Origin of the sequence: Alteromonas lipotrueae (genome assembly GCF_019249215.1) — a bacterium.
GTDB classification, from domain to species: Bacteria; Pseudomonadota; Gammaproteobacteria; order Enterobacterales; family Alteromonadaceae; genus Alteromonas; species Alteromonas lipotrueae.
On sequence record NZ_JAESDI010000002.1, the window covers coordinates 57,672 to 288,357 of the forward strand.

A 230,686-nucleotide genomic window follows, 5' to 3' on the forward strand; every position below is an offset into this window, starting at 1 on the left:
ATCGGCGAGTTATCTGATTGCATTACAAGATGAATATGCCGATGCGGTATCCGCCGATCTCATTGACAACATGATGTTGAAACGTTTATTTATTGGCGATGCGATGCGCCAATGTGCCACCAGAGAGCCCTGTGAAGCAGGGTCTTTGCCTAAGCTTCTGCACCAAGCGCGCGCTTATTCGAAAGTAAGAATGCTACATCAATCACGTATGGTTGAAGTGGCAGAAGTAAAACCAATGATTAATGAGCAAGAATATCCATCAGGTGCATTAGAAAAACTAAAATCTGTTGATATTTTCACCCTTCCTTTATCGAGGGACGAAGAAAATAGCTAATTTTTTGTGGATATTCATGCAAATTAGCTAAATGTGCCCTTTTGTCCCCATTTGAACTAAGCCAGATCAACGCGCTCTGGCTATGGGATTAAACACCTAATTCACCTTTTAATTACACTATTCCTAAACAATATGGCTTAGTAGTAAATAGTTATTCACTTTTCTTGCAAATTAAGCCAGAGTCCTTGTATATAAAGGGCTGCAGCCATTCACAAACAAGACAAACACTTAAAAAAATGGCATACTCACCGGTAATTTCGTTTATTTTTCCGCCTGTTCGAGGTCTATTGTACCAACACGGGCGCTTAAAACAGAGGTAACAAAAATGACAGTAACTCGCGCAACGTTTGATGAAGTGATGGTGCCTAACTACAATCCTGCGGGCATGGTACCCGTACGCGGTGAAGGTTCACGTGTTTGGGATCAGGATGGTGCTGAGTACATCGACTTCGCTGGCGGTATTGCCGTGAACGTACTAGGTCATTGTCACCCTGAACTCGTTAAGGCGCTTAACGAACAAGGCAGCAAGCTGTGGCACTTGAGCAACGTATTCACTAATGAGCCAGCACTTCGCTTAGCTTCTAAACTGGTGAACGCCACGTTTGCAGAGAAAGTGTACTTTGCTAACTCAGGCGCAGAAGCCAATGAAGCCGCATTAAAATTAGCTCGTCGTTTCGCATTAGATAACTACGGTGAAGACAAAAACCAAATTATTGCTTTTAACAAAGGTTTTCACGGCCGTACTTTCTTTACCGTAACGGTTGGCGGGCAAGCCGCTTATTCTGATGGCTTTGGTCCTAAGCCGGGCGCTGTTGAGCATTGCGATTATAACGATTTAGCCGCTTTTGAAGCATTAATCTCTGACAACACGTGTGCGGTTATGATGGAGCCGCTTCAAGGGGAAGGTGGTATCATTTCTCCTGATGTTGAATTTATCAAAGGTGTGCGTGAACTGTGTGATAAACACAATGCCTTGCTCATTTTTGATGAAGTGCAATCAGGTGTTGGCCGCACCGGTCACCTTTATGCCTACATGGGCTTAGGTGTAACACCTGACATTCTAACGACCGCAAAGTCGCTAGGTGGTGGCTTCCCGATTGGCGCCATGTTAACGACTACTGCGATTGCCGCACATTTAAAAGCGGGTACTCACGGAAGTACCTACGGCGGTAACCCATTAGCCTGTGCTGTAGCTGAAAAAGCATTTGATATTGTTAACCAGCCTGAAGTACTTAAAGGCGTGTTACACAAAGAAGCCTTGTACCGTGAGCTACTTACAGCCATTAACGACAAGTACGATGTATTTTCTGAAATACGTGGGCAAGGTATGTTGCTTGGCTGCGCATTAAACGAAAAATACCAAGGTCGCGCTCGCGACTTTATGATGGCCGCAACAAAAGAGCATCTTATGTGCTTAATTGCAGGTGCAAACGTCATTCGTTTTGCTCCTTCTTTGGTTATTCCTGATGAAGATATTAAAGAAGGCCTAGCCCGCTTTGAACGTGCCGTTGCCGCGGTTGTGAACGCCGAATAAACGCCAATTTAGCGAGTAGCGAACATGAATATAATTCGCCCTATTAAGCAAGCTGATTACAAGGCCTTGTACGACATTGCCGTAGAATCAGGTATCGGGTTTACCTCGTTACCGGTTAACGATGATCTGCTACATAGAAAAGTCGACCAAGCGCAAGAAGCTTTCACCAAAGCTAACGTGACCCAACCCGGTGATGAGTCGTACCTTTTTGTAATGGAAGATACGACAACCGGTGAAGTAGTGGGTACGTCTGGCATTGAAGCAGCCGTAGGCATTGATGATGCGTTTTACCACTATCATTTGAGTAAGGTTGTGCACGCCTCTCGCGAGCTAAACATTCACAATACGGTTGAAATTCTAACCTTTTGTAATGACTACACGGGTGTTACTGAGATTTGTACGCTGTTTTTAAGAGAGCAGGCCCGTGGTGGAATTAACGGTCGCTTTCTATCGAAAGTACGCTTCTTATTTATGATGGAGCATCGTGAGCGCTTCTCTGAAACTATCATTGCTGAAATGCGTGGTGTTAGTGATGAAGAAGGTCGTTCGCCTTTCTGGGAATGGCTTGAAACGCACTTTTTCTCGATGGACTTCCCAACTGCTGATTACCTAACCGGTATTGGTAATAAGGTGTTTATTGCAGAACTGATGCCTAAATACCCTATTTACGTCAATCTATTGAGTAAAGAAGCACAGGCGGTTATTGGTCAGGTTCATGAAAAAACCCGCCCCGCCCTTCAGTTGCTTGAAGGTGAAGGATTTAGCTGTCGCGGTTATGTCGATATTTTTGATGCGGGCCCTACGGTAGAAGCCAATCTCAGTCATATCCGAACGGCACAATCTAGCTTAAAAATGCCAATTGTTATTGATGACGCGGCGGCGGCACAAGGCCAAACCCACTACATCATAAATACCTCTGTTGCAGATTTTCGCGCGGTAGCCACCGAAATAGGGGTTAACGAAGAGCAAAATATTGCCGTGCTTTCGCGTCAGGCTGCAGCCGCTCTGAATGTGCAAGAGGGCGACCATGTTCGCCTTGCACCCGTAAAGTTCAGAGACTAATTGAAGGACACTTTTTATGTTACATACACATTTTATCGACGGACAATGGGTGACCGGTGAAGGTCACGACCTAGTCTCAATCGACCCCGCTAAAAACCAGATTATTTGGGAAGGTAAGTCAGCCTCCCCTAGCCAGATAGACTTAGCGGTAAAAGCCGCTCGTGCCGCTGCCCCTGTGTGGGGAATGATGACGGTTGAAGAACGTTTAAACATTATTAAGGTTTACGGCGAAAAGCTAGGCGAAGCAAAAGAGCACCTAGCTAAAGTGATGGCAAAAGAAACCGGTAAACCTGAGTGGGAAACCGCCACAGAAGTGGGTGCCATGATGGGTAAAATCGCTATTTCTGAGAAAGCGTATTTCGAGCGTACTGGCAATGTTGAAAACCCTATGCCTTTAGGTAAAGCCTTTATTCGCCATAAAGCCCACGGCGTTGTAGCGGTATTCGGCCCGTATAATTTCCCTGGCCACTTGCCTAATGGCCATATTGTACCTGCCTTAATTGCAGGAAATACTGTGGTATTTAAACCAAGCGACCTCACCCCTATGGTTGCCGAAGAAATGGTTAAGCTATGGGAACAAGCTGGCTTGCCTGCTGGCGTATTGAACCTAGTTCAAGGTGAAGTTGAAACCGGTAAAGCATTAGCGTCGCATAATGGTATTGATGGGTTATTCTTTACCGGAAGTTCACGCACTGGCAAAATTTTGCACGAACAATTTGCGGGTCATCCAGGTAAAATTTTGGCCCTTGAAATGGGCGGAAATAATCCATTAATCGTGAAAGATGTAGCCGATATTGATGGAGCGGTTCACGATATCGTGCAGTCAGCCTTTGTTACGTCGGGTCAACGTTGTACCTGTGCGCGCCGCTTGTTTTTGCCTGCCAATGCACAAGGTGATGCCACATTAGCCCGCCTGCTTGAAGTCACTAAAAATATCAAAATTGATGATTATGACGCAGAAGATCAGCCTTTCATGGGCGCAATGATTTCAGCAAACGCTGCAGCGTCCATGGTAAAAGCGCAGCAAGACCTTGAAGCCTTAGGCGGCAAGGTGCTACTACGATTAGAGCAGCCTGATACCCAGAAAGGTTTCGCCACGCCAGGTATTATTGATGTCACTGGCATGCTGTCTGAATTGCCTGATGAAGAGCACTTCGGACCATTGCTTAAGGTTATTCGCTACACAGACTTTGATGGCGCAATTGAAGAGGCGAACAATACCAGCTTTGGCTTATCGGCAGGACTGCTAGCTGATAATGAAGAAGACTACCGTTACTTCTTTGCACGAATTCGTGCAGGCATTGTTAACTGGAACCGCCCTATCACCGGGGCAAGTAGTGCAGCGCCGTTTGGTGGCATTGGTGAAAGTGGAAACCATCGCGCCAGCGCATTTTACGCCGCCGACTATTGTGCGTTTCCTGTTGCCTCTGTAGAGCTTGAAAAAGTGACCTTGCCGGGCAAGTTAAGCCCCGGTCTAACACTTTAAAGAAACCACTACAGACAAAGCCGCTATCAATAGCGGCTTTATTTATTGGTTTCTATTTATAAGTTTTTATTTACCCTCGCTACACTGGAAAAAAAAGGACACACCCCATGCATAACAACATCGATACGCTCTTTGCCAACATGTGGGACGATTATGTTGCTATTACCCCTTCAGCTCACAAAATTCATGCATTACTTGCCGATGATGAGAGCACGAACAACATTGTTAACGACCATGTTGCTTTTAGGACCTTCGCATTAGATAAAACTACGCTAGAAAAATTGGCCGCGCACTTTCTTGCCCTTGGTTATTCCGAAATGGGAGATTACAATTTCGAAGCGAAGAAGCTAACCGCCAAGCATTTCGAACACCCTGATGACACCAAACCAAAAGTATTTATCAGCGAATTGAGGGTAAACGAACTGTCTGAAAATGCGCAGGCCATAATTCAAAAGCTGGTGGCGCAAATGGATGCCGATGTAGTGACTGCTGACAACTTCCTTTATTCAGGCCGTCACTGGGACATTAGTAAAGCCGACTACGATGCTCTACTTAGTGAGTCAGAATATGCAGCATGGTTGGCAGCATGGGGATTCCGCGCCAATCACTTCACGGTTAGCGTGAATCATTTAGGGCAGACTGATGAGCTTTCAGATGTAAATGCGCGTCTTAAAGAAGCCGGTTTTGTGCTAAACACCTCTGGCGGCGAAATAAAAGGCGGGCCTGAGGTATTCTTAGCGCAGTCGTCTACTATGGCCGACCGCGCTCCTGTGAATTTTTCTGACGAGACCGCTGCCATTCCTAGCTGTTTCTACGAATTTGCTCAGCGCTACGACATGCCTAATGGCAAACGTTACCAAGGCTTTGTAGCAGCGTCCGCTGATAAGATTTTTGAAAGCACCAACGCCAGTTAGATAGTTTACTCTTTAAATCGGCACACGCTAAACGAAAAATAAGAAGTACAATGGATAAAAGGGTGAAAGCCCTTTTATTCGTTGTCTGGAAAGGTACCTTTTGGGTTAGTGTGCCTTGCAAGGAACTGATCGTAGGGCATGGGCTTATCGAAATAGAAGCCCTGCATGAGGTTCACGTCTGCATTTTCCATAAAGGGCAAATAAGACTCCTGCTCTACCCCTTCCACCACAATTTCAATTTGCAATCTGTTGAGCATGGCCACCACACCGCAAAATAGCGCATTCGCTTTACTGTTGTTGTGGATATCTTTAACCAAGCTTCTGTCTACTTTTACAACTTCAAAATGAAAGTTTCGAAGATAACTTAAGGAAGAAAAACCGCTGCCAAAATCGTCCAGTGAAAGACGGAAACCAACGTCGCGTAGGCTATTTAGCGCAGCAAGCGCGGCTTTTTCATCTCTGATAAAAATAGACTCGGTGAGTTCAAGTTCAATCATGTCGGTTCGCACTGAACAGTCATTGCAAATTTTCGTGGCTTGGGCGGGGAAGTCGGTGTCTAGCATTTGGTTTACACTGATATTAATTGAAAGCGGGATACTCTCCCCTTGCTGCGCTTCCATCATGGCAATGTAGTCACATGCAGCTTCCAGTGCTTGCAAACCAATCAGCCGGTCTAGATCGTGCTCTTCAGCAATGGGGATAAATACCAAAGGAGACACAACACCTTGCAGACCAGATATCCACCGGCAAAGCACCTCAGCGCCTTTCAAATTACCCTGCAAGTCATACTTGCCTTGAATATAATAGTCGAGCAAGTTGTTTTCGATGGCTTTACGCAAATCGTTAACCATACTGACCTGCTGCGAAATTCTTTCATAAAGCCCATCTTCATAGACATTCACTTGGCCTTTGCCAAGTTTTTTAGCGTGATACATCGCCGCATCTGCGCATTGCACAACGCCCTCAATACTCGTATTGTGTTCGGGAAATTTGGCAATGCCGATACTTGCAGACAGTTTCAATTCGACCTTTTTAGTTACCACAACATCTTCTTCGATGAGCCGAATGAGCGCTTCGGATTTCTCCACCGCCCATTCAGTATGTTGCCTAGGAAACACAGCGATAAACTCATCTCCTCCCCATCGCGCCACATCCCCAAACGGCCCAAAAGAAGCGGTGAGCAATGCAGCAACGCGCTGAAGCTCCATATCGCCTTTCTCGTGCCCTGCGGTATCGTTAATCGCTTTGAACCCATCAAGGTCGATGAACACCACTAGGAAGTCTGTCTGACTGTCGAAAAGGTTTTGAAAAATATCACGTAGAGCGCTTCGATTACTGAGTCCGGTTAATTCATCGTACAGAGCAAGTTGCTTTAACCGCGCTTCATTGCGTTTACGTTCACTAATATCACGCATAGTGGCAATAAGCGACGAGGAGGCTTGCAGGTAATTATCAAAAACAGATACGGAGATATCAACCGGTGTATTTTTTCCTACTCTGGGCACAATAACAGACTCAAACCTAAGCTGTTTTTTATGATGCAGGTTGTTTAAATTAACTTTTGCCCCCATCAGCAAATCATTGAGATTAAGGTTGATACAGGCCATCTTGTCTGGCGCACCTACCATCTTCACAAACGCTTCATTACATTCGTTTATGCTTAAATTGGGGGATAATACCAACATAGGTTCACGGGAATTTGCAAAGGCAGATGCCATTAATTGGAAGGATTGCTCCGCTTGCCTTTGCTGCGTGATGTCTCTCGTGGTACCCACTATTTGCAAGGCTTCACCACTACTGCCCCGCTTGAGCACACGCCCTCTCAAACGAACCCATTGTAACTGGCCTTGTATGCTCATACGAAAAGAAAGCTCTATGCGTTCGCGCCCACCATGAAGCGCCATCGACCATTGAAACTGTAAGTTTTCCAAGTCGTCTTCATGCACTAACGCCATTAAGTCGATTGGAGTTCCAGACCAGGTAGATTCACTTTCTGAATTGAGTGAAAAGGCACGAATATCAATAATGTCATGGCTTGCCTGCCAATCCCAAAATGACTCTTGCGATGCCCATAAAGACAGTTCTAGTTTTTTCTGGGATTGCTGACTGAAAAGTAGTGAATTGTATAGCTCGTCAGCCTTAAGCAACAGCAGGGATTCTGCTTTTTCCCTTGCCGTTTTTTCACGCTGAAGCCGCCTTTCTAAGCTTTGTAGTTTTTTCTCTAGAGGATCTAGATCGGCGCCCATAGGCTACACAACCTGAATACTAAATTCGTAAGTATGAGGGAATGACATTTGATGAGTTTCACGTTCTAGCGTGCAATCGAAGTGCACTGCTGCTGCATCCATCAACCCTTCAGCAAGGGGATACAATTCTCGTTCCGAGAAGTAGCGCAAGCGCATACTACTATCGGTTCTAGATATAACAGTAAACCTAGGCAAATCAGCATCTGGATAGAGCTTGCGCACTTGAACATGAATGTCACCATCAAGGTGCTCTAGCAACTGCAAAATGTCTTTCGTGTCCGCAAGTACATTGCCATGTACTTGCGCCAACTTACCAAAAAGGTAAACCCCAAAATCGTACAGCAGTTCATTAACCGACTTACCGGTTTTCGCGGTAAGGATAGATAAGATTTTCTGCATTTCTTCAAAAGGATAATAGCCGACCGCAGTATAAGCTCCGTCGTTTGTTAACTCGGCTTCGACAATCACTTCGTCGGCAAATTCAGGCGATACTTTCTCTTCTAGCATGTCTATCAGCGAAGTAAATACAATCCCTAACATACGGTCCCCTTATACGATTAATAATAGTGTAGTTCAGTCACACCCAACGACAACCAATGTTTATGAAATATCATTATCTTGGGTGTCTGAACTAACGTCACTCGAAGCGCTTTGACTTTTTACCACTTCAACACTATCAACCCGCTGTAAACCTCGAGGTAATTTGTTTCCTCTTCGCCCTCGCTCTCCATAATAGTGTTCTAAATCTGAGGCAGACAACGTCATATTACGTTTACCCGCGGTAACTTTTAATGAAGCGCCATCAGGCACTACTGCCAATACGGTCACAAACTCTTCGCGGGATTGCGCTTTGGCACCAGGAATATTAATTAGCTTATTCCCTTTCCCTTTACCGAGGCTTGGCAAGTCTTTAAGCGGGAACAGCAACATACGCCCTTCGTTCGAAATGGTTAAACACCAATCTGACTCAGGGTTAGTGACAGGTTTAGGCTTCATTACCTTGGCGGCTGTTGGCAAAGAAAGATATGCTTTCCCCGCCTTATTTTTGCTCACCATGTCTTTGAATGTACCTACAAAACCGTAGCCTGCATCCGAGCCAACTAAAAATTTAGCCTCGTCTGATGCCATAATAACGTGTTCAAACGACTCACCACCTACCAATGCAAAACGCCCTGTCAGCGGTTCCCCCTGACTCCGCGCCGATGGCAAACCATGAGCATCACAGGAGAAAGTACGTCCCGAGGTATCCATGAACACCGCAGGCTGATTACTTTTTCCTTCTGCACTGGATAGGTAGCCATCGCCCGCTTTGTAACTTAATCCTTCAGCATCAATGTCATGACCTTTGGCGCAACGTGCCCACCCTTTTTCTGATAACACGACGGTGACAGATTCAGCTGGCACGAGTTCTTTTTCTGATAATGCTTTCGCCTCTCCGCGCTCAACAATAGGTGAACGTCTATCATCACCATACTTTTCAGCATCGGCGAGAATTTCTTTCTTGATAAGCGTTTTTAAGCGGCGATCTGAGCCTAGCAAGGTTTGCAATTTATCACGCTCTGCTGCCAGCTCGTCTTGCTCGCCCTTAATTTTCATTTCTTCAAGCTTGGCTAAATGACGAAGCTTTAACTCTAGTATTGCCTCTGCTTGCTTATCGCTAAGCGAGAACCGCGAGATTAATTCTTGCTTGGGTTTTTCATAAGTACGAATAATTTCGATAACTTCATCGATATTCAAAAAGGCAATGAGCAAGCCTTCTAAAATATGTAAACGAGCCAGCACTTTGTCTAATCGGTACTGAAGCCGACGGGTCACTGTCTCTTTTCGGTAAACCAACCATTCAGATAAAATAGTACGAAGATCTTTAACCTTAGGACGACCATCCAAACCAATCATGTTTAGGTTTACGCGATAGTTCTTTTCTAAATCGGTAGTCGCAAACAAATGCTGCATTAACTGGGCAGTATCGATACGGTTTGAACGCGGCGTAATAATTAAGCGGGTAGGGTTTTCGTGGTCTGACTCGTCGCGTAAATCGCTAACCATTGGCAGCTTCTTAGCCTGCATCTGCCCAGCGATTTGTTCTAGAATTTTACCACCTGATGCCTGGTGAGGCAGCGCAGTAACAACAATATCACCATTTTCTTCGTGGAACACCGCACGCATTTTAATAGAGCCGCGGCCGGTTTCGTAAAGTTTACGAATATCAGCTCTAGGCGTAATAACTTCAGCTTCGGTAGGATAATCTGGCCCATTAACGTGCTCTAGCACATCGCTAAGCTCTGCTTTACTGTTGTCGAGCAACATGGCACAGGCATAAGCCAATTCACGCACATTATGTGGAGGAATATCTGTTGCCATACCAACAGCAATACCGGTAACGCCATTAAGCAAGATATGCGGCAAACGAGCGGGTAGCACACAAGGCTCTTCTAATGTGCCATCGAAATTAGGGGTCCAATCGACGGTGCCTTGACCTAACTCATCCAGTAATACTTCTGCAAAACGAGAAAGTTTAGCCTCGGTATATCGCATGGCAGCAAAAGATTTAGGGTCGTCCGGTGCGCCCCAGTTTCCTTGCCCATCGACTAACGGGTAGCGGTAAGAAAAGGGCTGCGCCATCAATACCATGGCTTCATAACACGCGGAATCTCCATGAGGATGAAACTTACCTAATACATCCCCTACCGTTCTAGCCGACTTTTTATACTTAGCATTGGCGCTCAGTCCTAAGTCAGACATCGCGTATATAATGCGTCGTTGTACAGGTTTTAGGCCGTCGGCAATATGAGGTAGGGCTCGGTCCATGATGACGTACATGGAATAGTTTAAGTAAGCGTCTTCGGTAAAGCGCCTTAAAGGCAGTTGTTCTACACCGTCGCGGTTAATAATAATCTCGTCGCTCATGATAATTTTTTCGTTTTGTTATTTTCACAATACAGCGTTAATGCCAAGCATTTAGTTTATTTAAACAGGTAGCAGCGTTAACGAACGGCGTGTTTATGTGGAAGTGTCTAACCACAAAATAGGACTTTTTATTAAGCCTTCAATGTTTCTATTGTGGGGGAAACTAAGGGCTAGTGCAATAATCACTATTAGGTTAACTGACTAGGACGATGGACGTTAATGTTTCAATCTTTTGTACAATTGTCCGTCAGAGTGGTTTAATAACAATAGAAGAAGATTAAGAAGCTATTCAGGATGTATTTGTTTCGAATTTTTACACTGCTGTGCGTACTATTTTGGCTTACCGCCCCTCAATCAAGTCACGCTCAGCACATTGAGCAACTTTTCGATGAAGATGCTTCTTTAGACCTCTCTGACTCCCTGTACTATTTATACGAAACCAATCTGCCACTCACAATAAACGATGTAAGTAGACGTCGCAGCGACTTTCGAATGCATCCCTATAGTAACCCTAACTTTGGTTTTAGAGACAAAGGAATGTGGTTACTAACGTCATTTTCCAACGTGTCAAACCAAGAGAACTGGGTATTTTCCATCAATTTTAGCCAACTCGACAAAGTCGATTTCTATTTGGTTAAAAACGGAGAAGTATTGCAGCAAAGCCATCAGGGTAAATCTCAAAAAGAACAAATTTTTCGTATCCCCACATTACGGGTAAGGCTGGCCAACGCTGAGCGGGTTGATTTATTTATACGTGTTGAAAGCCAATCATCAAGCCTTATCACGCCATTAAGAGTGCAACCAGAGCCTGTTCATAGCAGTTCGTTCCAAATGGACAGCCTGATGTGGGGTTTGTTTTACGGTGGTTTGCTGATACTGGCCGTCTATAACCTTGTGCTGTATTTAGGGGTTCACGAGCGTAGCCTTATTGCCTATGTAGGCTATATATGCGCCGTTATTCTTTGGCAATTTATTTGGGGCGGCCATATTCACTTGCTGTTTTCAGGGGGGATACCCTTTTGGCTTGTTGGTCACACCGAACTGATATTTGTGATCATAGGTATCTCATCCGGTTTGTTTACCGTGAGCTTCCTAGAAACCAAAAAGAACGCCAAGGCTGCACATCCTGTCATTGTGCTGTTATTGGCTGTACAAATGGTTATTGGGGTAGTTTGTTTTCTCGGTTTGCTTCCTTCAATCTGGAAGAACAACTTGGTTTATGGTGTAGGTCTTATCGCAATTTGTAGTTATATATTTGCGGGTATTGAAGCCTTCATTAACCGCTTCCAACCTGCCCGATACTTTATATTTGCATGGGGTATGCTGGCATCAGGTGCCATTATTGGCATGCTAAGTTTAATAGGCGTACTCCCCTCAAACGACTTCACCACTTACTGTTTCCAAGTGGGTGTATTTTTAGAATCTGGGCTCTTTTCATTCGCGCTAATGGAGAAAAGTAGAAGCCAACTTGAGCATGAGGTTGAGCAAGCCACCGACGATTTACGTAATAATATGGAGCTCATTGAAGAGCAAAATGCACGCTTAGATATTGCCCGTAAAGATGCAATTAAAGCCAGTAATGTGAAATCGCAATTTCTTGCTAATATGAGCCATGAAATACGTACGCCACTGAATGGTATTCTTGGGTTTAGCCGAGAACTTACCCACGCTTCTCTGCCATCTGATCAACAAGAACAAGTGCGAATTATTAATACCGCCGCTGACAACTTGCTGACCATAGTGAACGATGTCTTAGACTTCTCCAAAATTGAAGCCGGTAAGCTGCAAATCAACAACCAGCCATTTTCTCCCAATACGTTATTGGAAGAAATGGTGACGATTATGGCGAAGTCCTCCCATTCTAAAAAGTTGGAATTTGTTTTCGATCTAGCGCCCTTGCCAGAAAAGTTAATAGGTGATGTATTCAGAATAAAGCAAATCTTGAATAACTTGCTTAGCAACGCCTTAAAATTCACGCCTTCCGGTACTATTACTCTTGCAGTAAGAGGCCGCCCCCTTTTGCACGGAATTCATGAAATTGAGATCACCGTTGAAGATACGGGTATAGGCATAAACCGACAGGACAGAAAGAAGCTCTTTAATGCGTTTTCTCAGGTAGATGACTCGATAAACCGAAACTATCAAGGCACTGGGTTAGGCTTGGTTATTAGTCGTGAGCTAGTTCGATTAATGCGAGGCGATTTAACCCTTAAAAGTACACCAAGGCAAGGCTCCACTTTTGTGGTTACCCTTAGAACTAACCACCTAAGCCAGAAATATGCATTGAGCACTGATACCGAGTGGCACGGAAAGCATGTGGTTATATTCGACCCCATTCCCGCTACGCGCCGCGCCAGTGCCTCTATGTTGAAGCAACTTGGCGCTAACGTTACCGCTGTCGAGTCCATCGATTATCTTTCTAGGTTGTCACTACAATCATCTTCCACTGATTTCTTTATGGCGACAGTGCCGGTATCGAAAATGGACAAACGGGATGAGTTTTTAAGCCGCTTTGTACAGTTTAATGCCACTAAACGTGTACTTTGGTATTCCGGCCCAGAGCCTTTTACCCAATACCCGAGTTTATCTCAACACTTTCATACTCAAATACGCATGCCGATGACACTAAGTAAACTCGATGGCTTAGTGAACAATAAAAAAGCGATGCCTCGAAATCCACTTCAAGATAAGTTGAACTCCCTTCCACGGGCAAGAATTTTAGCCGTGGATGATATGGATATGAACCTCAAGCTGCTGCATACCTGGCTTGATAACTCCCCCATATCATTAGTGACCACAACAAGTGGGGAAGACGCCGTAAATCAGTGCCAAACCCAAGAGTTCGACTTGATATTAATGGATGTTCAAATGCCTATTATGGATGGTCTTCAGGCGTCGCGAGCGATCAGAAAGACCACGCTGAATATGGGCACACCTATTATTGCGGTAACCGCCCATGCCTTTAAAGAAGAACAAGAGAGGTTATTGGCTTCCGGCATGGACGACTATTTGCCCAAACCCATTGAGATAGGTTCACTGGTAGATCTTATTCGCTCTTGGTGTCATGTCACAGAGCCAGGGCACATTTTATTACCTTCATTAGACTGGCAGCTTGCGTTAAAGCGTGCACACCAAAACCATGAAGCAGCAAAGGAATTACTTGAAGACTTTATTACCATGGCGCCGGACATGCTGACGAATTTAAAAGCGCTGTGGAATAAAAGAGACTACGCAGAGCTTAAACTCGAAATTCATAAGCTGCATGGGGCATGTTGCTACATAGGAGCCCCGCGACTGCAAAGTTTGGCAGATGAGCTCGAAAGCGCCCTTAAGTTAGGGCAACATTTTCTAGTCGCTGAGAATCTGCCATTATTACTTGATGAAATTGAGCGAGTCTGTTCAGAAGGGCAGACGCGCGCAGGTTAGCCTAACCCAAGTTATTAGGCGTTATTGGTTCTGCGAGCGGCTTGGCATTGAGAAATAAGCGCAGCAAATTCTTCTGGAGTTCTATCTATGTCAGAGGTGGCAATAAACACGTCATAACCTAGGCGCTTGCGAAGCTCTGCCATACGGTTTGCCAACATGGCTTTTACCCCAGTGAGTACCGTGCCATTGTTTAACGTAAAATGATTGTCATCGAACATAGACTCTTCGTAGCAACTTCCCGTTGCACACCCTTCATTGGTGTTATGCAGCAACAAAGGCCGCTGCTCCATAAGCAAATGAGTGGCCAAACGTGGCGATATACTGGTTAGAAACTCGGTATAGTCTTTTAATTTAAAACCCACGGTTTCAAGCCCTACATGCTCTAATCCTTGTCGTACTCTGGGGCAGTCTGCCCGCTGTAAGTTTTCCCAATGTATCCGCCAGCTGCCTAAACGGTGGCGATAGGTAATTACCTCTGTGGTCATTTCTAGGCTGAATTCAGGCTCTCTAATTTTGAAGTAGCCCACCAGCAAGGTAACTAATGCGGCGCTGGTGATAAGAATACCTGCAAGGAAAAGCCAATCAGGGAGCAATACAAACCAAAGCGCAGCAAACACCAACCCTGCGCAACCAATAACAATACTGGTTATACCGTTACTTTTTGACGCGGCTCGAATAAGAATAGGTTCAGGGTTATTGCCAGACATACAGGTACACAACCAACATAATTAAGGCCCACAGCACATAAAGTCGAATACGCTGGCAGACGGCACAGTCTGTTTTCCACCAGCTAAAATGGCGTGTTGGCGCATTTCGTTTGTTCTGACTTTTACGCATAAACAGGCAAACAGATTAATAATAAATACAGTTTACCTGTTTATACCTCGTGTTGTTAGGCCAGATGTCGATAGCGGTAGCGCTGAAATGCTGCCACCAGTGTGGGGGTGAACACTAACGACAATATGACAGAAAAGCCTACGCCACCGGCCAGCACGACAGCAAGAGGCGGCCAAAAGCTCCCTTCACTGAAGAGCAACAACGGGATTAATCCACCAACCGTGGTAAAGGTTGTGGAAAGAATGTGTCGACTACAGCCCATGGTTTCTTGCACGATAGCAGCGATATTCCCGTGTTTAGCCTGCGCGTTTGCATTTATCGCCGCAATAACCACGATGGAGCCATTTATCGCAACCCCGATTAACCCTGCCGATCCTAACAAGGGGTTAAAGCCTATCGGTAAGCCCGACAACCATAAACTAAACATACCGAGCCCTACTGACAGTATCGCTACCAATACAATCACACCAGCCATACGCAAACTGGTAAAGGTTAGAATTAAAGTAGTTAGCATGAGTACAAGGAGCACCGGCGCGTAAGTCCCTAGCTGCCCCATTGCTCGCTGCTGTTCATCTGCGTCACCTGCAATATGAATACGATACCCTTCTGGCAACGCTAAGTTTTCATTTAGCTTCTGCCTTAGCGTATTACTGGCATCAACAGCGGGGACATTCGGCAAAAGGTAAGCCTGAATACGATTGACCCGTTCCCCATCTTGTCGAGTAATGCTGCTGATAGACGGTGCTAGTGTTAACGAAGCCACTGCACCTAACGACGACCAGTTTATAGCGCTATTTACCGAACTGTCCGCAGCCACCGGAATGGGCATGGAATTAATACCCGCCACATCTTGTCGGAAGCTATTTGACAATCTAACCCGCACAGGAATTTCTTCTGTGCTTTCCAAAACCGAACCACCAGCAAGCCCTGAGAAGTTAATTTGCATCTGACTAGCTAAGTCGGAAAGGCTCAGGCCAAGGTAAGATAATGTATCGCTTGAGGCATCAACATTAAGTTCTGGTTCACCCATGGTGATACTGGCTGTTGATTGGGAAATACCAGGGACATCTGACATTAAAAATCGAACTTGCTGTCCTAATTCATTCAATATGTCTAAATCGGGCCCAAATATTTCTACTTCTACCGGCGCAGCAATAGGCGGACCTTGTCCAAATGCGCGCACCACAATTTGAACTTCAGGGAAGGTATCATCAAGATGATGTTGCAAACGACTAATTAGTGTGGCCGCCTCTTCTACCGTATTTGTCGTAACTACTGCATTAGAAAAGTTGGGTAAATTATCGCGCGTCATGATTTGGTTGTAATACACTGAAGGGGCAGAACCTCCTACCAACCATGTTACCTGCTTCACCCCTTCGCTTTCGCGAATAACACTGTCAACTTTGTGGGTGTAAGCGAGTGTGTTGCCTATGCTACTGCCCTCTTTTGTCCACATATAAACTTCGAACTGATCTCTATCGGCGCTGGGGAAAAATACGTTAGCCAACGTGCCTGAGAGTACAAAACCAGAGATACAAAACACAAGAACTAGGGGCAAGACTAAAAGGGGCCGAGCAATCCACCCGGCTAAGTGTTCGCGAAACGCTTGGCTTAATTTAGGGGCTTGTAACCCCACTTGCCACCAATGTTTATTCGCCATATTTTCAGCTTGTTCACCTTTAGGGAGAAAGCGAGCGGCCAATGCCGCTATTACTGTCAACGATATGAACAACGAGCCGATCAATGCCATCACCACGCTTATAGCAATAGGCCCAACAAAATCACCAATATTGCCGTTTAGCAGGAAAATAGGCATGAAGCCCAATATGGTGGTAAGTGTAGAGGCCAGCAAAGGCGCAAAAAGGTGAGAAACACTTTTGGCCATCGCGCCAACCCGAGTGGCGGATGGGTCTTGTAAGTTAATCCGAATTTCATCGGTAATAACAATGGCGTTATCGATTAACAGTCCAATAGCGATGATCATGCCGAAGATGGACATTTGGTGAATTTGTTCGTTATAAAAGTTAAGAGAGAACAACGCAAAAGACGCACACAACGGAAGCGCCAACCCCACTATCCACGATGCTTTAAACCCCATGAAGAGCAATATAACTAACATGACTACCGCACAACCCATTAATAGATTGCCCGACAGTTCGGCTAAGCGATTGCTGGTATATTTATTTTGCTCAAAAGCGATATCAGCTGTTACCGTGCCTTTAAATTCCTGATTAAAGCTATCAACGACGCTTAGCGCATCGTGAGTCCATACATCTGCACGTAGCGAGGTTTGCATACGGGCAGCAACGAAGATAACTTCTTCTCCGTCAAGCACACCGATGTCAGAACGTGGCGTCACATACCCACGGGATACCGTTGCAATGTCTTCTACCCGTAAGTAACGACCATCTTGATTCACCAGCGGGATAGCAGAAACCATTGCCACCCCGTCTAACCCTTTCGCCACAGTGAAGCGTAAATTTGTGCTTTCAGTGTCCAGCACTCCCGCAGGAAGTTTAGGATCGGCATGACTAATAATACTGCTTACTTGCCCGAGGTTTAGGCCGGTTGCCGCGAGTTTATCAGGGGAGATACTTACGCTAATTTCTTCTTCGGGTGCGCCATAAATACGCACTAACTCGGTACCATGTACATTACGAAGTCTATCGGTAAGCTCTTCCGCTAACCGACCCGTAAGGGTAAGTGATGTGGTATCAGGGTGAGACGCTTTTAATGCTAATAATAATGTAAATGCAGTGGCCCCTCGCTTTTCATCAAAAATAGGCGAACCCGCGCCTTCTGGGAAACCTACTGATGCTTCGCCTATAGCGTCTCGTATTTCACTGAATAACTGTTCGTTACTGCTGCCATCAATCCAATCCTGCGTTTCAATATTAATGACTGAAATACCAGCTCTTGAGGTAGATTTGACTTCTTTTATTTCAAAGATTTCTCGTAGCTTGTCTTCTAATACATCACTGACTAGGGCTTCCACCCTTTCTGCCGAAGCCCCCGGGTACGACGTGATCACAAGGGCATTTCGGGTATCAATTCTAGGGTCTTCTAAGCGCGGTAAGTTACCTAGCGCAGACATGCCTGCGACAAGTAATATCACTAAGCTTAAAACGAGTAAGTGAGGCCGTCGGTAGAATAAGGTATACCATGGGTATTTTTTATCGGTATCAAATAGCATAGGGTTCATCGCGTTGCTCCATCAGCGCTATTCAAATCACCCTCGCTCAATTTAACCGCTTGCCCTGGCGACAGCTTATGCGTACCACTTAATACTAAGCGGTCGCCTTCACTTAATGCGCCGCGTACAAAGGCACGCTCACCGTCAGTATAAATAACTTCAACGGTTCTGCTTTCAAGGGTAAGCGTCTCTTGTTCTGTCACCACGAATACTCGCCATAGCCCTCGTAAACCATTGCTAAGCGCACTTGCAGGTATCCAACTGCCGTTGCTATCGCCGTGACGCTGCCCCACCAAGGTGGCAAGATCGCCCGGTCTTAAGCCAGCATTACTCGATAAATTAACCAGGATATCAACAGTACGGGTTTGTCTGTTGCGTACAGGGGAAAGCTGGCTCACCGTTGCTTCAATATTTAACGCATCAACATTAAGGGCTACCTCTTCACCTACACGAAATAATGAGACCATATCCGCAGGCACCGCAAAGCGAGCTTGTAAGGGAGCATCGCTGGTAAGACTGAGCAACGCTGCACCTGCCGCAACAACACTACCTTCATCAAAGTAACGCGCACTGATTGTGCCTGAAAAAGGCGCGAGCAATTTTGTCTTAGTTCGTTCTACATCTAGACTTTCAATGCTTGCTTCAATCTCTTTAACCTGTGCACTAGCTGCAGCCGTATTAGCGTTGACTTCATCTAAACGTTGCGACGATTCTAGTTTTTTCTCTACCAGCACAGTCACCCGTTTTTCACTGAGCTCTGCCAACGTTAAATCTGCACGGGTACGTTCTAACGTCGCGTTTAATTCAACAAGGCGGGCAGACAATCTGTCACTGTCTAGCTTGGCGAGTACATCTCCTTTTTGAACTGTATCTCCCTCGTCTGCGAAAATAGCTATGACTTGGCCACTGGTATCAAAAGACACATCAGCCGCTTTGGGAGATTCGATCAATCCATAAATTTTTACCGGCATTTCAAAGCCGCTTTGTAGCGTGACTCGCGTAGTTGAAACCGCAGTTGGTGGATGCTCGGCAAATTTTTGTGTCGCGCCATTAAGCCCGGCAGCAAACAGCAGAAGCGTTAATCCAACAACGAAGATAGCGATAGCAGCATACAATGCTGCCGATGCCCCTTTTCCTTGTTCAGTAGACTCGGTTGTCATTTCAATTTCCTTGCTTCTGCAGGCTCATACGCCTAGGCATATTTGGTATACTAATTTTACTATGCTAGATTATAAATACTAGACCGTCTAGTTTGATATTAAATTTTAAGTGAGATTCCATTGTCTGAACAAAAAAACAAACGACAAGGCCGCCCCAAAAGCGAAGAAAAACATAATCTTATTCTTCATTCTGCGTCGTGTTTATTTATCGATAATGGTTTCGCTAATACCTCAATGGATAATATTGCTAAGGCATCGGGGGTATCAAAACAAACGGTTTACTCTCATTTCGACAATAAAGATGCCTTGTTTAAGGCCGCTATTACGAAGAAATGCCAATCTTATCAACTAGACACCAACCAATTGATGCAAGGCACTAGTGCTAACCTTCCGCTAAACCATTATTTAAAGCAGGTAGGTACGCAGTTCATCAGGTTAATACAAGATCCTGAGGCGGTTGCTGTTTTCAGGTTGGTCATTGGCGAAGCACAAAGCACCCCTCATGTGGCAAAACTATTTTATGATGCTGGACCTGGAGCATCGATAGAAGCCTTCTCTGAGGTGTTTTTCTTTTATGGCAAAGGTGCGCTAACGAAAGCTAACAGTGTGCAGTTGGCCATAGACTTTTGCTCGTTGTTACAAAGTGACTTTCACAACAAATTGCTGTGCGGTGTTCAAGAGGCAATGCTTGATAAAGCAATTAGCGCTCACGTAGAAATTGCTGTCGAGAAAACCTTACTGCTATTTAACACTTATTGTACAAATAAAGACGAATAACTCACCATCGCGACGGCGACGAAGGATTACTTATTTCCTCGTTTGTTATACACTACAGCCGTTTTCGTTGATGATTGAGTGATACATGTCTGACTTTACCGGTAACCACATTCTTTCGGTTAATCAATTCGATCGCGAGGCTATTGAGAAGGTATTCTCAGTTGCAGATTCTATGCAGCCTTATGCGAAACGCCAAAAGCGCACTACTGTGCTTGAAGGCGCCATCCTTGGTAATTTATTTTTCGAACCTAGCACCCGGACTCGCGTCAGTTTCGGCACCGCGTTTAACCTTTTAGGTGGTGAAGTGCGTGAAACCACCGGCATGGCCAGTTCAGCCTTAGCGAAAGGCGAATCACTTTATGATACCGCCCGTGTACTGAGCGGTTACTCAGATATTATTGCCATGCGTCACCCTGCTGCGGGATCGGTAGCCGAGTTTGCAGAAGGCAGTCGTGTTCCAGTGATTAACGGTGGTGACGGTGCTAATGAACACCCCACTCAAGCCTTACTCGATTTATTTACCATTAAACGTGAATTGGAATACCATGGCCATGGTATTGATGGTTTGCATATCGCAATGATTGGCGACCTTCGTTACGGTAGAACCGTACATTCGTTGTCTCGCCTTTTATGCTTATTCAAAAATGTGCGCTTCACGCTAATATCGCCTAAAGAGTTAGCCATGCCACAACCGATTATCGATGCCATTGAAAACGCGGGGCATCAGCTCAACATTACTGAAACATTTGAAGGCAGTTTAGATGCCGACATTTGTTATCAAACCCGTATTCAGGAAGAGCGTTTTCCTTCTCAAGAAGAAGCCAATAAATACCGTGGGAAGTTCCGTTTAAACCACTCTATTTATACTCGCCATTTTCAGTCCAAAACTGTCATTATGCATCCACTTCCTCGAGATTCTCGTATAGAGGCTAACGAGCTAGATAACGACCTAAATTTAAATCCAAACCTTGCCATATTCAGACAAACCGACAACGGCGTTCTCGTACGCATGGCGTTATTTGCGCTTACGTTAGGCGTTGAAGAGTTATTGACTAAATATGAACGTGAAGTGGTATGGTTCAGCAACAAGAGCAATGAATTACATGCAAAAATCTGAAGTCCTTTTTACCCGCGCCCAAAAAACCATTCCTGGCGGTGTTAATTCACCCGTTCGCGCTTTTAAAGCCGTTGGCGGAACACCTCGTTTTATTACCAAAGCTGATGGCCCTTACATGTGGGACGCCGATGGTAAACAGTATATCGATTACGTGCAATCGTGGGGCCCCATGGTATTGGGTCATAATAATCCACAAATTCGTCAAGCAGTCATCGATGCCTCTGAATTCGGTCTTTCATTCGGTGCACCTACCGAAGCTGAAATCATTATGGCTGAAACGGTAAGTAAATTGGTGCCGTCAATGGAAATGGTACGCATGGTAAATTCAGGCACTGAAGCCACCATGTCCGCTATTCGTTTATCTCGCGGCTACACGGGTCGCAATAAAATCGTTAAATTTGAAGGCTGTTACCACGGACACGCCGACTCGTTGCTAGTAAAAGCGGGGTCAGGGGCATTGACCATGGGCGTGCCGAGCTCTCCAGGGGTACCCGCTAACGTGGCTGAGCACACGCTTACCGTCGAATATAACAATATCGATAGTGTAAAAGAGGTGTTTAACGCTCACGGAAACGACATTGCCTGTATAATTGTTGAGCCAGTTGCTGGCAATATGAACTGCATTCCCCCTGTCGAGGGCTTTTTAGAAGGTCTTCGCGATGTGTGTGATGAATACGGAAGCCTTCTGATTTTTGACGAAGTGATGACAGGTTTTCGGGTATCGCGGGGCGGCGCTCAAGAGCGTTATGGCATAAAACCAGACCTAACTTGCTTAGGAAAGGTGATTGGCGGCGGAATGCCAGTAGGCTGTTTTGGTGGTAGAAGAGATATCCTAACCCATATTGCTCCTACAGGTCCCGTTTACCAAGCCGGTACGCTTTCTGGTAACCCAGTGGCGATGGCAGCAGGTTTAGCGGCCATGCAGCAGATTCAAGAAGAAGGCCTTTACGAAGGCATCTTTGAAAATACTCAAGCACTTGCTGATGGTATGCAAGCACTTGCCAATAAGCATGGTATTAAACTAAGTACTAATGTTGCCGGTAGTATGTTTGGCATATTCTTTACAGACATTGAGCGCGTTACGAATTATCAGCAGGCGATTAACTGCAATACTGAGCAGTTTAATAAGTTTTATCACGGCATGCTGGAGCAAGGTGTTTACCTGGCACCGGCCTCATACGAAGCTGGATTTGTATCGAAAGCGCATGATAAAGACATCATTGCTAAAACATTAGAAGCGGCTGACAAGGTGTTTGCAACGCTCAAATAACATCAATGTATAGGTAATTTTGTCGACAACGGATTGGTTACTACTAAGTGTTTAGTTTTTTGCCTACCGTGTTGTCGTTACCGCTGTGCTGGTGAGGTGTCGTCAGCACAGACTTGCCTATCGGCAACGACTTAACGCCAAGTCAAAATCTTACCCCTCTGACGACCCGCACAATCAACACATTGATAATGAAGCGTTAAGTTATCTCAAGCCGTTCAAAAGTTCGTCCGCCAACAGTTTATTGACCATATTACTAAAACCGGTTCAGGCCACATTGAGCTTGGTTATGCCATGGTGGTGGTATTTGATCACCCTGATGTTAACCTCACAAGATAAAGCGATTGACGTTGGGATGGCGTTACGCGAAGCATCACATCGATGGGTGTCTTATATATCAAAACATGCTGCTGCCAGATGACTGGGATGGCGCCTTAACTATTCAGTATAGCCTCACCGACGTTATTCAGATTCTATCTTTTTCGCCTGCTCGCGAATAAAAGTAACGGATGGCGCAAAAAAGGCAGCGCCAGTTTCCGCGTTGGTGAAATCTAACCAGCGGTCATAATCTCCATCACCATTGCCGTATATTTGACTATGTAGCATGGCTTTAAAGGGCCTAGCACTGGCCGAGCAACTCACGAACAGTAAACCTTGCGACACCATATCGCCATACGGCATACCTTGTTTAATCAGCCCTGCTTTACCACTTTCAGTGGTAATTATGTTGGCGCGAACACTATGAGAAGATTCAGATTGTTCTGCACTCACTAAGTTATGCTGCTGAGTGGTTCCCATCACTTGTTCTTGCTGCCGTGATGAGAGGCTGTGCCAACGGCGCAAGTCATGTTTGTAGCGCTGTACGTGTAGATAACTTCCACCGATAAAATCAGGATCGTTTTCATTTATGATGGCAACCTCTCTGCGTTTCATTCCTCGAGGGTTGTCTGCTGCATACAAGTACCCGGTAAGATCGCGACCATCAAGGTAACGAAAACCACGAATTTGTTCTACCATTTCTACGTGTAATCGAAGTAAATCCATGACCTCAATGCCAATAGCATGGCAAATATCTAAACGGTCAGCCCTAATTTGAATAAACAAATCACAGGGCATTGTAGGCGCACTTCTATCTTCACATTGCATATCAGGGAAAGGCATCAGTTCTACTGGAATTAAGCCTGGGTACACTTCAGTCCAATAGCCAGTTCCAATAGCCACAACACCGGTCACCATAGCTTCGTAATGCTCAGACTCAAAGTGTTCGAATATATCTAACACGCGGGCAAGCTTCGCCCTTACCGCCTCACTATCGTCATCAATAACGTTAAGCAGTAAATATTGCGCATGTAAATTAGGTTCTGCGCAAATCCCTTTTTGTGGTTGTGTCATGGGCACTCTTATTGTTATTTAACCATGGCGAACAATGATACGAGTGTGTATTAATAACCCGCAGCTTGTCCATCTTTTCGGCTTTCAGAAGCCCCAAAGTAAACGTTGCGCTTATCATCCCACATAATTGCCTGATAGCCCCCAAAAGCACCAACAACGCGACGCAATGTGTGACCTCGCTCCATTAACTCTCGCTGTACTGTCTCATCAAATCCTGATTCAAGACTGATATAACCGCCATCAAGCATTAACTTGCCTGTTGGCGAACTAGAGCCGCTGTGCAAAATACGCGGAGCATCACCCGCTTCTTGCAAATTCATACCAAAATCGAGCATGTTCACAATAATTTGCGCATGCATTTGAGGTTGAGTACCTCCGCCCATTACACCAAAGCTTAAAAACGGCGCACCATTACGAGTAACAAATGCAGGGATAATGGTGTGAAATGGGCGTTTTTCAGGCTTAAGCTCGTTGAAATGACCTTCTTCTAAGGTAAACATCTCCCCACGATTTTGCAGCACAAAACCAAGCCCTGGGGGTGTCATCCCTGATCCCATACCGCGATAGTTACTTTGAATTAGCGATACCATGTTACCGTCTTTATCGGCCACCGTTAAATAAACTGTATCACCATCGTAAATACCTGCGTCTACACGTTCTGCGGCTTTATCGCCGTTAATAAGCTGCTGACGTTCAGTGGCGTAATCTTTGGAAATTAACCACTCAACTGGAATGTCGTTAAATGCGGGATCAGCATAAAACTTTGCGCGATCTTCAAATGCTAACTTTTTCGCTTCCACAAAGGTATGAATATACTCGGCAGAATTAAAGCCCATGCCTTCGATGTCATAGCGCTCTAATATATTGAGTATTTGTAATGCCGCAATACCCTGCCCATTAGGGGGAAGCTCCCATACATCGTAGCCGCGATAATTTGCTGATACCGGCTCTACCCATTCTGACGTATGCGACGCTAAATCAGCATAAGAAAGGTAGCCACCTTGCGATTTCATATAGGCGTCAATATTTTGCGCAATGTCACCCTTATAAAAAGCATCTCGCCCGCCGGTTGCCATTTTTTCGTAGGTTACCGCGAGGCCAGGATTCTTAAAAACATCCCCTTTTTTGGGGACTTTCCCATTAATAAGAAACGTTTCTGCAAACCCATCGTAATGACCTATTCTTTCGTTGTTCATTGCTAAGTAATAAGCAACCAATTCAGAAACAGGAAAACCATTTTTAGCATATTCAATGGCCGGCGTGAGCAAAGCCGTCATAGGTAACTTGCCAAACTTTTCATGTAGCATAAACCAGCCATCTACTGCCCCAGGCACAGACACTGGCAGTGGGCCAAATTTAGGTATTTGCGCTAAACCTCTATCGTTAAACACTTGTTTGGTCAGCAGCTTTGGAGAGCGGCCCGATGCATTTAACCCAACTAGCTTGTTTTCCTTTGCATCCCACACCATTGCGAATAGATCGCCACCTACCCCCGCTCCTGTGGGCTCAACAAGCCCCAGCATAGCGTTAGCAGCAATGGCGGCATCTACGGCACTTCCACCGCGTTTAAGAATATCAAGAGCCACTTGGGTAGCAAGAGGCTGGCTTGTCGCAGCCATACCATGTTGAGCAATAACTTCTGAACGACTCGCAAACGGCGCGCCGGTAACCCTATCGTACCCATAAGCCATTTGACTGACACACAGTAGTAACAAACATCGCAACAGCATGATTTACTTTCCTAATAAGAGAACAAACCTAATGTAGCATTATTGCTAACTAAGTAAATTATCAATAGTTTAGCGTTATTTTTAACTTTATGAAAAACGAAAAAAGCCCCGCAGATGCGGGGCTTAAGATTGGTGATACAGGCATTATCGTTATTATAAGTAATTTTGCCTGTTCAGACTTCCTTACGTACGGCCGTTGGTGAAGTCAGGATAAGCTTCCAGACCACATTCACTCATATCAACACCGTCGAATTCTTCTTCTTCAGTTACACGAACACCAATAACGGCTTTAATCGCTAACCAAACAACTAGGCTTACTACAAACACCCAAACAAAGATGGTAGCAGCACCAATTAACTGACCCACAATGCTTGAACCGTCGTTAGTGAATGGAACAAGGATAAGACCAAGTAAACCAACCACACCGTGAACAGAGATCGCACCTACTGGATCATCAATTTTAAGTTTATCTAACGCTACAATGCTTAGTACTACTAAGATACCACCAAGGCCACCGAATAAGGTTGCTTGAAGCGGAGTAGGCGTTGAAGGCTCAGCGGTAATTGCTACCAAACCAGCTAGTGCACCGTTAAGGGCCATAGTTAGGTCAGCTTTGCCGAACATAATGCGTGCTAAGATAAGCGCTGCAATACAACCACCAGCTGCTGCGGCGTTAGTATTCATAAATACAATCGCAACCGCGTTTGCACTTTCAACTGTAGCAGTAGCAAGTACTGAACCACCGTTAAAGCCAAACCACCCCATCCATAAAATGAATGTACCTAGCGTAGCAAGTGGAAGGTTAGCACCTGGAATAGCGTTAACTTTACCATCAGCAGTATATTTGCCTTTACGAGCACCGAGTACCAGGACACCAGCTAGCGCTGCAGCAGCACCTGCCATATGAACAATACCAGAACCTGCAAAGTCAGAGAAACCAAGGTCACCAAGGGTGTACATGCCAAATACAGCTTCACCGCCCCACGTCCAAGCACCTTCCATCGGATAGATGAAACCAGTCATTACAACAGCGAATGCTAAGAAAGCCCAAAGCTTCATACGCTCAGCCACTGCACCCGAAACAATAGACATTGCCGTTGCAACGAATACTACTTGGAAAAAGAAGTCAGCAGAAGGTGCATACGTTGCTGCATCTTCAGCAACACCTGTTGCGCCGTCACCCATAATTCCACCTAGGAACGGGCTCCACTCGCCGCCGCCATACATGATGCCGTAGCCGCAAATCATATACATGGTGCTAGCAATGGCAAATAACGCGATATTTTTAGTTAGAATTTCTGTCGTGTTTTTAGCGCGTACTAAACCAGCTTCTAGCATGGCGAAACCTGCCGCCATCCACATAACTAGTGCACCGCAGATTAAGAAGTAAAAGGTATCAAGTGCATACCCGAGTTCAAATGTAATTTCCATTATGCTTTTCTCCGCAAATTAATCGTTTTGGCTTACAACGCGTCTGTGTCTGACTCGCCAGTTCGAATACGTACGGCTTGTTCAAGGTCGTAAACAAATACCTTACCGTCACCAATCTTGCCCGTCTTGGCTGCGCCAACGATGGCTTCTACCAAGCGATCTACCTGATCGTCCTGAACTGCAATTTCCAGTTTGACTTTAGGTAAGAAATCCACTTGATATTCCGCTCCGCGGTAAAGTTCAGTGTGTCCTTTTTGACGTCCGAAACCTTTCACTTCGGTAACGGTTAGACCGTCAATTCCGATTTCTGAAATGGCTTCACGAACATCATCTAGCTTGAACGGCTTGATGATAGCTGTGACTAGTTTCATGAGTTGCTCCAGTTTTTTAATGGTTGTTTTGCACATTTCGTGTCTTGTACAGGGAAGTAAACCAAGAGATGTGCCACAAATATTTAGCAAACAAAAACAATAAGTTAACTAAAATGATGTGCATTTTATTTACATTTAACGCACAATATTGGTGCATTGCGCCATCAATGCCCATTTTTGGAGCGTGGTGAGGTAAAATAACTGAAATTAGCGATGAAATTAGGATGGAACTAATTAGTCACGAAGCAGGTCAGTTAATAGGTATGACAAATATCACCCCTTCCATAGAGCTCAACTATGCGCCTGAACGTGCGCAGTTTTTTCGTGCAAGCAATAAGAGAAAACTCGCAAAAGGCTTACTTATCTCAACCCTTTTACACCTGATTGGGTTAGCAATAGTCATTTTCTCCACAACATTTGAAAGCGGCGTAACACCTGTACAAAAACCTGCTCCCATTAGTGCAACCTTGTATTTCCCGCCCGTTAGCGTAAAGCAGCCTGTTATCAGCCCAGCTGACCAGGTAGAAGCTGAGCCGAAGGTAGACGTTACTCCCCCCCCTGAAAATGACGCTTCTGCAAAAGACACTTCCAGAATAGACAAGCCGATTGCAACCCCACGCACATCGAGTCCTTCAGTGGAGGAAAATCCAGTACAAGAAACTCAATTACCAGAAAAGATGACTATTGATAGCAATGCGACCAACAATGATGCCGCAGTTAGGAACCAAAAAGCTGGTAGCTTAAATTTATCTCCTCGGGCAGGTGCCGCCCAATTTTTCAATCAACGAGAGCAGGAAGTGGTAGCTGAAGAAGGTTTGCGAGCTGCCAAAGCCCATAGACAAAAAATACAAAGCCCTGACCTTGTTGATACCAGAAAAGGCGAAGAGGATAAAAGCTTTGATGCAAGACCAGTGAAAAAAGTAAACTGCTCTGGTACAACAAATAAAACCCTTACTATTTTAAGTGGTATTACGGGCGGTACGCTTGAGTGCAGCAAGGGCAGCGATTATGAGCGTTTCATCGATGAACGCGTCGCTAAAAAGCCATCGAAATAACGAATCAAAAAACTACGCTACTGCGCGCTTGCCACTCGCCGATGTCGACGTTTTATAATTAGCGCAGGTACAGCATTGCTAATTACCGCGCCCAGCATAATAAGTGCAATTGCCATTGTAATTGCGCCAGACAGTGTACTTATTCCAAATAGAAATAGTGCAATACTGGAAATGACTGGTGTGGCAAAGCTTAGGCTTGCTAACAACTGGCGATTACCAAATTTAAGCCCAATATCCCATAGGTAAAACGCGCCGCCTACAGGCCCCAAACCTAATAATATGGCACTTACCCAGACGGTAAATGAAAGGTCCCAATGGCCTGACTCAAGGGTTAAATGGGAACCCAGCGCCAATATTGCTACTGCAATCGATATCCAGCCAATGTCTTCAACATCGCTTTTAGTGCCAGCCATAAACCACGAATAACCCGACCAAATTAAGGCGCAAATAAATGCCAGCCCATAGCCTAGTGTATATTCGCTGTTAAAGTGAATGCTTTCACCCCCTGTGACTAAAATTCCGCAACCAACAAACCCTAGTGCCCCCCCTATCACGGCAAACGCCCGTTGATGCGCATTAGCCACAGCAATACCGAGCAGCAGTGGCCAAAGGTAGGCAATAAGGCTTGCTTCGATGGGCGGTGCGTAGCGAAGGGCAAGGAAATAACAAAAGTGAAATCCAAATAGACCACAGGTAGCCACTATCCATTGGGTAAGTGTTAATTTAGGCAATTTGTATAAAGATTCTCGCTTGATTAGTCGCTTTATAAAAAGCAATAAAGCAGAAACTGAAAAGCAGATGAAAAGTAACTGGAAAGGCGGCACTGACGATGCGTAAACACCCAATACAGCTAATACGCCCCACGAAATGATGGCCACAAGCCCTATAAACGTTGCCATTACTTGCCTATTGTTAAAAGTTAAGAAGCCTAAGCATAACCGTAATTGTATATTCTATCTGTGCAGAAAAGGCGGTGTGGTTGATTTAAAAGCCTGATTTTCAGTTAAACTTTGCTGCGTTAATGAATACTACGCTTTCAAATATTTTGCGGGCAAATACTACTCGAATAAATACTTAGCTAATAAAAGGGACTGATCATAGTTACCTTCTTGGCTATCGACGTTTAAAGTGTGAGGGCGGCATGCCCAGATGCTGTTTAAACCGACGGGTAAACGCAGACACATCGTCATACCCCACGCTTGCAGCCACCGCAATAATAGGCATATCTGTGTTGCTTAGTAAGGCCCGCGCTTTCTCCATGCGCACATTAATAAGGTATTCCCTTAGCCCCACCCCAGTAGCGGCTATAAAGCGCTTTTTAAATTGTGTTGCGCCCACACAGGCAATGTTAGCAAGCGACGTGATAGTGTGTGGATAGGCGACATCTTGGTGAATGCAAGAAAGCACTGGAGCAATACGTTTATCGGTGGCAACACCGCGTTGCTGTTGAGCTAAAAGTGCCGAGAACAAACCTAGCATGGCATCATTTTCATCATAAGTTATGTGATGTGTTAATTGCACTTCAACGTACGCTAAAAACGCCTGCATGGGTGTGCTTATTCGAAAAATGGGAGCGCCTTTAGCGGGTAAAGAGCCTTCTGCAAATAAAATGCCGCCAGCAATATTGCCCGGCACCGATTGCAAGTCCGCTACAATGAATTTCGCCAGCTCATCAGCAGTAAAGCCATGAATGAACCCAGGCGCGATACAAATACCCTCTCCTACTCCTACACTGCCACTAAAATGATCAAGCGTTATATCGATATGTCCGTTAAGTGGTAACACTAACTGGTAATAGTCATGAGCATGCATGCACATAGTGCGGGTATACGAACGAATAGATAATGACGGCTTCACGTTACCTCACAGGTATGCATAGTTGCTTTAAATTAACCACCCCCTGTTAAACGTAATTGGGGCACAAAAACTCAATATATTAAAAATTAGCTATTACTTTTTATACCTTAACATTGCCAACCTATGACAGTGCAACGTATGCTGCATTTTTAGTTTTTTAAAGGAATGTGATGTGGCCGCTGCGAACTTATTAGCCCTTCTCGATGATATCGCAACATTGATGGATGACATTGCTGTTATGTCGAAAGTGGCAGCAAAGAAAACTGCTGGAGTACTGGGTGATGATTTGGCGCTTAACGCTAACCAAGTGCAAGGGGTGAAAGCTGATAGAGAATTACCCGTTGTTTGGGCAGTAGCGAAAGGCTCATTGCTAAATAAAGTTATCTTGGTCCCTGCCGCCCTCCTTATTAGCGCTTTTGTGCCCTCGTTAATCACGGTACTTCTTGTACTAGGCGGGCTTTATTTGTGCTTTGAAGGGGCCGAAAAGTTGCTCCACAAATACTTACCTCATGATGATGAGTCAGCAGAACGTGAAGCGAGAATAAATGCCCTTGCTGATGAAAAAGTGGATATGGTCGCGTTTGAAAAAGAGAAAATTAAAGGCGCTATTCGTACCGACTTCATTCTTTCAGCGGAAATTATTGTGATTGCACTAGGTAGCGTAACAGATGCGACTTTTACCACCCAGGTAGGCGTATTGGTGGCCCTAAGCATTGCTATTACGGTAGGGGTTTACGGGCTGGTTGCTGGTATTGTCAAAATGGATGATGTAGGGCTGTATTTACTGCGTAAATCACTCACGGGTACCATGAACACCCTACAACGCTTCTTTGGTCGGGCACTGTTAATTGCCGCGCCCATTTTAATGAAAACCCTTGCAATAGTTGGCACCATTGCCATGTTTTTGGTGGGCGGCGGTATTCTTACTCACAACATTAGTTTTCTGCATCACGCCGCAGTGTGGTTCAGCGAACTCGCGCCATCTATAACTACCGTAATGGCGATTGCTGCCGATGGTCTTGCGGGTTTAGTCGCTGGCGCGATTTTGGCTGTAGTCGCAACTATTATCAGTCGCCTACGCAAATAGTAAATATTAAGGGGCAACTTTATTGCCCCTTTAACGCTTTCTATCACTTTCCTAGTACTTTCCAACACTCTTCTATGCGCAATGACTCCATGTGAAAGCTAGCCTACGCGTTTTATCGCTGAGAAAGAGAGTCATACCAACGCCTCAACAATGGGCCCGCTAATACTTGGCTATAAATAGCGACTAAAAACCTCACGCCGAACGTTTTGCGTCATTTTGGTTAACTAGTTAGGCAATTTCACACTGCTATTCAATTTTGCTAATTTGAAGTTCTTCTCCAACCAAAGTTAGCCATAACTGAAGAGGAGGCTCCTTGCTGTACTCCAGAATCGACTGGGTTAAAAATTCTAAATCTTCACTAGGAACGTCAAAATTCTCTAGGTAGATCATGTACCCAGCCAGATCTGATTTCGATAATTGATGACTTCCAATTAAGAGAACTTTTTTGTTGTTCAGTAGTGATCTACTATCAAATGGAGCGTGGCCAATAAATGGTGACAAACCTTCAACTTCATTCAGCATCGGGATAGACTGGAATTTCTCCTGATAAATTGCGATATGGTAATCATCCCTATTGAAATCTAGTAGCCGAAACAAGGTTATCTCACCATTATCATCGGAGATACTTGCATAATAGCCACCCCAAGAAATTTCTATATCCACAATTATATACTCTCTTATTTCTTCCGTGTTGTTGGCCCTTTGCACGTCATCGCACGACTTAAAACGTTTGTTAGATAGTCACTTTTAATTAAGTCTAATACTTTAGATAACTGAGCCAAATATTTATCTTCTTACCTTACAAATATTCTCTGGTTTTCTGCGCCACACTTTAATTTTCACTTCCCACAATGACGAGCGTTAGTTATTTTGACCAAAACACATCTACAAACTAACTAAATATTAGTTAATTCGTTAATTACGAAAACCTACCTTAAAAACAATAAAAATAAAATACCATATTAATCATTAACTTAACTAATTATAAAAAGATGGCACATCCCTCGCTATAAACTAATTGTTAATTGATAACGACTTAATAAATAACTGCCAAGCAGTCCGATTTAGTGCAGTGACTCACTTTTACTCATAGGAGATGACCCATGTTTACCAACAAAAAATTACTTACTGCGCTGATTCTAAGTACTGCATTTACAGCCACCACTGCAATGGCGGATGAACCAACAAGTAACCTAACCTCGCAGACCGATTATTTAGTGGCCAGTGCGATGGCAGATGTAAAGCAAGATATGACAACAGGCATTACGTACGACGTGTTAACGGCCAGCCATACTTTTGAACCGAACGCGGCAGAAGCAAGCACTTTAATTGCAGATATTACGATTACGCCAATGAAAAGTGATGAGTTTCAAAACGATAACGACGCGTAAGGAGGCAGGTATGCTAACCGCTAGCGCATTATTTATGTTGGTCTTGGCACCCGTAGCAGCATTTGCACTTAGCGCTGTAGTGTTTTCAACAGCGCGATATATGTTAGACCAGTTTTAGTACTACTTTTAAAGTTTAGCCTACTCCCTGGGGCTTTTTCAGGAGGCAATAAAAAGCATATTGAGTTGGATGCTTTTTACTGCCTACCTGTTTTTTTATCCAAATATTCTTTCCCACCAGCTTTTCTTTTCGCTCTCTTTTTCTCCATCAGGCCTCACCGCATTGCCAGAACAATCTTGTTGTGCCGGCGGCAATACATCAAGAATAGCGGGTACACTCATGCTTCCTGCACACCCGGCAATCACCACCGCACCGGTCTTCGCGTCAAAGTGCGCAATACCCAGACCATCTGGAAAGCGGCGAGATAACGATTTAGGCGACTGAGACTTCATATAATTAATAAAAACCGGTAAGGCACCGCTGGCACCGGTTAAATTTACAGGCAAGTTATCATCATTGCCTACCCACACAGTAACAACATTGTTGCGGTCAAAGCCGCTGAACCAACTATCTCGGTAATCATCTGTAGTACCGGTTTTACCTGCCATATTCACGTTACCAAAGTTCGCGCCTACTTGTTTTGCCGTCCCTTCTACCGTGACTTTATACAACGCGTAATTCAGCAGGTAAGTTGCAGCTTCGTCGGTTCGCTGCGCATAAAATTCAGCCTTTTTCCATAACAGTGCATTGTCGGCAGTTACGACTGAACTTACCGTATGCAAAGGCACATAGCGCCCGCCGTTCGATAATGTTTGGTACATTTGGTTGGTAACAAACGGCGTTAACTCTACCGCCCCTAAAGTAAGAGAAGGCACCAAATTGACCTGAGAAGTAACGCCTAGTCGTGCAATCGTGTCAGCAATAACATCAAGCCCCACTTGCATGCCTAAATTAACGGTAGGCACATTCAAAGATTCAACTAATCCTTGAATAAGCGGCACTTGCCCTCTGAATTCTTTATCGTAATTTAATGGTGACCATTGCTGTCCATTACGGCTTTCTAGCGTAATAGGCTCATCTTCCAGTGGCGTGGCTAAATTAAACTGAGTGGGATCTTCAAGGGCTGATAAATACACCGCAGGTTTAATTAATGAACCGATTGGACGCTTCGCTCCTAACGCTCGGTTAAACCCTTTAAATGAGTAATCTTTACCGCCAACAATGGCCCGCACTTCGCCTTTAGCACTGTCGGTCACAACCATCGCGCCTTGAAGGGGATTTTTTCTGTTCGTTTGTAAACTTGCAATCGTGCCAGAGAGGGCTTTTTCTGCCCGGCGCTGAGCCACGATATCTAACGTGGTAAACACTTTTACACCGGAGTCACGCAAGCTTGAGTCGGCTAGAATATCTGCAAGCTCTCGTCTTACCTGCTCCATAAAAGCAGGATGTTTGCCGCTGGCCAAACTAGCGCCACTGGCCAAACCTAACGGCATATTAATCGCCCGCTCATATTGGCTGCGGTCGATTTCATTTTCGTCAAATAACATACGCAACACCAAGTCTCGGCGCTCTTTGACGCGCTCGGGGTGTTTACGTGGATTGTAATAAGAAGGGCCTTTGATAATAGCCACAAGCGTTGCTATTTCAGTTGTGCTCAGTTCATTCGCTGGGCGGTCGAAGTAGAAATAACTAGCCAGCCCGAAACCGTGCACCGCCATGTCACCATTTTGCCCTAAGAAGACTTCATTTAAATAGGCTTGAATGATTTCCGACTTGGAATACCTGGCGTCTATGATCACCGCCATAATGGCTTCTTTCGCTTTACGCACAATCGAGCGTTCACGGGTTAGAAACATATTTTTGACTAATTGCTGGGTAAGCGTGCTACCACCTTGTACGGTTCTGCCCGCCGCAATATTTGCTAATAGCGCCCGTAATATAGATAAAGGAGCTACACCGTGGTGATTATAAAAATTGCGATCTTCAACCAAAGTTAGCGCTTTTGGCAGCATATCGGGAATAGTATCCAGTGTGACCAACATTCTGTCTTCCTGACTACCGCTGACCATGCGCGTAACCAACCATGGCTCAAGTTTTACAGTGCCAAATGGGCGAGTTTGCGTTCTGTCTTGAATCAGACTAATCCGACTGCCTTGCCAAGTTATCTCTAAATGACGAAGCCCTTCTGCCCCTTCAGGAAAATGAAACGCGCGGCGCTGAATATTTAAAATGCCATTTCGATAACTGTACTCGCCGCTACCATCTGCCTCATTAACTTTGCGATATCCCAACAAGGTTAATTCATCAATCACTTCGGTGGGAGTAATTTCCTGCCCTTTACTGAGTTCTAAGGGGCGGGCAAAAATCTGTGCAGGAACTTCCCATTTATTACCTGAAAATTCATGTTTAATTTGCGCATCTAAGTAAAAGGCGTAGGCGCCAAGTACCACTACGCCTATCAGAAATAAGCGTAAGAAGAGCTTCATTATTGAAAAAGAGTTAGGTTTGGATGCCGCTTTAGTTTGTTTTTTTGCCACTTTTTTTGCCACTGAGAATGCCATGATATGAAGCTGAAAAAATTGTGCAGCTTTCTGAACACAATTTCCAGCGAATGCTGAAGAATTTTGTAGCCGCATATAAACAACTGCGTGCTGCACACTCTGAAGTTAGCGAACACTACCACTGCTCCTTCTCGGCAACAACTACAAAAATAGCACCACGTTAAAATCAATCGTTTCAATGACGCCACCCGTAGTAATGTTGAATACATACACTCAAGGAGCAATTATGACATCTGAAAATAGGGCGAGTTCTATTGCCAATATGGAAGGGTTACAATCGGCTATCGTGGCGGGAGAGACGGCCCGAGTGAAAGAGCTATTAGAGGGTCGTTCGTTAGATGAACTTCAAAAAGGGTATTTAATCGAGCTTGCTGAATTAAACAATGATGGCGAAATCATTGGGATTTTAAAACAAGCGCCAACGGCATAACGCCACAAGGTAGGTTTACATATTGTTACGTATCATCTGCCATAAACCTTAGCGCATCATTGAATTATACTCGCGTTTTACAGTCACATTGAGATAGCATGTGTGCTCGCAATACAGGAATTGAACTATGGGTTTTAAGGGTAAAGGGAAGCAGTGGGTTACTGCAGTATCAATGATGTCGGCACTGCTGTCAGGGCTGTGCACCGCTTCTGCAATGGCCGATGAGGCGTTTTCCATGTGTACCTCTCAACTTGCTAACAAAGCACTTGAGCAAGGTGTCAGTCAAGACACTGTCGATGCCATTTTCCCCACATTAGCATACCAAGCACGTGTTATTGAGCTTGATAGAAGCCAACCAGAATTCGTTCAAACCTTTCCAGGCTACTTTAGTAAACGTGTAACCGATTGGCGCACGAACAAGGGCCAGGAAATGTACGAGAAGCATAAGGACTTGCTGCACAAATTAAGTGACAAGTACGGTGTGCCGCCGCACTACTTGCTGGCCTTCTGGGGGCTTGAAACTAACTTTGGTAATTACAAAGGCAAAATGCCTGTTCTTGATTCGTTAGCCACGCTTGCTTGCGATCCCCGAAGAAGCAAATACTTTACCCAAGAGCTTTTGGTAGCAGTGAAATTATTTGAGCGTGAGTCACTCACCCGTGAGGAAATGGTAGGTTCTTGGGCTGGCGCTATGGGTCATACCCAATTTATGCCGTCGGCTTATACCCATTACGCGGTAGATGGCGACAATGACGGTCAAATCAACTTATGGAATAGTGAAGAAGATGCGCTAACCTCTGCGGCCAACTTTCTTGCGAGTTTAGGCTGGCAACGAGGCTTTCGTTGGGGCCGGGAAGTGCAGCTTCCAGAAAATTTTGATTATCAACTCTCTGGGTATAAAAACCGCCGTACTCTAGCCCAGTGGAATGAACTCGGCGTGAAACAAGCCGATGCAAGCCCGTTGGGCGAGGACGACACGAAAGCGTATGTGGTGGTTCCTGCTGGTCATGCCGGTCCCGCGTTTGTGGGTTACCAAAACTTTCGCGTGATCATGCGTTGGAATAATTCAGAGTTTTACGCCATTGCGGTAGGCGTATTAGCCGATAGAATTTCAGGCGCATCAGGTATTATTGCTCCCCTTCCGGATTTACCAGCTTACAGCCGAAACGATATTATTGGCCTACAGAAAAAGTTGAACGACCGTGGCTTCGATGTAGGCACCCCCGATGGAATAATTGGCCCTGCTACCCGCGAAGGTATTCGCAACTATCAAATAGCAAACGACATGATTGCTGATGGTTTTCCAGGTTTAAACGTGATGCAGTCGTTGAACTTGGTTGATAAGAGCGCCTAGCTGCTTTTAAAAGACTTTACTTGCCCCGTTAACCCATTGCCTTCTTTGTTCTGGCAGTGGGTTTAGCGGTAGCCGGTTCATCTGGCCAAAAATGCTTCGGGTAACGCCCTTTCATTTCTTTTTGAATTGCTAAATAACTGCCTGTCCAAAACCCTGCTAAATCTTTGGTGGTTTGCAATGGCCGACCTGCTGGCGAGAGTAACTCATACACGATATGTATTTTGCCACCCGCCACCGTAAGTGGGGCAGTTTGGCTATACATCTCTTGCATCCTAACCGCTAACACCACATCACCGTTATCGCGATACTCAAGTGCGGCATCACGCCCTGTGGGTATCGACAAATGAGTAGGCAATAATGAAGCAAGAGCATCTTGCTGCGGCCAACTAAGTGCATTATTTAGCGTATTTTTCCAAGGTAACTTTTGTAGTTTCGCCAAAGATTCACATCGGCTTAAGGGCTCAATTAATGTCTCTTTTGCGCTGTGCATTAATGCTGGTAAAGACTGTGGCCAAGGGCCTGGTTTGTCGAACGCCTGCGGTTGAGGTAAATTCAACGATGCCGCAAGTTTAAGCCGATTCCACCATTGCCAGTCCCCCTCAGTTAGTGGCCACTCACTTACTGGAATGTTCTCTAAATATTCGAACCAAGCATGAGCAGTCTGTTTTTTCCAGAAGCGATTATCTTGTTGCTTCTCTTGACCTGATACGGGTTCACTGGCTAAGTCGATGGCATGAAAACCAGTAATAATACGTGCTTCCATGACCTTCTTTGTCACATTAAAACGTACTTGTTTTTTGTGAGTAAACTCATCCTGGAATACGGCGCGAAGCCCAGCCTCGTTAATCGGCTGAGCTAACCTGAACTTCACCGTATTTCCGGTTTGCTGGCCATGTAATACTGCCAACCACTGAGGCGGGGAATGCAGCTCTAATTCGCCGCCTTTTCCACTGGCGAGCTTGTATCCGCATTGCTGGGACTTTCCTTGCATATTCCCCTGCATAGCCCCTTGTCCTTTTTGCCTTCCATTTGTCTTATCAGAAGCTAGACCCCGACAAAACGCCACCCGCTCAGGAAAGGCAATAGCAATACATAGCGCCAACGCCTCTTCTTCTAATCCGTGCATGTCCAATTCGTTCGCATTTAAACCAACATATTTTGCATATCTAGATGCTTGCTGATGAAGCTGCTTGCGCGTTTGACCATCCAGGTTCAACAGCGCATCGATAACATAGGTTTGCTCGAACTGCCCACCAAGGTTTTCTGCTAATGCCACCACAAAAGGCGCAGCACATTTGAGTTCGCGCTGCATAGCAGGCTCTAGTCCTTCGACCCCTTGCGCGCATCGTATTAATAGATTCGCCAAATTCGGATGGCAGGGTATGCCAGAAAGTGTACGCCCATAAGGGGTTATTATTTGGTTTGTGCTAAGGCCTTCGTCGTTAAGAGCATTAATGGCGGTTAAGTTATTATTAGCCACCTTTAACTGCGCGCCGCTTGGCTGGGTTAACATGCCCAATGATGCGGGCGTAGCGCCCCATTGCAATGCATCTAGCAATAAGGACGACACATCTTCTCGTAATACTTGCGGGGCATTATGCTGCGCCATACGCTCAAAACTGCTTTGACTGCATAGCCGGTAGCAATCGCCCGCGCTAACTCGTCCCGCTCGCCCAGCCCGTTGAATAGCCGATGCTCGGGATATACGCTGTTGCATTAACTGGGTAAAACCACTGGAAGGGTTATATTGGGCTTGGTTCTCCCACATACTGTCTACCACCACCTTAACCCCTTCTATGGTTAAGCTGGTTTCGGCAATATTGGTGGCAAGAATAATTTTGCGCCGCCCTTGAGGATCAGGGTTGATAGCGGCTTGTTGGGCGTCTTTGCCCATCGCCCCAAAGAGTGAGTGCAATGCCACATCATATTTATTTACCAGCGTGGAGAGTCGTTGTGCCACGCCTCGAATGGCTCCGCTTCCTGGCAAGAAGACCAGTACATCACCTTGATGCTGAGAAAACGCTCGGGTAGTCACCTCTGCGGTGGCGCTAACCACCTCATGGGCGAGCACATCCTTGCTGTAATGCATATTAACGGGGAAGGTTCGTCCTTCTGCATTGAGGTTAATCGCAGGTACAGCGCCGTAATTATCCATTAATGCAGTAAGTGGCTCTACATCAAGCGTGGCAGACATAACCACTAGGCGGAGATCTTCTCGCAAGCCCGCTTGTACGTCGAGGGCTAGCGCTAAACCGAAGTCGCTATGAATGCTGCGCTCATGAAATTCATCAAATATAATGGCCGATACCCCAGTAAGCTCAGGGTCAGACTGAATCATTCTGGCGAGTATACCTTCGGTTATCAGTTCAAGGCGGGTAGTTTTTCCTACCTTACTTTCACCTTTAATACGGTAACCTACTGTGTCGCCCACTTTTTCATTGAGGATGCCTGCCAGGTAATTCGCCAAATTTCTTACGACTACGCGGCGAGGCTGCATCAACAACACTTTACCCTGTGGTATCGCGCTTAGTAGAGAAATTGGTAGCACCGTAGACTTACCTGCACCCGGCGGTGCACCTATGATAAGGTTGTTTTCGCCAATCGCCTTGTTAACCGGTTCAATAAGCTGGGCTGCGGGTAAATGTAATAACGGCTGTAACATAAAGGTTTGCAATACCTAGATAAACTTCTCACACTATTGTACTTGAATTTACCTGCAGCAGAAGTTTTGCATTACGTTAAAACAAGCACTGCTAGACTAAGCACAGCGAAATAGATACACCTGACGATATGTCCATTTGGGTTTAAACAATTTTCTATTAACTAGGGCGTGTTGACTTCATTACACGTAGATAGAGGAGTGGGTATGCGTTGTTTCATTGGTTTAGATTTACATTCAACAGAAAAATTAGCCCTTGATAGTTGGCGGCAACAAGCCCTCCCAGAGGTGACAGCCCGCAACATGTTCAACCTTTCTGAGGGCCGAGCCCACAATGAAGGTAGAGGGAACGAAGGCAGGCGGGGCAAGGGTAAAGAGAGCAAAGGTAAAAGGCGCGACTCAGGCGCATCCCAACCTTATGCGGTTAACGCAGCCAATTACCATATGACCTTAAGTTTTCTCGGCCATATTACTCACCGTCAGCATGAAGCGTTAGTCGCTGAACTAGACGTGTTAGTACATACGCCGTTTTCCCTAACGTTAGACACTACGGGTATTTGGAACGGCCCTAAAATTCTTTTCGCCGCACCTCAGTCGCCGCCAGCAGAGCTAATGGCATTAGCGAAATCTACCCGCAAAGCTGCCAGAGCTGCGGCTATAGAGGTTGATAATAAAGGGTTTTCGCCACATGTTACCGTCATTCGAAAAGCGACGGCGGCGCTTCCTGTGCCCTTGTATACACCGCATGTTGAAATGCACGCATCGGCGTTTCACTTATTTGAATCTGTCTCTACCCCCCAAGGAGTTACGTACCCCATTAGGCAAAGTTGGAGTTTAAGGCACAGTATGTCGGTGCGTGAAAAGCTACGCAGAGGAATTAATGATGAGTAGTTCGTAAACGATCATTCATCGGGTGATATTATTTATAGCAAAATAGCCTATTTCAGTTAGGCTTTTTCACCCTAAAAGCCTTTACTTCACTGGCGTAGCTGGGTAAAAAGGGGGTCTTATTTAGTGAGACCTCAATTCCATGCAACAAACGTTTCGATTAGTAATAGATTGCCCTGACCAAATTGGCTTAGTTGCCAGTGTTTCTCAGTTCTTAGCTAGCCATGGTGCCACCATCGTTGAAGCTAACCATCACACGGATTTACAAACCGGTAGATTCTTTATGCGCCATGAAATTGGTGCCGATTCTATTGGGTTAGATTACGACAGCTTTTTAGCAGAATTTGCGCCCTTGGCTAACGAATTCCAAATGAATTGGAAACTCTCTGATTCAAGTAAAAAGCAGCGCGTTGCCTTACTAGGTAGCGTGGAGTCTCACTGTATGGTTGATTTACTGCATCGCTGGCACACCGGTGAGCTTGATTGCGATATTCCATGCATTATTGGCAACCACCCGCAAATGAAGCAATTTGCCGATTGGTATAAAGTGCCGTTTCACTGGGTGGACTTTAAAGCGCTGGGCAAAGAAGCGGCATTTGCGCAAATCTCAACCTTGTTGGAAGAATATAAAATCGACCTGACGGTACTTGCCCGCTTTATGCAGATTTTGCCTGATAAGCTATGCCAACAGCTTCAAGGTAAAGCAATTAACATTCACCATAGCTTCTTACCGAGCTTTGCAGGGGCTAAACCCTACCAACAGGCTTACGATCGCGGCGTTAAGTTAATTGGGGCAACGTGCCATTATGTTACTAAAGACCTAGACGAAGGCCCTATTATTGAGCAGAGCGTTAAGCGTATTAGCCACAGCGACAGCGCGGTTGATATGGTCAGAAAAGGGAAAGACTGCGAAGTAACCGCCCTTGCCCACGGCGTGCGTTATCATTTGGAAGATCGCGTGATCATTCATCGCAATAAAACCGTGGTATTTGCATAAGACACTGTTTTACAAATTTTGCAGTTAGATAAACAAAAAAAGCCAGACGAGTGAAGTGACTCCTCTGGCTTTTTTAATTCTGGCAGGCATGAACAAATTTACTTTATGACGCTGCAACCTGCGTACAGGCTCAATTTCAACTTTACCACTACCCCTCTTTTGTGGCGCTAATTTGGCGCTATACTGTCAGTGCGGCAACTTGTCTGCGCAACTTAACGTAGTACCACGTATTTGAAATGGCAAACAAGATCTCAGTGATAGCCAGTCCCCATGTTTGAGTGGCCACACCGTAAACCGTAAAGTTTAGCGAGCCAACTATCATACAAATGCGTAGTCCAGCCTCTTTACAATGTAGTTCACCAAATCGGTACACCATAAAAGTCATTACTGGCATAAGTTCTAATAGCCCTGTTTTTCCCGTAAGGGTATTAATACTTGCCACTAGCACGGTCATCAACGTCAGAATAATATAAGTAGCGTACGCGGGTAAAAGCTTCTGAGTTACAATACGGTATGTTGTACTTAAGCCTGCCACAGTAATAACAACAGCCCCACCCCACGCTTGCTCGAAAGCAAGTAAGCTGGCTAGCGCCACACACAACCCTAAATTCAAAAATAAAAGCTTGCGCTCTGTATTAGACCAAAAAGACCCAATAGCAAACAATACAGGGATTGTATGAAGCAATAATTCAAACACGCCGATGCTCCTTCATAGATAACAAGTGAGGCAGAAATTCCATTATGTATTGGCGCGAAGTGTAGTGATTAGTCTAAAACTTTCAATGGTTTTTTTAGCCTTTTCGACGAGTGTCATTTAGGCGCTACTACTCGCATTCTCGTTAGCCTAGCGGCTTAATACGTTAAGAGACATTTACGTTATTTTTACAATGGCATAGTATTGAATGTGTGAGATTTTAATTAACGCTTCAATCGGTGAAATTGATCTGCTTTACTAGTGCGTGTAGACCTAACGATAATAAACAATAAAAGAAATCATAACCATAATAAGACAGGAAATAATAATGGGAAAATTTAAAACTTCACTTACTGCCATGGCGGTAGTGGTTGCACTGGGTGCCTGCTCAGAACAAAAAGCACCTCAGGCAACCTCAGCAGACACTACTGAAGTTGCTGCAGCACAAGAAACTCATCAGTTCGACAATGTGCTACTGCAAGAGTTTAAAGGCCCGTATGGTGGCGTGCCCGCTTTCGATAAAATGAAATTGGAAGACTTAAAACCCGCTCTTGAAAAAGCAATGGAACTAAACCTTAAAGAGATTGATGAGATTGCGAATAACCCTGAGCCCCCCACATTTGAAAATGTGATTGTGGCTATGGAACGTTCGGGTAGCGAGCTTAGTCGTGTTTTTCGTTACTACGGCATTTGGAGTGCGAATAAATCTAGCCCCGAGTTTCGCGCCATCCAAGTAGAAATGTCGCCTAAGTTGTCTGCATTTTCTACCAAAATCACACAAAACGAAAAGTTGTTCGAACGTGTTAAAGCGGTTTATGAGTCAGAAGAACGCTCGACTCTTACCGAAGAAGAACAGCGCATTGCTTGGATGACTTACAACGAATTCGCACGCAATGGTGCCACCTTAGACAGCGAAGCGAAAAAACGCTATGCCGCAATCAATGAAGAATTAGCAACCCTCTATACGTCGTTCTCAAATAACGTACTGGCGGATGAAGAGAACTACGTAACCTATATTACTGAAGACCAATTAGGTGGCTTGCCTGAATCTTTCGTAAAAGGCGCTAAATCTGCCGCCCAGAGCCGTGGTGAGCCGGATAAATATGCAATAACAAACACCCGTTCTTCCATGGATCCGTTCCTAACCTATTCTACTAACCGTGAATTACGCGAAAAAGTATGGAACACCTATTACAGCCGTGGCGACAACGCAGATGAATTTGATAATAACGAAACTATCAAACGCATTCTGACATTGCGTGATGAGCGAGTGGAATTACTCGGGTATGAAAACTATGCCCAGTGGCGCTTAGAAGACCGTATGGCAAAGAATCCTGAAAACGCCATGGATCTTATGATGAAGGTTTGGCCCGCTGCCATTGCACGTGTTGAACAAGAAGTGGCCGATATGCAAGCCATTGCTGACGCTGAAGGCGCTGATATCACTATTGCCCCTTGGGACTATCGTTTTTATGCCGAGAAAGTTCGCCAAGCCAAGTACGACCTAGACTCAAACGAAGTGAAGCAATACCTGCAGCTAGATAAACTGCGCGATGCTATGTTCTACGTTGCTGGTCGTTTGTTTAATTTCAACTTTACCCCAGTGGAAGAAGGCAAAGTGCCTGTATTCCACGAAGACGTTAAAGTATGGGAAGTGACCGATAAAGATTCCGGTGAACACATTGGTTTATGGTACTTAGATCCGTTTTCTCGCAAAGGTAAACGCTCTGGTGCATGGGCCACAACTTATCGCTCGTCAACAACCTTCGACGGCAAAAAGACGGTGTTGTCTTCTAACAACTCTAACTTCGTAAAAGGGGCTGAAGGCGAGCCAACACTCATTTCATTTGATGATGCAGAAACCTACTTCCACGAATTTGGTCATGCACTGCATTTCTTATCTGCTGATGTGAAATACCCCTCTTCGCACTCAGGCGTACGTGATTACACTGAGTTCCAGTCGCAACTTTTAGAGCGCTGGTTAACCACCGACGAAGTCATTAATCAATTCTTAGTACACTATGAAACGGGTGAACCTATTCCTGCTGAACTTGTTGCTAAGATTAAGAAGGCATCAACCTTTAATGAAGGCTTCAAAACCACTGAGTATATGGCTTCTGCCATTATGGATTTGAAGTACCATACCACTGATCCGGCTACTATTGAGCCCGATACCTTTGAACGTGAAGAGCTTACAAAACTCGGTATGCCTGAAGAGATTGTTATGCGTCACCGCACACCTCACTTTGGTCACGTGTTCTCTGGTGAAGGTTATGCCGCAGCCTATTACGGTTATATGTGGGCAGAAGTGCTGACAGCTGATGCATCAGAAGCCTTTATGGAAGCACCGGGTGGATTTTACGACGAAGAAGTGGGCAATCGCTTAGTGAAGTACCTCTTTTCGGTTCGTAATGCGATGGATCCAGCTGAAGCCTATCGCAAATTCCGTGGCCGCGATGCCAAAGTTGACGCATTAATGCGCGACAGAGGTTTCCCAATTCCTGAAGATAAAAGCGAAGATTAATCGTTAAACCTCCCTAAAAAAGCCGCGAAGTTGAGAAATTCACCTCATTTCGCGGCTTTTTCTTGACCTTTCGGTCAATTTAACTTCAAAATCATCTTATCGGCTTTTGTACGTCGAAAGTATAATAATTCGCGATCCTCAGCCGATATAAACACAATAATAAAAAAACTAGTGCGCACTACCTCTCCTCGTGTTTCATGAAGTGATTAATAACCTGCAACTAAGCAGTAAAGTAGACGCTAACAGTAATAACACAACGCCCAAGACGTGACTGTGCCTGCAGTGCAGCGTCGTTATTTCAGCAGTCAAAATATGGTCGGAAGTTATGACTTTGAGTATTAAACAAAAACTGATTCTTTCACTGATGGTGGCTGTGTTGGCAGCCTCAATATTGGTAGGCTCAATTAGCCAATGGATAGCCCGAGACTTAGTAAAAGAAAACATGGAACAGCTTCAACTTCCTTCACTGTTGAAGCAAATTGGCAATCAGGTCGACAGAGAAGCCAGCGTGATGCTTTCTGTTGCCCATGGCATTGCGTCCAATCCAGACATTTTAGCCTGGTCGGCCGCTGGCGCTGATAGTTCAGGTGAAAAGCGACTTATCGCTTATCTAAACGACATCGTGACTTTCAACGACTTAACCGTGGCCTCTTTCGTCGATAGAAAAACCACTAAGTATTGGAACCAAGACGGTTTTTTACGGGTGCTAAAGAATGACGAATTTGACGGATGGTTTTTTACTTACCGTGATAGTGGTACGCCAATTTCACTTAGCTTGTATAACGAACCGGGTCAAGGTTATAGGTTGTTCGCAAACTTCCAACAAACCGCAGGCCGAGGCATGTCTGGCGTCGCGAAGTCTGTAGACGAGCTTTTAGATATTATTAACGCGGTAAAAATTGCCCAAACTGGCTATGTGTATTTGGTTGATGGCGAAGGCACTATTATTGCCCACCCTGATACTAGCCTATTGGGAAAATCCAAACTGAGTGCCATTAGTGGCGCAGATGCGTCGCGGTCTTTACTGCAACAACGTGATTTTGCGATGGCAACCAGCGAAGTAAACGCCGATGACGTCCTTTTTGCCAGCACGTACGTTGAAAAGTCAGGTTGGTACGTGGTTGCACAAGTACCAGAGCAAGAGCTTTATGCCTCGTTAAATGCAGGCAGTCGGCAGATTATTTTGTGGTCTATTGCCATCGCGGGCTTGTTCGCACTGCTTGGTATTTGGCTGGCATCTTCACTCACTAAGCCTATCGAATCACTGGCTGATATTTTCCAGCAACTTGGAAAAGGGCAAGGCGATTTGCGTTCAAGAATTGACGTACCAGAACAAAGAGAAACCGCGCGACTGGTTGAAGGCTTCAATAGTTTTATCGACCACCTTCACCGCACTATTGTATCGGTAGCCAAAACTAGCCAAGCCCTTAAAACTTCGGCTCAAGAAGTGGCAAGCCAATCTCAGCAAAATGAACGCTCTACTCGCAGTCAGCGAGACCAAACCATGCAGGCAGCAACAGCGTTAACTGAAATGGGCAGTACGGTAACTGAAGTAGCCCAGTCAGCTACCTATGCGGCACAAAATGCCAATCGTGCGACGGAAAGCTCGCAAGAAGGCCGCCTATTTACCCAAAAAGCCGTGCACGCAATATCGAATCTTTCTACGCAAGTAGAAAGTGTGTCCGAGGTTATTCACTCCCTTGATGAACACACAGCGGCTATCGGCGGCATACTTGATACTATTCGCAGCATTTCAGAACAAACTAACTTGCTTGCGCTGAATGCAGCTATAGAAGCCGCTCGGGCTGGCGATCATGGCAGAGGCTTCTCTGTGGTTGCCGATGAGGTTCGTACCCTTGCTCAACGTGCGGCTGCCGCTACCGATGAGATTCAAATTAAAATCGATAAGTTTCAGCTAGACTCAAAAACGGCCGTTTCTCAAATGCAAGACAGCAAAGCACAAACCAAAGAAGTGGTGGGTGCTACCGATGATATCGATAAGCTGCTTCAGAAGATTACTGACGAAATCGCGCTGATCAACGACGTGAACACTCAAGTGGCCACCGCGACAGAGCAACAAGCCACAGTCGTTGAGGATATTAGCCGAAGTATTAATGAGATAAGTTCATCGAGTGATGAAACCCTTAATGCCACACATGTGTTAGTAGGCGTTAGCGAGAAGCTAGACGAACTCGCAAACGAACTGGCTCAAGAGGTTAGTCAGTTTAAGTTGTGAGATTAGTTTTATTTCAATACTGCTTGGCTAGAACGCAATAGCGTATTGCAGTTTAACTTGGTTGTCGTGGGCTTTGCTCCACGGCAACTGGATTGTTGCGCTGTCCGACTTCCATGACTCTCTAGAAGCCGCAACCGTGAGCGTGTGTCTGTCTTCCATTAGAGGAACTTCAAAATACACACTCGCTGTAGTACTGGTAGGGAGTTGAATCACTTCGGCAACGGGAATGGAAATTTCATGTTCAGGACGAATTTTGTGGCTTAACCCAACCCGGTAACTTCCTTTGTCCCACCAACTCACCACTTCAAATTCGTGGCTTTTAACCCGCTGAGTAAGTACACCGTAATCGAGTAAGCCTTTGTTATAGTGAACAATCGCTTCTACATTAAAGCGTTTAGTAAATTGCTGGTTTACCACCAACTGATACTGCTTTTGCTTACAGCCTTTAAATCTAATCTTATTTTTAGATAGCGCAATGGAAAAGGTATCATCAAAACTTACATATTCGCTCAACCATTGCTCAGCATCTTCGACCGCTGAGGCAGATGCAGACATCGATAACCATACACATTGAAGTGCGGTAAGCATCACAAGAAGCTGAGAAGATCGAAGCATTATTCGGTACCTAATGTGCAAAAGCAAAGTAGACCCCAATATAACCATGAAGCGAAAAGCGTGGGAATTAGCCATTATGCTAACTCCCCTCAAGTGTTTAAATTATAGACAAATTTATTTTTGGCTAATGGTAACTTTGGTAAGTGATGCCTTGCGATGCCCCGTCGCTTCTTCTGAAAACCAATAATTGCCGTTCTCGTCAACACATACACCTTCTACTTGTTTATAGGCAGGTAACGGCCAAATGTTGATAGGAACAAACTGACTATTAACCTGCGCAATGAAAGTATCAAAGTTACCAAAGGGGTCAGATTTATAGCCTACGATGACGTATAGATTACGGGCAGCATCATAATCGGCTCCAGTAATAACACCTGGCAAACCTTCGATATGCGCAAACGCGGTTAGTGTCTGGGGCTGTGTAGACTCGTTAACTTCGTATACCTTTGCCACGCCAGTACGCCAGCTTTTCGAAAACAGTATTAACTTTCCATTGGCATACACCATGGCCTCTGAATCAAAATCATGAGCGTAAGGCATATTGCTACTTGGATTGTTGCCTTCGTAGGTCACTGTCATTGTTACAAAATCGTTAAGGTCGTTTTTATTAACCTTATAAATGGTGAGACTCTCACGGCGGCCTTTGTTGTTGCCCACATCCGCAACATACCAATGCGTTGAACTTGCTGTAACCGCTTCCCAATCGATGTTGTCTAACGCCATTCTATCGGTTTTAATCACCTTGCCTTCATAAGATAGATGAAACAATTCCGGTTTGTTTCCAGAGTCGTTCAAACTAACGAGTGTTGAGGCATTACAAAACAGCCCCGACGTCTCTTCTAATACGTCAGGAAGCACCGTTAACTTACCCACAGATATTATAGTCTGAGCTTCAGGGTATGAAGCAGCACAACCAGTAAGTAACGAGAGTGAAAAAAACGTAGCAACTGCTACAGGTAAAAATGAGTGATTAAGCAACGTAGATAGTCCGTTGATAAGGCGCTCTTTGGCGCGTAATTAATGAAGCCTTAAAATACTATGCTTCCCCTTCCGCTACAACGTTGAATATAAGCGAATTGATCCCTCATAGGCTAAACTCTGTTTTAATCATATTGTGCTTATACGAAAGTCTCTGTCGGCTTGTAGATAAGTTGCTATATGATGGGGCCGCAAAACAGTATAGGTATAACTATATCCTTATAATTATATAAAGAAGGGAACACGCATTGTCAGATCCACTCATGTCTTTGGTTGCCGTTGGCTTATTGTCGATTAGCTGCCAATATCTCGCGTACAAAGTTCGTTTACCTGCCATCTTACCGCTTTTAATTGTAGGTATTGTGGTTGGCCCTGTATTTGGTGTGCTTGACGCAGACGCGCTTTTTGGCGACCTTTTGTTCCCGGTTGTATCGCTTTCCGTTGCTATTATTCTGTTCGAAGGTTCCCTTACCCTTAAGTTTGGTGATATTGCTGGTCATGGCAATATGGTTCGCAACCTATGTAGTGTGGGTGTATTAGTTACCTGGGTTATTGCCGCTGTGGCGGCTCATTACAGCCTAGACTTGTCGTGGCAACTCTCCTTTTTATTCGGCGCCATCGTGACGGTAACCGGCCCCACCGTGATAGTGCCCATGCTGCGTACTGTGCGGCCTAAATCTAATTTGGCAAGTATCCTACGATGGGAAGGCATTGTCATCGACCCCATTGGTGCCCTGCTGGCCGTACTCGTGTTTGAGTTTATCGTCGCCTCTCAAGGCAATGCTATTTCCCACACTTTTATCACCTTTGGAAAAACCATCGGAATTGGTTTCCTGCTTGGTTTTAGTTCAGGTTATTTGCTAGGGCTTTCTATCCGCAAAGATTGGATCCCGCATTACTTATTAAACACCGCGGTTTTAACCATTATTCTCGGCGTGTTTGCAGCGTCAAACTATGTTGCACATGAATCTGGACTATTGGCCGTTACCATTACCGGCATGGTATTAGCCAACATGAAGAACGTGGAAGTAGAAGACATTTTAGAGTTCAAAGAAACCTTGAGTGTGCTGCTCATCTCAGGCTTATTCATATTACTTGCTACCCGTCTTAGCCTTCAATCTATTGCGGATGTAGGCTGGGGAGCGCTTATTGTGCTTGGCGCAATCATGTTCATCGCTCGTCCGTTATCGGTAGCAGCGTCCTCTATTGGCACAGGTCTTAAACTTAATGAGTTGGCCTTGCTGAGCTGGATTGCACCTCGCGGTATTGTGGCCGCAGCCGTATCTGCATTGTTTTCTTTAAAGCTTGAAGAAATTGGCTACGAGGGTGCTGGCATTATCGTGCCAATGGTCTTTCTTGTGATTATTGCTACCGTCGTTGTACAAAGCCTTACTTCTCGAAGTGTCGCACAATTGCTAAAAGTTCGAGCCCCTGCCCCTACCGCTTACCTAGTGTTTGGTGGCAGTAAGTTTAACCGACTGCTTGCTGATGAAATGATTAAGCAAGAGTTGAGCGTTACCGTTGCAGATACCAACTGGGATGCCATTCGTGAAGCCCGAATGATGGATATTCCTGTGTATTTTGGTAACCCCATGTCAGATCACGCAGCTCGTCATCTTGATATTGCCAGTTTTGGTACGGTGTTAATTATGTCACCTTACAAACAGCTTAATCCCCCCATCGCGTATCATTTTGAAAATACCATGGGCAAAGACAAAGTGTGGGCACTGACAAGTAACGAACAATCTACCCGTCCAAGTCACCAAGTAAGTGAGCAATATGCAAAACGCCTCACCTTATTTGATGAAGGTGTGACTTATGGGTATTTGGCGTCAGCGATTGCTCGTAACGCCAGTATTAAAACCACACGGCTGTCTGATGAGTTCACATTCTCGCAATATAATGAAAAATATGGTGATAGAGCCACACCATTAATAGCCATAGATGTTGAAGGAAAAAGCTTCACATTCGTGAATGGGAACAGCATTCACCCTAAAGCAGGATGGCGAGTAATTAGTTTGATTTTACCTGAAGGTGAAGCAGTGTAAGAAGATGCTAGCGGGTTAAGATGGCACCCTGCCTAAGCAGGGTGCATCTCCCTGGAGAACGCGCAGTTCAGTGCTTCTTCATGAGAAGCATAATTGTTTATATTTTACCGTAACTACGCTGTCGGCGTTATAAAAGCAAAGAACAGACCACTTTGTGATTTCACAATATTTTCAATACCTTATGTATTTCTGCGTAAAATAACGGGCTGTTATAAAGGTGCAAAGAAAAACCTTGGTGCAATGTGCGCACAACTTTGGTGAGCTAAAATTAACCAATTGATATTTATAAGTAAGATTAACCTACATTACGTTTTATAACCGCTAGCGTTTTATCCAATGCACCACTGTTTTCCTCTAAAACTTTCCGGCCGGCTTTTCCAGCTTCCTCACGTTTCATCGGGGCGTTGATCCAAGCCTCACATTGCCGAGCAATTTCTTCTGCGTTAGTTATTTTTGTAAGCGCCCCACGCTCTGCCAAATACTCACAAATTACTGGGTTGTTATAGGTATGTGGCCCCATCATGATGGGAATAGAAAAGGCGGCAGGCTCTAACGCGTTATGCCCACCTCGATTTGTAATCGAGCCCCCTACAAATGCGAAACTAGCTACGCTATAAGCACTATTCAATTTCCCCATTTCATCAAGCAAAATAACTTTCGTCTCTGGAGATATAGCATCAATGTTACTTGTTCGAACGTATTCAAGCTCGTTTTGCTCTAATAGCTTAGCGACGGTATCAAACCGTTCAGGGTGACGAGGTACTAATAGCAAGCGAAGATTAACTGCGATTGACGATCCGAGTATCTTCAACGCATCAATCATGGCTTGCTCTTCAAGATCGTGGGTACTGCCAGCAACTAATATTGGGCCGTCTGTTAGTGAAAGGCCCATGAACCCTTTGCTTTGATGCGTTGTGGATGCAGCTTGGTCAAACTTAATATTATTAGTTTGGGTCATTCGTGTTTCAGGCATACCTAGTGCAAGGTAATTATCGTAATCACGCTGACCTTGAGTACATATATGAGAAAGTTTGTTTAACATGGGTTTAAACAGTTTACTTATCTTCATGTAGCGCTTAGCTGACCTATCCGTCATACGCGCATTAATCACCATTATCGGTATGTGGCGCTTCCAGCAAGCATGTACAAAATTAGGCCATAATTCGACTTCAGTAATAAGCACCGCTTTAGGTTTAATGCGCTTTATCATTGCAGCCATAGCCGTGTGCAAGTCATAGGGTAAGTAAAAATGGTGTACCGTATTACCAAAAATATCCCGCACCCTTGCCGAACCTGTGGGTGTAGTAGTGGTCACCGTAATCTGCGTATCTGGCTCAGCCTGAATGATGCGCTTTATTAAGCAAGATGCAGCCACCACTTCACCAACCGAAACACAGTGAAACAGATAACCGTTAGTTTTATGGGGCCTCGCAACAAAACCGAATCGCTCAAACCGACGTTGATTATATTCTTTATTTCTTGTCGCACCTCGGCGCATTAGTTGGATAAATGCGAAAGGGATAATGCAAAATAATACACAGGAGTAAAGCCAGCGACAGATATCTTCTAGTAATGTAGGTCTGTATTCGGCTTCTTTACCGCCTCTTATCATTAGTAATTCCTATTTTTATTCTTGGCTGCTCGACAGGCTCGTATCGCTGAAAATCAAATGCGTAACGCTCTGCTAGGTCGTCATCAAACTGACGCGATTATGTGGTTTACTCACCCATTATAACTCGTCTACATGTAGGTTTTATGTGCTCTACTGCAACCCAGCCAAACGTACTTTTAATCAGGCTTAGCGCTATTGGTGACATTGTAATGGCCTCAGGCCTTCCGTCCAGCATTAAAGCGGCTCTTCCAAATGCTCGAGTTACCTGGTTAGTTGAAAAACCGTATGCAGGGCTAATACAACACCACCCTTTTGTTGATGACATTCTCGTGTGGCCCAAAAGCGAATGGAGAGAGTTTGGTAAAAAGCGCGCCTATTGGTCTTTGCTTAAATCGGTTTTGGCATTTCGCCGACAGCTTCACGAGAAAGGCTTTACCCTCGCCATTGATGCCCAAGGCTTACTTAAAAGTGCTTTTTTAGCCTATCTCAGTGGTGCAGGTGTCCGAATTGGTTTTAATAGTAAAGAGCAAAGCCAACGTTTCTTAACCGACACTATAGATAAACCAATATCAAACCAAATCAGTAGCGAGTATCGATATTTAGCAAAGCATATGGGAGCGCATTCTTACGAACTACATATTGAAATGGGGGAAGCTGCAACACAAAAGCTTCAGGGCACGCTAGGTGCACTGTCGGTAAATGGCGATTATATTGTACTTGCCCCTTTTACTACTCGCCCGCAAAAGCACTGGCCAATTAATCATTGGAAGCAACTTATCACGCTTATCCGTCAGCACAGTAATATGCATATTGTCATTCTAGGCGACCCTTCAGATAGCTGCGATGCTGAGTCATTAACCTTCATTGAAGGTGATGTTTATTCATTAGCGGGACACGTATCGTTAGCAGAATCAGCCGTGGCCGTTAAACAGTCTCAGGCCTTTATTGGCGTTGATACCGGCCTAACACACATGGCGGTTACTTTTCTTCGCCCTACAGTTGCGCTTTTTGGGTCTACCTGTCCGTATACATATACTGATAATGCCAACACTCATGTATTATATAAAAACCTAGTCTGTGCGCCATGTAAGCGTAAACCAACGTGCAATGGTACATTTGACTGTATGGCATTGATTCGCCCAGAAGAAGTTTTTACCATTGTGAAGGAATACTTGTGAGCTTAAAGATTTTGCATATAGAGTTGGGCAGAAACTTGTATGGCGGCGCTAAACAAGTTGTCTACTTGTTAGATTCATTGAACCATCATTTTGATTACGAAAACCACTTAATATGTCCAGAAGACAGTAAAATTGCATCGGTGCCTCTTGCGGGTTGCCAAACGCATACCATTGCCTATCGCGGAGAAACAGACTTATTTGCCGTAAAGCGCATGGTTAACATCGCCCGTAAAATTAACGCCGATGTCATCCATGTACATAGTCGCCGTGGAGCGGATGTTTTTGGCGCCATGGTAGCCAAGATAACAGGCATTCCCGCTATATGCACACGACGAGTAGATAACCCAGAATCACTGTTTGCCACTTATAAATACAGTCAGTTTGCTGCTGTAGCGAGTATTTCTGAGGGCGTGTTTAATGTGGTAAGTCATCACTGTGAAGCAGTCAAACACCAACCGGTTATTCACTCGTCAGTAGATTTTAGAGAGTTTTCGAAGCCTGGTGACAAAGCCTGGCTAAGTGAAACCTTCTCCATTCCTTCAGACCATACCGTTATTGCTAACTTTGCTCAGCTTATATCTCGTAAAGGCCAAGCTGATATTATTTTAGCCATGGAGAAAGTGGTTCAAAATAACCCTAAAGTGAGTTGCTTACTATTCGGCAAAGGGAATCTCAAAGAAAGCTACCAAGCGCTTATCGACCGACATTTGCTTACCGAACACGTAAAGCTGTGCGGCTTTACCGAGGAAGTTAGTAAAATTCTGCCCAGTGTTGATATAGTGGTTCACCCCGCTTATGCGGAGGGTTTAGGTGTTATTCTTCTTCAAGCCGGAGCGTGTAAGCGTGCAGTGGTATCTACGCCAGTAGGCGGTATTCCTGAAATTATTGAGCACGAAGAAACAGGGCTAATGGTAACGCCAGGGAATATCGATGAAATAGCCGACGCATTAATTACGCTGGTGAATAACAAGCAAACCCGCGATACCTTGGGCAATCAGTTGTATCAACATGTAAAAGGGCATTTCAGTACTAACGAAATGGCTGCCAGTTATAGCGAGCTGTACTTGACCGTGACCCAGCCATCATAAGTATTGCATTGTTAAATTTTAAGCAATAAAAAAGCCGCTCAAGAGCGGCTTTTTCAATCGTAAGAAAAGTTAGCGATTAAACGCCAGCTTTTTCTACAACGCTAACCAATGTCCAATTTTTACTTTTAGACAATGGACGACATTCACTAATAGTGACTACGTCGCCTTGGTTACATACGTTTTCTTCATCGTGGGCGTGAAGTTTAGTAGAACGTTTGATGAACTTCCCGTAGATAGGGTGCTTTACAAAACGCTCAACAACAACAGTAATGGTTTTATCCATCTTGTTGCTAACCACACGACCTTGCACTGTACGAACTTTTTGTTCAGTCATTACGCATCAGCCTTTTGAGTCAGAATGGTTTTAACACGCGCGATGTTACGACGTACAGTTCTCAATTGGTCAGTCTTTTCAAGTTGACCAGTTGAGTGCTGCATGCGCAAGTTGAACTGTTCGCGTAGCAGGTTAATCAACTCTGCGTTCAGCTCTTCTACGCTTTTTTCTTTCAGTTCAGTCGCTTTCATTACATCACCGTCCGAGTTACAAAGGTTGTCTTAAATGGCAGTTTAGCCGCTGCCAATTCAAACGCTTCGCGTGCTAGAGACTCAGGAACACCTTCCATCTCATAAAGTACACGTCCAGGTTGAATTTGGCATACCCAGTACTCAACGTTACCTTTACCTTTACCTTGACGCACTTCAAGAGGCTTCTCAGTAATTGGCTTGTCAGGGAAAACTCGAATCCAAATTTTACCTTGACGCTTAACGTGACGAGTCATAGCACGACGCGCTGCTTCGATTTGGCGAGCGGTCATACGACCACGGCCAACTGCTTTCAGGCCATAAGTACCGAAGCTTACCTTGCTCCCCGCAATGGCAAGACCACGGTTACGACCTTTATGCATTTTACGAAATTTCGTACGCTTTGGTTGTAACATGATTTAGCCCTCACGCTTAGAGTTGCGGCCTTTCTTCTTAGGTTGAGCAGGCGGAGCTTGCTCTTGAGTTGTAGGCAAACCGCCCAGAACTTCACCTTTGAAGATCCATACCTTCACACCAATAATACCGTAGGTAGTTGCAGCTTCTGAAGTTGCGTAATCGATATCTGCACGGAAAGTGTGCAGAGGTACGCGACCTTCACGGTACCATTCAGAACGAGCAATTTCTGCTCCGCCCAAACGGCCGCTTACTTCAACTTTAATACCCTTAGCACCAAGACGCATTGCGTTTTGTACCGCGCGCTTCATAGCACGACGGAACATTACACGACGTTCTAGCTGGCTAGAGATACTGTCGGCAACCAGTTGTCCGTCAAGCTCAGGCTTGCGAACTTCTGCAATGTTAATCTGAGCTGGCACACCGGCTAGCTTAGAAACATAGGCGCGAAGCTTCTCTACATCTTCACCTTTTTTACCGATTACAACGCCTGGACGAGCAGTGTGAATAGTCACACGGATGCTCTTAGCAGGACGCTCGATCACGATTTTAGAAAGTGAAGCGCTTTTAAGCTGTTTAGTCAGATACTTACGTACCTGATGATCGTTATACAGGTTATCCGCATAGTCACCAGTATTAGCGTACCAGGTAGAAGTCCATGGTTTACTGATACCCAGGCGTATACCTGTAGGATGTACCTTCTGTCCCATTATCTACTCCTAGTTATCCGCTACAACCACAGTGATGTGACTGCTACGCTTAAAGATACGATCTGCACGGCCTTTGGCACGTGGCTTGATACGTTTCATAGTTGGACCTTCGTCAACGAAAACTTTGGCAACGACTAATTCGTCGATGTCAGCGCCTTCATTGTGTTCTGCATTTGCAATCGCAGATTCCAAAACTTTCTTAACCAGCGCTGCGCTTTTCTTCGGGCTGTACGTAAGAAGCTCAAGCGCTTTCTCAACGTGCATACCGCGAATTTGATCCGCTACCAAGCGTGCTTTTTGAGCAGACGAGCGGGCAAAACGGTGTTTAGCTAATGCTTCCATTTATCCTACCCCTTATCGTTTGCTTTTCTTATCCGCGACATGGCCGCGGTAAGTACGCGTTGGCGCAAATTCGCCCAACTTGTGGCCGACCATTTCATCGCTGATGATGACTGGAACGTGCTGGCGACCGTTATGGACCGCAATGGTCAACCCAATCATATCTGGGATGATCATAGAACGACGAGACCAAGTCTTAATTGGTTTACGTTCGTTCTTTTCCACTGCAGCCTCTACCTTCTTCAGCAAGTGAAGGTCAATAAATGGACCCTTCTTGAGAGAACGTGGCATGGTGAATCCTCGCTGTTACTTATTACGACGACGTACGATAAGTTTATCGGTACGCTTGTTACTTCGGGTTTTCTTACCTTTAGTAGGAACACCCCAAGGAGATACTGGATGACGACCACCCGACGTGCGTCCTTCACCACCACCGTGTGGGTGGTCTACTGGGTTCATGGCAACACCACGAACTGTAGGACGAACACCACGCCAGCGGGTTGCACCGGCTTTACCCAGTGAACGCAGCATGTGCTCTGCATTGCCTACTTCACCAATGGTGGCGCGGCAATCAGATAGTACTTTACGCATTTCGCCAGAACGTAGACGCAAGGTAACGTAGTTTCCGTCACGTGCTAGGATCTGAGCATAAGCACCGGCAGAACGTGCAATTTGTGCACCTTTACCAGGCTTCATTTCAATTGCGTGTACAACAGAACCTACTGGGATATTACGCATTGGCAATGTGTTACCAGACTTGATCGGAGCATCCGAACCAGACTGGATTGCATCACCAGCTTTCATACCCTTTGGAGCCAGAATGTAACGACGCTCACCATCTGCATACAATACTAGTGCAATGTTAGCAGAACGGTTAGGATCGTATTCTAAACGCTCAACAGCGGCTGGAATGCCGTCTTTGTTGCGTTTAAAGTCAATCAAACGGTAGTGTTGTTTATGACCACCACCAATATGACGAGTTGTAATACGACCATGGTTGTTACGACCGCCAGATTTGCTGTTCTTTTCTAGCAAAGGTGCGTAAGGCGCGCCTTTGTGAAGGTCAGGGTTAGTAACCTGAACAACGTGACGACGACCGGCAGAAGTTGGCTTAGCTTTCAATAATGGCATTTCTAATCCCCTTCTTACTCAGCGCCACCGACAAAGTCGATGTCCTGACCTTCTTTAAGAACCACGTAGGCCTTTTTCCAGTCACTGCGTTTACCGAAAGACTGACCGTGACGCTTGGTTTTACCCTTAACGTTTACAGTGCGAACGCCTTCAACCTCAACTTCAAACAGTTTTTCAACTGCAGCTTTGATTTCAGCTTTGTTCGAATCTTTCGCTACTTTAAATACAACCGTGTTGCTTGCTTCAGCAGCCATAGTAGACTTTTCTGAAACATGCGGTGCTAAAAGCACCTTCAGTAGACGTTCTTCTTTCATGCTAACGCCTCCTCAAGTTGTTTAACCGCATCAGCTGTAATTAGCACTTTTTCAAATGCAATCAAACTTACTGGGTCGATGCCTGCAACATCACGTACGTCAACTTTGTACAAGTTGCGTGCCGCTAGGAACAAGTTCTCATCAACATCAGCAGTAACGATAAGAACATCATTTAGTTCATAGTCGTTAAGCTTAGCAATAAGTTCTTTTGTCTTAGGTGCTTCCACACCAAACTTCTCTACCACAACCAAACGGTCTTGACGGATTAGTTCAGACAAGATGCTTTTGATAGCACCACGATACATTTTCTTGTTAACTTTTTGATCAAAGTCACGAGGCTTGGCTGCGAATGCACGACCACCACCAACCCAAATTGGGCTGCGGATAGTACCAGCACGAGCACGACCTGTGCCTTTTTGACGCCATGGCTTCTTACCACCACCACGTACTTCAGCGCGAGTCTTCTGCGCCTTTGTACCCTGACGAGCACCTGCACCGTAAGCTACAACGACTTGGTGTACCAAGGCTTCGTTGAATTCACGTCCAAAGGTCGCTTCGGATACTTCAAGAGCGCTTTGCGCATCTTTCAATGTTAATTCCATCAGTTCACTCCCCAGACGTTACGCTTTAACAGCTGGCTTAACGATTACATCGCCGCCAGTTGCGCCAGGTACGGCACCTTTAACAAGGATTAGGCTGTTTTCTACGTCTACACGTACCACTTCCAAAGATTGGGTAGTCACTTGCTTGTTACCAAGCTGACCAGCCATTTTCTTACCTTTGAAAACTTTACCAGGTGATTGGTTTTGGCCAATCGAACCAGGTGCACGGTGAGACAAAGAGTTACCGTGAGTCATACGCTGTGAACTAAAGTTCCAACGTTTGATCGCGCCAGCAAAACCTTTACCTTTTGATGTACCAGTGACATCAATCTTTTTAGTGTCGTTAAAGATTTCAACAGTGATTTCACTGCCTACTTCAATATCGCCACCTTCGTTATCTTCCAGGCGGAATTCTACTAGAGCACGACCTGCTTCAACACCAGCTTTAGCAAAATGACCTGCTTCAGCTTTGTTAACGCGGTTCGTTTTCTTGCTTCCAGTAGTAACCTGAAGAGCGCGATAACCGTCAAGTTCTTCAGTGCGTAACTGAGTAACACGGTTTGGGGTCGCTTCAATAACAGTCACAGGGATAGACGTACCATCTTCAGTGAAGATGCGAGTCATACCCACTTTACGACCGACTAGACCAATCGCCATTGTTATTACCCTCTCTTGTTAGCCCAGGCTGATTTGAACATCAACACCGGCAGCCAAGTCCAAACGCATCAATGCGTCAACTGTTTTATCAGTTGGCTCAATGATGTCTACTAAACGCTTGTGAGTACGAATCTCATATTGATCACGTGCATCTTTATTTACGTGAGGAGATGTCAATACTGTATAGCGTTCTTTGCGAGTAGGCAGAGGAATAGGACCGCTGACCTGAGCACCAGTACGTTTCGCCGTTTCAACGATTTCAGCCGTAGACTGATCGATCAACTTGTGATCAAACGCTTTCAAACGAATACGAATTCTTTGATTTGGCATCGATTAAGCTCCAATCGAAAGAACAAAAAAATTCACCTTTTCTCTTCCACTTTATTCTGGAAAGAAAAGATGTGCGTAAACCGATGGTTCCCAATTGGAACCCTGTTCTTTTTCCTAACACGCCTGTAGCAGTCTTATCTTATCGATTTCGCTTGCTACGCTGGCAACCACCCTAAAAGCAGTGAGGTCGCGGCTAGAAACATTGCCCTATTTGGGCAGTGGGCGCGAATTATACAGAAGGCAGGATACATTGCAACCGCTAGATCGCTTTTTGTACACATTAATTGCAAATCTATGACTTAAGTACAGCTGCTTCTTTTTAACAGGTAATGTAAAGTTACGCTATTGTTGAGCTACCTTGAGGTAAGTAGTATTGCCGTTAAAGCGCTATACCTATAAGGTGGTAAAACGAATGCCACAATGTTTAATCAAATTTGGATATAGCAGCGTTACGCTGTGCTAAGAACACTATGGAAGTAGAAGACAGTCAGCATATTTTCACTCATGTTAAACGCATTCTGAATAACCACTCGTCTTTATTAGATGCTTACAGTTTGCTAGAGCCCATCATCCTTAACATGTTTGGTGCTACCCGTATGAGCATCTTTCAGCGCCGCCGACAACACCAAGACTTGGTCGCTCGCTTTAAAACGGGTAAAGAAACCCTAGAGATTAAGGTGCCTATTAGCCCCATGTCTATTGCGGGCTATGTCGCTATCTCACAACTGCCTTTACTCATAGCTGACCCTTATAACACTGCAGAGCTTAAAGCTATTCACCCGCGTTTACGGTTTGCTGATAAGTTTGATAAAGATAACGACTTTAAAACCACTAACATTTTATGTGTGCCTATTCTTAATGCCGGCGTGTTAATGGGCGTGATGCAAATTATCAATAAACAACACGGCAGTTTTGATGATAATGATTTAACCCGTGCAAATGATTTAGCATTAGTATTAGGGGCTAAATTTCGCTATGAACTTGGTGGTACAAACAATCCGTTTGATTCTCTACTCCATAAAGGCTTAATAAACGAACCTGCGTTAAAAGCACTGCTATCTACCTCTAATGACACCCGCACTATTGTACAGGGGTTGATGTCTGAGCATCGCGTACCTGAGCATGAAATTGGGCATTCACTTTCTATTCATTATCAGGTTCCCTTTATTGGCTATTTACCTGATAAATATCATCGTTATGAAGGTGAAAGTAAACTAAACCTCTCTTATCTTAAACGTAATCATGTTGCGGTTATTTCTGATGTGGAAGACAACCCTATTGTGTTAATGGCAGAGCCTAACAATGCCGCGCTGTTGATGGAAACAGAAAGCGCATTGGGTATTGAAAGCTATGAAATTGCGGTTGGCTTGCCTCATCAAATACTCCAGTATTTAGGTGAAGGTGGCGGCGGTAGCGCCCCAGGTGACATGAATGAAATTCTTGATGAAATTGGTTTATCAAGCGAGGAAAACGACGAACATGTCGATGAGCTTTCCGACGATGCGCCTGCGGTAGTACGTTTGGTTAGCCGTGTATTACACGATGCAAAACGCCTTGGCGCGTCTGATATTCATATCGATCCAGAGAAGAATGCCCCTACTCGTGTAAGAATGCGCGTTGACGGTGTATGCCGCGACATGAACAAGGTGCCTAACTCCCACCACAATGCGGTTATTGCCCGTATTAAAATTATGTCTAACCTAAACATTGCAGAGAAGCGTGTACCTCAAGACGGTAAACTTGCTTTCAAAATGAATGGGCAACTGGTAGAAGTACGTGTGGCGACTATCCCTACTGTCGCCGGCGAAGGCGTGGTAATGCGTTTGCTCGCGTCTGGTGGTGCCATGCCTATCGAGAAAATGAACTTAGCGCCTACCAATTTGAAGCGCTTAGAAGACATGATTAAAAAGCCACATGGCATCTTATTAGTGGTGGGCCCAACTGGTTCCGGTAAAACCACCACCTTGCATGCTATTTTGGGTTACCTAAACACCCCAGAAAAGAAAATATGGACAGCAGAAGACCCCGTAGAGATTACTCAACCCGGTTTACAGCAGGTGCAGGTAAGCCCCAAAATAGGCTTCACTTTTGCTAACGCCCTACGGGCATTTTTGCGTGCCGACCCCGATATTATTCTTATTGGTGAGATGCGTGACAAAGAAACAGCTCATGCTGGCATTGAAGCTTCTCTTACTGGTCACTTGGTGTTATCTACCCTGCATACCAACTCTGCCCCAGAGACCATTACACGTCTATTGGATTTAGGGTTAGATCCTGTTAACTTCTCAGATGCCTGTGTAGGTATATTAGCCCAGCGTCTTATTCGAACCCTTTGTGGTAAGTGTAAGGAAGAGTATGTAGCCAGTGATACTGACATGGCCTTCATTAAACGGCAGTACGGCGCGCAGATGCTAGATGAATTAGCGTTGCCTTCTCCACTCAAACTCTACAGGGCAAAAGGCTGCGAAGAGTGTGGTAACACGGGCTACAAAGGCAGAACAGGGGTTCATGAGCTACTAGGAATGACACCTGAGCTACGCTCTTTGGTTTACAAAGAAGCCAGTGTTGCAGAAATGAAAAAGCAAGCTACCCAAGATGGTATGCGAACCTTAGTACAAGATGCTATTTGTAAAGTTATTAAGGGCGACACCGATATTCCACAGGTACAAATCGTGGGCGGCGACTAACCATGAAATATTTACTAACACTCTAATTTTGAAGATTTAGCTGTAACAGTATAAATAATACTAATACGTTTATCACTAAAGGAAAGGAAACCAATATGAAAGCAATAGTTTTTGCGTTGTTATGCACTAGCACACTAATATCAACGGCGGCAGAAGCCCAATCGAGCACCAAAGACAAAATGTGGAAGAGTGAATATCTTTCGATTGTTGAAGGTGGTTTGTATGCGCTGAAAGCTGAAAAATATGATGAAGCCTATACTAAATTATTAGAAGGCGCGAAATTAGGTAATAAATCATCTCAGTATTACTTAGCTCAAATGTATTTTCAGGGGTGGGGTATCGAGCCTAATTATGAAGAAGGTTGGTTATGGTTAAAAGTCGCTATGGAACAAAAAACAGCTGAGTGGAATCGTTCTTTTCGTTCTATTCGTGACGCTTTGCCAGAAGATTTTAAGACCTCGATGCAACCCTATGTAGATGAACACATTGCATTGTATGGCGCGAAAGCGCAAGACTTACGCTGCGAAAAACGTGCGGCAATTGGCTCTAACATTAAAGAGATAATCTGCTCTAAGCGATTCTATTAATTTATCCGTTACGCTACATAAAAGCCCGATATTTCATCGGGCTTTTTACTTTGGTTCGCCAGCATACTAAAACGCTTAACGCCGCTTTTTATCCAATCACTATTTCTTCAAGTATTGGCGAATAACATAGTGCAAAATACCGCCGTTTTCGAAATAAGTGAATTCGTTCGATGTATCGATTCGAATATCCATCGAGAACGTTTGCGACTCGCCTGCATCAGACGTTACGGTTACATCCACTTCTTTTTGATCTCGGCTTACCGGCCCAATTGAAAAGGTTTCGTTGCCATTTATACCCAAACTACTCGCACTGTCGCCGGGTTTAAACTGCAACGGTAATATGCCCATACCAATTAGGTTAGAACGATGAATACGTTCATAGCTTTCCACCATAACGGCTTTCACGCCCATCAATGAAGGCCCTTTTGCTGCCCAATCTCGGCTAGAACCAGTGCCATATTCTTTCCCGCCGACGACAACAGCGCCAACTCCTTCTTCTTTATAACGCATAGCAGCATGGTAGATAGACATTGCATCACCGCTTGGGTAGTGGGTAGTTGCACTGCCCTTCGTACCCGGCGCTAATTGATTCTGCAAACGAACATTAGCAAAGGTACCTCGCATCATCACTTCGTGGTTACCTCGTCTAGAACCATAAGAATTAAAGTCTTTGGTATTTACCCCTTCTGCTTGCAAGTATTCACCTGCAGGACTGTCTGGCGCTATCGCGCCTGCCGGAGAAATATGGTCTGTGGTGATTGAATCGCCCACTTTTACCAAGCATCGCGCGTTCTCGATAGCACTCAGTGCTTCGGGTTCTTCGCCCATTGTTTGGAAAAATGGCGGATGTTTAATATAGGTAGAATCAGGCCAGTCGTATACCGATGTTGAACTTACCGTTAGGTCATTCCACACACCACTGCCTTTAAATACGTCGGCGTATTTTGCTTTGAAGATATCACTAGTGACATGTTCCGCAATATGGCTTTGAATTTCATCTTCACTAGGCCAGATATCTTTTAAATACACCGGCTCGCCATTGCTGCCTAACCCTAATGGCTCTTTAGTAATATCAATATTCATATTACCGGCTAAGGCATAGGCCACGACCAACGGCGGGGATGCTAAATAATTAGCCGCAACGTCTGAATGAATACGACCTTCGAAGTTACGGTTCCCTGACAATACAGAGGTAACAGTAAGCTTGGCCTTTTTAATGGCATCGCTGATCGCATCAGGCAAGGGGCCTGAGTTACCAATACAGGTGGTGCAACCATAACCCACAAGGTTGAAACCGAGTGCTTCTAGTGGGTCCATCAGGTTTGCATCTTCAAGGTACTGAGTCACCACCTGCGACCCAGGGGCTAAAGAGGTTTTTACCCAAGGCTTCCGGGTTAAGCCTTTTTCCGCCGCTTTTTTCGCTAGTAACCCTGCTCCAATAAGCACCGAGGGGTTTGATGTGTTGGTACAACTGGTAATAGCCGCAATAACAATGGCGCCATCTTCTAAGTTAAATTTATTTCCACGAAATTCTACATAGGAGTCGTGCTCTTCATTCACTTCTGGTACTGCGCCGCCTTCAGCGACAAACTCTGTTTCCTCGTCTAACACTTTCACATCAATTTGTGAGCGATGCCATTCATTGAATGCTTTCGCCGCATTATCTAATGCAATCCTATCTTGGGGGCGTTTTGGCCCAGCAATAGAAGGGACAACATCATTTAAGTCTAGTTCTAGCGTCTCGTGATATTCCGCATCTTTAGTGAAATCATCGTGCCATAGGGAACTTTCTTTCGCGTAGGCTTCAACAAGTTCAATCTGGGATTCGTCACGCCCGGTTAAGCGCAAATAATCTAGCGCGACTGCATCAATGGGAAATATGCCACAGGTTGCGCCATATTCCGGTGCCATATTGGCAATAGTGGCGCGATCGGCAGTGGTTAAATGCTTCAAGCCTGGGCCATAGAATTCTACGAACTTACCCACAACGCCATGTGCACGAAGTTGCTGGGTGATTGTTAACACCATATCCGTCGCGGTCACACCGGTAGGTAGCTCACCGTCTAAACGAAACCCCACAACTTTTGGAAGTAGCATGGTAACGGGTTGGCCCAACATAGCCGCTTCAGCTTCAATACCGCCTACCCCCCAGCCTAATACGCCAAGGCCATTAATCATAGTGGTGTGCGAATCGGTACCTACTAGCGTATCGGGATACACTAAGGTATCGTCACCCTCTTGTTTCGTGAAGGCAACACGGGCAAGGTATTCAAGGTTAACTTGGTGAACAATGCCTCGACCTGGAGGGACTACTTTGAAATTATCGAAGCTAGATTGCCCCCACTTTAAAAATTGGTAACGCTCTTTATTTCGCTCAATTTCAACGTCAGTGTTTTTTTCTAACGCATTTTCTTCTGCGAAGAAATCAACCATTACTGAATGGTCAATCACTAACTCTACGGGGTTTAACGGATTAATGGATTTTGCATCGCCGCCAAGCTTGTTAACCGCATCGCGCATGGCAGCCAAATCAACAATAGCTGGCACACCAGTGAAGTCTTGCAAGATAACCCTAGCTGGAACGAAAGAGACTTCATGTTCAACATGATTTTCCGTATTCCACGTAGCGACTTGTTCAATGTCGTCACTGGTTACAAACTCTTCGTTTTCGTGACGAAGTAAGTTTTCAAGAAGGATTTTAATACAGTAGGGTAATCGGTCGAGCGCAAAGTTCTCATTTACTTTGTCAAAGCTAATTGCCTTGAAGGAATTGCCATCGACATCGATATTGGAAAAAGATTGATATTTCACGCGCTCACCATCCTTATTTGCCTGTCATAAATATAGTTTTAGGAGCAAGTCAGGAAGCGCTATCAATAGATGAATTCAGTGCTATTTCGCACTTCTATTCCACACTGGAATGAATTAGCGCTCCTACCCACTCTCACTTATAGCTGTATACGGTAACAAAGTGAAAAAAAGTTCATGTTGATTTCATACCGTTAGCCTAGCAGTTAGGTTGTATCTAAAGGGGGCTGCTGTGCTACTTGGCTAGTCTTACCTGTTAAACTTGGCTTTTCGAAACTGGATTTTTCGTTGCCGATCAACGATGATAGCGTTCATCTTTTTTCGTATCCGTCTGACGCACCATTTCATTGGCATTCGTTGGACATTTTCACTTTAACGCCGCAGGTAACCTTACTATGTATAAACTGGTACTTATTCGTCATGGAGAAAGTCAGTGGAACCTTGAAAATCGTTTCACTGGTTGGCACGACGTCGACTTAACTGACACAGGTGTAGCACAAGCTAAAACCGCTGGTCAGTTGATGAAAGAAGCAGGTTTTGAATTCGATCAAGCTTACACGTCTGTATTGCTTCGTGCTATCAAAACGTTGAATATCTCTTTGGAAGAAATGGGTCAACATTACCTACCTGTTGAACGTCACTGGCGTTTGAACGAGCGTCACTACGGTGCGCTTACAGGGTTAGACAAAGCTGAAACGGCTGCTAAGCATGGTGAAGAGCAAGTTAAAGTTTGGCGTCGTAGTTTCGATATTCCACCACCAGCAGTCGATACTGACAGCGAACACTTCCCAGGGGTTGATCGTCGTTACAATAACGTTGATGCCGAGATTCTTCCTCGCGGTGAAAGCTTGAAGATGACCATCGAGCGTGTACTTCCTTACTGGCACGATGTTATTCGCCCTGATATTCAAGCTGGCAAGCGCGTTATTATCGCGGCTCACGGCAATAGCCTTCGTGCATTAGTTAAATACTTAGATGGTATGTCTGATGAAGACGTACTAAGCCTAAATATTCCAACCGGCGTACCTTTGGTTTATGAGCTAGACGAAAACTTGAAGCCTATCTCTAAAGAATACCTAGGCGATCCAGAAGCGATTAAAGCGATGATGGATGCCGTTGCTAAGCAAGGCAAAGCTAAATAATCAAAAGCCAAGTAAACGCATTTTACTTGCGGTATATAATGTTAAAAGCCGCGGATAATATCTGCGGCTTTTTTGTACCTTTCCCTCACTAAATAAACCTCAATGCCAGAAAAATATATAACTGGCGTAATTTTCGGTTTCTTCAAAATCGGTAAACAGCATCCTTCCCTCGCCGCTATATGTTATGTTATAACATAATTAAAGCGTCATTAGACTTCGATGAAAAGATTCTAATCAACTCATTTTCCTAAATTTAAATTATGCAAAAACAGATAATTAAAAACGCCAAAGTAATAAACGAAGGTAATATTTTCGACGCTGATTTATCGATTGAAAATAGGCTTATCAGTAAAATTGAAAACAATATTACAGTTCAGCGCGGTGACCTAGTTCATGAAGCAGAGGGTTTGTTATTGCTCCCTGGTATGATTGACGATCAGGTGCATTTTCGTGAACCGGGCTTGGTAAATAAAGGTACCATCGCAACTGAATCGTGCGCGGCGGTAGCTGGCGGCATTACCAGCTATATGGAAATGCCCAATGTAAAACCTTCAACAACCACCCTTGAAGCGCTTAAGGCAAAACACGATATTGCTAAACAATCTTCTTTAGCAAACTATTCGTTTTACTTAGGTGCAACGCCAGACAATATTGAGCAGATAAAGCGTATCGACCCTAGCTGGGTATGTGGCATAAAGGTATTCATGGGGGCATCTACAGGCGATTTATTGGTTGAACACCCAAATGCACTTGAAAGGATTTTTAGAGATTGCCCTACCCTTATTGTGGCGCATTGTGAGAAAGGGGATGTTATAAACCAAAACCTTGCCAGAATCAGCCACCAAAAAACAACCTTAACGGCCGCCGATCACCCCTTAATACGTGATGCCGAAGCATGCTATCAGTCTTCCTCATATGCCGTAAACTTGGCAAAAAAATTTAATAGTGATCTTCATGTACTTCACCTCACCACCGAGAAGGAAATGTCGCTATTTCAACCCGGCCCCATTGAAGACAAAAATATTACCGCTGAAGCCTGTGTGCATCATTTATGGTTTAACCAAACCGACTACGACCGATTGGGGAATCTCATTAAGTGTAATCCAGCCATTAAGGCCGAATCAGACCGCCTAGCTTTGATTAAGTCTATAAACGAAGATCGCATCGATATCATTGCCACCGATCATGCGCCACATACTTTTAAAGAGAAAAACCAAGAATTTATGGCGGCTCCGGCAGGCCTGCCTTTAGTACAGCATGCATTACTTAGTTTACTAGAACTCGCTAAAGGCGGATCTTTCAGCCTTACAACGCTAGTAGAAAAAGTATCGCATAGTCCAGCGAAGCGCTATCACATCAACAAACGGGGTTTTATTCGCGAAGGGTATTTCGCCGATTTCGTTTTAGTTGCTCCTAACCAAAGCACTGAAGTGCGTCACGATAACTGTCACTATTTATGTGGATGGACCCCCTTTAACGGTCAAACCTTCAACCACAGCATTGCCGCAACCTTCGTCAACGGTACCAAAGTATTTGATGGCAACCGTTTCAATGAATCGTCTGTTGCACTTCCTCTTTCATTTAATCGTCCGTAGTAAAAATTTATGTATCAACCCGAAACGCTTCCAGATATCACCACTCATTCGATTGACCATCCAATTGAAAACCTCAATTGGGTAGGAATGGAAAAAGTGGGTCTTCCGGTCAAGCTCAAATTATCAAGCGGAGACGTTATTGCCGCTTCTGCGTCGGTAGACATATTTGTGAGTTTAGATACCAATGTTAAAGGTATTCATATGTCTAGGCTTTACCTTCAACTTAATGAACAACTGGCGAACCAGATCATCACCGTTGAACGCTTAGCACAACTTATCGCATCAATGCTAGAGTCTCATCAAGGCATTAGCCATTCCGCCAAGGTGAAGCTATCTTTTGAAGCCCCATTAAATAAAAAAGCGCTTCTTAGTCAAAACGCTGGATATCAGGTTTACCCGATTGCCATCACCTATCAACGTATTGCCGAGCAGTCTAAACACTGGCTAGATTTAACCATTCCATACTCAAGTACCTGTCCCTGTTCTGCGGCTCTTGCCACTCAACTGATTGCCGACTCAATTGCTAATCGATTTCCAGATGAAAACATGAAAAAGGCGGAGCTGTTGCAATGGCTATCTTGCGCTAAGCCTTCGTTAGCCACGCCGCACAATCAACGTTCCTACGCCTATATCAAAATGTGTATGTCGCAAAGTCAGCTGAAAAGCCAAATTGAAAATCTAGACAAGCTCATTTTTCAGTTTGAAGACGTTATTGGAACGCCTGTGCAAACCGCCGTTAAGCGTGAGGATGAACAAGAATTTGCTCGGTTAAATGGCAGAAATTTAATGTTCTGCGAAGATGCCGCAAGACGTGTTAAAGGCTACTTAGAGTCGCTGGAGTCTATTACCGACTATTGGTTCAAGGTTGAACACCAAGAAAGTCTGCATGCTCACAATGCTGTGGTGACTGATCAAAAGAACATAAAGTAAAAGTTTCAATCAAGAGAATAATGTTAATTAGAAAAACGACAGGAGACTATTAGTATGTGCATAATAAATAAAAAACTTGAAAAGTCGTTGCTGGCATTTTCATTGGTCGTAACACTAGGTTCTTGCTCTAAACAAATTGAAATAGAGCAAGGTACTTCAATGGAAACGGAAAGCGAGCAAGTAGACCCAAACACCGTTGTCGCCGCTGACAACCCTTTCTTTAAAGCCTATACCACTCCTTTCCAAGTGCCACCTTTTAGTAAGATAAAAGATGAGCATTACATGCCAGCATTTGAAAAAGGCATGGAGGAACATCTGACGGATATTAATAATATTGTAAACAACCCCGCATCGCCCACTTTTAAAAATACCATTGAAGAATTAGAGCGTTCTGGAAAGCTACTGTCGAAAGTGCAGCGTGTTTTTTACAACCTTGCGGGCTCTAATACGAACCCTAAAATGCAAGAGTTACAAAGAGAGCTTAGCCCTCTTATATCGGCACACTATGACAAAATCAGCCTTAACAAAGCGTTATTTGAGCGTGTTGAAAGGCTTTATCAAACACGCGATTCACTAGCGCTAACAGCTGAACAGCTGAAGCTATTGGAAGATACTCGCAAGGGGTTTGTCAGAAGTGGGGCGCTGTTATCAGAACACCAAAAAGCTGAAATTACCAATCTAAATTCTCAACTATCTCAATTAACCACCGAGTACGGTCAGAACCTGTTGGCAGAAACGAATGGCTTTGAACTCATTCTCGACGAATCAGATTTAGCAGGGTTATCTAACGGCGTTATTCAGGCGGCCTCAACCGCGGCTAAGCAAAAACTGGAATCCGCTGAAACTGATGAAGAGAAGGCCAAGTACCAAGAAAAATATGTATTTACCCCACATCGTTCCAGCATGTATCCCTTTTTAACTGAATCTTCGCGCCGCGATTTACGCGAAACCTTGTACAAAGCTTATATCGATAGAGGCAATAACGATAATGCCAACGACAACAAAACAGTAGCAGCTAAAATTGCGCAGCTAAGAGCACAACACGCTCACGTCATGGGGTATGAAACTCATGCTCATTTCGTACTTGAGGAACGTATGGTGAAGACACCGGAAGACGTGTATAACCTGCTAATGCAACTTTGGCAACCTGCGTTGGCACGGGCTAAGCAGGAAGTCGCCGACATGCAAGAAGTGGTTGATGCAGAAGGGCATGACTTTAACATAGCCGCTTGGGACTGGTGGCAATATTCAGAAAAAGTACGTAAAGCAAAATACGAAATAGACGAAGCCAGTTTAAAACCCTACTTATCTTTGGATAATGTACTGAAAGGTGTTTTCGATACGTCTAATAAACTATGGGGATTAACGTTTACTGAGTTACACGATATCGACGTATATCACCCCGATGCAAGAGTGTGGGAAGTAAAAGATAAAGACGGCAGCCATTTGGGTATCTTTATTGGTGATTACTTTACCCGTTCAAACAAACGGGGCGGCGCTTGGATGAGTAGCTTCAAGGGACAGTCTAACCTTGATGGCGTTGAGCGTCCCGTAGTCGTGAACGTGTGTAATTTCCCTGGCCCAGTGGGAGATGATCCTGCATTACTGAGTTTTGAAGACGTGACGACTTTGTTTCATGAGTTTGGACACGCATTGCATGGCTTGTTAACCAACACCACTTATCAAAGCATGTCTGGCACGTCGGGGCCTCGTGATTTTACCGAGTTCCCAGCGCAAATTTTAGAACATTGGGCAAAAGAGCCAGCCATTCTTAAGACATTCGCCACCCATTATATAACTGGTGACGTTATCCCTGATGAGCTAATCAGCAAACTGCTAAAAGCATCAAAATTCAATCAAGGTTTTTCAAACACCGAATACCTTGCTGCATCGCTACTTGATATGGATTGGCACACACTAAAAGCCGACGATGAATTGCAAGATACCGCCCAATTTGAAAAATCATCTATGGAAAAAATTGGGTTAATTGACGAAATCGCACCGCGCTATCGATCTACCTATTTCTCGCATATCTTCGCCAGTGGTTATGCTGCTGGATATTATAGTTATGTGCATTCAGCCGTATTAGATTCTGACGGTTTTGCGGCATTTAAAGAAACGGGAGATGTATTTAACCCAGAATTAGCAGAAAAACTTCGGGCTCATATTTATGAGAAAGGGTCCACGGAAGACGCGATGACGTTGTACAAAAAATTTAGAGGTCGTGAGCCTCAAATAGAGGCGCTGCTAAAAATACGTGGTTTAGACGGAAGTGTTGAATAATTCATGTTAATAGTTAATAGGCTCGATGCTGGGCCTTTTTCTGTACTTAAATCGCCTTCATGGTCTGCATGCGGTCTATTGTTTATGCTTTTGTGGTTACCGCCGTTGACCACTAACGCACATCCACAAGATGAAGATATTATTCTCGATATCGAAATGGGAGAGCTACAACTTCAATCAACATTAATCGATAAGGAATATGAAGCTGCGCTGAAACGAAAGAAAATGCGTAAATTAGTCTCAATGTCATGGCAGCAGAAATTCAGTCTGTATGTTAAGGCCGGTTTTCTGCATATTGTTCCTAAAGGGCTCGATCATATCGTGTTTGTTTTAGGACTGTTTTTCTCAAGCCTATTGCTAGCCTCTCTATTATGGCAAGTGACCGCCTTCACGCTCGCGCATTCTATTACCTTGGGTGTGGCATCACTAGGCATAATAGCGGTACCGGGCTATATAGTTGAACCTTTGATCGCCTTATCGATTGTATGGATTGCAGTAGAAAACACTATTTACAAGCACACATCAAAATGGCGTTCATTGGTAGTGTTTGGATTTGGCTTACTTCACGGGCTTGGCTTTGCTGCCGTATTGAATGAGTACGGTTTGCCCAAAGGTGCTCTTATATCATCTCTACTGGCTTTTAATATTGGTGTTGAGATAGGGCAAATCAGTGTGATTTTACTGGCTTTCGCAATGACTTTTTTCGTGCGCGAGAAAACCTGGTATCGAAGTAGAGTGCAGATCCCAGTATCTATTATGATGGGTACTGTTGGCGCTTTTTGGTTTATTGAAAGAACACTACTTTAGTCATTTTGCGCTTAGGGTAGATTCGCAGTTGTGACAAATACAGGCCGTTTCTAAATGAGGGCTGACCATTGAAAACCCTGATGCATTAACCCGCTGAGTAAGCACATCTAATGCTGTATTTGAAATGGCTACTTCCTCCACTAGCCCGCACTCGGTACAAATCATAAACTGCGACACACCATGCTCTTGGCAACAGCGAATATGAGTGCAGACAACATATTTATTAATGAGGTTTAGCTTGTGGGGATTGGTTGTTCTCAGCAGATTGGCCGTTACTTGATTTCTAAATCATTGGGCGCATCATCACGTTTACTAATTTGTAAACACATACTATTCCCACTACATTGGCATCAGGCTCAGTTTTTTCAGCAGGTGTACTATGCAGGTGTCAGTCTTCAAATCAGCCAATAAACTCATTACAGGTGAAGGTGCGTTAGCGAGCCTTGCCAATGAACTTACAAGATTAAATATAAAAGCGCCAGCCATTATTACCGACAAAGGCGTCAGCCAATCTGGTGCACTTAGCCATGCAAACAATGTACTGAATTGCGAATGCCCTATTGTGATAGACGACATTCCTCCTGAACCTGAAATAAGCATTATTGAGCAAAGGCTTGCTCGACTAAAACAACATAAGGTAGACGGGATTATTGCCGTTGGCGGAGGTAGCGCAATCGATAGCGCCAAAGTGCTTGCGGCTACATTTGATTACACTGGCAATATTGCAGACTTGTTTGGCGAGAACTTGGTTGCAGGCCGGGCATTACCGCTTATTGCCATTCCTACCACGGCGGGCACGGGTTCAGAAGTGACCAATATTGCCATATTGGCCGACCCAATCGCGCACGTTAAGAAAGGTATTGTGAGCGACTACCTATTGCCCGATGTGGCCATTGTGACGCCTGAAATGACATTAAGCTGCCCCAAACACATTACTGCCGCCAGTGGGGTAGATGCATTTGTGCATGCGCTTGAGGCCTACTTGTCCGTGAATGCCAGCCCTATTACTGATGCACTGGCTAGCAAGGCCATGACACTTATCTTTCACTCACTTCCTTTGGCGTATGCAAACGGCCACGATGTTAAAGCACGTGAAGATATGGCAACCGGAAGCTTAATGGCAGGCTTGGCGTTTGGTAACGCAGGCGTGGGAGCGGTGCATGCGCTTGCTTATCCGCTTGGCGGTCGCTTTCATTTGTCCCACGGTATGAGCAATGCAGTTATGTTGCCACATGTTATGCGCTGGAATATAGGGGCATGCCAGCAGCGCTTTGTTGATGTGGCGGGCTTTTTACATTTACCCGTTGCCAATAAAAGTCAGTTAGACGTTGCTATTCAGGTAGTGGATGCCATTGAGGCGCTGTGCAGAAAAGTAGAGATCCCCGCCACACTGCGTGATTTTGATATTAGCGAAGATACCATTCCCTTGTTGGCAGAAGAAGCGAGCAAAGTCACCCGTTTACTACGCAACAATCCAAGAGTACTAAGCAAACAAGATATCGCGCAGATATACAAAGAGGCGTTTTAAACGCCTCATCAATCTTACTTAAATACCTATTTAGGTATTAGCTATTTAGATGGCTTACTATAGCTTCTGCAACAGCATGAGCACTTGCTGGATTTTGACCCGTGATAACGCGCTCATCTTCTATAACATGTACATTCCACGGCTGAACTTTGCTGAATTTAGCAGCTTTACGAGCTAATGCTTCTTCAAGTAAAAACGGAATATCGTTAATGGTGCCGTAATCCACTTCTTCTTCGCGGGTAAAGCCAGTAATTGCTTTGCTCGCAATTAAATCTTCGCCATTGCTTAGCTTAATAGGTAATAGAGCCGCCGGGCCGTGGCATACCGCGCCAACAATGCCGCCATTTTCATAATGGGCAGCAGACAACTTGGCAAAGTCTTCGTTGCTTGCCAAGTCTGACAATAAACCGAAGCCCCCTGGATAGAACACCGCATCATATTCGTTAATGTTTACGTTTGACACGCGCATGCTGTTGCTGGTGCGCTGTTTGAAGTCTTCATTGTTTAACACGGCGGCATTAACATCGTCGTCTTCGATATCGGTACCGTAAATAGGGATAGCACCACCATTGATAGACGCGATATCGTAATCTATGCCGTGCTTGTTAAAAACATCGATTGCATGGGTGATCTCCGGCGAATAAGTACCGTTCGCTTGGTCAGTAGTGCCTAGTGTGGCGTGGTTTGTTACTGGGATAAGTATCTTTTTCATGGGTTCTTCCTATGCGTAAGGCACATTAGCTGCGCCGTAGTAATCATGTGCATACACTATAGAATATCCCTGATAACTTGATAATATGCGAAATAGTTAAATCACTATTGCTATATAGCAACAATTATTCAATAAAAGCATAATCCGAATTTACATCACCACGCGTTGAATTAATGGAAAGTTTCGATGGAAAGCTTTGAAGGCATTATAGAGTTTGTAGCGGTAGCCGAGCGCAAAGGCTTTTCAGCTGCGGCCAAGCAACTAGGTTGCAGTACCAGCCACATCAGCAGGCAAGTTGCGCGTCTTGAAGAGCGAGTTGGCTGTGTTTTATTGGCTCGCTCTACCCGCCAAGTGAATTTAACCGAAAACGGCGCACTTTATTACCAGCACGCTAAAGACTTGCTTATTGGCCTTCAACAAGCCAATGAGCAGGTGAGCCTTCAACAGGTAACACTCGATGGTGTTCTTCGAGTAAGCGCCGCAGGCGGATTTGCCGAACACGCCGTGGCACCCGCATTAATGCAGTTTGCGTTAGCGCACCCAGAGCTGACTGTGGATATGGATTTTAATAGTCGTATGGTTAACTTTGTGGAAGACGATGTAGACTTTGTTATTCGCTATGGAGAACTGGCCGACTCAAATTTAATAGCACGTAAACTGATTGAACGACCCATGATGGCCGTTGCCACCCGGGATTACTTATCGCAATGTGGCGAACCCTCCCACCCCAGTGAATTGAAAAAACATAGCTGCGTTATTTCTAACAACGATGTATGGAAGTTTTCAAACAATGGTGTGCAGGAAAATATAAAAGTAAAAGGCCGCTGGCGCAGTAATAACGCGAATGCAGTACTTGCCGCGTGTGAGCAGGGTTTGGGTATTGGCTATATGCCTAACAGCACGTTTAGTGCATCGGTTGAGGCCGGGCGATTACATCCTATATTGCAGCCTTACTGGGGCGACGGGGCAAGCAGTTGGATTGTATATCAGAACAAACGCTTTATGCCGCTTAGGGTACGAATGGCCATTGATTACTTGGTGCAGTACTTCGCAGATTGGGAAGACAAGGCGCTTTGAATATTTTCATAACGTAAAGCGCAGCCCCTTGCGCTTGGCATAAATACATTTAGAAATAAAAAACCCAATAAAGGATGCTAATAAAAAACTGCCAGCAGGTATTGCATTAAAATATCTGCTGGCAGTATGTATTGATTGGTTATATTTAGCGCTTCGCTGTTTATCAGCTAAACCTTACGCTCTTTACTTACAGCTCTCGCACCCACATGTTTCTAAAGCTGACTAAGTTACCATGATCTTGAAGCTGAATAGGCTCACAACCATGAGCTTTATATTTAGGTGCACCAATCCATTCGGTAGTGCCCTGAATCTCAACATGGTTTTGTACCAGCACACCGTTGTGAATAACGGTTACGAACCCTGGTGATTCAAGTGCGTCGCCATCGAATACCGGCGCTTTATATATAATATCGTATTCTTGCCATTCACCAGGCGCGCGCATAGCGTTTACCAGTGGAATAGTTTGCTTATACACACTGCCCGCCTGCCCATTTGGGTAAGTGGCATTATTGTAAGAATCTAGCACCTGGATTTCATAGCGTTGCTGAAAGAAAATACCGCTATTATTTCGCTGCTGCCCTTCCATACTAGGCTCTGGCTGCGGTACTTTCCACTCTACGTGAAGTTGCACATCACAAAAACCTTGTTTGGTTTTAATATCGCCGGTTCCTGGCTTTACGGTTAGTTCACCGTTTGCGAAATCCCAATTGGCGTTACCGCCTTTTACCGACGCCCACGCCGACATATCGCTTGCTAATAAAGGGATAGCGTCAGAAGGAACTTCGTTCTTTTTAGCACTGACCACGGCGGGTACTGGCTCCCACACTTCTGTTTTGGCCGCTTGCTTGCTGCGCTCAAGTCGCTCTGCATCATCAGCGAAAGCTAACGGTGTCAATGATGCCGCTAATAAAGCAGCTAATGTAATTTGAGCGCCCGCATTTAAAGAAAAGCCGGTGTTAGACGCCGCCACTTTGGGCGCCAATTCAGGAACCGCGTTTTTGTATAATGTCATGTATTTTCCCTGCACAATTTATCTATTATCCAACTGATATATAGCCGCTAAACTTGACCGGCTGCCCAGTGACTTGCCGTTCGCGCCCTATAAGGGCTTATTTCGCTTATCACCATCACTAACAAACGGCGTGATTCGTGAAAGCCTTAAGTCGCCCACGCTTTGTCGCCTTTTTCGTAAGGCAGCTCACCATTGTAGTAACCGGGAATGGCCACATAGCGTAGCACCTTGGTGGCCCCTACCTGCGAAGTGAAAAAAGTATACAAAGTAAGTTGTTTTAGTAACGTGAAATAGTGCGGGATCGGGCCTTCACTGCCCGGCTCCCATTGGCTCGGCTTTGCTGTTGGAATACCATTGCTAATACCTTCAGCTACATTAGCGGCTTTCGCTTCTGTATCTAATGTTGTAAACAAGGTTTCGCGCTGCGTACTACTCAATAACAGGAAGTCTTTTTTAAATGCTTCATTACTACGAGCATTAATTGTCTTCATGCCCTCTTTAAACGCTTTTTGTAACTTCGGGGTATAACAATCGGCAACAATCACCGGAATAACCAAGCCAACATTGGCCGCTTTTGCTCCTGGTGTATCGGTTTGCGGAATAATAACTTCCGCCATTTCGTTAATCAGAGCCACATCTTCCTTCGAAAACCCGGTTTCAGACAAAGGCACAGGGGCAACAATGTCATAAGCAAGCGCTTTACCACCCACAAGGGCAGTACCTGTGGCGGTAGCAATGAGTTTTAATAGGTCTCTACGTTCCATTACAAGTTCCTCCGCTTTAACTCTTCTACGGCAAAGCTAGCCGCGCGAGCGGTAAGTGCCATATAGGTAAGTGATGGGTTTACACAACTTGCCGATGTCATACATGCACCGTCAGTCACAAAAACATTAGGCGCGTCCCATACTTGATTGTGACCGTTTAGCACTGAGGTTTTAGCATCTCGGCCCATACGTGCAGTACCCATTTCATGTATACCCATGCCTGGTGCGTAGTCTGCATCCCAGCCATTCACGTTTTTAAGGCCAGCGGCCTCAAACATATCTACGGCATCTTGCTGCATGTCTTTACGCATTTTCAGTTCGTTTTCTTTTATCTCAACATCCATAGCGAGTACGGGCAAACCCCACTTGTCTTTTACTTTTTTGTTCAGATAAATGCGATTTGAATGGTCAGGCAACATTTCACCGAATGCCGTCATGCCTATTGTCCAACCACCGGGTTCTGACATAGCCTCTTTTAAGCTTGCACCAACACCTAACTCAGCCACATCTTGTCGCCAGCCTGAACGGCCAGCGCCACCTTGATAGCCAAATCCACGTAAGTAGTCTCGTTTGTCATCGCCCCAGTTTCTAAAGCGCGGAACATAGAAGCCACTTGGGCGGCGACCGTAGGTATACTTGTCGTCGTAGCCTTCAACTTGTGCTGACGCACCCACTCGGAAATGGTGATCCATCACGTTATGACCTAATTCACCGCTGCTGCTACCTAAACCGCCATCCCATACATCGGTGGCAGAGTTCATTAACAACCACGATGAATTAAATGCAGAGGCATTAACAAACACGATCTTGCTTTTGAAAACGTATGTTTCGTTGGTTTCAGCATCAATAATTTCAACGCCAGTCGCGCGCTTCTTGTCTTTATCAAACAAGATTTCTTTCACAATAGAGAAAGGGCGAAGCGTTAAGTTACCGGTTTTCATTGCTGCAGGAAGCGTTGAAGACTGAGTACTGAAATAGCCACCAAATGGACAGCCCAACCAGCACTTATTACGGTACTGGCAATTTGCACGTCCGTGTTCTGGCTTCGGCTCTGTCATGTTTGAGGTGCGACCGGGAATAATATGGCGAGCACCGCTATAGGCTTTTTGTACTCGTGCAGCCACGTCTTTTTCAACGCAGTTTAGCGCCATAGCAGGCTGGTAGATGCCGTCGGGTAACACGTCTAAACCATCACGGTTTCCGCTAATCCCAGCAAACTTTTCTACGTAGTCATACCAAGGGGCTAAATCTTCGTAACGAATAGGCCAATCTACCGCTACGCCTTCTTTACCATTCGCTTCAAAGTCGGCTTTGTTTAATCGGTAACTTTGGCGCCCCCACGTTAGTGAGCGACCACCTACGTGATAACCTCGAAACCAATCAAAACGCTTATCTTCTGTGTAGGGGTTTTCTACCTCGTTAGCCCACATGCCTTTAGTAGACTCATTTAGCGGGTAATCTCGCTTAAGTACAGGGTAATCAACTTTCATCGCCTGTGTTGGCAAGTCACGATGTGGATAGTCCCACGCTTCTTTGTGTGCGTTTTTGTAGTCTTTAATGTGCTCGATGTTTTTACCGCGCTCAAGCATGAGCACTTTTAGGCCTTTCTCGGTGAGCTCTTTGGCTGCCCAGCCTCCGCTAATACCTGAACCTACTACGATTGCGTCGTACTCGTTCGTCGCCATGTTATGTCCTCTTAAACACGTACTTCATGTATGGTGTTTTCTTGTAAAGTCATACGTCGCAGATACTGATCGCTTCTTTAAGCGACTCAATTCTGCCTGCTTTTGTATCTGGTGTTGGAATAAACTCTTGCGCTAAATACCCATCGAAACCTGTTTCTAAAATGGCCTTAGCGATGGCTGGATAATACAGCTCTTGAGTACTATCAATTTCATTACGGCCTGGCACACCGGCAGTGTGGTAATGACCAAAATAGGGATGAAAATCGCGAATGGTGCGAATAATATCGCCTTCGTTAATTTGCATATGGTAAATGTCGTACAGCAATGAAAAGTGATTACTGCCAAGACGTTTACATAGCTGAACACCCCATTTTGAACTATCGGCCATGTAATCAGGGTGATCTATTTTGCTATTAAATAGCTCCATAAAGATCACCACGCCACGCTTCTGTGCATGAGGTAAAATGCGTTTTAAACCCGCCACCGCATTATCTAGCCCTTCCTCTTTGCTCATTCCGCGTGCATTGCCACTAAAACAAATTAGGTTGGTGTAACCAGCATCTGCCACTAGGTCGATATGCTTTAAGTATCGCGCTTCTAATTCGTCGTGCAGTTCACTGTGAATGAAGCCATCTTCAAGGCTAATTTCAGCGCCATTGCACATAGAAGAATCAATACCGTACTGTTTCAGTACAGGCCAATCTTCCGGCCCCACCAAATCAATAGCCGCGAAGTTAAGTTGCTTCACGGATTTACATAACTCTTCAATGGAGAGGTCGCCGTAGGTCCAGCGACTAACAGAATGATTAATATTGCCTTTTAGCGATGATTGTTTCATGCCGTGCTCTGTAGTATTGGCTGCTGTATTCCCTGCTGCATTGGCTGCATGAGCGCTGTTAAACGCAGAAGGTGCCAATACACCAGCGCCCGTTAGCGCCATTGCTTTCATTAAGCTACGTCTGCGTTCGTTATGCATCAGTACTCACCTTTTCAGATTTAAACAGTACTAAGAAAATAACCAAAACAATCGCCGCAAAGCCTGCAGGGAACAACCAGATATCCTGCCAACTGTGAGATGTGACAGTGGTGTACTCATCGGTAATTTTTCCTGCTACCGCAAAACCAATCAGCATACCTACCCCGTAAGTGGCCAAGGTTATCAGCCCTTGAGCTGCGCTTTTGATGCGGTCGCCAGCTTTGGCATCGGTATAAATTTGCCCTGACACAAAGAAAAAGTCGTAGCAAATACCATGTAAGGCGATACCCACAATCAGCATAAACAGCCCTTCGTCTGCATTACCAAAGGCGAATAAGGCATACCGTATTACCCATGCCGCCATGCCTATTAATAAGGTGGCCTTAATGCCAAACTTGTTAAGAAAAACAGGTAGAGCCAGCATGAATAACACTTCAGAAACCTGACCTAGCGTCATTTTTCCCGTGGCATTTTCAACACCAATTTCCGTTAAGAACGGATTGGCGTTTTGGTAGTAAAACGCAAGAGGAATACAAATAAGTACAGAGGATAAAAAGAAGATAAAGAAGTTCTTATCTTTAAGTAACGCTAGCGCATCTAACCCCAACACATCGCGCAAGCCAGTCTTTTGGCCTGCCGCTTTTGGCGGTGTTGCAGGTAAGGTAAAGCTGAATATACCTAGGGCTAACGACGCTATTGCACATAGCATAAAGGTGTTTCTAAGCATGCCATCAGCAATAGCAGAAGTGGAATCCCAAGAAAACACGTAGCTAATAAGTAAGCCCGCAACAATCCAACCTACGGTGCCCCACACACGAATTTTGCCGAACTCTTTTGAAGGGTTTGTCATTTGGCCAAAAGCCACTGAATTCACCAATGCAAGCGTTGGCATATACGCAATCATGTAGCCTAGTACGTACGGATAAAAAGTGGTGAAATCACCCGCCTGATACATCATGTACATGAGCACCGCGCCACACAAGTGCAGCACACCCAAAATACGTTCAGCGTTAAAGAACCGGTCGGCTATTAACCCTACGATAAAAGGCGCAATGATCGCGCCCCAACTTTGGGTAGAGAATGCCATTCCCATTTGACTACCACTGGCCGATAAGGTGCTAGCTAAGTACGTTCCCAAGGTGACAAACCAGCCCCCCCAAATAAAGAACTGTAAAAACATCATGGTGCTAAGACGTAGGGTTATCATGATTCTTATTATCCTGTGTCAGCGGGGCAGCGTTATTCGCTTATGCCCAAAATGCGGTTGTTTTTCGTTTCACTAAACTCGCCACCGGCGAAATCATCGAATGCGTAGCGGGTTGGCTGAATAATATGCTCAGCAATAAAAGGCGCTCCCTCAGCGGCGCCTTGCGCTGAATCTTTTAAACAGCATTCCCATTCAAGCACGGCCCATCCGCTAAATCCGTATTGAGTCAGTTTGCTGAAAATGCCTTTGAAATCGACTTGCCCGTCGCCAAGAGAACGAAAACGTCCTGGGCGGTCTTGCCAATCTTGATAGCCGCCATAAACGCCACTTCTGCCGTTAGGGTTGAACTCGGCATCTTTCACATGGAACATTTTTATGCGGCTGTGGTATCTGTCGATGAAATCGAGATAATCGAGCTGCTGCAGTACAAAGTGACTGGGATCGAACAAAATATTGGCACGAGGATGGTTATCTACCGCAGCCAAAAACATTTCGAAGGTAGCGCCATCATGCAAATCTTCACCTGGGTGAATTTCGTAACATACATCTACCCCAGCCTCATCGAAGGCATCTAAAATAGGTAACCAACGCTTGGCTAGCTCGGCAAACCCTTGCTCAACTAAACCAGCAGGACGCTGCGGCCATGGGTACACCAAATGCCACATTAATGCACCTGAGAACGTAGCGTGCGCGTTTAGTCCTAAGCGTTTGCTGGCAATAGCTGCGCACTTAAGCTGGTTCACTGCCCATTCAGTACGTGCTTTTGGGTTGCCGTGTAAATGTGCAGGCGCGAAGTTATCAAATAGCTCATCGTACGCAGGATGTACCGCTACCAACTGCCCCTGCAAGTGCGTTGATAACTCGGTAATTTCTACGCCCGCTGCCCTACAGGTAGCGGCAACTTCGTCACAGTATTCTTGGCTTTCTGCTGCTTTTTCTAAATCGAACAGTGCCGGATCGGTAGGCACTTGAATGCCTTTATACCCCAATGAGGCGGCCCACTTGGCCATGTTTTCAAGTGTATCGAAGGGGGCTTCTTTACCCATAAATTGGGCTAAAAAGACGGCAGGGCCTTTAATTGGTTTTGCTTCGTTTGCTTGTTGTTCTTTTGCTTGTTGTTCCATTGCCACATGCTCCACTTATTCTGTACCAACTGGGCTGACGGTTTCCCATTTAGTATCACTTTCACTACTGGCCAGCATGGCATCAATAAACGCCATTCCTCGAAGACCGGAATTAATGCCAGGCACACCACTTGCCTTACTGTTTGTGCTGCCAGTTTGGCAATGCACCGCAGCAGCAAAGTCGTTATATAAATTCGCCATGGCTTCTAGGTAACCTTCGGGGTGCCCACCTGGAATACGACAACGATTAACTGCTTCATCACACAAGCCGGGTTGCCCTAACCCTGCCCGGAATACCTGATAGGGTTGGCCAATGGGGCGATACACCACAGAGTTCGGCTCCATTTGATGCCACTCTAATCCGCCTTTATCGCCATATACTTTTATCTTTAAGGCGTTTTCTTCACCTGCGCACACTTGGCTGGCAATCAACACTCCAGTAGCACCCTTCTTGGTTTTAATCAGTGCTGCGCCATCGTCATCTAACTGTCTGTCCTCGATGTGCGTGTATAGCTGACCACACAAAGCGGTGATAGCATCATCTAAAACAAATTCAGCGAGCCCAAAAGCGTGAGTACCAATGTCGCCCATGCAGCCGCTACCGCCCGCTAAACTTGGGTCGGTACGCCATTTGGCTTGTTTGTTGTGGGTTTCTTCATTTGCCGATAGCCACCCCTGTGGGTACTCAACAAACACTTTACGAATGTTACCTAGCATGCCGCTTTGAACCATGTGGCGCGCTTGCCACACCATGGGATAACCTAAATAGGTGTGCGCTAAACCGTATAATCTGTCGGTACTATGGAGTAAGTCTTGTAAGTCTTTTACTTCGCCTAAGCCAACGCCAGCGGGCTTTTCGCAGAACACGTGAAACCCCCCATTTATTGCGGCCACTGAAATAGGTACGTGTAAATGATTCGGCGTAACAATAGACACCACTTGCATGCGTTGCTGCTCTGGAAGCGCAGCCTCTTTTTCTAGCATGTCTTCCCACGAGGCATAGGTACGACTATGTTCAACGCCTAAACTATCTGCCGTGCTTTCATTGTTGTTGGGGTCGCGACTAAAGGCTCCACATACTAAATCGTACTGGCCATCTAACCCGAATGCGTTGCGATGAACCGCACCAATAAATGCGCCTTCACCACCACCAATCATTCCTAATCTTATTTTTTGCATTTTCGCCATGCTGCGTAGCTCCTGTTGTGGTGCAGTGCTTAACCGGAAAACCATACCAGTATCAAGCTTGCTCATTGCAAACTTGTTGCATTATTGTAACTATATTTAAAATGTAACGGATTACATTTTTACCTGTCAATGTATTTGAGCGTTTTTTGTTAAACTTAAGTTTAAGAAGATAAGCTAAATAGCCCTTAAACGAACGTATTTTGCTTTAGAACATCGAATGAGCGGGTTAAGATGCCAAAAGTATTTACAAAAAGTATACACTTAGTACTGGATTTTCTAAGAAAGATCCGTATTCTAAATTGAAAATGATATCGGTTACATCAATCTAACCTGTTCGCAAATGCGCGAATAAAAATAAGACACGAGTAAATGGCAAATATTAGAGACGTTGCTGATAGCGCTGGCGTTTCGGTAGCAACAGTGTCTCGGGCACTTCAACAACCCGAACGCGTTTCTCCGAAAACCCGCACCAAAGTAATGACGGCAGTAGACCTTGTGGGCTACAAGCCCAACTTAATGGCGGTAAAGTTTCGTTCGGGAAAAACCCACAACTTGGTTGTGTTGGTTCCTACTGTCGCGAATGTATTTTTTGCGCGCGTGATTAGCGGCATGCAAGAAACGGCCGCCGAATTGGGCTACTCTATTTTACTGGCAAATACCTTGGGTAACCCTGACATTGAAAGCCATTACGCAAAAATGGTTAGCACCTCGCAGGCCGATGGACTTATTCAGTTACGCGCGTTAAACCCATTCGACAACAGCATGATTAACGACAACGGCCTGTTACCCATGGTAAATGCCTGCGAAGTGATTGATGAGGGTAATTACCCTACTGTGTCGCTTGATAACCGTGCCGCGGCAAAAGCCATGACCGAACACCTGTTAGGCTTGGGTCATACTCGTATTGCTATGATAAAAGGCCCTCACTCTAGCCCGCTCACACAAGACCGATTATTAGGCTATAAAGATGCGCTAAACGGCGCCAATATTGCCTTCGACGACAGCCTGCTATTTCCTGGCGACTTCACGCTTCAAGCAGGCTATAACGCCGGCGTAACCATTGCTCAGCAAGCAGACAGGCCCACTGCCGTTTTTTGTGAAAACGATGAAACGGCAATAGGTGCTATGCAAGCGTTAAAACAAGCGGGCTTACGTATACCTGAAGATATTTCTGTCGCGGGATTTGATGACATTGCCTTTTCGGCATTTTGCGACCCACCATTAACCACGATTGCCCAGCCAGCCGAAGAGTTCGGCCAAACGGCAGTCAGCTTATTGGTTGATGTAATTAACGGCAAAATTCGTAAAGCACCAAAAGTTATTATGCCGTTTGAACTCATTGCTAGGGGCAGTACTGGCCCAGCCCACATTGTGTAACAGCGCATAATGGCGCGTTAAGGAGAATGCTATGATTACCACTTCCACCTTCACCCGCAGGCAGTTTATTCGAGCCGCGGCAATAGGTGCAGGTTGCGCCGCCATACCCAGCGTACTTGCACATTCACACACGGCTAAGTCTTTAAATGGTATGGCGAGCAACAGTATTGGACTGCAGCTTTATACCCTGCGCGACATTATGAAAGTTAGCGTGCCTGCCACATTAAAATTAGTGGGCGCGGTAGGCTACAACGAGGTTGAGTTTGCGGGTTACTTTGGCCATAGCGCCAAAGAAATTAGTACTATATTAGAAGGCGAAGGGTTAACGGCTCCATCTGCCCACATCCAGCTAAATGACTTTGATAAAAACTTAGAGCAAGTGCTAGAAGACGCTCAAACCGTAGGCCATAAATACCTTGTGCTGCCTTGGCTTAGCGAAGCGCAGCGTGGCGTGGGCATTGCGCCCTACAAAGCACTTGCTGAGAAGCTTAACACCATTGGCGAAGCGTGTAGCAAAGCCAATATTACCCTTGCGTACCACAATCATGACTTCGAATTTGAAGTGCGTGATGATGAGATTCCACTGGATGTACTTATTACTGAAACCGACCCGAATTTAGTGTCTATGGAGCTAGATTTATATTGGGCAGTAAAGGCCGGAAAAGACCCAGTAGATTATTTTAAACAGTACCCTGGGCGCTTTAAATTATGGCACGTAAAAGACATGGCAACAGACGGTAGTTTTGCCGATGTGGGCACAGGCGTTATCGACTTTGAAACGATTTTTGCGAATGGAAAACTGGCTGGAATTGAGCATAAATTTGTGGAACGGGATCAAACCGGCGACCGCATTGCCACCATCGAGCAAGGCTATAAAGCGGTGAGTATGCTAAACAGTACTTTGTAGCAAAGTGCTTGTAACAAAGCGCTGTGTCAAAGGGCTCTGTACCAAAGCATTTTGTAGCAAAAAGCTTTAGCAAAACCACATATATCGTTATGATAACGTCACCTTTATGATGTAGGTGTCGTTATCGTGAGTAAAGTAGTATGAACGAACTGTTCAGTGCCCTATCCCGCACGTTAAGCCCTTATTACGCTGAAATGAGTATCATGCTGATGGCCACTATTTTAGTGGTGTACGGCGATATTATTAATAGCCATATAAAGCGTATTTTAGCCCCTTATCATTTCATACTACGGGTTAGTCTTTTTGTAGTGCTATGTGCCTTTGGTTATGGCGCATTAACCCTTTATGGCGCGCCTTTTCTGCACCACATTATTGCCTACTTACCTTGGCAGTACCAAGGCGCAGGTTTTGTACTTGCGTTTATGTTTATTGGCTTCCTAGCAGAACGCAGAAAGTATATTTAACAAAAAGGCGAAGCCGAAAGCTTCGCCTGATAATGTTTACATTTTTACGGCCAGCTATTAGTCTTCGTTTCTTATATAGCCAATATTAGAGAACGTTAGCAAGCTTTCAGTGATACCTTCACTTGCGTAGAATGCAGCCCAATCGCTAGAATCTTCAACATCTTCTCCGGTTTCCGGATCTTGTGCTTGCAAGTAGTTCCCAAATTTCAAATAAGACTCAGTGCTATCTTCAATTGTACGCGAGAAAGACTCACCAAACGCCCATACTGTAACGTAACCATGATCGTTAACCACCCTAAAATCGAAATCTTGGCCACTTATCATGGTGCCCAGCAATTGCTTGTCTTCGCCCGAACCATCTTCTCGTGCTAGCCTGACGAATACATCGAAAATACCGTTACTAGCAACACTGTCACTTTCGACACCGGCCGATGTTGGAGTGAAGCCGCTCTCACTGGTATCAGAAACGTACAACTTCATGATAGTGCCGGTATCGCTAGCATGGTGCTGGGCAACAATGGCTTTTGAACCATCCGACATTTCTACTTTTATATTGGCTTGAAAGTCCTCATAAACTGCAGTCATTGCCACACGTTTTTCTTCTTTGATTTTAAGCTCGTGACGCCAGCCATTACCATTGGGCGTAACATGCTGTTCACGAAGGGCATCAAATTCCATCGTGTCGCCAACACGTGGGTCGGCACCTTCCATATCCCAATCACTCATGTCGAAGTCGGTTGGAGTAGTTGTTGGATCAGTGGTGTCATCAATATCACCGCCGCATCCATAAATGTTGGTTTCGACAATGCTATTCCAGGTATTCGCTGAATTCTCTAAACCGGTAATACGAACATAACGCGCATCGGAATCTGTCACGTCATGCGTTTCATAACCGGAACTTGAACCGCTTGACGCACCTGAAAGTAACACCGCGTTCCAGTTGCTGTTGTTAGTTGAAGTATGCACATTGAAAAACGAGCTACGTGTACTCCCTTTAAACCACTTTACCTGTAGTTCTTTTACCGTAGCCACTTCACCTAAATCGTAAGTAATAGTTTTGCCAGTGCCATTAGAAGACCAACGAGACTCATCAGTTAAGTCATTATCGATGGTGTTTAACGGCCCATGCCCATCGTTAGTGCCATTGTCGGTCGCGGTACTAATACTTAAGTTGTTATTTCCTGAACATGTTCCGTTATCAGTAGGCGTTGTTGAACCCGAACTTTCCAGAGTGAAATTATCAAACCGCCCTTCCCCGCCATAATAATTCGCATAGATTTTTACAGAGGTTGCAGAGCCTGAGTTAAAGCTTACCGATACTGGTTCAAAATCACTGCCGCCGCCGGTTCTATTAAACCGTGTACCGTTTACGTCGGCACCAATTTTACCAATACCTTTTACGTAAGCGCTTAGGGTGTAATCGGTATTGGGGGTAACATCAACGTATTGCTCTACTTTACCGCCAGTGCCAGAAATTTTAGCTGAACTGCTTCCTGCGTAGGCATTCCCAGAGACAGCGGAAGGATCGGTATCGGCCCAGCCATCGAACCCACTTTCAAACCCTGGGTTATCGATGGCGACTGAATCCCCATATACAAACGAGGTGCTTGCTAAGGTAAGCGCGGTGCCCACTACAAAAGAGAGCGATGTTTTACGTGTGCTGATGTTCATGCAATTTGTCCTGTAATTAACGGTTTTAGTAAACCAATTAAAATAAGCCCAGCGAGGTTTGCTGCGACTAAAAACGAAATTCAATTTTCGATATAGCCTAGAAATAAAGATTACCAAATTGGTAATACCAAAGATCCAAACTATGTGTAAAATGATTAACCAAAAAAGCAATAAGATCAACACAAGTTATTAACAATAAAACTTACCAATAGGTAAGCCAACAAGTTTACAATAAGCTTAAAGTAAAAAGATAAAAATAAAATTGATATATTTCAGTGATATGGCAAGTTGTTAGAATTGCAAAATCCAAAAACAAAAATGAGAATTATTTCTGAAATTGTTAACAGGTAAGCTACCTTTGCAATGATCATAGCTTGAATAATAGATAAAAAGGCAGAACAACAACAACCAAACACATTACCAATAAGTGCAGTATTGGTTAATTAAATTAATGTATGCGGTTTAAGCTGACTTTTTATGGGAGGGATTACTGGTAGTTAGACCTGCTGTTCGGAACTGCGCGGTTCAACTAAAGTGCTGGAATGTAGAAATTAGAAAAAATAGTAATTAGTCACTTAAAATGATCAACCGTTTTAAAATACAATTGCATTAGCTGGCAGCATGTTAATTGTGCAGCCCCAGAGAGGTCCGCTTCTGACCAATTGCACTTTTGAAGGCGGCGCACAGAGCTGAAGAGCTTTAAACTTTGTACGCCGACCGCATTTTATCAATCTGCCGTTTCTCACTCGGCACAAGTTTTAATGCATCCCATCCCTTATTTCTAATGTGAAATTAATAAGAGCGCTTCGGCTCTTTTTTGTGCACTTATTTTACCTGCCCAAACCCATTGTATTCGCGGCCCACTTAAGAATTCTTATTCCATTTTGTCGCATAAATAACTTATATTTATACATTTATATTGATCTTAGTGAATTTTTATTCAAGAATGACTGATGCTTTATTGAACAACCTTTAAAAAATAGTAAAAATAAAAAGGAATTATTCACCTGATAGTCATATCACTTCACTATTTTTACCGCTTTCTCACAACAATAAAAAGAAGGATAAGCAATGTTAAAAAATGTGCAAAAATCTATAGCGAGCGTAGCATTATTAATGCTAGCTGCGGTTAACTCCGCAAGTGCCGCTATACCAAGTGGATACTATGACTTAGTAGATACCTCTAATGCAGATACCCTACGAGATTCGCTACATGAAATTATAGATGACCATCAAAGGTTCCCTTACACTTCATCTGCAACTGATACATGGGACATACTGGAAGAGGCAGACGAGGATCCAGACAACGCAAGTAACATAATTGATATCTATAAAAATGAAAGTTACAGCAAAGAAGGTGGCGGTAACAGTAATTACAACCGTGAACACACCTGGCCTAAATCTTACGGCTTTCCAGACGATGGCTCAAGTAACTACCCCTACACAGATGCCCATCACCTATTTTTAGCTAATAGTGGTTACAACTCAAGTCGTAGTAACAAGCCTTATGCCGACTGTGATTCTAGTTGCTCTGAAAAAGTTACCACCTCTAGCAATAACAGGGGGGGTAGTAGCACAGAATCGAATTGGACCACTGGATCAGGTGCCACAGGTAGCTGGCAAACGTGGAGTGAAAGAAAAGGCGACACGGCTAGAGCGTTAATGTACTTAGCAGTGCGATACGAAGGTGGGACGCATGGTGACACAGGAGCTTCTGAACCAAACTTGATTTTAACCGATGACCGAGCGTTAATTGCTAACTCAAACACGGGAGACAATTTGACCGTAGCCTACATGGGTCTCAAATCGACTTTGCTGCAATGGCATGAAGATGACCCAGTCGATGATTTCGAACGTCGGCACAACGAAGCTGTTTATGAAAACCAAGGAAATCGGAACCCATTTGTTGATTACCCCGAATATGTAACCTGTGTGTTCGAAGGTAATTGCTCCAATTCAACTGGTAATAGCTCAGGCTCAACCGATGCATGGATCAACGAAATACACTATGACAACTCAGGCTCGGACCAAAATGAATTAGTTGAAATCGCTGGTACTTCAGGAACAGATTTATCAGGTTGGAGCATAGTAGCGTACAATGGTAACGGTGGCAGTGCTTACAAAACCACCTCCTTATCTGGCACCATTAGCAACCAAGATAACGGTTTTGGTACAGTCGCATTTTATATCAGCGGTTTACAAAATGGCGCATCAGATGGTCTGGCGTTAGTTGATAGTGTGGGTAGCGTAATTCAATTCTTAAGCTACGAAGGCACGCTAACGGCCACTAGTGGCGCTGCGAGTGGTGTTACATCCACGGATATTGGTGTATCAGAAACCAGCTCTACTAGCATAGGCTATTCACTGCAATTATCTGGCTCTGGTCAAAGTTATGATGACTTTACCTGGGAATCACCAGCAAGCAGTACCCCAGATTCAGTCAATAATAATCAGTCTTTTTAAAACTAACTAAGGCTTTTATTTAACTCTATAGTTGGCTACATCGACTTGGTAGCCAACTTAGTTTTACTCTAAAGCTCTTTACCTCCCACTACCAATAACTCAGTTGAGCGTACAGTATTTTTTACCTAAACCACTCCGGCTCAAGCGTAATTTGCTACGTGGAACTAACCTTAAAAAAATTTTCAAAGTAGCAAAAATCCGATTTTATTATAAGTTTTTAGACTAGCTACACGGTTTTTTGTGGTTAGGGTATTTCCAATTGCAATTAAAGAGCGACTTTTTAAGTACAACTGAGAAGTATAAAAAGACGTAACAAAATGACTACTGCTTGTCGTTTAAATCCCGTCAACAACAGCTGTGTACGTAAACCGGAAGTTGGTTATCTATTATTTAATGGACCCAATGAGCTAGTTTCTGCCCAAAATATTGTCATTGTTGAGAGTTAGATGTCTGTCTACGTATACGGTTGTAGCTGCCTTTCCCCTATATTCAGGAAAACGACCCAATCGCGCGTTTTTGTCCTTTACGTAATTAGCCCTTATTAAGCGTAACCTCTGTACTCTTTGACTTTCAGTAAACTCTGAATGATGGCACTATGGATAAAAACGAGCACATGCTCGGAAGAAAAACGCGCAATTTGCGCACTATTAAATTGTTATACACCCAAAAGGAATAAATTATCGATACAGAGTTTTTGGTCAAAGCAAGAAAGCAGTTTCAATTCTTAGTTAGCTCTTATGGATTCAAAGAAATTAGCTCCAGCGAGTTCGAATTGAACTATGCAAAAACAACCATCAAAGTTCGTATAGAGGGGATTAATTGGGGCCTTAACTCAAGAGTTGCTTTTGGAACAACAACTGATAACTTTGAAGATTATGATTTGTTTGACATTATTCCTTATTACGGTGGTTTTAAGATAAAGCTCAAACCCAACATTGAGCAGCAAGGACAGTTACCTATTCTTGCATCATTAGTAAATGCTTATGCGAGACCAGTTCTTCGTGAAGACATATCTTCATTTGTCTTTGCAAAAGCCCAGCAAGAAAAGCGAGCAAAGCAGTTTCGTGCTCTTATTTAGTCGGGTGTATAACAAAAAAATTAAGTTCACCCGCTCCGCGGGCTGGGACGCAAACATGTGGGCTGCTCACTTCGTTCGGATTTTAGCCCACACGTCTGCGCCCCTTATTTAAAAGTTAGGCTTTTCTCAAAGTCAGATGTAAATTTCAAAAAGGGATATATGAAACCTATTATTATTGATGCAGCAACAATTTTTGATCCTGCACGACTATTAGCTGTTTTAGCATCAATAGACATTCGTCATTCTGAAGTTTGGGTGTCTCAACGTTATGATCATTTCAAAGAAAAAGATTTCATAACTGGTTTTGGTACTGAAAGTAAATTTGCATTGCTTCCAAACGAACGTGGAAGTTATAAAGCTGATCCTATTGAAGTTCCATCAATTAATGAAAAACTAGACCCTAAGTCTTGGACCACAGGGCCTAAAATATTGCGTTGGGCTTTGAGTAAAGGAATGGTAGTTCCTAAAGATTTATTTAAGTATGAAGAATTAGCTATTGAGCTTGAAAAACAAAATAGAATAGAGCACTTATCTGAAAATATTATACTAGGCGATCCTCAAGAAATTGATGTTAGGGCAGGAAAAGAAGCTACTGAAAGATATTTGAAAGAAACGGGACAAAAAAAGTTAGGTGTTGATTATGCTTGGCGGCTCTCCCCTTATGGAATAGGACATGGATTAGGTTTAATGCTTGCAGCAGCTAATGAAGATGGCGTTGACCCATTTTTTAGTCACCCTCATTTTAATGATGATATTTCAACCCACAACTACTCGTTTTATAAAAAAGAAAAATCAATCAGTGCAGCACAAAAAGAGAACTCTACTGATAAAGCAAGTTGTTTAGCAATCGAGCATTCATTAAAAGACGCGAAACAGTTACTCAAAGCACCTGAACCCATAGCAATCTCAGAAGTTGCTTTCTTTTTACAGCAAAAAGAACGGATAGACTCCATAAATGGGATAATTAATGCGTCTAAAGATTTAGAGTCTAGAAATAAAGATTGTGGAGTTATCAGTAGTAAATTTATTGGAACTACGACTATTGATGGTACTATTTTTGGAGGCATACCTGTAACGTCTTCGCTAGTATCGTTATATGATGTTGGTGCTAGATATTTTAAATCTCGTAAATAAAAAGCCTAACAAGCTGTTAAACAAGGACAAAAAACAGTTGGCTTTTGCTCCTTCGTCGCTTAATTTTAGCCAACTATTTTATTGCCTGTTAACAGGGCGTTATGTAACCAGAGAAAATACCTATGAAACCCAAAAGGAAGTCTCTCTTTTTAGCTTTGTTGAGTGCGATATTTTTTGCCATGGCTTCAGGTTGGCTGGTTTTTGAGGTTGCTTTATTGTTTTCTGTAGGTGGTTGGTTTCGCATTTGGCCAAGAGGTGAACATCCAGAAAGCCCTTATGGTTTTGCTCTTTTCTGGGGGTTAATGGTTGGTGTGTTAGGCTATCCTTTATGGCAAAAGACAGGTATTTCTGAAATCATGCCTAGCCTTGTGTTCTGAGCGACTGGTAACATAACAAGCGCATCAAGTCGCTCGCAGGCTCGCTGGGACACCAAAACTACGCGGCGATTTAGTTTGGTGCTTCGCCCAATTTTAACCAAATCGCCGCTACGTTTCGGTGCCCCTTATGCGGGCGTTATACACCAATTAGTAATCTTCGCCTAAAGTTACAAGGGAAAGGAAATGGACTTAGTTACTGCATTATTTAGATTCAAAGGAAGAATGCGTCGTTCTGAATTCAATAAGCTTTGGCTACCACTGACTCTTGCGCCAATGCTAATTTCATTATTCAGTTATGAAATCGCGGTTACTATACTAGTTTTCACACTATGGCCTTTATTTGCTTTGACGACTAAACGTTATCACGACTTTGGCAGCTCGGGGGTTCTTGGTTTATTTCAATTACTACCATGGATGGGTTGGTTAATTGTATTTGTTGGTTGTAGCCTAACAGTTGGAGATTACAAAGATAACAAATATGGTTCTTCACCATACAAAGGTCATTGATGTATAACAAACCAATCAACATCGTTCGCTGCGCTTATGTGGACTCCCCATAGTCAACAACTATTTTTACCGTTCAATATGTAATGCGTGCTTATGTACGAGCTCATAATGGGAAGCTATCCCGGCTCTATGATATTTACGCGAACTTGATGCCACATCTCGCTGGCGGGCTTTTATGCCCTGAGCGCAGCACTGGCTTACCAAGCTGATTTTTATCTTGTATGGCGCATTTAGTTGTTAACTTAAAACTAAACTAAGCAGATAATAGCTCTGCTTTGTAATCAGTTCCGTTGCGTAGCAACGAAAATGCTGTTCTAACTGTTTTGTTGGCCAGCGCTACAGCTGCACAACGTTTACCTCTCCGCTCTACTAGCCCTTTAATCCATTCATCTTTCTTCGTTCGCGAATCACGTTTAACCGCCTGGTTTACTGCTGACATCGCACCTGCGACCAAGTTAGCGCGCAATGACGAGTTCCGTATATTTCTACCTATAGACCCCAAACGCACTTTACCACCTGAAGAATGTTGTATTGGCGTTAAACCGATACACGCAGCAGCGTCTCGGGCTTTTTTGAAAACGCCTAACTCACAACAACCTAGCGCTATGTACAGGTTAACCGCATTTGTCGGGCCAACACCTTCTATCTTCATGAGATTTTTGCAAGCTTCTGATGCTCTGCTGGCTCTAGCTACACTCTTTTCGTAGTGTTTTACGAGCTCTATACTCTTGAGATATTGATGCCATGCCGTGTGTAATGCCTCTCTGAATATCGCGCTAAATCCATTTTCTGCATCTTCCAATATCGACTGTATTGCACTGTTCAACCCCGCATCTGTTGGTGACAACTTAATGTTGAACTCTAAAAGTAACGAACAGAGTTGATTCCCGTAAGCAACTTTATGCTTTACTGATAGTTGATGCATACGGACAAGTGATTGAAGCTCCTGCTGCTCCTTAGACTTCCCGCTAATAAAATTCACGTTACTAAGTTGTGATGCCTGTAAAACCGCTTCAGCATCGTTCTTATTAGTCTTTTGGTTTTGACGAATATTCGATACAAGCTTAGCTGATATTAAACGGGCATCATGCCCGTATTCACGCGCACATTGATACCAATAATTTGACGTCGCACACGCTTCAAAAACAACTGTCATTGGTTTTTGAGTGGCTAGCCAATTAGAAAAAGCAGTGGGCGTCATCGGCATATTACGAACTATCTTATTCGATTTGGCGACACAAACCTGGATCTCTTTTTTTGCTAAATCTACACCAGTGAGCATATTATACATAGATGGACTCCTATCTAACCTTTGTGTGTGACAACGTAAATGTTAGACCAACCTATTAGGTTGGGGAGTCCAATTATCTCATTGGGACGCAAACTCATTGGCTCAGCTCATTCTTTGCAAGTATAGCCAACAAGCTTGCGCCCCATATGTTAAGCGTTATGTGCACAGAGTTTGTTTACTAATATAGAATTAGGAGTTTAAAGGTATGTTAACTGAAAAAAATAGGGATGAGTTCTATAAAGCAGCAGACTCCTTGAAAAGATTCAAGCGTGCAGAAATTAAGGATGCTCAAGAACGATCTTTGATTGATACACTCTATACTGATTTGCTGCCTGAAAATCAGGTTTATAAAATGATGCTTTCTGATAACACTACTTTTTTAGTAGGTCGGAAAGGTACTGGTAAGTCTACAATAATTTTACGACTTGAAAGTGAGTACAGGAAGAAGAGTGACTACCTTCCTTGCTATATTGACACTAAAACCGTTTTTGAAAGCACGAAAAGTGACTATCAAAATTTAGATTATTTAAAAGGAAGAATACCCGACGAAGTTCTTGGGAAATATCTTGTAGAAAGATCATTTATTCAGAATATATTAAAATCTATTGTAAAAGAATTAGATGTTAAGGCTGGGTCATTTTTAGCTCAGGCAGCTAAACTGTTGGGGGTAAGTAAAGCTGAAAAAGTAAAAGACTCTATTGATAAGCTGCGAAATAAAATTGATAACAATGAGCATTTAAAGTCTATTGAATTACCTGTTATTAATGAATATGTCACAACAATTTCTGGAGCTGAAGAATTAGAAGTTGCTAAGTCGAACAGCAATAATGAAAATTTAAACGTGGGTTTAAATAGCAAAGGTCCAAGTGTAGGTGTTAAAAAAGGAACTTCTTTAACAAAATCTGATAAGAATAAAAAAATTGAATCATGGGAGAAGCAGTTCTCTGGTGCTTTGTTAAAAGTTTTTCAGATTAAAGATGTGATAGATGAAGTTAAAGAAATTCTCGCAATATTGAAAGTTAAAAAATTAGTTGTGTTTCTAGATGATTTCTCAGAAGTTGATGAAACTACTATTAAAAACTTCGTTGATGTCGTTCTCGCCCCCTTAAATAACTGGGGTGATGAATTTATATGCTTTAAGGTTGCTGCATATCCTAATCGAATTCATTATGGTGATATTGATAAAGGTAAAATTGATATTATTGACTTGGATTTCTACAATTTATATTCAAATTACGACAAAAACACAATGGAGTCTCTATCTTTAGATTTCACTAAAAGATTAATCAATACAAGAATAAAATATTTCAGCACGCAATCAATAGATGATTTCTTTGATGTGAACTCTTCAAATACTATCGATGATTACATGGAGTTGATTTTTAAAAGCTCTATGAATGTCCCCCGAATTATTGGATATATTCTTTTTTATTGCCATCAAACGCACATTTCTATTGGTAAAAAAATTAACAAGTCAGCGATAGAGAGTGCTGCACAAAAGTATTATGAAAAAGTCATATCTTCATTTTTCGATATGACCACAAATAGCTTACTTTCATTTGATGAAAAAGTATCAGAATTACAGCAAAGAGAGTTGTTAAATGTATTTGTAAATCAATTAAAAGGTATTAGAAAACAAATTACCACAGGTGATTTAAAGGGAGCAGTTTATCAATCTGATAAAACAAACCCATTTACAAGTCATTTTGTTTTTTCACCGAGCTTAGAAAAGTTCGTTAGGACATTGGAGCTTAATTTCTTTCTTTCAAAATACTCAGAAATGAGTGATCGAGATGGAAAAAAAGTTTCTGTCTATTGCCTAAATTACGGGTTAACTTTACTTGAAAATATGAGGTGGGGTAAGCCAACAGGTAGTGATTACAGAAAATATTTCATCGCAAGGCCATTCAGTTTTGATGGGATTTTTGAAGACTTTTTACGTAAATCAAAACACATACAATGCATCAATCCAGATTGTAGTAAATCTTATCCTTATGACCAGCTTCCTTTTTTGGAATTTAATAAAATGCGTTGTAACGAATGCCAATGCGAAGTTAAAGTAAAATCCGTATCGGATGGCATTAAGGAAGAATTAGATAAGATAGATAAAACAAAGTTACTTCCTCCAATTGAGCTTGGATTAATGCATGAGCTAAATAGCAGCAATAAAAAGATGTATGCTAGGGATCTATCGGAAGAACTTGATATTTCATCTTATTTAATAGCAAGTAGAGCAAAAAAATTAGATGAAGAAAAAGGGCTTATAAATCGTGATAGAAGCGAACCCTTATTAAGGTATTCTATTTCAGAAAAAGCATTGTCTGAATATTTTCAACACTAGTAAAAATGCACATAACAAGCATTTAAGCGGACAAAATTTGTTGGTTAGATTCCGCTTTGCTTCACATTTTAACCAACAATTTTTGTCCGCTTAAGTGGGCTTTATAAAGCCAAGGATCGCAATGCGTAAAAATTATACAACTCTATATCTAAAGCTTGTTGCGTTGTTACCGTTTATTTAAATGATGAAAAGATCAGCGAAGGAAGTGGTTTTTGTTTTTTAGCTAATGGATCGGTTTTAACCGCTGCGCATGTTGTTACTGGAAGAATGCCCATCCGTTCTGAAGATGTTGCTGAACCGGGAATTAGAATTTTTGCTAAATTTCCAAGTTCACCGCTTCTTGAATATAAAGTTAGTTTATGTGCAATCACAATAAATGTTGATGTATTTTCGGATGATATTCAGATAGATGTTGCGATCCTTGTGCCAAAGCAATCTGAAGTAAGTTTACCCCACCTTGTTGTCAATGCTAATTCACCTGAACTAGGTGATGAAGTTTTCATGGCTGGTTTTCCTGATGAATTAATTTTACCCTTTCAAATAGATAAGATCCTTAAAAAAGATTTTGTTGGCGTGTCTGAGTTTCTAGATTCAATGCAAAAAGGATATATGGCAGATATGACAGGACCATTAATTAAAAGGGCTGTTGTTGGTAACATTCGACGTATTCAGGCGAGTAATCCCAGTCAAACTATTAATTGTGATGTTTTTTATCTTGATAATGGCATGCATTCTGGTGCAAGTGGCGGCCCAGTAGTAAACCCGAATGGTGAAGTTGTAGGTCTAATAACTCAGAGAGCAATTACTTCAGCATCGCAGTTAGAAGACCCCAACTTATCAGTTCCATCGGGGTCCACAATTTGTATAAGCTTGACAGCTCTTTTGGTTCTCAGTCAAAAGGCGGTATAACTGACTAAACAAGACAGGCACCTTTGTGTACAAAAATATACATTTTGTGCCTGTCTTAGTCGCTAGACTGCTGATTTATACAGTTAGTCTAGTTTTTGGGATGATTAAAAATAAAAAGGAATTATTCCAGAATGTGGGGGCACTTTTTAAATGTTAGATTGTAGTTGATTGATAACAGAGTGTTTTCGTGCGAAAGTTTGTGAATTAGGAACATGATGTACGGAAAGACTCCAGCTTGTATAAAGGATTTTTTCCATATAATAAGCTGTTATGCACTTAAGGATGAGACAAATGAGTATCAAAGCTAAGTTACTACTGCTTGTGATTTTATTTACCTTCAATTCATATGCGGGAACATCAATAAAAATTCACGCGATCCACAAAGAAACATTCGCATGTACTGAGCATTGGGATGGCCAGTTTAAATATGTTGGTGATGCTCTAGGAACAGACTGTGTTATTGGGGGGTGGTATGAAGATGATAAAAGACTATTTCAGCGTTCCTTCACAAACAATGGCTTTAAAAATGAAGATTGGTTTGGTTTTAAGAAGAATGTGCTAGCACCATGTGATTGCACAGTTACAACAATCCAAATAAATCCAATTACGAATCAACCAGGCGTAATGACCCCAGGAAGAGCAAGCTCTATAACTTTCAAAACTAAAGAAGGATTATCGGTCTTACTAGCCCATGTTCGAGAGGTAGCTGTAAAGGAAGGTGAAACAGTCAAACGCGGTGCTGTCGTTGCGAAAGTCGGAAATAATGGTTACAGCCGAAACCCCCATATTCATATTGGAGCATGGGATGAAGAAGGCAAACCTATTCAAATTCAGTTTGATCAAAGTACATTGGCATTGATTGACCGCGAGTAAGTGCATAAGAAACAAATAAAGTCGTGGGCTAAAGCCCACTGGGACGCTAACACGCAGGGCCGCTTCGCTATTATGCCCTACGCGTTATCGCCCCTTATTCAAAAGTTATATTTTATGGAGAGTCTGTGAGTATTTGTCTAACTATTTCAAAAATTGACTGGGCAATAACTAAGGATGTGTTTACGATTATTGGAACAATCTCAGCGATTGTTATTGGTGCAATCGGATTAACCACTTGGCGCAGACAATTGAAAGGCACAAGTGAATATGAAGTAGCTAAAAAAGCAATATTACTTACATATGAAATTGAGCAAGCCATCCAAGGTGTACGAAATCCCATGTTACACCTTCCAAAAGACGAAGTTGAGTCTGGTCGTCGTCTAGAAGCCGAACAACAAATATATGCAGATCGCTTCGTCATTTTAGAAAATAAATGGGCTGAATTACAAACTATAAAACTTGAATCTAAGGTTATTTGGGATAACGCCGCAGCTGAAAGTTTTAATGAAATCAGAGATATTATTGGAAAATTAAGAGGTGGTATTTGGCTTCACTTCTGGATGAAGGGTGCATATGCCGGCCCAGGTGCCACCGTGGATAATAGTGCTGAACGTAGAATAGAAAATGATAAAATCGTGTACTACACCTCTGAAGATGATGAATTTACATTAAAAATAAAACATGCTGTAGAGCATGTTGAGAATTTTTTTAAAGACAAAGTACGCAGCAAATAAATAAAGGAGTAATTTATGGCGACTTGGGACACTACAAAATACGTACAAGAGTGTGATAAGTGTGGCAAAAAATATAATGTAACTAAATACGAGCAACCAGTGAGAGAGAAAGGCCGCTTTAATTGCAAATGCGGCAATGAGCTTGAGCGTTGGAATGGTGGTGTGGATTACGCATTCACTGAAGCAGAGTAATAAAAAATATAACAAGTTGCTTAAACTGAAAAATAACAGTTGGCCATCGCTTCGCGATTATAGCCAACCATTATTTTCCGCTTAGCGCGGCGTTAGCTTACTTTCAAATTGGAATAATCGATGAATTATATAGAAAGTGTAAAAGTAGAAGGGTTTTGGGGTGAAAGAGCTCTTGAGTTTAATTTCAATGATGATGTTAACTTTATTATTGGTATAAATGGTTCAGGAAAAACCACAGCTGTAAATATTGTGGTAGCAGCTTTAACAGCAAACTTTCACGAATTAGATAGGCTTGAGTTTTCAAAAATAGTCATCAAATTAAAGTCTATATCTAGTAGAAAAAAACCTTCTGTAATAATAAATAAACAGGCGGATGACAACAGACCTTTTTCTTCGATAGTTTATGAAATAAGAGAGTCAGCTAGCGAAAAGCCATTAGTGCTATCGCTTGATGATTACGAAGAGCAAATGATGATTAGGAGATATCCAAGGCATATAGTAGAAAGAGAGTTATATAGAAGGCAAGGACGTACAGTATCAAACTCTCTTGATAAGTTAACAAATGTAAGTTGGCTTTCTGTAAACCGAGCTAGCAATGATCATTATGACCCTGATGAATCAGAACAAATTTCAAGTGTCGATCGTAAACTTAAAGAGCTTTCTAACAGATTAGTTAGATATTTCTCTACCCTTGGTAAAAGGGGATCTGAACAGTTTGAAAGCTTTCAAAAAGAAGTGTTCCTCTCTATGCTGTATCGAAAAACTAGTAAACCATTTTTCTCTGCAGCTAAAGAAATCGACCTAGATGATGAAAAGAAATCGTTAGAGGGTATATTTGATCAGTTTAAAGTAAAGCCTAAAGAATTTAAAAGTAAACTTGATGGGCATTTTGAAGCGTTAGCTAGAGCAAAAGATAAGCTCCAAGAAAAAGATCTAAATTTAAATACAACTGATATATCAGTACTTATTGGAACCGAAAGAATTGATTATATTGTTGATGAATGGAATAAATCTATAGATAAAAGAAAGATAATCTTTGAACCAAGAGATACTTTCTTAAAAATAATTAATTCAATGATGCAGAGAAAAGAGTTCTCTATTAATTCACAGAATGAACTTCAGATCACGACTCAATCTGGAAAAAATTTACCTATTCACCGATTATCTTCTGGTGAAAAGCAACTACTTATCGTACTTGGAGAAGCTTTACTCCAAGAAAAACAACCTTGGGTCTATATTGCTGATGAACCTGAATTATCTTTGCATGTAAGGTGGCAAGAAAGTTTGGTTGAAAATCTGCGAGCAATAAACCCCAATTCACAAATTATATTTGCAACACACTCTCCTGATGTAGTCAGTGTATTTTCGGATAAAGTTTTTGATATGGAGTCGATGTTTTAATGTCATTTACTAGAACAAATTCAGGGATGTCCAACTTAGCATTATTCTATAGTTCGGAAGTAATTATCTATACCGAGGGTGGTAATAAGTCCTTTAGTACCGAAGAAGTTGAACAAGGCCAGTATAGCAATAAGTCTACAGATATTAAATTTTGGAGCGCTATATTTGAAAATAGTACCTTTAATAAGAAAGTTCACTTTAGAGCGTTAGGATCAAAAACTGCTTCGAAATCAATATGCGAAAAAATTATTGCGGGTCAAATAAACAATACAATAGTAGCAAGGGACAGGGATTTAGATGGCTTGTGCCCTAATAGTGAATTATATGATTCTCCGTTTATTTTATATACCAAAGGTTATAGCTGGGAGAATGATGTTTACGTAGAGCAATTTACCACAGAGCAAATTAAATCAATGATTTTGGAGCAAGATCTTCCAGAAGAAATAAGCGAGTTGATTAGAGATTCTTATAATAAATATGTAAGTATTGGCTCACGTCTTTTAAAATTGGATTTAATTTTTAGGGATCAAAATAAAAAGTTTTTAACAGAAGTGAACGGTGAGCGTTTTTTCAATCCAAAAAATTCAGCATATATAGATAAAAAACAGATAGCATCTTTTATTAAGCAGAAAAAAGCTGATCTAACCCGCCCCGTTAGTAGTGAGGTTAACCTATCTAATATTTGCCCCATAATGAATAATTACGGTAAATTGTTATGTTCCTTATCTTTGAACATAATTAACTTTATTTGTAAAAAATATTCCGATTATAAATCGATACCTAAACAAATTATTGAGGCAAATATGATTGATAGATTTCGATTGAAGCACCAAAGTGAAGCTGTCCCATATTATAGTGAATTAATAGGTAAGTTGGTATCAGCGTAAGCTAACAAGCACCGCATACCGGCATTTTCGGCGGCTAATTGGTCGTAAATAAAGTCACCCACATACAGGCAGTCTTCGGGTTGTAGCTGCCAGTGTTGGGCTATGTGTAATAATGCTGTGGGGTCGGGCTTGGCGGGTGCATCTTCTCGGGTAAGTACAAACTCAATGGGTATGCGGTTGTTGGCTATTTTAATGGCCGTGGCTTCTCGGCAGTTGCGTGTAACAATAGCTATGGGCAAGTTATTCTCTAAAACCTTATCTACCATTTGCTTACCAAGGGGTAGCCATTTCGCGTTTTGTGCGTCGGTTAGTTCGTGTTGCAATATGGCGTGGTTGGCGTTCTGCTTTTCTTGTTCACACACCATATTGTCTATAAATGTAAGAATGTCTTCATCTTGCGGGCAACCTATATCGGTTCTCATGCGCGAAAAGTTAAGGCTAGACTCAACCAAAGTGCCATCTAAATCGAAAATAACACCTTTAATACCGCTTAAATCCATTCTTTATACTCTTTAATTACGTTTAAGGTAGGTAAGGCTATTTGCCCTTGTGCTATAACGTTGCCACAAACTTGGCTGTGTTTCCGTTAACTTTTAGTTAGTTAACTTATTTTCTGTACTCGGAATCTTTAATATCTACTAACATACGCATTCACTTTCATTTAGCATAGCCGCTCTTTTTTCTAAGCTTCACATTCTATAGGTTACTAATGGGCGTATTCGCAGCACTAGGTACGGCACTTTGTTGGGCAATAGCCGCCCGTTTGTTTAAGGGAACAGGCAACGCGTTTTCTCCCCTTACCATGAATTTTTGGAAGGGCCTTATCTCTATTGCTATTTTGGCTGCGGTTATTGCGGTAGTGCAGCCAAGTGCTTATGAAACCAACGCTGTACTTTGGCTGCTACTTAGCGGCTTTATTGGCATTGGTATTGGCGACACCTGCTTTTTTAAAGCGTTGAAATCTATTGGCGATAGCCAAGCGGTACTAGTGGCCGAAACCTTAGCGCCTTTATTTACTGCCCTTTTTGCCATGGCGTTTATTGGTGAATGGATAACCTGGCAGCAGTGGGTAGGTATTGCAGTAGTGTTATTGTCGGTAGACATGGTGATAAAAGCCCGCAAGCGAAATACCACGCACGTATTCGCAACCTCAGGCTATATGTATGGCGTGGGGGCAGCATTGTGTCAAGCTATAGGCGCTGTGGTTAGCCGCGACATTCTAGGTAGTGGTGATATAGACGCCGCCAGTGCAGCTTTCTTGCGCTTGGTAGGCGGTATGGTTTTTGTCGTACCCTTTATTGTGATTACCCGCACTAAATGGATGCCAGTATTAGCAACCAATCAACGGGTTTGGCCTGCGTTTGTGCTTGCCACCTTATTAGGCACTACCGCCGCTATTTACCTTCAAATGTTTGCCTTTGCTTATGCTAAAGCTGCCGTGGTGCAAACCTTAATCGCCACCAGCGCGTTAATGTCGCTAGGCGTTGCTTGGGTTATGGGCGAAAAAGCCACGAAGGCTACGCTGATATGGTCGGTAATTGCGTTGGTGGGTGTGGGTATTTTGGTTAGCTTCGGTACACCCTTGTAGTACAAGAAGGCGTTTTCGCATTCAGTGTATAGCTAATGCTTTTTGGAGCCAGCGCCTTTACAGTCAGCGCTAGATGTAAACTGCGACTAGCGCCGCTAACACTGCTTCATAACTCAAAGGTAAAGGTTTGGGCGCTAGCGGCTTCTCATTCACCTTGCATGGTTTTAAAGCGTGTATAAACGCCGTTCGTCCAACCAAACCCTAGCTGAACTTCGTACTCCCCGCCACTTGCCGTTTTGTCAGGCTCGCACACGTTGTACTTTTCTAGCATTACGCCGGTTCGCGCAAAATGATCTTCAATGGTTTGCGTAAAGCGATTAATAATGTCGCTCGCTTCATCACTAAAACCATAATTTAATAGCCCTTTCACCGCAAACCATTGCAGAGGCGCCCACCCATTGGGTGAATCCCATTGTTGAGTAGTGGTATTTGCTGTGGTCACTATTCCGCCGGGTGCTAACAAGTGCGTTTGAAGGGCAACATTTACCCCAACAGCCTGTGCATCGGTGGCAAGTTCTACGAACAAAGGTACGGTTGCCGCCGCTGAAAGCACGGTAGTTTGCGTATTACTGGGGTAATGGTAATCGTAAAAACAGGCTTTGTCTTCATTCCACAAATAGGTATTTATTGCCTGCTTTCGGTTAACAGCGGCCTCACGGTATTTGCTGGCTTCGGTGCTAACCCGCGCCAATGTACTTTCTACAAAATACAGCAGTGCGTTCAAATCAATGGGGACTATTTCAGTTGTACGAATGCTACACAAGGCACTTTCATCAGCAAGCCAACGGGAACTGAAATCCCACCCTGATTCACACGCCGCCCTTATATGGCGGTAAAATTCTACTGACTTTGCGCCTACGAGTTCTGCCGTTTCAATATCTTCTCTGTACGATTCTGGTCGTGGTGAGGCTTCGCTATCGTAATACCGGTTAAGTAATGCACCGTTTGGCATGCGAACGAGATGATCGCAGGCGTGGCTAACCGCTTGTGCGCTACTTAAGTTATTGGCGCCGTTCATCCAAAATGCATATTCTTTTTCAATACCGGCAATAGCGCGTTGGCGCTGGGTATTGGTTAATTTTTTTTCTACTAATGCGAACATTAACGCCAGCACGGGCGGCTGGCTTCGGGTGTAATAATAGGCTCGATTTCCGTTTGGAATACAGCCTACTTCATCCAGTATATCTAAGAAATTTTCCAACATGTTGACTGCCATGTTGGCCTTACCAGAATCGATTAAGCCTAAGGCGGTAAAGTAGCTATCCCAGTAATATATTTCTCTGAATCTGCCGCCTGGTACTATGTACGGGCGCGATAGACTAATAAGGCTATCTATATTTTCTGCATCTGGTGTACGGGTAAGTACATCCCACATATGTTGCACATAGTCTGGTACAGCACTGAATGTTAAATCTGTGCTGCTTGCCACCATGTCCGGTATGTTAAAATATGTTTCAACGAACGACGATAAACTAAAGCCTTCGTTATTTTTCTGCTGCTCGTATTGGCTTATTACGTTCTGCCAATCACTTAGTACAATGGCATCGGCAAAGGTCTTACTGTCTTCAAACAAGGCCGCGTTTTGCACATCTTTAAACAAATTGCTTTGAAAAAATGGTAAGCAGGTGCGCCAGCCACTTGTAGTTAATGCCATGTTACGCGGTATCCTTTAACACTATTGAAGAGGTTGCTCGTTTAAAAAAGAACAGAGTGACAAGTAGTGCACCTATGGGAATAAGCGATAAGTAAAAGGCTTGTTGCCCGCCCATTGCTTCAAATACATAGCCGGTAATAATAGAACCTGTAGTTCCGCCAAGCGCGGAGAACACCACTATTAGGCCTGTCATAGGGGCGTGTTGCACCTTGGGCAACGCACTTAACATCACAGAATTAATAACAGGGTAAATAGGTGCCATCATTAACCCAATAAGCGGGATTAAGTACGCCGCTATTGGCGCGTCTACCCAGCTAGCAACGAGGTTCTCGTCTACCTTTTCGGCTAAAGGCAAACTCAATAACATGACGGCGGCCATACCTACTAGGCAGGCATTCATGAAGGGATACCAACTCACTCTTGCTAGCACTACCCCTGCCAATAAGCGGCCAACGGCAAGCGCTACGGCGAAAATACTGGTAATTTGAATACTCACTTGGGTAGGTAAACCCAGTACTTCTCGGTTAAAAGTCGGCAACCAAGACCCTATCCCCTGCTCAATTAGAACGTAGAGGAACACCGAAAGAATAAAGATGAGCACTAAGGGTTTATAGGCTAGCTTAAGCATGTCGATAAACGCACTGCCTACCCCAGTTTCCCTGTTTACTTCTGGTTTTTGAATCGGCGCGGCTAGCACCAATAAAATCGTTACGGCAACTAGAGCGGCAATAAGGTAATACACGTTCAGCCATGAAAGAGACGCTTCGTTGGTGGGATCAATAAAGGCTGCAAATACCCAATAACCAGACAGTACACCCAACATGAAAATACCTTCAACGGTATTCATCAACGAGCTATGTGCTTTGGTGCTGGAAGAGAGTTGCCCAATAATGGCGTATACCGACACTTTCACTAACGCAAAGGCTGTGCCTATACCTGCGAACAAGAGTTTTATAACCCAGAAGCTGCCAATACTAGGCGTAATAGCACATAGCGTGGCCACCAGAATTAGGCCAAATAGCATAGAAATTTTATAGCCGATACGAGGAATAAAGCTAGCGACAAGAAAGGATACTAGCGCGATGGATAAGTCTTTAAACCCTTCTAGGGTGCTGGCTTCTGGTTTCGACACGTCGAAACTGTTTATCGATTGTAAAATAACCGTGCCCACACTGTTTAGCAGTATGGCAAACACATAATAGCTAACGGCTATTGCAGCGATAATCAACAATCTGGACATGTGTAAACACTCTGTTAACTAAATTAAGCCGGAGTGTAGACGGATAAAAACAAAAATGCAAACGTTTGCATTAACCTTTTATTTTCTCTTCCCTAATCATTTTTACGTACATTAATCGTGTTTACTGGAACGGCGAACCACCAGTTGGGTATCTACCACGTAACTAGCTGTTTCTTGGCCTTCAAACTGACGAAGCAATTGATCTACCATGGCTGACGCGGCTTGCTGGGTGTTTTGGCGAATGGTTGTTAAAGCCGGATGCATAAGTTCAGCTAGCGAAATATCGTCGTAACCAACAATACCTACATCGCTTGGAATACCCACGTAGCGCTCTTTCAACGCTTTAAGTGCACCAAGCGCCACCATGTCGCTTGAACACACAATGCCGTCGAAATCTAAGCCATTCGCTTTCACCCTCTGATTTATATACTCGTATGCCGCTTTTGAGGTTATATCGATAGTGCAGGTACAGTCGCTACTTACTGAAATATTGGCATTCTGATGCGCTTGTAAATAGCCCTTATAACGCTCTTGCATCTCGGCATGCTCTGCATCACCTAAGAACAATACGCGTTTAGCGCCTTTTTGCAGCAAGTGAGTAGTAGCATCGAACCCACCTTGGTAATTGTCTCCGCCAACAATAGGATAGTTAGCTTCGCTTTTTGGATCGCCCCATACTACAAGGGGTACACCAGCTTCTGCGGCGCGGTCAATTTTCTTAGTCGACTTTCCCTGCCCAATTACAATCATTCCATCGGCGCGCTGGCTGTGAATAAAGTAGTTAGCCCAATCGTCAGATGCCATGAAGGAATTCGATAGCAGCAACTCGTAGCCTTTAGCGTTAAGCGCTTGGTTTAACTCCCCCACCAACTTCAGCAAGAAAGGATCGGTGGTGCTTTGCTCGGTATGATCAATTAAGTTTAAAATTACCGCGATAACATGCGTTTTTTGCGTACGTAGCCTGCTAGCAGCCGCATTAACACTGTAATTGTGCTCCTTTGCCAAAGCCTGCACTTTACGTCGCGTTTCCTGCTTTATCAGCGGATTGTCTTTTAACGCTCTTGAAGCTGTAGAGGTAGAAACCCCTGCTAACTTTGCTAGCTTTGCTAACGTTAATTTTGTTTCTGAACTCAAATTATTTAGCTCTCTCTTTTTTTCAAACTATACCGAGAAATACCTGAAAAGCCTATGCTCAACGCAAGGCATCCTAAGTTCCTGTATCTCAAGTTAATTGTTTAGCCATACCAAACATCATCATCAAACTTGCATGCCAACAAATGTTAACACGCTTAAACAAATATTTTGCAATCGATTGTATTTTACTCTTGCAATCGTTTGCAAAGAGATCTATTTTGTTGCTCATTCCCGAAGCGAGTGACATTTTTTTAACCTGTTTCACGCATTCGGTTAACAACGCCCAAAAATTATTTTCAGGAGCACACACCATGAAAACGTTGTTCACAAAAGGAATGCTAGCCACTGCAATTTCTTTAGCGTTAACCCAAACGGCCTTTGCACAAGAAGAAACAAAACAGGCTACCGCAGAAAATACTGAAGTTATTGTAGTGAGTGGAACGCCAGGCGGCGCAGGAATAAGAAAAATAGATGCAAGCTTTGCTGTCACCAATATTGATGCCAGCGACATTGAAAAATTTGCCCCTAAATCTACTGCTGACTTATTTAAGGCCATTCCAGGGGTTTGGGTAGAAAGCTCTGGCGGCGAGTCGGGTGCAAACGTATTTGTTCGAGGATTTCCAGGTGGCGGTGATGCACCTTTCCTTACCATTGCGTTAGAAGGTTCACCTATCTATCCCGCTTCAACATTGTCGTTCCTAGAAAACTCTCAGATGTTTAGAATAGACGACACTATTGAAATGGTAGAAGGCTTACGGGGTGGTCCTAACCCGGTAGTGAGTAACGGGCAGCCCGGTTTAACCACCAACTTTCGCTTAAAACGCGGCGGTGAAGATTCTGAAGCCAGCGTAAAATATACGGTATCTGATTATGGTTTGAATCGCGTTGATCTTGTACTTAGCGGTGCACTAGCCGACGACCTTTACTACATGGTAGGCGGTTACGTAAAAAGCTCTGATGGTATTCGCGATGCTGGGTTTAGCTCTGAAGAGGGCAACCAATTCACTGTTAACCTAACCAAAATTTTTGATAAAGGTGAGTTAAACCTTTATACCCGTCAAACTGACGATCATGGTACATGGTATTTACCTACGCCGTTGAATGTAGAAGGCATTGATGCAAACTACACCCAAATAGGCCCGTTGAATCGTCAAGCCACTATAAACTATGGCCCAGATAATACCGCTGAGTCTTTCGACTTTGGCGACGGTCGCGGCTGGGATGGTCATGTGAGCGGGGGTAGCTTAAAGCTTGAGCTAGGTGGCGGCTGGCATTTGGTTGACCGTTTTAACCTGACTAAAGGCGAAGCTAACACCTTTGGTTTAGTGCCAGATGGCTCTGCTGTTACTGTTGCCGATGTAGCTGATAACGGCGAAAGCGCGACGGGTGCAGTAACCGGAAACACCTACGATGCCGATACCCCTATTCAACAAATTGGCCGTTGGGTTGTACTGAAAGACGTTGAGTCATTCACTAACGACTTGGCCGTATCTAAATCGTGGGACAACTTCGATACCTCTTTTGGTATTTATAGCGCGACCACTAAAGCAGAAGACTGGTGGAGCATTGGAAACCAAGCCTACTATGTATTAGTGCCTGGTGGCGAAATGCTAGACGGCATAGCTTGCAATAGCAGCGAAGAAGGCTGTGGTTGGGGCTACGATATAAACTCGGTAGGCGATGCCAGCACATTCGCACTGTATGCCACAAGCACATGGTATGCCACTGAAGATTTAAGCATCGATTTAGGGCTACGTCGTGAAAACCATGAAGTAAGCTACTCAGTAGATGAGGGTCTAGATGGCGTAATAACCAAAGCATTAGAGTATGACGAAAACAAGACATCTTGGACATTAGGCGCTAACTACGCACTTAATGATTTTAGCGGTGTGTTCGTACGTATGAACCGTGGCTACAAAATGCCTTATTTTGATGACTTTCGTGATAACTGGGGCGCTTATACTGGCGGTAATGACTTAATTAAAGAAGTTACTCAGGGCGAGCTTGGCTATAAATTCATGAATGACGACATTCAATTTTTTGCCACTGCGTTTGCCAACGAAGTGCAAGGCGATACTTTTGTACGTCGTCCAGGTGCACCGGCTGAAATTTTAACGAATGAAGCTTACGGTATTGAGTTTGACGGAAAGTACAGCCACGATTCTGGTTTTTCACTTAGTTTAAATGCAACGTTTCAAGAAACCGAAATTACAGCAAGTGCTACCAATGAAGGTAATGAAGCGCAGCGTCAGCCTGGCTGGCAAGTACGTATGACCCCAAGCTATGGTTTCGATGTGGGTGACATGTATGCCACAGTTTACGGTACTTTTTCAGCCGTAGACGATCGCTTTGGTGACAACGAAAACACGGTAGTCTTAGAAGGGTATGAAAAAGTTGATGTGGGCATGACACTTGAGCCTACCGATGCCCTCCGTGTTCAATTGTCTATCGACAACCTAACAGACGAACAAGGTATAACCGAAGGCGATCCTAGAAACCCTGATTCACCTAACGGGCGCTATATCATGCCAAGAAGTATGAAACTGAGTGTGTCTTACCTGTTCTTTTAATTAACAGGATATAAGCTACTAAACCAAAGCCGATGATATTTATCATCGGCTTTTTGCTATAGCTTTTATCGTAAATTTTACCTTAGCCTTTTACCTCAAGATAGAGACATTATATGAAACGGGTTTTCTTGTTCCTTGTTACCAACTTAGCCGTGGTGTTAGTGCTAGGTATTGTGCTGAATATTGTGTTTGCTGCTTTTGGTATTGATAACCGCAGTATGACTGGGCTATTAGTTTTCTCTGCGGTTTTTGGTTTTGGCGGTGCGCTTATTTCATTAGCCATGTCGAAATGGATTGCCAAACGAAGTACGGGAGCCCAAGTGATTGATAACCCCACCACCCCCACTGAACACTGGTTAATTAATATGGTATCTGCCCAAGCTAAAAAAGCGGGTATTGGCATGCCCGAGGTGGCTATTTACGACTCACCTGAAATAAACGCCTTTGCGACCGGCATGAATAAGAACAATGCCTTAGTTGCTGTAAGCAGTGGCTTATTAAATGGTATGAGCGAAGATGAAGCGGAAGCGGTGCTTGCTCATGAAATATCTCACATTGCCAATGGCGACATGGTTACCCTTACATTAATTCAAGGGGTTGTGAATACCTTCGTTATCTTTTTAGCGCGCGTAATTGCAGGCGCTATTTCTAATGCTGCTCGTGGCAGTAATAACGGAAGCAGTGCATTAGGCGGCTTTGCTTACTATGGCATTGTGTTTGTACTAGAAATGCTGTTTGGTATTTTGGCTAGCATTATTGTGATGTGGTTTTCCCGTCAACGTGAGTACCGGGCCGATGCAGGTTCAGCCAAATTAGTGGGCAGACAAAAAATGATAGCGGCGTTAACGCGCTTAAAATCAAACAGTGAAAGTCAGTTAGATGGCACCATGATGGCCTTTGGCATTTCGGGTAAGTCAGCATTTTCAGAATTATTTATGAGCCACCCGCCCTTAGATAAGCGTATAGATGTGCTTAGACGTCGCGCGAAAGCGCAATAATAAAGGGAGTTACTAGCATGACAGCACCTAAAGCGATTTTTTTCGACATTAACGAAACCTTGCTTGATATGGCAGAAATGAAGCATGGTTTAGCGCCATTACTCGGTGGCAATGAAGACTTAGTCGATTTGTGGTTTGCCAACCTTTTACATCACTCCCTTGTCGATATAGCTTCTAACCAGTTTCATGATTTTATCAACATTGGAGCAGCTGCTTTGGTGATGGTGGCGCATAGTAAAGGTTTTACGGTTTCTGAAGATGAAGCCCTTAACGCCATAAAAAGCCACATTACCAAGCTTCCTGCGCATGATGATGTAAAGCCAACACTTTCAAAGCTGCAATCGTTAAATGTACCCTTAGTGGCGCTATCCAACTCCTCTATTGAAGGGCTAAAAGCGCAGCTGGAATTTGCAGGTATTTGTGAACGCTTTTCGCATGTACTCAGCACGGAACAAATTAAAACGTATAAGCCTTACCCCGAAGTATACCGCTGGGCATGTAAAGAAGTTGGCGTTGAGCCCAAAGGAGCCATGATGGTAGCCGCACATGGGTGGGATGTCAGTGGTGCGAAGGCTATTGGTATGCAAACCACGTTTGTGAGCAGACCTGGCAAGATAATGTATCCGTTAGGACTTACACCCGACTTGATTGTGGAAAGTTTAACTGAGCTTGAGCAAGCAATGAAAAAGGGTGCATAGAACACCCTTGATATATAAAGTGTAGCAGGCTTTAGTTATCAGTTTTAGCAACTAATTGTCTGCCTTTAAACCCTTTTGATGAACAGTTTGAACGCTTAGTTTCTAGCGCGCCCAACTGTCGCTTTAACCAAGACTTTTGAATACCCGATTTAGCTGCATCCATTTCACCACTCACTCGTGAAATTTCTTTACCCACATTCACGCATGCTTTAGCGGTTGGTTGAAACCCGCCATTTGCCAAGGCTGCAGAAGAAAATGCTGCGGATGATAATACCATTGCGATTAGCGCTTGCTGTTTCATACATGTCCCCAACGGCCTGATATCGTTCAAGCTCATTTGTTTTCGGTAGAGAAGGCTATGTGATGCCTTGATTTGTTTTGAAACTATAGCAATTATGATCTTATTTTTAGGTGTTAGGAATTATACCTAATGATAATAAATTCAGGTATACCGTAACGACCCATGCCTTTTATTTCCCCATCATGTATTCGTATTTCTCATGATTTTTTAGGGGCGTTGCTAATGTTTCTTATATTGTTATCGGCCTATTGTAAGCATTCACGATAACCATTCCGTAGTTGAGGTTACAGTAACAGCTTTCTGTAACAGCAATGTAATCGTGACAACAGATCCGCTTCATTAAAACATCAATTAAATCAGCTAACAAGCTAAGTGCAAACTTAGCGGCAACATAGATTAAACAAAAACCAATTAAAGCCGAGTACCCACGCCAATCGACTCTAATGTATCGAGTATAGCATCTGCTAGCGAAGCTAGCGGCGTAACATGGCTAGCCGCATTTAATTCTATCGCCACTTTGGGCATGCCAAATACAACACAGCTTTTTTCATCTTGGCAAAACGTAGTGGCTCCTTGCTGTCTCATTTGCCGTAATCCGTTTGCACCATCCCGTCCCATACCGGTTAGCAACACACCAACAGCATTTGCCCCTGCATTAACCGCTAATGAATTAAAAAGCACGTCTACTGAAGGCTTGTGCCCCGACTCTCTTGGGCCATCAGACAAGGCAATTCGATAATCTGCGCCGCTGCGCTCAACAACGAGGTGCTTATCACCCGGCGCTAAATAGGCATGTCCAGGTAATAAACGCTCTCCGCCTTTTGCTTCACTAACCTCCACTTCACATAAGCTATTTAATCTGCGGGCGTAGGTTGTCGTAAAACCCGGCGGCATGTGCTGGGTAATAACAGTGGCAGGCGCGTTTCTAGGGAAATGCATGAGTACATCTTTAATCGCTTCAGTGCCGCCAGTAGAAGCCCCAATTCCTATTACCTTTTCACTGCCAGTGTAACGCATGGCCGCATGTTGTGACGCCCGCGACTGTGTAGGCGCACTCAGTGTGGAATGCGCCGCCATTCTAATTTTTTCCGTTATTACTGCCCGATACTCTTCCATACCTTGCACCACACCTAACTTAGGTTTTGGAACAAAATCTACCGCCCCCAACTCTAACGAGCGAAGCGTAGCATCCGCCCCCTTTTCCGTTAACGTAGACACCATAACTACCGGTGTGGGGCATGCTTTCATCATGACCTCTAAAAAACGTAAGCCATCCACTTTAGGCATTTCAATATCTAGAGTGATCACATTAGGCTTAAACTCTTGTACCATTTTCTTTGCTACAAACGCATCGGGTGCCGCCCCAACCAAAAGCATGTCAGCTTCATTGTTAATAATTTCAGATAACAACTGCCTGATAAGTGCAGAGTCATCTACCACGAGAACTTTGATGGGCATTGTCAGGCTCCGTTAGCGAGAAATCATCGGGATTGGCTTGCTGAGATAGCAGCACTCGGTGGTTAGATTCACGCTCATACAAGCTGGTATTATTAAAGTTTCTAATTCGCTTCATATAAACATTACCTTCATCGGGTAAAAAGTATATTTTGCGGGCGTAGTCTGACATTAAGTCGCTATTTAATAGAGGTATGTTTTCCCTGGTTAAATAGTTAACAACAAACTCAGCGTTAATTCTTCCAATATCTTGTTGCACAAACCCAGCGAGCACTTTGCCACCGCCAAAGGCCTTGGCCACTAGCTTTTCTTTTCGTGCCCCTAGTGTAATGAGCTTATCAATAAGCATATCCATTGCATGCACACCGTATTTAGATGCAAGATTGCTGTCTAGCTCACTGGCTAAATTCAATTCAGGCAACATGAAATGATTCATGCCACCAATTTTCTTTTCTGGGTCGTAAATACACGCGGCAACACAGGAACCTAAAATTGTAACCAACACCTTATTTGAAGCGGTAGCAACGTATTGCCCGGGTAATAATTTAACGGCTTCTTTTCGAAATCGGTTATCGAAGTAACTGATAGGTTGTTCATCTTGGCTCATACTGCTAACCCCTTTTAATTTACTGGCCGATAAATAGTTTTACCCATAGGCCGCACCAACTCGGGGTACATAGTGAAATTTTCAGAATGACCGGCTACATACATTCCCTCAGGTGTCATTAACGTAACCATTCGGGATAGAATTTTGCGCTGAGTGTCTCGATCGAAGTAGATCATGACGTTTCGACAAAAAATAATATCTATTGGGCTTTCAATCTCCCATGTGGGCGACATCAGGTTTAGGGTTTCAAACTGCACCATACGCCTCAGTTCATCGGCCACACGCACTTTTCCTAGCTGCGTGCCCTTTCCCTTATAGAAAAACTGTTGTCGATAGTCAGCAGGTAATTGTTCAATGCCGCTAGCGCTGTAAACCCCTGACGCCGCCTTTTGCAACACTCTGCTATCAATATCAGTGGCAACAATAGACACTGGAGGGGTAAAGGTGCCAAAGACCGAGGCCACTGTCATTGCGATGGAATAAGGCTCTTCCCCCGTACTACTGGCCGAACACCAAATGCGTTTTGTGTTGGGATGCTGCTTTAAGTACGTTGAAAGCGCTTCAAAATGATGAGGCTCTCTGAAGAAGGAGGTTAAATTAGTCGTCAGCGCATTAACAAAATGCTCTTGTTCTTGGTGGTTGTGGGCCACCATTTCCAAGTAGTCATTGAAACGGGTTAATTTTAATATGCGCAAGCGCCGCGCTAAACGGCTATACACCATGGCATCTTTAGAGTCGGCTAGCCGAATACCGGCACGCTCAAACAGTAAGCGCCTAACTCTATCGAAGTCTCGCCGACTGTAGGCAAATTCCCTTTGCGCCACTACTTCGTGTAACTCCGTCATACACTAAAAGGCCTCCCATTCTGCTTCATCCGGCGACATTGGGTTTAACGATACTCTTGGCTTAGAAGGCCCAGGCCCCGATATCGCTCTTGGAGAAGATGTAGGAAACGATGCCATGCTATTCGATGACGTAGAGGCTGAACTAAAGCTCTGTTGCCCCACTTTAAATACAGCTACCCGCTGTGCTAATTGCCCAGACTGCTGCCTCATACTGTCTGCGGCGGCTGCCGCTTCTTCTACAAGTGCTGCATTTTGTTGTGTCATTTCATCCATTTGCACAACAGCGTTGTTTACCTCTTGAATACCGGTGGCTTGCTCGGAGCTTGCCGCGGCAATTTCTGACATAATATCGTTCACCCGCTTAATTGCCGTCACAATATCCGCCATGGTTTCACCAGACTTATTCACCAACACATTGCCGTTAGTAATCTTCTCTACCGAGGTTGAAATAAGCCCTTTAATATCTTTAGCCGCTTCAGCCGAGCGTTGGGCTAATGTGCGTACTTCCGATGCTACTACTGCAAACCCACGGCCTTGCTCGCCAGCTCGCGCCGCTTCTACTGCGGCGTTTAGAGCTAATATGTTGGTTTGAAATGCAATGCCGTCAATAACACCAATAATGTCAGATATGCGCTGGGCCGAATCGTTGATTTCCCCCATGGTGTGAACCACTTTTTCAATTACCTTTCCGCCTTCTGATGCCACATCAGATGCCTGACTGGCCAAGCCTTTCGCTTGGTCAGCATTTTCCGCATTCAGTTTTACCGTACCTGTGAGCTCTTCCATGGCCGATGCCGTTTCTTCTAGGCTAGACGCTTGCTGCTCGGTTCGACTTGATAGGTCGGCATTTCCTGTCGCAATTTCATTAGAAGCAGTATCAATAGTTTCCACCGCATCGTGAATTTTGATGATGGTGTCGCGTAGTTCATCCACGAATTGATTGATTGACTCGCCAAGTACTTTAAAGTCGCCATCTAGCGGCTCTTCAATGTTATGCAATAAATCGCCTTCGGTAAGCTTAGACATCACGGTTTTAATGCTGTCTACCGCAACCGTGCGCCCCGTAATATCGGTGGCGTACTTCACTACCCTAAACGGTTTGCCGTTTTGGTCTAATATGGGGTTATAAGAGGCCTGAATATAAACCGCATTGCCTAATTTGCTAATACGCTTGTATTCGCCACTGGCGTAAACCCCCTTGCGTAGTTGTTCCCAAAACGCCGCGTATTCTGGGCTATTTTTGTAAGCAGCCTCTACGAATATGCTGTGATGCTTTCCTTTCACTTCATCTAGGGTGTAACCAAGTGCCGATAAGAAATTACTGTTGGCATCTAAAATCACGCCGTCTAAATCAAATTCGATAACCGCTTGAGATTTACTAATAGCGGTTAGTTGCCCTTCGAAGTAAGCGTTCTTAGCTTTTTCTGCGGTAATATCAGTGGCGAATTTCACAACCTTAAAAGGTTGCCCGTTGCTGTCTAAAATAGGGTTATAAGAAGCTTGGATCCAAATTTCACTGCCCCCTTTGCCTAACCTTTTAAATTCACCTGTTCGATAATTACCTGCTTGCAAATCTTTCCAGAATGCAGCGTATTCAGGGCTAAGTTTTACCTCTTTTTCCACGAACGTACTGTGATGCTTTCCTTTGATTTCCTCTAAGGAATACCCCATCACACTAAGAAAGTTATTATTCGCGGTTAGAATATTGCCTTGTAAGTCGAATTCAATAACGGCTTGAGACTTACTAATCGCGTTAATTTGCCCTTCATAATCGGCGTTTTGCTTTTTCTCAGCGGTAATATCAATAGCAAATTTTACAATAGCGATAACCTCGCCATTGTGATCAAAAATAGGGTTATAAGAAGCTTGGATCCAAACGTCTTCGCCCTTGTTATTTACTCGGCAAAACTCACCGCTGTGTGCTTCACCGCTTCGCAATACTGACCAAAAATCTTTATATTCTTGGCTACTGGCGTATTCACGAGTGACAAACAGGCTGTGATGCTTACCTTTAATTTCGCTTTCTGAATACCCCATGGCAGATAGAAAGTTTTCATTTGCTTTAACAATATTGCCGTCGGGAGAAAAAAGAATAACCGCTTGGCTTCGGTTAATGGCATTAACCATACCCTCGCGCTGATCTTCCTGTTCGTTATCGCTCCATTGCACAACATACTGCGCTGGATCTGAGCTTGACGCGCTAAGCGCGGTAATATTAAGAGTAAATGCGGTCTGGGCCAATTGTGCATATAGGCTTGCTTCACGGCACTGCAAAATGTCATTCAGAAGTTGGGTATTTCCCTTTACGGTCGTCGACAAATTCTGCCCCTTCAAAGCAGCATGGCCACCAAAATCATCAGGGTATTGTTGCGCCAACGCTAAAAAAGCGGGGTTGTGATATACAATATTACCCGCGCCATCAATTACCATAATGCTTGCGGTGCTTGCATCGAGAATTTGCGTTTTTAGCTGCGCCTCGTGCTGTGCAGCTTTAAGCTCATCATTGTTGAGAAAGTTAAACACGCCCATAACCAGTTCATCCTAAATTTGCGAAATTTTTTACCGTTACCGTCTTAGTTGTTACGCGTCTTCGTTAACGCTTTGGGGAGCAACTAAGCCCATTTCTTCGCTGGTGATAAGGCTTTCAATATTCACCAGAATAACCATCTGACCATCTACATCTGCTAACCCATGCAAGTACCGGCTGTCAAAAGCCACACCAAATTCAGGCGGAGCTAGAATTTGGTCTTCCATTAACCGAATAACATCCGATACGCCATCTACCACAATGCCCACAATGCGATCTTGTATATTGAGCATAATCACGATGGTAAATTCGGTATAAGTGGCTTCGCCAACGTTGAATTTAAGGCGTAAATCTACAATAGGTACAATGTCCCCTCGCAAATTGATTACCCCTTTGATAAACGCTGGCGCATTTGCAATTTTAGTGACTTGCTCATAGCCACGAATTTCTTTCACGGTTTTGATATCTAAAGCGTAGTGCTCATCGGCAAGCACAAAGCTTAGATATTCCTTGTCATCGCCCCCGATAACAGCCTGATGTAATGCGGTATCACTCATGCGAGCATGTCCTCTATTTGACTTGAGGTATAAGTAGTTGCGATAGAGTCGGCATCAATAATGAGTGCAACTTTTCCGTCGCCCATGATGGTAGCGCCTGCAATTCCGGCTACTTTTCGGTAGTGATCTTCTAAACTTTTTATTACCACTTGTTGCTGACCAACTAAGGCATCTACAAGTACTCCGAAGCGCTTCTTACTGCTTTCAAGTAATACAACAATGGCTTCGGTGGGTTTACGGTTGGCGTTTTCTACATCCATATAGTCGTGAAGAGGGACGAGGGGCCAGTATTGGTCGCGTATATAAAGTACCGTATCGTTGCCCAAGGTTTTAAGTTGACTGGCTGTGGGTTGAAAAGACTCCACAATGTTGAGCAACGGTATTACAAAAATCTGACTTCCCACCGACACGCACATGCCATCAACAATAGCGAGGGTGAGCGGTAAATGTATGAAAAAGCCCGAGCCCTCTCCTAATGAAGACTCTATTTCAATACGCCCACCAATGGCTTCAATATTCCGCCGTACCACATCCATACCCACACCACGGCCAGACACATCGGTTACCGCTTCGGCAGTTGAAAAACCGGCTTGAAAGATAAGCTGCCATACTTCGCTGTCTGGTATGTCATCGTTAACGGCTAATCCATTTGTGCGTGCTTTATCTAAAATACGCGCCCGGTTCAGCCCGCCGCCATCATCGATAATACTGATAATAATACTGCCGCCTTTTTGCTCAGCGCCTAATATCACGGTGCCCATTTCTGACTTACCGGCGGCACGTCGCTTTTCGGGCAACTCAATACCATGATCGATACTGTTTCTAACCAAATGCGTTAACGGGTCGACAAGCTTTTCAATCAGGCTTTTATCGATTTCTGTGTGAGCGCCCTGTAAGACTAAATCTACTTTTTTGTCTAGCTTGCCAGCCAAATCACGAACTAGCCTAGGAAAGCGATTGAATGTAGCTGTCAGCGGTAACATTCTGACCGACATTACCGACTCTTGAATTTCACGAGTGTTGCGCTGTAACTCGTCTATCGCTACTTGCAAACGCTCGCCTACCTGCCCATCCACTTCCTGCCCAATCAGGGACAACATAGACTGGGTAATAACAAGTTCACCAACGAGGTTGACCATGGCATCTATTTTACCGGTATCTACTCGAATAGAGGCACTGTCTCGTCCACCGGTTTTTCTAGCGGGTCTGGCTGGCGACTTTGAAATACTGGGCGGTGGCGAGGTGGATTTATTTGCAGCAGTATCTGGTGCGACAGAGCTCTGTATGGCATTAGTTGGAACCGGCGAGCTCTGCACAGGTGACGCAGCCGACTGTGTGCCCACGGAATCATTCGCTTTTACGTTTGGTGGGGGGATATCTGCAGTGTCGAAAAAACCAAAGCTATCGTCACTGGCTAGTGACTTAATTACGGGTACTTCTGGTTCATCGAAAAAGCCGAAGCCGTCGTCTTCCACGCTAGCCGTTGTTTCGCTGGGCGTATCATCAAAGAACCCAAAACCATCATCAGTTTGTGTCGACAATTCGCTGTCGGTGTTCGCGCTCTGCTGGCTGGTACCTATGTGCGTGTCTGGCTCATCATCAAAAAAGCCAAAGGCGTCGCCGCTGTCGCTATGTGTACTATCGTTGCCATTGTCGAAGCCGTTACCGCTATCGACATTCTGATGGTTGGAAGTCTCAATATTGGTATCGGGTGCTGTTGTTTCTTGGGTTTCTGTTAGCGCCTTTTCTAGTTTGGTAATACTAACTGCAATAGCCTGTTCTGGCACATCTACTTGATTGCGATAGGCCGCTAACGTCGCTTTCAATACATCTAGGGTTTCAAGCAATAAGTTAACTATATTGGTGGTAACAGATAGCTCTTGATTGCGGGCCTTATCTAACAAGTTTTCCATTACATGAGTAAGGTTCATTAAGGCGTTGAAGCCAAAAATGCCACTTCCCCCTTTAATAGAATGGGCTGCGCGGAAAATACTGTTGAGTTCTTCCGAGTCAGGCGAGTCTACATCAAGGCTAATTAGCAGTTGTTCCATGTCGTCGAGATGCTCATCGCTCTCGTCAAAGAACACGCCATGAAATTGCTCAATATCGATGCTCATTCTGAATCCTTCCAGACAGGTAAAATGTGAAAAGGATTAGCCCAAAACGCGCTTTGTCACATCCAATAACTTATTAGGATCGAAAGGTTTCACCATCCAACCCGTGGCACCCGCTGCTTTCCCCTTCGCTTTCATCTCTGGGCCCGCTTCAGTGGTCAGCATAACAATAGGCGTGCGATTGAAACCGTTTAAGCTACGCAAGTTTTTGATGAGTGTTAAACCGTCCATGCGGGGCATGTTTTGGTCGGTCAATACAAATCCAAATTGCTGAGATTTACATTTATCCAGTGCTTCTTGACCATCTTGTGCGGTGGTAACTGTATATCCAGCCCCTTTTAAGGTCATCTCGACCATTTGACGAATTGATATAGAATCGTCGACTACTAAAATATGCTTGCTCATACTTTCTATTCCCTAACAGCTTAAAAGTAATAACTTTTTGATGTAAAAATCCTTTGTACCCTAGAATAACTCTACCTCTCCCGACTGCATGGATGTTGCAGAAACTGGGTTGTGGTCGGTTTTTCCTCGTTGGGCAAGCGCTTGTTGGTAAGCCTTCAATTCAGACGCAAACGCTTCCAAATTATCAGGCTCTAGTTGTTGGAGTCGCTCGATAATAAATTTTACAATATCTTTCGTGTAATCAATGTGCTGGCCATTTATATCGCCAAACTGCATGCCTCTTATCGCGTTATTGATTGCATCATCTAGTTGTTGCCCAATACCCTCTAGTTGCTTGGTAGTAACCTGGTCTGATTCTGCTTTGCGAATAATATCTTTTAGTTCTTTACTGATATGATCTTTGGCTTCAACCACGTGGGAAATGTCTTGAGAAGCAACGAATTCGGCGGTTTCGGTGAGCTTATCAACCAAGCCTTTAATATTTTCTACCTGCTTCTTAATAACATCACTAAACTGGGTCGAGCGGGTAGACAGAGCCCTCACTTCATCGGCCACCACGGCAAAGCCTCTTCCCGCTTCACCGGCTCGCGCCGCTTCAATAGCTGCGTTTAAAGCTAACAAATTGGTTTGGGCTGAAATATCGTCTATTCCACTAAGGGCATCGATAACCGTAGGCATCGCTTGTTGAATGGTTTGTACTTGGCCCATTAAATGCTGCGTTGAAGACGACATTTTTTCAGTGGAATCGATAAAACTCACAAGGGTGCTATCGGTATCTTGAGCAAAATTGCGCATTTTATCTGAGTAAGCGGTATTGTTTGAAGCATCGACGCTGAGCAAGGCATCAATACAATTAACCTGCGCTGCTACTAAGTCTTTTAAACTGGTAAATGCTTGACTAAGGGTAACAACCGCATCATCTTGGGTTGTTTTAATAGAGGCCAGATTTCCCTCACATATTGATAATGAATGGGCAATTTCTCCCCCTGCTAATGCAATATTATCTTCAACATAAGCCGTGCTGGAATGTGTTTCTTCGATAGAGGATTTGGTATCACCTGACGCTGTTTTACTTGATACATAAGCAACAAAGCCTATTAGTACTGCCGTTAGCAGAATAAAGCCAAAAAGCGCTGAGCCTAAAAAGAACAGAGCCCAAGACGCCAACAGCCCTGCCGCTACGCCAACTACATAGAGGTTAGCGCTACTTTGTGAGTGTGTAGATGAACTTTCCACGTTTGAATGCAAAAGGATCTCCTTATACCCTGCCACTACTCCTTCATCACTCAACGCTTAACCGAGTGAAATATGCATGACGTGTGTTCAATGTCATAAAGGTACTTACTCTTTATTTTGATGAAGAGTAAATAGGCAACGCGTTAGTCATTGTTGGTTACAATATGGACTAAGCGTAGTACTCAATTTGGAAAGTTGGCAAGTAACGAGATGCGAAAAACTGCTATATGTGCAAAAAAACCTATAAAAGGTGGTGAAGTGTAAATATAAACTCAAATGGCATAGTTCAATTACTTATTGCAGGAGTAAGATTGATTTTGAAGGCTAAGAACGGCTGAATTCCCTTTGTTCCAAAATTCTGTATTCATACCGATGTAACGTGCACCTGAGGCTGAACGGGCGCGCTGCAATATATGAATATTACCATTTTCAGATAGCTTTATTGTTTCTGGGCCCAAAAAGCGCACCTCGATGTTTCCAGCTGTCGCACAATTAAACTGATGCGTTCCTGTGGTAGCGGCGTCCATTTTTTCATTCTTCGCCGTTTCTTGTGCGGACATGCTAATTAACTTAAGTCTTTGCTTACCGTCGTTATCGTATATTACCAACCACGTGCCCTTTTGAATTTCATAACGGCTTGCCGTTTCTAACGCTTTCACGAAGCGCTTTTCTTGAGCTGACATGGCAGCTACACAAGCGCGGCGAGTCGTTACCAATTTAGACGTTGAGAACTCACCTTCTGCTAATCCACCCGCTTTTACATTAAGTATGCCCGAAAATTGATTACAACCAGTAAAACCGGAAATTCTATTTTTTGTTACCAGCTCGACAGTCAGCATACTGCTATCGATAATGCCGCCCTTGTCGATGCTTTCCACCTGCCAGGTACCAGTTAGGGTAGTTGCAGATTCTTCTTTGCTCACTGAGGCCGCGTCTGAGGAGGTGTGACTAGCGTTATGACTACAACCAGTGATGATAAAAAGCAGACTCAATACGATAAAAAGTGAATTATAAAAATGAGAGGCCATTACTAATCCTTGCCGTTTTAAATTGAAGATAAAATAACGGGTGTACTATGTTGCGGAATGTGGGCTGAAAGTAGCAAAAATGCGCAAAGTTTGAAAGTGATACGTCAATCAACTTGCAAATAAGAACAATTATCAATAGCATATAGACTCACAACCTTGGTACATATTATGTCTGCCGCTCGCATTTTAATAATAGAAGATGATATAACCCTTAGTGATCAGGTGGCTAGGTTGCTAAAACAAAAAGGGTTTACCACCACGCAGTGCTTAGATGGCCAGAAAGGCTTGTTGGCAGCGCTGCAGGAAAGTTTCGATCTCATTTTACTCGATATCTTATTGCCTTCGCTCAATGGCTTGGCAGTTTTGAATCAAATTCGAAAAGTTAAGCATACTCCGGTAATGATGATTACCGCCAGCGGCGCTGAACAAGAGCGCATTGAAGGCTATAGAAAAGGCGCAGATGACTATTTACCCAAGCCCTTTAACTTCACAGAAATGATGCTTAGGATAGAGGCTTTGCTACGTCGGAGCCAGCGAGACACCACCCCACCGAAACAAACCTCACAGTTTATCATTGATGAGCTCAAACTTAACCGAATTAAGCAAGATGTTCGCTATTCTGAGAGCGCTGTAGAACTCACCCCAATTCAGTTTAAATTACTGTGGGTACTACTTGAAAACCACCATGAAGTCATGACCAAAGCCTTCTTATACCAAAGCGTACTTAACAGGCCATTCAGCCGTTATGATAGAAGTTTAGACATGCATATTAGTCGCGTACGTAAAAAATTAGTAGAAGCAGGTATGCCGCCAGAAAGGCTCTCTACCTTGCATGGCAAAGGCTATCGCTTCTCGTGAAATACACCCTTTTCTGGCGAATGTGTACCGTTATTGGCGTAGGGACGGTTCTACTTTTCTGGGCCATAGACTGGCTAACTAATCACACCGAATCTAGCATGAGCTTTATTGCTGATGAACATCAGCAGCAATTGTTGGATTACGGAAAAGAAGCCGATGAAATTTGGAATAATGAAGGCGAAGATGCCCTGTCGGTTTGGCTTAAGATGCTTCAAGAAAAAGAGCGTACTTGGGCAGGCGTGGTCAGTTCAGATATTACGCCACTGGCTGGCTCAACTATCTACAAACCCTTTTTCGACCGCTTTCAATATGGAAGAAGTGTGGAGTGGAAAATACATTTATATTTTCAGCAAAACCCCGTGATGGAGATCCCTTTTGCCGACGCCGACACCCACCTGTTAATTGAACTACCTCAGCGTATGCGCCCAGGTGCTATGTTGTTGTATGCCAATGCCCTCCTGCAAATTGCATTGCCGTTAATATTGCTGTGCGTATTGAGTTTGGTGTTATACCGCCACGTGATGTCACCTTTGCGTAAGCTAGAAAACGTCACCAAAGCCTTCAGTGACGGCCATCACGATGTAAGAACGAATGCCTCTTTGCTTGACCGTAACGACGAACTTACTCGCCTAGCGGTTACGTTCGATAAGATGGCCGATAGAACCAGCAAACTTATTTATAATCAACGCCAGTTGCTCGCCGACCTCTCTCATGAGTTACGTACGCCTTTAACACGTATAGATATGGCGGTTGATTTTGTAGAGCAGCAAATTAATCCACAACAAGCAATAGAGCGACTTCGCTACGAAGCCTCTACCATGCGCAGCTTGGTGGAAGATACGCTTACCCTCGCTTGGTTAAATACCGAGTCTCCACAGCTCAATGCTGAAGACTTCGATTTGGTTGAATTAATACACGTTATTTGCGAAGACGCCCGCTTTGAATACCCCGACAAAAACCTCATTAGTCGGCTACCTGAAAAAGCGCCGCTTACCCAAAGCAGCCAAATCGCGCTAGGCCAAGCGATAGAAAATATAATTCGAAACGCATTACGCCATACGCCTGAGACGTCGGAAGTAGAAGTGCTGCTCACAAGCTCCGATAAGGGCTACCAACTCTGTGTAAAAGACAATGGCCCCGGTGTGCCTGAACATATGCTTGGAGATATCTTTAAGCCGTTCTTTCGAGTAGATAAAGCCAGAGTATCCAAAGGCGAACGAATAGATACGTCGCAAAGCACTGGTTTTGGTTTAGGTTTGGCGTTAGCCCACCGGCAAATTGAAGCCGTGGGCGGCACCATTAAAGCTCAAAATTATACTGACGTCGCCAGCCAGCGCAGCGGGCTAAAAATTCAAATTGAATTACCAGCCTCATAACCGTTACAGCCCGCGAATGTTCACAAGTACCCGTATATCGGCCTATCCTTAAACTGTTAATTCAGCGTTTTGGCGCAACCGTTTGGGCTCGCTGACTAATCTGCGCCACGCCAACACAATGCCGGTATACACCAGCACACAAGCAAGCAATGACACCAGCCCTGCCACGGTTTGACCGATAACCCCAAAGTATTCACCGGTATGTAGAAAACGCGCCGTGCCCCAAGCTTGGCCACCAAGAGACCAATCTTGCTTTCTTAGCACCTTGGTTACTTTGCCTGTTCGGGTATCGAAAAACAGCGAATATGCGAGTTCTTGCCTATGCCCTATGCTTTTATCAATGAAGAAACGGGCTTCATGAATATCTTCACCTATTTCCATCCACATTGAATACCAATCTTCGTACTCATTGGCATTAGCATGTTGCTGGGCTGACTTAAACAAGGTTTCATAAGGCACTTCATCAGCCGATAAACTGGTAATTTCCTCATGCTGCTCGCGGGCAGGTACACTTTCACCGAACGCACCGTATATGGCTTTATTAGCCCAATCGAAATGAAAAATAGTGGCAGTTAACGCGATAACAAACAACGGTATTAAACACCAGATACCGAAGACGAAGTGCCACTGCCGATTTCGGTGATAAGAATTTCGGTAGGTTTTGGGTAATAAAAACTGCTGTTTTAAGGCCCTTAGGTTTAAACGCTTAGGCAACCATAAATATAGGCCACTTACGATTAGAAAGAGGAATATTAAGTTGGCATACGCTGTGATGTTTTTACCCACCGCACGATAGTCGCCCGCAAGGGATAAATAACGATGAAAGTCGGTGACCACATGGAAAAACTCCCCCACCATGCCCTCGCCTTCACGAAGAATTTCGCCGGTATAAGGGTGTAGTAAAAAGCTGTGCCGCCCAGCCCATGCCGGAATAGCCGCGCCTTCGCGGTTTACCCAGCGAACATAAATATGTGGATCATTAGGTTTAAGCGTTTGCAGTATCGACACCACTTCATCGGTGCTGATGCGACTACTGGTGCGAGGACTGGTGCCAGTGCTGACGTCAGTGCTAATGAGCGCGTTTTTTTGTTTGGTAGGTGTCGTATTTGTGTTTTCAGGATCTACATCGTGCAGCCTTTCACTGAACTCTACGATTTGCCGTTCATAAGTCAGTAATACACCCGTAAAGGACATACACAAAACAAATATGCCGGCAATTAAGCCGGCAATAAGATGGGCCCAAAAGACCCACTTTTTTATCGTTTTAGCTACCATTAAGTTAATGACCTAATACTAAAAGTCGTAGGTCACTGATAGTCTAATATCTCTACCTGCTTCATGAGGGCCTATAACAGTGCCAAATACTTCGCTGTAGTCACCCACGCTTGAATGGTCGATGTATTGCTCATCGAACAAGTTAGACACAGCTAAGTTTACAAGAATATTGCTTGTGGCCTGCCACTCACCATACAAGTCAACAAGGGTGTAGCTTGGTTTGTTTAGGCTATACAAACTGTCTGTCCAACCCAAATCAACCGCTTGATGCAAGGTATCAATATCAATAGACCTAACCTGCCTAATACTCGTACCAACGCTAATATCGGCGTTAACCGTGTAATCTACGCCAACCACTAAAGTATCGCCGCGGCTATTACCTAAACCCACAAACTCATATCCGTTCAGATCAATTGACGAGTAGTCTACGTTGTAAATACCATCTCTTGGGTCAAGTTCACTATCAGCAGTTGAGAAACCAAAGAAAAAGTCGAATGAATCTACGCGATAGGCAAGGTCGAATTCAATACCGCTGCTTTCCACGCTACCGATGTTATTGAAGACAGAGTTTCCTTCGTAACCTTCAAAAATCACATCATCTAGGGTTGAGTTATAAACGCTTAATTTCGCATTTAAGTTATTCGCACTGTATTCAATAGAAGCTTCAATGTTTTGTACTGTTTCGGGTACAAGATCATCAGCCACTACAGGAATGTCTGAGCCATCGTAAAGATAACCGTCGATAGTAAAACCATCGCCAATTTCTTTTCCTCTGGCAGCTTCAGCATAACCTAACCCTAAGGTCCATGATTCATTAAGTTGGTAAGCAACACCCACATTGAAGCTTAGTTCAGAATCGTCTAACGACGCTTCGCTGTCAGTAACCGGTGTACCGTAATACTCTTCAAGCAATATGCGTTGTTGGAAATCATAATCGTCGTAGCGCACACCGTAGCTAAGCAATAGTTCAGGAGTAACGTCGCTGTAACCCTGTGCGTATATACCCATTACGCTGCTTTCTTCTGCGTTATCTGTTGTACCACCAGCTGAACCACTTGTAACTTCATCACTACGATAATCTACCCCGTATACAAACTTATGCTTTGCCGTTTCGCTGGTATTGCGAATATCGAAACCGTAAGTATCTATTTCAGCTAACCAATTAAAACGGCCACCTTGAAATGAAGAGTCGGTTTGATAGGCTGTCGCTTCTAAATACACCATATCGCTGTGCGCGAAACGGTAGTTTGCTACATAGGTATCACGCTGTGCTTCACTTGGATAAAGTGCTGCGCCTTCTAATACTACCCAGTTCGGGCGGGCAGAGAATTCACCTTCTTCGTCACGTTGCTCAACACTTAACGACAAATAGTGATTTTCAGCAATATCGCCACTGGCTTTAAGAAACAACATGTCTTGATCGGCCGCGGTACCGTAAATTTCGTTACCGTCGCCATCTTCCATATCGTCGCGATCTACCGTGCTGTAATAACCCAACACGCCCCATGTATCGCTTAGCTTGCCGTAAAGGCTGCCGCTATAGCGCGTACCGTCGTTTGAAAAGTAGCTTGCTTTAACACGGCCACCAAATTGCTCGCCTTCAACTAAAAGGTCGTCGGCATCTTTGGTTTTAAAGCGAATTGAACCACCAATTGCGCCTGGGCCACTGGTGGCTTCACCAGCCCCTGCTTGTACATCAATTTGCTGCAGTAAATCAGGGTCAATGGTGACACGGCCAATGTGATGGAACAGTGTGGAGGTTTGCTGCGCACCATCAACGGTAACATTTAAGTAAGCATCTTCTAGCCCACGGATATATATCTTTTGTGCAACCCCTACCGAACCACCAACACTAATTGAAGGCGAGTAGCGAAATATATCAGCGAGATCATTAGCTTGGTATTGCTCGATGTCTTCAGCAGTAATGCTTAGGTTTGTTGTAGCACCTACCACCGAAATTTTTTCGACAGTGTCTGTCGCGACAGAAGTAGTTTCGTCAGTCTCTTGCGTTTGCGCATAGGAAAACGCGCTGGACAGTGTGCAAACCGCACCAATGAACACTAGTTTTTTCAAGGAAAGCTCCAGTTAAATGTTTAGTTATTCTAAATAAGAAACATTCTCATTTACTTTCTCAGGAAAGGGTAGTGTTTTTACATTTGTTACATTTTCGTCGTTGTAAATCGACTATACTCATAGGTTGGAATGATACCGGACGCAGCAATTAAAGTAATTAAGGAAGCTTACCTGCATGATTGCCGAGCTAAACGAAAATGCGTTTAGTCGCCGCTCGATTAAGGCGTTCGAAGTTGTGCAATGCCGCATGGGCATGTTCTTTCATCAATGCTTCGGCTCTTGCCCCTTGCCCAGACAAAAGCGCCTCTGCGACGGCGTAGTGTTGCATATGAGCGTAGTATAGGCGCTGAAATTCACGCTCTGTTTCCTCTGGATTGAACACCAATGAATTAACGGATGACATCGGTAAATGCTCATTAAGTTTTAGCGCTTCCTCAATCGATGCATTTTTACTGGCTTCAATTATAGAGGCATGAAACATGCTATTCATCTCTACGTATTTCTGAATATCCATTTCATCGATATAGCCTTTATCGAAAATGCTATCGCCAATCTGTAGGCATTCTTCAAGATTGGCAATGGTTGATTCACTAAGCCCTCGTTCAGCTGCCAATCTGGCAGCTAGCCCTTCAAGTACGCCCCTCACCTCAACCGACCCAATAATTTCTTCTTTCGTAATTTTCCTCACTTTGTAGCCTCTTCGAGGCAGCTTAATTAGTAAACCTTCATTCTCTAGTGCCCGAAAAGCAATTCTGATCGGAGTGCGGGAAACCCCTAATTCCTCAGCAGTTGAAATTTCGGTTATCCTCTGTCCGGCCTCAATGTTGCCCGACAAAATCTTGTCTCGAAGTATGCTTAATACCGCATGCCTTTCTTTATTCAACGACGCTCTCCGGTTATAGGTTAGATAGCAATGTAACGAATACTACAACGTAAAGTATTCAATTGGATCCAATATTAGCCTATTCGTGACGATAGACTACTTTTTTCAAAATAAGCAACATCGTCTAAATACCTATATTCCAAATACTTAAGTTTTTCATGTATTCCCACACAGACATTATTGGATCCAAAATTGAGATATTTGCTTGTATGATCCTGACCACCTGGCTATTATTGGATCCAATTTTGAAAAAACTAAAAAGTTGAGCGTGAAATATATGGCTACATTTATCTTAAATGCTTGGTATGTCGCAGCGGTTTCAGAAGACGTTAGTAACGACGAACCTTTAGGTCGAAAAGTCTGTAATTTCGACATTGCATTTTTTCGGAATGCCGACGGCAAGATCCAAGCGGTTGAAGATTTTTGTCCCCATAGAGGCGCACCACTCTCACTTGGGAAAGTTGTCAACGGGAACTTAGTTTGCGGCTACCACGGCTTACAAATGGCCGGGAGCGGAAACACGCATTCTATGCCCAAGCAGCGGGTGGACAAATTTCCCTGTATTCGCTCTTTCCCAGTAGTAGAAAAGTTTGGCTTTATTTGGATTTGGCCTGGTGATCCACAAAAAGCCGCTGAAGAAAAACTACCCAATCTACAATGGGCTGATAATCCTGATTGGGCCTACGGGGGAGGACTATTTCACATCCAGTGTGACTATCGATTGATGATAGATAATCTTATGGATCTCACCCACGAAACCTACGTACACGCATCCAGTATTGGCCAAAAAGAAATCGATGAAGTTCCTGTACAAACCACGGTTGAAAAAGGTCAAGTGGTCACCAGTAGGCACATGGAAAATATAAGCGCCCCGCCTTTCTGGCAAGCCGCCTTGCGCGCCAATAATTTACAGGATGATGGACCTATTGACCGCTGGCAAATTTGCCGCTTCGATTTACCCAGCCACGTCATGATTGAAGTGGGTGTTGCCTATGCAGGCAAAGGTGGCTACGACGCACCAGAGAATACCAAAGTGGGAAGTTGGGTGGTCGATTTTATTACACCAGAAACCGATAGTTCCATTTGGTACTTCTGGGGAATGGCACGAAATTTCAAGGTAGACGATCCAGAACTCACTAAAAGTATTCGTGATGGGCAGGGTAAAATTTTCACTGAAGATCAAGAGATTCTAGAACGTCAGCAGCTCAATCTAGACAAGTATAAAGACAAGCGGATCCTGAAACTAGATATTGATGCTGGTGGCGTTCAAGCACGCCGAATGATTGAACGGGCGATAAAAAAAGAAGCTGAACTACATCTTACTGGAGATTTAGCGCAATGATAACGGTGGTAGTTAAAGCTAAAACAATGGTAGCTGAAAATGTGTGTCATTTGGTATTAGAACCAATGGATGGCAGTACGCTTCCACGGTGGGAGCCGGGTGCACATATCCAGCTGCAGTTAACGCCCGACATTAATCGGTCATATTCGTTATGCGGAGCGTTAAATGCGAGTCATTATGAAATTGCTGTATTAAGAGACCCTATGAGCCGAGGTGGTTCGTCATTTGTTCACGACAAACTGAACTTAAACAGCGAATTGCAGATAAGTGAGCCTAAAAACCTTTTTCCCTTAAATAGCCAGATAAACCCTTGTGTGTTTTTCGCTGCTGGAATTGGTATTACACCTATTATTCCTATGATTGAACGTTGTATGAATGAGGGACGCAGCACGGTCTTGTATTACTGTGCACGTACACCTTCTGAAGCTGCGTTTTTACACCAATTACAAGTCACAATGCCGACCGACGCACTGCACGTACACTTTACACAGGAACATGAAGGTAAGAGACTGGATATTCCAACCTGTTTTAAACACATCACTCATGAGAGCCATGTATACGTATGTGGGCCATCAAGATTCATCGACGATGTTATGGCTAACGGTAAGCGAATAGGTTTGCCAGAACCTCAGCTTCATACAGAGTATTTCGCCGCCATGCATCATGAAACATCAGCAGATCATGAATTTGAAGTTCAACTTGTCAGTAGCGGTGCAATATACACAGTATCACAAGATGAAAGTATACTATCGACGTTAGAAGACAATGATATCTTTATACCCGTTTCCTGCGAAGAAGGTATTTGTGGCACGTGTGTCATTGGTTTAGTCGAAGGTGAAGCAGACCACAGAGATGTGTATCTAAGTGATGAAGAGAAAGCCAGTATGAAACATATTACTCCCTGTTGCTCAAGAGCCAGAAGCAAGCGCCTCGTACTGGATATATGAAAATCTCCTTTTACGTTTCAAATTTCTTTAGGCGATAGGCGAGTTGGGCTCTACTTATCCCTAATCGTCTTGCCGCCGCAGAAAGATTTCCACTTTCCAATTCAACCGCTTCAAAAAGTAGCGTTCTCTCTAGTTCGTCCAGTGAAAAGTTTTTTTGCTTCATAGCATCAAGTTCTTCGAGCAAAAATGCTGGCGTTTGATTTTCACTGGAAAGCTCTCCTGATTCATTTACAGAATACAGCAAGGGCTCTGGTAATGACTCATTGTGAAACATGTGGTGAAGATCGATAGGTTCATTATCTTCTGTCCATATAACCCCACGCTCTACAATATTCTGAAGCTCTCGAATATTCCCAGGAAAGTCATAACTTAAAAGCGCTCGCGACGCTTTGGTAGTAATGCCAGGAATATGCTTTTCATGTAAATGGCAAAACTTATGAAAGAAATAATCGAGTAACAGAGGAATATCGTCTCTTCGGTCGCGCAATGGCGGTAAAGTGATAGGAAATACATTTAACCTAAAATATAAGTCTTCCCTGAACTCTCCATTTTTAACCGCATCGAGCAATTGCATGTTGGTGGCAGCCACAACACGCACATCGACGTTAATGGGGTGATTTCCGCCAACACGCTCAATTTCCTTTTCTTGTAACGCTCGTAATAACTTGCTCTGACCTGCCATACTCAGGGTACCAAGTTCGTCGAGGAACAAGGTACCACCATTGGCTCTTTCAAACCGTCCTGCTCTGCTATGGCTAGCGCCAGTATAAGCCCCTTTTTCAACGCCGAACAATTCAGACTCCAAAAGGTTATCGGGAATAGCTGCGCAGTTGAACGCAACAAAAGGCTTTTCTCTTCGCTTACTTTTTTGATGTAAGCTACTTGCAAAAAGCTCCTTCCCAACCCCAGATTCGCCGGTTAGCAATACGGTAGCATCGGTTTTTGCCACTTTATCTAATGCTTGAACCGCCGAAAGAAAAGCGGATGAAACACCGATTATTTTGCTTTCATTCTTTGGCTCTAGCGGCGGAATAACATCGACATCTGCGTTTTTCGTTATTGCTTTATCAACATTAATCTCACTTAAGAAGTCGAGTTCTCGCTCGCCTTCAGGCCACTGATTTGCATTTTTGCCCACTAACTTACATTGTGAATGCCCCATACCTAGGCACTCAGATTCACGAAATATTACTAGCGTGCTAAGCAAGCAGCTCACATACCCAATGGCATAACCTACTTCCATCCAACAGACAGGTTGGGTGCTTACCCCATGGGACTTAATATGTTGCTCTGCTTCACAGCTATTGTGCCAATAAAACTCTCCGGTATAGGTACCTTTATCTTTATCAAATTCAAAATGAATAGGCTCAACTTGAACCGCGCCCTCTAACGAGTGAAGTTGGGTGCCTGCAGCAAAAATAGAGGCAGGCTCAGCATCGGGCCATTTCTGCCTTACCAAGTTTGCATCGCGTGCCCCGGACTTATAGCCAACACGCATGAACAAGCGCCTAGCACTATCATAACCAATCGAATCAATTATTTGCTGCCGCATTAACCCAAAAGACGAACCATGTAACAGCAACATACGTTGGTCGTTCATCCATATACGGCCATCGCCAGGAGAAAACGACAAACATTCGGTTAATTCTTTAAGTGTAGGACTACTTTGATCTTTAATTTGGCTAAAACTCCCCTTAGCCCCCTCGTCAGACTTCAAGTTGACAATATCGGCAAGGGTGACGCGAGGATTAGAAGGAGGAGTCTTTTTGCTCATACGCTATATTTGATTAAAGAAGAATGCTTACATTACGCTAACATCAATTAAATAAAACAGACACTTAAATGTGCCGGACTTATACCATTGGATACCTAGGGTCATACAGTCTTTGTTAGACAGGCTCGCGATACCAAAAAAGTACGGCGAGCCTTCATTGCTAGTAGCGCAATCCCAACGAAAGTGACCACATGCGAGGGGCGTTATAGACCACCTGCGTAGTACCAACATCAATGTTTTGGAAGCCTGTAACAATGACGCGCTTATCAGTTAAGTTTTCTCCCCTAAGCGCAACTTCCCAGTCCCCATCGGCAGACAAGTATTTCACAGAGGCATTAAACATATGATACGCCGGCTGATTTGTACCAGGGGTGTTTTCAGATATATTCGCCGTTTCTGAACGGTAGGCCCAATCACCTAGTAAGACCCATTCAGATCCAGCATTTTGCGGTATATGATACCTAAACCCTACACTTGCTGAATATTCGGGTGTATTAACAAATTTATCGTCTAAATCTAAAAGCGCCCCTTCCTTCAAATCTGTGTACTTAGCGTCAATATAGCCAGCGCTTGTATTTAAATATAGATTCTCAGAGAGTAAGAACTGCCCTTCCACTTCGGCCCCAGAAATTTCACCTTCCGCCGCATTCTCAAAAAAGGGCGATAAACCACGGTTTACCGTTACCTGAATGTTTTCATAAGTCGTATAGAACAAAGCGGCATTAACTTGGGCACTCCCACCCCAAAAACGCGACTTGATACCAAGCTCATAACTATCTGCTTCCTCAGGCTCGAAAGTAGGCGGCGTATTATTGGGTTCAGGTAATGTTAGTCGACTAGTCCAGCCACCAGATTTAAAGCCTTGCGAGTAAGATGCATAAGTCATGACATCGTCTGCAATATGGTATTGCGCCCCTACATGTATGGAAGTATCAGAAAAAGAAAGTGTGTTTTTCCCCACTGGGTACACTCGGGTTAAATCAGACTGGTCGGGATACAGCGCAGACGGAAAACCGACTTTAATACCAAACATGTTTAGCTCTTTTTGTTGCCCTTCAAATTCTTTATCTTCTTTTGTATAGCGGATACCAAACGTTGCACCCCACTTACTGCTAATTTTGTAATTCATATGGGCGAAGGCTGCAATCGCGTCGTTTTTCAGGTCGTTTGGCCCATATACCTGTACTAAGCCTCCAGCAAAAATCGGCGTGTCGAGAAGCGAACCTTCTTCGGTGAAGTAATACAAACCGGTTACCCAATCTAAGCGTTCTTCAAGAGACGTTCCTGTTAATTGAAGCTCTTGGGAGAATTGCTCCTGCTCCATAAAAAAGGAGGTGTCTACCATGATAAATGGACCGCCAGAGTTATCCACACCAAAACTAGATTCAAGCTCACGATATGCAGAGATAGACTTTATTGCCATATCATTCTCTAATTCCCAATCTACAGTAAGCGAGCTCCCCCACGCCGATAGTTCTGAAAAATTGCTGCCGGCAGCATAGCTTAAGTCAGGGTCGCCGGTAATGTAGCGATCATCAATGGGAAGGCGATTGTTGTTAGGGTTATCGTCAGCATTTGCACCAGCAAATGAAGTGCCCACCGTTCCGCGGACACCACAGGCAGCAGCAAGTCCAATGCTATCGAGTGTCGCTACATCTAAACTAATGCATGTATTATAAAGCGATGCCAAACTGGCTTCGGTATTAACCGCCACTAAACTTGATGGTGCAGCGGTCTCGTCAGTTTCGGTGAAGTCGGCGGAAAAGGTAATACTGACATCGTCACTTGGAGTATATAACGCCTTAAATCGACCATTTATACTATTTTCTTGCCCCGCTTTATCGCCGTTTGAAGTTTGGTTTTTAACCGTATTAAATTTACCAATATCGTTAACAAAATTCTCGCTGCCAGGAAAACGAACGCGTTGTTGGTAACCATCACGTCGCTTCGAAGAAAAAGAAACTTGTGTAAGCAAGTCATCAGATAATGGTAAATCTGCCGATATACGCACATCTTGTCGATTGAAACTCCCCGTGGTCGCTTCTGCTTTAAAACCAAACGTTTCACTTGGATTACTTGTCACAATACTTAATGCACCACCAATTGAATTTCGGCCAAACAAGGTCCCTTGAGGCCCTTTTAATACCTCAATGCGTTCCAAGTTTAATGTATCTGCCACCGCCCCCAATGTTCTAGCATAGTAAACGCCATCAATATAAAGCCCTACGCCAGGCTCAAGGTTGAAAGCGAAATCATTCTGACCAATTCCTCGGATGAATGCACTTAGTACTGAAGAAGACCCCGCAAATGGTGATGTGGCGTCCATCTCTACATTTGGAATATAGGCTGATACTTCAGTAATGTTACCAATGTCATTATCACGAATACCATTTGCCGAAATAGCTGAAATAGTAATTGGCACCTCTTGAACGTTTTCAACACGTTTTTGAGCAGTAACACTGATGGTTTCTAATTCGCTGACATCAGGCGGAGGGTTTGTTTCTGCACTCTGTTGAGCATAAACCCCTGTTGAAATACTGATCATACTAGCAAGCATACTGGGCACCAGTATTTGCGTTCTATTTATTTGCTTAAGTTCCACGCCAAACTCCTCAATAATTATTATTTTTACATCTAGTTAACATACAACCGATTGTTTTGGCTGGAATGCAAACAAAGTGCCATAAAAAATAATAAAGGTAAGCCTCTGAATATAAATAAGAATAAAACAAATCGCATTGATATCGCTAAAATCAACTTAACCAAATAAACAAAAACTTCACAAAACAATGACAAATAGAGAATTATGAATCTGTAATCACAGATAATTTTGATAATAAAGCCTTAAGCGACTGGACTTTGCTTCAAGTTTTGCTCATTTGAGCAACTCAAAAATTGAATTCTTTTCATTTGATCAACCATTTGATCGCAAATTTCATATTCGTATTACGCATGGGCATTGGTTTAAGAAAAATATGCGTACGCAGGCCTTTATTGTTAAGCAGTTGTGCTTTTTTCGTTAATTATTGGCATGAGGTTTGAAAAGAATAGTTCATTCTTTTCAAACTGAACAATCAGGTAACGAAAACATGAATATTTCGAATTGGCTGGAAAATAGCCCTTGGGACGGCACATTCTTTAATGGGGATTGGGTCAAAGGTGAACTCGGCACTATCGATGTGATTGAGCCAGCGACACAGACAGTACTCGCACGAGTAGGTTGCGCCTCTGCTCAAGATGTAGCCCATGCAGCACGCCAAGCCGCCAGTGCACAAGCCCAATGGGCAAAAATGTCTCCTCGCGAAAAATCTGACATATTATTAAATGCCGCGTCGTTTTTAAAAACTCACTTCGATGCCTTTAGTGAAATTGTCGCGAAGGAAACAGGCGGCGCTATATTTAAAGGCCAACACGAAATTAAGGAAACCATCACCATACTGCAGCTTGCGGCAGGAATGGCAATGCAACCAAATGGCGTTACATTACCCGATCCGCAAGGGAGAATGTCTATTGCTAAGCAGCTTCCTATTGGGGTTGTAGGGGTTATTTCTCCTTTTAACTTTCCTATGGTGCTAAGTACAAGAAGTGTCGCTCCGGCCTTAGCAACAGGCAATGCGGTGATATCAAAACCCGATCCCCAAACGCCATTATCGGGTGGGCTAATATTAGCGGCTGCATTAGAAGAAGCGGGGTTGCCCAAAGGGTTGTACCACGTAATGCCTGGCTTTGTAGAAGCGGGTAGTGCCGTTTGTGAAGCCCCTGAAATTGGGGTGGTTGCATTTACTGGCTCTACCGATGCAGGTCGTAAAATTGGTGAGGTTTGTGGCCGAAACCTCAAAAAAGTATCGCTTGAACTTGGCGGTAACAGCGCGCTAATTGTATTGGAAGATGCGGATTTAGATATTGCTGCCAGTAACATTGCCTGGGGTGCTTATCTTCATCAAGGCCAAATATGTATGGCGTCAGGTCGAATACTCGTTCACGAATCTATTGCTGAAAAATTATCACAAAAGATTGTTCAGCGTGCCAATCAGTTACCCATTGGTAATCCTACAAAGGGCGCATCAATCGGGCCTTTAATTAACCAGCGCCAGCTATCGCGGGTTGAAAGCATTGTGAATGATTCTATTGATGCCGGCGCTGTCCTCCTCACCGGAGGTGAAAGTGATGGGCTGTTTTACACCCCAACAGTTTTGTCTAACGTTAAGCCTGGAATGCGTTGCTTCGAGGAAGAAATTTTTGGCCCTGTAGTGAATATTGTCACCTTTTCTACCGATGAGCAGGCAGTTGCGCTTGCAAACATGGGCGACTACGGCTTGGCAGGTAGTGTGCTTTCACCCAATCTCTCTAGAGCAATGGCAATAGGAGAGCAGCTACATGTGGGGCTACTTCATATTAACGATCAGACGGTGAACGATGAATGCATCAACCCATTCGGCGGCACACGTGCGTCTGGAAACGGCTCTTCCGTGTGCGGCCCTGCAGATTGGGCGCTGTACACACATTGGCAATGGATGACGATGAAAAGTGAGGCTACGCCAAAGCTGTTTTAGTCGATATTTAGTGTAGGTGTACATCTAACACACCCAGTATAGGAGTTTGCATGAAAATTATAGCGGCTGTTGCTCGAGAACACTCAGCACCACTGAGTATTGAAGAGTTAGAAATTGATTCGCCCAGAGACAACGAAGTACTTGTAGAATTGGTCGCAACTGGCATTTGTCATACCGACTTAGTAGTTAGAGACGGCATGCTTCCTACGCCACTTCCGGTGGTGTTAGGCCATGAAGGTGCGGGGATCGTTAGAGCTGTCGGAAGTGCGGTAAAAAAAGTCGTACCTGGCGATCATATTGTCATCACATTTGACAGCTGCGGCCATTGTGAAAGTTGTAAAGATGAGGCGCGCAGCTACTGTTTCGAGTTCTTTCCAAAAAACTTTTTTGCAACCCGAGATGACGGCTCTGTTGCGCTAAGCGATGGGAAAAACCCCGTTCATAGTCACTTCTTTGGACAATCTTCGTTTGCTTCACATGCCATTTGCCATGAAGCGAATGCCGTAAAAGTGCCAAAAACGTTACCGCTCAAATTGTTAGGCCCCTTGGCATGTGGTGTGCAAACTGGCGCTGGCGCCATCGTTAACAGCTTGGATGTTCAAGCCGGTAAATCAATCGTTATTTTCGGGGCTGGATCGGTGGGACTCTCAGCAATTATGGCGGCAAAAATACGTGGAGCAAAAACCATCATTGCCGTAGATATGCACGTATCTCGATTAGAAAAAGCAGAAGAATTGGGCGCAACACACGTCCTGAATGCCAACAATGCAAATGTGGTCAGTAATATTATGAATATAACCACAACTGGTGTGAACTACGCCCTTGATACTACGGGAATTCCTGCGGTTATTCGACAAGCTATTGAGACTCTCGCGCCACGAGGCGTATGCGGTATTTTGGGCGCATCTGGGCCCGATGCTGAAATTACGTTAAACGAAACACATTTCATGAGTGGGGGTAGAAAACTTTTCGGCATTGTCGAGGGTGAAGCTAAATCTGACGCCTTTATCCCAGAAATGATTCAATGGTTTCAAAATGGAAAATTTCCATTCGACAAACTTATTCGCTTCTACCCATACACTGAAATCAATCAAGCCATTGAAGACACCAAAAGTGGAGCAGCCATTAAACCAGTCGTTGAATGGTTAGTTTGAAAAAACCAATTAGCAATATTTTTTAACCAACGAGCGAGTTCGATATGAGCTCGCTTAGGGAATGATTATGGGGACTAATATGACTGTGATTGAAGGTGTTTCAACACGTGATGCCTACGCCAATGTCGATAATATAGCTATTCGGTACTGGGATTCGGAGGGAAATGGACCTGTTCTATTTTGTTGTGGCGGCGTGGGCAGTAGCGTTGAAATTTGGCATGAACAGTTTAAGAAGCGACCCAATAACCTCAGAATTATTGCATGGGATTACCCTAGTCATGGCTTGTCTGGTCCGTGTTTACAACGTTTAACGCTTGACGAATATGCCGGTATTGCATGGAAGTTGATAGATAAGTTGGCTATTTCAGAAGTGCATTTAATCGGTAATTCCATGGGGGGCGCCGTGTCACTGCGAATGCTCGCCCAACGTAGAGACAAAGTGAAAAGTATCGGACTACTCAATTGCGCAACGCTGGGTAAAGATACCCCAATCCCTTTTCGATTAATGACACTTCCTGGAATAGGTCGAATCATCACCAAAGCCGGAGAGACGGCATATACAAATCAAATTAATACCATTTTTCACCAACCACAAAATATTAGTGAAAGCATATTGTCAGCGATTAAGCGCAATAGCTTCAGCACAAGGGCCCAATTAGGATTTTTAAAGGGTGTTAGATGCATTAATTCAATCTTGGGGCAACGCAAGGATTTGGTTAACCAAAGTAAACACATTATAGAATTAATTACCTGCCCTATATGGGGAGTTCACGGCGAATATGACCGTGTATTACCTGTGCATCAAACAGAACAAATTTATAACTGGAATACTAACGCGAACATAAATATATTGAGAGAGTGCGGGCACACCCCTCAAGCAGAGAAACCTATTGAGATAAACGAAATGATTCTCGCCGCGGTTTTCTCATACAATAGCGGTTAATACTTTTATCGAGCGGTAGCGATTGAGTTAGCTCTCACCACTACCTCCTTGAACCGTTTTTAGGTAAGCCCCTAAGCTTTTATCTTTCTCGTCTTTATACCTGCGATCGAGTACTGAAAATTCAGATATTCGGTCGAGCCGAAAACTTCTAAATGCGCCGCGAAGCTCACACCAACCAGCCAACAGCCAAATTGGGCTAAATGAAATAAGTGCTAAAGGACGTATTACGCGAACAGTCTTTTTGTCATTAAGGTCCAGATAGTGAAATTGCACAAATTGCTTACGTCTTATGCACTCCCTGACGTCAGTAAAATTCACCTGCCAAGGTATCTTGTAGCGGCTCGGCGCTGAAAAAGTACTAATTTGATGAAGTTCATTAATTAAAGCTGCGGGCAGTGTAGCCTGTATTTTTCGATACGCGCTTTGTGCTTTTTGAGCAAACTTTTCATCTGTCCAGTTACTCACCATGCCTATTCCCAAAGCAATTGCTTCTAGTTCGTCAGCGTCAAACATAATGGGGGGAAGGTGGTACTTTTTATCAATTACATACCCCACTCCGGCCTCACCGAAAATAGGAACACCGGAGTCAATCAAGTCTTGAATATCTCTGTAAACAGTACGAAGACTGACTTCAAACGTGTCTGCTAAGGTTTGCGCAGTTACAGCCTGATGCATTCTTCTTAAATGATGAACGATGTCGTTTAATCTGTCGGCTTTACGCATAAGACGCTATGTAACCTAATGAGTGAGTGGCGTTATTTTAGATAAACACTACTGACATTAACTGTCAGTAGTCAATGGCTACTATGTAGTTGCGACACTTAATCACTTAGGAGAAAGACATGATTGGATACGTAACAATTGGAACTGCCGACTTAGCGAAATCAGGTATGTACTACGACGCTTTACTAGGCACAATAGGTGCTACACGGTTTATGGAAGAACCCAACTACTTTATTGCGTGGTCACGTTCACAAAACGACGCTTCACTTGCAGTCTCACTACCCTTTAACAAAGAACCAGCCACGGTGGGAAATGGCACTATGGTTGCCATCGCATTAGAAACCCCAGAACAGGTTAAGGCCTTCTATAACAAAGCCATTGAATTAGGAGGTACAGACGAAGGTACACCCGGTTTTCGCCCTCAAGAGGCAGATTCAGGCTTCTATACAGGTTATTTTCGAGACCTAGATGGGAATAAACTGAACGCGTTTTGCATGGTAGAAGAATCTGTATCGGGTAAGCGTATTCTATAAATAGTATTTTAGATGTTGAAGAAGCTTGGTCACTATGGCGCAGTTTCTGCTGCGCTATTTTGATTAAGGGAAATTAAGAATGCCCAAAGTATCACTTAGCTTGCCGTAAAGGCTACCGCTATAACGTGGATCGTCATTAGATAAGTAGCTCGCTTCTACTCGACCACCAACACTAATTGAAGGCGAGTAGCCAAATATATCTGCGAGATCATTAACTTGGTATTGCCCAATGTCTTCAGCAGCAATGCTTATGTTTGTTGCAGCACCTATTACCGATATTTCTTCAACAGAGGCTGTTTCGGCAGAAGTAGTATCGTCAGCCACTTGCGCTTGGGCATAGGAAAACGTGCTGGATAGTGTGTAAACCGCACTAATGAACACTCGTTTTTTTCAAGGAAAGAACCGTTTAAATATTTAATTATTCAAAATACAAAAGGCGCTCGTTTGCTTCACACTGAAAAGGTTGTGTTTCAACAATTGTTACATTTTGAATTGAGAGGGAGTTTGGAAGGTTACTTTTGTTCGTCTTCAGGCTGAGTATTTTGATCTTCGCTATTTGCTTGCTCAGCTAGCTTTTCTCGCTCGGCTTTAGAAACATAAACCGGCTTATTACTCTTATGAATTTTAGCGTTCGCTTTTTTATCTTTTTTCTGGAGTTTTTTAATGATTTTTTTACGACGGTTCATACCCTTTTTCTCCTAAACAATCTTACTGACTCTTCATATTATACAGTGTTCACGACTCAAGCTGCCATACACACATTTACGAGCACGGTTTACTAAATAATAAGGACTATAGAGTTTCAGCAACAACAGCCCTTAACACAACCAAAATTGGTTTGGGCATACTTCTTGATTATTTATTAGACTGTTGCTACCAATTACTGAAACTAGGCTATCGCCAGCTGAAAAATAGGTGAGATTATTCCGCCCCTTAGGGAAAAGAGGTGGTTTGTTGCCGCTTTATAGTTTGATAACTTGTTACTCTGCCCTCGCAAAGCGGATTCCCATGTAGCTTCCTTAGATGTACTCATTTAGAACGGAGAGACTTATGCTTGATAGTATTACCCAATCCGATACAGGATTTAGTCAGTCCTCATTAAATAAACTTCAGGTTCGCTCTTTAACCGAAGACGAAATATCTGGCTTCGGCGACATTCTTCGCCAAGCAAATGAGCAAACGACTACGTCGAAAGAATTTTTGAAATCACTGTCATCCGACGAACTGCAATTAGTCAAAAAAGCCAATAGCCTTGCAGCAAATATTGATGTGGACTCTCTTAGTCAAGAAGGTGCCCAAAATCTATTAAGCCAGCCAGATGGCTCTGACTTAGTCGACTTAAACAATGATGGCATTGTTGAAATTGGTATAGGTAGAACTATTCATTTCCCCCCCGTAAATGCCACCGCTCATGTAAAAGCCTCATGGGAAAAAGCAACAGAAGGAATGGATGGGGGAGAGAAAGCACAGTTAGAGCTAAGCATGTTTTCTATGGTATATGGGTTTGGGATAAACGGTGTTGATCCCGATGTGGCTTTGCCACCTGAACAGCAGTGGGATAGTACAAATATAAATGCGTTGTACGAGTATGCGCAATCAAATCTAGAATTCCGTGTAGGGATGGAAGGTTGGACTGATTACAATAAGCAGCTTGATAAGGTATACGAAAGCTTCTTTTCTTCCATTCGCCAATCTAGCAGTAGTATGTTTCAACCTCAGCAAAATGCTAGTGCTATAAAATCGTCTTCGTCATTGGGCTCATCATCAGAGCAAAACACGACTACTTCTATGTCACCCAGTGATAGAATTAAAGAGGTTAATCAATTAGTGCTTGATGCTAAATCAGAACTTAATTCAGGGCCGTAATACTCTCTAAAGCGCAAGGGCGCGCTCCAACTAAAACTCTCGCCTTTGGTGAGACAGCGAATACCTTACTACTATTCATTCTGATTCAGGCAAGGCTATGTGAAGTTTACCAAGCTAATAATCTAAGGTAACAATGAAGTCTTTTAATAAGTCATAACCGATTAGCCCCACCACACGCTTTCCACGTATACGGCTTCCAGTGCTTTCATATTGGCTTTCTAAATGCGTTTTTTGTCCTGCTGCTGGAAAACTTACTTTTACGTCGCTGATTTCATAAGGGCCGAATTTCACCACTTTTGAAGTAGCAAATTCGTTCACACCTGAGCTATTTGCGCCAAACGATGTGGTAGCTCCCTCAACCTGCTCAAGTAATCCTGCTCTTGATGCAGAGCGACGGTCAATTAAAATCGTTCCTGCATTTCCGGTATCTATACGTAACCACAGTGCAACCCCGTTGATATGAATTTCAGCGATTGGCATTCCACTCCCCTTTTGGGAAACAGCCTTTACGTTTGCTATTTCCCCCATATCAACAGCATCTCTTGTGATCAGGCGTATTTTGCTACGTGAATAATCAAGCTGCACTATAAAGTTTTTGAAAAAGCCTGCTCCTAACAACATGCCATTAGAGTGATGTCCTAAAGTGGTTTCAACCACAGAGTCTAGTTCAAACTCGGTGCCGAAAATATCCACTTTCACATTGTTATAAGCACGTCTTTTCTCTACCCCATAAACGCCCTTAATATTGACCGAACGTGCTGAATCTAAACTGAGGTTGTGCTTGCCGACAAATGCTCGGTTAATACTATTGATTTGAGCCCCAGAGTCCAACATAGCCCTAGACTCAATGCCCTCAATCGAAACTGGTAAAAAGATATGCCCATTGTCTAGTATGAAATCAGTCCATACTGTGACTGCGCTGAATGATTTAAAAGATAGAAATAGAAAAGACAGTAGGAGATATCGCACCATAAAATTCCCTTCAATGCTGCCGCTAAGATATTGATATTTAATTTATCATAGGAATAAAGAACATTCGATTTTAGTTGCGTAATTATGCTGTAAAGGTCTTTTATAGCGCACACGCAGGGTTGGAAGCACATGACGATATAGATCCTATATCTAAGATCAGTAGATAACATTCTGTAGATTCAATACTCTCTGTTTTAAGAAAGCTGTATATTTAAACAGCCAATCATTTTACTCTGGGTCAAACGAGTGATAAACTCTCCAAAAAGTGAAAAGGTATTATCTATGGACAAAAAAGCTCAAACGAAAAATCTTTTAAGCAGCCTTTTAGAAATTTATGACCAAAAGCAAATAGCTGAAAAACTTAATCCTATCACAGACAACAATTGGTGTAGGGAGACGATAAATCGCGTACTAAAAGGCAAAAGTGACAAAACATTTAACGAGAAAGAAATCTTTTTTTTAGAGGGCTTGTTTCCTAGAAGGCCATCTCATTATGATAATCCCAATTTTCGCTTTATTGATTTATTTGCTGGCATAGGCGGTATTAGAAAAGGATTTGAAGAAGTTGGAGGCAAATGCGTATTTACTAGTGAATGGAACAAGTTTGCAGTAAGAACCTATAAGGCAAACCACTATTCAGACCCTCAAGAACATATTTTCAACGAAGATATTCGAGAAGTAACCCTTTCCGAGAATGAAGATATTCCTGAAGAAACTGCTGACCAGCACATTCGACAAACTATCCCCGAATATGATGTTTTATTAGCTGGCTTTCCTTGCCAACCTTTCTCACTCGCCGGCGTTTCAAAGAAGAATTCTTTGGGTAGAAGCCATGGCTTCGAAGATGAAGCACAAGGAACTCTATTTTTTGATGTTTGCAGAATAATAAGAGCAACGCAGCCTAAAGCGTTCTTATTGGAAAACGTAAAGAATTTAAAAAGTCACGACAAAGGTAAAACATTTAAGGTCATTCTCAAAGCTTTAGATGAGCTAGGTTACGATGTTTGCGATCAAGACTTTCAAGGTACCGGTGCAAAAGATCCAAGAATAATAGATGGTGGTCGGTTTTTGCCACAACATCGTGAGCGAATAGCCTTGGTGGGATTTAGAAAAGACCTTGGCCTAACTCAGCGCCTAAGTTTGAGTATTATAAAATTTCCACCGAAGAAGCCAACACTAGCAGATTTACTTGAAAACCTAGATGAAGAACGTGAGTCCAAATACACGCTAACACCTAAGCTTTGGGAGTATCTTTACGAATATTCCAAAAAACATAAAGCCAAAGGTAACGGGTTTGGCTTCGGGTTGGTAAATCCTCAAAATCCTGATGCTGTTTGTAGAACATTGTCAGCTCGCTATCATAAAGATGGTTCAGAAATACTGCTAGACAGAGGGTGGGATCAGGAACTTGGCGAGAAAAATTTCTGGGATGAAAGCAATCAAATTCGGAGACCGAGAAGACTTACTCCAAGAGAATGTGCAAGATTGATGGGCTTCGACAGTCCTGACGGAAATGAATTTGTTATTCCAGTATCAGATACTCAAGCATATAAACAATTTGGTAACTCAGTTGTTGTGCCAGTATTTTCTGCAATTGCAGATTTAATGGCACCACTTATTGAAGAAGCAATTGCCTTGTCAAATCACAATGAAAAAATTGTAAACGTAGCTTAGTTTCACAGAACAACCCATTTCATTTAATATAATAAGATCATATAGTTGATTTAAATTATATGGATATTGAAGTGGGTTGATGACTACAGAATTTCAAAATTTATTAGAAATAAAAGCTGCTTTTGCAGACTTAGGTTGCACCAAAGTAGTTTTCAAAGCTCTTTCTAACAATGACAATTCGAAGCAACAAATATACTTTGGCGGTAACTTTGATGTTATTCAATTAATACCTAGTGGTGAAACACGTAGTGATGGCATTAGCTCTAAGGGGCCTATATTCAAGTCTCCCCTTAACTTTTCATGGATAGCACCAGACGAATCGCCTGAACAGGCAAAAGGTACTCAATTCATACTCTACCCTAAATACCCTGAAGTTCGTTTATCTGGATTCCTTAAAAATTGTACATTGGCACCCAGCCATTTAATGAAGCCCTCTACGCCAGACGAACGCAAAGCAAGAGAAAATAGTAAGAGATACTTGTTTCTCGGAATCAAGAAAGACCAAGTGTTTGCATATGTGAGCGCGTGGAAGTCCAACTTGAGTAATCAAGCTACTGATCTAATATGCCATGAAGAAACACAACAAATTACCTCAGTTTTTTATGAACTTAGTGTTCAAAGAACTGATTCAAAAGCCAAGCTAATAGCTCGATTAAAAGAAATATATGAAATGGGAGCTGTACAATCACATCGGTTAAATAAAGACGGAAAGAGGATTCAATACAAAGCACAAAATGGCGCTGGCTACACTTTAGAAGCCTTGTTCGGAATAACACCTAATGGCTCCCCTGATCCCGATTTCGAGGATTGGGAGCTTAAATCACATTCTGGCAACGTAGTTACGTTGATGACACCTGAGCCCAATTGTGGGACTTATCTTGATTCATTGGAGTTGTTCGTAAGAACTTATGGCAAAGTAAAAGAACAGGTACGTATGGACTTTACTGGAATTCATAAACATGGAGAAGAAAATCCTAAAACCTGCTTAACTCTTCAATTAGTTGGGTTTGATCGTAAAACATCAAAGATTATAGATCCAAATGGCGGCTTACATTTAGTGGATACACGTGGATCGATAGCCGCAGGTTGGGGATTCGAAAAGCTAATCGATCACTGGAAAAACAAACATTCGAAAACTTGCTTTGTAAGCGTTACTAAAATCAAAAAATCGGTTCCAGAGTATCTATTTGGCCCAGAAATTCGGTTGGCTGAAGGAGCAACTTTGCAGAATTTTCTCAATAGTATTTTTGATAAAGCTATTTATTATGATCCCGGCGTTAATTTGAAGTTTATCAAATCAAAGTGGAAACCTAAAAAGCGAAATCAGCTACGAATAAAATGGAAAGATCTAGAAAGATTATTTGAGCATATTAACGATTCTCAATTATAAATCTATATTTCATAACAAGATGGTTCATAGACATCCACGATATGCACCAAAAATAGAAAGCTCATCGGCTTTGCTTCAATATGCTGTGCTTGTAATTTTGCCGTAAGTTGAAGTTTTGGAGTAAATGGTTTGATTTGCAAAATTGTATTGGAGCTAAAAACAAAAAAGCCCTCGCATTTCTGCAAGGGCTTGAATAATGGTGCCTCGACCCGGGATTGTAACGCGCGGTGCAACTGCAGGGACACGCGGATTTTCAATGTAATCCAAGAGTTTAATTAATTGTTTTAATTAGTTTTTTATTTTCTTTGCAAATTCTTTGCATAAGCTAGCGTTTCATGACCTACGATCAGCATGGCAAAGTAAACCAAAAATCTATTCGCAACTTTGATGCTGGGCGTTTTGAACCACTGCAACGTGTACCGGCTTCCAAATGCAGAACTCTGCACTTTAATTAATATTTATGTATCTTTACTTACTTTATTTCGTGGTTAAATCTCTAATGAAAACCCTATTAAAAAAGTACGCCCACTCAATGTAGTATTATAAGCTCGGTCGTTTGAATCGCTGTATAGCTCCTCTCTAACATCAGTTAAATTTAGACCTTCTATCGTCACTCTTAATGATTGACTAAGTTGCATGCTCGCCGATGCATCAATGTAAGTTGTTGCATGATAGCCTGATTCGTCTTGGTCTGTGTTTCCCGGCTGGACTGATAATATATAAGGACTGCGATAGACAGCTGACACGCGGGCCGACCAATGCGATTGCTCGTAATACACCGTAAAATTATAACTACGTCTAGACAGCCCCGCGAACGTTTTAACCTGATTTTCTCCCGTTCCTTGTACATCTCGGTAAAGGGTTTGTCCCTCGGCGTAAGTAAAGTTGGTATTAACCCCAAGAAGATCAAAAGGGGAAGGAAGAAATGCTAAATCACGGGAATAAGTAATTTCAAAACCTTTAAATGTGGTTGTATCGGTATTCTCGGGTGTACTGACATAAAAAACATCATCGACACTATCCCCATCTTGTAGCAAGCTAGCGGGGAGTCCCAGTTCGCGATACGGTATAGCTTCAACATCTTCCACTACGAAATTATTTATCTGCTTGAAGAAGCTAGAGAGAGCCATAATACCGCCGTCTTCGAAATACCACTCAACACCGGTTTCTACATTCAATGACTTTAGGGGCTTTAAATAAGGATTTCCTAAAAATACTTGCCCAATGTCGCCCTCATTCCGGGATGCTTGCGACACCTCGGCGGTAATAGCCAAATCTTGAATAGACGGGCGCGTGATATTCTCATCTACGCTGGCACGCCATAACCAATTGTCGTTGAGTTCAAGTACTGTATTAACGCTAAAAAGCACATCGTCATAAGTTTTGGTGACGGCTGACGGCAATCCCTTTTGAATACCTGAAGACGTAAACTGCGTATTGAAATACCGAATTCCCCCTTGCGTATAAAGAGGCTTACCCAGCCAATGTCCTACGCTATCGTACATCGCGTAGAGCGCGAGAGTGTTTTCTTTAACCTTAAAGTTGGAACTATCTACTGTATCTTCGGCGGTAAGTTGTACGTTACCCAAGTCAAAATGCGTTTGAATAGCATTAAGGTTGCCCTGCATCCATGTTTTATCTGGGTGCTGACTGAACAGAGATAAGTGCGCTTTAGACAGAGTATTATCATCAAGAGCTGGGTACACACTTCTAGCGCGATCCATCCCTGTGTTTTCAAAGGATTTATAATGTGCACCCGCCGACACGGCATCACCGTTACTAAATAAATAGCGAAGTGATGCCTTCACATTGTTGTACGAAGTACGTATTTCATTTTCCTGAAAGTAAAGATCTTTCACGGTTAGTCCGGTTAGAGATGCCGTATCCATATTAGTAGAATAGCTCTCGCCGTAAAAACGGTCTTCACGAAAGTCCGTAACAATATCCACCCCAGTTTTACGAATGTTGACTTTATTTACTTTAGGCTGCGAGTAATCACTGGCACTGCTGCCAAGGCTAACGTTAAGGCTTAGTGCAGAAGTGGGCTGCCACTGACTTTCCATACTCAATTGATAAAACGTTGACGTATTTTCATCTTCCCGAGTTTCGATACGCCATGTTGCATCGGTATATTTCGCAAACAATATTTCTTTGTCATTTTTATTTTGTTCCCATGCTAGTAGCGTAACATTGTCATTGTCTTTCACTGCAATATGATGCTCATCAAGACTATTATGTAAACGGCTGGCAATGCTGCTAAATGCAACTTGCCACTTATCATTTGGCGCGTATTGCAGTGAGGCTGTTACTCCTAATCGACGTTGATTATTATTCCAAAGAGAATATCGATGGCCTCTGGGAAACCAGAATACGCCTTGTGCTAATTCGTGCTGCAACACACTATCTTCTTCTCCGCTGTAACGCTTTTTCTCCTGTCGCCACCGCGTAGTATTAGTACCAAACTCAGTAGTGTGTCGCTGACTGTACACAGCGGAAACAAGACCTCCGAGTTTATCATTTCGTCGGCTGACCAACCCAATAATACTTGGGTCGAGCTGTTTACTGTTTTCGTTGTAACTTTGTTTCACGGTAAAGGTATTTATGTCATCCACAAAATCGAAGGGTTTTGGCGTATACAACATAACTGTGCCACCAATACCGCCTTCATCTTGTTCCACCGAATACGATTTACTTACATCAATACGATTAAAAATCTCTGATGCAAATAGTGTGAAATCGAAGGCTCGGGTACGACTCACACTTCCTCTGGCGTCCATCGCCGATGATGTCATTGCCATCGCTTCCATACCATTTACCTTTACGCGGGTAAAGTCAGGACCTAGTCCCCGAAGTGAAATCTGTCGCCCTTCGCCTCCTTCACGGGTGATAGTAATGCCCGGTATACGTTGTAATGAATCAGCCAAATTCAAATCGGGGAAATCAGTAATGTCTTCTGACAAAATCGATTCTTGAGTGACCATGGCAAGGCGCTTTATCTCTCTGGCACGAATAAGAGATTGGCGAAATCCTGTGACTTCTATTTCAACAGTTGGGTGAGTACGAGTAATAGCATTGCTTTCTGTTTGGGTTGTTTTGCTAGTGTTTTCGTTTTGTTGTGTGTCGCACCGATGAATAACCCAGCCATTTTGAACAGGCGCTAAACAAAGTGAAAAAGGTTGCAGTAGTGAAGATAAATCACTGGCGTTAGTCGTGCGCCATTGTGCAGGCGTTATGGTTAACCCCTTAAGCAAGGTGGGGTCAAATGCAATGGTTTCGCCGGCGTCACGACTAAATTCAGTGACAAGCTGTGATAAGGGAATAGTATTGATCGTTTTGTCTGCTAACCCTTCTTGAGCAGCAAAACAAGCAGGCGATAAACCGACCGATATTAACCAAAAAACGTGACCCGCAATGACCACTGACTTTTTGCTTCTTCGGTTTATCATGCCAATTTAGTTTACTTGTCGACGTATTTCGAAACCTGAACGAGTATCAGCAACCTCCAGTTGATAGAGAGAACTAAGTACCGCTAACGTTTGCGTAGTATCTTCTAGTTTAAAGCGACCAGCCACCCGGTGTTTCCCAATAGTGCTATCTATAATCAAAATAGGCTTATCTGAATAACGGTTCAATCGTTCCAACAAATAAGTTAGAGATTCATCATCTACTTCTATCCAGCCTGTGCGCCAATCTACCACTTGTGACAAATTAACACGCTGCACCGGTTCTGCAACTCCCCTATTAATTGTTATTTTCTCGCCTGCCTTGAGCAATACAGCCGCGCTATCGACCTTACCTCGAACTTCTACAATGCCCTCGTGTACTACCACGTCAACACGCTGCCCTTGCCTATCGATGTTGAACGCCGTGCCAACAGCCGTCACTGAAGACAGCCCGGCCTTTACTACAAACGGGCGAGCCCGGTCTTTCGCCACATCAAAATACACCTGCCCCTTTTTCAAGTTCAAAGCGCGGGTATCGTCAGAAAATAGAACGATTAGCTCACTTTTGGGTTGTAGTTGCACCTCACTACCATCACTTAGTGCCTCGTGCGCGGAAGTAATTAATTGGGATGAGGTTGAGGGGGTTATGACGTGATAGCGTGAAAATACTAGCGCAATCACAAGTAATGACGCAGCAATGGCACTTCCCCATGTCACAAGTGAACGCCTTCGGTTTGCGATTTTCGACGACTTTTGGGCGTTTAAATAAGCAGCATGAACTGCTGGGTCTTCCCAAGTTGCTATCATCCTTTCTAACACTTCTTGATGTCGCTCTCTTTCATCTAACCAACGGATAAATCGACGTTTATTTAACGCATCTAAATCTCCGTCTGCGAGCCGGTCTATCCACTCACCTGCCTCTAAGTATGTCTTTTCTTGTTGGCTTGTCATTATCTACCTGCTTTTATCCAGATGCAGTTGAATATCTGCCATTGCACGCGAAATATGCTTTGTTACTGCTTCTGCCGAAATATTCAAGCTAGACGCTATGGCTTGACGGCTTTGGCCTTCAATACGGCGCATTTCAAAAACACGCCGGCGTTGGACTGGCATCGCATTAATCACTTGCGCAATGAGCTCGATTCGTTGTTGTGTTTCAAGGTGTAGCTCTGGATTTTGTCGGTAGCATTGTTGTTCATCAACATTGTCAGTGTCTAGAAGCTGGCGTTTCGAAAGCAGATTTCTCGCTACGCGAAACGCGTATGCGAGAGGGTTATCAATAACGGTTGCTTTAGATTGCTCTAAAACGCGAGCGATGGACTCTTGATAAAGATCTGCCGCCTCTTCACTGTTAACGGAATGCCTATGCAAGTATTGCTTGAGGACTTTTGAATTTATCAGCGTTTGAAGTGAAGAGCTGGGGGTTTCTTCTGGCATGTCTAACGACGATACTGCTGTATTAATATGATGGTCACTTATCATCGCACTCGCCTGTGACAAATTCATTGCAGTAACGAGAAGTGTGATGATTGGGGTGGTGTAGATATACGGGATTGCTGTAAAACCAGAGATCATCCCACGGATTTTCGCCTTTGGGATCAACCTCTGGCTCCAATTCTTCTTTTAAGTTGGTCCCGCGTACTCGTACGTAGGCATTGTTGTCAGGTGCGGGCAAAGAAAATTGCACAACATTATAGGCTCCCTGTCTTTCCCAATCTTGCTGAAAAAAACGGTGGATCACCTTCACAGGCGCTTTTTCTGTTTGGGGGTATTTGCCAACCACATCTCCATAGATTATATCTAATCGCTCAACCGCCGGATATTGACGATTGAAGTTAGCACCTTGCGGGTCGTGAAACGCGACAGTAACGGTTATAGGCGCCTTATTATTGACGTCTAAAGCTAACGTACCTCCGATGTTAACGCGCTTGGCTCCGTGTTCAACACTCACATACAGCTCGTCTATCAAATCACCGGTAACAATAAATACATTTCCTTCGCGCAGACCATCTAGTACGCTGTCGTAGTCTCGTGCCGCTCGTACATACGTTTTGGCGTATTCTCCTGGCCAAAAATCTGTACGTCCTTCGGTATAATGTGCATGGCTATCAGAAACAGCGGTGACCGTCCATTTTCTGCCTTCAGCCATTAATTTATCCCAAACTCCTCCAACAATGGCCGACATTTGGTCAGTGCCGCCATGGGTTGGATAGCCAAAATACTCTGCGCGAGGCGCTCTCGGATTATTCGTGCCGTCTGGGTTTATTGATGCAGCTTGATGCCCGGGAATCGCGGTCATACCGGTGACCACGTCTGGCGCAATATCCTGCCACTCCCGCATTTTTTGCGGTGTAACCTTTTGGTACACATTCAAGTCAGTAGCCTTTCGCGCGGGGTGATTCACTGACAATAGCGGTTGTGGTGACATCTTCTGCATAGCTTCTAACGCGGTAAGCATAGAAGCGTGCGTGTCTCTGGGAGATTCGTCAGGGTAAATTTCTCTGCGGTTGTACTGACTTTCCAACTCAAAAAGTTGGTCGGCTTCTTTCTCACTTTTTGGAATAATCAGCGTACTGTGTCGCGCGCCTGGGGTGTCGAACTCCATACCATAAAACTGCATAATTTCTGGAATGGCGGCTCTGGAGGCAACCAGTTCCGGGTACGCTGAATTTCGGTTTACTGCACTGTGATTTGGACCACCATGGTCGGTTGTTACCATCCAATCTAATTGATGAAATGCTGCCATTTTGGCGTTCAATGCAGTGAAATAATGGGCGTCACCAAATAAGAGCGGCGAAGGGGGTTGAGTCTTCCAGTTCCATCGTGCGCTATATTTACCGTGAATATGGTGGTCACCGGCTAGCCAGGTTTTTCCATCTTCAGGAACAAAAGCACGGCTTTCATTGTGTTGCTGGTTTACCGATACACACGCTGATAAGACAAGCAATCCGCTCGTAAACGTTATCATTAAAACTTTTTTCATTACTGTTTAAACGTCCATTGGAAAAAGCATACCAGGCAAGCCTGGTATGCTACTTAGTTTAAAATTGCATGGTTGCACCAAGCATATAAGTACGCCCACTGGTCGTGGTATTGTATGCACGATCGTGAGAATCGCTATATAACTCCTGACGCTCATCGGTGAGGTTAATGCCTTCAAAGCTCAGTTTAATAGTGTCGGTTAGTTGGTAGAATGAAGAGAAATCGATGAATGTTGTACCGTGATAACCTGATTCATCCTGATCGCCACTGGAAGACGCGCCAGTAAGGTATGCACTACGGTATGCCGCTGACACTCTAGCGCCCCAGCCTTCCTGCTCGTAGTACAGCGTAAAGTTATAACTATTTTTCGATAATCCCGTGAACGCTTTTTCTTGGTCATTACCCTCTTCGCCATAGATATTGCGATACAGAGCATCACCATCTGCATAGGTATAGTTTGCAATAACACCTAAATGATTAAATGGTGCAGGAAGGAAATCTAAATCGCGAGAGAAAGTTAACTCCACCCCTTTAATTTTCGATGCGTCCATATTCTCTGGACGCTGTAAATAAAAAATACTGTCGACGGTTTTATCTACAGGTAGCAACTCTGCCGGTAAGCCCAATGATGAATACACAACTTCACTGGTAGTATCGACAATGAAATTATCGATATCTTTATAAAAAATGGCAGCTGCGGCATAACCAACGTCATCGAAATACCACTCAAACGCGGTATCCAAATTGTTCGATTCAAAGGGTTCCAACATTGGATTTCCCATCGTCACGCTGGTAATCGCATCCCCCGATGTTTGCGAGACTGACGCGTTATAGCTTAGCGCCCCCAAGGACGGACGGGTTATATTTTTGCTTGCCGATGCACGCCATAACACGTTTTCTTGCAACTCATAAACGAGGTTGATAGTAGGCAAAACATCTGAGTACGAACGGGTGGTCTCTATGGCGGCACCCGATGATTTACCGGCCGCCGTAATATCTGTTTCAAAATATCGCAACCCAGCACTTACTAGCAGCGGCTTACCTGCAAACTCGTTCTCCCAGCCGTATTGCACGTACATCGCCAACGTTTCTTCTGTTACTGGCGATTTGTCATTTCGTGTAAGCTCACTGTCATCAATGTTATAGCCACTAAGCCCATAAAAGTTTAGCAATGCGTCTAAATCACCTTGAAGCCAGCTGGTGTTGGGATGTTCACTATACACTTCAACCAGAGCATCATTTAGTGTGGTGACGCCGGTATTTTCAGGTGCAATATTTTGCGCATTGCTTTGGGTTAATTGGTAAGCAGAATTCTCGAATTTTTTATAGTTCACTCCAAATTGGAGTTCTCCTGTATCGCCCACGAGGTAGGTGAAATCGACTTTTGCTGTGTCAAAATCATTAGTAATGTAGTTTTCCTGCAGGTAGATATCTTTCATCTCGTAGCCATCGAGTTGCGTAGTATCGAAGTCAGACGAAGTGCTAATACCGTAGAAGCGATCTTGTCTGAAGTCTGTAGCGATATCCACGATGCCTTTGGCATGAATATTCGATTTTATAACTTCAGGCTGATCAAAGTCAGATGAACTTGTTCCAATAACGGCACTGGCATAGAACTCAGGGTTTATTGTCCAGTCCATACTAAGCGTATATTGGTTAAATTCCGACTCATTGTAACGACGAGAGTTCTCGTTACGCCACGTTGCATTCTCATACAAGGCGTAAACGACTTCTTTTTGCCCGTCGTTTTCTTCCCATATAAGATCAGATACAACCTTGTTGTCTTTCACTGCAGAGTGATGTTCATCGGTATTGTTTTCTAACTCTGCATGCATGATGTCTAACGTTAGTGAAAAAGAATCAGACAGTTTGTATTGGAATGCGGCAGTGACTCCTAAGCGATCTTGAGTATTGTTCCAGCGAGAAAAGCGATGACCACGAGGAAACCAAAGTTCACCTGAATCTAACTCAGCTTGCAGGTCGGTATCTGCTGGATCCGCAGCAGTTTTTCCACCTTCTCGGCGCCAGCGTGTAGTATTGGTTCCATACTCGGCAGTTTCACGTTCACTGTAAGCTACGGAAACCAAGGCGCCAAATTTGTTCCAGACATTCGAAATAAGCCCAGCCATACGAGGGTTAGTTTCTTCGCTATTCGTGTTGTAGCCGCCTCGTACCGACAACGCACTTTTGAACCCGTCATAATCGAATGGTTTTGCGGTAAATAGCCCGACCGTTCCGCCAATGCCGCCCTCTTCCTGATCGGCTGAGTAGGTTTTGCTAATGTCAATTCGATTGAACAACTCAGATGCGAAAACATTAAAGTCAAAGCCACGAGTGCGACTTACACCGCCGCGGGCATCCATGGGTGATGAAGACGTGCCCATGGCTTCCATACCGTTTACTTGAACACGTGTAAAATCGGGACCTAGGCCGCGTAACGAAATTTGGCGGCCTTCGCCACCTTCCCGGGTAATGGTAATCCCTGGTACTCGCTGCAGAGAGTCGGCCAAATTAAGGTCTGGAAAGTCTGCGATATCTTCTGCCAAGATTGTATCGCGGGAGATAATGGCATCTTTTTTCAAATCTTTCGCTCTAATTAGTGAGCTACGAAAAGAAGTGACTTCAATTACTTCAACGTTTTCATCAGCAACTGATGACTGCTGTGCTGTTACAGGCGTAACACCCGTTAATCCAGCCAACACACCCAATGAGAGTGTAGTTTTGGCAAATTGATTTTTCATGTGTGATCCTAGTAGTGCAAAGTTAGAGTGAGATGTTCCGGTGCGCACGGTTAACACATGTAATGAGTCAGTAGCTGAAAAAAGTAGACAGACTTTTTGATGAAACTTTTGTGACGAAACTAATAGGAAAGGCTTTTACACAAAAGTATGTGTATGCATTGTTATTGCAATAATAAATTTCGATAGCGGGATTGGTTATGTATAAGGAGACAGCTTTGTCTCGAAAATGGAGACGATTGAATAATGGTGCCTCGACCCGGGATTGTAACGCGCGGCGCAGCCGCAGGGGTACGTTAGCGTGTGCCGTTGACTTCGTAAGCCCTGGATCAAAAAAGCCCTCGCATTTCTGCAAGGGCTTCTAATAATGGTGCCTCGACCCGGGATCGAACCAGGGACACGCGGATTTTCAATCCGCTGCTCTACCAACTGAGCTATCGAGGCAAAATCTTTTAGCGTTTGGGCGTTTGCTGCCTGTCTCGCTGTGGGTGCGTATTAAACGGATTTCCGACTAACAAGTCAACCGTTTTTGTCGGTTTTTTTTCGGTTTTGTTACCGTTTGCACATTGTTTATGCAAAATACGCTTTTTTGATTACTTTTCAGGCGGAACATAGCCTTCAATGGTAGGCTCTACGCCGTCGAACAAGTAAGCCGACATACTTTGTTCTAAAAACTGTCTGGCGGTAGGTTCCATCATATTTAACTTATTTTCGTTAATTAGCATGGTTTGTTTCTTTTGCCAGTCGGCCCATGCTTCTTTTGAAATATTATCGTAAATACGTTTTCCTAGCTCACCAGGGTAAAGCTGAAAATCTAAGCCGTCGGCTTCTTTTTGTAAACGCTGGCAAAATACCACTCTACTCATTGTATGTCCTTAACCTATTCGATGCGCTAAAGCACATGCACTAATTGCTGAATGATTTTCTTTGTCGGGGCAGCTAAACCTACTTCAATAGGTTCGTTAAACATAAACCACTGGGCTTTTTGTTCTGCCACCTGCTTTCTGGGTACAGAGTTTACCACGGCAAACACCGGTGTTATATCCAAATGAAAATGGCTAAAGGTATGCCTAAAGGCTGTTTGGGTTTCAAATGAACTGGCTTCAATACCTCGCTTGGCAAGTTCAGCTTCAGCACTTTCTATATCTTGTGCTTCAATAAAACCATATAAACCGCCCCACAAGCCGCTAGAAGGCCGCTGTTCCAAATAAACCTGTCGTTGGAACAATGGCACTATAAGTAACGTACTTCGCTCTGGAATGGCTTTCTTGGGCTTTTTACCTGGGAATTCAGTTTGCGCCCCCTGGGCATACGCTAAGCAATCGTGCTGTAACGGGCATTCATCACACTTTGGCTTACTACGCGTACATACCATAGCACCCAAATCCATCATCACCTGAGTGTAGTTGGCACTGCGTTTTTCTGGCGTATTCTTTTCTGCCACTTCCCATAACGCATTTTCAACCGCTTTTTGGCCAGGCCAGCCACCAACAGCGTAGTAGCGAGCAAGCACACGCTTTACGTTGCCATCTAATATAGGGTGACGTTGATTGCGTGAAATAGATAATACCGCACCAGCGGTAGAGCGTCCGATTCCAGGCAATGCTATTACATCGTCTATGTTGTCAGGAAACGTACCACCGTGATCCTCTACAATTTGCTTAGCCGCTTTGTGTAAGTTTCTAGCGCGGGCGTAGTAGCCCAAACCTGTCCAATGATGCAGTACGTCATCTTGCGCTGCATTGGCTAGCTCCACCACGCTGGGGAAAGATTGCATAAACCGCTCAAAATACGGAATGACGGTGGTGACTTGCGTTTGCTGTAGCATAATCTCAGATACCCACACTTTGTAGGGGGTAATATCTTGTTGCCATGGCAGGTGCTTGCGGCCATGAATGTCGTACCAAGCAAGTACTCGCTCAGCAAAAGTGTTTGGGGTAACCGTATTTGTCATAAAAACTGCGCAGTGAATGACCGTTAGCTACATTTAATAGCCATTAGGTTTTATTGATAAATGGCCTGCTATGTTAGCATGTGAAGGTATAAATGTATTTTAGGAGTCTTTGTGACCACCAGCGCCCCTGTTCTATTTTTACCCGGAACCTTATGCGATGAACGTGTTTGGTTGCCCGTTTGGCAACGCATGAAAATTTCTCAACGTCGCTATGTACCCTTACAGTGGGCAGCCACCAAAGACGACATGCTAGCGCTCACTTCCGACCGTGTTATTCAAGATGAAAAAGTACATCTTGTGGGCTTCTCCATGGGTGGCTACATTTCCGCGCTATGGGCATCGCAGAATATGGAGCACGTGGCGTCTATTACGCTTATTGGATATGATGCAAAAGGCTTATCGAAAGAAGAGATAGCGAGGCGCAAACAGCTGGTTACTATGCTAAACAGTGGCGACTTCAAGCCAGAAAACCCTGCCTATTTTACGCGTTTTGTGCATCCAACTCATCAGGAAAGTCCTGATGTAATGGGCGTTGTACAATCTATGGCAGAAGATTTAGGCAAAAATACTTTGCTGGCTCATACGCAAGCCACATCGCCAAGGGAAGACTTTGTAAAAGCGTTGGCGAAATCGAAGGTGCCCGTCAATATTATTGCAGCAACTGACGATGAAGTTGTACCGCTTGCTTTGCTACAAGCTATGGCAGATAACATCGCCTCCGCGAACATATACAAGATTGAAAATGCAGGCCATATGATGCTTCTGGAACAACCCGAAAAGCTTGCTACACTGCTTAGCAATTGTATAGATGTTTAAAAAAACCGCATTTTATTGCGCTTTTATTAATTATAGCGTTGCATAACATGCCGCTAACTGGATAATGCGCCACCAGTAAATTGGGGCAAGAAAGGTATTGCAAATGAGGCAATTCAAAAGCCAGGCCGAGGCTGAAGCCGCTGGTGTTCACGTAAGTAAAGTTAAAAGCTTTGTAAAGCGCGAAGGCCGCTTAACAAAAGCGCAAACCCGTGCCATTGAAGAATTTTGGCCAACCATGGGTATCGACTACCAAAATGCCGAACTGGACTTATCAGTTCTATTTGGCAGAACCGCGCCTGTTGTGGTTGAAATTGGCTTTGGTATGGGTAAATCATTAGTTGAAATGGCTGCGGCTGCCCCTGAGAAAAATTTTATTGGCATTGAAGTGCATCGCCCAGGCGTTGGCGCTTGTTTAGCTGAAGCTGGCGAACAGGGCTTAACCAATTTGCGCGTGATGGATCACGATGCGGTTGAAGTGCTTAAGAATATGATCCCAGAGGGTGGATTATCTCGACTTCAATTGTTTTTCCCCGATCCTTGGCATAAAAAGCGCCATCATAAGCGACGTATTGTTCAGCCTGAGTTTGCTGCCCTTGTGCTAACCAAATTAGAAAAAGGTGGCTGTTTCCATATGGCTACCGACTGGGAACCTTACGCAGAACACATGGCCGAAGTAATGGATGCAACTTCAGGTTATGCAAATACTGCACAAGAAGGTACCTATGTGCCTCGCCCTGAATATCGACCTATCACTAAATTTGAAACCCGTGGTCAAAAGCTAGGCCACGGTGTTTGGGATCTTATTTACGAGCGAGCGCAGTAATGATTTTAACGCCTCAAAGCCAACTTTTAGAACGCAACATCAACATTTTTGAGCAAGGCGAATGGTTGTTTATCAATCCTTCTGATGCCTACTTCCTCGATGCACTTAAGCATAAAAATGTAACGGTAATGCACCAGTACTTCGACATATTTTCTGAATGTGTTCGAGTGATATCTTCATCCAGTTTTGATAGCCGAGATATCACGAAAGAGGGTTTTGAGGTGGTGCAAAAAGTGGGGCCGCACACCCATTACTTTACGCCTTTTATGCGCAATGAACACACCCATACTGACGTGCTAATTTTTCTGCCTAAATCAAAGTCGCATTTTCAAATGTTACTGCGCATGGCAGCAGGCATGGTGGGTCAAAATGGCCGCATACACGTTGTGGGCGAAAACAAAGGCGGTATAAAAAGCGCGGCTAAACTCATGCAACCTTACGGGGTTACGCATAAAGTGGACTCTGCCCGTCACTGCAGTTTAATTACCACCATTGTTGAACAGCCTCACTTAGCATTTGAACCAGAAGCTTGGCTTGAAACCGACACGTATGAAATTGGCAATACAAGCTGGCCTGTGTGCTCTTTACCTGGCGTATTTAGCCATGGCGAACTCGACAAGGGCACTAAACTACTACTAGAAAAACATACCTCGGGTATGAGCGGCAACGTATTAGACTTTGCTTGTGGTGCTGGGGTAATTGCTAGTTACTTAATGCTGACCTACCCTCACCTAAAAATGCAGCTGTCTGATATTAGCGCCCTTGCAATTTATGCCAGCGCGATGACATTAGCGGCCAATGGTCAATCAGCCACCTTGCATGCTGCGAATGGTTTGTATGGCATCGAGGGTAAAGTACAGCATATTGTCACCAACCCGCCGTTTCATACCGGACTTAAAACCGACTACACCATTACTAAGCGATTTATTGAAGATGCCCGTAAAATGCTAAGTCAAAATGGCACTTTGCAAATGGTTGCTAACCGTTTCCTGCCCTACCCGGGGCTATTATCTGAACACTTCCCACGCGTGTTAACCACTGCACAAACCACACAATTTTCGTTATATCAGGCTGCATAGTAATAGCACTTTTGCTAAAGCCTGTGCTAACGTAAATAAATTCCCCCTATATTCGATATATGGGGCTGAATATATGTCAGCCCTAATTCGCGCAACAGCTATAGAGCCCATTCAGAGGCCATAGGCGCGTTCATATAATACGAGGCGTTCGTGTGAAAATTGTATTCGCTATCTCTGAAGTAGAAGAACTGGTAAAGACAGGTGGCTTAGCAGATGTAGGCAAAGCACTTCCACTTGCATTGAAAGAAGCTGGAGAAGACGTAGCTATTGTTATGCCTTACTACAAGGTATTGGCAGACTCGTTAGACTTGCCCACGGCATGTGAAACACAAACGTTGTTCACCGAATACAAAATATATAATTTCGAAGTGCGAGTTATGGATTGGCACGGACTACCCGTATACTTTGTAGATTACCCGGAATACTTTATGCGTGAAGGCTTGTATTCCAACGCGTACGAAGCCTATGAAGATAATGGCGAGCGCTTTTGTTTCTTTAGCGGCGCAGTATTAGCTGCCCTTCAAGCTATCAATTATTCGCCAGATGTTATCCATTGCCACGATTGGCATACGGCCATGCTGCCCTACTTGACGGCTTTCGACAACACAGGCTTTTTCGATAAAACCCGTACCGTGTTCACTATTCACAATGCCGCGTTCCAAGGGGTAAACCTACTTGAAAAAGTGCCATTTCTTCGCCATCACCCCGGCATACTGGCACAGGTTCACGGCGGTTATATCAATATGCTGCAATCGGGTATCGAGTTTGCTACTAAGGTAACCACCGTTAGCCCCCATTATGCACAAGAGCTGTTAACCGACCTAGGCAGCCACGGCTTGCATGAGCGTTTGGTTAGACGCAAAACCGACCTTTCCGGCATATTAAACGGGTGTGACTATACACAATGGAACCCCGCTACAGATACGTTTTTGCCAGAACATTATGACGCAGACAACTTACTGCCTAAGCAAACGTGCAAGCACGCACTGCAAGAAAAGTCTGGCTTGCCGACGAATGTGAGCATTCCGCTTATTGGTATGGTGTGCCGCCTCACCGAGCAGAAAGGTTTTGGCTATATTCTGCCTATCCTTGATGAACTGGTTCAGCATAATGTGCAAATCGTTATCGTAGGCACCGGCGATCCTAAAATGTGTATGGATTTGGGTGAATTTGCGCAAAATAACCCTTCTCAGTTCGCCTTTATTAATGGGTTTAGCTCCGAGCACGCTCACCTTGTTGAAGCGGGCGCCGACTTTTTCTTAATGCCATCGCAGTTTGAGCCTTGTGGGCTAAATCAAATGTACAGTTTGGCCTACGGCACCATTCCTATTGTGCGAGCGGTAGGTGGTTTGAAAGACACTGTGGTGGACAACCGCCATAGCGAAGACGCTACCGGCTTTGTTTTTGAACAGCCACGCCCTGAAGCCTTGCTTGCTTGTATTCGTCGCGCTTTGCTGTTTTATTATGAACACCCAGTAAAGTTCAGAGAAATGCAGCAAAGGGGCATGAATACCCGCTTTACGTGGGAACGAGCTGCAGATGAATACATTAAACTTTACGAATCTATGTTCGTTTAAGTAAGCGACCTCCATAGTCTTGTACGGCGTTTCTTTCTTTTTGTTAAAGAATGCGCCACTATTATTGAGCGTTCATTTAATTAGAAATTCTGATATTTAGCATGACAGATCGGGCTATAAAACTTTCTATACGAAGTTTATTTTTGTGGGTGGTCATGACCATCGCCGCAATTTCGCTGGTTAGCACCTCCGGTTTGTCTATCTACACCCAAATAAATGCCTATCGACACGAATTGGATAACCGCGCAAACCTGCTATCTAAGATGACTGCTAACGTGGTTGCCAACCCGCTTAAAAATTCTAGCCAGGCATTGGTGGAAGAATCTTTGCAATTCTTAGATTCTGCTGACAAAGTGTTAAACGTACATATTTATAAAAGCTTACCGGATGAGCCTAACACCTCAAGTGCCGTTGAACGTTTTGCCTCTTACAACAAAGGCGGACAACTACTTATTCCTGGAAAGCAAAAACAGCTAACCAACTTAGATCAAACCCCCTTGCTTACAGACGAAAATGATTACTTAGAAAGTAGTCGTAAAATTTTTAACCAAGAGACCAACGAAGTCTTGGGGTGGGTTTACCTTCGTATGTCTGCAGACGGGTTTGGTCAGCACATTATCAAAACGGTTCTGGTTAACCTTGGGGTTATGTTTTTCTTACTGATATTCAGCTTTTTGTTAGCACTGCGTTTTCAACGCCGTGCCACTGTTCCTATTGAAAAACTCTCTTTTTTCCTACAGCGCACCTCTAGACAGCGAGACTATTCGGCACGAGCAGAACCGTCCAATATTAAAGAAATAAACGTGCTGTCTGATGATGTGAATATTATGCTATCTCGCATACAAGAATACATGCACAAACAGCGTCAAGCCGAAGAGCAGCACAGAAAGCTGAATGCCAGCTTAGAAGAAATGGTAAGCCAACGCACTAATGCGTTGAAAGACGCTAACCAAGAATTAATTCAAACGCTTGAAAAGCTGCATGAGTTTCAACGCCAAATTGTACAAAATGAAAAAATGGCATCGTTGGGCGACATGGTTGCGGGGGTTGCCCACGAAGTTAATACCCCCATTGGCTTAGGCGTTACAGCTTCTACTATGATGCTCGACCGACTCGCGGTTATTGAAAGGGATTTTGAGAATAAAACGCTAAAGGCCAGTGCCATGAAACGCTTCATGGATGAAAGTCATGAAAATTTAAACATCATTTATCGCAATTTGAACCGCGCTGCTGAGCTAATTTCCAGTTTTAAACAGGTTGCAGTAGATCAATCGAGCGAAAGTAGCCGAACTTTTTGCTTTGCACAGCTAGTTAATGAGATACTACTGTCGTTACAGCCTCGCTTAAAAAAATTACAACACAACATCAACGTAGATTGCGACCCTACCTTATGCGTTGAAACGAAGGCTGGTCCTATTAATCAAATCATTATTAACCTTATTATGAATTCGGTTATCCATGGCTTTGAGAACATAGAAAAAGGCCAGATTGACATCTGTGCTGAATTAATTACAACAAACAAGCTAAAGTTAGTGTATCGGGATAACGGCATCGGGATCCCAACAGATATTCGTAAACGTATTTTCGACCCTTTCGTAACCACAAAACGTGGACAAGGGGGGTCTGGATTAGGCATGCACTTAGTGTACAATTTAGTCACTCAAGCGCTCAATGGCTCTATCTCAATTACCAGCGAAGTAGGTAGTGGTGTAGAATTTGTTATTGTTTTTCCTGTTTCCAGTGCGAAAACGTCATAATACCTGTATAACTATTGAACTTTGCTTGAAATTTGTTGGCTAACCCCAATACCTTGAATTTAGTAATATTCGATAGTAACTTGCATATAAGTAAACGAATATTAAAATTTAATCAGTAATTGCTTAAACCGATTTTATAAAGAGTGTAAAACACCATGCAGACGCCAAATGTGTTAATTGTTGAAGATGAAGTGGTCACACGTACCACGCTAAAGAGTTTATTCGAAGCAGAAGGGTACAATGTATTTGAAGCTGAAAATGGTGATCAAATGCATGACTTCTTTGAAAATCACGCAATTAATTTGGTTATTATGGATATTAACCTGCCAGGTAAAAATGGCCTAATTTTGGCACGTGAAGTACGTGACCGTAAAAATGTAGGTCTTATTTTCCTTACTGGCCGTGATAACGACGTTGATCGTATCTTAGGTCTGGAAATTGGCGCAGATGACTATCTAACCAAGCCTTTCAATCCTCGTGAACTAACTATTCGTGCGCGTAACTTATTATCTCGCACCACAAACTCTGCAGAAGACGATGATTTACCAAGCCGTGTAAACTTCAATGGCTGGATTTTGGATGGCGACAGCCGTTCTCTTATTTCACCAACAGGTAAAGAGTTCCGGTTACCACGCAGTGAATTCCGTGCACTACACTTATTCCTTAGCAACCCAGGTAAAATTCTTACCCGTGAGCAGCTAATTATGGAAATGACAGGCCGTGAACTTCGCCCTAACGACCGCACAGTAGACGTAACTATTCGCCGTATTCGTAAGCATTTCGAATCAGATCCTTCTGACGAAGAATTGATTGTGACCATTCACGGTGAAGGTTACCGCTTCTGTGGCTCTGTCGACGGCTAATTAGCCCAAACAGAGATACCAATGGTAGTTACCGTTGTAAGTAATAGCCTGATTAAATACAAAAAAAGCCGCTCAATAGAGCGGCTTTTTTTTTACGTTCTAAATTTATAATGTAAGTTTTGAACGCACTTAAGCTTAGCTAGTTTGCGATGCTCTTATGAGCATGCAGTAAAAGATAAAAAATAACGATAGGCTTTTTTCTCTAACAAAAAGGCTTTGTGCGTACTTGGGCTCCACGAGTCATCGCCGCCTACCCCCATGTGAGCATGGTCGATGTACACGTAAGTACTGTCGGCAGTAGTTAAGTCGCAGGTGTGCTTAGCTGCATCAAGCTGCTTTTGCCCGTACGGGCTTACAGCAAAGTGAAAATCACCCGCTACTTTTATAGCGTTAAGGCTAAGCTCTCGACAGTCACTACGAAGCCCATTGTCGGTAGGAAATATATAAGGCGTATGCATACTCGCGATGCTTTCACTGTAACTACCAAACCTTGCTGCAGCTAATCGGTCGGGGTAGTTCTCAAATGGTCCTAATCCCTTCCACTGAATGTTGGCTTCAGCCTGACTTGAATAAGGCACTGCCCACTGCAAACCGATACGCGGCATAGGGGGCAATGCATCGGCTAATTTCACCTGAACATCTAATGCTAATGTGCCAGCTAAATTCACGCGGTAGCACCAACGAGTAGAGGCGACTAAAGCATTGTTGTGATGGTAGTTAAACAGTGCCGTCACACGCACATCGTGTGCACATTCAACAATATCGACACCAACACAGCTGCGCTGCCATTGCCCTATTCCAGCGCGGCGCCAGCGCGACTCCCATGCATTTGGATCGGGGTTATCCACTTCACTTACGCCAATGTCATTGTCTAATGGTGCCCTGAAAAAATTATCTTCTAATGGCGCACTGAGCTGCTCTTCGCCATTGGCTAACCAGGAAGTAAGTAACCCAGTGTTAGCATCAAGCACGAAGTTATTACTTGCCGCGTGGATCTTCACCTTAGTTTCGCTACGCTCTACCGTTACTGTTTCTTTCGCTTTATTCTCGCCATTACTAGCACCACCAGTATTAGTACTGGCCGATGTTAAAGGAGATAAACCTGCGGTGTTAGCAATCTCGAACTGCTCTGTATCTAACACATGCCCAGCATTCGCCCAGTCACAGTCGTTTGCTAGCGCTACATCAATATTAAGGTGATATTGCGCATCGGGTACAAACTCAATATTTGGGGTTATCACAAGTGTTTGTGACGACTGGGGGCCAATACTTAATGTTTCAGTGCCGTTGGCAACGCATTCGCCGTTTTTAAGCAATTGCCACTGCAGTATTTCGTTATCGGTTGAACGAAATACATAGTCGCTGGTGATGGTTAACTGATAGCTGCTAGCTTGTTCGTTCTCTAGTGCTTTAAGCGTGAATGTCAAATGCTGTTGGCAGTACTTCGCTTCAAATAAAGCAGGGTGCGGTGTGCGATCAGGAAACAGCAAACCATTAATACAGAACTGACGGTCGTTGTCAGTATCACCAAAGTCACCACCGTAAGCCCAATAGGCCTCACCGCTGTCTGTATGCTTCACTAAGCCTTGATCGACCCAATCCCAAATGAAGCCCCCTTGCAAACGTGGATAGTCTTTAAATGCCTGCCAGTAGTCCGCAAAGCTTCCTAAACTGTTCCCCATGGCATGGGCGTACTCACACAAAATAACAGGGCGAGTTTCACCAGGTAGCGATAACCACTTTTTAATGGCCCATTTCGGCACGGCATCATCAAGTACATCGGTATCTACCCGGGCATACATGGGGGCGATAATATCGGTAGCGGTAGTATTCGCACCACCGCCTTCGTATTGCACAGGTCGTGATGGGTCAAACGCTTTAGACCAACCGTACATGGCATCTTGATTTGGCCCATGACCACATTCATTACCTAATGACCAAATAATAATAGATGCGTGGTTTTTATCTCGCTCTACCATTTGCGTATAACGAGCTAAATAAGCGCCGGCCCACAATGCATCTCTAGACAGTCGCCCCATGGGAAACATGCCGTGGGTTTCAATGTTCGCTTCATCTACCAAGTACAAACCATACTCATCACACAGTTCATACCAACGCGGATGATTAGGGTAATGGGCAGTGCGTACCGCATTGAAGTTGTTTTGCTTTAATAGCTTTATATCTTCAATCATGTCAGCTTCATTCACCGCATGACCTTTACTTTCATGATGCTCGTGTCTGTTTACGCCACGAATAAGAATAGGTTTACCGTTAACGCATAACTGGCCATCAAGCATATCGACCTGACGAAAACCTATGTTGTAGCCTTCGGCAACGACCACATCACCTGCGTCGTTAAACAAAGTGACGACTAGGCGATATAGATAGGGACTCTCTGCCGTCCATTTCTTAGGCTCAGTGACTGTTAACGATTGAAAAATCACATCATCCCAGCCGCCTTTCTCGTCTATGCGGCGGTTATTGGTGCTCGACACAGTTTGTGCGGTAACGGCGGTTTCACCATCAAATAACTGAATGCCCACCGTATAGCTTGCTGGGGCGTTAATCGCAGTGCGAACATCTAAGCGGCCATCCCGATAGCAAGCATCTAATTTTGGTGTGGCAAATACATCTTGAATATGATGCTGTGGTTTCGTTACCAGTACCACATCGCGGAAGATACCGCTTAACCACCACATGTCCTGATCTTCTAAATAGCTCCCGTCAGACCAGCGAATTACCATTACCGCTAAGCGATTTTCACCAACCTTTAAAAAAGGCGTTAAATTGAATTCGGCCGGTAAACGGCTATCTTGCGAATACCCCACATATTCACCATTACACCAAAGATGAAAGGCACTATTAACCCCTTCAAACACAATATGATTACGCAGTTGCACGGCCTCTTCATTTACCGTAAACGTGGTGCGGTAGCAGCCTGTGGGGTTATCGCTAGGCACGTCTGGCGGGGTTACCGGAAAAGGATATTTAACATTGCAGTAAATAGGCTTATCAAACCCCTGCAGTTGCCAGTTTGAAGGCACGATAATAGGCTGCCAGTTTGCAGCTTCAGACAATACCTCGCTCAGTAAGTCTTCTGTAACGGCCTCAGGTTGGGGATATAACCTAAAATCCCACTCGCCATTTAAACTTTGTTTTTGCGCATTAACGTTATGTTTAGCATCTTCTTGGGTTAAAAAACCGTTTAATGGACTATGTCCATTTACGCGATTTCTTTGAAATACGACAGGGTTCTGCCAATCATTTTGCGCAACAACTTGAGCAACATTTGCCATTACTGGCTCCTTTTACGGTAGGTTTTTTTAATAACAGGTGAAATATAGCGGAAACACGCGCAATCCTTTATGCTTGTTTCTCTCTTTAATTTATCCAAAACTCTCATTTTACAATTATGCAACCTACTAGCTTAGCTTCTTCTGGTTCCCAAAATATGCACGCGCAGAGAACCTTTCGCGATATTGTGAATATTGGGCCACACTGCCTTGAACGCTTTATAGATAGTACAAATGCGCCAGAAATTAAAGCGCTAGACATTGAGTTGGCGGGCTGCTCGAATTTATCAGGCACTTATCAAGTTGGCCGAGTTACCCCTCCTAACCACACTCTTTTTTATTCATTAAACGGCAGCGGTAAAATACTCACCCCGTCTGGCGAGTACGCACTACCAGCTTCAAGTGTGATTATTTTGCCAGCGCACCAAAGTTTTGAAGTGCAAATTGATCAATTTGATGAAACCAGCGCAACGCCGGATGCAACTGAAGTAACGAAAAGCGAAGCCAGTGAAGTACAAGATAAAATTAACGCTGGGAAAGCGCCGCGAGCCGATCAAGCGCCGCGAGCGGATCAAGAGCAGTGGGACATTATTTGGCTGAATTTATCCGATTGCCCTCGATGGCAGCATTTTTTTGATGTAGCACACCCCGTTCAGCACGACATTGAGTTGGCAGGGTTGCACCATGCGATGGAATTACTGTATTTAGAAACCAATAGCCAACATCGGCAAGCGGTTATTCCCATTATTCAGCAATATTTGCAGCATATTGCCACCCCGGTGAAAAGCACGCACCAAGTACGATTGTCGGCCCTGTTTGCTGCGGTAGAAAAACAATTGCAGTTCAATTGGGATATAGACGCCTTGGTAGACAAAGTGCACTACTCGGCCCCTCACCTACACAGGCTATGCCTTGCGCAGTTTGGTCGAAGCCCCATGCAGCATGTTATTTATCTGCGCATGGTAAGGGCTAAAAATTTACTGATAAGCACGCAATGGCCCATTGCTTATATTGCCAACTACGTGGGCTACAGCAATGTGTTTACGTTTTCGAAGCGGTTTAAAAAGTCACAAGGGATGCCGCCTAGCGAATTTCGCCAGCGGCAGTCTTCAAATTAAGTAAGTTCATTCAAGCTCGCTACATAAAACTATGTGAGATTGAACGACTTAAATCCAAACAGAGAAACTAGCTTCCTGCTATTTTCATCTGATTAATAAGGATAGAACCGGTATGCACACTACCGCGTAAATCTTTATCTTTACCAATTGCCACAATGCCAGCAAACATATCTTGTAAACAGCCTGCAATAGTCACTTCGTGAACAGGGTATTGAATAACACCATTTTCTACCCAGAACCCAGCTGCGCCGCGAGAATAATCGCCGGTAACCGTGTTCACGCCCTGCCCCATAAGCTCGGTAACGTATAAGCCAGTGCCCATTTCTTTTAGCAAGTCGCTGTCGCTATGACCTGTGTCGCCCACCAACCAGTTGTGAATGCCACCTGCGTGACCATTGGTTTGGGTGTTTAGCTTGCGAGCCGAATACGTGGTGTAAAGGTAGGTAGAAAGCTTTCCGCCATCAACTATTGTCATGTCTTTACAAGCAACGCCTTCGTTGTCGAAGCTAGAACTCGCTAAGCCCGACTTTATAAATGGGCGTTCTTCAATGTTTAACCATTCTGGAAAAATTTGTTTTCCTAAGCTATCTAACAAAAACGATGAACGACGATACAAACTACCCCCGCTGATAGCACCCACATAATGCCCAAATAAACTAGACGCTATGTCTTTGTGTAACAGAATAGGCACCTGAGCCGTATTAATCTTGCGGGCTCCTAAACGCTCTACAGTGGCTTTTGCCGCTTCTTGCCCAATAGATACTGCCGATTGCAACAAAGGCGCCTGTCGGTCGACTGTGTACGCATAATCACGCTGCATGTCGCCATCTTGCGATCCGATCACCATGCAGCTTAAGCTGTAACGGCTACTTGGATACCCTGCATTTATACCGTGGGTATTGCCGTAAACACGCATACCAAGGTTAGCGTTATACGATGCACCGTCTGAATTTGTAATGCGCGGGTCGTAACCTAATGCAGCAGATTCCGCTTCAATTGTGGTGGCAATGGCTTTTTCTGTATCAAGCTCTTGCGGGTGATATAAATCCAAATCGGGGAATTCTGTGGCCATAAGTTCAGCATCGGCAAGACCAGTACAAGGATCTTCACTGGTGTACTTAGCAATATCGACGGCTTTTTCCACGGCACGGGTAAGTGCTTCTTTGCTTAAGTCAGCCGTAGAGGCGCTGCCTTTTCGCTTACCTACGTAAACACTAATTCCCAAGCCGCCATCGTTGGTAAACTCTACGTTTTCAACTTCTTGCATACGTGAAGATACCGCAATACCTTCCACTTTTGACATGCTTGCTTCTGCTTGGGTTGCCCCATTTTTTAGGGCTAATTTCAGTACATCATCAACGACATTCTGAATTTCTGATAACTGTTGCTCAATTTGCATAGTAAGTTTCGCTGTCTAAATCCGACTGTGATAGTTACAATTTAGCTAAAGTGTAACACTTATGAGTTTGAAATGAGCGATCAGAAATCTAAATCACGACAACAATCTAAGTTAGAAAGCGCCGAGCCAGAAGAAGAGCTCATTAGTAAAAGCGAACTAAAGCGCCAATCTAAAGACTTACAAAAGCTGGGGCAAACCGTAGTAAACCTTACCCCTGCCCACTACGCCACCATTCCGCTTGATGAAGAATTGAAAGATGCGTTAGATATTGCCCGTGTCATCAATAAGAAAAAAGACGGTTACAGAAGGCAACTTCAGTTCATTGGTAAGCTACTTAGACAAAGGGATAATTCCCCTATTGAAGTCGCCTTGGCTAAAATAACCCATCAACATCAAGCAAATAACGCTGCGTTTCATGAATTAGAACGTGCTCGTGAAGATGTAATCACCCGTGGTGACGACGCTATTCAAGGGCTTATTGAAGAATACCCTGAGCTAGATAGACAAAAATTAAGACAGTTCCACCGCCAAGTGAAAAAAGAACAAGAAAAGAATGCTCCCCCTAAAGCTTACAGGGAGTTATTCCAATATTTAAAAGACGTTACTCAAAAAGAGTAGCAACATAAGGAGAGGTATATGGGGCGGCTCTTAGCGGCATTTGCTTTCGTTTGGGTATTATCAGGATGTAATGGTACCTCGGGGGCAAACGGCGACGACCCCTTTGGCAGTTCGGATAGCGACGATAGCACCACCTCTCCAGTCGTAGCACTTTCTCTTGAGATTAGCGATGCTAACTGTAATACGGTTAATCAGGCTAGTTTCGAGATTGGTGATACTGCCTGCATCACTGCTACCATTACCGAAGATGGTGCGGTATTAACCGGAGAAATAATCAGTTTTACAAGCGGTATAGGCACACTCTCTGTTAGCGACAAGCTCACTGACAGTAACGGTGAAGCCATTGTGTATTTAGACTCAGATAGCGCTATTGCTGGTGCCAGCACGATTACCGCTACTTACGACAGCACATCGTCAGAAGCAAACATTGAGTTTTTGATTGCCGACACCGATACCGTGTTTTTACCCACCCTTTCACTAACCTTAAGTGACAGTGCAGGCGATCAAGTTAGTAGGATTACCGCTGATGAAACCGGCACCCTTAGTGCGTCGCTGATAAATATCGATGACACCCCAATTGCAGATGCCATTGTGAGCTTCCAAGTGTCTCGCGGTTCGGTAAGCATAGATGACGCGCTAACCACTAATGACGGCCTTGCCAATAGTCAGTTAATACCTACCGACGATAACCTAGGTGCTGGCACGGCCACTGTGTCATATGTTTATAATGAACAAACCCTAACCGCTACACTCAATTATGAAATTCAGTCTTCTGCGGTAACCGATGAAGTTATTCGAATTGGTACGTTTGATAACGGCGAATTTGTAGCCGGTTTATTAGGGGTAGACGGTTACACCACGGACGAAGACGTTGTCATCGCCGCTGGCGCAACCCTTGGTGTTAACGTAGCACTGGTTAATTCTGAAGGCGAAACCTATGCCACCAGTATTCCCGTAACCTTTAGCTCTGTTTGTGTGGCGAACGATAGTGCCGATATTGATGAAACCGTATTTACCGCAAGCGGACAAGCCCGCTCTACATTTCAAGACAATAGTTGCGCTGGAAATACCGGCTTCGACGACGAGATAAGTGCAACGGTTACTATCAATAGCAGTACGTTAAGTGTGTCCCGTTCTATAGAAATTCTGCCTGAAACCGCAGGTAGCATCGCCTTTATCGATGCGTCTCCGTCATCAATTGTAATCAGTGGTACGGGCGGCCAAGATGCAAGCTCAGTATCAAGAGTAACCTTTCAAGTTAACAGTGCGTTGGGTAATCCGCTTGCTCAACAAGAAGTGGCGTTTAGCTTAAACAGTAATATTGGTGGCCTGGCGCTTTCTCCTGCTAGTGCACTGACTAACTCTGAAGGCCAAGTCAGCACTTTTGTGACAGCAGGTAGCGTGCCTACTGCCGTTCGCGTTACCGCCGTTACCGACATTGATGATACTAGCATTCAGTCTCAGTCTGACTTGCTTAGCGTGAACACTGGGTTGCCCGATCAAAACAGTATTAGTTTGTCGCCATCGAGTTTGAACCCTGAAGCACACAACATTAACGGCAACGAATTAACCATTACCGCTAGCGCGGCTGATGCTTTTAACAATCCAGTGCCAGATGGCACCACGCTGAACTTCACCACCGAAGGCGGGTTAATTGAGCCAAGCTGCACCACCCAAAGCGGCAGGTGCAGTGTGACTTGGACGAGTGCTGAGCCAAGAGTAGCCGATCACCGAATTACGGTAATGGTAACAGCGGTAGGCCATGAAACATTAATAGACGCTAATGGCAATAACCTATACGACGATGCTGATGGCGGCGCAATTACCGGCAGTACGGGCAATGGACTATCCATATTACTGCCTGATACCACGGGCTTTATCGATTATCCCGAGGCATGGCGTGACGATAACGAAGACGGTAGCTATGACGCCACAGAGCCCTTTTTCGATTACGACAGTTCAGGTGACTTTACCCTGGCCAATGGATTATTTGATGGCCCGCAATGCGATGCCACAACCTGCGGGAATAGCGCGCTGCATGTGAGGCGCGCCATGGTGGTTATTATGTCATCGTCATCTGCGTTGCTAACGTTTAACAGCAGTACCGATGAGCTAGCGAACAACACTAATCCGCCTGGGTTAACGCCTGTGTTGAGTATCCCAAGAGGAAGCAATGCGTTGCTATCGTTAGCCTATTCAGATACCGCTAATCAGCCATTAGCAGAAGGTACAGAAATTAGCATTACAAGCTCTGAAGGGGGGATTTCAGGTTCACTTGAAGCCACCGTGCCTTCTACCAACGCGGCAGGTAACAGACAACTATCCTTCGTACTGACTAATCTATTAGATGAGTCGGAAGCCAGCACCAGTGCGATTGTAAGTGCGCTAGTTACCTCTCCCAGTGGTGTTACTACCAGTCTTGATATGGTAGTCACTTTGGAATAGTGAGCGCTTTCGCAGCAACATGCTGCACTGATCGTATATAAACAGTCAAAAATATTGCATTAAAAAAGGCGCCAACCGGCGCCTTTTTCGAATTCTCACACTAGCGTAACGCGTAATTTACGCCGTTCCGCCCACAGTAAGCTCGTCTATTTTCAATGTAGGTTGGCCTACGCCAACAGGCACGCTTTGGCCGTCTTTACCACACACGCCAACGCCGTTGTCTAATGCCACATCGTTGCCAATCATGGAAATCTTCTGCATAACTTCAGGGCCATTTCCAATCAAAGTAGCGCCTTTAACTGGTGCGGTAATTTTACCATTTTCAATGAGGTATGCTTCTGCACTAGAAAATACGAATTTGCCTGATGTGATATCAACTTGCCCACCAGCAAAGTTAGGCGCGTAAATACCTTTATCGATAGAGGCAATAATCTCTTTAGGATCGTACTGCCCTTCTAACATGTAGGTATTGGTCATGCGCGGCATAGGTAAATGCGCATAAGACTCGCGACGACCGTTTCCAGTTGGCGCAACACCCATTAGCTTGGCGTTATGCTTATCTTGCATGTAGCCTTTTAGAATACCGTCTTCAATAAGGACATTGTGCTGCGTGGGAGTGCCTTCATCATCTACTGACAACGAACCACGACGATCAGCCAATGTGCCATCGTCTACTACTGTTACACCCTTTGCAGCTACTCGCTGACCAATCTTCCCACTAAAGGTTGACGCACCTTTACGGTTAAAGTCGCCTTCAAGACCATGACCCACCGCTTCGTGTAACAATACACCAGGCCAGCCATTACCCAATACTACCGGCATAGCACCCGCTGGTGAGGCTACCGCTTGCATGTTAACCCGGGCCATATGCAGGGCATCGTCGGCTAACTGCTCATAGTAGGGGCGACCGTCTTTATCTGACTCAAAAAAAGAATACGCGTATCTGCCGCCAGCACCCGCGCTGCCGCGCTCACGACGATCACCGTCTTCAAGCAACACAGAACAATTAAGGCGAACCAAGGGGCGGATATCGGTGGCGAATGTACCATCACTGGCAGCCACTAAAATTTCTTCGTACACACCACTAATGCTAACCACAACCTGATTGGCTGATGGCTCTTGCTGCCTAACATACGCGTCCACGGCTTTTAGCAGAGAAATTTTCTCGGCATCTTGCATGGCTAAAATAGGGTTTTTCTCACCATAGCGCGCTTGATAATCGCTACGTCCTAGGGATGATACTTTCTGAGACCCACCATCAGGGGCAATACTGCGCGCAGCGTTGCACGCCTTTACTAAGGCATCTTCGCTGATTTCATCTGAATAGGCGAAACCGGTTTTTTCACCGCTGATAGCACGAACGCCAACACCACGTTCAATGTTGTAGCTACCTTCTTTAATAATGCCATCTTCGAGCACCCAACTTTCGTGTTGGCTCGACTGAAAATAAAGATCAGCATAATCGGTATCGTGACGATGGATACCCGAAAGGGCTCTTTCTAGCGACGCTACATCTAGTCCAGAGTCAGACAGTAAATGGCGTTCAACAGATTTAGACAAAGTGACTCCTGAATCGGTTATGTTCGGCAACCGGCATATTTTGTTTAATGGCTTGTCGCGCTTCAATATTAACACTGGTTTGAATGACACCAATGTCTTGAGGTAGCTCGCTTAAGGTTTCACCCCACGGCGAAACCACTAGGCTATGACCATAGGTTTCACGGCCATTTTGGTGCTCACCGGTTTGGTTGGCAGCTACCACATAGCATTGTTTTTCAATGGCTCGCGCTTTCACTAACGTGTGCCAGTGCGCTTCACCTGTTCGTTGCGTAAAGGCAGCGGGCAACACTAAAATATCGATATCGCCCATGGCGGTAAACAAGCCTGGAAAGCGCACATCATAACATACCGCTAGCCCAATGTTGCCAATTGGGGTTTTTACCGTAACAACTTCACTGCCTGGGTTTGTAAACGTAGATTCTTTGTAGCTGCCCGTATTGTCATCCACCGACACATCAAAAAGGTGAATTTTACGATAGTCGGCCAATACCGTGCCGTCTGGGCCAAACAATAAACACGCCGCTGAAAACTTTGACGCATCAATGGTAACCATAGGAAACGTGCCCGAAACAATGTAGCACTCATGGGCTTTGGCGAGCGCCGATAAACGTTGCTGTATCAGCCCTTCATCTTTGACTTCGGCGGCATTGAGTAGCTCGCCATCTTTAGTACCAAAACAGGCAAAGCATTCTGGCAATACTACTAAGCTGTCTTTTGGAACTTGTTCACGGGAAATAGCCTGTTCTACATGATTCAAATTGTCTTCTACACTGGGCGTAGATGTCATTTGAACTGCAACTAGATTAACCATCGATAACCTCCATTTTTACTCTGCGTAAATCATCTTCGGTAAGCGGCCGATCTAATGGCGAAGTGCTTTCTGGCGACACATTCGCCGGTAAGCTTATATCTTTACTATGTCGTTCTACTTCATCGAACTGCGGATTAGTAATGGTGCCAGAAACCTTATAGTTAACGTTCGAGATAACTTTAGCTGATGTTAACACTTGATCTAACGCCAGCGCAGCCAATGCCGTTGGGGGCGTAGCTAAAAAATACACTAGAAAGGGTAAGTTCCCCGTTACATTAGGGGCAAACGTAATATTGTAATTAAGGCCACCTGTATTTAAGTTGGTATAGCCTTTAATTTCAATTTCACCTGCACCGCCGTCTATTTCGGTATCGTCGGTAAAGGCGGTACCGTCAGCAATTTGTAAGCTTCCACCCATTTTGTCGTAGAAGAATCCTGTGGCAAATACATCTCTAAAATCTAAGCTTAGCTTGCGTACTAATGAGTTTAGGCTGAATAATGTGAATATGCGCGAGCCTTTATCACTAACCTCAGTGAGATAACCGTCAGTGAGGGCCCAATCTACGTCACCACTTACTTTGTCTAACGAAAAATCAAACGGGGAAGAAGGCCAACCTAAATCAAATTTAACATCGGCTTCGGAGTCTTTAATACCCGAAGTGATCCCTCGCTGTTTGAGCATTTGTCCCACATCAGGAGAGGAAAGCGTACCGTTTAACCGGGTGGTTATATCGCCGCCTTCATGCTGCCAGTATCCGGTTGCAGTGACATCCGCACTGGAAGAACGCGTGAGAAATTGTCTTATTTGTAAGCCTTGATCAGTTTTTGCTACATCAAGCGTGATTTCGCCTAAATCAAGGCCATGGACACTACAAACACTGCAATAGAAGTAGATGGGAGGCAAATCTAGCGGGTCAACTTCCACTACGTCCGCGCGCTGCTTAGCCATCTCGATTTCTTCTTCTGGCGCCTCTGTTGAATCAGCAGCCTCAGTAGTGGGTTTATCCAGTACTAAGTAATCGGCGTTAATATCGATACCTTGGTTATTAATATCGTTATTAACCCTGATAGTCGCTCGCGCTTTCGCCGCATCAACTTGTAACAGCCAATCTTTGTCTTGTTCCCGAGCGGTTAAAGACACGTTATTTAGTGAATGCCCCCATCCGGTTAGGGTATCTGCGGTCACAAATATGCGTGATGGCACCCCGAAGATATTTTGCTTTTGGGCACGGTTTTCCGTCGATAACGTATCACTATTAGTGTTGGTACTTGTGCGTGTGTTGGCGGTTAAGCTCGCACTAGTCTCGTTCGTTTTGCTTGGCACAATGAGCGTTTGCAGGGTAGTAAACCATTCAACAATATCGGCCTGCTCTAGATTCGCGGCAATACTGAACCCGGTACCTCTATCACCCACATCTGCGTCGCCTAAGGAAAGGTGCGCTCGAGAGAACTGCATTTCTTTATGGGGCAATACGCCGTCGAAGTGAATATTGTCACCTAATCTTGCCTCTACATTAGAGGCTTGTAGGTTACCTTCACTGTTAATTTGAAGTGGCAGACTGGTACCTTGAACTGTCGCAAACGGCGCTGGCAGCAAGCTTTGGGTTGCCGTTAAATCAGCGTTAACCTGGGCATTGTAAGAAAAGTCGCTATTCGATAGGCTTAAATTCACATCGGCCTGCCAATGGGTTTCACCGTCTAAGTAATCAATGAGATCGGTTTTTACATACTTCACTAACGGATGTACATGCCACCGCCCTTTAAGGTTCACATTAACGTCGTAGCTGTCGTTCTGACGCCCCTGAATTGACATTTCCACAGGCTGGCCTAATAAGCTCGCAGTTAACCCATTAGCGTCAATTTTTGCATTGTCGAAGCTCAGCGTACCACTGGCGTCATCGAACTGCATACGCGTGCTGGTAATATACACATCGTTATTGTTTAACTGGGCTTCACCTTGAACCCGTACATCTTTGCCTTTAAAGGGTATATCTAATGTTAAGCTTGCCGATAATGGCCCCGAGACCTGCACGTCTTTATCTAACACTTTCCCTAGCGAGCTGGCAATTGAAGACTGCTTCATCAACGACGTTACCTTTTCGCCTGTACCAGAACCTTCTGCATAAATCGTCAACAATGAAGATGGGTGTAATCGTGGGATAGCAGCAGACATGCTCGCGACTTCAACACCTGCCAAAGTCGCCTTATCGCTTTCCATCACCAAGGCATCATTATGGAAATATACAGATAAGTCCAAATCGTTTAGGGCTGGCCATTTTGAGGAAAATACAAAGTCACTATCTTCAATGTCGACATAAGCTTGGAAAATGCCGCTGTTGTCGTGAAACGGATAGTTTTTGGGGCTACCGTGCCACAATATTTGCGCTTTGCTTACGTTACCTTTGCCACCAAAGGCGCGGGTAAGAAATTTATCGGTATTCACGCCCATTAACGAGGCAGGAAAGAAATCACTGACTGCGTTTAACGCTAAGGGTTTAAGATTGGCAAATATGTCTAGGTTGCCCGTGGTTAGATTGGCCCGAAATACTGGCTCTAACACTAACTGTTTGCTGTCGAACAAGAGATCTTTGCCCGTCACCACCCATTGCTTTTCATCACCTACCGCCTGAGTGTGAAAATACAGGTTAGCGTTGAAGGTATTGATATCGAGATTTTGTTTAATAATATTGTCGGCAGATAAGGTACTGTTTTCACTTTTTAAGTAAACCGCTCCAGAATCTTTATACCAGTATACGTCGGCATCTAGCGAAGTAAGGCCTGGGGCTTTTCCGGCTTGCTCCCACGACAAATCAAGGATTTTAGCGGTTAACTCTGGGCGACGATTTCTAAATTGAAGCTCCAAGGTAGCAAGTTGCCCATTGGGATTTAGCGCGCGAATTTCCTCTTCGCTGGTGTCGTCCATAAATAGCGGCAAAAGCATCAGGAATGGGTTTATCTGAACCGGTTTTACAATGCTGACTACAGCGTCACCTGAATTTCTCACTTTACCTACGAAATCAGCTTCTATGGTTTCGTGGCCAGAGTCTACCACCAATTGATCTACCCTAACGCTCCATCCATCTTGTGTAGGTACAGCTTCAATACTGCCACCACGAATACCTGTCACTAGGGATGAGTATTCTTCCCCGCCCCATTCTAATAAGCTTTCTTCAAACTGAGCTTGAACGCCGGTGATACCATTACTTTGCACGTCGGCCCAAATTTCGAAATTTGCGCGGCTTTCAGTCAGCGGACGTTTGGTTTTAATTAAGTCGCTCACCCAGGGTGAAATATCTAAATCTTCAGCGCGGGCATAAAAAACCCCTTCAAAGGCATCTTTATTGCCAGTCACATCAATAATGAAAGAAGCAGAATTCGACGATACATCGGCCACCTTCATTTGCCCTAAGCCTTGGTGACGTTTACCGCTGTTATTCCACGTTAACTGGTCGATAATAAAAGACTGAGTCTCGCTATTTTTAGAGAGGAGCACTTCCCCTTCTTCTAGAGAGAAACTTTGGAGTTGTTCTAGAAATAAGCTTTTTAATGCATTAACAACAGGAAAGTTGTTATCGCCTGCACGCTCGAACCTATCGGCATCAACATCAAGCTTAAGGCCGCGAAGTTCAAAACGTGTAGATGAGATCATTTGTCGTCTCAAAGACTGCCAAAAGTCCAATTCAACGTAGACTTGACGAATATTGAGCCCAACGGGAGACGCATCGTTTTGCGCCATGGAGACCGAATTTAAGACAATACTCGGCCCAGAGCGTTGCCATACTGCATGCACGCTGTTAATAGTAAGATTTACGCCATAGCGCTGGCTGATATAGTCTTCCAGCAGGTGCTTGTTGTGTTCAATATGCGGCAGCGCATAGCGAGCGGCGCTGATTAACAGCGCGAATAGAACAAGCAGGATGGCAAGCAGCAACCATATTTTTTTAACTAAATAGGCTGCTACCGACGTTAAATTTGTCACACTTCGCCTTCGTATAGTTAATGCATTACATCATGACGACGTCGTACTTATCCTGGTTGTACAAGGTTTCGGTTTGTACTTTAATTTGCTTCGATACAAACACTTCCAGCTCTGCAAGCATATGCGATTCTTCACCCATTAACGCTTCAACCACTTTCGGAGAAGCATAAACGACAAATTTATCAGCATCGTATGCACGGTTTACACGTACAATTTCACGCATAATTTCAAAGCAGATAGTTTCAACGGTTTTCACCGTACCTCGGCCCTTACATACGGGGCATTCGCCACACAGTATGTGCTCAATACTTTCACGGGTGCGCTTGCGGGTCATTTCTATGAGCCCTAGCGAAGTAAACCCGTGAATATTAATCTTGGCCCTGTCCTTACTTGTCGCCACTTCTAGACTATGTAAGACACGTCTTTTGTGGTCTGGTTCAATCATATCGATAAAGTCGATTAAGATCATACCGCCTAAATTACGTAACCGAAGCTGCCTAGCAATGGCTTGTGTTGCCTCGGTGTTAGTATTAAAGATAGTTTCTTCTAGGTTACGGTGCCCAACAAATGCGCCGGTATTTATATCAATGGTGGTCATGGCTTCGGTTTGATCGATAATCAAATAGCCGCCTGATTTCAAATCGACCCTACGTTCAAGCGCTCGCTGGGTTTCATTTTCAACATCGTGCAAGTCGAATATGGGCCTGTCGCCCGTGTAATATTCCAACTTGCCGTTCATTTCGGGCACGTATTCTTTAGTGAACTGGAACAGCTCCTGAAAAGACAACTTAGAGTCTATTCGAATTCTGTCTAACTCGGTGCCGACAAAATCGCGAAGCACACGGCGCGCCAGCGGTAAATCTTCATACAACACATTGGACTTACGCTTTTTCATCCGCGATTGAATTTTGTCCCACAGTCGGCGTAAAAAGGCGGCATCTTGCTGTAATTCAGCTTTGCCTACCCCTTCAGCTGCGGTTCGTAAAATAAAACCACCGTTTTCATCGCAGAATTCTTGCACAAGTGTTTTCAAACGCTCCCGCTCAGCTTCTTCTTCAATACGCTGAGATACGCCAACATGAGTAACACTTGGCATAAACACTAAATAGCGACTTGGAATAGTAATATCGGTAGTAAGACGAGCGCCTTTGGTACCGATAGGGTCTTTCACCACTTGCACAACAATATCTTGGCCATCTCGAACAAGCTCACGAATGTCTTGTTTTTGAATATGACTGGCTGATACTTCCTCTGCTATTTCGTTGTGAATAACAATATCCGAGGCATGCAGGAAAGCCGCTTTTTCAAGGCCAATATCCACAAATGCGGCTTGCATTCCGGGTAGTACCCGACTAACTTTGCCACGATAGATATTGCCCACTAAGCCACGCTTGGTATGACGCTCTACGTGAATTTCCTGCAATATCCCATTTTCAATGAGAACAACACGAGACTCTGACGGTGTAACATTGATTAGTAGCTCTGCACTCACTACACGACTCCAAATTCTCTAAGTAGCTGCCTTGTTTCATACAAAGGCAATCCAACCACTGCACTAGCACTGCCGTATATTGCTTTTACAAATTGACCGCCAATACCTTGAATGGCGTAACTGCCTGCTTTATCTGCAGGTTCACCTGTGTCCCAGTATGCGTCAATTTCATCGTTCGTCAATGCGGCAAAAGCTACCTTGGTGGTAATAGTTTGTGTCACTTGCTTGGTAGTAGACGCCACACTAATGGCCGTCAGTACTTCATGCTCGTTGTTCGATAGCATTGAAAGAATACGTCTAGCGTCTTCTTTATTTTCTGGCTTACCCAAACTAACCCCGTTAAAGGCAATAAGCGTATCAGAAGCTAGGACCCGTGTACTTTCACTCAGTGCATCTTCACTTTTTAGCCGCGCTAAGGCTGTCTTAGCTTTTTGCTCAGCGAGTCGAGAAACTTGGGCTTCAGGCGTTTCATTAGCAAGGGCTGATTCATCAATATCCACTGGCTTTACTGAATGGGCAATGCCCATCTGATCTAACAGCATGGTACGACGAGGGGAAGCAGAGGCTAAAACCACTGAATAATTCACGATAAGGATCTCATACTTTAACTAATGGAGAACTGACGACGGGTTTTACGAAGTAGCCAAAATACCCACGGCCATAACAACATAGAAGTAAGCACAGGCCACAAGTAATCCAGTTGGAAATAGATGTCTGTGAGTAGGTGCTGCACCCAGAATGTTAGCAAGTGGTACAGCGAAGAAAGCAACCCTATAACAATAGCTTGTTGCCAAACAGAGTAGTTTCGTAGCCGTTGGTAGTTCGCGGCTAAAATATAGATTGAAATACTTAAGCTTAAACTGTGAATACCTAAGGTAGTACCCACCAATATATCTACCGCGACGCCTGTTAAGAAGGCCACGCCCACATTCACTCTGTGGGGAAGCGCCATGCTCCAGTACGCAAGCACAATCAGAACCCAATCAGGGCGGTATAAATCAACCTGAATAGGCAACGGCACGATTTGAAGGACAAGCGCAATCAAAAGCGTGGTGACGATAACCGAATGACGCTTACGAATCATCTTCAGCCTCCTCTTTACTTACCATGTTGCTCTCACTTTCCACATCGCTGTCGATAGGTTTGCCTTCATCAGACCACAAGAGTAACAAGTACTTTAGACGGTCTAATTTGGCCATAGGCATTACGGTTACAATAGAAAATGGGCGACTTTCATCCCGTCGTACTTCTTTAACCGTACCCACGGGGTACCCTTCTGGAAAAATTTTGCCTAAGCCGGAGGAAATCAAAACATCTCCCGCTTTAATATCAACACTATGAGGTACATGCTCTAAATACAGCTCGTTTAGCGCGCCACTGCCAGTGGCAATAAAGCGAATATCATTACGCTGAGAGCGAACAGGAATGGCGTGAGTCACATCGGCAAGTAGTAGCACACGGCTGTTGGTGCTGCCCACTTCCATAACCTGCCCCACTATGCCTTTTTCATCAATGATGGGTTGAGATAAATAAACCCCATCAATGGCCCCCTTGTTGATAACCACCTGCTGGCTATAGGGGTTTTTATCAACCGCCATGAGCTCGGCAACCATTTTACGTAAGTCGTTACGAACAGGCGCATCCAGCAAATGTCTTAGTTGTTTATTTTCTTGAGACAAGGCATCAAACCGCTGGAGCTTCTCGCTCATGAGTAGCAGTTGATTAGTCAGTTTGTCGTTTTCTTCGAGAAGATCTTCGTGGGAGGTCAAGCGCTGGGCGCTTTCGCTTAGCATCAACCGAGGTAAGTTAGCTAAATATTGAAGGGGGCTCATGAATGAATTCAAATAGACCCGAGTCGATTTAAACCCTTCCACTTTGTGATCCACAAAAATAAGTAACGCTGACAAAACAATTGCCAGCGCTAATCTATTATTCAGTGAGGGACCGCGAGTAAAAATAGTATCCATAATACAAAGAAGGCAACCTTAAGGTTGCCTTTCCCGTTTACTCATAACTAAACAGGTCGCCACCGTGTAGGTCAATCATATCGAATGCCTTACCACCGCCACGCGCTACACAAGTTAGCGGATCATCAGCAATAACTACTGGAATGCCCGTTTCTTCCATCAACAACCGATCTAAATCTTTCAGTAATGCGCCACCGCCGGTTAATACCATGCCGCGCTCTGAAATATCAGAAGCGAGTTCTGGTGGAGATTGCTCAAGCGCAACCATAACAGCAGAAACAATACCCGTAAGCGGCTCTTGCAAGGCTTCTAAGATTTCATTGGAGTTCAATGTGAAGCCACGCGGTACACCTTCAGCAAGGTTACGACCACGCACTTCAATTTCACGAACTTCTTCACCCGGGTAAGCTGCACCAATTTCATGCTTAATACGCTCAGCCGTTGCTTCACCAATGAGTGAACCAAAGTTACGACGTACATAGTTAATGATAGCTTCGTCGAACTTATCACCACCGATACGTACCGATGAAGAGTACACAACACCATTAAGTGAAATGATAGCCACTTCAGTTGTACCACCACCAATATCGACCACCATTGAGCCAGTTGCTTCTGATACAGGTAAACCTGCACCAATAGCGGCGGCCATAGGTTCATCAATCAAATACACTTCACGTGCACCTGCACCTAGCGCAGACTCTTTAATGGCTCGGCGCTCTACTTGGGTAGAGCCACATGGAACGCAAACTAAAACACGAGGGCTAGGGCGAAGGAAATTGTTGTCATGCACTTGTTTAATAAAGTGCTGAAGCATTTTCTCTGTTACATAAAAGTCGGCAATAACACCGTCTTTCATAGGGCGAATAGCGCGAATGTTACCAGGTGTTCTACCTAGCATTCGTTTGGCTTCTGCACCTACAGCGGCAACGCTTTTAGGTCCAGCAGCACGCTCTTGGCGAATAGCCACTACAGAGGGTTCGTTGAGTACAATACCTTGGTCTTTAACGTAAATCAGCGTGTTAGCTGTTCCGAGGTCGATGGACAGATCGTTAGAGAACATGCCTCGAAGCTTTTTAAACATGAAAAGTGTATTCCTGTTTCTGTGTTATCGCGTGTTAGCAAGGGTGAGATGACAGCGCTTTAACGTGAAGTCGATGTTTATCCGCACACTTTAACAATGGGGGCATATTTGGGCAAGCAGAGAACCATTTTTTAAACAATTAGGTGGCGATTAAGTGGAAACCCACTGCGCCTTCTACTCACTTATTACCAACGTCTTGTTAAGTGGCTACTTTTAAACCAATATGAATAGACCATCATTTGAACCACAAGTTTCATTCTTGGGCCTATATTTATTGTTCAATCATCATTGAGTCAGTGAACGTGTGCGTTGAGATCAACTCACTAGCTGTACACTGAGCGGTGGAGGAAAAACGATAAAAGTAATAGCCTGCGCCTGCAATCGTCGTATTGGTTGTTTGACAACTGGCTTGATAGGTACACCCTTCGAGGCCGCTTACTTCAGCAAACGAAACGGGACTATTTATGGTGCTGTTACAAGATAGTGGGGTTGCACCTGCTGGGTTTGCCGTGGCCTTTATATGCTCTAAGCCCGCTTTCGTTGCTAGCTGGGCGCGAAAACCTATGTTATCCGCAACTACTTTGTTACCAGTAGAAGAAAGTGACGAGGCCAGCGTTAAACCTAACAGCGCCAGCACTATCATAATAAACAATGCCATGACTAACATACTCCCTTGCTGATGCTTTAGTGAGAGAGCTGAGTGTGAAGCGTCTGACAGTGTCACTCTAAGACGTGGTTTCCCTGTTTTGTTGCTATCAAACTTCAAAATCGCTTTTTGCTCTGAAAGGCTTGAATGTTCCAAGAAGACCAATTTACGGCGCATTTTCAATTGCCACCTCTGTCGTCAGACTTAATACTTCATCGCCTTTTTGGGTTCGTAGCCTCAACATCACCATATTATTAACCCCACCGTTCACACTGCGAACCTGAAAAGGATCATCGTTTGAGGTGCCGCTAGCAGGCGAGGCAGATAATACATTAATAAAGTCCACCCCAAGCCTTGGGCTACTTGCTAAAGCCAAGGGCTGCGATGTGGTAAACCCAGACTCAATCCGGTGAAGTACCGAACTTCTTAAGCAGAAGCTCACTGCCTTTGAGGCGACATAAGCACGGTTAACTAATGATGCTTCAGCAAAGGCATCGTTTACCGTCACCTCAAGGATATCGTCTGTGCTGTCTCTTGTAGCACAATCGCCATCACCGTCATCAGTACAACTTACAATAGGTTGGCGGTAATCATTAGCGGCGTTATAAACATCTAATACGCTTCTAGGTGCGACAATCACAGATGCACTGGTGGTAAAGGGCTGAATATTATCGAGTGCATCTGCAGGAAATAATATATCGATAGTATTTTCAGTGGCTGGCTGAACGGAAATATCACTGTAACCTGTTATCACATCTGCAGGAACGAATTGTAGGCAGTGTTGAGATGATGAGCCCGTTACTCTCACACTGGCAGGCACAGCGTTTTGTAGTTCACGAGCCATACGATTTATGGCAAAAGACGTTTGGGCAACAAGTTGCTCTCTTTCACTTACACCAACAAATACAGACATGCTGCTGGTAATCACTTTTGCAATGCCGGTGGCTATCACACCCATAACCACTAGCACGATAACAAGCTCTACTAACGTAACGCCTCGAACCTTGTTCATTGGTGTGCTATTTGCCATCAGTAATTCCAACGATAACCGCTAAAGACAATGGTTTCATCGTTAGGGGTAAGTACAGACACGCGAATCAATTTGGCATTGCCTGTATAGCTACCCACGCCCGCAGCATCATCAATACCATCAAGGTTATCATCATAAAACACCACTACGTTGAGCTGGTAACCTTGATATAAACTTTGCCCGCTTTGCGTAATGGCTTGCCCTGCACTGTTTCTAATAACGCTGTAGCCGTGGTAATCATCTACATCATCAAAGGTACTGCGAGTTTCACCATTGTCAGGCCCCAAGTTTGCGCTCGTCGTACAGCTAATAGTGTCGCTACATCGCTCTCCGTCGTTATGGCCACTGCTATTTTCATCAAATGCCTTACTGAGTATTTCTCGTTGCAAACCTTGCGCTAAAACAGTAGCCCGGGCTTGAGTAACAGGCGCCACGCTTTGTTGCGCCTGCGCGCCAAGTAAATCAGTAACAATCAGCATGACGATACTGGTCACCACTAAGCCAATCACTATTTCAAGTAGCGTAAAGCCTCGCTCAGCACGCATAAATAAGCCCCTGAGCTTCAACGCAAACACCTACCGTTGCTGTTCCCGTAAAACTCACTCTGCAAATATTTGACGCGCAACTTCCGGTGGCGGTTATTGGCCGACCAAGGTAATCAAAATCAATATAAGAAGGCGAGTCCCCTCCTTCTGAAAAGGTAATAGATACTCCTTTTCCGCCAATTTCGTCACCCCGCGCCGTTAAAAATGTTGGCGCATTAGCGGCAATAGTTGCGCCACAGCTGGTTGATTGATTTGCGTTCACATAGTTAACAACGGTTGGGCCGTAAGCACCGTCACCAGACGAGCTCACAATAGTGCGATAACAATAGCCTGCGCGGTTATCTTGCATGGCCTTACCTTGAATATTTCGCAAGGTAGAGAGAAAACGTGATTGGAGGGAGTATTCTGTGTAGCCATTATCGTCTTGCATTCGCGCAGAAGCGGATACACCTATAATGCCAATAACGACGATGACAATTATGAGCTCAAGGAGCGTAAAGCCAGCGCCTCGGGCTTGACGCTGGCCAGGAACGAGATGCCTGGCCATATGCTAGGTAATATTTAGCAAGCAGTCGAGGTCAATGTGATAGTAGGTGAACCACCCGCTGCCGCATTTCTATATTCAACATAACAATTAACGTTTTCAAAACCGTCAGGGTAAATGCGAGCCCAAGTACCATTTGCACTCACATACCAATCTGTAGTGCCTTGGTCTGCAGTCGTGTTCACCGCACGAATATCCAGGTTCATGTACGAATCTAACTGCACAGTCGTTGTGTTGTTGTTGTCATCAAAATACGTGCTGTACGGGTAGCCATAACGAATGTTGATGTCAGTGCCGTTCACATTGATAGTCGTGTTGGACGATGCAGTCGCGCCAGCAATAATCGCTTTTGCATGAATAGCTTCCGAAGCACTAACCAGAGCACCTTCCACACCTTCGAGCGTGGCAATACGAGCGTCAGTTTGGAAACCTACAAACCGAGGCGCAGCAGTCACCGCTAAAATACCAAGGATAACAATAACTATGACTAGCTCAATAAGGGTAAAACCACGTTGCTGCATAAAATGTCCTTTTATTTCAATTACGTCTATTATTGCAAAAATGACGTTATTAAATATAAAACTTTAGTTTAAAAATCACTAGTTTACGTATAAAACTCAATACTTAGTTATGAGTTTGAATCGTTACTAAAAACGATAACTTGCCCTATCCGTGGGTCGTACAGAAACCCATCGCCTTGCGTATCATTGGTGGGGGTTCTGTTCAGGTTTTTTATAGACTGGCTTAGGTAATAATAGCAAAGGTCATTACCACTTGCGCCGCTGCCACTACTATTTGTCGCAAAGTATCGGTAGCCGTCAAATGGTGACTCTGAAAAACTCGACGTTATGGAAGGCGCACTTTGCATTATTAGGCTAAAAATACTTTCGCAATCTAATGCGGTAATCGCCGTGTCTTGGCTGTTGCCATCACCGTTGAGCAAACCTGTTGGATAACCAGTATCCTGATCAACCGCGACATTAATGCCATCAAGTGTCACAAACGTTTGATTGGTAGACCCATTCTCTTCTGGCCGACCTTCTATTTCCCATTGGGCACGCACAAGCCCTACGCCAGTGGCGAAACCACCTGCAACCCCCTCAACAGTGGCATCTTCGGCTTGCTCAGTAATATCAAGAAAGCGGGGAATGGCCACGGCCGCAAGTAGTCCAAGTAATACGACTACAATCACCAGCTCTATTAGCGTAAAACCCGATTGTTTTCCTGCTATTTGATGCCGTTGTTTTTTCATTTGGACCACCCCAGTTTTTCTCATTATTAAAATTCGGTTTGTTTATTATTGTTCGCCTTCTGGAACCACATCACCACGAAATACAAAGTAATCAAAGTAATCCCCCGCGCTTAAGGAAAATCGGCAACGTGCATTCACGGCTTTATCGTTGACTAGCTCACCACGATAATATTCACCGCGAACATTAAAACCGTTAACTATCATAGGCACAGTTAGCAAAGCGCTCCAAAGGGACTTGCACCCCTGCGTAGACGGTGACACGGCTGGCCATCCCTCATGTCCCATTAAGACAGGCGTGCGTCCAACTTCATTACCTTGCTTATCATAGTGTGTAAGCAGGATGCGGACCGGCCGCCCTTCAGACTGCCACTTCCAATGAGCGGTTACTGCAGACTCTTCCAGCGTCAGCCCTAGCTGCCTGAGCATCTGTGCTTCAAAATTAGCTTCGCTGGTATTTAGTCGCACAATAAAAACGGCCATTAATGAAGCAAACAACGTGATCACTATGATGTTGATAAATATGGATCTGTTATTATTTTTTGCGTCTTCGCTTTTCGTCACCATGTTGCTACCCTTGCTGCTATTACTTTTTAGCAGTCATTAATTGTTCTTAACATACTGTTATAGCACATCTTTAAAATAGGCAGTTATATGCCTTTTATTGCGTTCATCATGTCCCACATGGGAGTAAAAATACCCAGCGCGAGCACCAGTACCATGGCCGCCACAACCACAATTAAAAAGGGCTCAATCTTTGCCGTCAGATTTTTAAGATCGTAGTCAACTTCGCGTTCATAGAACTCCGACGCCTCAACCAATAATTCATCTACGCGGCCTGTTTCTTCACCTACGCGAATCATCTGCATCACCAAAGGTGTAAATAATTCGCTTGCTGCACTTACTCGTGCTAGCCCCTCGCCTTTCTCAATCCGCTCGCGCATCGCAATAATTTTCTGCCCCATATACACATTTCCCACCGCGTCTGAGGTTAAGTTTAGTGCACTGGTCAAGGGGACACCCGCGCGCAACATCATTGAAAAGCTTCGACAATAGCGGCTTAGTAAAGAACGATTAAAAATACTGCCCACGATAGGTAACGACAGCTTGCGTCTATCCCAATTCAAACGTCCGACTTTCGTATTTAATGACCGTCTAACCATGTAGACAATGAATACCCCGGCGGCAATTAACACGTACCAATAGTTCATCAAGAAATCTGATGTGCCAATGAGTGCTCGGGTCATTAAAGGCAACTCGGCATTAAACTTAGAAAACATATCGGCGAATTTTGGGATAACAAAGATATTGAGCACTACAAACGCGCCAGCCAAAGCGATAAGCACAAAGATGGGATAGCGCGTGGCGGCTTTAATTTGTTTACGCGTTTCTTGTTCGCGCTCTAAATAAACCGCCAGTTGAGCAAAGGATTCTTCTAACTGACCTGTGTTTTCGCCCACATGAATAATGCTCACAAACAATTGATTAAAAATTTTAGGGTGCTGGTTTAATCCGGAAGACAAGGTGCGACCTCGCTCTAAACTCACGATAGCATCTTCAAGGGCAAGTTTGAGGCGAATAGAATTACAGGATTCAGCTAAACCAGAAACCGCTTTTAGTAACGGGATACCCGCTTTGGTTAACGAGAACATTTGTCGACAAAAAATAACTAAATCGTCCAAGGTAACTTCAGGAACAAACCAACCTTGCCAGCCAGAAACTACACTTTCTTTTTTATCGCTCATAGGGGCGATGGAAATTGGCGTTACACTACGAGCACGCAACATTGCCGCTGCACTTCCTGCATCGTTGGCGTCTAACTCTCCTTCGGTAAGGGCGCCGTTTCTTTCGCGCCCTTTGTAGCTAAACCGTGCCATCTATCATTGCCTTATTGCGCTGTTGTGTCGTCAGTGGTTTTAGAAGAGGGAGCATCTTGGGCTACCATCTCAACCAATTTTAAGACCTCTTCTACACTGGTCACGCCCATTTTTGCGTAAGTCAAGGCTGATTGGGGCAAAGAGCGATAGCCCGCGCTTTTAGACGCTGCATCACTAAACCCTTGGATATCACTGGATTTTAAATAACTCATCATGTTTTCAGTCATTTCGAGTAATTCAAAAACCCCAATTCGCCCTCTGTATCCCGTTTGGTTGCATTTCTGACAGCCACGCCCTTGTTTAAAGGCAACGTCTGCAGCATTTTCATCAATACCGTTCAACCACACCCTTTCATCATCCGTTGGCGTATAAGAGGTAGTACAATTATCACAAATTCGACGTACCAAACGTTGAGCAATAATGCCTCGAAGGGAACTTGCTACCAAGTAACCGGGCGCTCCCATATCGAGTAAGCGCACTACACTGGATATAGCATCGTTGGTATGCAGGGTGGAGAGTACTAAGTGACCGGTCAATGCGCCACGAAGCCCAATTTCTACTGTTTCTTGATCTCGCATTTCCCCCACCATAATAATATCGGGGTCTTGTCGAAGTGTGGTTCTAAGTATATTCGAAAAAGTCAGGTTTATTTTAGGGTTCACTTGCACCTGATTAATGCGGGGTAAGCGATACTCCACCGGATCTTCTACAGTAATAATTTTCGACTTCGCCGTATTTAATTCGCTCAACGCACCATACAAGGTAGTCGTTTTGCCTGAACCGGTAGGCCCGGTAACCAAAATCATCCCATGAGGACGTCGTAATAAATTTCGTAAGCGGGTTAACTGCGATGAAGGCATGCCGGTTTGTTCAAGGGTCAGTATCCCTGCAGACTGATCAAGCAAACGCATGACCACAGACTCACCACCTTGTACAGGCATGGTGGACAAGCGCACGTCTATTTTGTGCCCTTTAACTTTAATTTGAGTGCGGCCATCTTGCGGTAGACGCTTTTCGGAAATATCTAGCCCCGCCATCAGTTTTAAGCGCAGTACTAACGCCGCCGCTATGCTTTTCTCGGGAATCACTGTTTCTTGTAAAACCCCATCTACCCGCTGTCGTATTCTCAACTGACTTTCATCAGGTTCTATGTGAATATCTGACGCTTTTGCTATCACAGCATCTTCAAAGATAGATTGCAGTAAGCGAGCCACTGTTGTGTCTTGATCGCCCGCACCACCGAGATCTATATTAAAGTTATCTTCGGTATCGTATTCTTCTGCCAGTTCTTGGGCAAAACTCGCAATTTCTTGGGTTTTTCGATAGAACGTATCGTAGGCAGTAAATAGCTGTTGTTCGCTTACTACGGCAAGTTCAATTTGCCTGTTAAGCGTTTCTGAAAGGTGATCGACCGCGGTTAAATCGGCCGGATCTGACATGGCAACAAGCAGGGAATCACCCTTATCATCAATAACCAGTGCGCGATATCGTCTCGCTTGAATTTCAGGTAAAAGCAGTACGGCTTGTTGATTTACGCGGTACTGATCGATATCGATAAGCGGAACATTTAAATGCCGCGATAACAACTCAAGCATTTGGTGTTCCGTCACCAACCCCATTGAAATCAACGTGGCGCCTAACTTTCGGCCCGTACTTTTTTGCTCAGACAATGCCGTCATTAGCTCATCAGCACTGATCAAGTTGTGCTGAACAAGAAGGTCGCCAAGGCGAATTCTGGGTTTATTCATTTTACTACATCCCGAAGCCGAGCTATGCGCTCTTGCACATAGTGGTGTACATCTGGTGATAGTGCCTGCTGCGTATCAATCTGAACCACTTGAGAGTAAGCACTTAACGCCAGTGCAGATTGATGCAGACTGTCAGCACTTATACCAGCACCTAGCCACCACTTGGGCTCTAAAGGTCGCCGCTTAGTTAACGCTAAATAATCATTAAGTGACTTATCGAACGCGCCATGTTGCTGCTGTAAATTCGCTCTAAAACTAAGTAGCTCAATAGACAATGGGTTGCTGGGTGAAGCAACAGCGTCACTTGCGTTTTGTATCGCTATCTTGGTTAGGCCTTGTTTTACATACAAACGCGACAACATAAGGCGAACACTGTGATCGTCCGGTGAGCTCACAAGCATCCGTTGTAATAAGGTTTGCGCTTGTTCTACTTGGCCGCTGGCAAAGAGTAACGACGCTAGCTTCTTCTTAGCCCCAGTATCGCTTGGGTCGCTTTGTACTTTCTGCTGCATCAACCCGATGGCTTCGTTGTAGTCATTATTGGCAAGGGCCAAGCGCACCTGCTCTTCTATCGCAGGCGCGTTGTTTTTGTTATCAACCTGCTTTGAAAAACGCGACTCTGTCGCCCCCTCGACTGTTTTAGAGTTATTTTCTTGCTTCGTTGTAGGCTTCACTGCAGAGGTCGTAGTAGGGGTAGTATCAGGCTTGGTATCTGGGTTAGTTGCAACAAACGATCCTGTGCTTTTTTGAGGAAAGCTAGCGCTTTGATGTTCACGCAGGGTGACTTTGGCAATTTGTGCAGACGACTGTTGCGCTATTTGTGGTGAAGTCTGCAGAGAATTATTCGTGTCGTCCTTTTGCGCCCCCCTAGCCTTACCACTTATTGGTACCGTAGTTTCAGTGCTTGATTGACTACTTTCTATCGGCAAGTTTGCCGAGCGTTGTTGTGTTGATGGAGCCTTGTCTGTATATGTAGTCGGCATTGATACCGCAGATGAAACCGATGACACGGGCTTAAGCAGCACCCACGCGACTAACGCAACGGTCACGCAAACCAACACCACCACAACAATAGTCAGCGAACTTACTGACTTTTTCTGTGGCGCCTCATATCGGGCTTGTGATTGTTCAACGCCCTCGCGAGCCTCTAAATCTTTCAGCATTTTATTCACAACACTCACGCCATGCTCCCAAACTCGAGCATACTGGCAAAGGTAACAGAAACCACCACACCGGCCGCTACCAGAGAAGGCCACAGGGCAAGAGAAGCGTACCAAGGCAGTGTAGTGGCTTCGGTGTCGGCAATAGCCAGCTTGATATGCGATACATCCACTTTGTACTTGCCTTCGCCGTACGCCAGCATCATGGCCTTATGACACAATACGTTGACCAGTCTTGGCGTCCCCTTCGTAGCCATAAACATTAGCCGGCAACATGCTAAATCGAACACCTCTTCTCCTGTGTGCCCTGCTACGACTAAGCGATGTTTTACATAATGGTATATTTGGTCGGTATCCATGTGCGACAGCGAATAACTGAATGTAATACGCTGCTTTAGCTGTCGCAGTTCCGGCATCGAAAGCTTTTGATTGAGCTCTGGCTGCCCAAATAGCACCACCTGCAATAATTTGCGGCTTTCTGTCTCCAAATTCGTCATTAAACGCAGCGCTTCAATACTTTCTACTGGTAACGCTTGCGCTTCATCAATCACCAAAACAGCGCTTCGCTGCTGGGCATTAATATCGATAAGTCGCTCTTGAATACAGTGAGTGAAACGCTGCTGATCGCAGGTTTGCCCAATATCCACTCCAAGCTCGCTTGCCACTGCACGGCGCAGTTCATCTGGGCTTAGAAGAGGGTTAGGAATATAGGCTGATTGAAAATGCGCGGGTAATTCATTAAGAAATTTCCGACAAATAAGGGTTTTACCTGTACCGACTTCGCCAGTCACTTTAATAAAACCTTCACCAGATTTAAGCGCAGTGAGTAACACCTCGCTGGCTTCAATATGGCTGGGTAGGCCGTAAAAAAAGCTGGTATTTGGCGTTAAAGTAAACGGTAGCTCTCTCATGCCAAAATGATACAAATACATACTTAATCCACATACAACCAATCCACCATGTTTTGGCGACTGGTTTCAAGTTGCTGTTCGAACGTGTCGTGTCCTACAACAGTGGGTTTGAGTAAAATAATGAGTTCTTTTTTTGTTTCGCTAACTTGGCGATTCTTGAACAATTCGCCAAACAACGGAATGTCACCCAGTATTGGCGTTTTTGATACCACATCAGTTTGACTGGTTTGCATCAAGCCGCCTATCACCACTATTTCGCCAGAGCCCGCACGTATTATAGTATCTGACTCTCGAATGGTGCTTTGTGCCAATGGTAATACAATTTGCTCATCATCCATGGTCACGACTTTCTGCTGCTCAGCAGTTTCAATAACCGATGGGTGAACATGTAATAGTACCGTGCCTTTGTCATCGATTTGTGGAGTCACATCTAGCGCAATGCCCGAGAAAAAGGGCGTAAGTTCAATATCCGGTGATATAGACGTAGTAGTGCTAGTTACCGTGCTATCGCTTGACACATCAGTGACAAAATATTCATCGTCTCCCACTTTTATAACCGCTTTTTGGTTATTAATAGCGGTCACCCGTGGGCTAGAAAGTACTTGTACATTGCCTTGAGTAGACAGTAATGACAGCACTCCAGAGAAGTCTTTGTTCAAAAATGCGAGGCTTGTCACCCCCCCCAAGGTAGCGCTGATATCATTGCCTAAAGTACCTGCAGTGGTTGAAAGTGAAAAGTCTGTATTGCCTGTGTTGGCCAATATTTCATTCCAATTAATACCTTGCTGGTAACCGTCATTCAGTTCCACTTCTAAAATACGGGCTTCCAAAATAACTTGCTTGGTTAAGTTAGCCTCTGAGATTTTCAAAAAGCGGCGTATATCAGACAATTCGTCAGGCATAGCCCGCACAGTAACTAAGCTGGCTTGCGGAGTAACAAATACAGCGCGACCGCTTTCTTTGCCTACCATAGCTTCAAGACTAACCTTCAAGTCGGCCCAGAAGTCTGTTTCGGTGCGAGTGTTTATGGTTGTGCCATTCGGGTTAGTGTTGTTTTGGCTTCCGTAACTATCGGAACTACTGAAGTTGCCGCTGTACGAGCCCGAAGAACCATTGTTGTTATTTTGATTGTTGTTTTGCGTTACACCGCCGGAGGTAATACTGGTTTGGGTTGCGCCATTTCGCTGCATGTAAAGGTAATTTACGGCAAAGGTTTCAGTACGCATACCTGCAGCCCGCACTTTGAAAACCGTTCCTGAGCGAGCAATGTCGTAGCCATATAGGTCACTTAGTAATGACATAACTTCATCCATTGTGACTTGCTTAAGTTGCAGCGATACCGCCCCAGATACTTGTGGATGAATAGCAACACTGTAAGGCGTACCTTCGACCAAACCAGCGAAAAATGCGCTTATAGGCACGTTTTGCGCGTTTACGTCAAAACGTTGTGGGCCAAACAAACTGTTAGTTGAAGACACACTTTCGGGTTCTGCCAATGCCGCAGATACTGCAGAGGGAATGGGAGCCGGAGTATTTAACTGTGAAGATTTACGCGCTTTTTCTGCATCAATTTGTTCTTGTAAGTCTTGTTCAACCTCTGACACAAGCTGCTTTTGAGGCTCAGACGTACTCTGACAACCGGCCATCACTAACGCTATGCTTAGTAAACCAAACAGACGGGGTAACTTGCCCATTTTACAGATCCTCTGATACATTTTTTTTAATTATTGTTATTGGCGCTAAAGACAATACAGTTCGTACGGGCTTGGCATGATGCGTTTTCAAAATTACAACGGTATTCTTGGTTATGCTTTCTACTTTTCCCTCGGCGATATTATCCCCTTCTCTGACCACTTTATTGTTAATTATGGCGTGTTTACTTTGTGCAGAATACATAATTGCACTTAAAGAAAATTCCCCTTGCTGAATAGCACCAATGCCCTTCATTTTGGTATTGCCAGGGCGAGTTGGGTCTTGCTGTGCAAACAACACAAATGAGCTAAGGGTTAGTACTAACGTTAGTATTAGTTTAAACACGGATAAATGTCCTTTGCGTGCTCACGGTATAAAACTCTATCGTCACTTTTCCGTTTGGGTAATCGCTGACTTGGTAATCCATCGCTTCCCAATAAAGCTTTATATTTTCTTTTTGCGCACGTTGAAGAAAATCTCTGATATCAAAATAACTACCGCTGAAAGTAAGGGTTAGGCCATGTCGGTAAAGCGTAAGCGCCGATAAGTCTTCACGTCCAGCAAAGATATTAACAGGGGCAATAGTTGTCATAGATTCCAAGCGCACTTGTTGTGCATCTTCAAACATTCTACTAACCAAAGCCGGCATTTCATCAGGGGTGACTAAGGTTTTAAGTTCATCTCTAAATCGCTGTTCCAATACCGCATCATTTTCTTTTATTTCCGCAATGCTTGATACCAAGGCCTTATCGGGATCCTCATTTAGTGCCTCGAGGTAAATTTCCAACTGTTGGCCTAACGAAAAGGTCTGCGTTGCTTCAGACGCGAGCCTTCTTTCCAGCGATTGCGACTTTTTCCAAAGTGGCTCGATGAAAAATGTGAAACCAATGAGTACTATCACCACTAAGCCAGCGACGAAGAGCATGATGAGTTCACGGGAGCTCATGGCGGCTAATTTATTGTTCAAGCTATCTCTACTCATTCTGGTAACACCTCAGCCTCTTCTTTGGCTGGCTCACTGAGTAACTCAAAAGACAACACGCCATTTGTATTGCCATCTTCGTTGATATCTCTGCTTAATTTTATGACTTCAAATTCTTTTTCTTCAAAGTAAGTACGGTTTCCTAGTCGTTTTAACCAAGCAGGAAGTGCGCTTGGGTCATTTACCTTCCCGTATACTGACAATCCCTCACTGTGTACCACAAATCGCGTTAGCCAAAGAGAGCCATCAGCGACATCGGCAAAGCCATTCATAGCTTGGTAAAATGGCGATTGCTCTCGTGTTTCTTGCCCGCTCAATTCTTCAATAAGTAATGTTTTTTGGATTACCGAAAGGTTTAACGTCTCAAGCTGCTTAGATAAAGCATCTGATGGTTTTCTTTCGGCTAATTGAGATTTCGCCGTGGCTAAGTCTTCATCAACTTGGATAGTTCGCTCCTGGGCTTGACTCAGCGCTTCACTTTGCTTTTGAACCGTTGCGCTCAACTTCATCGTAACCAACACCACTATTAGCAATGTGAGCAACCACACTACGAGCATTGTGCCTACGTTCAACCAGCGAAACTCCGGTTTAAACTCTGGCCAATAGAGGTTAATCCGATGTCTCATTTTAGCCCTCCTGCACTACTCAGTGTAGGAGGCGCAATAGGTTGTGGTGCCAAAGCACAAAACGCAGCACTTAAGCTCACTAAGTTCAGCCGATAAATATCAATCTCTTCGCTTGCTTGAATAGGAGAAATTAACTGATCGATTTCTGCCGGAATTAACTGGCTAAGCTGCATCTTAAGCGTAGTAGAATGCGGGGAGTCTAACCGAAATAAAACCGACCGGATGGGCGGTTGGCGCAACTGACTTTCAAAGTGGTCCATTGAGCGCTGAATTTGCACACCCAAATTATCGAGCAACCCCATTTCCAACTCTTCTTTAGAGAACGAGCCTATATTTTCAAACCCTTTTAGCCGCCGAGAAGAGTAAAGGTTACCGTCCTTAACGACATTCAAAACCACTTCTTCGCCTGCTTCTTGTGTTAGCAATACGGTGGCTCCTTCCATCGATGGTACGAGCTCGCACAGTGCTAATTCAGCAGTCGTGATTTCTTTTAGGGTGACGTCAGCAGATTGAATATGGCTGACAACGTCAGCGATAACAGCGCGAGGAAGTGCGAATACGTTTACCTTATTGGTTCCTGCAAGTGGTACCGGTAAATCTACATAATCAAATACATATGATTTGTCGCTACCTAATATTTCAGCAACAGACCACTGCAGTGCACCGTGAACTTCGCCTTCCTCTACATGAGGGCGGTCTAGCTGCAACGCGTTGTACCAACTGTGTGACAAACACACGCAGGTTGAGATACCAAGGAGCTTTTTTTCCTTTAGCCAACCATGAAGCTTTTCACCCCACTTTTCTGGAGTTACCGTTTCTTCGGCCACTAAAACTATTGAATTTTGCTCACGCTTTACGATACAGAAGGATACCGACTCAGCATCAACAGAAACGCCGAGTACATGGTGCTTGGGAACACGTCTAAATTTCTGCGTTAGGTATTGGCGCCATCCAATGTGCATTGTAAAATCTTTGACCAAAAATAATAGTGTTATTACAACAAAGTAATAACAATAGCACCAGTAGACGAAAGTTGTTTATTTTTAAGAATATTTCAATTTTTTATTAGGCGAGTTACGCCCCAATATCCGTTATTTTTTTCCGTTATTTCCCAGCCTTTTTTAGCGAGAAAAACGCGAATATAACGATTACTCATACCATGTCCAAACACAACGATATGAGAATGTTTTTCTGCTTTCTTTTCGAGCTCATTTGCAGCTTTACACACCCGTTTTTTAGCTTCAACAAAAGACTCAAACCGCCCTGCTTTACCACAAAACCACATTAACCTGTTCAGTAAAACCCAATGCCACGCCTTTAATCTTAGCGGTAACCTGTAATAAGGAATATCCATTTCTTTTAACTCTGGAATCACATCCACTGCGGGCTTGCCCATATAATAGTTCGCTGAAAGCTGCGCTCTTTTAAGCGGGCTAGCAATGACGTGATGCGTAGAAAAATGGCGCTTTTCATCTGGATAATAGGCATTGTCTAAAGGTGACTGATTGTATTGGCGTACCCAATTGGTAAATTCACCCGCACTTAATTTATTATTGTGAGCAGACAACGGCTTTCCGTGCCGAATTAGAATTATTTCCTTCATTCTATCTTCCTCTTTCTTAATAACTTTAAAAACCAGTTGGCCAAATATATCGCCGTTTTTAAGCATCTTGAACATAAAAAAGCCCGCATTTTATCAACACAAAATGCGGGCTTTTAAGATTGTATAGTGAATATCTACGCAGATTGCTGCATTTCGACACTATTAGAAATACGGCTCGCAATGTAGCTTTGTAAGCTAACTTGCTCACTTTGACTCAACCGCAAACCATGTTTAGTACGGCGCCAAATGACGTCTTCAAGGGACATTGCCCACTCGTGGTTAATAAGGTAGTCAACTTCAGCTTGGTACATGTCGGCGCCAAAGTTCTCCCCCATGTTATCAAGACCGTTTTTGCCTTCAAGGAACTTAGTACACAGCATGCCGTATTGACGCGCATAGCGAACACCTACCGATTCAGGTAACCATGGGTAATCTTTTTGTAGCTGTTTAACCAAATCTGTTTTATTAGTAAAAGCGCCACCTGGAAGTGGTACATCTTTGGTCCAGGCTTTGCCTGCCTTTGGAAACAAACTAGTTAGCTTATCTACCGCATGCTCGGCCAGTTTCCTATAGGTAGTAATTTTTCCACCGAAAATATTAAGCAATATTGGCGAAGACTCAGAGCCGCTTAGCTCTACTTTGTAATCGCGAGTTAGCTCTTGCGCAGACGCATTTTTTTCTTCAAGCAACGGGCGAACGCCACTGTAACTATGAACAATATCGCTTTCGTCGACTTTCGTTTTGAAGTATGTATTAACAACATCAATAAGATATTCAGTTTCAGCTTCAGAAATAGCGACTTGCGATGGCTCACCAACATAATTCTCATCGGTAGTGCCAACGAGGGAAAAGTCGTCTTCATAAGGAATAACGAAAACAATACGGCCATCTTTATTTTGAAGAATATAAGCCTCATCGGTGCCGTAAAGTTTAGGCACAATAAAGTGACTGCCCTTCACCATACGCATTGCATTCGGATTTTTGGTGTCGGCAAGTCTATCAAGAAAAGAAACAGCCCATGGGCCGGCAGCATTAACCACAGCCTTCGCATTAATTGTAAACGTTTTCCCTAATGAGTCTTTTAAAGTGGCTTTCCATAACTTATCTTGTTTTTCTGCACTAACACATTCAGTTCGGGTATAAATGCTAGCGCCTTGATCTTGCGCCGCTAATGCATTCAATACCACTAAACGAGCATCGTCTACCCAACCATCCGAATATTCAAAACACGTTGTAATATCATTAACCAAGGGGCTTGTAGGCGACGTAGATATTTTCTTCGAGCGTGGTAATACATTACGCTTAGCTAACGAATCGTATAAGAACAAGCCGATACGAATCATCCATGCCGGACGAAGATGTTTTTGATGGGGTAAACGAAAACGCAAAGGCCACATAATATGTGGGGCTTTTTCTAATAGCACTTCACGCTCTGCGAGTGCTTCTTTTACAAGACGGAACTCATAGTGCTCTAAATAGCGTAAACCACCGTGAATTAATTTACTGCTAGATGAAGACGTTGCACCTGCAAGATCGCCTTTTTCACATAATGCTACCGAAAGTCCGCGACCGGCCGCATCTAATGCAACTCCGGCACCATTTACACCGCCGCCAACCACTAATACGTCAACGGTTTGTGTACTATTTGTATTCTGTGTCATGTTCTTGCCCCTTTCGGCATCACTAGCATGCTGGCTATTTGACAACCAAAAAGAAAACATGTCAACACAAAACGAACATTAACGAACATTGATGTGCAATTTTAACTTACGTTATTGAAGTGCTTTCATACAAAAACATCTCTTTATGGAATTATCTTTTCGCAGATGATCGGTTGTAATCATATAGACATAAGCTTACTTATCCGAAGCAGTGAATACGTAACTAACAAGGAAGTTAGCCTTTGTTACAGTGCTAAGTTTAGTGCCGAGATGTGCAGGTAGGTGTTAGACCGTCAGTTAGTACAATGGAGCAAGTTGTGCGCTTACGCCTTAATGAAACTAATGTTGTTTTCGTCAATAATTTTTTGAATAGCGGGAGGGGGAGTTTGCTCGCATACCAGGCAATCTACCTGAGAGATATGCCCTTGTTCGACCATGGCTCTGCGCTCAAACTTACTATAGTCTGCCGCAAGAATGACGTGTTGGGTATGTTCCAATATCGCTTGCGATACCTTTACTTCTCTAAAGTCAAAATCGAGCAATGCACCATCGGCGCTAATACCACTTATCCCTATAATGCCGTAATCCATTCGAAATTGACTGATGAAGTCGCAGGTTGCTTCCCCAATGATACCGCCATCTCGGTAACGCACTTCGCCTGCGGCGATAATAACCGAGAAGTCTTCTTTGGCAGAAAGAATAGTCGCGACATGAATGTTATTCGTTACCACGTGCAAGTTTTTATGATTAAGCAACTTGCTTGCGATCATCTCGGTGGTAGTGCCAATATTTATAAATAAAGAAGCCCCGTCGGGGATCATGCTAGCCACTGCCTCAGCGATTCTTTCTTTTACTTCGCTGTTTTGTGTTTTGCGTTCTTGATAAGGGGTATTTTCCCAACTTCGATTGAGCCCAGCACCACCATGGTATCGACTAACAATACCGGCCTCGGCGAGCTGGTTAAGATCGCGGCGAATAGTTTGGGGGGTAACGTCACAGCGAGTGACCAAGTCGTCAATAGACATGAAGCCATTTTGTTTGATAAAGCTAACAATTTTTTCGTGTCTTTGCGTTTGGTTCATTGGGTGATTCCTTGTGGCGATTTAGCCATTATACGTGGTTCACCTTTGCCTGCCTATGGCAATTCGAACACCCAAATGTTCGTTTTCGAAAATATAGCATTGTTAAACAGGTGTAAATGGTGCAAACTCTTAGCAAATTATGTTCAGGAGACGTGTCATGGGCCAATACATTCTTGCCATAGACCAAGGAACCACGAGTTCACGTAGCATTATCTTTGCGCCAGACGGCGCCATTGTAGCCGTTGCGCAACAAGAGTTTTCTCAGAAATACCCTCAAGATGGATGGGTTGAGCATGATCCTGAAGAAATTTGGGAAAGCGTAACCACCACCATGAAGCAGGTGTTTGATAAGTGCTCGTTATCACCTGAAGATATCGCTACGGTTGGCATCACTAACCAACGCGAAACCACATTGGTTTGGAACAAAGACACAGGAAAGCCCGTGTACCCAGCCATTGTATGGCAAGACAGACGTACCGCTCAGCAATGTCGAGAGCTCGATGACGATGAAAGTTTGGTGGCGCATATCACAGAATCCACAGGTTTGTTGCTAGACCCTTATTTTTCAGCCTCTAAATTGGCGTGGATCTTAGATAATGTAGAGGGTGCTAGAGAACAAGCCGAAGCAGGCGAGCTTCTTTTTGGTACGGTGGACACCTTCTTAATTTGGCGTTTAACCAATGGCGAATCACATAAAACCGATGCCACGAATGCTTCACGCACCATGCTGTTCGATATTAATGAACAATGCTGGAACGAGCGATTACTCAGCACTTTTAATATACCCAAAACAATGCTTCCTGAAGTCATGGATTGCGCTGATGAATTCGGGACTATTAGTCAAGATATTATTGGTCAAGCTATTCCAATTCAAGGCGTTGCGGGCGATCAACAAGCTGCATTAGTAGGCCAAGCTTGCTTCGAAAAAGGCATGGCAAAGAGTACTTATGGTACGGGTTGCTTCATGATTTTGAATACAGGCGACAAGCCTCTTCAATCTAAGAACCGCCTACTAACTACGGTAGGCTATCGTTTAAGCGGGAAAACCACATACGCCTTAGAAGGCAGCATCTTCATGGCAGGCGCTACCGTACAATGGTTACGAGATGGCTTGAAGCTGATTGACGATGCTTCCGAAACCGAAGCCTTGGCGCAAAGAGCACGACAAGATAATGGTGTTTTCCTTGTTCCAGCATTTACCGGATTAGGTGCACCTTATTGGGATCCCGATGCACGAGGCGCAATTTTAGGCCTAACTCGAGACACCGGTATTAGCGAAATTGTTGCCGCGGGTTTGCAATCGGTATGCTATCAAACCAAAGACTTACAAAAGGCCATGGAAAGTGATGGTGCACGGCCAACAACTATCCGCGTAGACGGCGGGATGTCTCGAAACGATTGGGTAATGGGCTTCTTGTCTGATGTATTAGGCGCCGAAGTTGAACGCCCTGAAATTACCGAAACCACCGCGCTTGGCGCCGCATTCCTTGCTGGCCTTCAAGCTGGCATATTTTCGTCGGTAGATTCCCTTACCGAGTGCTGGAAAAGTGACAGTATTTTCACTCCTCGGCTTTCAAAAGAAGAGCGTGACAAGGCCTATGACGGTTGGAAAAACGCCGTTGCTCGCATTCGCTGCAGTTAATTTACTCCTCCCTTATATGGCGCGGTAATAAACCGCGCTTTTAATATAAAAAAATATTTTTATAACATTGTCATTACAATGTAAATTTGTGTTACTATCAAAAATTAAGGAAAACGTTTACCTTTTTCCTTAATTTTTAAAAGCCTTTAATTTCAATATCTTAATAAAAACAATTAGAAATTTAGGTTACGCAATGTGTAAAAAGAATGTTAATAATCTTGATCCGAACATACTTATTACGCTATTTGTACGCTAACTAAGTAGAAAATAGCCTACTCACGGAGAAAACACAGTGACACATAAAATTAACACATCATTATTAGGCCCAATGGCGAAACGCTCACTACTAGGTGTAGCTATTGCTTCTGCCTTACACGCCCCGTTGGTATTCGCTCAAGAAGAAGCGACACCTTCTGAAGAACAAGTTGAAGTTATTGAAGTTAAAGGTTTTACCAGCTCTCTAAAAGCATCAATGTTAGATAAGAAAGCATCTGATGTTGTTTACGACGGTATTACAGCTGAAGATATTGGTAAATTTCCAGATCAAAACGTTGCAGAGTCGCTACAGCGCATTACTGGTGTTGCTATCGATAGGAGTGGCGGTGAAGGACAATTCATTACAGTACGTGGTTTCGGCCCAGAATTTAACACCGTATTGGTAAATGGTCGTCAAATAGCTACTGAGAACCAAGGTCGAGCGTTCAGCTTCGACACGCTTCCTGCAGAATTAATTAGTGGTGCAAAGGTATACAAGAGCCCGCTAGCATCAATGCAAGAAGGTGGTATTGGTTCGACTGTTGAAGTTACCACTGCACGTCCTTTCGCATTTGATGGCTTTAAAGCCGTAGCAAGCGTTAAAGGCATGTATGAAGACATTTCAGAGGAAACAACACCACAATTATCTGGCCTTGTTACCAATACCTTTATGGATGGCAAGCTTGGCGTTTTAGCTGCTGCTTCCTTCCAGCAACGTAAGCTTCAAACAAACATGTTGGAAACACGCTACTGGCGTCCAGGTGTTAGCATCACAGATCGTTCAGAACTGGATAACCCAGACTATGCCGATAGTTCACAATACAATGGCGTTTACGTTCCACAGAACTTTGACCAAATTGTTGACTTGGTAGATCGTGAAAGAACATCTGGAAACTTAGTGGTTCAATATGCTCCGAATGATGACATGACTCTTACGTTAGATGGTCTTTATTCTAAATTCGAGGTTGATTCAGATGCTCACAGTGTGGGTCACTGGTTTACTGATAGCAACTTAGACAACATGACCTTCAACGAAAACGGCTCACTAACTAGCTTAGATAGCACATTAGTTGAAGGCGTCGGTGGTGCAACTGACTTTATCCGTCGTCGCTATGGTCGTGACGTTGAAATTCAGGCATTTGGCGCAAATTTTGAATGGTTAGTAAATGATAACCTAACTGCTGTTTTTGACCTTTCAACATCAACGGCAGAAGACAACAGTGGTGGTGATAACTTCTTCACCGTTGTGGGTTACAACAATGCTTACAGTGTTGACTACTCTGGCACCACACCGACACTATCGGTAGATGGCGGCGCCGATGCACTTCAAACTCCGTCTTTAGGCCGCATGCACTACAATGAGCGTAACGGTTTTGATACTGAAGATACTATTTCAGAGTACCGCGCCGACTTTACGTGGGTACCTGATTCAGATAATGCCTTCTATAAGATGGACTTCGGTGTTTACTACCAAGATCGTGAAAAAGATAACACTCGTCGTTTCGCATCAGCCTGTAACGTTTATTGTGGTTACAACTTCGATCTCCCAGATGAATTGCTAACTGTTTTCACTGCAGAGAACTACTTCGCTGGCGTACCTAACCAATGGTTAACGTACGATCCTGAAGCTTTCTTTGATTATGCAAACTCCGACGCGGCTGCACAGCAAATTGCTGATGCAACAGGTTTATCGTTTGATGATGTTCGCGCGACACTAGATGCGACCAACATTGGCGACCCACAACCAAGCGCAGACTCGTACGTAGTAGGTGAAGAGCTTCTTAGTGTTTACACACAGTTCTACTTCCAAACAGAAATTTCTGATTTACCTTTAGATATCAACTTTGGTTTCCGTTATACAGAAACTGATACTTCGGTAGATGGAACCATACAAGAAGTACAAGATCTTCAGCCTATTCCGAACGATCCGTCAGATTACAATATTGTTTACGCTACCGATGTTGGTACGCCAATTAACGAAAAGAATAGCTACTCTTCGTTGTTGCCTAATGTAAACGTTAAACTACAATTAACCGACGACTTATACCTACGTTACGCGTACTCAGAAACACTAACCCGCCCAATGATGGACGATTTAGTACCTGTATTTAACGTAACAGTATCTCGTCCTGGTAACCTTCAAGCGCAAGCCGGTAATACTGAACTTCAGCCTTACCAAGCTACCAGCTGGGACGTGTCGTTAGAATGGTATTACGATGACACTAGCTACTTCTCAGCAGCCGCTTTCAATAAAGAAGTGGAAGACTTTATATCTTCATCTACTGAAGAAGAATCTTTATTCTTAGACAGCGGAGAGTATGTATTTAGCGTACTTCGTCCACGCAACGGCGAAACGCTAAATGTAGAAGGTCTAGAGCTAGCATGGTTACATACGCTAGAAAATGGTTTCGGTATTCAAGCTAATGCCACCATCGTAAACTCAGACGCTGAATTCAGCTTACCGGGTTTAGGTAACTCTCAAAACATTACGCTTTTCTATGAAAAAGACGCGTTTCAAGCACGTGTTGCTTTGAACAACCGTGAAACTTTCATGCAAGAAGCAGTAAGTTCACTGGGTGGAACAGAGCCTCTTTTCACAGAGACTTATACCCAGGTAGATATGAGTGTTAGCTACGATGTTAACGAAACCGTTACGGTATTCTTCGAAGGTATCAATATCACAGAAGAAGAGTTAACCCGTCGTGGTCGCCTTTCTGAGCAGTTCGTTCAACAAGTGAATGATGGTGCTCGCTATGCGGTTGGTGTACGTGCTAACTTCTAATTAAACCTAGAATGAAAGGGGGCTAACCGGCCCCCTTTTTGTTGTTTCTACTGCTGAGGAGTTTTTTGTGTCAGGCAGCTTAATCCAAATCATCGTTTTCTTCGTTATTACTGCGCTTATAGGCTTACTTACCTATATTAAGTGCCGCGGACATGGACACAGTACGGCAAGTGAAACTAAAGAATATTTTCTAGCTGGCGGCGGTCTTACATGGATCTTTGTCGCGGGCTCTATTACGTTAACTAATTTAAGTACCGACCAATTGGTGGGTATGAACGGTAACCAAATGGCGTTACTGGCGTGGTGGGAATTTGCCGCTGTTGTTGGTCTTATTATTCTTGCACGTGTATTTCTTCCCGTTTATTACCATTACCAGTGTACAACTACGACCGAATTACTAGAAAAGCGATATAACAATAAGCATATTCGTGCGCTTATCGGCTTACTTTTCTTCTTAGGCAGTAGCCTTATTTTCATGCCTGCGGTTATTTATTCTGGCTCGTTATTCATGATAAATATGTTTAACTTAGATGTGCCTCTAATGTACGTGGCAACAGCCTTTGCCATTATTGGTGCCTTGTATGCCATATTCGGTGGTTTACGCGCAGTGGCAGTATCAGATACCTACTCGGGGGTGTTGTTGCTGGTTATGGCTATTGTGGTAGTGATATTAGCCATGGTGGCTATCGACTTTGATTTCTCGGGCATTCCCGCTGAGCGCCTAACGTTAATTGGCGATGCAGACTCACCGTTACCGTGGCAAACACTATTAACCGGTATGATCTTTATTCAAACGTTTTACTGGAGTACTAACCAAACCATTACACAACGTGCTATGGCTGCACCCAATATTAAGGAAGCGCAAAAAGGGGTGTACGCAGCAGCTATCATTCGCTTTATTATTGTTCCTAGCATCATTGTTGTACCTGGCATTATCTCATTCAAACTTTATGGCGACATAAACGATGCAGCCTACGGAACATTAGTAGGTGACGTACTTCCTGATTGGTTGTCGGGCGTATTCGCAGCTGCATTAGCGGCGGCGGTACTCACAACATATAACAGCAATCTAAACTCAGCCACGGCATTATACGTGTGCGATATACACGAAGCTTATGTGAACAAAAAGCCTGAAGTGGCCAAGTTAGGTGGAATTGTTACCGCAATTCTTACTGTAGTTTCACTGGTAATGGTGCCTATCTACGCGCAAGCCGAAAGTATCATTAACTTGTTACAACAACTCTATGGTTTGCTTAGCATGCCTATACTTTCTATTTTTATAGTCGGCTTGTTGTTTAATAACGTTAACCCATATGCAGGCATTACTGCTGTTATCTTTGGCGTGTTACTATATTCATTCTTTAGCTTCGTGCACGCCCCCTTTGGTTTGCATTATATTCACCTTATGTTGGTTACCTTAATTTGCTGTATTGGTGTAGCCTTGGGTGTAAATAAACTCGTATTTAGACAATCGGCGCAATGGCGCGGCAGATTGGTAGATGCAGACTAGGTAGCGCAGCGTATGACGCCGGTAAATAGTGTTGTTATTGTGGGCGGAGGCACAGCGGGTTGGCTTACTGCTGGTCTGCTGGCTGCTACCCACTCTAAACAAGGCTCCACCGGCGCACGTTTGTCTGTAAAGGTTATTGAATCTGATTCGATTCATCCTATTGGTGTGGGTGAAGGCACTTGGCCTACTATGCGCAGCACCCTAGCTAAAATAGGAATTGAAGAAGCTGCACTCGTCCAACAGGCGAGTGCGACCTTTAAACAGGCGAGTAAGTTTGTTCACTGGCACACTGAAGGGGAACGCACTGGATACTACCACCCCTTTAGCGCGCCCCAAGGCTCGGCTACTGTAGATATAACCCCTTACTGGTTGTGTAACACTGCATTACACGAATATGCCTCAGATGTGTGTTTTCAACCTAGCCTGTGTGAACATGGCCTAGCACCCAAATTAACGGCCCATTCAAAACAAAATTTCAGTGCTAATTATGGCTATCATCTTGATGCCGGTAAATTCATTAGCGTATTGCGTGAACATTGTAAGAAAGAGTTGGGCGTCGAACATATTATTGATGATGTCACCGATGTTGCTACTGATGACGCTGGCATAAAGCACGTCGTCACAAAAAATAATGACCATATTCGCGGTGATATTTTTGTTGATTGCACGGGTTTTAGTGCACATCTTATCGAAAAAGCACTAGATGTTCCCATGGAAGATGCATCCTCTGTATTGTTTTCAGATTCAGCTTTAGTGCATCAAATTGCATATTCTGATGAACATCAGCCTATTGCTTGTCACACCCTTTCTACCGCGCAAAAAGCAGGTTGGATATGGGACATTGGTTTGCAAAATCGTCGGGGCACCGGTTACGTTTATTCGTCAAAATTTCAATCAGACGACGAGGCAACTCAAACGTTTACGGCTTATCTAAAATCGATAAATCCCGACGAAGAGTTACCTTCTACTTTTAGAAAAATTAATTATAAAACTGGCTATAGAAAACGTTTCTGGGAAAAAAATTGCGTAGCTATAGGTTTATCTAGTGGCTTCTTAGAACCCCTTGAGGCCTCATCACTGATGTTAATTGAGCAAAGCGCAATTCAACTTGCAGAGCAATTACCCCCCTATACACAGGTGATGCCCCACGTGGCGAACCGCTTTAATGAAGCGCTAGCTTATAAGTGGCAAAGCACTATAGCGTTTTTAAAACTGCACTATGTACTTAGTAATCGTAACGAGGATTTTTGGTTAGCAAACAGAGCACCACAGAGCATTCCACAACGGCTAGCATCTTTGCTTGAAGAGTGGCAATACCGCCCTATTCTCGATAGCGACTTTACTGATAGAGATGAAGTATTTAGCGCACAAAGCTATCGCTATATACTTTATGGAATGTCACATAAAACCGACTTGAGCCAATATGTGCGTTCAATGAGCCAATACGACGGTGCCGATAAACATTTGCAACTGAATAAAGCCCTAATCGCTCAATTGATAGCGCGCCTTCCTTCTCATCGTGGATTAATTGATACAATGCTTAATAAGTATTAAGCCTAATACACCTTAATTTAACCATCAGGTATTGTTATGTCGTCATATACGCCGTTAGATAACCAAGCACATCGCAACCTTTGTATAAAGGCAGATAAAAGGTTTAGCCACAGCGCCGAGTTTAATTTAGTGTCCTTAGGCTTCAATGAGATTGCCAGTATTAGCGGCTGTATGCCTATAGTGGTTACTGCAAATGACGCAAACCATTCTCATACGTTAGCGGCTGTGGTTGGCTGGCCCGAGTTTGGTAACGTATATTGTAGCGACACTGAATGGATGGGTCATGCCGTGCCGCTGAGCATCCAAAGCTACCCATTCAATTACGCTGTTGAACAAGACAAACTCACCGTATTGTTTGATGAAGACAGCCCTTTGATTTCTAACAATAGTAGCGAAGGTGCCAGTGCTTTATTTGCATCAGATGGCTCCCCATCTGCAAGTCTTAAACAGTATCAAAGTATGCTATCTAACTTAGCGAGCGGCTCTCAACAAGCAAGTGCTTTTATTCAGGCTTTAACCGACCTTGAGTTGCTATCTAATCTATCAATCACCTTACATTTTGAAAATGGCGAACCCCGTGAAAGCACAGGGCTTATGACTATTAATGAAGATAAGCTAGTGCAGCTAAACGCAGATATTATTCACCAATTGCATACCCAAGGGTTACTGGTAGCAATAAATGCCATGATGCTTTCACTTAGGCAATACAACCGCTTGGTACAACTCACTAAAAATGCGAACAACCCTGTGGTTAAAATCGGGCTAAAAACTACCAACTAATTATTGGTGGAGAAGTAACGAGCATGGTATTTTACACGCAATGTAAACGTTTTACCCAATTTAGATAAACGTCTTATTCCGCATCTTTTCTATGTTATACATGCGATATAAATGGGTGTGCGGTATTCAATCATATTTAAAACCTGAGAGGTTAACATGTCATCACTCACGGCTTTTGTCCGCTTAGACAACGCAAAAACGACTTTAATTTTCGACTGCCAAGGGCGCATGCCTACTCTGATTTACTATGGCCAGCAGTTGAACAATGCAACAACGACAGACATGTTAGCGCTGCTTAACTCTCGCCAAGAAGCGAAATGTGCGCCGGTTATCGAGCCACCTATCTCATTAGTTCCCACCCATGGTGAAGGTGTTACCGGTTCACCTGGTTTAGAAATTTCAGGGGATGCAGATCAATGGTCGGCAGGATTTACCTTGTCGGATATTGAGCAAACCGATACCAGCTTAACGTTTACTGCGGTTGATGCCGACAGACAAATGCAGTTAGTTACACGGGTTGTATTAGATGCTGAAACAACCGTGGCCACATTTACCTCAAGTATCGAAAACCAAGGTGAAAGCACTTTACAGCTAAATTACTTAAACGCTGCCAGCCTTGCCTTACCAACGACCATGAGCAAGATTAAAAGCTTTGAAGGAAGATGGTCTAATGAATTCCAAACTGCCGACCATGACTTGTTCTTCGGTAGTTATGTACGTGAAAACCGCCGCGGCAAAACTTCTCATGATACTTTCCCAGGCTTAATCGCGTTTGCTAATGGAACCGGTGAGCTAGTTGGTGAGTGTTTCGGCTTCCATTTAGGTGCTTCAGCTAACCATAAATTCCGTGCGGAAATGATGGCTGATGGCAGAAGCTACGTTCAATTTGGCGAGCTATTATTTCCTGGTGAAGTAACGCTTGATGCAGGTGAAAGTTATACGTCACCCGTGCTTTATGCCGGGTTTGGCGACGCTGGTTTTTCATCCCTTTCCCAGCAGTTTCATAATTTTATTCGAAGCAATGTGTTAACCCACAGCGCTGATATCACCAGTGCACAGCACAAGCCCCGCCCAGTGCACTACAACACATGGGAAGGCATTTATTTCGACCATGATGAAGCCACGCTTAAAGCCCTTGCTGACAAAGTAGCCCCCTTAGGGATAGAGCGCTTTGTACTAGATGACGGCTGGTTTAAGGGCCGAAGAAATGACAAAGCTGGCTTAGGCGACTGGACAGTAGATGAAGCTATCTACCCAGAAGGGCTAGATGGGCTTATCGACCACGTTACCGATAAAGGCATGGAATTCGGCATATGGTTTGAACCTGAAATGGTTAACCCAGATAGCGATTTGTACCGCGCACATCCTGAATGGGCGTTGCACACCAAGAATAACCCCCATGTACCCTTTCGCAATCAGTACGTACTTGATTTAACCAACCCTGAAGTGGTTGAGTACCTGTACAAGGTGATTACCGACGTACTGAGCACTTACCCTAAAATTAGTTACATTAAGTGGGACATGAACCGCGATGTAAATCATCCTGGCAACCTACAAGGCAAACCAGCTATGCATGGCCAAATGGCGGCTTTGTATACGTTAATCGATCGCGTTAAAGCGGCACATCCGGGTATTGAAATTGAAAGCTGTTGTTCAGGCGGGGGCCGTGTGGACTTAGGTATATTACCTCACACCGACCGTTTTTGGACGTCAGACTCTAACGACGCGTTAGACCGCTTGTACATACAGCGCGGCTTCTCTTACTTCTTCCCTTCTGAAGTGATGGGCGCACACGTAGGCCCTCGCGATTGCCATATTACTGGCCGTAATTTACCGATTGAGATCCGCTCTGCGGTATCGATGTTTGGCCACATGGGTATTGAGATGGACCCCCGTGAGCTTACTGAGCATGAACAAGACACCCTGAAATCGGCCATTTCACTGTATAAAAAGTATCGTCATATTACCCACGGTGGCGATTTATACCGCATGGATGATGATGGCCTTAACGTGAAGTTTGGTTATGTATCAAAAGACAAAGCCGAGGGAATTTTTGCCTACAATAGTGTGAAAGAAACAGGGCGTACTACACCATCTCGTTTCTATTTTGCCGGGCTTGATGCCGATAAGTCCTATACCCTTGAACGGGTTTGGCCGGGTACATTGAAAGAGTACTCACCGTCTATTTTGCAAAAAACAGACGGGCAAGTATTTAGCGGTGAAGCGTTAATGAAATACGGTATGCAAATGCCGGTTTTATTCCCGCAAACTTCGCTGATTTACACCGTTAAAGCCGTCTAAACCATAGTAAAAACTTGAATACTTATTAGCTTTGGCCTAATAAAATATTTGGTTTAATAAGTGCTAATCGAATAGGCGATGATTGAGAAAAGAAAGCGAACCACTAGGTTCGCTTTTTTATTTGTTTTTTGAGGCTTTTCATTATTTTTGCCAAACGTTTATCACCGTCTTTTGTCACTTTCTCAAGGGTGCTAGATGCCATTGAAACATCATCAGCATTTAGGAACAGCTCGGCTAAACGTAAGTTAGCCCAATTCTTACTTGGCAACTGATGAGTATCAATATCTGTCGCCTCTAATTCAGCCAAGTAGTAGTTAAGCGCATCAATTCCCGACTTAGTATATTGGCTGGTTTCTACTGCCACCCAACCTATACGATAAGTGCCATATAGTTGGGTAAACTTACTTTCAGAATACGTGTTCCATGCTTGTTCATCTGCTTTGTGAGCTTTAACTACGTTAGTGTTTAATAGAGGGGTTAGCGCTGCTATCGCGTCATCGTATTGTTCACCATCTATATGCAATCGACCAAGCTCAAAACGTGCCCGAACTTCGAATTCAGGCTTTTCGCTAAGCTCAATTAACATTGCTTTTGCTTCAGCAGCTTTATCGTCTGCGGCATAAATTGTTGCTGTCGCAAATTTGCCTTCTAGTGCATCCATTTGCGTAATTTTATCAGCAAGCTTTTTAGCTTCATCTATATCGCCACCAGCGATAGACGGCGCTATTATGTAAAATTGCATTAACGCCTGATAAACCTCAATTTCATCTGGCGCCACTTCTATCGCTTTTTGTAGGCTCGCTTTGGCTTTTTTGGCATAACCTAGGGCGGAAAAAACACTATCCATTGCTTGTGCCCCCATCACGTTAGCCTGCATATGGTAAGCGCGGTAATTGTCTTTATGGTCGTCAACAAATTGAGCCGCCATATCCTCAGCATCATCTAAATCTGTATTCATTAACGCCGAAATTAACACGTTATATTGCTTCGGGGTCTTTGATGGTATGGGCTCAAGTGCGTTCACTATACTTTCATAATCCTGCGCTTGAAACATAGCGTCTAATACGTCGTCAGAAGGTAATGCGCTAGCGTTCGCAAATGACACAAAGAATGATAAACACAGCAAAGCGGCTATATTTGTACCCTTAAACGCAGTAATAGCAGGCAGACACAAACAATGGAGAACAGTTAATTTGTTTTGATTTCGCTGGAGGAACATTCCTTTGCCTTAAATGAATAAGCGTGAAGTAGTAAATTAGCATGCTTAATACGACTTCTCGAACTGAATAAGTAACAAAGCATGTCTTGCCAGAATGAACCGTTTGCCTATGGGTATGACACAACGCGAAACAAAAAAAGGCCTAACACGGTTAGGCCTTTACGGTATTTTTTCATCATTGGAGATAGTAAAGGTGACGCCTATTTCTTAGGTTTACTTTCCATTATTAAACCTAACGCATAACGATTGTCGAAGCCCTTCCAGACTTCTGGCACTTTTCCTTCTACAGCAACTTGCCCACTATCGCCCTCAACATTTAAATAGGCACAAAAATCAGCTTTTCCTTTCACATGGCATTCCATCATAGCCAATGCAAAGTGTTCGTTTATGTCATTCATGGTTTCTGAACGCCACGCTGGCTCTAAATAATGACCAATATCGAATTCGTTTCCAAATGCTTCTTTAGGGGCCGGATGGGGAGCAATATTGTGTCTGGCATTTTGGAACGTCAGTAGTTTACTGTTTTCGTTTCCTGTATTTTCAAATAGCCACTTAATACCTTGGTAACCAGAAATATCATCATGATCGCCAGAAACGTATAGCATGGGAACACGAACATTGTTTAGTGCGTCTTCTGAAAACACTTTATGTTGACCGCCCCAAGGCGCTAACGCCATCGCCGCTTTCCAACGCGTATCTACGCTTTCAGCGTCAGCATTGCCACCGGCACAAGTATTAAGTACATTTTGTAGCGCACTGATCACCGCCGGATCTGCTACCCCAGTAAAGCTAGCAGTAGCTTCTGCTCCAAAGTTATAACAGCCGCCAACAGTATTAACCGCCCCAAACCCCCCCATAGAATAGCCAATGAGCCCAGCGTTTTGGGTGTCGGCTACACCGCTAAATAGCGCATGTTCACTCACCGCATTCAACGTTAACACTTGATCTCTCGAACGGTTCAATAAGGTACTAGGGAAGCCAGCATAAGGGGCATTGGCGAAATCTACATCTTCGTTGGTAGAGTCGGTATGATCTATCCCTGCCACAATATATCCATGAGACGCTAGGTGCTCACCAAGGTAATACATTATTGTGCGATAACCCGTATAGCCGTGCGACAACACAACAACAGGGTAACTGCCTTGCGTTTCTGCCACACTGGCATCGCGAATAGCATCAGCTTGAATGCTAAACTCGTTACCACTACGGGTTTGATTTTCATACGTTGTGGCCGCGCCGCTATCAGTGGTGGGGTACCAAACTTCTAGTTTCAACGCTCGGTCAACAACCTGCCCTTGTAGAGTAACGACGGGCTTAGGATAGTTAACGGTTAAGGTTTTAACGCCCACGTTATAGGTACCTTTTTCACTTAGTTCAGGCGTAATATCACTAGGATAGTCTTGATAAAGCGTCTGCGCTGAATATACCGGTGTCGCGGTCAGTACTACTGTGGCACAAATTAGGGATAACGTTTTCATGAATTACTAATTTTTTGTTAATTATTATGCATACCGTATATTACCTCCGTGCTCCCAACATACAAGGAGTGGCTCATTTATTAAATGAATTGTAATAAATAAGACTAGTTAATTTAATTTGCTATTTTGATAACGATAAAGGTAAACGTATAACCTAAAGGCTATTTTTGCACGCTGAATATAGCAAAACACATGATAAGAATGAGTGCGAGGGTTGCGCAAGATGTTACCAGCGGGACTGTTACCCCATGTACCAGTAAGGTTCCAGCGACTAGGGCGCCTATTGCACCTGCGCCTACCTTAGCAGCGGCAACCCACATATACGTCTGCGCCGCGCTATGTACAGGGGCAAACTCCGTTCGTGCCGCTAGGCTGGAAGTAAAGAATATGGCATTGGCTACACCACATAACCAGTAGCCCGCTGCCCCAAGAACAAAAGAAGGGCTTAGGGTTGTCGCCAGTAACGCCAACATCAAAAAGCTTCCTGCTCGTTTTAACAACGTAAGTGGCTCTTTCGATAGTGGCCTAACAATGAGAATTAGCGCACCACTTAAATTTCCTACCCCGTATGCCGTGACCAGATAAGCGCCATGATGCTCTGCGTGGTGCCAATATTCGCTAAGATAAACGGCTAACACGGGTAAGGCTGCAATACTAAATGCTGCTCCCGATGTCATCACCATCGTACGTAACAGTGCGCTCGAGTTTTTAAACGCATAAAACACGCTTTTAAACCCTATGTCTAGTGAGGCGCCAGCTTTTGGCAGTACATGCTTTTTAGGGAAAGTTAAAATGAGTATGCCAGCTAACAGAGGCGTGAACACCAGCACACTAACAGCAACCTTTGTTGAGAACAGCGCCGATAAAGAAGCAACAATAAATGGGCCCAATGTGTGCCCTACCCCATAGGTAATGGTGTCCCAGCTTTGCGCTTTTCTAAGAGACGTATTGCTTGCGCTAACTAAACTCGGCAATTGAGTACCCAAGCCCCCCATAATAAACGAACTGCAAACACCACTTATCAGCAACGAAAACGCCAACAGCCAAGCAAAATGCATTTCAAAACTGAATATAGCCAATAGAAAAAAGCAGGTATAACTCAACGCCGCTGCACTAATGAGATATTTAGGCTGCGAAACCCCATCTAACCAACGCCCGTATACTGGCCCTAACAAATGAGGCAGCGTTAAGCATGCCGCTAAAATTCCCGCTGCCTTTCCATCAAGTTCAAGGTTTCTAGCAAGCAATACGATGGCCACAATAGCGCCACCAGTTGCCGTGCGCGCGATAATGGCGGCAACAACATATTTGAGTAATGGTGAAAAACGTTCTTTATTCAACGGTGGGCTACTCTTTGGCGCTGGCCTTTGTGTTAGCGTTGGCAACAGATTAGCACTGAGTCACGTGCAACTTAATCCAGTGATAATTGCGTTAAAATCGCTTCGAGTTTTTGTTTATCTTCGGCCTGAAGGGGCTGTAATGGATGAGGTAAACAATTTGCTTCTGTGTAACCCAGTATTGCCGCAGCGGTGGCCATCACGCGCATACCGCCTTTATTGCGAGCGAACAAATCCCATAACGGCGTTAAGCGTTCAGATTGTGCTATCACTGCTTGCAACGATGATGATTGAGTTGATGCAATCATGGTTTTCACCGTATTAGGAAATAGCCCTCCCAGCACAGATAACCATAAATCGCATCCCGCTTGCATACCCAACGCGCCAAATTTATCACCACTCACACCAATGGCTACATGCTCTGGCACTAAATTTCGCAAGCTAAAAAGTCGTGCTTCCCCAGTCGCATTGCCATCAGCATCAGCAAAAGGCATTCCGGGAATTTTAATCGCGCCTACGTTTGGTAGCTGGGTAACTTGGGTATATAGCGTGTCGCTGAAACTAAACTGGGTCACTCCTGGGTTTTCGTAAATGCACAGGGGAACTGAGATTTCACAGGTGACCCTTTGGTACAGCGCAAGTACTTCAGCTTCATGCAACGGATGATACGAAACAGGGGCCAGTAACAACGCTTTCGCCCCCGCTTTTTGTGCCACCTCCGCATTTTTAAGCACATCATAAGTACGCAGTGAACCAATGCCTACCATCACAGGTGTACCGTTTGCGGTAGCAACTGAAGATTCCGTCACCTGTGCTAGCTCATCCCTCTTTAAATAGGGATAAAGGCCGGTAGATCCCATGGCGCATATTGAATCGACATTTGCTTGCTTTAGGTTGCTAATGAGCTTTTCAAACGCGTGAAAGTCTATTTTTTCGTGGCGAAATGGCGTGAGGGGAAAGGCACACAATCCGGTGAACATAAAAGCTCCTGATGCTAAAAGGTAAGCCATTATAGGTACTATACACGCTTCAGTCGCTTACTTACACGCCGTTTCTTTGCTATCAGCAGGGGCTCTCAAGTCTACTCATAAGTTGTTCATGACATTGTCTGCCCATAGCGCTGCATCTTGATGACAACGGCCATAAAGGCAGATCTCCTCATTCGATAAGCCCTCGAAAGTTTGGCTATCGAAGCGCTCTATGCCCATCACATTAGTGAGCAGTAAACCAAGAGCATTATCACGGGTTAATAAAGCTTGTTTTAAACGCGCTTCCAGCTTCAGGTTACTAACAAGTGTTTCTATTCCAACTTCAAAAATTGCATCTGCGCCTGAAAGTAAGCCCACTAAAAAGCATTCTGATGGGTTAATCGCATCTTGCTCATTCTGTTTATGCAGCGCAATACGTTCAAGGGTTTTCGCTCTTGTTAATAATGTTCGAAATAATTCGGTAGGGCTCGTTGAGACAGACATCAAAGACATGATGATTGCCCATTGCTTGACGACTTTCAGCCCCAATATCACCACAGCTTCTCTAACGCTGTTAACATCACGAACAAGTTGATAAAGAGGACAGTTTATTAAAAGTAAAATCTTCGTTGTCAGGACAGGATCAAGAGAAATCATATCTGCGACGCTATCAACTTCAATATCACTTCTGCTGAGTTCAGAGACTAGGTTTAAAGCATTATGTTGCTTTGCGCTTATTTTCTTACCATCAATAATAAACGGGTTTTCAAGGAAATCTCCCTGAAAAAGATCGAACCCTAATGCTTTACAATTTTCATATACCGCTTGGTTGTCCACATGTTCTGCCAATATTAAACACTTTGATTTTTTTAATATTGGGATGCTTTTTCTAAGCTGTGCTTGAGTCACATTTAACACATCAACTTTAATCACTTTGATGTATTTAAAGAACATCGATTTAGAAGGGTCGAATGCGTATTCACTCAGCGCAAAGTTGAAACCTCTACGCCTCAATTGTCGAATTCGTTTGAGATTATAATCTGTGGGTTCTACTGTGGCGAGCATCTCGAGAATAATGTTTGGTTTTACCGGTAAAAGGCTGTCGGTTTCACTTAGAAAATCCTGATCGATATTGATGAATATAGGCACATTTAGGTGCCTATCGCTTTTCGCAATACTCTCGCATACACTTGCTAATAACTCGCTGGTCATTCCCTCTTGTAGTAGCCCCACCTGCGGGTGAGAGAGTATGTCGGAATCTGCTTCGCCCAAGCACAAAAATTCGCAAGCAAATACTTCGTGGTCTTCATTGAACACAAGCTGCCTTGCAGTTAACACATCCTTCACTGTTAGCTACTCCATAAGTCTTATAGGCTACCGCTGAAACGCCAGCCCTTAGAAATACGCTCTAATCAGGTCGCGTCAAAAACGCATTAACCACTGACGATAGCTATGTATTAGTAAGTTCACTTTCCATTCTTCATAACGTTTTCTAACCACTAATTTCGCAATTATCGCTATTGTCATCTACAGTAAAATTGTTATGAGCCAAACTGAATTCGCTAAAAATTGAGCTCAGAATTAGTTGGTGATTTCTTATTTAACAATTTTTTAATCATGGCTTTTATCACGCCTGATTGGCGTTATTTTAATAATAGACCACCTTTTCATGACTATTAAAGATATTGAAATTAATAAAGACCTTAAAAAGACTCAGAGCCTGATTAATCTGTTTTACCATCCCGTGCTTGTGGTAAATAACGACTTTGACATTCTTGCTTCAAATAATAAATTAAAGGACAGCAAGGTTCTGTCTTCTAACTTGCCGATTATTATGGACGCAATAATGCCTTTATTAAACCGCGAGCAAGAACTCGCTTTTTGTGTCATTGAAGGGGAAGAAAAACTGTGTACTGCCATGCCAATGGAGCATGGAAGAACACTGGTTAAAATTGCTCGGTCGAAGCCTTCGGCGCTAGCTAAGAGATACTATAACCTTGTAACGGCCATCGATCAGATCCCCGATGCGGCTATAATTTTTAGCGAAGGAAAAATCGACCTTGTTAATGAACAATTCCAAAAGATATTTCCTTTTAGTACGAATAAAAGTTTAAACGGTGTGCCACTAGATACCATTCTTAAAGATTTCAGCGTCTACTTCGCGCAACGGGACAAACGTCTTCAGGCATTAACCTATCGATTTTTGAGGCGCAAATTTAGCAGTAAACAGGAGCTATCTTTATCGTTCACCTCTCCTGACGGGCAATTTTATGAATATCGCGACAATTTAACCTTCACAGACGGGCGGGTAGGTCTCATCATTAATGAATCTCAGATTAAAGGCCTTAATGAGCAGCTTGAAAGCGCATTTAACGAAGCGCATGTTCTTAGCAATGCAAAAAGTAATTTTATGGCGGCAATGAGTCACGAGGTTCGCACACCATTAAACGGTATTATTGGTTTGCTAGATTTATGTGAGCATCAAAAAGATCTTAAAGGGAATGAGCTTTTAGGAAGATTATCGAAAAGTGCAAACTCTCTCCTGAACCTCATCAATGATGTATTAGACTTCACCAAGTTTGATGCCAACATGGTTCAACTTTCGCCATCAGAAATTAACTTGAGGACACTATGTGAGGAATTGATCGGTCACTTATATGGGCAAGCGAAACAACAAAGTGTTGAACTTACGTTATTTATCGACCCGATTATTCCGAGCCTGATTAAAGTCGACGAATTGCGCCTCATGCAAGTTCTCACAAACTTGTTAAGCAATGGGCTTAAATTTAATCGAACGTTGAATGCCACACTACGTTTGGAAGTGTTGAAAGATGAATTAACGAATTACATTCATTTCCACGTTATCGATAATGGTATTGGTATTGAGGCCGCTAAAATACACACTATTTTTGACCGTTTCACCCAAGCGAATGAAGAAATTCATAAAACCTTCGGTGGCACAGGATTGGGGTTGAGTATTTGTCAAAAAGTTGTTCAGTTGATGGGCGGCCATATCTACGTTGAGAGTGAGTTAGGGAAAGGCTCAACGTTTGTAGTGCAATTACCGTTAGAAGCCTGTTCAGCGCCGGAAATAGAATCGGTACCAGCACATTTAGATAATTATACGTTTGTAACCAACAACGCCACTTTTTTTTATGACCTTAAACGATACGAACAACGACTACTTTTTAAAACCCAATTAATAAACACCTTGCCAGAGCAAGCACAATCAAACCATATCTATTTGCTTGATGCTACCAAGGTACACGAGTTTGCTTTGCTCGACTCTGAATTGTCTTTACAAGACAACATCTCCAATCTGCCATTGGGCCAAACTGCGCTTCTGGTAGACAATATAAACCAATATGACCCTGTTAACATTAACCAAATCCATCTAGTGCCACTTAAATTGGGTGAACTAATCAACCTAATTTCATCTACTTCGCCGCCTGCATCATCTAGCGTTAGGCACTTACAGCCTGACAATATTTCCGACCGTCTGCGTATCTTAGTGGTGGAAGATAATATCGATAATATCTATGTACTTAAAAAGCAATTTGACACTCTGAATATTAAGGCTTTCTTTGCGATGTCAGCAGAAGAGGCCATTATTTTCTTTGAGCAGCAGACATTTAACGTAGTAATTAGTGATTATCAAATGCCTGTTATTACAGGTGGGGAGCTTATCGGGATTTTGCGAGATATAGAGGAAAGTGAGCAAAGACCACCCGCGATTATGTTAATTCTGACTGCCGATAACTCAAAACAATGCCAAACGCTTTGTAATGACGTTGGGGTAGATCGCATTTTAATGAAGCCACTCACATTACAAACATTAGCAGACTTAACACGTCGCCTAGACAGTGAATTAGAACAAAAGGGACAGTTGGCAACATCTACAGCTATTACAGACGAAGCTGGTTTACATGAATGTATATTTGATGATGACTTTTTCTATGACAGTAGTGAAGTGAGTAGCAGTATTGATCCCACAAGCGTTTTCGATATTTCAGCCCTCATCGAAATGACAGGGAATATAAGCGCCGTTGAGGAGTATGACTATTTATACTCGTATCAAAGTAATCTAACACGCGATTTCCCCAAAATGTGCCGTTTAGCCAAAGCGAAGGATTGGAAAGGCTTGGCAAAATTTGCCCATAAATTGAAAAGTAGTACGAGGACAGTTGGTGCCTATCGTTTAAGCCAGAAATGCGAAATTGTTGAAAATGCAGCTAACAGCGATTCAATAGACGCGCCCAGAGTGGCAGATTGGGAAGCAATGAAAGAGGGTATTGAAGAGCTTCTAGCCCATTTAAGGAAATATTTGGAAAATCATGACTCACTCAAGTGAAGCTCAAATAGTTCTCTATATTACAGATCCTCAAAGTGATGAAATCATTATCGAGATGGTAAAAGCGCACTTTGACGATTACGCAACTTGCCATTCGCTGAAAGATTTATGCAAGCTTCTTACTGATGCTAAACCCAAAGTCATTCTGCTTACAGGCGACTCATTGGAGAAAAGCCTTTTTACCTATTACCGAACCCTTGAGGCGTTGAAGACATATCGCTTATGTAACCATAAAATTGTTAGTTTAATTCCTCGTCAGTATGAGAAAGAAGCCTATGAAGCGCATGCGGCAGGAATTATAGACGACTACATGGTCGCCAGACCTGTGTATGAATTACATCGCATTATATTAATTTGCGAACATTTATTTAGCGAACTAGGAGTGCATGTTCAAGACAGAGAAATGCTTGCTCAACAAACCTATTTCAGCAAAATCGACCATTTTGATGACAAAATAAAACATGCGTTAAAACAAGGTCTAGACTACAAAAACCAATTACAGTCGGAGTTCGAAAGCTCTATTGTAGAAATTGAAAACGCATTAGAACGAGCAGTAACACGGGTAGAAATGGAGCAATCCGTAGATCTTGATATTGCCAAGTTACAAGAAACCTTATCTAAAATGAAGGCAGACCAAATTCGCCCAGAGTTAATAAAACTTCAAGCGAGGGCGATTAGCTTATTAGAAAAAACCCTCGATTTAAAAACGGCAGAATTAACGTCAAATACTGGTGCTGAAGAAGCAACAACAGATGCGAGTACTGAAGCAAGCACAAGCACCGCAGAAAAAGACAAAGGCTACGCCTTTAACAGACTATATAACCAAGATATCGACCCCGAAAAAATACTGGAAAAAAAGAACGATGTGCCATCTATCCTCGTGGTTGAGGATGACATTATTAGCCTTCAGCTAACCAAGCGGTTGATTGATAAATATAAGATGCATTGCGATGCCGTTTCTACAGGCAGGCAAGCCTTCGCTTCTTTATCCACCAAAAAGTACGACCTTGTGCTGATGGATGTGAATTTACCAGACACTAACGGCATCTACATTGTAGGCCAAGCGGGCTCTCAGCAAAGCCTAAACGCCGATACTCCTATTATCATGCTATCAGGGGATAAGCATAAAGCTACAGTGACTAAAGCGATGCAAAAAGGGGCAAAGGGTTACATTATTAAGCCCCTGCAAAAAAGCTCGTTTGATAGATTAATTGAAAAATATATCTCTACGGTTTAAACAATCACCTAAATGGTTCTTAACCGTTTCTTTAATGATATTGGGGATACCTTGCGGGTGCCCCCTTACTTTGGTTCAAGTCGAGTACTATTATTTACTTGCTGCTTTGATTTTATTTTTTGCTACTGCAAATTCAAAAAACGTTCGTATATCAAGGTCGTAAATACGCTGCCAGTAGGTGTCTGCAAGTTCAGCGTTGTCGTTTTCTATGTGATTTAAGGCTGCAATGAATAAAGCTTCAGACTGTTCGCAGCGATCACTCGCCAGTGCCATCAATTGCGTTTCATCAATACTGCCTTTGGCAAAGTTAAGCATCCCTTTTTGCCAATCGTCCAATTCAAGTTGCTCAGAGGCAAAGTTTAATAACTCACGACTTTCTTGGCTATTACCCTGCATTCTATAGCCATACGCACCATAAAGTACCCCATAGATTCGAGCCTCATCAGCTTGACTATAACGACTAGCAAGATTACCTACTTTATCCCAATTCCCCGCCGCAATATTTGCGTAAATTTGGGTAAGTAAAATCTCTGCTTTGCTATCAACATCAGTTATCTCATAGTCGATGACTTTATCGATTTTGGTATCCCATAAATACATTTCATTTAAATAACTCTGATAGCTAGGATCTAATTTAGCCGCTTTTTGTGCGGTATAGACGGCCAACGTGGTTTTATTGCTGATACGGAATAATTCCGCGAGTAAATTAAAATGAAATGGATCATTAGGAAAAGACTGCGTCAAAAGACGGCTTTCGGTAATGATATCGTCTAATGGTTTATAAGTGCCCGTATCACACATATTATTAAGTGCGTATTCCGTTTGATAAAGCACCCAGTCCGACTTTGCATCAGGATTACTATCATCTCGCTTTCGCGCCGCCTCAACAATGTAAATGGCTAATTCGAGCTGTTCCTGATCATAATAATAATAAGCTAACTCTAAAGCCCCATTCATAAAAAATGGATTGTCACGAACCGTTTGCTTTAACGCCGCTAACATTTTTTCATCTTGGGGTTGCTCGAGTAAGTATGAAACATACACCGGCGGCGCAATGTCTAATGTACTTAAAAACGGGTGCTGTGTATAAAACGCTTGCCACTTTTGTTCGTCGTACTCTTGCTCTACAAATGCCAATTGCAAATTCAATCGATAATAGTGAAAAGCAAAATAGCGATCGTTAGGCGCTTGTTTTATGCCTTGTTGCAAATTACTTTGCAGCTTATTCAATAAGTCATAATCTGGCTCTCGGTCAAACGCTTTTAACTGGTACTCAATCAAATTACGCAATGCCTGAGAATCATTTGGGTAACGCTCAACCTGCTGCTCTAAACCGACGAGTTCAGGCGAGGCATCTGCATTCTGGGTTGAAGTAGATTCGCAGCCGCTCAGTAATATCACGCTAGCAAGTAGTACAATTCGGTAAAACATCATCTAATAATCCTTTATGTACTAATACTGGTAGCCAAGAGACTCAGCACGCTCAAACGCCGCTTCAGACAGAGCGTCTTTACCATTGAAACCATGCACAATACCCAATAAATACTGCACTTCTCCATTGTCTTTATTGCTATTAGCAAGTTCGCTTACGTATTCTAACGCCTCGTCAAAGTGTCCACTATCAAGCAGGGCGCGCGAGTGCGCTATTTGCTCTTCTATAGATAACGTTGCGTGGCTTTGCGGTGATGTTGCCATGACCTTGTCGTATACGAACATACTCTCGCTGCCTTTTTGAAAGGCATCAATAGCATTAAAAAAGGCTGCGTATTCTTCAACCGGTATGGTTTGCGCATACAGTACGAATTTTGAGGTACTTATTACTTCGTTATCACTAGGCTGCGCAGTATGTGTTATTTCAAAAAATTGGTTTTGATAATTGCTGGCAGGGCCATTTTGCACTAGCTCAGCATCCGGCCATGGAGCTGGATAGGTAATAGAAAGTTCTACCGTAATGGGTATTTGTATATAAAGGTCTTGGTCGCGCTCAGATACAGGTTCCATAATGGAAAAACCGGTAAAGACTTTCAAAATTTGCGCATAGTTCATGCTGTAATGAAAACGAGAAATATCTTCAGTAATAGAGAGTAAATCTACAAACTTTCCCTCTATTTCAAAAGGTGTAGCCGAGTCTGCGGGATCCGTTGCGGTAAACGACGTTACTCGATTATCGTGAACAAATGGCGACAGAAGTTGCTCTACTACAGCGCGCTTTTCTGGCGAAAATTGATAATAATTACGAAGGTTCGTTTCTACCTGACCGTCAAAACTCATCTTTACTGATGCGCCTAATGCAGAATCATTCAGCGAATAATCAACCCCCACTTTTGCCACATTCTCTTCAGGTTGAACATGGGGAACTTCTACTAGCTCACCCGCGCTGCCCGTTACCACAAATGTACGTTTGCCCCCAAGCATGGCACTTAACCCTGGGAAAGTGCCCGTTTGGCCACTGGTATCTAGCCAATAACTACCTTCATCCGTGGTAACGTAAGTGATCATATGGTTAAAGTTAAGTGCTGGTAAATCGTCAAATACAACACTTCCATTGTAGGTATTTACTAGTGCTGGTGACGCTTTTATACCGGCTTCGTTGAGTAGCGCCACAATAAGAGTTGTTTGGTCTTTACAGTCACCATAGGCGTTCTGCAGCACTTCTTGCGCAGTATGAGGCTGATAGCCCCCACGGTTAACATGCGCACCTATATAACGAACATTTTTTTGCATGTAATCAAACACCGCTTTTACTTTATCGGTCTGGGTGTCCTGATCACTAAACAGTTCATTCGCTAACGCGGTAACATTATCTGCTGGCATCAAGCTTGGCTTGAATAAGTCCCAGTACCAATCATCTACTGTTTTCCAATTGTTCATCGTAGAGACGTAAACGAGAGGTAAGGTTTCATCGATAGGCGGCATGCCAGACTCAATTTCTATGCCTTCTAGCTTATCCATTTTCCACTCGTACTGCGTTGTGCTTCCACTTTTTGTCACAAGCGGAGACAAATCTGTGTTTCGATTTTCGATATATAAATCAACGGTGTTTGGAATAGTGAGTGTGGTTAACGAGGACAGAATAGGATCGATTCTCACCCAGTTTTTTTGCGGTAAAAATTTTACGTGATTAAAGCGAATGCCGGTGAACCATTCACCATCTATAATCGCTTTCGTCTGCTTCTCGTCAATTTGGTACTCGATAATATTACCGACTTTTAACTGAGGTACAGCGAACTCAATACGCTTCATATCATCAAGGTAATCGTCATTATTAGCTGACACTTCAGAGATAGCATCATCTTGCATATTGAAAATTTGACCGTCGGCAGCAATTACCCGAGCAAAATCGATACTGCTAGTGTGATAATAAGCATTGAACGAGTTAACTAATTTTGAATAGTCGGATACCGCCTCTTCGCTTGCAATATAGATAGCACGGTAATATTTGGTGGACTCTAAACGTTGCTCGTCGACCGTAATTTCGGTTCTGCGACTGAGTATTACCGCCCCGCTGTCTGCATATTCTGTAGCCTCTGTTTTGAGTGCTAATAAAGTCTCGGCATCGGGACCTATACTCGTCGTTTCTGCACTTGCGTTAGTTATCGAAAAGAAACTCAAAAAGATAACGAACACTCGGATATATACTGCCATCCCATTCTTCCTTGTTGATACAAATTCCAACCAAACGCGTGCGTTCAACTGTTTATTTTTTAAGTTATGCTGCCGTATCTTGCGTTAATTGTCGATAAGAGATTTCTTATATCAGTGCCCCTTTAAATTTGTCTGATAAATATCGCGCTTCACAACGAGCTAATTAGCTACTAATCGATTAATTTAGAACAAAAAAAAGCCCTTAAAATAAGGGCTTAGTATCTATTTTTGATTTACAAAAAAGCTTTATCAGAATTTAAAACGGAATATCATCATCAAAATCAAAGTCTGGCTCTGCCATTGGAGGCTGCTTAGGCTGTGACTGACCACCGCCTTGATTAGGCGCTTGTTGTTGGTAACCGCCTTGGTTTTGACCACCTTGATTTTGGCCGCCTTGCTGCTGATAACCACCTTGGCTTTGACCACCTTGTTGCTGGTATCCACCTTGCTGGTTATTCTGAGGGCGTTGATAACCGCCACCCGCATTACCACCGCCACCTTCACCACCGCGACCACCAAGCATTTGCATTTGGTCTACAATGATTTCTGTAGTGTAACGGTCTTGGCCTGACTGATCTTGCCACTTACGCGTTTGCAATTTACCTTCAACGTAAATTTGAGAACCCTTTTTCAGATATTCTCCGGCAATTTCTGCTAAGCGACGGTACATAGTAAGGCGGTGCCACTCAGTGCGTTCCTGCATTTGGCCTTGCGGATCTTTCCAGCTTTCGCTGGTAGCCAAGCTTAGGTTCGCAACGGCGTTACCGTTAGGCATGTATCGTACTTCAGGATCATTACCTAGATTTCCCACAAGTATGACCTTGTTAACGCCTTTCGTTGCCATTGGTGTCTCCTGTAACGTATTTAGTGCCTTGCTGCTCTATCACTTTGTGACAACAACAAGTGCGAAAGTTTCATCGATATTAGCCGGTTAGTATATCTTATTTTGAACGAGAGAAATTAAGTTTTTTCTCTCCCGCGCGCTTTCAAATTTGAACGCTATCAAAATTTTCATCGCTTGTCGGCTGAACTTTCGCATGGTTTTCTTAGGCGCTTACTAGAATAAGCGCCTATACCATTACTCTTTTCCACCAATTATTTTTACCACCAAGCCCCATAGAAGGCGATAAGCAAACACACCACGGCGAAAGCGGCAATATTGAACCCTTTCGTTGTAGCGAATTCGACCTCGTCTAAATCTACCGCATTTTCATGTACACCTTTTTTCTCTGCAAGCGACACGATAATAGCCACAGAAACACAAAGTAAGAACACAATTCCAACACGGTCAATAAATGGCAGTTCAGGCCAGAATTGACGGAATACAATACTAAGTACAAACGAACCTAGTGCCGCACACAGTCCACCGGTTGCAGTGGTCTTCTTCCAGAACATGCCCAATACAAACAAGGCGCAAATACCTGGCGTAAAGAAGCCAGTAAACTCTTGGATATATTGAAAGGCTTGGTCGAAATTCCCCAGTAGCGGTTTTGCCGTAACCATGGCAATAATAAGTGATACAAAGCTCACTATACGCCCTACTTTCACATAGTGATGTTGGCTTTCATTTGGGCGTTTGTCTTTATATAAATCCATAGTGAAAATGGTCGATACACTGTTGGTCATCGAGGCTAACGACGACACAATAGCTGCTACTAACGCGGCAAAAATAACCCCTTTCAACCCTACTGGCATCATGCTCATTAGTGATGGGTAGGCTTGATCAGGCTTTGAAAGTTCTGGCACTAATAGCACTGCCGCAATGCCTGGTAACACCACAATCAATGGCATTAACAGTTTAAGGAATGCAGCAAACGCAATCCCTTTTTGGGCTTCTTGTAGGCTTTTCGCCGCCAATGTGCGCTGAATAATGTATTGGTTAAAGCCCCAGTACGACAGGTTCATTATCCACATACCACCAATGAGTACGGAAATGCCCGGCAAGTCCATATAATGCGGATTATCTTTCGATAAAATCATATCGAATTTTTCAGGTAGCTGGTTGCTAAGGTCGATAAAACCTTGAATGGGGCCATTACCGCCACTGATTAAATTAAGCGCGGTGTAAGACAAAAACAGGCCGCCGAATATTAATAGCACCACTTGTATAATATCGGTAAGTGCCACAGCTTTTAGCCCGCCGTATAACGAATAAGCTAGCGAGAAAGCACCTAGGAATATCATGCCGTAAACCATGTCCACACCAGCAATGGTGTTAATGGCTAAAGCGCCCAACCACAAGACTGCGGTTAAGTTTACAAATACGTAAACCCCTAACCAAAATACTGCCATGACTTTACGCACTCGATGGTCGTAACGCTGCTCTAAGAACTGCGGCATGGTATATATTTTGTGCTTTAAGAAAATAGGTAAAAAGTATTTTCCTACAATAATAAGTGTGATGGCTGCCATCCACTCATAAGAGGCAATAGCTAAACCTAGCTGATAGCCAGAGCCTGACATACCAATGATCTGCTCTGCCGATATATTTGCTGCAATTAGCGAGGCCCCTATTGCCCACCACGGCAAGCTAGAGCCTGCTAAGAAGTAGTCGTTCGTATCTTTTTCGTGCCCCTGCTTTTCCCTTGATACCCACCATGCGATGCCGATAAGCGCCACCACATAGATCACAAACACTGTGATATCTAACGATGCTAATTTCATAGTTTTTCCCAACGATTATTTTAGTTTTGCGGTGCGAATTTTCTCGATGCAGGGTCGATGAAGGCTATTGGTTTTATTATTTTTGTAAAAGTTAAAGTCCACACCATGACTTTCTTTATGACTTTGCCAAAAAGCGCATCATTAATATCACATTTCATTAACTTAGATGAACAAGAATTGTAAATTTAAGGCAAAAAAAAGCGTTGTTTTGAAATTCAAAACAACGCAAGGGGCACAATCAATTGTTAACGGGAATCTTGTGTATTACATATAATGTTTAAGCAAATGCACCTTGAGTGGCAGTGCATACATATATATCGGCTGTGTAGCCAGTCTCATCAAAGTACT

General features: G+C 44.0%; 189 protein-coding genes and 1 tRNA gene (2 of these 190 only partly in view). 78 read left to right on the plus strand and 112 right to left on the minus strand.

The features are described from left to right. From JKP82_RS02040 to JKP82_RS02060, 5 genes are all read left to right on the plus strand, one after another. Positions 1 to 334 carry the 3' portion of an HDOD domain-containing protein gene (locus JKP82_RS02040; protein WP_218395640.1) on the plus strand. 833 nt of this gene lie to the left of the window's left edge, so 334 of the gene's 1,167 nt are visible here — the last part of the coding sequence; its start codon lies beyond the left edge, outside the window; its stop codon occupies positions 332 to 334. A 325-nt stretch (positions 335 to 659) separates the two neighbouring features. Further along, positions 660 to 1,868 (plus strand): aspartate aminotransferase family protein, encoded by a 1,209-nt coding sequence (locus JKP82_RS02045; RefSeq protein ID WP_218395642.1) that lies wholly within the window; start codon positions 660 to 662, stop codon positions 1,866 to 1,868. A gap of 24 nt (positions 1,869 to 1,892) precedes the next feature. Beyond that, on the plus strand, positions 1,893 to 2,930 hold the full coding sequence (gene astA / locus JKP82_RS02050) for an arginine N-succinyltransferase (RefSeq protein WP_159528283.1): 1,038 nt from the start codon (positions 1,893 to 1,895) through the stop codon (positions 2,928 to 2,930). Positions 2,931 to 2,946: 16 nt separating this feature from the next. Further along, on the plus strand, positions 2,947 to 4,416 hold the full coding sequence (gene astD / locus JKP82_RS02055) for a succinylglutamate-semialdehyde dehydrogenase (RefSeq protein ID WP_159528281.1): 1,470 nt from the start codon (positions 2,947 to 2,949) through the stop codon (positions 4,414 to 4,416). Positions 4,417 to 4,523: 107 nt separating this feature from the next. Next, positions 4,524 to 5,330: a DUF1338 domain-containing protein gene (locus JKP82_RS02060; protein ID WP_159528279.1), complete on the plus strand. Its 807-nt coding sequence runs from the start codon at positions 4,524 to 4,526 to the stop codon at positions 5,328 to 5,330. Between the two features lie 74 nt (positions 5,331 to 5,404). Here JKP82_RS02060 and JKP82_RS02065 read toward each other — a convergent pair whose 3' ends face one another. Genes JKP82_RS02065 through parC form a run of 3 tightly spaced genes read right to left on the minus strand, consistent with a single transcriptional unit; the run spans position 5,405 to position 10,483 of the window. Continuing rightward, positions 5,405 to 7,576: a putative bifunctional diguanylate cyclase/phosphodiesterase gene (locus JKP82_RS02065; protein ID WP_159528277.1), complete on the minus strand. Its 2,172-nt coding sequence runs from the start codon at positions 7,574 to 7,576 to the stop codon at positions 5,405 to 5,407. A gap of 3 nt (positions 7,577 to 7,579) precedes the next feature. Then, positions 7,580 to 8,116 carry a heme NO-binding domain-containing protein gene (locus tag JKP82_RS02070; RefSeq protein WP_159528275.1) on the minus strand — a complete coding sequence of 179 codons (537 nt, stop codon included), beginning with the start codon at positions 8,114 to 8,116 and terminating at the stop codon, positions 7,580 to 7,582. A gap of 60 nt (positions 8,117 to 8,176) precedes the next feature. After that, a complete protein-coding gene (gene parC, locus JKP82_RS02075; protein WP_218395644.1) occupies positions 8,177 to 10,483 on the minus strand; it encodes a DNA topoisomerase IV subunit A in 2,307 nt (768 codons plus the stop codon). A gap of 294 nt (positions 10,484 to 10,777) precedes the next feature. Here parC and JKP82_RS02080 point away from each other — a divergent pair, with 294 nt between their 5' ends. Then, the gene (locus JKP82_RS02080; protein WP_218395646.1) at positions 10,778 to 13,909 is read left to right on the plus strand and encodes a hybrid sensor histidine kinase/response regulator; all 3,132 of its coding nucleotides are present in this window, start codon (positions 10,778 to 10,780) and stop codon (positions 13,907 to 13,909) included. A 14-nt stretch (positions 13,910 to 13,923) separates the two neighbouring features. Here the strand turns inward: JKP82_RS02080 and JKP82_RS02085 are convergent, their stop codons facing one another. From JKP82_RS02085 to JKP82_RS02095, 3 genes are all read right to left on the minus strand, one after another. Further along, positions 13,924 to 14,616 (minus strand): DUF2982 domain-containing protein, encoded by a 693-nt coding sequence (locus JKP82_RS02085; protein ID WP_159528269.1) that lies wholly within the window; start codon positions 14,614 to 14,616, stop codon positions 13,924 to 13,926. A 185-nt stretch (positions 14,617 to 14,801) separates the two neighbouring features. Continuing rightward, positions 14,802 to 17,948: an efflux RND transporter permease subunit gene (locus JKP82_RS02090; RefSeq protein ID WP_159528267.1), complete on the minus strand. Its 3,147-nt coding sequence runs from the start codon at positions 17,946 to 17,948 to the stop codon at positions 14,802 to 14,804. After that, positions 17,945 to 19,099, minus strand: coding sequence for an efflux RND transporter periplasmic adaptor subunit (locus tag JKP82_RS02095; RefSeq protein WP_159528265.1), 1,155 nt, complete (start codon positions 19,097 to 19,099; stop codon positions 17,945 to 17,947). Before JKP82_RS02095 ends, JKP82_RS02090 begins: the two co-directional genes overlap by 4 nt. A 120-nt stretch (positions 19,100 to 19,219) precedes the next feature. Here JKP82_RS02095 and JKP82_RS02100 point away from each other — a divergent pair, with 120 nt between their 5' ends. The 4 genes from JKP82_RS02100 (at position 19,220) to JKP82_RS02115 (ending at position 22,681) form a co-directional block, all read left to right on the plus strand. Beyond that, the gene (locus JKP82_RS02100; RefSeq protein ID WP_218395648.1) at positions 19,220 to 19,876 is read left to right on the plus strand and encodes a TetR/AcrR family transcriptional regulator; all 657 of its coding nucleotides are present in this window, start codon (positions 19,220 to 19,222) and stop codon (positions 19,874 to 19,876) included. Positions 19,877 to 19,961: 85 nt separating this feature from the next. Beyond that, the gene (locus JKP82_RS02105) at positions 19,962 to 20,993 is read left to right on the plus strand and encodes an aspartate carbamoyltransferase (RefSeq protein ID WP_013785689.1); all 1,032 of its coding nucleotides are present in this window, start codon (positions 19,962 to 19,964) and stop codon (positions 20,991 to 20,993) included. Beyond that, complete coding sequence (gene hemL / locus JKP82_RS02110) at positions 20,980 to 22,263, plus strand: glutamate-1-semialdehyde 2,1-aminomutase (protein ID WP_159528261.1); 1,284 nt, start codon at positions 20,980 to 20,982, stop codon at positions 22,261 to 22,263. Before JKP82_RS02105 ends, hemL begins: the two co-directional genes overlap by 14 nt. A 91-nt stretch (positions 22,264 to 22,354) precedes the next feature. After that, a complete protein-coding gene (locus tag JKP82_RS02115; protein ID WP_159528259.1) occupies positions 22,355 to 22,681 on the plus strand; it encodes a hypothetical protein in 327 nt (108 codons plus the stop codon). Between the two features lie 41 nt (positions 22,682 to 22,722). On the opposite strand, the gene JKP82_RS02120 is transcribed toward JKP82_RS02115, so the two are convergent. The 4 genes from JKP82_RS02120 to glnK form a co-directional block, all read right to left on the minus strand. Beyond that, positions 22,723 to 23,652 carry a Dyp-type peroxidase gene (locus JKP82_RS02120; protein WP_159528257.1) on the minus strand — a complete coding sequence of 310 codons (930 nt, stop codon included), beginning with the start codon at positions 23,650 to 23,652 and terminating at the stop codon, positions 22,723 to 22,725. 50 nt (positions 23,653 to 23,702) lie between these two features. Continuing rightward, positions 23,703 to 25,382 (minus strand): gamma-glutamyltransferase, encoded by a 1,680-nt coding sequence (gene ggt / locus JKP82_RS02125; RefSeq protein WP_159528255.1) that lies wholly within the window; start codon positions 25,380 to 25,382, stop codon positions 23,703 to 23,705. Positions 25,383 to 25,565: 183 nt separating this feature from the next. Continuing rightward, entirely contained in the window at positions 25,566 to 26,813 is a 1,248-nt protein-coding gene (gene amtB / locus JKP82_RS02130; RefSeq protein WP_013785694.1) for an ammonium transporter AmtB, read from the minus strand. Between the two features lie 32 nt (positions 26,814 to 26,845). Next, complete coding sequence (gene glnK, locus JKP82_RS02135; protein ID WP_013785695.1) at positions 26,846 to 27,184, minus strand: P-II family nitrogen regulator; 339 nt, start codon at positions 27,182 to 27,184, stop codon at positions 26,846 to 26,848. Between the two features lie 224 nt (positions 27,185 to 27,408). On the opposite strand from glnK, the gene JKP82_RS02140 reads away from it, so the two are divergent. Then, positions 27,409 to 28,239, plus strand: a complete 831-nt coding sequence (locus JKP82_RS02140; RefSeq protein ID WP_159528253.1) for a hypothetical protein — start codon at positions 27,409 to 27,411, stop codon at positions 28,237 to 28,239. A gap of 17 nt (positions 28,240 to 28,256) precedes the next feature. Here JKP82_RS02140 and JKP82_RS02145 read toward each other — a convergent pair whose 3' ends face one another. Both JKP82_RS02145 and JKP82_RS02150 read right to left on the minus strand, forming a co-directional pair. After that, on the minus strand, positions 28,257 to 29,138 hold the full coding sequence (locus tag JKP82_RS02145; protein WP_159528251.1) for a DMT family transporter: 882 nt from the start codon (positions 29,136 to 29,138) through the stop codon (positions 28,257 to 28,259). Between the two features lie 214 nt (positions 29,139 to 29,352). Then, positions 29,353 to 30,096 (minus strand): helix-turn-helix transcriptional regulator, encoded by a 744-nt coding sequence (locus tag JKP82_RS02150; RefSeq protein WP_218395649.1) that lies wholly within the window; start codon positions 30,094 to 30,096, stop codon positions 29,353 to 29,355. A 172-nt stretch (positions 30,097 to 30,268) separates the two neighbouring features. Here JKP82_RS02150 and JKP82_RS02155 point away from each other — a divergent pair, with 172 nt between their 5' ends. Further along, positions 30,269 to 31,183: a DUF808 domain-containing protein gene (locus tag JKP82_RS02155; protein WP_218395651.1), complete on the plus strand. Its 915-nt coding sequence runs from the start codon at positions 30,269 to 30,271 to the stop codon at positions 31,181 to 31,183. A gap of 246 nt (positions 31,184 to 31,429) precedes the next feature. Here the strand turns inward: JKP82_RS02155 and JKP82_RS02160 are convergent, their stop codons facing one another. After that, a complete protein-coding gene (locus tag JKP82_RS02160) occupies positions 31,430 to 31,846 on the minus strand; it encodes a hypothetical protein (RefSeq protein ID WP_159528245.1) in 417 nt (138 codons plus the stop codon). 440 nt (positions 31,847 to 32,286) lie between these two features. On the opposite strand from JKP82_RS02160, the gene JKP82_RS02165 reads away from it, so the two are divergent. Then, positions 32,287 to 32,574, plus strand: coding sequence for a hypothetical protein (locus tag JKP82_RS02165; protein ID WP_159528243.1), 288 nt, complete (start codon positions 32,287 to 32,289; stop codon positions 32,572 to 32,574). 213 nt (positions 32,575 to 32,787) lie between these two features. On the opposite strand, the gene mrcB is transcribed toward JKP82_RS02165, so the two are convergent. Further along, on the minus strand, positions 32,788 to 35,058 hold the full coding sequence (mrcB, locus tag JKP82_RS02170) for a penicillin-binding protein 1B (RefSeq protein ID WP_258544325.1): 2,271 nt from the start codon (positions 35,056 to 35,058) through the stop codon (positions 32,788 to 32,790). 301 nt (positions 35,059 to 35,359) lie between these two features. Between mrcB and JKP82_RS02175 the strand changes: the two genes are divergently transcribed. Together JKP82_RS02175 and JKP82_RS02180 are read left to right on the plus strand one after the other, a co-directional pair. After that, positions 35,360 to 35,563, plus strand: a complete 204-nt coding sequence (locus tag JKP82_RS02175) for a hypothetical protein (protein WP_159528239.1) — start codon at positions 35,360 to 35,362, stop codon at positions 35,561 to 35,563. Positions 35,564 to 35,690: 127 nt separating this feature from the next. Then, positions 35,691 to 36,917, plus strand: coding sequence for a lytic murein transglycosylase (locus JKP82_RS02180; RefSeq protein ID WP_159528237.1), 1,227 nt, complete (start codon positions 35,691 to 35,693; stop codon positions 36,915 to 36,917). A 28-nt stretch (positions 36,918 to 36,945) separates the two neighbouring features. On the opposite strand, the gene hrpB is transcribed toward JKP82_RS02180, so the two are convergent. Beyond that, the gene (gene hrpB, locus JKP82_RS02185; RefSeq protein ID WP_218395655.1) at positions 36,946 to 39,579 is read right to left on the minus strand and encodes an ATP-dependent helicase HrpB; all 2,634 of its coding nucleotides are present in this window, start codon (positions 39,577 to 39,579) and stop codon (positions 36,946 to 36,948) included. 204 nt (positions 39,580 to 39,783) lie between these two features. Here hrpB and thpR point away from each other — a divergent pair, with 204 nt between their 5' ends. After that, positions 39,784 to 40,467 (plus strand): RNA 2',3'-cyclic phosphodiesterase, encoded by a 684-nt coding sequence (gene thpR / locus JKP82_RS02190; protein WP_218395657.1) that lies wholly within the window; start codon positions 39,784 to 39,786, stop codon positions 40,465 to 40,467. A 139-nt stretch (positions 40,468 to 40,606) separates the two neighbouring features. Further along, the gene (gene purU, locus JKP82_RS02195) at positions 40,607 to 41,461 is read left to right on the plus strand and encodes a formyltetrahydrofolate deformylase (RefSeq protein ID WP_218395659.1); all 855 of its coding nucleotides are present in this window, start codon (positions 40,607 to 40,609) and stop codon (positions 41,459 to 41,461) included. Between the two features lie 178 nt (positions 41,462 to 41,639). Here purU and JKP82_RS02200 read toward each other — a convergent pair whose 3' ends face one another. Further along, positions 41,640 to 42,158, minus strand: a complete 519-nt coding sequence (locus JKP82_RS02200; protein WP_159528231.1) for a YgjV family protein — start codon at positions 42,156 to 42,158, stop codon at positions 41,640 to 41,642. 325 nt (positions 42,159 to 42,483) lie between these two features. Here JKP82_RS02200 and JKP82_RS02205 point away from each other — a divergent pair, with 325 nt between their 5' ends. Both JKP82_RS02205 and JKP82_RS02210 read left to right on the plus strand, forming a co-directional pair. Beyond that, a complete protein-coding gene (locus JKP82_RS02205) occupies positions 42,484 to 44,679 on the plus strand; it encodes a M3 family metallopeptidase (protein ID WP_218395661.1) in 2,196 nt (731 codons plus the stop codon). Between the two features lie 325 nt (positions 44,680 to 45,004). After that, a complete protein-coding gene (locus tag JKP82_RS02210) occupies positions 45,005 to 46,915 on the plus strand; it encodes a methyl-accepting chemotaxis protein (protein ID WP_159528227.1) in 1,911 nt (636 codons plus the stop codon). 27 nt (positions 46,916 to 46,942) lie between these two features. Here the strand turns inward: JKP82_RS02210 and JKP82_RS02215 are convergent, their stop codons facing one another. Both JKP82_RS02215 and JKP82_RS02220 read right to left on the minus strand, forming a co-directional pair. Then, positions 46,943 to 47,530: a hypothetical protein gene (locus tag JKP82_RS02215; RefSeq protein ID WP_159528225.1), complete on the minus strand. Its 588-nt coding sequence runs from the start codon at positions 47,528 to 47,530 to the stop codon at positions 46,943 to 46,945. A 114-nt stretch (positions 47,531 to 47,644) separates the two neighbouring features. After that, positions 47,645 to 48,508, minus strand: coding sequence for a hypothetical protein (locus tag JKP82_RS02220; protein WP_218395662.1), 864 nt, complete (start codon positions 48,506 to 48,508; stop codon positions 47,645 to 47,647). Between the two features lie 248 nt (positions 48,509 to 48,756). Between JKP82_RS02220 and JKP82_RS02225 the strand changes: the two genes are divergently transcribed. After that, positions 48,757 to 50,556, plus strand: coding sequence for a cation:proton antiporter (locus JKP82_RS02225; protein WP_218395664.1), 1,800 nt, complete (start codon positions 48,757 to 48,759; stop codon positions 50,554 to 50,556). 295 nt (positions 50,557 to 50,851) lie between these two features. On the opposite strand, the gene JKP82_RS02230 is transcribed toward JKP82_RS02225, so the two are convergent. Then, entirely contained in the window at positions 50,852 to 52,168 is a 1,317-nt protein-coding gene (locus tag JKP82_RS02230) for a 3-deoxy-D-manno-octulosonic acid transferase (protein WP_218395666.1), read from the minus strand. Positions 52,169 to 52,311: 143 nt separating this feature from the next. Between JKP82_RS02230 and JKP82_RS02235 the strand changes: the two genes are divergently transcribed. Together JKP82_RS02235 and JKP82_RS02240 are read left to right on the plus strand one after the other, a co-directional pair. Further along, positions 52,312 to 53,346 carry a glycosyltransferase family 9 protein gene (locus JKP82_RS02235; protein WP_218395668.1) on the plus strand — a complete coding sequence of 345 codons (1,035 nt, stop codon included), beginning with the start codon at positions 52,312 to 52,314 and terminating at the stop codon, positions 53,344 to 53,346. Further along, positions 53,343 to 54,434, plus strand: coding sequence for a glycosyltransferase family 4 protein (locus JKP82_RS02240; RefSeq protein ID WP_159528215.1), 1,092 nt, complete (start codon positions 53,343 to 53,345; stop codon positions 54,432 to 54,434). Before JKP82_RS02235 ends, JKP82_RS02240 begins: the two co-directional genes overlap by 4 nt. A gap of 76 nt (positions 54,435 to 54,510) precedes the next feature. On the opposite strand, the gene rpsQ is transcribed toward JKP82_RS02240, so the two are convergent. The 11 genes from rpsQ to rpsJ are packed head-to-tail and all read right to left on the minus strand — an operon-like array spanning position 54,511 to position 59,453. Then, on the minus strand, positions 54,511 to 54,768 hold the full coding sequence (gene rpsQ, locus JKP82_RS02245; protein ID WP_013785726.1) for a 30S ribosomal protein S17: 258 nt from the start codon (positions 54,766 to 54,768) through the stop codon (positions 54,511 to 54,513). Then, the gene (gene rpmC, locus JKP82_RS02250; protein WP_013785727.1) at positions 54,768 to 54,959 is read right to left on the minus strand and encodes a 50S ribosomal protein L29; all 192 of its coding nucleotides are present in this window, start codon (positions 54,957 to 54,959) and stop codon (positions 54,768 to 54,770) included. Before rpmC ends, rpsQ begins: the two co-directional genes overlap by 1 nt. Then, on the minus strand, positions 54,959 to 55,372 hold the full coding sequence (gene rplP, locus JKP82_RS02255) for a 50S ribosomal protein L16 (protein WP_013785728.1): 414 nt from the start codon (positions 55,370 to 55,372) through the stop codon (positions 54,959 to 54,961). Before rplP ends, rpmC begins: the two co-directional genes overlap by 1 nt. A gap of 3 nt (positions 55,373 to 55,375) precedes the next feature. Then, positions 55,376 to 56,080, minus strand: coding sequence for a 30S ribosomal protein S3 (gene rpsC, locus JKP82_RS02260; RefSeq protein ID WP_013785729.1), 705 nt, complete (start codon positions 56,078 to 56,080; stop codon positions 55,376 to 55,378). A gap of 9 nt (positions 56,081 to 56,089) precedes the next feature. Continuing rightward, the gene (gene rplV / locus JKP82_RS02265; protein WP_013785730.1) at positions 56,090 to 56,422 is read right to left on the minus strand and encodes a 50S ribosomal protein L22; all 333 of its coding nucleotides are present in this window, start codon (positions 56,420 to 56,422) and stop codon (positions 56,090 to 56,092) included. A gap of 12 nt (positions 56,423 to 56,434) precedes the next feature. Then, positions 56,435 to 56,710 (minus strand): 30S ribosomal protein S19, encoded by a 276-nt coding sequence (gene rpsS, locus JKP82_RS02270; RefSeq protein ID WP_013785731.1) that lies wholly within the window; start codon positions 56,708 to 56,710, stop codon positions 56,435 to 56,437. Between the two features lie 15 nt (positions 56,711 to 56,725). After that, on the minus strand, positions 56,726 to 57,550 hold the full coding sequence (gene rplB, locus JKP82_RS02275) for a 50S ribosomal protein L2 (protein WP_013785732.1): 825 nt from the start codon (positions 57,548 to 57,550) through the stop codon (positions 56,726 to 56,728). A 14-nt stretch (positions 57,551 to 57,564) separates the two neighbouring features. Further along, positions 57,565 to 57,864 carry a 50S ribosomal protein L23 gene (gene rplW / locus JKP82_RS02280; RefSeq protein WP_013785733.1) on the minus strand — a complete coding sequence of 100 codons (300 nt, stop codon included), beginning with the start codon at positions 57,862 to 57,864 and terminating at the stop codon, positions 57,565 to 57,567. Then, the gene (gene rplD, locus JKP82_RS02285) at positions 57,861 to 58,466 is read right to left on the minus strand and encodes a 50S ribosomal protein L4 (protein WP_013785734.1); all 606 of its coding nucleotides are present in this window, start codon (positions 58,464 to 58,466) and stop codon (positions 57,861 to 57,863) included. The genes rplW and rplD overlap by 4 nt, the downstream gene beginning before the upstream one ends. 18 nt (positions 58,467 to 58,484) lie before the next feature. Then, positions 58,485 to 59,123: a 50S ribosomal protein L3 gene (gene rplC / locus JKP82_RS02290; RefSeq protein WP_013785735.1), complete on the minus strand. Its 639-nt coding sequence runs from the start codon at positions 59,121 to 59,123 to the stop codon at positions 58,485 to 58,487. Positions 59,124 to 59,141: 18 nt separating this feature from the next. Further along, the gene (gene rpsJ, locus JKP82_RS02295; RefSeq protein ID WP_006012796.1) at positions 59,142 to 59,453 is read right to left on the minus strand and encodes a 30S ribosomal protein S10; all 312 of its coding nucleotides are present in this window, start codon (positions 59,451 to 59,453) and stop codon (positions 59,142 to 59,144) included. 470 nt (positions 59,454 to 59,923) lie between these two features. Between rpsJ and JKP82_RS02300 the strand changes: the two genes are divergently transcribed. Beyond that, entirely contained in the window at positions 59,924 to 62,140 is a 2,217-nt protein-coding gene (locus tag JKP82_RS02300; RefSeq protein WP_218395670.1) for a GspE/PulE family protein, read from the plus strand. Positions 62,141 to 62,235: 95 nt separating this feature from the next. Then, on the plus strand, positions 62,236 to 62,727 hold the full coding sequence (locus JKP82_RS02305) for an SEL1-like repeat protein (protein WP_159528211.1): 492 nt from the start codon (positions 62,236 to 62,238) through the stop codon (positions 62,725 to 62,727). 99 nt (positions 62,728 to 62,826) lie between these two features. On the opposite strand, the gene acnA is transcribed toward JKP82_RS02305, so the two are convergent. After that, positions 62,827 to 65,538, minus strand: coding sequence for an aconitate hydratase AcnA (gene acnA, locus JKP82_RS02310; protein WP_159528209.1), 2,712 nt, complete (start codon positions 65,536 to 65,538; stop codon positions 62,827 to 62,829). Positions 65,539 to 65,930: 392 nt separating this feature from the next. Here acnA and gpmA point away from each other — a divergent pair, with 392 nt between their 5' ends. From gpmA to JKP82_RS02335, 5 genes are all read left to right on the plus strand, one after another. Next, positions 65,931 to 66,677 carry a 2,3-diphosphoglycerate-dependent phosphoglycerate mutase gene (gene gpmA / locus JKP82_RS02315; RefSeq protein ID WP_159528207.1) on the plus strand — a complete coding sequence of 249 codons (747 nt, stop codon included), beginning with the start codon at positions 65,931 to 65,933 and terminating at the stop codon, positions 66,675 to 66,677. A 260-nt stretch (positions 66,678 to 66,937) separates the two neighbouring features. Beyond that, on the plus strand, positions 66,938 to 68,272 hold the full coding sequence (locus JKP82_RS02320; RefSeq protein WP_218395672.1) for a dihydroorotase: 1,335 nt from the start codon (positions 66,938 to 66,940) through the stop codon (positions 68,270 to 68,272). Positions 68,273 to 68,281: 9 nt separating this feature from the next. After that, entirely contained in the window at positions 68,282 to 69,202 is a 921-nt protein-coding gene (folE2, locus tag JKP82_RS02325; protein WP_159528203.1) for a GTP cyclohydrolase FolE2, read from the plus strand. A gap of 54 nt (positions 69,203 to 69,256) precedes the next feature. After that, positions 69,257 to 71,485 (plus strand): M3 family metallopeptidase, encoded by a 2,229-nt coding sequence (locus tag JKP82_RS02330; protein WP_218395674.1) that lies wholly within the window; start codon positions 69,257 to 69,259, stop codon positions 71,483 to 71,485. A gap of 3 nt (positions 71,486 to 71,488) precedes the next feature. Further along, positions 71,489 to 72,292 carry a HupE/UreJ family protein gene (locus JKP82_RS02335; protein WP_159528199.1) on the plus strand — a complete coding sequence of 268 codons (804 nt, stop codon included), beginning with the start codon at positions 71,489 to 71,491 and terminating at the stop codon, positions 72,290 to 72,292. On the opposite strand, the gene JKP82_RS02340 is transcribed toward JKP82_RS02335, so the two are convergent. Then, a complete protein-coding gene (locus JKP82_RS02340; protein ID WP_159528197.1) occupies positions 72,293 to 72,469 on the minus strand; it encodes a hypothetical protein in 177 nt (58 codons plus the stop codon). 202 nt (positions 72,470 to 72,671) lie between these two features. Here JKP82_RS02340 and JKP82_RS02345 point away from each other — a divergent pair, with 202 nt between their 5' ends. Further along, a complete protein-coding gene (locus JKP82_RS02345; protein ID WP_218395676.1) occupies positions 72,672 to 73,820 on the plus strand; it encodes an iron-containing alcohol dehydrogenase in 1,149 nt (382 codons plus the stop codon). Between the two features lie 37 nt (positions 73,821 to 73,857). Here JKP82_RS02345 and JKP82_RS02350 read toward each other — a convergent pair whose 3' ends face one another. Continuing rightward, a complete protein-coding gene (locus JKP82_RS02350; RefSeq protein WP_159528194.1) occupies positions 73,858 to 74,532 on the minus strand; it encodes a type 1 glutamine amidotransferase domain-containing protein in 675 nt (224 codons plus the stop codon). Between the two features lie 186 nt (positions 74,533 to 74,718). On the opposite strand from JKP82_RS02350, the gene JKP82_RS02355 reads away from it, so the two are divergent. Next, the gene (locus JKP82_RS02355) at positions 74,719 to 75,609 is read left to right on the plus strand and encodes a LysR family transcriptional regulator (RefSeq protein WP_218395678.1); all 891 of its coding nucleotides are present in this window, start codon (positions 74,719 to 74,721) and stop codon (positions 75,607 to 75,609) included. Positions 75,610 to 75,796: 187 nt separating this feature from the next. On the opposite strand, the gene JKP82_RS02360 is transcribed toward JKP82_RS02355, so the two are convergent. The 7 genes from JKP82_RS02360 to JKP82_RS02390 all read right to left on the minus strand — a co-directional run bounded on the left by JKP82_RS02360 (position 75,797) and on the right by JKP82_RS02390 (position 83,556). Next, entirely contained in the window at positions 75,797 to 76,621 is an 825-nt protein-coding gene (locus JKP82_RS02360) for a 3-keto-disaccharide hydrolase (RefSeq protein WP_258544317.1), read from the minus strand. A 146-nt stretch (positions 76,622 to 76,767) separates the two neighbouring features. Further along, positions 76,768 to 77,385: a gluconate 2-dehydrogenase subunit 3 family protein gene (locus JKP82_RS02365; protein WP_218395680.1), complete on the minus strand. Its 618-nt coding sequence runs from the start codon at positions 77,383 to 77,385 to the stop codon at positions 76,768 to 76,770. Next, positions 77,385 to 79,070 carry a GMC oxidoreductase gene (locus tag JKP82_RS02370; protein ID WP_159528188.1) on the minus strand — a complete coding sequence of 562 codons (1,686 nt, stop codon included), beginning with the start codon at positions 79,068 to 79,070 and terminating at the stop codon, positions 77,385 to 77,387. The genes JKP82_RS02365 and JKP82_RS02370 overlap by 1 nt, the downstream gene beginning before the upstream one ends. 49 nt (positions 79,071 to 79,119) lie before the next feature. Next, a complete protein-coding gene (locus JKP82_RS02375) occupies positions 79,120 to 80,046 on the minus strand; it encodes a hydroxypyruvate isomerase family protein (protein WP_159528186.1) in 927 nt (308 codons plus the stop codon). After that, the gene (locus JKP82_RS02380; RefSeq protein ID WP_218395682.1) at positions 80,039 to 81,253 is read right to left on the minus strand and encodes a nucleoside permease; all 1,215 of its coding nucleotides are present in this window, start codon (positions 81,251 to 81,253) and stop codon (positions 80,039 to 80,041) included. The genes JKP82_RS02375 and JKP82_RS02380 overlap by 8 nt, the downstream gene beginning before the upstream one ends. A gap of 32 nt (positions 81,254 to 81,285) precedes the next feature. After that, the gene (locus JKP82_RS02385; protein ID WP_218395684.1) at positions 81,286 to 82,377 is read right to left on the minus strand and encodes a sugar phosphate isomerase/epimerase family protein; all 1,092 of its coding nucleotides are present in this window, start codon (positions 82,375 to 82,377) and stop codon (positions 81,286 to 81,288) included. Positions 82,378 to 82,392: 15 nt separating this feature from the next. Then, on the minus strand, positions 82,393 to 83,556 hold the full coding sequence (locus JKP82_RS02390) for a Gfo/Idh/MocA family protein (protein WP_218395857.1): 1,164 nt from the start codon (positions 83,554 to 83,556) through the stop codon (positions 82,393 to 82,395). 378 nt (positions 83,557 to 83,934) lie between these two features. Here JKP82_RS02390 and JKP82_RS02395 point away from each other — a divergent pair, with 378 nt between their 5' ends. From JKP82_RS02395 to JKP82_RS02405, 3 genes are all read left to right on the plus strand, one after another. Further along, positions 83,935 to 84,942: a LacI family DNA-binding transcriptional regulator gene (locus tag JKP82_RS02395; RefSeq protein ID WP_218395686.1), complete on the plus strand. Its 1,008-nt coding sequence runs from the start codon at positions 83,935 to 83,937 to the stop codon at positions 84,940 to 84,942. A gap of 31 nt (positions 84,943 to 84,973) precedes the next feature. Beyond that, positions 84,974 to 85,849: a sugar phosphate isomerase/epimerase family protein gene (locus JKP82_RS02400; RefSeq protein ID WP_159528179.1), complete on the plus strand. Its 876-nt coding sequence runs from the start codon at positions 84,974 to 84,976 to the stop codon at positions 85,847 to 85,849. A 140-nt stretch (positions 85,850 to 85,989) separates the two neighbouring features. After that, positions 85,990 to 86,313 (plus strand): DUF3392 family protein, encoded by a 324-nt coding sequence (locus tag JKP82_RS02405; RefSeq protein ID WP_013785755.1) that lies wholly within the window; start codon positions 85,990 to 85,992, stop codon positions 86,311 to 86,313. A gap of 57 nt (positions 86,314 to 86,370) precedes the next feature. Here the strand turns inward: JKP82_RS02405 and JKP82_RS02410 are convergent, their stop codons facing one another. After that, entirely contained in the window at positions 86,371 to 87,984 is a 1,614-nt protein-coding gene (locus tag JKP82_RS02410; protein WP_218395688.1) for a polysaccharide lyase family 7 protein, read from the minus strand. Between the two features lie 1,071 nt (positions 87,985 to 89,055). On the opposite strand from JKP82_RS02410, the gene JKP82_RS02415 reads away from it, so the two are divergent. The 5 genes from JKP82_RS02415 (at position 89,056) to JKP82_RS02435 (ending at position 93,543) form a co-directional block, all read left to right on the plus strand. After that, positions 89,056 to 90,447 carry an endonuclease gene (locus tag JKP82_RS02415; RefSeq protein ID WP_218395691.1) on the plus strand — a complete coding sequence of 464 codons (1,392 nt, stop codon included), beginning with the start codon at positions 89,056 to 89,058 and terminating at the stop codon, positions 90,445 to 90,447. A 694-nt stretch (positions 90,448 to 91,141) separates the two neighbouring features. Beyond that, positions 91,142 to 91,525 carry a hypothetical protein gene (locus JKP82_RS02420; protein ID WP_218395693.1) on the plus strand — a complete coding sequence of 128 codons (384 nt, stop codon included), beginning with the start codon at positions 91,142 to 91,144 and terminating at the stop codon, positions 91,523 to 91,525. Positions 91,526 to 91,684: 159 nt separating this feature from the next. After that, the gene (locus tag JKP82_RS02425; RefSeq protein WP_218395695.1) at positions 91,685 to 92,659 is read left to right on the plus strand and encodes a hypothetical protein; all 975 of its coding nucleotides are present in this window, start codon (positions 91,685 to 91,687) and stop codon (positions 92,657 to 92,659) included. Between the two features lie 122 nt (positions 92,660 to 92,781). Next, positions 92,782 to 93,036 (plus strand): hypothetical protein, encoded by a 255-nt coding sequence (locus tag JKP82_RS02430; RefSeq protein WP_218395697.1) that lies wholly within the window; start codon positions 92,782 to 92,784, stop codon positions 93,034 to 93,036. Between the two features lie 183 nt (positions 93,037 to 93,219). After that, entirely contained in the window at positions 93,220 to 93,543 is a 324-nt protein-coding gene (locus tag JKP82_RS02435) for a DUF805 domain-containing protein (protein WP_218395699.1), read from the plus strand. 253 nt (positions 93,544 to 93,796) lie between these two features. On the opposite strand, the gene JKP82_RS02440 is transcribed toward JKP82_RS02435, so the two are convergent. Further along, positions 93,797 to 94,834, minus strand: a complete 1,038-nt coding sequence (locus JKP82_RS02440) for an IS110 family RNA-guided transposase (protein WP_218395701.1) — start codon at positions 94,832 to 94,834, stop codon at positions 93,797 to 93,799. A 205-nt stretch (positions 94,835 to 95,039) separates the two neighbouring features. On the opposite strand from JKP82_RS02440, the gene JKP82_RS02445 reads away from it, so the two are divergent. From JKP82_RS02445 to JKP82_RS02475, 7 genes are all read left to right on the plus strand, one after another. Then, complete coding sequence (locus JKP82_RS02445) at positions 95,040 to 97,175, plus strand: helix-turn-helix domain-containing protein (protein ID WP_218395703.1); 2,136 nt, start codon at positions 95,040 to 95,042, stop codon at positions 97,173 to 97,175. Between the two features lie 192 nt (positions 97,176 to 97,367). Beyond that, positions 97,368 to 98,084, plus strand: a complete 717-nt coding sequence (locus JKP82_RS02450) for a S1 family peptidase (RefSeq protein WP_309475312.1) — start codon at positions 97,368 to 97,370, stop codon at positions 98,082 to 98,084. Positions 98,085 to 98,375: 291 nt separating this feature from the next. Then, positions 98,376 to 98,957 (plus strand): M23 family metallopeptidase, encoded by a 582-nt coding sequence (locus tag JKP82_RS02455; protein WP_218395705.1) that lies wholly within the window; start codon positions 98,376 to 98,378, stop codon positions 98,955 to 98,957. 125 nt (positions 98,958 to 99,082) lie between these two features. Then, complete coding sequence (locus JKP82_RS02460) at positions 99,083 to 99,691, plus strand: hypothetical protein (protein WP_258544318.1); 609 nt, start codon at positions 99,083 to 99,085, stop codon at positions 99,689 to 99,691. A gap of 15 nt (positions 99,692 to 99,706) precedes the next feature. Then, positions 99,707 to 99,883 carry a hypothetical protein gene (locus JKP82_RS02465; protein ID WP_218395707.1) on the plus strand — a complete coding sequence of 59 codons (177 nt, stop codon included), beginning with the start codon at positions 99,707 to 99,709 and terminating at the stop codon, positions 99,881 to 99,883. Positions 99,884 to 100,003: 120 nt separating this feature from the next. Beyond that, positions 100,004 to 101,284 (plus strand): AAA family ATPase, encoded by a 1,281-nt coding sequence (locus JKP82_RS02470; protein WP_218395709.1) that lies wholly within the window; start codon positions 100,004 to 100,006, stop codon positions 101,282 to 101,284. Continuing rightward, a complete protein-coding gene (locus JKP82_RS02475) occupies positions 101,284 to 102,171 on the plus strand; it encodes a hypothetical protein (RefSeq protein ID WP_218395711.1) in 888 nt (295 codons plus the stop codon). Before JKP82_RS02470 ends, JKP82_RS02475 begins: the two co-directional genes overlap by 1 nt. Here the strand turns inward: JKP82_RS02475 and JKP82_RS02480 are convergent. Next, the gene (locus tag JKP82_RS02480) at positions 102,135 to 102,671 is read right to left on the minus strand and encodes an HAD family hydrolase (RefSeq protein WP_218395713.1); all 537 of its coding nucleotides are present in this window, start codon (positions 102,669 to 102,671) and stop codon (positions 102,135 to 102,137) included. The two genes, JKP82_RS02475 and JKP82_RS02480, sit on opposite strands and share 37 nt — an antisense overlap. Before the next feature lie 209 nt (positions 102,672 to 102,880). Here JKP82_RS02480 and JKP82_RS02485 point away from each other — a divergent pair, with 209 nt between their 5' ends. Continuing rightward, on the plus strand, positions 102,881 to 103,759 hold the full coding sequence (locus JKP82_RS02485) for a DMT family transporter (protein ID WP_218395715.1): 879 nt from the start codon (positions 102,881 to 102,883) through the stop codon (positions 103,757 to 103,759). Positions 103,760 to 103,904: 145 nt separating this feature from the next. On the opposite strand, the gene treF is transcribed toward JKP82_RS02485, so the two are convergent. The 3 genes from treF to JKP82_RS02500 form a co-directional block, all read right to left on the minus strand. Then, positions 103,905 to 105,413 (minus strand): alpha,alpha-trehalase TreF, encoded by a 1,509-nt coding sequence (gene treF, locus JKP82_RS02490; protein ID WP_218395717.1) that lies wholly within the window; start codon positions 105,411 to 105,413, stop codon positions 103,905 to 103,907. 1 nt (position 105,414) lies between these two features. Beyond that, positions 105,415 to 106,653 carry an MFS transporter gene (locus tag JKP82_RS02495; protein ID WP_201299234.1) on the minus strand — a complete coding sequence of 413 codons (1,239 nt, stop codon included), beginning with the start codon at positions 106,651 to 106,653 and terminating at the stop codon, positions 105,415 to 105,417. Between the two features lie 111 nt (positions 106,654 to 106,764). Further along, positions 106,765 to 107,787 (minus strand): LacI family DNA-binding transcriptional regulator, encoded by a 1,023-nt coding sequence (locus tag JKP82_RS02500; protein WP_159528145.1) that lies wholly within the window; start codon positions 107,785 to 107,787, stop codon positions 106,765 to 106,767. A 311-nt stretch (positions 107,788 to 108,098) separates the two neighbouring features. Here JKP82_RS02500 and JKP82_RS02505 point away from each other — a divergent pair, with 311 nt between their 5' ends. From JKP82_RS02505 to JKP82_RS02515, 3 genes are all read left to right on the plus strand, one after another. Further along, positions 108,099 to 110,357, plus strand: coding sequence for a TonB-dependent receptor (locus JKP82_RS02505; RefSeq protein ID WP_159528143.1), 2,259 nt, complete (start codon positions 108,099 to 108,101; stop codon positions 110,355 to 110,357). A gap of 113 nt (positions 110,358 to 110,470) precedes the next feature. Beyond that, a complete protein-coding gene (gene htpX / locus JKP82_RS02510) occupies positions 110,471 to 111,355 on the plus strand; it encodes a protease HtpX (RefSeq protein ID WP_159528141.1) in 885 nt (294 codons plus the stop codon). A gap of 17 nt (positions 111,356 to 111,372) precedes the next feature. Beyond that, positions 111,373 to 112,053, plus strand: coding sequence for a haloacid dehalogenase type II (locus tag JKP82_RS02515; RefSeq protein ID WP_159528139.1), 681 nt, complete (start codon positions 111,373 to 111,375; stop codon positions 112,051 to 112,053). Between the two features lie 31 nt (positions 112,054 to 112,084). Here JKP82_RS02515 and JKP82_RS02520 read toward each other — a convergent pair whose 3' ends face one another. The 10 genes from JKP82_RS02520 to JKP82_RS02565 all read right to left on the minus strand — a co-directional run bounded on the left by JKP82_RS02520 (position 112,085) and on the right by JKP82_RS02565 (position 123,128). Then, positions 112,085 to 112,354, minus strand: coding sequence for a hypothetical protein (locus JKP82_RS02520; RefSeq protein ID WP_218395719.1), 270 nt, complete (start codon positions 112,352 to 112,354; stop codon positions 112,085 to 112,087). 411 nt (positions 112,355 to 112,765) lie between these two features. Continuing rightward, complete coding sequence (locus JKP82_RS02525) at positions 112,766 to 113,812, minus strand: protein-glutamate methylesterase/protein-glutamine glutaminase (protein WP_159528135.1); 1,047 nt, start codon at positions 113,810 to 113,812, stop codon at positions 112,766 to 112,768. Then, positions 113,784 to 114,416, minus strand: a complete 633-nt coding sequence (cheD, locus tag JKP82_RS02530) for a chemoreceptor glutamine deamidase CheD (protein WP_159528133.1) — start codon at positions 114,414 to 114,416, stop codon at positions 113,784 to 113,786. Before cheD ends, JKP82_RS02525 begins: the two co-directional genes overlap by 29 nt. A 14-nt stretch (positions 114,417 to 114,430) precedes the next feature. Next, positions 114,431 to 115,261 carry a CheR family methyltransferase gene (locus JKP82_RS02535; protein ID WP_218395721.1) on the minus strand — a complete coding sequence of 277 codons (831 nt, stop codon included), beginning with the start codon at positions 115,259 to 115,261 and terminating at the stop codon, positions 114,431 to 114,433. 3 nt (positions 115,262 to 115,264) lie between these two features. Then, complete coding sequence (locus tag JKP82_RS02540; protein WP_218395723.1) at positions 115,265 to 117,790, minus strand: methyl-accepting chemotaxis protein; 2,526 nt, start codon at positions 117,788 to 117,790, stop codon at positions 115,265 to 115,267. Positions 117,791 to 117,841: 51 nt separating this feature from the next. Further along, positions 117,842 to 118,345, minus strand: a complete 504-nt coding sequence (locus tag JKP82_RS02545) for a chemotaxis protein CheW (RefSeq protein ID WP_126872400.1) — start codon at positions 118,343 to 118,345, stop codon at positions 117,842 to 117,844. Further along, positions 118,342 to 120,462, minus strand: a complete 2,121-nt coding sequence (locus JKP82_RS02550) for a chemotaxis protein CheW (protein ID WP_218395726.1) — start codon at positions 120,460 to 120,462, stop codon at positions 118,342 to 118,344. Before JKP82_RS02550 ends, JKP82_RS02545 begins: the two co-directional genes overlap by 4 nt. Before the next feature lie 36 nt (positions 120,463 to 120,498). Continuing rightward, positions 120,499 to 120,864 carry a response regulator gene (locus JKP82_RS02555; protein ID WP_159528124.1) on the minus strand — a complete coding sequence of 122 codons (366 nt, stop codon included), beginning with the start codon at positions 120,862 to 120,864 and terminating at the stop codon, positions 120,499 to 120,501. Between the two features lie 60 nt (positions 120,865 to 120,924). Then, positions 120,925 to 122,112, minus strand: a complete 1,188-nt coding sequence (locus JKP82_RS20970) for a methyl-accepting chemotaxis protein (protein ID WP_220099817.1) — start codon at positions 122,110 to 122,112, stop codon at positions 120,925 to 120,927. A 278-nt stretch (positions 122,113 to 122,390) separates the two neighbouring features. Further along, complete coding sequence (locus JKP82_RS02565) at positions 122,391 to 123,128, minus strand: META domain-containing protein (RefSeq protein ID WP_218395728.1); 738 nt, start codon at positions 123,126 to 123,128, stop codon at positions 122,391 to 122,393. Between the two features lie 168 nt (positions 123,129 to 123,296). On the opposite strand from JKP82_RS02565, the gene JKP82_RS02570 reads away from it, so the two are divergent. Beyond that, positions 123,297 to 123,986 carry a response regulator transcription factor gene (locus JKP82_RS02570; protein WP_218395730.1) on the plus strand — a complete coding sequence of 230 codons (690 nt, stop codon included), beginning with the start codon at positions 123,297 to 123,299 and terminating at the stop codon, positions 123,984 to 123,986. Then, positions 123,983 to 125,362 carry a sensor histidine kinase gene (locus tag JKP82_RS02575; RefSeq protein ID WP_159528118.1) on the plus strand — a complete coding sequence of 460 codons (1,380 nt, stop codon included), beginning with the start codon at positions 123,983 to 123,985 and terminating at the stop codon, positions 125,360 to 125,362. The genes JKP82_RS02570 and JKP82_RS02575 overlap by 4 nt, the downstream gene beginning before the upstream one ends. 48 nt (positions 125,363 to 125,410) lie before the next feature. Here the strand turns inward: JKP82_RS02575 and JKP82_RS02580 are convergent, their stop codons facing one another. The 3 genes from JKP82_RS02580 to JKP82_RS02590 form a co-directional block, all read right to left on the minus strand. Further along, complete coding sequence (locus JKP82_RS02580; RefSeq protein WP_159528116.1) at positions 125,411 to 126,637, minus strand: PepSY-associated TM helix domain-containing protein; 1,227 nt, start codon at positions 126,635 to 126,637, stop codon at positions 125,411 to 125,413. A gap of 18 nt (positions 126,638 to 126,655) precedes the next feature. Beyond that, a complete protein-coding gene (locus tag JKP82_RS02585) occupies positions 126,656 to 128,710 on the minus strand; it encodes a TonB-dependent receptor (protein WP_218395732.1) in 2,055 nt (684 codons plus the stop codon). A 187-nt stretch (positions 128,711 to 128,897) separates the two neighbouring features. Further along, the gene (locus tag JKP82_RS02590; protein WP_159528112.1) at positions 128,898 to 129,593 is read right to left on the minus strand and encodes a GntR family transcriptional regulator; all 696 of its coding nucleotides are present in this window, start codon (positions 129,591 to 129,593) and stop codon (positions 128,898 to 128,900) included. Between the two features lie 277 nt (positions 129,594 to 129,870). Here JKP82_RS02590 and JKP82_RS02595 point away from each other — a divergent pair, with 277 nt between their 5' ends. Both JKP82_RS02595 and JKP82_RS02600 read left to right on the plus strand, forming a co-directional pair. Then, positions 129,871 to 130,935: an aromatic ring-hydroxylating dioxygenase subunit alpha gene (locus tag JKP82_RS02595; protein WP_246604291.1), complete on the plus strand. Its 1,065-nt coding sequence runs from the start codon at positions 129,871 to 129,873 to the stop codon at positions 130,933 to 130,935. After that, entirely contained in the window at positions 130,932 to 131,882 is a 951-nt protein-coding gene (locus JKP82_RS02600; protein WP_159528108.1) for a PDR/VanB family oxidoreductase, read from the plus strand. The genes JKP82_RS02595 and JKP82_RS02600 overlap by 4 nt, the downstream gene beginning before the upstream one ends. 10 nt (positions 131,883 to 131,892) lie before the next feature. Here the strand turns inward: JKP82_RS02600 and JKP82_RS02605 are convergent, their stop codons facing one another. Together JKP82_RS02605 and JKP82_RS02610 are read right to left on the minus strand one after the other, a co-directional pair. Then, positions 131,893 to 133,656, minus strand: coding sequence for a sigma-54-dependent Fis family transcriptional regulator (locus JKP82_RS02605; RefSeq protein WP_159528106.1), 1,764 nt, complete (start codon positions 133,654 to 133,656; stop codon positions 131,893 to 131,895). Between the two features lie 160 nt (positions 133,657 to 133,816). Then, positions 133,817 to 136,258, minus strand: a complete 2,442-nt coding sequence (locus JKP82_RS02610) for a TonB-dependent receptor (RefSeq protein WP_218395736.1) — start codon at positions 136,256 to 136,258, stop codon at positions 133,817 to 133,819. A gap of 487 nt (positions 136,259 to 136,745) precedes the next feature. Between JKP82_RS02610 and JKP82_RS02615 the strand changes: the two genes are divergently transcribed. The 3 genes from JKP82_RS02615 (at position 136,746) to JKP82_RS02625 (ending at position 140,306) form a co-directional block, all read left to right on the plus strand. Beyond that, positions 136,746 to 138,209, plus strand: a complete 1,464-nt coding sequence (locus JKP82_RS02615) for a benzaldehyde dehydrogenase (protein ID WP_159528102.1) — start codon at positions 136,746 to 136,748, stop codon at positions 138,207 to 138,209. A 50-nt stretch (positions 138,210 to 138,259) separates the two neighbouring features. Further along, entirely contained in the window at positions 138,260 to 139,363 is a 1,104-nt protein-coding gene (locus JKP82_RS02620; RefSeq protein WP_159528100.1) for an NAD(P)-dependent alcohol dehydrogenase, read from the plus strand. 67 nt (positions 139,364 to 139,430) lie between these two features. After that, entirely contained in the window at positions 139,431 to 140,306 is an 876-nt protein-coding gene (locus JKP82_RS02625) for an alpha/beta fold hydrolase (protein ID WP_218395737.1), read from the plus strand. Between the two features lie 27 nt (positions 140,307 to 140,333). Here JKP82_RS02625 and JKP82_RS02630 read toward each other — a convergent pair whose 3' ends face one another. Beyond that, a complete protein-coding gene (locus tag JKP82_RS02630; RefSeq protein WP_159528096.1) occupies positions 140,334 to 141,029 on the minus strand; it encodes a helix-turn-helix transcriptional regulator in 696 nt (231 codons plus the stop codon). Between the two features lie 119 nt (positions 141,030 to 141,148). Between JKP82_RS02630 and JKP82_RS02635 the strand changes: the two genes are divergently transcribed. Then, the gene (locus JKP82_RS02635) at positions 141,149 to 141,562 is read left to right on the plus strand and encodes a VOC family protein (RefSeq protein WP_218395738.1); all 414 of its coding nucleotides are present in this window, start codon (positions 141,149 to 141,151) and stop codon (positions 141,560 to 141,562) included. A gap of 63 nt (positions 141,563 to 141,625) precedes the next feature. Here JKP82_RS02635 and JKP82_RS02640 read toward each other — a convergent pair whose 3' ends face one another. Continuing rightward, a complete protein-coding gene (locus JKP82_RS02640) occupies positions 141,626 to 141,943 on the minus strand; it encodes a hypothetical protein (RefSeq protein WP_373996581.1) in 318 nt (105 codons plus the stop codon). Positions 141,944 to 142,074: 131 nt separating this feature from the next. Continuing rightward, positions 142,075 to 142,248 (minus strand): DUF2986 domain-containing protein, encoded by a 174-nt coding sequence (locus tag JKP82_RS02645; protein ID WP_218395740.1) that lies wholly within the window; start codon positions 142,246 to 142,248, stop codon positions 142,075 to 142,077. A gap of 364 nt (positions 142,249 to 142,612) precedes the next feature. Between JKP82_RS02645 and JKP82_RS02650 the strand changes: the two genes are divergently transcribed. Next, a complete protein-coding gene (locus JKP82_RS02650; RefSeq protein WP_218395742.1) occupies positions 142,613 to 143,428 on the plus strand; it encodes a hypothetical protein in 816 nt (271 codons plus the stop codon). A 114-nt stretch (positions 143,429 to 143,542) separates the two neighbouring features. Here JKP82_RS02650 and JKP82_RS02655 read toward each other — a convergent pair whose 3' ends face one another. Continuing rightward, positions 143,543 to 144,400, minus strand: a complete 858-nt coding sequence (locus tag JKP82_RS02655) for a retroviral-like aspartic protease family protein (RefSeq protein WP_218395744.1) — start codon at positions 144,398 to 144,400, stop codon at positions 143,543 to 143,545. A 282-nt stretch (positions 144,401 to 144,682) separates the two neighbouring features. Here JKP82_RS02655 and dcm point away from each other — a divergent pair, with 282 nt between their 5' ends. After that, the gene (gene dcm, locus JKP82_RS02660) at positions 144,683 to 146,074 is read left to right on the plus strand and encodes a DNA (cytosine-5-)-methyltransferase (RefSeq protein WP_218395745.1); all 1,392 of its coding nucleotides are present in this window, start codon (positions 144,683 to 144,685) and stop codon (positions 146,072 to 146,074) included. 79 nt (positions 146,075 to 146,153) lie between these two features. Continuing rightward, a complete protein-coding gene (locus JKP82_RS02665) occupies positions 146,154 to 147,464 on the plus strand; it encodes an MvaI/BcnI family restriction endonuclease (protein ID WP_218395747.1) in 1,311 nt (436 codons plus the stop codon). 488 nt (positions 147,465 to 147,952) lie between these two features. Here the strand turns inward: JKP82_RS02665 and JKP82_RS02670 are convergent, their stop codons facing one another. The 8 genes from JKP82_RS02670 to mutY form a co-directional block, all read right to left on the minus strand. Then, complete coding sequence (locus JKP82_RS02670) at positions 147,953 to 150,910, minus strand: TonB-dependent receptor (RefSeq protein ID WP_218395748.1); 2,958 nt, start codon at positions 150,908 to 150,910, stop codon at positions 147,953 to 147,955. Between the two features lie 6 nt (positions 150,911 to 150,916). After that, positions 150,917 to 151,858, minus strand: coding sequence for a FecR family protein (locus JKP82_RS02675; protein ID WP_218395750.1), 942 nt, complete (start codon positions 151,856 to 151,858; stop codon positions 150,917 to 150,919). 3 nt (positions 151,859 to 151,861) lie between these two features. Then, entirely contained in the window at positions 151,862 to 152,389 is a 528-nt protein-coding gene (locus JKP82_RS02680) for a sigma-70 family RNA polymerase sigma factor (RefSeq protein WP_159528071.1), read from the minus strand. After that, on the minus strand, positions 152,379 to 153,875 hold the full coding sequence (locus JKP82_RS02685) for a CehA/McbA family metallohydrolase domain-containing protein (RefSeq protein WP_218395751.1): 1,497 nt from the start codon (positions 153,873 to 153,875) through the stop codon (positions 152,379 to 152,381). Before JKP82_RS02685 ends, JKP82_RS02680 begins: the two co-directional genes overlap by 11 nt. A gap of 73 nt (positions 153,876 to 153,948) precedes the next feature. Further along, positions 153,949 to 156,630, minus strand: coding sequence for a TonB-dependent receptor (locus JKP82_RS02690; protein ID WP_218395753.1), 2,682 nt, complete (start codon positions 156,628 to 156,630; stop codon positions 153,949 to 153,951). Between the two features lie 365 nt (positions 156,631 to 156,995). Beyond that, positions 156,996 to 157,071: transfer RNA gene (locus JKP82_RS02695), tRNA-Phe, on the minus strand. A 149-nt stretch (positions 157,072 to 157,220) separates the two neighbouring features. Continuing rightward, positions 157,221 to 157,493 carry an oxidative damage protection protein gene (locus JKP82_RS02700; protein ID WP_013785835.1) on the minus strand — a complete coding sequence of 91 codons (273 nt, stop codon included), beginning with the start codon at positions 157,491 to 157,493 and terminating at the stop codon, positions 157,221 to 157,223. 26 nt (positions 157,494 to 157,519) lie between these two features. Beyond that, positions 157,520 to 158,581, minus strand: coding sequence for an A/G-specific adenine glycosylase (mutY, locus tag JKP82_RS02705; RefSeq protein ID WP_159528069.1), 1,062 nt, complete (start codon positions 158,579 to 158,581; stop codon positions 157,520 to 157,522). Between the two features lie 111 nt (positions 158,582 to 158,692). Here mutY and JKP82_RS02710 point away from each other — a divergent pair, with 111 nt between their 5' ends. The 6 genes from JKP82_RS02710 to arcA all read left to right on the plus strand — a co-directional run bounded on the left by JKP82_RS02710 (position 158,693) and on the right by arcA (position 165,496). Next, entirely contained in the window at positions 158,693 to 159,397 is a 705-nt protein-coding gene (locus tag JKP82_RS02710) for an alpha/beta fold hydrolase (RefSeq protein WP_159528068.1), read from the plus strand. Positions 159,398 to 159,500: 103 nt separating this feature from the next. Next, complete coding sequence (gene trmB, locus JKP82_RS02715) at positions 159,501 to 160,220, plus strand: tRNA (guanosine(46)-N7)-methyltransferase TrmB (RefSeq protein WP_159528067.1); 720 nt, start codon at positions 159,501 to 159,503, stop codon at positions 160,218 to 160,220. After that, positions 160,220 to 161,299 carry a methyltransferase gene (locus JKP82_RS02720; RefSeq protein ID WP_159528066.1) on the plus strand — a complete coding sequence of 360 codons (1,080 nt, stop codon included), beginning with the start codon at positions 160,220 to 160,222 and terminating at the stop codon, positions 161,297 to 161,299. Before trmB ends, JKP82_RS02720 begins: the two co-directional genes overlap by 1 nt. A gap of 152 nt (positions 161,300 to 161,451) precedes the next feature. Continuing rightward, complete coding sequence (glgA, locus tag JKP82_RS02725; protein WP_218395754.1) at positions 161,452 to 162,876, plus strand: glycogen synthase GlgA; 1,425 nt, start codon at positions 161,452 to 161,454, stop codon at positions 162,874 to 162,876. A 101-nt stretch (positions 162,877 to 162,977) separates the two neighbouring features. Beyond that, complete coding sequence (locus tag JKP82_RS02730; protein ID WP_218395756.1) at positions 162,978 to 164,633, plus strand: HAMP domain-containing sensor histidine kinase; 1,656 nt, start codon at positions 162,978 to 162,980, stop codon at positions 164,631 to 164,633. A 155-nt stretch (positions 164,634 to 164,788) separates the two neighbouring features. Beyond that, complete coding sequence (gene arcA / locus JKP82_RS02735) at positions 164,789 to 165,496, plus strand: two-component system response regulator ArcA (protein ID WP_013785842.1); 708 nt, start codon at positions 164,789 to 164,791, stop codon at positions 165,494 to 165,496. Positions 165,497 to 165,651: 155 nt separating this feature from the next. On the opposite strand, the gene JKP82_RS02740 is transcribed toward arcA, so the two are convergent. Next, positions 165,652 to 168,792 carry a beta-galactosidase gene (locus JKP82_RS02740; RefSeq protein WP_218395757.1) on the minus strand — a complete coding sequence of 1,047 codons (3,141 nt, stop codon included), beginning with the start codon at positions 168,790 to 168,792 and terminating at the stop codon, positions 165,652 to 165,654. 155 nt (positions 168,793 to 168,947) lie between these two features. Between JKP82_RS02740 and JKP82_RS02745 the strand changes: the two genes are divergently transcribed. Continuing rightward, positions 168,948 to 169,907 carry a helix-turn-helix transcriptional regulator gene (locus tag JKP82_RS02745; RefSeq protein WP_258544319.1) on the plus strand — a complete coding sequence of 320 codons (960 nt, stop codon included), beginning with the start codon at positions 168,948 to 168,950 and terminating at the stop codon, positions 169,905 to 169,907. Positions 169,908 to 169,974: 67 nt separating this feature from the next. Here JKP82_RS02745 and pmbA read toward each other — a convergent pair whose 3' ends face one another. Next, positions 169,975 to 171,306, minus strand: a complete 1,332-nt coding sequence (gene pmbA, locus JKP82_RS02750; protein WP_129735835.1) for a metalloprotease PmbA — start codon at positions 171,304 to 171,306, stop codon at positions 169,975 to 169,977. Between the two features lie 72 nt (positions 171,307 to 171,378). On the opposite strand from pmbA, the gene yjgA reads away from it, so the two are divergent. Together yjgA and JKP82_RS02760 are read left to right on the plus strand one after the other, a co-directional pair. Then, positions 171,379 to 171,924 (plus strand): ribosome biogenesis factor YjgA, encoded by a 546-nt coding sequence (yjgA, locus tag JKP82_RS02755; RefSeq protein WP_013785846.1) that lies wholly within the window; start codon positions 171,379 to 171,381, stop codon positions 171,922 to 171,924. 18 nt (positions 171,925 to 171,942) lie between these two features. Next, positions 171,943 to 174,369, plus strand: a complete 2,427-nt coding sequence (locus tag JKP82_RS02760) for an Ig-like domain-containing protein (RefSeq protein ID WP_159528061.1) — start codon at positions 171,943 to 171,945, stop codon at positions 174,367 to 174,369. 117 nt (positions 174,370 to 174,486) lie between these two features. Here JKP82_RS02760 and tldD read toward each other — a convergent pair whose 3' ends face one another. The 27 genes from tldD to JKP82_RS02895 form a co-directional block, all read right to left on the minus strand. After that, positions 174,487 to 175,929, minus strand: a complete 1,443-nt coding sequence (tldD, locus tag JKP82_RS02765) for a metalloprotease TldD (protein WP_159528060.1) — start codon at positions 175,927 to 175,929, stop codon at positions 174,487 to 174,489. Further along, entirely contained in the window at positions 175,922 to 176,740 is an 819-nt protein-coding gene (locus tag JKP82_RS02770) for a carbon-nitrogen hydrolase family protein (protein WP_159528059.1), read from the minus strand. Before JKP82_RS02770 ends, tldD begins: the two co-directional genes overlap by 8 nt. Beyond that, positions 176,733 to 180,719 carry a YhdP family protein gene (locus JKP82_RS02775; RefSeq protein ID WP_218395761.1) on the minus strand — a complete coding sequence of 1,329 codons (3,987 nt, stop codon included), beginning with the start codon at positions 180,717 to 180,719 and terminating at the stop codon, positions 176,733 to 176,735. Before JKP82_RS02775 ends, JKP82_RS02770 begins: the two co-directional genes overlap by 8 nt. A 25-nt stretch (positions 180,720 to 180,744) precedes the next feature. Further along, positions 180,745 to 182,211 carry a ribonuclease G gene (gene rng, locus JKP82_RS02780; RefSeq protein WP_013785851.1) on the minus strand — a complete coding sequence of 489 codons (1,467 nt, stop codon included), beginning with the start codon at positions 182,209 to 182,211 and terminating at the stop codon, positions 180,745 to 180,747. Then, positions 182,211 to 182,798 carry a Maf family protein gene (locus JKP82_RS02785; RefSeq protein ID WP_159528057.1) on the minus strand — a complete coding sequence of 196 codons (588 nt, stop codon included), beginning with the start codon at positions 182,796 to 182,798 and terminating at the stop codon, positions 182,211 to 182,213. The genes rng and JKP82_RS02785 overlap by 1 nt, the downstream gene beginning before the upstream one ends. A 17-nt stretch (positions 182,799 to 182,815) precedes the next feature. Further along, on the minus strand, positions 182,816 to 183,292 hold the full coding sequence (gene mreD, locus JKP82_RS02790; RefSeq protein WP_041453083.1) for a rod shape-determining protein MreD: 477 nt from the start codon (positions 183,290 to 183,292) through the stop codon (positions 182,816 to 182,818). After that, complete coding sequence (gene mreC, locus JKP82_RS02795; RefSeq protein WP_159528056.1) at positions 183,285 to 184,178, minus strand: rod shape-determining protein MreC; 894 nt, start codon at positions 184,176 to 184,178, stop codon at positions 183,285 to 183,287. Before mreC ends, mreD begins: the two co-directional genes overlap by 8 nt. Positions 184,179 to 184,215: 37 nt before the next feature. Further along, positions 184,216 to 185,259: a rod shape-determining protein gene (locus tag JKP82_RS02800; RefSeq protein WP_013785855.1), complete on the minus strand. Its 1,044-nt coding sequence runs from the start codon at positions 185,257 to 185,259 to the stop codon at positions 184,216 to 184,218. A gap of 271 nt (positions 185,260 to 185,530) precedes the next feature. After that, complete coding sequence (locus JKP82_RS02805) at positions 185,531 to 186,082, minus strand: pilus assembly PilX family protein (protein WP_218395762.1); 552 nt, start codon at positions 186,080 to 186,082, stop codon at positions 185,531 to 185,533. Beyond that, complete coding sequence (locus tag JKP82_RS02810) at positions 186,072 to 186,935, minus strand: prepilin-type N-terminal cleavage/methylation domain-containing protein (protein WP_159528054.1); 864 nt, start codon at positions 186,933 to 186,935, stop codon at positions 186,072 to 186,074. The genes JKP82_RS02805 and JKP82_RS02810 overlap by 11 nt, the downstream gene beginning before the upstream one ends. Continuing rightward, positions 186,935 to 187,480: a prepilin-type N-terminal cleavage/methylation domain-containing protein gene (locus tag JKP82_RS02815; protein WP_218395764.1), complete on the minus strand. Its 546-nt coding sequence runs from the start codon at positions 187,478 to 187,480 to the stop codon at positions 186,935 to 186,937. The genes JKP82_RS02810 and JKP82_RS02815 overlap by 1 nt, the downstream gene beginning before the upstream one ends. Further along, positions 187,470 to 188,027, minus strand: coding sequence for a prepilin-type N-terminal cleavage/methylation domain-containing protein (locus tag JKP82_RS02820; protein WP_218395766.1), 558 nt, complete (start codon positions 188,025 to 188,027; stop codon positions 187,470 to 187,472). Before JKP82_RS02820 ends, JKP82_RS02815 begins: the two co-directional genes overlap by 11 nt. 14 nt (positions 188,028 to 188,041) lie before the next feature. After that, positions 188,042 to 188,545, minus strand: a complete 504-nt coding sequence (locus JKP82_RS20975) for a type II secretion system protein (protein WP_218395768.1) — start codon at positions 188,543 to 188,545, stop codon at positions 188,042 to 188,044. Positions 188,546 to 188,652: 107 nt separating this feature from the next. Then, entirely contained in the window at positions 188,653 to 189,276 is a 624-nt protein-coding gene (locus JKP82_RS02830; protein ID WP_218395770.1) for a prepilin-type N-terminal cleavage/methylation domain-containing protein, read from the minus strand. 45 nt (positions 189,277 to 189,321) lie between these two features. After that, on the minus strand, positions 189,322 to 189,840 hold the full coding sequence (locus tag JKP82_RS02835; RefSeq protein ID WP_159528049.1) for a hypothetical protein: 519 nt from the start codon (positions 189,838 to 189,840) through the stop codon (positions 189,322 to 189,324). A gap of 83 nt (positions 189,841 to 189,923) precedes the next feature. Then, on the minus strand, positions 189,924 to 191,150 hold the full coding sequence (locus JKP82_RS02840; RefSeq protein WP_218395772.1) for a type II secretion system F family protein: 1,227 nt from the start codon (positions 191,148 to 191,150) through the stop codon (positions 189,924 to 189,926). 11 nt (positions 191,151 to 191,161) lie between these two features. After that, positions 191,162 to 192,898 (minus strand): GspE/PulE family protein, encoded by a 1,737-nt coding sequence (locus tag JKP82_RS02845; RefSeq protein ID WP_159528047.1) that lies wholly within the window; start codon positions 192,896 to 192,898, stop codon positions 191,162 to 191,164. Next, the gene (locus JKP82_RS02850) at positions 192,895 to 194,079 is read right to left on the minus strand and encodes a tetratricopeptide repeat protein (protein WP_218395773.1); all 1,185 of its coding nucleotides are present in this window, start codon (positions 194,077 to 194,079) and stop codon (positions 192,895 to 192,897) included. Before JKP82_RS02850 ends, JKP82_RS02845 begins: the two co-directional genes overlap by 4 nt. Beyond that, positions 194,076 to 194,990, minus strand: coding sequence for an ExeA family protein (locus JKP82_RS02855; protein ID WP_159528045.1), 915 nt, complete (start codon positions 194,988 to 194,990; stop codon positions 194,076 to 194,078). The genes JKP82_RS02850 and JKP82_RS02855 overlap by 4 nt, the downstream gene beginning before the upstream one ends. A 2-nt stretch (positions 194,991 to 194,992) precedes the next feature. Next, on the minus strand, positions 194,993 to 196,663 hold the full coding sequence (gene mshL / locus JKP82_RS02860) for a pilus (MSHA type) biogenesis protein MshL (RefSeq protein ID WP_218395775.1): 1,671 nt from the start codon (positions 196,661 to 196,663) through the stop codon (positions 194,993 to 194,995). Between the two features lies 1 nt (position 196,664). Further along, positions 196,665 to 197,006 (minus strand): hypothetical protein, encoded by a 342-nt coding sequence (locus tag JKP82_RS02865; protein ID WP_159528043.1) that lies wholly within the window; start codon positions 197,004 to 197,006, stop codon positions 196,665 to 196,667. After that, entirely contained in the window at positions 196,999 to 197,643 is a 645-nt protein-coding gene (locus JKP82_RS02870) for a type II secretion system protein GspM (protein ID WP_159528042.1), read from the minus strand. The genes JKP82_RS02865 and JKP82_RS02870 overlap by 8 nt, the downstream gene beginning before the upstream one ends. Continuing rightward, positions 197,640 to 198,269 carry a PilN family protein gene (locus tag JKP82_RS02875; protein ID WP_159528041.1) on the minus strand — a complete coding sequence of 210 codons (630 nt, stop codon included), beginning with the start codon at positions 198,267 to 198,269 and terminating at the stop codon, positions 197,640 to 197,642. The genes JKP82_RS02870 and JKP82_RS02875 overlap by 4 nt, the downstream gene beginning before the upstream one ends. Continuing rightward, positions 198,266 to 199,231, minus strand: a complete 966-nt coding sequence (locus tag JKP82_RS02880) for a hypothetical protein (RefSeq protein WP_159528040.1) — start codon at positions 199,229 to 199,231, stop codon at positions 198,266 to 198,268. Before JKP82_RS02880 ends, JKP82_RS02875 begins: the two co-directional genes overlap by 4 nt. A gap of 92 nt (positions 199,232 to 199,323) precedes the next feature. Continuing rightward, positions 199,324 to 199,872, minus strand: a complete 549-nt coding sequence (locus JKP82_RS02885) for a histidine phosphatase family protein (RefSeq protein ID WP_218395777.1) — start codon at positions 199,870 to 199,872, stop codon at positions 199,324 to 199,326. A gap of 134 nt (positions 199,873 to 200,006) precedes the next feature. Next, a complete protein-coding gene (gene glpD, locus JKP82_RS02890) occupies positions 200,007 to 201,533 on the minus strand; it encodes a glycerol-3-phosphate dehydrogenase (RefSeq protein ID WP_218395779.1) in 1,527 nt (508 codons plus the stop codon). Between the two features lie 323 nt (positions 201,534 to 201,856). Next, the gene (locus tag JKP82_RS02895; RefSeq protein ID WP_159528037.1) at positions 201,857 to 202,615 is read right to left on the minus strand and encodes a DeoR/GlpR family transcriptional regulator; all 759 of its coding nucleotides are present in this window, start codon (positions 202,613 to 202,615) and stop codon (positions 201,857 to 201,859) included. 157 nt (positions 202,616 to 202,772) lie between these two features. Between JKP82_RS02895 and glpK the strand changes: the two genes are divergently transcribed. The 6 genes from glpK (at position 202,773) to JKP82_RS02925 (ending at position 213,439) form a co-directional block, all read left to right on the plus strand. Beyond that, positions 202,773 to 204,257: a glycerol kinase GlpK gene (gene glpK, locus JKP82_RS02900; RefSeq protein WP_218395781.1), complete on the plus strand. Its 1,485-nt coding sequence runs from the start codon at positions 202,773 to 202,775 to the stop codon at positions 204,255 to 204,257. A gap of 292 nt (positions 204,258 to 204,549) precedes the next feature. Then, the gene (locus JKP82_RS02905) at positions 204,550 to 207,294 is read left to right on the plus strand and encodes a TonB-dependent receptor (RefSeq protein ID WP_159528035.1); all 2,745 of its coding nucleotides are present in this window, start codon (positions 204,550 to 204,552) and stop codon (positions 207,292 to 207,294) included. 67 nt (positions 207,295 to 207,361) lie between these two features. Continuing rightward, on the plus strand, positions 207,362 to 208,804 hold the full coding sequence (locus JKP82_RS02910) for an SLC5 family protein (protein ID WP_159528034.1): 1,443 nt from the start codon (positions 207,362 to 207,364) through the stop codon (positions 208,802 to 208,804). A gap of 12 nt (positions 208,805 to 208,816) precedes the next feature. Then, positions 208,817 to 210,358, plus strand: a complete 1,542-nt coding sequence (locus tag JKP82_RS02915; RefSeq protein ID WP_218395783.1) for a tryptophan halogenase family protein — start codon at positions 208,817 to 208,819, stop codon at positions 210,356 to 210,358. A 36-nt stretch (positions 210,359 to 210,394) separates the two neighbouring features. Further along, positions 210,395 to 211,138, plus strand: a complete 744-nt coding sequence (locus JKP82_RS02920; protein WP_159528032.1) for a SapC family protein — start codon at positions 210,395 to 210,397, stop codon at positions 211,136 to 211,138. Positions 211,139 to 211,294: 156 nt separating this feature from the next. Further along, positions 211,295 to 213,439 carry an alpha-galactosidase gene (locus JKP82_RS02925; protein WP_218395785.1) on the plus strand — a complete coding sequence of 715 codons (2,145 nt, stop codon included), beginning with the start codon at positions 211,295 to 211,297 and terminating at the stop codon, positions 213,437 to 213,439. 103 nt (positions 213,440 to 213,542) lie between these two features. On the opposite strand, the gene JKP82_RS02930 is transcribed toward JKP82_RS02925, so the two are convergent. The 5 genes from JKP82_RS02930 to JKP82_RS02950 all read right to left on the minus strand — a co-directional run bounded on the left by JKP82_RS02930 (position 213,543) and on the right by JKP82_RS02950 (position 219,758). Further along, positions 213,543 to 214,658: a tetratricopeptide repeat protein gene (locus JKP82_RS02930; protein ID WP_218395787.1), complete on the minus strand. Its 1,116-nt coding sequence runs from the start codon at positions 214,656 to 214,658 to the stop codon at positions 213,543 to 213,545. A gap of 200 nt (positions 214,659 to 214,858) precedes the next feature. Continuing rightward, positions 214,859 to 216,136, minus strand: a complete 1,278-nt coding sequence (locus JKP82_RS02935) for an alpha/beta hydrolase family protein (protein WP_159528029.1) — start codon at positions 216,134 to 216,136, stop codon at positions 214,859 to 214,861. Between the two features lie 161 nt (positions 216,137 to 216,297). Continuing rightward, positions 216,298 to 217,476: an MFS transporter gene (locus JKP82_RS02940; RefSeq protein ID WP_159528028.1), complete on the minus strand. Its 1,179-nt coding sequence runs from the start codon at positions 217,474 to 217,476 to the stop codon at positions 216,298 to 216,300. Positions 217,477 to 217,547: 71 nt separating this feature from the next. Beyond that, positions 217,548 to 218,453 (minus strand): dihydrodipicolinate synthase family protein, encoded by a 906-nt coding sequence (locus JKP82_RS02945; protein WP_218395789.1) that lies wholly within the window; start codon positions 218,451 to 218,453, stop codon positions 217,548 to 217,550. 105 nt (positions 218,454 to 218,558) lie between these two features. Continuing rightward, positions 218,559 to 219,758: an EAL and HDOD domain-containing protein gene (locus JKP82_RS02950; RefSeq protein ID WP_218395791.1), complete on the minus strand. Its 1,200-nt coding sequence runs from the start codon at positions 219,756 to 219,758 to the stop codon at positions 218,559 to 218,561. 352 nt (positions 219,759 to 220,110) lie between these two features. Between JKP82_RS02950 and JKP82_RS02955 the strand changes: the two genes are divergently transcribed. Together JKP82_RS02955 and JKP82_RS02960 are read left to right on the plus strand one after the other, a co-directional pair. Beyond that, positions 220,111 to 222,792 carry an ATP-binding protein gene (locus JKP82_RS02955; protein WP_218395794.1) on the plus strand — a complete coding sequence of 894 codons (2,682 nt, stop codon included), beginning with the start codon at positions 220,111 to 220,113 and terminating at the stop codon, positions 222,790 to 222,792. Next, positions 222,776 to 224,029 (plus strand): response regulator, encoded by a 1,254-nt coding sequence (locus JKP82_RS02960; protein ID WP_159528024.1) that lies wholly within the window; start codon positions 222,776 to 222,778, stop codon positions 224,027 to 224,029. The genes JKP82_RS02955 and JKP82_RS02960 overlap by 17 nt, the downstream gene beginning before the upstream one ends. Positions 224,030 to 224,119: 90 nt before the next feature. On the opposite strand, the gene JKP82_RS02965 is transcribed toward JKP82_RS02960, so the two are convergent. The 5 genes from JKP82_RS02965 to galK form a co-directional block, all read right to left on the minus strand. Beyond that, positions 224,120 to 225,463: a tetratricopeptide repeat protein gene (locus JKP82_RS02965; RefSeq protein ID WP_218395796.1), complete on the minus strand. Its 1,344-nt coding sequence runs from the start codon at positions 225,461 to 225,463 to the stop codon at positions 224,120 to 224,122. An 18-nt stretch (positions 225,464 to 225,481) separates the two neighbouring features. After that, complete coding sequence (locus tag JKP82_RS02970; RefSeq protein WP_218395798.1) at positions 225,482 to 227,674, minus strand: transglutaminase family protein; 2,193 nt, start codon at positions 227,672 to 227,674, stop codon at positions 225,482 to 225,484. Between the two features lie 256 nt (positions 227,675 to 227,930). Then, positions 227,931 to 228,518: a single-stranded DNA-binding protein gene (locus JKP82_RS02975; protein ID WP_159528021.1), complete on the minus strand. Its 588-nt coding sequence runs from the start codon at positions 228,516 to 228,518 to the stop codon at positions 227,931 to 227,933. A gap of 257 nt (positions 228,519 to 228,775) precedes the next feature. Beyond that, entirely contained in the window at positions 228,776 to 230,338 is a 1,563-nt protein-coding gene (locus tag JKP82_RS02980) for a sodium/sugar symporter (protein WP_159528020.1), read from the minus strand. Between the two features lie 277 nt (positions 230,339 to 230,615). Continuing rightward, positions 230,616 to 230,686, minus strand: partial view of a galactokinase gene (gene galK, locus JKP82_RS02985; RefSeq protein ID WP_218395800.1) — the final stretch only. 1,069 nt of this gene lie beyond the right edge of the window; the window shows 71 of its 1,140 coding nt (coding positions 1,070-1,140); the start codon falls outside the window, past its right edge; its stop codon occupies positions 230,616 to 230,618.

Coding starts and splice junctions, on each gene's coding strand:
- JKP82_RS02145 (WP_159528251.1), bottom strand. CDS start 29,138: ATGGCAACGTTTATAGGGCTTGTGGCCATCATTTCGTGGGGCGTATTA.
- JKP82_RS02165 (WP_159528243.1), top strand. CDS start 32,287: ATGTTTACCAACAAAAAATTACTTACTGCGCTGATTCTAAGTACTGCA.
- JKP82_RS02205 (WP_218395661.1), top strand. CDS start 42,484: ATGGGAAAATTTAAAACTTCACTTACTGCCATGGCGGTAGTGGTTGCA.
- JKP82_RS02550 (WP_218395726.1), bottom strand. CDS start 120,462: ATGAGCATCGATATTGAGCAATTTCATGGCGTGTTCTTTGACGAGAGC.
- JKP82_RS02720 (WP_159528066.1), top strand. CDS start 160,220: ATGATTTTAACGCCTCAAAGCCAACTTTTAGAACGCAACATCAACATT.
- trmB (WP_159528067.1), top strand. CDS start 159,501: ATGAGGCAATTCAAAAGCCAGGCCGAGGCTGAAGCCGCTGGTGTTCAC.
- JKP82_RS02390 (WP_218395857.1), bottom strand. CDS start 83,556: ATGCAAAAAATAAGATTAGGAATGATTGGTGGTGGTGAAGGCGCATTT.
- cheD (WP_159528133.1), bottom strand. CDS start 114,416: ATGAGCCAAGATGAACAACCTATCAGTTACTTCGATAACCGATTTCGA.
- JKP82_RS02425 (WP_218395695.1), top strand. CDS start 91,685: ATGAAACCTATTATTATTGATGCAGCAACAATTTTTGATCCTGCACGA.
- JKP82_RS02615 (WP_159528102.1), top strand. CDS start 136,746: ATGAATATTTCGAATTGGCTGGAAAATAGCCCTTGGGACGGCACATTC.
- JKP82_RS02520 (WP_218395719.1), bottom strand. CDS start 112,354: ATGAAACAGCAAGCGCTAATCGCAATGGTATTATCATCCGCAGCATTT.
- JKP82_RS02840 (WP_218395772.1), bottom strand. CDS start 191,150: ATGGCACGGTTTAGCTACAAAGGGCGCGAAAGAAACGGCGCCCTTACC.
- JKP82_RS02645 (WP_218395740.1), bottom strand. CDS start 142,248: ATGAACCGTCGTAAAAAAATCATTAAAAAACTCCAGAAAAAAGATAAA.
- JKP82_RS02805 (WP_218395762.1), bottom strand. CDS start 186,082: ATGCGCCGTAAATTGGTCTTCTTGGAACATTCAAGCCTTTCAGAGCAA.
- JKP82_RS02400 (WP_159528179.1), top strand. CDS start 84,974: ATGATTACCACTTCCACCTTCACCCGCAGGCAGTTTATTCGAGCCGCG.
- JKP82_RS02675 (WP_218395750.1), bottom strand. CDS start 151,858: ATGACAAGCCAACAAGAAAAGACATACTTAGAGGCAGGTGAGTGGATA.
- JKP82_RS02070 (WP_159528275.1), bottom strand. CDS start 8,116: ATGTTAGGGATTGTATTTACTTCGCTGATAGACATGCTAGAAGAGAAA.
- JKP82_RS02810 (WP_159528054.1), bottom strand. CDS start 186,935: ATGGCAAATAGCACACCAATGAACAAGGTTCGAGGCGTTACGTTAGTA.
- purU (WP_218395659.1), top strand. CDS start 40,607: ATGCAACAAACGTTTCGATTAGTAATAGATTGCCCTGACCAAATTGGC.
- JKP82_RS02175 (WP_159528239.1), top strand. CDS start 35,360: ATGACATCTGAAAATAGGGCGAGTTCTATTGCCAATATGGAAGGGTTA.
- JKP82_RS02970 (WP_218395798.1), bottom strand. CDS start 227,674: ATGGCAGTATATATCCGAGTGTTCGTTATCTTTTTGAGTTTCTTTTCG.
- JKP82_RS02685 (WP_218395751.1), bottom strand. CDS start 153,875: ATGATAACGTTTACGAGCGGATTGCTTGTCTTATCAGCGTGTGTATCG.
- JKP82_RS02975 (WP_159528021.1), bottom strand. CDS start 228,518: ATGGCAACGAAAGGCGTTAACAAGGTCATACTTGTGGGAAATCTAGGT.
- JKP82_RS02350 (WP_159528194.1), bottom strand. CDS start 74,532: ATGAAAAAGATACTTATCCCAGTAACAAACCACGCCACACTAGGCACT.
- JKP82_RS02930 (WP_218395787.1), bottom strand. CDS start 214,658: ATGTTCCTCCAGCGAAATCAAAACAAATTAACTGTTCTCCATTGTTTG.
- JKP82_RS02625 (WP_218395737.1), top strand. CDS start 139,431: ATGGGGACTAATATGACTGTGATTGAAGGTGTTTCAACACGTGATGCC.
- JKP82_RS02330 (WP_218395674.1), top strand. CDS start 69,257: ATGTGCATAATAAATAAAAAACTTGAAAAGTCGTTGCTGGCATTTTCA.
- JKP82_RS02395 (WP_218395686.1), top strand. CDS start 83,935: ATGGCAAATATTAGAGACGTTGCTGATAGCGCTGGCGTTTCGGTAGCA.
- JKP82_RS02820 (WP_218395766.1), bottom strand. CDS start 188,027: ATGGCCAGGCATCTCGTTCCTGGCCAGCGTCAAGCCCGAGGCGCTGGC.
- JKP82_RS02770 (WP_159528059.1), bottom strand. CDS start 176,740: ATGGTTAATCTAGTTGCAGTTCAAATGACATCTACGCCCAGTGTAGAA.
- JKP82_RS02355 (WP_218395678.1), top strand. CDS start 74,719: ATGGAAAGCTTTGAAGGCATTATAGAGTTTGTAGCGGTAGCCGAGCGC.
- JKP82_RS02430 (WP_218395697.1), top strand. CDS start 92,782: ATGAAACCCAAAAGGAAGTCTCTCTTTTTAGCTTTGTTGAGTGCGATA.
- htpX (WP_159528141.1), top strand. CDS start 110,471: ATGAAACGGGTTTTCTTGTTCCTTGTTACCAACTTAGCCGTGGTGTTA.
- JKP82_RS02320 (WP_218395672.1), top strand. CDS start 66,938: ATGCAAAAACAGATAATTAAAAACGCCAAAGTAATAAACGAAGGTAAT.
- hemL (WP_159528261.1), top strand. CDS start 20,980: ATGCAAAAATCTGAAGTCCTTTTTACCCGCGCCCAAAAAACCATTCCT.
- JKP82_RS02565 (WP_218395728.1), bottom strand. CDS start 123,128: ATGGCCTCTCATTTTTATAATTCACTTTTTATCGTATTGAGTCTGCTT.
- JKP82_RS02620 (WP_159528100.1), top strand. CDS start 138,260: ATGAAAATTATAGCGGCTGTTGCTCGAGAACACTCAGCACCACTGAGT.
- JKP82_RS02180 (WP_159528237.1), top strand. CDS start 35,691: ATGGGTTTTAAGGGTAAAGGGAAGCAGTGGGTTACTGCAGTATCAATG.
- rpsJ (WP_006012796.1), bottom strand. CDS start 59,453: ATGCCAAATCAAAGAATTCGTATTCGTTTGAAAGCGTTTGATCACAAG.
- mreC (WP_159528056.1), bottom strand. CDS start 184,178: ATGGATACTATTTTTACTCGCGGTCCCTCACTGAATAATAGATTAGCG.
- JKP82_RS02760 (WP_159528061.1), top strand. CDS start 171,943: ATGGGGCGGCTCTTAGCGGCATTTGCTTTCGTTTGGGTATTATCAGGA.
- JKP82_RS02360 (WP_258544317.1), bottom strand. CDS start 76,621: ATGACATTATACAAAAACGCGGTTCCTGAATTGGCGCCCAAAGTGGCG.
- JKP82_RS02870 (WP_159528042.1), bottom strand. CDS start 197,643: ATGAGTAGAGATAGCTTGAACAATAAATTAGCCGCCATGAGCTCCCGT.
- JKP82_RS02345 (WP_218395676.1), top strand. CDS start 72,672: ATGCAGGTGTCAGTCTTCAAATCAGCCAATAAACTCATTACAGGTGAA.
- ggt (WP_159528255.1), bottom strand. CDS start 25,382: ATGCTGTTGCGATGTTTGTTACTACTGTGTGTCAGTCAAATGGCTTAT.
- JKP82_RS02505 (WP_159528143.1), top strand. CDS start 108,099: ATGAAAACGTTGTTCACAAAAGGAATGCTAGCCACTGCAATTTCTTTA.
- rplP (WP_013785728.1), bottom strand. CDS start 55,372: ATGTTACAACCAAAGCGTACGAAATTTCGTAAAATGCATAAAGGTCGT.
- JKP82_RS02365 (WP_218395680.1), bottom strand. CDS start 77,385: ATGGAACGTAGAGACCTATTAAAACTCATTGCTACCGCCACAGGTACT.
- JKP82_RS02935 (WP_159528029.1), bottom strand. CDS start 216,136: ATGAAAACGTTATCCCTAATTTGTGCCACAGTAGTACTGACCGCGACA.
- mshL (WP_218395775.1), bottom strand. CDS start 196,663: ATGGGCAAGTTACCCCGTCTGTTTGGTTTACTAAGCATAGCGTTAGTG.
- JKP82_RS02335 (WP_159528199.1), top strand. CDS start 71,489: ATGTTAATAGTTAATAGGCTCGATGCTGGGCCTTTTTCTGTACTTAAA.
- JKP82_RS02595 (WP_246604291.1), top strand. CDS start 129,871: ATGGCTACATTTATCTTAAATGCTTGGTATGTCGCAGCGGTTTCAGAA.
- JKP82_RS02435 (WP_218395699.1), top strand. CDS start 93,220: ATGGACTTAGTTACTGCATTATTTAGATTCAAAGGAAGAATGCGTCGT.
- amtB (WP_013785694.1), bottom strand. CDS start 26,813: ATGGAAATTACATTTGAACTCGGGTATGCACTTGATACCTTTTACTTC.
- JKP82_RS02630 (WP_159528096.1), bottom strand. CDS start 141,029: ATGCGTAAAGCCGACAGATTAAACGACATCGTTCATCATTTAAGAAGA.
- JKP82_RS02845 (WP_159528047.1), bottom strand. CDS start 192,898: ATGAATAAACCCAGAATTCGCCTTGGCGACCTTCTTGTTCAGCACAAC.
- JKP82_RS02980 (WP_159528020.1), bottom strand. CDS start 230,338: ATGAAATTAGCATCGTTAGATATCACAGTGTTTGTGATCTATGTGGTG.
- astD (WP_159528281.1), top strand. CDS start 2,947: ATGTTACATACACATTTTATCGACGGACAATGGGTGACCGGTGAAGGT.
- thpR (WP_218395657.1), top strand. CDS start 39,784: ATGCGTTGTTTCATTGGTTTAGATTTACATTCAACAGAAAAATTAGCC.
- JKP82_RS02955 (WP_218395794.1), top strand. CDS start 220,111: ATGACTATTAAAGATATTGAAATTAATAAAGACCTTAAAAAGACTCAG.
- JKP82_RS02230 (WP_218395666.1), bottom strand. CDS start 52,168: ATGATAAGAGGCGGTAAAGAAGCCGAATACAGACCTACATTACTAGAA.
- JKP82_RS02580 (WP_159528116.1), bottom strand. CDS start 126,637: ATGGTAGCTAAAACGATAAAAAAGTGGGTCTTTTGGGCCCATCTTATT.
- rpsS (WP_013785731.1), bottom strand. CDS start 56,710: ATGCCACGTTCTCTCAAGAAGGGTCCATTTATTGACCTTCACTTGCTG.
- JKP82_RS02080 (WP_218395646.1), top strand. CDS start 10,778: ATGTATTTGTTTCGAATTTTTACACTGCTGTGCGTACTATTTTGGCTT.
- JKP82_RS02090 (WP_159528267.1), bottom strand. CDS start 17,948: ATGAACCCTATGCTATTTGATACCGATAAAAAATACCCATGGTATACC.
- JKP82_RS02300 (WP_218395670.1), top strand. CDS start 59,924: ATGGAAGTAGAAGACAGTCAGCATATTTTCACTCATGTTAAACGCATT.
- JKP82_RS02895 (WP_159528037.1), bottom strand. CDS start 202,615: ATGAACCAAACGCAAAGACACGAAAAAATTGTTAGCTTTATCAAACAA.
- rplD (WP_013785734.1), bottom strand. CDS start 58,466: ATGGAATTAACATTGAAAGATGCGCAAAGCGCTCTTGAAGTATCCGAA.
- JKP82_RS02475 (WP_218395711.1), top strand. CDS start 101,284: ATGTCATTTACTAGAACAAATTCAGGGATGTCCAACTTAGCATTATTC.
- JKP82_RS02480 (WP_218395713.1), bottom strand. CDS start 102,671: ATGGATTTAAGCGGTATTAAAGGTGTTATTTTCGATTTAGATGGCACT.
- JKP82_RS02445 (WP_218395703.1), top strand. CDS start 95,040: ATGTTAACTGAAAAAAATAGGGATGAGTTCTATAAAGCAGCAGACTCC.
- JKP82_RS20975 (WP_218395768.1), bottom strand. CDS start 188,545: ATGCAGCAACGTGGTTTTACCCTTATTGAGCTAGTCATAGTTATTGTT.
- JKP82_RS02140 (WP_159528253.1), top strand. CDS start 27,409: ATGGAACTAATTAGTCACGAAGCAGGTCAGTTAATAGGTATGACAAAT.
- JKP82_RS02700 (WP_013785835.1), bottom strand. CDS start 157,493: ATGAGTAGAGTGGTATTTTGCCAGCGTTTACAAAAAGAAGCCGACGGC.
- JKP82_RS02835 (WP_159528049.1), bottom strand. CDS start 189,840: ATGGTGACGAAAAGCGAAGACGCAAAAAATAATAACAGATCCATATTT.
- JKP82_RS02920 (WP_159528032.1), top strand. CDS start 210,395: ATGTCGTCATATACGCCGTTAGATAACCAAGCACATCGCAACCTTTGT.
- JKP82_RS02545 (WP_126872400.1), bottom strand. CDS start 118,345: ATGAGTGATACCGCATTACATCAGGCTGTTATCGGGGGCGATGACAAG.
- JKP82_RS02670 (WP_218395748.1), bottom strand. CDS start 150,910: ATGATAAACCGAAGAAGCAAAAAGTCAGTGGTCATTGCGGGTCACGTT.
- JKP82_RS02925 (WP_218395785.1), top strand. CDS start 211,295: ATGTCATCACTCACGGCTTTTGTCCGCTTAGACAACGCAAAAACGACT.
- glnK (WP_013785695.1), bottom strand. CDS start 27,184: ATGAAACTAGTCACAGCTATCATCAAGCCGTTCAAGCTAGATGATGTT.
- JKP82_RS02965 (WP_218395796.1), bottom strand. CDS start 225,463: ATGATGTTTTACCGAATTGTACTACTTGCTAGCGTGATATTACTGAGC.
- glpK (WP_218395781.1), top strand. CDS start 202,773: ATGGGCCAATACATTCTTGCCATAGACCAAGGAACCACGAGTTCACGT.
- JKP82_RS02305 (WP_159528211.1), top strand. CDS start 62,236: ATGAAAGCAATAGTTTTTGCGTTGTTATGCACTAGCACACTAATATCA.
- JKP82_RS02085 (WP_159528269.1), bottom strand. CDS start 14,616: ATGTCTGGCAATAACCCTGAACCTATTCTTATTCGAGCCGCGTCAAAA.
- JKP82_RS02455 (WP_218395705.1), top strand. CDS start 98,376: ATGAGTATCAAAGCTAAGTTACTACTGCTTGTGATTTTATTTACCTTC.
- gpmA (WP_159528207.1), top strand. CDS start 65,931: ATGTATAAACTGGTACTTATTCGTCATGGAGAAAGTCAGTGGAACCTT.
- rpsQ (WP_013785726.1), bottom strand. CDS start 54,768: ATGACTGAACAAAAAGTTCGTACAGTGCAAGGTCGTGTGGTTAGCAAC.
- JKP82_RS02495 (WP_201299234.1), bottom strand. CDS start 106,653: ATGTCCAGATTGTTGATTATCGCTGCAATAGCCGTTAGCTATTATGTG.
- JKP82_RS02885 (WP_218395777.1), bottom strand. CDS start 199,872: ATGAAGGAAATAATTCTAATTCGGCACGGAAAGCCGTTGTCTGCTCAC.
- JKP82_RS02650 (WP_218395742.1), top strand. CDS start 142,613: ATGCTTGATAGTATTACCCAATCCGATACAGGATTTAGTCAGTCCTCA.
- JKP82_RS02235 (WP_218395668.1), top strand. CDS start 52,312: ATGTGCTCTACTGCAACCCAGCCAAACGTACTTTTAATCAGGCTTAGC.
- JKP82_RS02680 (WP_159528071.1), bottom strand. CDS start 152,389: ATGATAAGTGACCATCATATTAATACAGCAGTATCGTCGTTAGACATG.
- JKP82_RS02875 (WP_159528041.1), bottom strand. CDS start 198,269: ATGAGACATCGGATTAACCTCTATTGGCCAGAGTTTAAACCGGAGTTT.
- pmbA (WP_129735835.1), bottom strand. CDS start 171,306: ATGCAAATTGAGCAACAGTTATCAGAAATTCAGAATGTCGTTGATGAT.
- rpsC (WP_013785729.1), bottom strand. CDS start 56,080: ATGGGACAGAAGGTACATCCTACAGGTATACGCCTGGGTATCAGTAAA.
- rplB (WP_013785732.1), bottom strand. CDS start 57,550: ATGCCATTATTGAAAGCTAAGCCAACTTCTGCCGGTCGTCGTCACGTT.
- JKP82_RS02690 (WP_218395753.1), bottom strand. CDS start 156,630: ATGAAAAATCAATTTGCCAAAACTACACTCTCATTGGGTGTGTTGGCT.
- JKP82_RS02635 (WP_218395738.1), top strand. CDS start 141,149: ATGATTGGATACGTAACAATTGGAACTGCCGACTTAGCGAAATCAGGT.
- JKP82_RS02105 (WP_013785689.1), top strand. CDS start 19,962: ATGTCTGACTTTACCGGTAACCACATTCTTTCGGTTAATCAATTCGAT.
- arcA (WP_013785842.1), top strand. CDS start 164,789: ATGCAGACGCCAAATGTGTTAATTGTTGAAGATGAAGTGGTCACACGT.
- JKP82_RS02855 (WP_159528045.1), bottom strand. CDS start 194,990: ATGTATTTGTATCATTTTGGCATGAGAGAGCTACCGTTTACTTTAACG.
- rplW (WP_013785733.1), bottom strand. CDS start 57,864: ATGAAAGAAGAACGTCTACTGAAGGTGCTTTTAGCACCGCATGTTTCA.
- JKP82_RS02600 (WP_159528108.1), top strand. CDS start 130,932: ATGATAACGGTGGTAGTTAAAGCTAAAACAATGGTAGCTGAAAATGTG.
- JKP82_RS02535 (WP_218395721.1), bottom strand. CDS start 115,261: ATGACGGAGTTACACGAAGTAGTGGCGCAAAGGGAATTTGCCTACAGT.
- JKP82_RS02665 (WP_218395747.1), top strand. CDS start 146,154: ATGACTACAGAATTTCAAAATTTATTAGAAATAAAAGCTGCTTTTGCA.
- JKP82_RS02095 (WP_159528265.1), bottom strand. CDS start 19,099: ATGACAACCGAGTCTACTGAACAAGGAAAAGGGGCATCGGCAGCATTG.
- JKP82_RS02915 (WP_218395783.1), top strand. CDS start 208,817: ATGACGCCGGTAAATAGTGTTGTTATTGTGGGCGGAGGCACAGCGGGT.
- mutY (WP_159528069.1), bottom strand. CDS start 158,581: ATGACAAATACGGTTACCCCAAACACTTTTGCTGAGCGAGTACTTGCT.
- JKP82_RS02655 (WP_218395744.1), bottom strand. CDS start 144,400: ATGGTGCGATATCTCCTACTGTCTTTTCTATTTCTATCTTTTAAATCA.
- JKP82_RS02370 (WP_159528188.1), bottom strand. CDS start 79,070: ATGGCGACGAACGAGTACGACGCAATCGTAGTAGGTTCAGGTATTAGC.
- JKP82_RS02800 (WP_013785855.1), bottom strand. CDS start 185,259: ATGTTTAAAAAGCTTCGAGGCATGTTCTCTAACGATCTGTCCATCGAC.
- JKP82_RS02740 (WP_218395757.1), bottom strand. CDS start 168,792: ATGGCAAATGTTGCTCAAGTTGTTGCGCAAAATGATTGGCAGAACCCT.
- treF (WP_218395717.1), bottom strand. CDS start 105,413: ATGGCATTAACTACAAGTGGCTGGCGCACCTGCTTACCATTTTTTCAA.
- JKP82_RS02960 (WP_159528024.1), top strand. CDS start 222,776: ATGACTCACTCAAGTGAAGCTCAAATAGTTCTCTATATTACAGATCCT.
- JKP82_RS02830 (WP_218395770.1), bottom strand. CDS start 189,276: ATGAAAAAACAACGGCATCAAATAGCAGGAAAACAATCGGGTTTTACG.
- JKP82_RS02745 (WP_258544319.1), top strand. CDS start 168,948: ATGCACGCGCAGAGAACCTTTCGCGATATTGTGAATATTGGGCCACAC.
- rplC (WP_013785735.1), bottom strand. CDS start 59,123: ATGGCGATTGGTCTAGTCGGTCGTAAAGTGGGTATGACTCGCATCTTC.
- JKP82_RS02415 (WP_218395691.1), top strand. CDS start 89,056: ATGTTAAAAAATGTGCAAAAATCTATAGCGAGCGTAGCATTATTAATG.
- JKP82_RS02540 (WP_218395723.1), bottom strand. CDS start 117,790: ATGGGCGTGTTTAACTTTCTCAACAATGATGAGCTTAAAGCTGCACAG.
- mrcB (WP_258544325.1), bottom strand. CDS start 35,058: ATGAAGCTCTTCTTACGCTTATTTCTGATAGGCGTAGTGGTACTTGGC.
- JKP82_RS02060 (WP_159528279.1), top strand. CDS start 4,524: ATGCATAACAACATCGATACGCTCTTTGCCAACATGTGGGACGATTAT.
- JKP82_RS02210 (WP_159528227.1), top strand. CDS start 45,005: ATGACTTTGAGTATTAAACAAAAACTGATTCTTTCACTGATGGTGGCT.
- JKP82_RS02385 (WP_218395684.1), bottom strand. CDS start 82,377: ATGGAACAACAAGCAAAAGAACAACAAGCAAACGAAGCAAAACCAATT.
- JKP82_RS02410 (WP_218395688.1), bottom strand. CDS start 87,984: ATGAACATCAGCACACGTAAAACATCGCTCTCTTTTGTAGTGGGCACC.
- JKP82_RS02065 (WP_159528277.1), bottom strand. CDS start 7,576: ATGGGCGCCGATCTAGATCCTCTAGAGAAAAAACTACAAAGCTTAGAA.
- JKP82_RS02380 (WP_218395682.1), bottom strand. CDS start 81,253: ATGATAACCCTACGTCTTAGCACCATGATGTTTTTACAGTTCTTTATT.
- parC (WP_218395644.1), bottom strand. CDS start 10,483: ATGAGCGACGAGATTATTATTAACCGCGACGGTGTAGAACAACTGCCT.
- rplV (WP_013785730.1), bottom strand. CDS start 56,422: ATGGAAGCATTAGCTAAACACCGTTTTGCCCGCTCGTCTGCTCAAAAA.
- JKP82_RS02215 (WP_159528225.1), bottom strand. CDS start 47,530: ATGCTTCGATCTTCTCAGCTTCTTGTGATGCTTACCGCACTTCAATGT.
- JKP82_RS02555 (WP_159528124.1), bottom strand. CDS start 120,864: ATGAGCAAGCATATTTTAGTAGTCGACGATTCTATATCAATTCGTCAA.
- JKP82_RS02570 (WP_218395730.1), top strand. CDS start 123,297: ATGTCTGCCGCTCGCATTTTAATAATAGAAGATGATATAACCCTTAGT.
- JKP82_RS02120 (WP_159528257.1), bottom strand. CDS start 23,652: ATGACACAACCACAAAAAGGGATTTGCGCAGAACCTAATTTACATGCG.
- JKP82_RS02605 (WP_159528106.1), bottom strand. CDS start 133,656: ATGAGCAAAAAGACTCCTCCTTCTAATCCTCGCGTCACCCTTGCCGAT.
- JKP82_RS02515 (WP_159528139.1), top strand. CDS start 111,373: ATGACAGCACCTAAAGCGATTTTTTTCGACATTAACGAAACCTTGCTT.
- JKP82_RS02045 (WP_218395642.1), top strand. CDS start 660: ATGACAGTAACTCGCGCAACGTTTGATGAAGTGATGGTGCCTAACTAC.
- JKP82_RS02730 (WP_218395756.1), top strand. CDS start 162,978: ATGACAGATCGGGCTATAAAACTTTCTATACGAAGTTTATTTTTGTGG.
- glpD (WP_218395779.1), bottom strand. CDS start 201,533: ATGACACAGAATACAAATAGTACACAAACCGTTGACGTATTAGTGGTT.
- JKP82_RS02945 (WP_218395789.1), bottom strand. CDS start 218,453: ATGTTCACCGGATTGTGTGCCTTTCCCCTCACGCCATTTCGCCACGAA.
- hrpB (WP_218395655.1), bottom strand. CDS start 39,579: ATGTTACAGCCGTTATTACATTTACCCGCAGCCCAGCTTATTGAACCG.
- JKP82_RS02525 (WP_159528135.1), bottom strand. CDS start 113,812: ATGCCCATCAAAGTTCTCGTGGTAGATGACTCTGCACTTATCAGGCAG.
- JKP82_RS02880 (WP_159528040.1), bottom strand. CDS start 199,231: ATGCACATTGGATGGCGCCAATACCTAACGCAGAAATTTAGACGTGTT.
- astA (WP_159528283.1), top strand. CDS start 1,893: ATGAATATAATTCGCCCTATTAAGCAAGCTGATTACAAGGCCTTGTAC.
- rpmC (WP_013785727.1), bottom strand. CDS start 54,959: ATGAAAGCGACTGAACTGAAAGAAAAAAGCGTAGAAGAGCTGAACGCA.
- folE2 (WP_159528203.1), top strand. CDS start 68,282: ATGTATCAACCCGAAACGCTTCCAGATATCACCACTCATTCGATTGAC.
- JKP82_RS02375 (WP_159528186.1), bottom strand. CDS start 80,046: ATGCATAACGAACGCAGACGTAGCTTAATGAAAGCAATGGCGCTAACG.
- dcm (WP_218395745.1), top strand. CDS start 144,683: ATGGACAAAAAAGCTCAAACGAAAAATCTTTTAAGCAGCCTTTTAGAA.
- JKP82_RS02440 (WP_218395701.1), bottom strand. CDS start 94,834: ATGTATAATATGCTCACTGGTGTAGATTTAGCAAAAAAAGAGATCCAG.
- JKP82_RS02470 (WP_218395709.1), top strand. CDS start 100,004: ATGAATTATATAGAAAGTGTAAAAGTAGAAGGGTTTTGGGGTGAAAGA.
- yjgA (WP_013785846.1), top strand. CDS start 171,379: ATGAGCGATCAGAAATCTAAATCACGACAACAATCTAAGTTAGAAAGC.
- JKP82_RS02485 (WP_218395715.1), top strand. CDS start 102,881: ATGGGCGTATTCGCAGCACTAGGTACGGCACTTTGTTGGGCAATAGCC.
- JKP82_RS02405 (WP_013785755.1), top strand. CDS start 85,990: ATGAACGAACTGTTCAGTGCCCTATCCCGCACGTTAAGCCCTTATTAC.
- JKP82_RS02465 (WP_218395707.1), top strand. CDS start 99,707: ATGGCGACTTGGGACACTACAAAATACGTACAAGAGTGTGATAAGTGT.
- JKP82_RS02815 (WP_218395764.1), bottom strand. CDS start 187,480: ATGCGTGCTGAGCGAGGCTTTACGCTACTTGAAATAGTGATTGGCTTA.